This is a genomic window from Pseudomonas zanjanensis (assembly GCF_014268745.2).
GTDB classification, from domain to species: Bacteria; Pseudomonadota; Gammaproteobacteria; order Pseudomonadales; family Pseudomonadaceae; genus Aquipseudomonas; species Aquipseudomonas zanjanensis.
The window spans coordinates 972,720-1,203,405 of the sequence record NZ_JABWRB020000001.1 but is presented as its reverse complement, the minus strand read 5'-3'; the positions used below and the strand labels follow the sequence as shown (position 1 = coordinate 1,203,405).

Annotated in this window: 205 protein-coding genes, 3 tRNA genes and 2 pseudogenes (2 of these 210 only partly in view); 98 read left to right on the top strand and 112 right to left on the bottom strand. The window is 60.5% G+C overall.

Translation table 11 applies throughout. The annotated features are described in order from the left end of the window. Together mnmH and selD are read right to left on the bottom strand one after the other, a co-directional pair. Positions 1–943, bottom strand: partial view of a tRNA 2-selenouridine(34) synthase MnmH gene (mnmH, locus tag HU715_RS05500; protein ID WP_186710063.1) — the 5' portion only. 161 nt of this gene lie to the left of the window's left edge; only the first 943 of its 1,104 coding nucleotides appear in the window; the start codon lies at positions 941–943; its stop codon lies beyond the left edge, outside the window. Next, the gene (selD, locus tag HU715_RS05495) at positions 943–1,977 is read right to left on the bottom strand and encodes a selenide, water dikinase SelD (RefSeq protein WP_186710062.1); all 1,035 of its coding nucleotides are present in this window, start codon (positions 1,975–1,977) and stop codon (positions 943–945) included. The genes mnmH and selD overlap by 1 nt, the downstream gene beginning before the upstream one ends. Before the next feature lie 182 nt (positions 1,978–2,159). Between selD and HU715_RS05490 the strand changes: the two genes are divergently transcribed. After that, on the top strand, positions 2,160–2,444 hold the full coding sequence (locus tag HU715_RS05490) for a hypothetical protein (protein ID WP_186710061.1): 285 nt from the start codon (positions 2,160–2,162) through the stop codon (positions 2,442–2,444). 264 nt (positions 2,445–2,708) lie between these two features. Next, positions 2,709–3,296 (top strand): DcrB/PsbP domain-containing protein, encoded by a 588-nt coding sequence (locus HU715_RS05485; protein ID WP_186710060.1) that lies wholly within the window; start codon positions 2,709–2,711, stop codon positions 3,294–3,296. Between the two features lie 473 nt (positions 3,297–3,769). On the opposite strand, the gene HU715_RS05480 is transcribed toward HU715_RS05485, so the two are convergent. The 4 genes from HU715_RS05480 to HU715_RS05465 all read right to left on the bottom strand — a co-directional run bounded on the left by HU715_RS05480 (position 3,770) and on the right by HU715_RS05465 (position 7,345). Beyond that, complete coding sequence (locus tag HU715_RS05480; protein ID WP_186710059.1) at positions 3,770–4,486, bottom strand: alpha/beta hydrolase; 717 nt, start codon at positions 4,484–4,486, stop codon at positions 3,770–3,772. 65 nt (positions 4,487–4,551) lie between these two features. Continuing rightward, positions 4,552–5,664: a succinylglutamate desuccinylase/aspartoacylase family protein gene (locus HU715_RS05475; protein WP_186710057.1), complete on the bottom strand. Its 1,113-nt coding sequence runs from the start codon at positions 5,662–5,664 to the stop codon at positions 4,552–4,554. A gap of 103 nt (positions 5,665–5,767) precedes the next feature. Further along, entirely contained in the window at positions 5,768–6,547 is a 780-nt protein-coding gene (locus tag HU715_RS05470) for an ABC transporter substrate-binding protein (RefSeq protein WP_186710055.1), read from the bottom strand. 363 nt (positions 6,548–6,910) lie between these two features. After that, complete coding sequence (locus tag HU715_RS05465) at positions 6,911–7,345, bottom strand: rhodanese-like domain-containing protein (RefSeq protein ID WP_186710054.1); 435 nt, start codon at positions 7,343–7,345, stop codon at positions 6,911–6,913. A 103-nt stretch (positions 7,346–7,448) separates the two neighbouring features. Here HU715_RS05465 and ftrA point away from each other — a divergent pair, with 103 nt between their 5' ends. After that, entirely contained in the window at positions 7,449–8,408 is a 960-nt protein-coding gene (gene ftrA / locus HU715_RS05460) for a transcriptional regulator FtrA (protein WP_186710052.1), read from the top strand. Positions 8,409–8,617: 209 nt separating this feature from the next. On the opposite strand, the gene cobF is transcribed toward ftrA, so the two are convergent. Then, entirely contained in the window at positions 8,618–9,376 is a 759-nt protein-coding gene (cobF, locus tag HU715_RS05455) for a precorrin-6A synthase (deacetylating) (RefSeq protein WP_186710050.1), read from the bottom strand. Beyond that, positions 9,373–9,951, bottom strand: coding sequence for a histidine phosphatase family protein (locus HU715_RS05450; protein ID WP_186710048.1), 579 nt, complete (start codon positions 9,949–9,951; stop codon positions 9,373–9,375). The genes cobF and HU715_RS05450 overlap by 4 nt, the downstream gene beginning before the upstream one ends. A 299-nt stretch (positions 9,952–10,250) precedes the next feature. On the opposite strand from HU715_RS05450, the gene HU715_RS05445 reads away from it, so the two are divergent. From HU715_RS05445 to HU715_RS05395, 11 genes are all read left to right on the top strand, one after another. Next, complete coding sequence (locus HU715_RS05445) at positions 10,251–11,105, top strand: MurR/RpiR family transcriptional regulator (RefSeq protein WP_053183441.1); 855 nt, start codon at positions 10,251–10,253, stop codon at positions 11,103–11,105. A 2-nt stretch (positions 11,106–11,107) separates the two neighbouring features. Then, positions 11,108–11,752, top strand: coding sequence for a cysteine hydrolase family protein (locus tag HU715_RS05440; RefSeq protein WP_186710046.1), 645 nt, complete (start codon positions 11,108–11,110; stop codon positions 11,750–11,752). Then, the gene (locus HU715_RS05435) at positions 11,749–13,101 is read left to right on the top strand and encodes a type I glutamate--ammonia ligase (protein WP_186710044.1); all 1,353 of its coding nucleotides are present in this window, start codon (positions 11,749–11,751) and stop codon (positions 13,099–13,101) included. The genes HU715_RS05440 and HU715_RS05435 overlap by 4 nt, the downstream gene beginning before the upstream one ends. After that, the gene (locus HU715_RS05430; RefSeq protein WP_186710043.1) at positions 13,085–13,837 is read left to right on the top strand and encodes an N-formylglutamate amidohydrolase; all 753 of its coding nucleotides are present in this window, start codon (positions 13,085–13,087) and stop codon (positions 13,835–13,837) included. Before HU715_RS05435 ends, HU715_RS05430 begins: the two co-directional genes overlap by 17 nt. Positions 13,838–13,916: 79 nt before the next feature. Then, entirely contained in the window at positions 13,917–15,266 is a 1,350-nt protein-coding gene (locus HU715_RS05425) for an APC family permease (protein WP_186710042.1), read from the top strand. A 111-nt stretch (positions 15,267–15,377) separates the two neighbouring features. Then, positions 15,378–16,394: an arginine N-succinyltransferase gene (locus tag HU715_RS05420; RefSeq protein ID WP_186710041.1), complete on the top strand. Its 1,017-nt coding sequence runs from the start codon at positions 15,378–15,380 to the stop codon at positions 16,392–16,394. Positions 16,395–16,455: 61 nt separating this feature from the next. Beyond that, positions 16,456–17,490: an arginine N-succinyltransferase gene (gene astA, locus HU715_RS05415; protein WP_186710040.1), complete on the top strand. Its 1,035-nt coding sequence runs from the start codon at positions 16,456–16,458 to the stop codon at positions 17,488–17,490. Between the two features lie 249 nt (positions 17,491–17,739). Beyond that, positions 17,740–18,513: a hypothetical protein gene (locus HU715_RS05410; RefSeq protein WP_225917556.1), complete on the top strand. Its 774-nt coding sequence runs from the start codon at positions 17,740–17,742 to the stop codon at positions 18,511–18,513. Further along, complete coding sequence (locus tag HU715_RS05405) at positions 18,510–19,190, top strand: transposase (RefSeq protein ID WP_186710039.1); 681 nt, start codon at positions 18,510–18,512, stop codon at positions 19,188–19,190. The genes HU715_RS05410 and HU715_RS05405 overlap by 4 nt, the downstream gene beginning before the upstream one ends. After that, entirely contained in the window at positions 19,187–19,375 is a 189-nt protein-coding gene (locus HU715_RS05400; RefSeq protein WP_186710038.1) for an SPASM domain-containing protein, read from the top strand. Before HU715_RS05405 ends, HU715_RS05400 begins: the two co-directional genes overlap by 4 nt. Before the next feature lie 174 nt (positions 19,376–19,549). After that, positions 19,550–20,419, top strand: coding sequence for an isocitrate lyase/PEP mutase family protein (locus tag HU715_RS05395; RefSeq protein ID WP_186710036.1), 870 nt, complete (start codon positions 19,550–19,552; stop codon positions 20,417–20,419). Between the two features lie 139 nt (positions 20,420–20,558). Here HU715_RS05395 and HU715_RS05390 read toward each other — a convergent pair whose 3' ends face one another. After that, on the bottom strand, positions 20,559–21,788 hold the full coding sequence (locus tag HU715_RS05390) for an acyl-CoA dehydrogenase (protein WP_186710035.1): 1,230 nt from the start codon (positions 21,786–21,788) through the stop codon (positions 20,559–20,561). 177 nt (positions 21,789–21,965) lie between these two features. On the opposite strand from HU715_RS05390, the gene HU715_RS05385 reads away from it, so the two are divergent. From HU715_RS05385 to HU715_RS05375, 3 genes are all read left to right on the top strand, one after another. Next, on the top strand, positions 21,966–22,898 hold the full coding sequence (locus HU715_RS05385; protein WP_186710034.1) for a LysR family transcriptional regulator: 933 nt from the start codon (positions 21,966–21,968) through the stop codon (positions 22,896–22,898). A gap of 206 nt (positions 22,899–23,104) precedes the next feature. Continuing rightward, positions 23,105–23,506 (top strand): MerR family transcriptional regulator, encoded by a 402-nt coding sequence (locus HU715_RS05380; RefSeq protein WP_186710033.1) that lies wholly within the window; start codon positions 23,105–23,107, stop codon positions 23,504–23,506. Between the two features lie 141 nt (positions 23,507–23,647). Further along, complete coding sequence (locus tag HU715_RS05375) at positions 23,648–24,547, top strand: hydroxymethylglutaryl-CoA lyase (RefSeq protein ID WP_186710032.1); 900 nt, start codon at positions 23,648–23,650, stop codon at positions 24,545–24,547. An 856-nt stretch (positions 24,548–25,403) separates the two neighbouring features. Here HU715_RS05375 and HU715_RS05370 read toward each other — a convergent pair. Then, positions 25,404–27,101, bottom strand: coding sequence for an AMP-binding protein (locus tag HU715_RS05370; protein ID WP_186710031.1), 1,698 nt, complete (start codon positions 27,099–27,101; stop codon positions 25,404–25,406). A 354-nt stretch (positions 27,102–27,455) separates the two neighbouring features. Between HU715_RS05370 and HU715_RS05365 the strand changes: the two genes are divergently transcribed. The 4 genes from HU715_RS05365 to HU715_RS05350 all read left to right on the top strand — a co-directional run bounded on the left by HU715_RS05365 (position 27,456) and on the right by HU715_RS05350 (position 33,099). Next, positions 27,456–28,619, top strand: coding sequence for an isovaleryl-CoA dehydrogenase (locus HU715_RS05365; protein WP_186710030.1), 1,164 nt, complete (start codon positions 27,456–27,458; stop codon positions 28,617–28,619). Between the two features lie 97 nt (positions 28,620–28,716). Beyond that, positions 28,717–30,321: a carboxyl transferase domain-containing protein gene (locus tag HU715_RS05360; protein WP_186710028.1), complete on the top strand. Its 1,605-nt coding sequence runs from the start codon at positions 28,717–28,719 to the stop codon at positions 30,319–30,321. Between the two features lie 13 nt (positions 30,322–30,334). Beyond that, positions 30,335–31,153, top strand: a complete 819-nt coding sequence (locus tag HU715_RS05355) for a gamma-carboxygeranoyl-CoA hydratase (RefSeq protein WP_186710025.1) — start codon at positions 30,335–30,337, stop codon at positions 31,151–31,153. Next, positions 31,150–33,099 carry an acetyl/propionyl/methylcrotonyl-CoA carboxylase subunit alpha gene (locus HU715_RS05350; RefSeq protein WP_186710023.1) on the top strand — a complete coding sequence of 650 codons (1,950 nt, stop codon included), beginning with the start codon at positions 31,150–31,152 and terminating at the stop codon, positions 33,097–33,099. The genes HU715_RS05355 and HU715_RS05350 overlap by 4 nt, the downstream gene beginning before the upstream one ends. Positions 33,100–33,128: 29 nt before the next feature. Here the strand turns inward: HU715_RS05350 and HU715_RS05345 are convergent, their stop codons facing one another. Beyond that, the gene (locus tag HU715_RS05345; protein WP_186710021.1) at positions 33,129–33,776 is read right to left on the bottom strand and encodes a LexA family protein; all 648 of its coding nucleotides are present in this window, start codon (positions 33,774–33,776) and stop codon (positions 33,129–33,131) included. A gap of 131 nt (positions 33,777–33,907) precedes the next feature. Between HU715_RS05345 and HU715_RS05340 the strand changes: the two genes are divergently transcribed. Further along, positions 33,908–34,249: a DUF6124 family protein gene (locus HU715_RS05340; protein WP_186710019.1), complete on the top strand. Its 342-nt coding sequence runs from the start codon at positions 33,908–33,910 to the stop codon at positions 34,247–34,249. A gap of 495 nt (positions 34,250–34,744) precedes the next feature. Then, positions 34,745–35,896 (top strand): M14-type cytosolic carboxypeptidase, encoded by a 1,152-nt coding sequence (locus HU715_RS05335; protein ID WP_186710017.1) that lies wholly within the window; start codon positions 34,745–34,747, stop codon positions 35,894–35,896. Positions 35,897–36,075: 179 nt separating this feature from the next. On the opposite strand, the gene HU715_RS05330 is transcribed toward HU715_RS05335, so the two are convergent. Beyond that, positions 36,076–36,612, bottom strand: coding sequence for a cytochrome b (locus tag HU715_RS05330; RefSeq protein ID WP_186710015.1), 537 nt, complete (start codon positions 36,610–36,612; stop codon positions 36,076–36,078). After that, on the bottom strand, positions 36,609–37,691 hold the full coding sequence (locus HU715_RS05325) for a catalase family peroxidase (protein WP_186710014.1): 1,083 nt from the start codon (positions 37,689–37,691) through the stop codon (positions 36,609–36,611). Before HU715_RS05325 ends, HU715_RS05330 begins: the two co-directional genes overlap by 4 nt. 169 nt (positions 37,692–37,860) lie before the next feature. Here HU715_RS05325 and HU715_RS05320 point away from each other — a divergent pair, with 169 nt between their 5' ends. Together HU715_RS05320 and HU715_RS05315 are read left to right on the top strand one after the other, a co-directional pair. Beyond that, complete coding sequence (locus HU715_RS05320; protein ID WP_186710013.1) at positions 37,861–38,367, top strand: sigma-70 family RNA polymerase sigma factor; 507 nt, start codon at positions 37,861–37,863, stop codon at positions 38,365–38,367. Beyond that, on the top strand, positions 38,364–39,116 hold the full coding sequence (locus HU715_RS05315) for an anti-sigma factor family protein (protein ID WP_186710012.1): 753 nt from the start codon (positions 38,364–38,366) through the stop codon (positions 39,114–39,116). The genes HU715_RS05320 and HU715_RS05315 overlap by 4 nt, the downstream gene beginning before the upstream one ends. Before the next feature lie 277 nt (positions 39,117–39,393). Here HU715_RS05315 and HU715_RS05310 read toward each other — a convergent pair whose 3' ends face one another. After that, positions 39,394–40,230, bottom strand: coding sequence for an IclR family transcriptional regulator (locus HU715_RS05310; RefSeq protein WP_186710011.1), 837 nt, complete (start codon positions 40,228–40,230; stop codon positions 39,394–39,396). A gap of 246 nt (positions 40,231–40,476) precedes the next feature. On the opposite strand from HU715_RS05310, the gene HU715_RS05305 reads away from it, so the two are divergent. The 8 genes from HU715_RS05305 (at position 40,477) to HU715_RS05270 (ending at position 48,911) form a co-directional block, all read left to right on the top strand. Further along, positions 40,477–41,502 carry an ABC transporter ATP-binding protein gene (locus HU715_RS05305; protein ID WP_186710010.1) on the top strand — a complete coding sequence of 342 codons (1,026 nt, stop codon included), beginning with the start codon at positions 40,477–40,479 and terminating at the stop codon, positions 41,500–41,502. Further along, positions 41,499–42,368, top strand: a complete 870-nt coding sequence (locus tag HU715_RS05300) for an ABC transporter permease (protein WP_186710009.1) — start codon at positions 41,499–41,501, stop codon at positions 42,366–42,368. Before HU715_RS05305 ends, HU715_RS05300 begins: the two co-directional genes overlap by 4 nt. 6 nt (positions 42,369–42,374) lie before the next feature. Further along, on the top strand, positions 42,375–43,169 hold the full coding sequence (locus HU715_RS05295; protein ID WP_186710008.1) for an ABC transporter permease: 795 nt from the start codon (positions 42,375–42,377) through the stop codon (positions 43,167–43,169). Between the two features lie 7 nt (positions 43,170–43,176). Beyond that, complete coding sequence (locus tag HU715_RS05290) at positions 43,177–43,467, top strand: (2Fe-2S)-binding protein (protein WP_186710006.1); 291 nt, start codon at positions 43,177–43,179, stop codon at positions 43,465–43,467. 301 nt (positions 43,468–43,768) lie between these two features. Beyond that, complete coding sequence (locus tag HU715_RS05285) at positions 43,769–45,124, top strand: FAD/NAD(P)-dependent oxidoreductase (protein WP_186710622.1); 1,356 nt, start codon at positions 43,769–43,771, stop codon at positions 45,122–45,124. Next, positions 45,121–46,236 (top strand): NAD(P)/FAD-dependent oxidoreductase, encoded by a 1,116-nt coding sequence (locus tag HU715_RS05280; protein ID WP_186710619.1) that lies wholly within the window; start codon positions 45,121–45,123, stop codon positions 46,234–46,236. The genes HU715_RS05285 and HU715_RS05280 overlap by 4 nt, the downstream gene beginning before the upstream one ends. Before the next feature lie 18 nt (positions 46,237–46,254). Beyond that, positions 46,255–47,316, top strand: a complete 1,062-nt coding sequence (locus HU715_RS05275) for an ABC transporter substrate-binding protein (protein WP_186710617.1) — start codon at positions 46,255–46,257, stop codon at positions 47,314–47,316. A 242-nt stretch (positions 47,317–47,558) separates the two neighbouring features. Then, a complete protein-coding gene (locus HU715_RS05270) occupies positions 47,559–48,911 on the top strand; it encodes a leucine-rich repeat-containing protein kinase family protein (RefSeq protein WP_186710615.1) in 1,353 nt (450 codons plus the stop codon). A 96-nt stretch (positions 48,912–49,007) separates the two neighbouring features. Here the strand turns inward: HU715_RS05270 and HU715_RS05265 are convergent, their stop codons facing one another. Beyond that, positions 49,008–49,712 carry a YebC/PmpR family DNA-binding transcriptional regulator gene (locus tag HU715_RS05265; protein ID WP_186710613.1) on the bottom strand — a complete coding sequence of 235 codons (705 nt, stop codon included), beginning with the start codon at positions 49,710–49,712 and terminating at the stop codon, positions 49,008–49,010. Positions 49,713–49,931: 219 nt separating this feature from the next. Here HU715_RS05265 and HU715_RS05260 point away from each other — a divergent pair, with 219 nt between their 5' ends. Both HU715_RS05260 and HU715_RS05255 read left to right on the top strand, forming a co-directional pair. Further along, positions 49,932–51,338 (top strand): type VI secretion system Vgr family protein, encoded by a 1,407-nt coding sequence (locus HU715_RS05260; protein ID WP_186710604.1) that lies wholly within the window; start codon positions 49,932–49,934, stop codon positions 51,336–51,338. 125 nt (positions 51,339–51,463) lie between these two features. Beyond that, complete coding sequence (locus HU715_RS05255; RefSeq protein ID WP_186710601.1) at positions 51,464–52,012, top strand: cytochrome b; 549 nt, start codon at positions 51,464–51,466, stop codon at positions 52,010–52,012. 6 nt (positions 52,013–52,018) lie between these two features. On the opposite strand, the gene HU715_RS05250 is transcribed toward HU715_RS05255, so the two are convergent. Continuing rightward, positions 52,019–52,927: a 1-aminocyclopropane-1-carboxylate deaminase/D-cysteine desulfhydrase gene (locus tag HU715_RS05250; RefSeq protein WP_186710600.1), complete on the bottom strand. Its 909-nt coding sequence runs from the start codon at positions 52,925–52,927 to the stop codon at positions 52,019–52,021. Between the two features lie 226 nt (positions 52,928–53,153). Beyond that, complete coding sequence (locus tag HU715_RS05245; protein ID WP_186710599.1) at positions 53,154–55,193, bottom strand: oxidoreductase; 2,040 nt, start codon at positions 55,191–55,193, stop codon at positions 53,154–53,156. Between the two features lie 241 nt (positions 55,194–55,434). Here HU715_RS05245 and HU715_RS05240 point away from each other — a divergent pair, with 241 nt between their 5' ends. From HU715_RS05240 to HU715_RS05230, 3 genes are all read left to right on the top strand, one after another. Beyond that, the gene (locus HU715_RS05240) at positions 55,435–56,652 is read left to right on the top strand and encodes a DUF3422 domain-containing protein (protein ID WP_186710597.1); all 1,218 of its coding nucleotides are present in this window, start codon (positions 55,435–55,437) and stop codon (positions 56,650–56,652) included. Between the two features lie 172 nt (positions 56,653–56,824). After that, positions 56,825–57,955 (top strand): carbon-nitrogen hydrolase family protein, encoded by a 1,131-nt coding sequence (locus HU715_RS05235; protein ID WP_186710595.1) that lies wholly within the window; start codon positions 56,825–56,827, stop codon positions 57,953–57,955. Positions 57,956–57,957: 2 nt separating this feature from the next. Next, a complete protein-coding gene (locus HU715_RS05230; protein WP_186710594.1) occupies positions 57,958–58,995 on the top strand; it encodes an AraC family transcriptional regulator in 1,038 nt (345 codons plus the stop codon). Between the two features lie 27 nt (positions 58,996–59,022). Here the strand turns inward: HU715_RS05230 and HU715_RS27415 are convergent, their stop codons facing one another. From HU715_RS27415 to HU715_RS05220, 3 genes are all read right to left on the bottom strand, one after another. Beyond that, positions 59,023–59,157, bottom strand: a complete 135-nt coding sequence (locus tag HU715_RS27415; protein WP_264083855.1) for a hypothetical protein — start codon at positions 59,155–59,157, stop codon at positions 59,023–59,025. Between the two features lie 119 nt (positions 59,158–59,276). After that, entirely contained in the window at positions 59,277–60,161 is an 885-nt protein-coding gene (locus HU715_RS05225) for a DUF2242 domain-containing protein (protein WP_186710593.1), read from the bottom strand. 250 nt (positions 60,162–60,411) lie between these two features. After that, positions 60,412–61,455 (bottom strand): AraC family transcriptional regulator, encoded by a 1,044-nt coding sequence (locus tag HU715_RS05220; protein ID WP_186710592.1) that lies wholly within the window; start codon positions 61,453–61,455, stop codon positions 60,412–60,414. 207 nt (positions 61,456–61,662) lie between these two features. Between HU715_RS05220 and HU715_RS05215 the strand changes: the two genes are divergently transcribed. Then, the gene (locus HU715_RS05215) at positions 61,663–62,607 is read left to right on the top strand and encodes a SphA family protein (RefSeq protein ID WP_186710591.1); all 945 of its coding nucleotides are present in this window, start codon (positions 61,663–61,665) and stop codon (positions 62,605–62,607) included. A gap of 216 nt (positions 62,608–62,823) precedes the next feature. Here HU715_RS05215 and HU715_RS05210 read toward each other — a convergent pair whose 3' ends face one another. The 3 genes from HU715_RS05210 to HU715_RS05200 all read right to left on the bottom strand — a co-directional run bounded on the left by HU715_RS05210 (position 62,824) and on the right by HU715_RS05200 (position 65,833). Beyond that, on the bottom strand, positions 62,824–64,122 hold the full coding sequence (locus HU715_RS05210) for a D-arabinono-1,4-lactone oxidase (RefSeq protein WP_186710624.1): 1,299 nt from the start codon (positions 64,120–64,122) through the stop codon (positions 62,824–62,826). 116 nt (positions 64,123–64,238) lie between these two features. Next, positions 64,239–64,610: a c-type cytochrome gene (locus HU715_RS05205; protein ID WP_186710590.1), complete on the bottom strand. Its 372-nt coding sequence runs from the start codon at positions 64,608–64,610 to the stop codon at positions 64,239–64,241. A gap of 338 nt (positions 64,611–64,948) precedes the next feature. Further along, on the bottom strand, positions 64,949–65,833 hold the full coding sequence (locus tag HU715_RS05200) for a LysR family transcriptional regulator (protein WP_186710588.1): 885 nt from the start codon (positions 65,831–65,833) through the stop codon (positions 64,949–64,951). 130 nt (positions 65,834–65,963) lie between these two features. Between HU715_RS05200 and HU715_RS05195 the strand changes: the two genes are divergently transcribed. After that, positions 65,964–67,607: a GMC family oxidoreductase gene (locus HU715_RS05195; protein ID WP_186710587.1), complete on the top strand. Its 1,644-nt coding sequence runs from the start codon at positions 65,964–65,966 to the stop codon at positions 67,605–67,607. 205 nt (positions 67,608–67,812) lie between these two features. Continuing rightward, the gene (locus HU715_RS05190; RefSeq protein WP_186710475.1) at positions 67,813–69,435 is read left to right on the top strand and encodes an MFS transporter; all 1,623 of its coding nucleotides are present in this window, start codon (positions 67,813–67,815) and stop codon (positions 69,433–69,435) included. 42 nt (positions 69,436–69,477) lie between these two features. Here HU715_RS05190 and HU715_RS05185 read toward each other — a convergent pair whose 3' ends face one another. From HU715_RS05185 to HU715_RS05170, 4 genes are all read right to left on the bottom strand, one after another. Further along, entirely contained in the window at positions 69,478–71,955 is a 2,478-nt protein-coding gene (locus HU715_RS05185; RefSeq protein WP_186710476.1) for a TonB-dependent siderophore receptor, read from the bottom strand. Positions 71,956–72,051: 96 nt separating this feature from the next. After that, positions 72,052–73,011, bottom strand: a complete 960-nt coding sequence (locus tag HU715_RS05180; RefSeq protein WP_186710483.1) for a FecR domain-containing protein — start codon at positions 73,009–73,011, stop codon at positions 72,052–72,054. Then, positions 73,008–73,529 (bottom strand): sigma-70 family RNA polymerase sigma factor, encoded by a 522-nt coding sequence (locus tag HU715_RS05175; protein ID WP_053184044.1) that lies wholly within the window; start codon positions 73,527–73,529, stop codon positions 73,008–73,010. The genes HU715_RS05180 and HU715_RS05175 overlap by 4 nt, the downstream gene beginning before the upstream one ends. A 102-nt stretch (positions 73,530–73,631) precedes the next feature. Further along, entirely contained in the window at positions 73,632–74,039 is a 408-nt protein-coding gene (locus tag HU715_RS05170) for a response regulator (protein ID WP_186710484.1), read from the bottom strand. Between the two features lie 240 nt (positions 74,040–74,279). Here HU715_RS05170 and HU715_RS05165 point away from each other — a divergent pair, with 240 nt between their 5' ends. Together HU715_RS05165 and HU715_RS05160 are read left to right on the top strand one after the other, a co-directional pair. Further along, positions 74,280–76,226, top strand: coding sequence for a DNA topoisomerase III (locus HU715_RS05165; RefSeq protein ID WP_186710487.1), 1,947 nt, complete (start codon positions 74,280–74,282; stop codon positions 76,224–76,226). Between the two features lie 672 nt (positions 76,227–76,898). Beyond that, a complete protein-coding gene (locus HU715_RS05160; protein WP_186710489.1) occupies positions 76,899–77,228 on the top strand; it encodes a hypothetical protein in 330 nt (109 codons plus the stop codon). Between the two features lie 57 nt (positions 77,229–77,285). On the opposite strand, the gene glsB is transcribed toward HU715_RS05160, so the two are convergent. Then, positions 77,286–78,194: a glutaminase B gene (glsB, locus tag HU715_RS05155; RefSeq protein WP_186710491.1), complete on the bottom strand. Its 909-nt coding sequence runs from the start codon at positions 78,192–78,194 to the stop codon at positions 77,286–77,288. Between the two features lie 296 nt (positions 78,195–78,490). On the opposite strand from glsB, the gene HU715_RS05150 reads away from it, so the two are divergent. After that, a complete protein-coding gene (locus HU715_RS05150; protein ID WP_053123348.1) occupies positions 78,491–78,685 on the top strand; it encodes a hypothetical protein in 195 nt (64 codons plus the stop codon). A 9-nt stretch (positions 78,686–78,694) separates the two neighbouring features. On the opposite strand, the gene HU715_RS05145 is transcribed toward HU715_RS05150, so the two are convergent. From HU715_RS05145 to HU715_RS05090, 12 genes are all read right to left on the bottom strand, one after another. Next, complete coding sequence (locus HU715_RS05145; protein ID WP_225917555.1) at positions 78,695–79,699, bottom strand: hypothetical protein; 1,005 nt, start codon at positions 79,697–79,699, stop codon at positions 78,695–78,697. A gap of 228 nt (positions 79,700–79,927) precedes the next feature. Beyond that, positions 79,928–81,334 carry a saccharopine dehydrogenase C-terminal domain-containing protein gene (locus tag HU715_RS05140; protein ID WP_186710495.1) on the bottom strand — a complete coding sequence of 469 codons (1,407 nt, stop codon included), beginning with the start codon at positions 81,332–81,334 and terminating at the stop codon, positions 79,928–79,930. Between the two features lie 115 nt (positions 81,335–81,449). Further along, positions 81,450–82,259, bottom strand: a complete 810-nt coding sequence (locus HU715_RS05135) for a DUF3618 domain-containing protein (protein WP_186710497.1) — start codon at positions 82,257–82,259, stop codon at positions 81,450–81,452. Then, the gene (locus tag HU715_RS05130) at positions 82,256–82,687 is read right to left on the bottom strand and encodes a phage holin family protein (protein WP_186710499.1); all 432 of its coding nucleotides are present in this window, start codon (positions 82,685–82,687) and stop codon (positions 82,256–82,258) included. Before HU715_RS05130 ends, HU715_RS05135 begins: the two co-directional genes overlap by 4 nt. Beyond that, on the bottom strand, positions 82,687–83,340 hold the full coding sequence (locus HU715_RS05125; RefSeq protein ID WP_186710501.1) for a hypothetical protein: 654 nt from the start codon (positions 83,338–83,340) through the stop codon (positions 82,687–82,689). Before HU715_RS05125 ends, HU715_RS05130 begins: the two co-directional genes overlap by 1 nt. A gap of 352 nt (positions 83,341–83,692) precedes the next feature. Beyond that, a complete protein-coding gene (locus tag HU715_RS05120; RefSeq protein WP_186710503.1) occupies positions 83,693–84,193 on the bottom strand; it encodes a YciE/YciF ferroxidase family protein in 501 nt (166 codons plus the stop codon). A 153-nt stretch (positions 84,194–84,346) separates the two neighbouring features. After that, positions 84,347–85,276, bottom strand: a complete 930-nt coding sequence (locus HU715_RS05115) for a ZIP family metal transporter (RefSeq protein ID WP_186710504.1) — start codon at positions 85,274–85,276, stop codon at positions 84,347–84,349. Between the two features lie 64 nt (positions 85,277–85,340). Continuing rightward, entirely contained in the window at positions 85,341–86,222 is an 882-nt protein-coding gene (locus tag HU715_RS05110) for a manganese catalase family protein (protein ID WP_186710505.1), read from the bottom strand. Between the two features lie 249 nt (positions 86,223–86,471). Beyond that, positions 86,472–86,849, bottom strand: a complete 378-nt coding sequence (locus HU715_RS05105; RefSeq protein WP_186710506.1) for a con-10 family general stress protein — start codon at positions 86,847–86,849, stop codon at positions 86,472–86,474. Between the two features lie 663 nt (positions 86,850–87,512). Further along, the gene (locus tag HU715_RS05100) at positions 87,513–87,761 is read right to left on the bottom strand and encodes a metallothionein (protein ID WP_186710507.1); all 249 of its coding nucleotides are present in this window, start codon (positions 87,759–87,761) and stop codon (positions 87,513–87,515) included. A gap of 27 nt (positions 87,762–87,788) precedes the next feature. Beyond that, positions 87,789–88,055: a hypothetical protein gene (locus HU715_RS05095; protein WP_186710508.1), complete on the bottom strand. Its 267-nt coding sequence runs from the start codon at positions 88,053–88,055 to the stop codon at positions 87,789–87,791. Between the two features lie 62 nt (positions 88,056–88,117). Further along, entirely contained in the window at positions 88,118–88,627 is a 510-nt protein-coding gene (locus HU715_RS05090; RefSeq protein ID WP_186710509.1) for a ferritin-like domain-containing protein, read from the bottom strand. Positions 88,628–88,804: 177 nt separating this feature from the next. Between HU715_RS05090 and HU715_RS05085 the strand changes: the two genes are divergently transcribed. Further along, positions 88,805–89,632: an NAD-dependent protein deacetylase gene (locus tag HU715_RS05085; protein ID WP_186710511.1), complete on the top strand. Its 828-nt coding sequence runs from the start codon at positions 88,805–88,807 to the stop codon at positions 89,630–89,632. 116 nt (positions 89,633–89,748) lie between these two features. Here the strand turns inward: HU715_RS05085 and HU715_RS05080 are convergent, their stop codons facing one another. Next, positions 89,749–90,651, bottom strand: coding sequence for a LysR family transcriptional regulator (locus HU715_RS05080; protein ID WP_186710513.1), 903 nt, complete (start codon positions 90,649–90,651; stop codon positions 89,749–89,751). Positions 90,652–90,817: 166 nt separating this feature from the next. On the opposite strand from HU715_RS05080, the gene HU715_RS05075 reads away from it, so the two are divergent. From HU715_RS05075 to HU715_RS05065, 3 genes are read left to right on the top strand one after another with little or no spacing between them, the layout of a single operon-like run. Then, entirely contained in the window at positions 90,818–91,516 is a 699-nt protein-coding gene (locus HU715_RS05075) for a CoA transferase subunit A (RefSeq protein ID WP_003200117.1), read from the top strand. 35 nt (positions 91,517–91,551) lie between these two features. Continuing rightward, positions 91,552–92,217 carry a CoA transferase subunit B gene (locus HU715_RS05070; RefSeq protein ID WP_003180355.1) on the top strand — a complete coding sequence of 222 codons (666 nt, stop codon included), beginning with the start codon at positions 91,552–91,554 and terminating at the stop codon, positions 92,215–92,217. An 11-nt stretch (positions 92,218–92,228) separates the two neighbouring features. After that, complete coding sequence (locus HU715_RS05065; protein WP_186710515.1) at positions 92,229–93,410, top strand: acetyl-CoA C-acetyltransferase; 1,182 nt, start codon at positions 92,229–92,231, stop codon at positions 93,408–93,410. 876 nt (positions 93,411–94,286) lie between these two features. On the opposite strand, the gene HU715_RS05060 is transcribed toward HU715_RS05065, so the two are convergent. The 4 genes from HU715_RS05060 to HU715_RS05045 all read right to left on the bottom strand — a co-directional run bounded on the left by HU715_RS05060 (position 94,287) and on the right by HU715_RS05045 (position 98,745). Beyond that, positions 94,287–95,174 (bottom strand): DMT family transporter, encoded by an 888-nt coding sequence (locus HU715_RS05060; RefSeq protein WP_186708383.1) that lies wholly within the window; start codon positions 95,172–95,174, stop codon positions 94,287–94,289. Positions 95,175–95,271: 97 nt separating this feature from the next. Continuing rightward, positions 95,272–96,165, bottom strand: coding sequence for a dihydrodipicolinate synthase family protein (locus tag HU715_RS05055; RefSeq protein ID WP_186708381.1), 894 nt, complete (start codon positions 96,163–96,165; stop codon positions 95,272–95,274). A gap of 100 nt (positions 96,166–96,265) precedes the next feature. Further along, complete coding sequence (locus HU715_RS05050; RefSeq protein WP_186708379.1) at positions 96,266–97,501, bottom strand: aromatic ring-hydroxylating oxygenase subunit alpha; 1,236 nt, start codon at positions 97,499–97,501, stop codon at positions 96,266–96,268. 275 nt (positions 97,502–97,776) lie between these two features. Next, positions 97,777–98,745 carry a LysR family transcriptional regulator gene (locus HU715_RS05045; RefSeq protein WP_186708377.1) on the bottom strand — a complete coding sequence of 323 codons (969 nt, stop codon included), beginning with the start codon at positions 98,743–98,745 and terminating at the stop codon, positions 97,777–97,779. A 333-nt stretch (positions 98,746–99,078) separates the two neighbouring features. Between HU715_RS05045 and proV the strand changes: the two genes are divergently transcribed. From proV to HU715_RS05005, 8 genes are all read left to right on the top strand, one after another. After that, complete coding sequence (gene proV / locus HU715_RS05040) at positions 99,079–100,239, top strand: glycine betaine/L-proline ABC transporter ATP-binding protein ProV (RefSeq protein ID WP_186708375.1); 1,161 nt, start codon at positions 99,079–99,081, stop codon at positions 100,237–100,239. A 93-nt stretch (positions 100,240–100,332) separates the two neighbouring features. Beyond that, complete coding sequence (proW, locus tag HU715_RS05035; RefSeq protein WP_053123266.1) at positions 100,333–101,286, top strand: glycine betaine/L-proline ABC transporter permease ProW; 954 nt, start codon at positions 100,333–100,335, stop codon at positions 101,284–101,286. 54 nt (positions 101,287–101,340) lie between these two features. Beyond that, complete coding sequence (gene proX, locus HU715_RS05030; protein ID WP_186708373.1) at positions 101,341–102,369, top strand: glycine betaine/L-proline ABC transporter substrate-binding protein ProX; 1,029 nt, start codon at positions 101,341–101,343, stop codon at positions 102,367–102,369. Between the two features lie 199 nt (positions 102,370–102,568). Further along, positions 102,569–103,888, top strand: coding sequence for an NAD(P)/FAD-dependent oxidoreductase (locus HU715_RS05025; RefSeq protein ID WP_186708371.1), 1,320 nt, complete (start codon positions 102,569–102,571; stop codon positions 103,886–103,888). Positions 103,889–104,029: 141 nt separating this feature from the next. Next, entirely contained in the window at positions 104,030–104,932 is a 903-nt protein-coding gene (locus tag HU715_RS05020) for a dihydrodipicolinate synthase family protein (RefSeq protein WP_186708369.1), read from the top strand. A 1-nt stretch (position 104,933) separates the two neighbouring features. After that, a complete protein-coding gene (locus tag HU715_RS05015) occupies positions 104,934–106,424 on the top strand; it encodes an aldehyde dehydrogenase (protein WP_186708367.1) in 1,491 nt (496 codons plus the stop codon). A 349-nt stretch (positions 106,425–106,773) separates the two neighbouring features. After that, entirely contained in the window at positions 106,774–108,120 is a 1,347-nt protein-coding gene (gene dddP, locus HU715_RS05010; protein WP_186708365.1) for a dimethylsulfonioproprionate lyase DddP, read from the top strand. Between the two features lie 10 nt (positions 108,121–108,130). Further along, positions 108,131–109,087 carry a GlxA family transcriptional regulator gene (locus HU715_RS05005; RefSeq protein ID WP_186708363.1) on the top strand — a complete coding sequence of 319 codons (957 nt, stop codon included), beginning with the start codon at positions 108,131–108,133 and terminating at the stop codon, positions 109,085–109,087. A 90-nt stretch (positions 109,088–109,177) separates the two neighbouring features. Here HU715_RS05005 and HU715_RS05000 read toward each other — a convergent pair whose 3' ends face one another. The 6 genes from HU715_RS05000 to HU715_RS04975 form a co-directional block, all read right to left on the bottom strand. Then, positions 109,178–109,456 (bottom strand): transcriptional regulator, encoded by a 279-nt coding sequence (locus HU715_RS05000; RefSeq protein WP_186708361.1) that lies wholly within the window; start codon positions 109,454–109,456, stop codon positions 109,178–109,180. 51 nt (positions 109,457–109,507) lie between these two features. Continuing rightward, a complete protein-coding gene (locus HU715_RS04995) occupies positions 109,508–110,125 on the bottom strand; it encodes a dimethylsulfonioproprionate lyase family protein (protein ID WP_186708359.1) in 618 nt (205 codons plus the stop codon). Between the two features lie 42 nt (positions 110,126–110,167). Continuing rightward, entirely contained in the window at positions 110,168–111,166 is a 999-nt protein-coding gene (locus HU715_RS04990; RefSeq protein WP_189656309.1) for an Ldh family oxidoreductase, read from the bottom strand. A gap of 85 nt (positions 111,167–111,251) precedes the next feature. Then, positions 111,252–112,151, bottom strand: coding sequence for a glycine betaine ABC transporter substrate-binding protein (locus HU715_RS04985; protein ID WP_186708357.1), 900 nt, complete (start codon positions 112,149–112,151; stop codon positions 111,252–111,254). 351 nt (positions 112,152–112,502) lie between these two features. Next, positions 112,503–113,438, bottom strand: coding sequence for an electron transfer flavoprotein subunit alpha/FixB family protein (locus HU715_RS04980; RefSeq protein WP_186708355.1), 936 nt, complete (start codon positions 113,436–113,438; stop codon positions 112,503–112,505). Next, positions 113,438–114,187 carry an electron transfer flavoprotein subunit beta/FixA family protein gene (locus HU715_RS04975; protein WP_186708353.1) on the bottom strand — a complete coding sequence of 250 codons (750 nt, stop codon included), beginning with the start codon at positions 114,185–114,187 and terminating at the stop codon, positions 113,438–113,440. The genes HU715_RS04980 and HU715_RS04975 overlap by 1 nt, the downstream gene beginning before the upstream one ends. Positions 114,188–114,398: 211 nt before the next feature. Between HU715_RS04975 and HU715_RS04970 the strand changes: the two genes are divergently transcribed. Continuing rightward, entirely contained in the window at positions 114,399–116,435 is a 2,037-nt protein-coding gene (locus tag HU715_RS04970) for an NADH:flavin oxidoreductase (protein ID WP_186708351.1), read from the top strand. 322 nt (positions 116,436–116,757) lie between these two features. Continuing rightward, a complete protein-coding gene (locus HU715_RS04965; RefSeq protein WP_186708349.1) occupies positions 116,758–117,141 on the top strand; it encodes a VOC family protein in 384 nt (127 codons plus the stop codon). Positions 117,142–117,510: 369 nt separating this feature from the next. Here the strand turns inward: HU715_RS04965 and HU715_RS04960 are convergent, their stop codons facing one another. The 15 genes from HU715_RS04960 to HU715_RS04890 form a co-directional block, all read right to left on the bottom strand. Continuing rightward, positions 117,511–117,780, bottom strand: a complete 270-nt coding sequence (locus tag HU715_RS04960; RefSeq protein WP_186708347.1) for a hypothetical protein — start codon at positions 117,778–117,780, stop codon at positions 117,511–117,513. 96 nt (positions 117,781–117,876) lie between these two features. Further along, entirely contained in the window at positions 117,877–119,988 is a 2,112-nt protein-coding gene (locus HU715_RS04955) for a hybrid sensor histidine kinase/response regulator (RefSeq protein WP_186708345.1), read from the bottom strand. Between the two features lie 314 nt (positions 119,989–120,302). Continuing rightward, positions 120,303–123,380 carry an error-prone DNA polymerase gene (locus tag HU715_RS04950; RefSeq protein WP_186708343.1) on the bottom strand — a complete coding sequence of 1,026 codons (3,078 nt, stop codon included), beginning with the start codon at positions 123,378–123,380 and terminating at the stop codon, positions 120,303–120,305. After that, positions 123,377–124,798, bottom strand: a complete 1,422-nt coding sequence (locus tag HU715_RS04945) for a Y-family DNA polymerase (protein ID WP_186708341.1) — start codon at positions 124,796–124,798, stop codon at positions 123,377–123,379. Before HU715_RS04945 ends, HU715_RS04950 begins: the two co-directional genes overlap by 4 nt. Positions 124,799–124,805: 7 nt before the next feature. Then, the gene (gene imuA / locus HU715_RS04940) at positions 124,806–125,438 is read right to left on the bottom strand and encodes a translesion DNA synthesis-associated protein ImuA (RefSeq protein WP_186708338.1); all 633 of its coding nucleotides are present in this window, start codon (positions 125,436–125,438) and stop codon (positions 124,806–124,808) included. Further along, positions 125,438–126,055 carry a transcriptional repressor LexA gene (lexA, locus tag HU715_RS04935; protein ID WP_186708336.1) on the bottom strand — a complete coding sequence of 206 codons (618 nt, stop codon included), beginning with the start codon at positions 126,053–126,055 and terminating at the stop codon, positions 125,438–125,440. Before lexA (HU715_RS04935) ends, imuA begins: the two co-directional genes overlap by 1 nt. Before the next feature lie 282 nt (positions 126,056–126,337). Further along, positions 126,338–128,209, bottom strand: a complete 1,872-nt coding sequence (locus HU715_RS04930; protein WP_186708334.1) for a SurA N-terminal domain-containing protein — start codon at positions 128,207–128,209, stop codon at positions 126,338–126,340. 224 nt (positions 128,210–128,433) lie between these two features. After that, entirely contained in the window at positions 128,434–128,706 is a 273-nt protein-coding gene (locus tag HU715_RS04925) for an HU family DNA-binding protein (protein WP_002552737.1), read from the bottom strand. A gap of 149 nt (positions 128,707–128,855) precedes the next feature. After that, positions 128,856–131,252 (bottom strand): endopeptidase La, encoded by a 2,397-nt coding sequence (lon, locus tag HU715_RS04920; RefSeq protein WP_014339302.1) that lies wholly within the window; start codon positions 131,250–131,252, stop codon positions 128,856–128,858. Positions 131,253–131,413: 161 nt separating this feature from the next. After that, on the bottom strand, positions 131,414–132,697 hold the full coding sequence (clpX, locus tag HU715_RS04915) for an ATP-dependent Clp protease ATP-binding subunit ClpX (RefSeq protein ID WP_063322129.1): 1,284 nt from the start codon (positions 132,695–132,697) through the stop codon (positions 131,414–131,416). A gap of 112 nt (positions 132,698–132,809) precedes the next feature. After that, positions 132,810–133,445 (bottom strand): ATP-dependent Clp endopeptidase proteolytic subunit ClpP, encoded by a 636-nt coding sequence (gene clpP, locus HU715_RS04910; RefSeq protein ID WP_186609760.1) that lies wholly within the window; start codon positions 133,443–133,445, stop codon positions 132,810–132,812. Between the two features lie 93 nt (positions 133,446–133,538). Then, positions 133,539–134,849, bottom strand: a complete 1,311-nt coding sequence (gene tig, locus HU715_RS04905) for a trigger factor (RefSeq protein ID WP_122568033.1) — start codon at positions 134,847–134,849, stop codon at positions 133,539–133,541. Between the two features lie 423 nt (positions 134,850–135,272). Further along, positions 135,273–135,357 (bottom strand) — tRNA-Leu (locus HU715_RS04900). A 58-nt stretch (positions 135,358–135,415) separates the two neighbouring features. After that, positions 135,416–135,491, bottom strand: a tRNA-His gene (locus tag HU715_RS04895). 41 nt (positions 135,492–135,532) lie between these two features. Next, positions 135,533–135,609: transfer RNA gene (locus HU715_RS04890), tRNA-Arg, on the bottom strand. A 281-nt stretch (positions 135,610–135,890) separates the two neighbouring features. On the opposite strand from HU715_RS04890, the gene folD reads away from it, so the two are divergent. Together folD and pbpG are read left to right on the top strand one after the other, a co-directional pair. After that, positions 135,891–136,745, top strand: coding sequence for a bifunctional methylenetetrahydrofolate dehydrogenase/methenyltetrahydrofolate cyclohydrolase FolD (folD, locus tag HU715_RS04885; RefSeq protein WP_092326854.1), 855 nt, complete (start codon positions 135,891–135,893; stop codon positions 136,743–136,745). Between the two features lie 357 nt (positions 136,746–137,102). After that, entirely contained in the window at positions 137,103–138,041 is a 939-nt protein-coding gene (gene pbpG, locus HU715_RS04880; RefSeq protein WP_186708333.1) for a D-alanyl-D-alanine endopeptidase, read from the top strand. 331 nt (positions 138,042–138,372) lie between these two features. Here pbpG and HU715_RS04875 read toward each other — a convergent pair whose 3' ends face one another. Next, positions 138,373–138,567, bottom strand: a complete 195-nt coding sequence (locus HU715_RS04875; protein WP_186708331.1) for a DUF6021 family protein — start codon at positions 138,565–138,567, stop codon at positions 138,373–138,375. Between the two features lie 101 nt (positions 138,568–138,668). Further along, complete coding sequence (locus HU715_RS04870; protein WP_186708329.1) at positions 138,669–139,346, bottom strand: peptidase C39 family protein; 678 nt, start codon at positions 139,344–139,346, stop codon at positions 138,669–138,671. A gap of 224 nt (positions 139,347–139,570) precedes the next feature. Here HU715_RS04870 and HU715_RS04865 point away from each other — a divergent pair, with 224 nt between their 5' ends. Further along, a complete protein-coding gene (locus tag HU715_RS04865; RefSeq protein WP_186708327.1) occupies positions 139,571–139,735 on the top strand; it encodes a hypothetical protein in 165 nt (54 codons plus the stop codon). Positions 139,736–139,821: 86 nt separating this feature from the next. Here the strand turns inward: HU715_RS04865 and HU715_RS04860 are convergent, their stop codons facing one another. Together HU715_RS04860 and HU715_RS04855 are read right to left on the bottom strand one after the other, a co-directional pair. Next, positions 139,822–140,571: a TerC family protein gene (locus tag HU715_RS04860; protein WP_053120828.1), complete on the bottom strand. Its 750-nt coding sequence runs from the start codon at positions 140,569–140,571 to the stop codon at positions 139,822–139,824. A gap of 26 nt (positions 140,572–140,597) precedes the next feature. Further along, on the bottom strand, positions 140,598–140,849 hold the full coding sequence (locus tag HU715_RS04855; protein WP_186708385.1) for a hypothetical protein: 252 nt from the start codon (positions 140,847–140,849) through the stop codon (positions 140,598–140,600). Positions 140,850–140,987: 138 nt separating this feature from the next. Between HU715_RS04855 and nhaR the strand changes: the two genes are divergently transcribed. Beyond that, positions 140,988–141,884 (top strand): transcriptional activator NhaR, encoded by an 897-nt coding sequence (gene nhaR / locus HU715_RS04850; protein ID WP_186708325.1) that lies wholly within the window; start codon positions 140,988–140,990, stop codon positions 141,882–141,884. Here nhaR and HU715_RS04845 read toward each other — a convergent pair. Further along, positions 141,881–143,041 carry an MFS transporter gene (locus HU715_RS04845; RefSeq protein WP_186708323.1) on the bottom strand — a complete coding sequence of 387 codons (1,161 nt, stop codon included), beginning with the start codon at positions 143,039–143,041 and terminating at the stop codon, positions 141,881–141,883. The genes nhaR and HU715_RS04845 overlap by 4 nt on opposite strands. Before the next feature lie 282 nt (positions 143,042–143,323). Here HU715_RS04845 and sstT point away from each other — a divergent pair, with 282 nt between their 5' ends. Continuing rightward, a complete protein-coding gene (gene sstT / locus HU715_RS04840) occupies positions 143,324–144,556 on the top strand; it encodes a serine/threonine transporter SstT (RefSeq protein ID WP_186708321.1) in 1,233 nt (410 codons plus the stop codon). A gap of 218 nt (positions 144,557–144,774) precedes the next feature. On the opposite strand, the gene HU715_RS04835 is transcribed toward sstT, so the two are convergent. Continuing rightward, the gene (locus HU715_RS04835; RefSeq protein ID WP_186708319.1) at positions 144,775–145,284 is read right to left on the bottom strand and encodes a DUF1993 domain-containing protein; all 510 of its coding nucleotides are present in this window, start codon (positions 145,282–145,284) and stop codon (positions 144,775–144,777) included. A gap of 130 nt (positions 145,285–145,414) precedes the next feature. On the opposite strand from HU715_RS04835, the gene HU715_RS04830 reads away from it, so the two are divergent. After that, positions 145,415–146,062, top strand: coding sequence for a YceH family protein (locus HU715_RS04830; protein WP_186708317.1), 648 nt, complete (start codon positions 145,415–145,417; stop codon positions 146,060–146,062). 134 nt (positions 146,063–146,196) lie between these two features. Here HU715_RS04830 and HU715_RS04825 read toward each other — a convergent pair whose 3' ends face one another. Continuing rightward, the gene (locus tag HU715_RS04825) at positions 146,197–147,018 is read right to left on the bottom strand and encodes a shikimate 5-dehydrogenase (protein WP_186708315.1); all 822 of its coding nucleotides are present in this window, start codon (positions 147,016–147,018) and stop codon (positions 146,197–146,199) included. A 256-nt stretch (positions 147,019–147,274) separates the two neighbouring features. Here HU715_RS04825 and HU715_RS04820 point away from each other — a divergent pair, with 256 nt between their 5' ends. Beyond that, on the top strand, positions 147,275–147,625 hold the full coding sequence (locus tag HU715_RS04820) for a hypothetical protein (RefSeq protein ID WP_063322141.1): 351 nt from the start codon (positions 147,275–147,277) through the stop codon (positions 147,623–147,625). A 170-nt stretch (positions 147,626–147,795) separates the two neighbouring features. Here the strand turns inward: HU715_RS04820 and HU715_RS04815 are convergent, their stop codons facing one another. From HU715_RS04815 to HU715_RS04795, 5 genes are all read right to left on the bottom strand, one after another. Beyond that, complete coding sequence (locus HU715_RS04815; RefSeq protein WP_186708313.1) at positions 147,796–149,316, bottom strand: nucleobase:cation symporter-2 family protein; 1,521 nt, start codon at positions 149,314–149,316, stop codon at positions 147,796–147,798. A 123-nt stretch (positions 149,317–149,439) separates the two neighbouring features. After that, positions 149,440–150,264 carry an arylamine N-acetyltransferase family protein gene (locus tag HU715_RS04810; RefSeq protein ID WP_186708311.1) on the bottom strand — a complete coding sequence of 275 codons (825 nt, stop codon included), beginning with the start codon at positions 150,262–150,264 and terminating at the stop codon, positions 149,440–149,442. Positions 150,265–150,365: 101 nt separating this feature from the next. Then, positions 150,366–151,160, bottom strand: coding sequence for an exodeoxyribonuclease III (gene xth, locus HU715_RS04805; protein ID WP_186708309.1), 795 nt, complete (start codon positions 151,158–151,160; stop codon positions 150,366–150,368). Positions 151,161–151,230: 70 nt separating this feature from the next. Further along, positions 151,231–153,807, bottom strand: a complete 2,577-nt coding sequence (locus HU715_RS04800) for a bifunctional diguanylate cyclase/phosphodiesterase (RefSeq protein WP_186708307.1) — start codon at positions 153,805–153,807, stop codon at positions 151,231–151,233. Positions 153,808–154,011: 204 nt separating this feature from the next. Further along, positions 154,012–155,583, bottom strand: a complete 1,572-nt coding sequence (locus HU715_RS04795; protein ID WP_186708305.1) for a sensor domain-containing diguanylate cyclase — start codon at positions 155,581–155,583, stop codon at positions 154,012–154,014. Between the two features lie 277 nt (positions 155,584–155,860). On the opposite strand from HU715_RS04795, the gene chrA reads away from it, so the two are divergent. Next, positions 155,861–157,219 (top strand): chromate efflux transporter, encoded by a 1,359-nt coding sequence (gene chrA / locus HU715_RS04790; protein WP_186708303.1) that lies wholly within the window; start codon positions 155,861–155,863, stop codon positions 157,217–157,219. A 156-nt stretch (positions 157,220–157,375) separates the two neighbouring features. On the opposite strand, the gene arsN2 is transcribed toward chrA, so the two are convergent. Further along, positions 157,376–157,807 (bottom strand): arsenic resistance N-acetyltransferase ArsN2, encoded by a 432-nt coding sequence (gene arsN2, locus HU715_RS04785; protein WP_186708301.1) that lies wholly within the window; start codon positions 157,805–157,807, stop codon positions 157,376–157,378. Positions 157,808–158,096: 289 nt separating this feature from the next. Between arsN2 and HU715_RS04780 the strand changes: the two genes are divergently transcribed. Next, positions 158,097–158,585, top strand: coding sequence for a hypothetical protein (locus HU715_RS04780; RefSeq protein ID WP_186708299.1), 489 nt, complete (start codon positions 158,097–158,099; stop codon positions 158,583–158,585). Between the two features lie 579 nt (positions 158,586–159,164). Here HU715_RS04780 and HU715_RS04775 read toward each other — a convergent pair. Beyond that, a complete protein-coding gene (locus tag HU715_RS04775; protein ID WP_186708297.1) occupies positions 159,165–160,382 on the bottom strand; it encodes an MFS transporter in 1,218 nt (405 codons plus the stop codon). A gap of 310 nt (positions 160,383–160,692) precedes the next feature. Between HU715_RS04775 and HU715_RS04770 the strand changes: the two genes are divergently transcribed. Both HU715_RS04770 and HU715_RS04765 read left to right on the top strand, forming a co-directional pair. Then, positions 160,693–161,610, top strand: a complete 918-nt coding sequence (locus HU715_RS04770) for an AraC family transcriptional regulator (protein ID WP_186708293.1) — start codon at positions 160,693–160,695, stop codon at positions 161,608–161,610. 290 nt (positions 161,611–161,900) lie between these two features. After that, complete coding sequence (locus HU715_RS04765) at positions 161,901–163,232, top strand: IS110 family RNA-guided transposase (protein WP_217884307.1); 1,332 nt, start codon at positions 161,901–161,903, stop codon at positions 163,230–163,232. Between the two features lie 241 nt (positions 163,233–163,473). On the opposite strand, the gene HU715_RS04760 is transcribed toward HU715_RS04765, so the two are convergent. Next, a complete protein-coding gene (locus HU715_RS04760) occupies positions 163,474–163,749 on the bottom strand; it encodes a hypothetical protein (RefSeq protein ID WP_186705203.1) in 276 nt (91 codons plus the stop codon). A 471-nt stretch (positions 163,750–164,220) separates the two neighbouring features. Here HU715_RS04760 and HU715_RS04755 point away from each other — a divergent pair, with 471 nt between their 5' ends. The 8 genes from HU715_RS04755 (at position 164,221) to HU715_RS04720 (ending at position 170,358) form a co-directional block, all read left to right on the top strand. Further along, positions 164,221–164,391 (top strand): YhfG family protein, encoded by a 171-nt coding sequence (locus tag HU715_RS04755; RefSeq protein WP_003199786.1) that lies wholly within the window; start codon positions 164,221–164,223, stop codon positions 164,389–164,391. Next, a complete protein-coding gene (locus tag HU715_RS04750; RefSeq protein ID WP_186705204.1) occupies positions 164,391–164,990 on the top strand; it encodes a putative adenosine monophosphate-protein transferase Fic in 600 nt (199 codons plus the stop codon). Before HU715_RS04755 ends, HU715_RS04750 begins: the two co-directional genes overlap by 1 nt. Positions 164,991–165,082: 92 nt before the next feature. Continuing rightward, positions 165,083–165,805: a metallophosphoesterase gene (locus HU715_RS04745; RefSeq protein WP_186705205.1), complete on the top strand. Its 723-nt coding sequence runs from the start codon at positions 165,083–165,085 to the stop codon at positions 165,803–165,805. A 236-nt stretch (positions 165,806–166,041) separates the two neighbouring features. Further along, positions 166,042–166,293, top strand: coding sequence for a hypothetical protein (locus tag HU715_RS04740; protein WP_225917554.1), 252 nt, complete (start codon positions 166,042–166,044; stop codon positions 166,291–166,293). A gap of 481 nt (positions 166,294–166,774) precedes the next feature. Beyond that, positions 166,775–167,308 carry a hypothetical protein gene (locus HU715_RS04735; RefSeq protein WP_186705206.1) on the top strand — a complete coding sequence of 178 codons (534 nt, stop codon included), beginning with the start codon at positions 166,775–166,777 and terminating at the stop codon, positions 167,306–167,308. 264 nt (positions 167,309–167,572) lie between these two features. Next, positions 167,573–168,091: a hypothetical protein gene (locus tag HU715_RS04730; RefSeq protein ID WP_186705207.1), complete on the top strand. Its 519-nt coding sequence runs from the start codon at positions 167,573–167,575 to the stop codon at positions 168,089–168,091. A gap of 596 nt (positions 168,092–168,687) precedes the next feature. Next, the gene (locus HU715_RS04725; RefSeq protein WP_186705208.1) at positions 168,688–169,293 is read left to right on the top strand and encodes a hypothetical protein; all 606 of its coding nucleotides are present in this window, start codon (positions 168,688–168,690) and stop codon (positions 169,291–169,293) included. A 90-nt stretch (positions 169,294–169,383) separates the two neighbouring features. Then, on the top strand, positions 169,384–170,358 hold the full coding sequence (locus HU715_RS04720; protein WP_202892774.1) for a hypothetical protein: 975 nt from the start codon (positions 169,384–169,386) through the stop codon (positions 170,356–170,358). A 368-nt stretch (positions 170,359–170,726) separates the two neighbouring features. On the opposite strand, the pseudogene HU715_RS27595 reads toward HU715_RS04720, so the two are convergent. From HU715_RS27595 to HU715_RS04705, 3 genes and pseudogenes are all read right to left on the bottom strand, one after another. Further along, a pseudogene (locus HU715_RS27595) lies at positions 170,727–170,866 on the bottom strand (DUF4113 domain-containing protein); the annotation flags it as partial. A gap of 6 nt (positions 170,867–170,872) precedes the next feature. Beyond that, positions 170,873–171,664: a hypothetical protein gene (locus HU715_RS04710; RefSeq protein ID WP_186705209.1), complete on the bottom strand. Its 792-nt coding sequence runs from the start codon at positions 171,662–171,664 to the stop codon at positions 170,873–170,875. 171 nt (positions 171,665–171,835) lie between these two features. Continuing rightward, positions 171,836–172,477 (bottom strand): annotated as a pseudogene (locus tag HU715_RS04705) (DNA adenine methylase); the annotation flags it as partial. 243 nt (positions 172,478–172,720) lie between these two features. On the opposite strand from HU715_RS04705, the gene HU715_RS04700 reads away from it, so the two are divergent. Together HU715_RS04700 and HU715_RS04695 are read left to right on the top strand one after the other, a co-directional pair. After that, the gene (locus tag HU715_RS04700; RefSeq protein ID WP_092145358.1) at positions 172,721–172,963 is read left to right on the top strand and encodes a CopG family ribbon-helix-helix protein; all 243 of its coding nucleotides are present in this window, start codon (positions 172,721–172,723) and stop codon (positions 172,961–172,963) included. After that, positions 172,953–173,237, top strand: coding sequence for a type II toxin-antitoxin system RelE/ParE family toxin (locus HU715_RS04695; RefSeq protein ID WP_046064729.1), 285 nt, complete (start codon positions 172,953–172,955; stop codon positions 173,235–173,237). Before HU715_RS04700 ends, HU715_RS04695 begins: the two co-directional genes overlap by 11 nt. 203 nt (positions 173,238–173,440) lie before the next feature. On the opposite strand, the gene HU715_RS04690 is transcribed toward HU715_RS04695, so the two are convergent. Beyond that, on the bottom strand, positions 173,441–173,749 hold the full coding sequence (locus tag HU715_RS04690) for a BrnA antitoxin family protein (protein WP_028237682.1): 309 nt from the start codon (positions 173,747–173,749) through the stop codon (positions 173,441–173,443). Next, complete coding sequence (locus tag HU715_RS04685; protein WP_053178631.1) at positions 173,727–174,002, bottom strand: BrnT family toxin; 276 nt, start codon at positions 174,000–174,002, stop codon at positions 173,727–173,729. Before HU715_RS04685 ends, HU715_RS04690 begins: the two co-directional genes overlap by 23 nt. Before the next feature lie 179 nt (positions 174,003–174,181). On the opposite strand from HU715_RS04685, the gene dusA reads away from it, so the two are divergent. Continuing rightward, a complete protein-coding gene (dusA, locus tag HU715_RS04680) occupies positions 174,182–175,168 on the top strand; it encodes a tRNA dihydrouridine(20/20a) synthase DusA (protein ID WP_189656110.1) in 987 nt (328 codons plus the stop codon). A gap of 178 nt (positions 175,169–175,346) precedes the next feature. Beyond that, positions 175,347–176,273, top strand: a complete 927-nt coding sequence (gene tal / locus HU715_RS04675; protein ID WP_186705210.1) for a transaldolase — start codon at positions 175,347–175,349, stop codon at positions 176,271–176,273. A 210-nt stretch (positions 176,274–176,483) separates the two neighbouring features. Here tal and rssC read toward each other — a convergent pair whose 3' ends face one another. From rssC to HU715_RS04660, 3 genes are all read right to left on the bottom strand, one after another. Continuing rightward, positions 176,484–176,966 (bottom strand): anti-sigma factor antagonist RssC, encoded by a 483-nt coding sequence (gene rssC, locus HU715_RS04670; protein ID WP_025212773.1) that lies wholly within the window; start codon positions 176,964–176,966, stop codon positions 176,484–176,486. Continuing rightward, a complete protein-coding gene (gene rssB, locus HU715_RS04665; RefSeq protein ID WP_053120765.1) occupies positions 176,966–178,147 on the bottom strand; it encodes a two-component system response regulator RssB in 1,182 nt (393 codons plus the stop codon). The genes rssC and rssB overlap by 1 nt, the downstream gene beginning before the upstream one ends. A 344-nt stretch (positions 178,148–178,491) precedes the next feature. After that, positions 178,492–179,181, bottom strand: a complete 690-nt coding sequence (locus HU715_RS04660; protein ID WP_186705211.1) for an MlaA family lipoprotein — start codon at positions 179,179–179,181, stop codon at positions 178,492–178,494. 202 nt (positions 179,182–179,383) lie between these two features. Here HU715_RS04660 and pcrP point away from each other — a divergent pair, with 202 nt between their 5' ends. Then, positions 179,384–180,004: an HAD superfamily inactivated hydrolase PcrP gene (gene pcrP / locus HU715_RS04655; protein ID WP_186705212.1), complete on the top strand. Its 621-nt coding sequence runs from the start codon at positions 179,384–179,386 to the stop codon at positions 180,002–180,004. Positions 180,005–180,112: 108 nt separating this feature from the next. After that, positions 180,113–180,376, top strand: a complete 264-nt coding sequence (locus HU715_RS04650; protein WP_186705213.1) for a DUF4404 family protein — start codon at positions 180,113–180,115, stop codon at positions 180,374–180,376. A gap of 172 nt (positions 180,377–180,548) precedes the next feature. On the opposite strand, the gene queF is transcribed toward HU715_RS04650, so the two are convergent. Together queF and copI are read right to left on the bottom strand one after the other, a co-directional pair. Next, the gene (gene queF, locus HU715_RS04645) at positions 180,549–181,379 is read right to left on the bottom strand and encodes an NADPH-dependent 7-cyano-7-deazaguanine reductase QueF (RefSeq protein ID WP_186705214.1); all 831 of its coding nucleotides are present in this window, start codon (positions 181,377–181,379) and stop codon (positions 180,549–180,551) included. 61 nt (positions 181,380–181,440) lie between these two features. Further along, positions 181,441–181,962: a copper-resistant cuproprotein CopI gene (copI, locus tag HU715_RS04640; RefSeq protein WP_186705215.1), complete on the bottom strand. Its 522-nt coding sequence runs from the start codon at positions 181,960–181,962 to the stop codon at positions 181,441–181,443. A gap of 151 nt (positions 181,963–182,113) precedes the next feature. On the opposite strand from copI, the gene HU715_RS04635 reads away from it, so the two are divergent. Both HU715_RS04635 and HU715_RS04630 read left to right on the top strand, forming a co-directional pair. Continuing rightward, entirely contained in the window at positions 182,114–182,794 is a 681-nt protein-coding gene (locus tag HU715_RS04635) for a heavy metal response regulator transcription factor (protein WP_186705216.1), read from the top strand. Continuing rightward, a complete protein-coding gene (locus HU715_RS04630) occupies positions 182,791–184,143 on the top strand; it encodes a heavy metal sensor histidine kinase (protein ID WP_186705217.1) in 1,353 nt (450 codons plus the stop codon). Before HU715_RS04635 ends, HU715_RS04630 begins: the two co-directional genes overlap by 4 nt. 202 nt (positions 184,144–184,345) lie before the next feature. Here the strand turns inward: HU715_RS04630 and HU715_RS04625 are convergent, their stop codons facing one another. From HU715_RS04625 to HU715_RS04615, 3 genes are all read right to left on the bottom strand, one after another. Beyond that, positions 184,346–185,590, bottom strand: a complete 1,245-nt coding sequence (locus tag HU715_RS04625; RefSeq protein WP_186705218.1) for a lipoprotein-releasing ABC transporter permease subunit — start codon at positions 185,588–185,590, stop codon at positions 184,346–184,348. Between the two features lie 63 nt (positions 185,591–185,653). Further along, the gene (gene lolD, locus HU715_RS04620) at positions 185,654–186,337 is read right to left on the bottom strand and encodes a lipoprotein-releasing ABC transporter ATP-binding protein LolD (RefSeq protein WP_162843734.1); all 684 of its coding nucleotides are present in this window, start codon (positions 186,335–186,337) and stop codon (positions 185,654–185,656) included. A gap of 7 nt (positions 186,338–186,344) precedes the next feature. Beyond that, entirely contained in the window at positions 186,345–187,595 is a 1,251-nt protein-coding gene (locus HU715_RS04615) for a lipoprotein-releasing ABC transporter permease subunit (RefSeq protein WP_186705219.1), read from the bottom strand. Between the two features lie 94 nt (positions 187,596–187,689). Here HU715_RS04615 and HU715_RS04610 point away from each other — a divergent pair, with 94 nt between their 5' ends. Then, positions 187,690–188,286, top strand: coding sequence for a PilZ domain-containing protein (locus HU715_RS04610; protein WP_186705220.1), 597 nt, complete (start codon positions 187,690–187,692; stop codon positions 188,284–188,286). Then, positions 188,283–189,005: a glycerophosphodiester phosphodiesterase gene (locus tag HU715_RS04605; protein WP_053120741.1), complete on the top strand. Its 723-nt coding sequence runs from the start codon at positions 188,283–188,285 to the stop codon at positions 189,003–189,005. The genes HU715_RS04610 and HU715_RS04605 overlap by 4 nt, the downstream gene beginning before the upstream one ends. A 42-nt stretch (positions 189,006–189,047) precedes the next feature. On the opposite strand, the gene sthA is transcribed toward HU715_RS04605, so the two are convergent. Then, on the bottom strand, positions 189,048–190,442 hold the full coding sequence (sthA, locus tag HU715_RS04600) for a Si-specific NAD(P)(+) transhydrogenase (protein ID WP_003183399.1): 1,395 nt from the start codon (positions 190,440–190,442) through the stop codon (positions 189,048–189,050). Between the two features lie 353 nt (positions 190,443–190,795). Beyond that, the gene (locus HU715_RS04595) at positions 190,796–191,845 is read right to left on the bottom strand and encodes an FAD:protein FMN transferase (protein ID WP_186705221.1); all 1,050 of its coding nucleotides are present in this window, start codon (positions 191,843–191,845) and stop codon (positions 190,796–190,798) included. Positions 191,846–192,093: 248 nt separating this feature from the next. On the opposite strand from HU715_RS04595, the gene HU715_RS04590 reads away from it, so the two are divergent. Continuing rightward, on the top strand, positions 192,094–193,392 hold the full coding sequence (locus tag HU715_RS04590) for an MFS transporter (protein ID WP_186705222.1): 1,299 nt from the start codon (positions 192,094–192,096) through the stop codon (positions 193,390–193,392). Between the two features lie 155 nt (positions 193,393–193,547). On the opposite strand, the gene HU715_RS04585 is transcribed toward HU715_RS04590, so the two are convergent. Further along, positions 193,548–195,011, bottom strand: coding sequence for a glyceraldehyde-3-phosphate dehydrogenase (locus tag HU715_RS04585; protein WP_186705223.1), 1,464 nt, complete (start codon positions 195,009–195,011; stop codon positions 193,548–193,550). A gap of 168 nt (positions 195,012–195,179) precedes the next feature. Between HU715_RS04585 and mfd the strand changes: the two genes are divergently transcribed. From mfd to HU715_RS04570, 3 genes are read left to right on the top strand one after another with little or no spacing between them, the layout of a single operon-like run. Further along, positions 195,180–198,629, top strand: a complete 3,450-nt coding sequence (gene mfd / locus HU715_RS04580; protein ID WP_186705224.1) for a transcription-repair coupling factor — start codon at positions 195,180–195,182, stop codon at positions 198,627–198,629. Positions 198,630–198,639: 10 nt separating this feature from the next. After that, positions 198,640–199,206: a CsiV family protein gene (locus tag HU715_RS04575; protein WP_186705225.1), complete on the top strand. Its 567-nt coding sequence runs from the start codon at positions 198,640–198,642 to the stop codon at positions 199,204–199,206. A gap of 11 nt (positions 199,207–199,217) precedes the next feature. Beyond that, positions 199,218–201,911: a DEAD/DEAH box helicase gene (locus HU715_RS04570; protein ID WP_186705226.1), complete on the top strand. Its 2,694-nt coding sequence runs from the start codon at positions 199,218–199,220 to the stop codon at positions 201,909–201,911. Positions 201,912–202,171: 260 nt separating this feature from the next. On the opposite strand, the gene HU715_RS04565 is transcribed toward HU715_RS04570, so the two are convergent. The 3 genes from HU715_RS04565 to HU715_RS04555 all read right to left on the bottom strand — a co-directional run bounded on the left by HU715_RS04565 (position 202,172) and on the right by HU715_RS04555 (position 207,393). Next, a complete protein-coding gene (locus tag HU715_RS04565) occupies positions 202,172–205,462 on the bottom strand; it encodes a DEAD/DEAH box helicase (protein WP_186705227.1) in 3,291 nt (1,096 codons plus the stop codon). Positions 205,463–205,503: 41 nt separating this feature from the next. Then, entirely contained in the window at positions 205,504–206,502 is a 999-nt protein-coding gene (gene nagZ, locus HU715_RS04560) for a beta-N-acetylhexosaminidase (RefSeq protein WP_186705368.1), read from the bottom strand. A gap of 183 nt (positions 206,503–206,685) precedes the next feature. Continuing rightward, positions 206,686–207,393, bottom strand: a complete 708-nt coding sequence (locus HU715_RS04555) for a TetR/AcrR family transcriptional regulator (protein WP_013692622.1) — start codon at positions 207,391–207,393, stop codon at positions 206,686–206,688. Between the two features lie 241 nt (positions 207,394–207,634). Between HU715_RS04555 and lexA (HU715_RS04550) the strand changes: the two genes are divergently transcribed. Then, positions 207,635–208,243 carry a transcriptional repressor LexA gene (lexA, locus tag HU715_RS04550; RefSeq protein ID WP_003199651.1) on the top strand — a complete coding sequence of 203 codons (609 nt, stop codon included), beginning with the start codon at positions 207,635–207,637 and terminating at the stop codon, positions 208,241–208,243. A gap of 10 nt (positions 208,244–208,253) precedes the next feature. After that, positions 208,254–208,727 (top strand): SOS-induced cell division inhibitor SulA, encoded by a 474-nt coding sequence (gene sulA / locus HU715_RS04545; RefSeq protein WP_186705228.1) that lies wholly within the window; start codon positions 208,254–208,256, stop codon positions 208,725–208,727. A 71-nt stretch (positions 208,728–208,798) separates the two neighbouring features. Here the strand turns inward: sulA and HU715_RS04540 are convergent, their stop codons facing one another. The 7 genes from HU715_RS04540 to HU715_RS04510 form a co-directional block, all read right to left on the bottom strand. Further along, complete coding sequence (locus HU715_RS04540; RefSeq protein WP_003183419.1) at positions 208,799–209,032, bottom strand: hypothetical protein; 234 nt, start codon at positions 209,030–209,032, stop codon at positions 208,799–208,801. Positions 209,033–209,138: 106 nt separating this feature from the next. Then, positions 209,139–209,663 carry a DUF6586 family protein gene (locus HU715_RS04535; RefSeq protein WP_186705229.1) on the bottom strand — a complete coding sequence of 175 codons (525 nt, stop codon included), beginning with the start codon at positions 209,661–209,663 and terminating at the stop codon, positions 209,139–209,141. A 225-nt stretch (positions 209,664–209,888) separates the two neighbouring features. Further along, entirely contained in the window at positions 209,889–212,501 is a 2,613-nt protein-coding gene (topA, locus tag HU715_RS04530) for a type I DNA topoisomerase (protein WP_186705230.1), read from the bottom strand. Between the two features lie 115 nt (positions 212,502–212,616). After that, the gene (locus tag HU715_RS04525) at positions 212,617–212,853 is read right to left on the bottom strand and encodes a DUF1653 domain-containing protein (RefSeq protein WP_003199644.1); all 237 of its coding nucleotides are present in this window, start codon (positions 212,851–212,853) and stop codon (positions 212,617–212,619) included. A gap of 109 nt (positions 212,854–212,962) precedes the next feature. Next, positions 212,963–214,138 carry an acetyl-CoA C-acyltransferase FadA gene (gene fadA, locus HU715_RS04520; RefSeq protein WP_053120718.1) on the bottom strand — a complete coding sequence of 392 codons (1,176 nt, stop codon included), beginning with the start codon at positions 214,136–214,138 and terminating at the stop codon, positions 212,963–212,965. A gap of 30 nt (positions 214,139–214,168) precedes the next feature. After that, on the bottom strand, positions 214,169–216,316 hold the full coding sequence (gene fadB, locus HU715_RS04515) for a fatty acid oxidation complex subunit alpha FadB (protein WP_186705231.1): 2,148 nt from the start codon (positions 216,314–216,316) through the stop codon (positions 214,169–214,171). Positions 216,317–216,802: 486 nt separating this feature from the next. Next, on the bottom strand, positions 216,803–217,240 hold the full coding sequence (locus HU715_RS04510) for a hypothetical protein (protein ID WP_186705232.1): 438 nt from the start codon (positions 217,238–217,240) through the stop codon (positions 216,803–216,805). A gap of 101 nt (positions 217,241–217,341) precedes the next feature. Here HU715_RS04510 and HU715_RS04505 point away from each other — a divergent pair, with 101 nt between their 5' ends. Beyond that, entirely contained in the window at positions 217,342–217,782 is a 441-nt protein-coding gene (locus HU715_RS04505; protein WP_060738415.1) for a universal stress protein, read from the top strand. Positions 217,783–217,908: 126 nt separating this feature from the next. Here the strand turns inward: HU715_RS04505 and HU715_RS04500 are convergent, their stop codons facing one another. Further along, positions 217,909–219,825, bottom strand: coding sequence for an ATP-binding cassette domain-containing protein (locus HU715_RS04500; RefSeq protein WP_186705233.1), 1,917 nt, complete (start codon positions 219,823–219,825; stop codon positions 217,909–217,911). A gap of 213 nt (positions 219,826–220,038) precedes the next feature. On the opposite strand from HU715_RS04500, the gene HU715_RS04495 reads away from it, so the two are divergent. Then, a complete protein-coding gene (locus HU715_RS04495; RefSeq protein ID WP_186705234.1) occupies positions 220,039–221,967 on the top strand; it encodes a transglycosylase SLT domain-containing protein in 1,929 nt (642 codons plus the stop codon). 206 nt (positions 221,968–222,173) lie between these two features. Here HU715_RS04495 and HU715_RS04490 read toward each other — a convergent pair whose 3' ends face one another. Further along, the gene (locus tag HU715_RS04490) at positions 222,174–223,940 is read right to left on the bottom strand and encodes an ABC transporter transmembrane domain-containing protein (protein WP_186705235.1); all 1,767 of its coding nucleotides are present in this window, start codon (positions 223,938–223,940) and stop codon (positions 222,174–222,176) included. 257 nt (positions 223,941–224,197) lie between these two features. Here HU715_RS04490 and HU715_RS04485 point away from each other — a divergent pair, with 257 nt between their 5' ends. Then, complete coding sequence (locus HU715_RS04485) at positions 224,198–224,377, top strand: PA1571 family protein (protein WP_186705236.1); 180 nt, start codon at positions 224,198–224,200, stop codon at positions 224,375–224,377. A 206-nt stretch (positions 224,378–224,583) separates the two neighbouring features. On the opposite strand, the gene pdxB is transcribed toward HU715_RS04485, so the two are convergent. Further along, positions 224,584–225,726: a 4-phosphoerythronate dehydrogenase PdxB gene (gene pdxB, locus HU715_RS04480; protein WP_186705237.1), complete on the bottom strand. Its 1,143-nt coding sequence runs from the start codon at positions 225,724–225,726 to the stop codon at positions 224,584–224,586. Between the two features lie 291 nt (positions 225,727–226,017). Here pdxB and HU715_RS04475 point away from each other — a divergent pair, with 291 nt between their 5' ends. Continuing rightward, a complete protein-coding gene (locus HU715_RS04475; RefSeq protein WP_346343453.1) occupies positions 226,018–227,421 on the top strand; it encodes an MATE family efflux transporter in 1,404 nt (467 codons plus the stop codon). Here the strand turns inward: HU715_RS04475 and tusA are convergent. Both tusA and rlmM read right to left on the bottom strand, forming a co-directional pair. Then, positions 227,418–227,669, bottom strand: coding sequence for a sulfurtransferase TusA (gene tusA / locus HU715_RS04470; protein ID WP_003183455.1), 252 nt, complete (start codon positions 227,667–227,669; stop codon positions 227,418–227,420). The two genes, HU715_RS04475 and tusA, sit on opposite strands and share 4 nt — an antisense overlap. 197 nt (positions 227,670–227,866) lie before the next feature. Continuing rightward, positions 227,867–228,940 carry a 23S rRNA (cytidine(2498)-2'-O)-methyltransferase RlmM gene (gene rlmM, locus HU715_RS04465; RefSeq protein WP_186705238.1) on the bottom strand — a complete coding sequence of 358 codons (1,074 nt, stop codon included), beginning with the start codon at positions 228,938–228,940 and terminating at the stop codon, positions 227,867–227,869. Between the two features lie 172 nt (positions 228,941–229,112). On the opposite strand from rlmM, the gene acnA reads away from it, so the two are divergent. Continuing rightward, positions 229,113–230,686 carry the 5' portion of an aconitate hydratase AcnA gene (gene acnA, locus HU715_RS04460; RefSeq protein ID WP_186705239.1) on the top strand. 1,168 nt of this gene lie beyond the right edge of the window, so only the first 1,574 of its 2,742 coding nucleotides appear in the window; its start codon is at positions 229,113–229,115; its stop codon lies off the right edge, out of view.

Genomic DNA, 230,686 nt, shown 5'->3' with positions numbered 1-230,686 from the left:
CGCCGCTGTTGGCCTGTTCGGCCAAGGCGGCTTCCAGGATGTCCTTCAGGCGTCGGTGGCGGTCGCCGCCCAGGCGTTTGTGGATGTTGTCCAGGCTTGCCAGCAGTCGCTCGGCAAACAGCGAGAAGCCTTCGTCGCCGTGCACCGCGACAAATTCCGCGCAAAGGTCGATGACGTAATCCTGCAGGATCCGCTCGACCCGACGCTCCACGCTGTCCTCCAGCCAGACCATCGGAACCTGTTGCATGCGCTGATACAAGGACAGCGGCAAGGCGCAACTGCCGACCGCACGGCTCTCATCTTCCAGCACAAATTGCCCGATACCGGCGGCGCGCTTTTTCAGCACGTCCACGGCCAGGCGATTCTCGAAATCGATGTTGGACGGCTGGCCCGTGGCGCGTTTGCCGAAGCTCGAACCGCGATGGTTGGCATACCCTTCCAGGTCCAGGCTGTTGCCCAGTTGGCCCAGCACTTGGGTCTTGCCGGTGCCGGTCATGCCACCCAACAGCACCAGGTCGCACTGGGCGACTGCCTGCTCGATGGTGTCCAGCAAGAACGTGCGCATCGCCTTGTAGCCACCGCCAACCCGAGGGTAGTCGATGCCCGCTTCGTCCTTCAGCCACTGTTGGACGATCTGCGAACGCAAGCCGCCGCGAAAGCAATACAGCAAGCCTTCGGGATGGGCCTTGGCGAACGCGGCCCAAGCCTGGATGCGCTGGGCCTTGGTCTCGCCGGACACCAGTTGATGGCCCAGGACGATGGCGGCCTGCTGCCCCTGCTGCTTGTAACAGGTACCGACGCGTTGCCGTTCGTTGTCGGTCATCAACGGCAAATTGACCACGCCGGGAAAGGCACCCTTGATGAATTCCACCGGGGCGCGCGTGTCCATCATCGGTAAATCATTGAGGAAGATGTCGCGGTAATCGGTGATGTCATGGCTCATCAAGACACCTCGACCGCGTGACTCTGTCGCTCGACCAACTCGCCGATGGGTTCCAGCGCCAGACCGAGTTCAGCGGCCACCCGCAGGAACTCGTCCTCGCCTTCGGGGGTGACGGCAATCAACAAACCACCGCTGGTCTGCGGGTCGCACAGCACGCGCTTGTGCAGTTCCTGGACCCGACCGACCTTGCTGGCGTAGCTGTCGTAGTTGCGCAGCGTTCCGCCCGGCACGCAGCCCAGGTCGAGGTAGTACTCGACGCCTGGCAAACGCGGCACCGCGTCATAGCGGATACGCGCGGTCAGTTGGCTGCCGTCGGCCATTTCAACCAAGTGCCCGAGCAGGCCGAAACCGGTGACATCGGTCATCGCGGTCACGCCGTCGAGCTTGCCGAAGCGGCTGCCAGGCTTGTTGAGGGTGCACATCCAGTCACGGGCCAGGCCAACATCGGCGGCGCGCAGCTTGCCCTTCTTTTCCGCCGTGGTGAGGATGCCGATGCCCAGGGGCTTGGTCAGGTACAAGCGGCAACCGGCGGTGGCTGTGTCGTTGCGCTTCATGTGGCGCTTTTGCACCAGGCCTGTCACCGCCAGGCCGAACATCGGCTCAGGCGCATCGATCGAGTGCCCGCCCGCCAGGGGGATACCGGCCTCGTCACACACGGAACGACCGCCGCGAATCACTTCCCGGGCGATTTCCGGGGCCAACACGTTGACTGGCCAGCCGAGAATCGCGATGGCCATCAGCGGGTCACCGCCCATGGCATAGATGTCGCTGATGGCATTGGTGGCAGCGATGCGGCCGAAATCGAAGGGATCATCGACAATCGGCATGAAAAAGTCGGTGGTCGAAACCACTCCTCGCTCCTCGTCGATGGCGTACACCGCCGCGTCGTCGCGAGAAGCATTGCCGACCCACAGCTTCGGATCGAGGTTCTGCGCACCACTGCCGGCCAGGATCACTTCCAGCACTTGGGGCGAAATCTTACAGCCGCAACCGGCGCCGTGGCTGTACTGGGTCAGGCGAATCGGCTCGCTCATGGGCATACCTCTATTCAGTCAATTGGCCGATTCTAGCAGCAACGCCACCGACTCAGTGCCGCGCCGAGCATTCGCCCATACAACAGGCTGGGGCGATTCCCCCCAGCCCATCAGATGGAATTTTCCATTTCTGGAGGGATCACTTGAACATCACCCCTGCCTATCCACCCAGGAGACTGCCGATGCGCCTCGCACCCGCTGCTGCCGACAGCACTCATATTGATTACGGCCTCGACACGCTATTTGGTCGCGAAACCAAAAGCGTCCACTGCCAGTTCGATGTCAAACGCCTCGACGACGGCGAACCGCCCTGGTTCGCGCTGCACGTGCGCCCGCCATTGCCGACGGATCTGGAAAAGGCCCAGATCGTGGTGTTCAGCGCCGAAGGCAAACGCATCAGCGGCATTGTCCGGCGAGCCGAACGCCTGGCTGATGACAGCCTGCAACTGGACGTGGAACCCGACTGAGGTTTCGCAGGCACCGCCTGCCATCGCGAGCAAGCTCGCTCCCACCGGGGCTGTCGAACCCAATGGCGAGACCCACACCGCCCCACTGTGGGAGCGAGCTTGCTCGCGATGACGTTAGCCCAGACGCCCCAATCCTGGGGGAGTGCTCCGGCGTTACCACACTCCTTTCGCTGAAATGACGCCTCTTCGGCACAGGCGCTGGAGTCCGGTGCGACGCCCATGGGATGATCGGCCTTCAAGCGCGACCATCCGTGGAGAGTTTCAATGTCATTGCTGAGTAAACAAGCCGCCGCCCTGTTGCTGGGTGCCATCGCCAGCCTGGTCGTGGCATCCGCCCAGGCGGCCCCGGCCAAACCTGCCAGTGATGCGCCGGCGCAGAAGGTATCGATGCTCGGCGGCAAGTTCATCTTCATCTTGCCCAAGGGCTTCACGGCGACGCCTTTGCCCCCCGGCGAGGCTGCCCAGGGCACCGCCGGGGCGACGGGGACGATGTACAGCAATGCCACCAGCAAGACCGTGGTGATCGCAGCGGAAAACGTCATCATCAACGGGGCGAATGTGAAGGATGACGATGGTGCGTTCCTCGACACCACCGTGGCCGACTTCGCCGTTCAGCGCCTCAAGTCCCTGCCGGACGCCAAGATTCTCAGCGAAAAAAGCCTGAAGCAAAAAGGCACCGGCCTGGGCCTGCGACAGCTCGACACCCAGGCGACCCAGGGCGGTGGACCGACCCTCGACAGCACCTTGCTGGCTGCCTCCGGCACGCGCATGGCGGCGGTGCAAATCATTTCCCGGGCCAGCGACAAGGCAGGTCATGTAGCGTTGGTGAAACAGATCGCCAGCGGTCAATAAGCGCCCCGAAACCTGTGGGAGCCGGGCTTGCTCGCGATGGCGGCGACCCATCCAACTGTGATGCAAGCTGACACACCGCTATCGCGAGCAAGCTCAGCTCCCACAGTGGAGTCCGTCGCCGAACCCTGTGGGAGCCGGGCTTGCTCGCGATGGCGGCGGCACATCCTGGCATTGATGCAAGCTGACACACCGCTATCGCGACCAAGCTCAGCTCCCACAGTGGAGTCCGTCGCCGAACCCTGTGGGAGCCGGGCTTGCCCGCGATGGCGGCGGGACATCCAACTGTGATGCAAGCTGACACACCGCTATCGCGAGCAAGCTCAGCTCCCACAGTGGAGTCCGTCGCCGAAACCTGTGGGAGCCGGGCTTGCTCGCGATGGCGGCGACCCATCCAACTGTGATGCAAGCTGACACACCGCTATCGCGAGCAAGCTCAGCTCCCACAGGGTTTCGCCCACAGGGACTTACGGTGGTCAGGGATTGAGCCTCTCCAGCCAGGCCCTCAGGTCTTGGATTTCCAGGGAACTGATGCTGTGGCCGACGCCCGGGTAGGCATGGAATTCCGGTTCCAGCGCCAGCGTTTTCAGGAAGCTGTTGGCCTCGGTGCCATCGTGATATGGGATGATCGGGTCTGCCGTGCCATGGCCGATGAACACCGCCAGCGTCCGGCGTGACTCGTCGGGGGTCAGCTCCGCCCGCAGCACCGACAGGACCCGCCCGCCCATCGCGGCAATGCCGCCGACGGCTTCGGGGTGTCGCAAGGCCACTTCATAGCTCATCATGGCTCCCTGGCTGAAACCCACCAGGTAGACCTTGCTCGCATCGGTCGAATATTTGGCCCGGGCCTTGTCGATGAAGTCCAGCAGCATTTGGCCGCTGGCCTTCAGGTCCGAAGTGTCACCGTCATAAGCGCCGTCGCCCTTTTTCGCGAACCACTGGTAACGGTCCCGCTCCATGCTCTTCGGCGCTCGCACCGAGAGGTAGTTGTAGTCCCGGGGTAGCTCGTCCTTGAGTTCGAACAGGTCCTGCTCGTTACTACCGGAACCGTGCAGAAAGATCACCAGCGGTCGGTTCCGGGCGTGCTCATCGACTTGGGCCAGGTAGTTGAGCGGCAAGTCCGTGTGCAACGAGGGTTGGGCCTGCAACCCGGATGAGACCAGCAACAGAAACAGGGCGAGCGCTTTGAACATCGATCTTCCTCCATCGTTTCGATAGCCGCACGGCAAGGCGCGTGCGGTGAGGTAGACAGCAGTTATCAGTCGTTGATCAATTTCCCCGTACGAATCGGTTCACGCCCGGCGACTTTAGCCTGCCAGATACCCGGCTGCGTATAACGTCCACGGTCGAGGGCGAACAACACACCGCTGGTGCCGGCCCGCACGGTGGTGACCAGATCGCCCAAAGGGTCGACCACTTCAAACAGCGGATCGCCCCGCTCCACCCATTCACCGGCCTCCCGCAGAAAACTCACCACGCCATGGTGCGGCGCGAACAGGTATTGCGTGCCTTCGAACGGAAAGCCTTCACAGCACTGCTCTGGCGCGGGCGGCCACTCCCCGGCGATGAAACCCTGCTCGGCCAGAAACCCGAGGATGGCTTCACAATTGGCCTGGGCCTGCTCCACCCGGGTATCACCCATGCTACCCAGCTCCAGCGTTGTCGCCAGGTTCGCCGGTGGGATTGCCGCCGCCGGAAAGGCCTTGGCCAGGCGCAACCAGGGCGAGGAGCAGGATTCATCGAACGAACTGCCGCCCGAATCCTCGCACAGCAACGCCACACCCGCTTTCAAGCGTGCGGCCAGGGAACGCCATTGCGGCCACTGTTGCGGCAAGGCGTACAAGTGGATAGCGGCCTCGAAATCGCAATGCAGATCCAGGGTAATGTCGGCGTCGCAGGCGTGGCGCAGCAGCAGGCGATGCAGCGCTTCGAGTTGCGAGGGAGGTGGCGGCAGGTCATCGAGGACCTCGGTCATGGCCTGGCGGATCAAGGTGATATTGGCAGCCGGATCGTCGCCCAGGCGCTCACCGATACGCTGCGCCACCGGTGCGCTGAGCTCCACGAAGGAACGGTTGAAATTCTTGCCGCTGCCCAGTTCGAAACGCCCCATGTGGGCACTTTGCAGATGTTGATCCAGGCCGATGGGGTTGGCCACCGGCACCAGTTCGATCACGCCCTTGAGCATGCCCCGGGCTTCCAGGTCGTTGAGCCGCTGCTTCAGCTCCCAGGCGGTGCGCATGCCCGGCAGTTCATCGGCGTGCAGGCTGGCCTGGATGTAGGCCTTGCGCGGGCCGTGGCCGTAACGAAACACACTGAGCCGGCGTTCGGTGCCCAGGTGACTCCATGGCAAGGTATGGTCGATGCGTTGCATGAGGAACTCCGAATGGCGGCATGACGATAGGCGCAGGGTAAACAATCGCCCATGAAAAAGGCGGCCGGCCGGGTCAACGGCGGGCCACCTTGGGGTTCAGCGATTAATGCCCATAGACATCAAAGGCGAAGTATTTGTCCTGCACCTTCTTGTACGTGCCGTTGGCGCGGATTTCGGTGATGGCCGCGCTGAATTGATCGGCCAGGGCCTTATCGCCCTTGCGCACCGCAATGCCGGCGCCGCCGCCGAAGTATTTCGCGTCTTCATAAGTCGGGCCGACAAAAGCGAAGCCCTTGCCAGCGTCGGTTTTCAGGAAGCCTTCGTCGAGGGTGACCGAGTCGGCCAGCGTGGCGTCGAGGCGACCGGAGACCATGTCCAGGTTGGCTTCCTGCTGGGAGCCGTAGCGCACCAGGTCGATCCCGGCGGGTACCAGCACTTCGGTGGCGAAACGGTCGTGGGTGCTAGCGCGCAGCACACCGACTTTCTTACCCTTGAGTTCGGTCAGCGGATCCTTGACCGCGGTGCCTTCCTTCATCACGAAGCGCGCCGGGGTGTGGTAGTACTTGATGGTGAAATCAACGTTTTTCTTGCGATCGTCGGTGATGGTCATGGACGACAGGATCGCGTCGATTTTCTTCACTTTCAGCGCGGGGATCAGGCCATCGAACTCCTGCTCGACCCAGACGCACTTGACCTTCATCTGTTCACACAGGGCATCGCCGATATCGACGTCGAAGCCGGCCAGCTTGCCGTCGGGGGTTTTCATCGAAAAAGGTGGGTAACCGGCTTCGATCCCGAGGCGGATCGGCTTGGCGTCTTCGGCCACGGCCGACAGGGACAATACGGACAGTGCCAGGGCACCGAACATGGCTAGCTTCTTCATTTTCGCTCCTGAGTGCGCAGGTATTTTATTGGATCGTTATAGGCAGATTCATAGCAGCGTTCGGTCAGCAAAAACCGAAGTGGCCGGGAGTCTAGAGGGGCACTCAGGAGGGAAATTATGTTGAGGCGACAAATAGTTATAAAAACAGCCAGGTGCGTCCGGCGGTCACAGGATTTGCGAAAAGCCTGACAGGGAAACACTCCAAAGGCAGGTAAACACCCTGTGGCAGATAACCCCTGTGGCGAGGGAGCTTGCTCCCGCTGGGGCGCGCAGCGGCCCCAATAAAGGCGAGGCACCAAGGGGCTGCTGCGCAGCCCAGCGGGAGCAAGCTCCCTCGCCACAAAAGCCTGGTTGCAGGAGGAGTCAGCAATCGCAGCTGATCGCCTCGTCCGCCACGCGCTCCACCGAGCCGGTCAGGCGAAAACCTTCATCGAGCCAGCCCATGATGCCGCCGATCATTTCCTTGACCGGGTAGCCCAAGGTTGCCAGGCGCACCGCCGCCTTGTTCGCGCCATTGCAATGGGGACCGGCGCAATACACCACGAACAAGGTGGTCTTGGCATAGGCCGCCAGTGCCTGGGCGGTGAGCGTGCGGGTCGGCAGATTGATCGCCCCGGGGACATGGCCGCGCTCATAGGCCAGCGGTCCGCGAACATCCACCAGCACAAAATCGACATGACCGGCCTGTTGACTGGCGTGAACGTCGGAACAATCCGTTTCGAACGACAAGCGACGGCTGAAATGCTCCAGGGCAATATCGGAAGGGGCGGCAGGCACTTCGCGAACCAGGCTGGTCATGGGTGTGTACTCCAAGGGAAGATAAAGGCGTGGAGAGACTTTATCCCCCCGATGCTTGCCGCTACAGTGGCGTACAAGACACTCTGTGGGAACTTTCCGACAAATGCAGCCTATCCCGGGTTTGGTCGCGATCCTCGCCTACGACGGCCTGTGCACCTTCGAATTCGGTGTCGCCGTCGAGATTTTCGGATTGGAACGGCCGGAATTCAATTTCCCTTGGTACGAGCATCGGATCGTCGCGGTCGATGATGGCCCGATGCGCGCCATGGGCGGCTTCCAGGTATTGGCCGATGGCGGCATGGAACTGCTCGAAACCGCCCGGACCATTGTCATACCAGGCTGGCGCAGCCGCAGCGAGCCACCGTCCCAGGCGCTGCTCGACGCATTGCGCAGGGCCCATGCCCGTGGGGCGCGCCTGTTGTCGATCTGCTCCGGCGCCTTCGTGCTGGCCGCCGCCGGCCTGCTCGATGGCCTCGGCGCCACGACTCACTGGCGCTACACCGACGAACTGGCCAAGAGCTTTCCCGCCGTGCGGGTCGACCCGGATGTGTTGTACGTCGACTCGGGGCAGGTCATTACTTCGGCGGGCAGCGCCGCCGGCATCGATGCCTGCCTGCACCTGGTGGCACGGGACTATGGCCTTCAGGTCGCCAACACCGTGGCGCGCCGGTTGGTGATGACACCGCAACGGACCGGCGGCCAGGCGCAGTTCATCCCCTCGCCGGTCAGCCGTACGCCACGCAGCGACCTGTCGAGCGTCATGCAATGGGCCCGCGAGCGCCTGCACGAACCCCTCGGCGTGCGCGAACTGGCCAGCCAGGCGGCCATGAGCGAACGCACCTTCCTGCGCCACTTCACCCAGGCCTGCGGTGTGTCGCCCAAGGCCTGGCTGCAACACGAGCGCCTGGCCCGGGCCCGGGAGCTGCTGGAAAGCACCGGCGACAACACCGACAACATTGCGCAACTGTGTGGTTATCGCTCGGTGGAAAGCTTTCGCGTGGCGTTTCGCAGCGTGGTGGGGTTGGCGCCGTCGGTGTATCGGGAACGGTTTGGGCGGGGATAAAGATGCCGGGAATCATGCCCCTCCGTGGCGAGGGAGCTTGCTCCCGCTCGACTGCGCAGCAGGCGCTGTAGGAGCTACCGAAGGCTGCGATCTTTTATCTTTCCCTTGGGACTCAAGTGCCTAGGAAAAGATCGCAGCCTCGTTGCACTCGACAGCTCCTACAGGCCCAGCGGGAGCAAGCTCCCTCGCCACAGGGTGATGTGCAAGCGTCATCGAGGCTTACGCAACAAATACGTATCCATGATCCACCCATTGGCCTCTCGCGCGGCCTTGCGGGTGCGTTCGATGTCACCGGCCACGTCTCCCAGCCGGCCGGCGATCAGAATTTCGTCCGGCATTCCCACATAGGCGCCCCAATAAATCTGCGTATCGGGATCGCTGACCTGGCGATAGCCATCCTCGGCATCGAGCATCACCACCACACTGGCTGCATCGCCCACCTGCCCCGCCACCAAACGGCGTCCGGTGGTGATTTCCAGCGAACCGCCAATAGTGTTCAACGGCACTTTGTGCCGGGCGGCCAAGGCCTGGACACTGGTGATGCCGGGGATCACCTCGAATTCGAAAGCGCAGCGGCCCGCCTCGAGAATCGCCTGCAGGATGCGCACGGTACTGTCGTACAACGCCGGATCGCCCCACACCAGAAAACCGCCCCGCTGGCCGCAGGACAGTTCTTCATTGATCAACCGTTCGAAGGTGGCCTGTTTGGCGCGATTCAGCGCTTCGACGCTGTCCTTGTAGTCCAGGTCGCCGCGTTGGCGTTCCGGGCTGTAGGCTTCGACGAAACGGTATGGGCGATCAACGATGTAGCGTCGACAGATTTCACGCCGCAGGTCCAACAGTTTGTCCTTGGCCGGGCCCTTGTCCATGAGGAAGACTACGTCCAAGCGGTTCAAGGCTTTCACTGCCTGCATCGTCAAGTGGTCCGGATCGCCGGTCCCAATACCAATGACGGATAACTGCTTCATCGCAGCGACTCCTGGCCAGGTTCCTGGGCGCGCAATCGCCATACGCCGTTGAAACGCAACTCCAGGGTGGACAACGGTTCGATGTCGATCCGGTTGAACGTGGCGGCCGGGCAACCCAAGACGGTCATCAGCGCGGCACGAATCACGAAGGGGTGGGTGACGGCCAGCAGATGCCCCGGTCGGGCCTCCAGACTGGCCAGCCAGTCTGCGACACGGCGACACAACCGGGCGACGGATTCACCACCATGGGGAGCCGCCTCGGCATCATCGAGCCAGGTTTGCAGGGCCTGCGGTTCAACCTTGAGCAATTCATCGATGGACAATCCGCGCCAGCGTCCAAGATCACAATCGGCCAGGGCCGGGTCCACCTGAGGCTCGTCGCCGAACAGCGCGGCGGTCTGGCGAGTGCGCAGCTCCGGCCCGCAGAGCAGTTGCCTGACGTTTCGATAGCCATGCTCGACCTGCCCACGGCGCCCCAGCCAGCCGGCGTCCAGGGCTTCGTCCAGACCGAAGCGCGCCTGCTTCTGGGCAACGGTGCGGGCATGGCAGATCAACGTCAGGCGAGTGGTTTGCACACTGGATTCTCGGGTAATCGGACGGGGCCCATGGGCGGATTATTCACGCGTTTAGTTGTACAGCACCTTATACGAAATCAAATAACTGAGACAAAAAGGCGTTATTTCCGACGACTCCATGAGCAACGACTGACATACCAGGCCCACCTGACCAAGACCAATTCCTACAGGGCTTTCGCACAACTTTGGAGCATTTTAAACGGAACGTAAAAACCACTGGACATGTAGCACTAGCTACATAAATACTGTTTTCAGGAGTTATGAAAGAAAACCAACATTCATCCAGGCAAGGAGCACGGATGCCGCCCCTCAGAGACCTGATCACCGATCCCGGCCTGGTATTGACGCCGTCGGAACGCAAGGTCGTACGTGCCCTGCTCGATCATTACCCACGCAACGGCCTCGGTCCGATGTCACGCCTGGCAGACCATGCCGGTGTCAGCGACCCGACCATCGTGCGGCTGGTGAAAAAACTCGGGTTTGGCGGTTATGCCGAATTCCAGGATGCGCTGCTCAGCGACATGGACCATCGCTTGCGCTCCCCCCGCACCCTGTTGCAACCGCGGGCCAAGTTGCAGCAAGGCGATACGTGGAGCCAGTACCTGGCCGCCAGCCAACGCAACCTCAGCGACACCCAGGCGCTGACCCAACCCGAAGACGTGCGCATTCTCGTGCAGTGGTTGCTCGACAGCCGCCATCAGGTGCATTGTTTCGGCGGCCGTTTCAGCAGCTTTCTTGCCCATTACTTGCTCAATCATTTGCGGCTGCTGCGCGCCGGCTGTTTTGCCCTGGAAGACAACGCCCAACTGCCTGACCGCCTGTTCGACGTGCAGCGCCAGGACGTGGTGCTGATTTTTGATTACCGTCGCTACCAGGCCCAGGCCCTGCGCGTGGCCAGCGCGGCCAAGGCGCGGCACGCCCGGGTCGTGCTGTTCAGCGACGTCTATGCTTCGCCGTTGCGCGAGCTGGCGGACCTGATCATCAGCGCCCCGGTGGAATCGGTCTCGGCCTTTGACAGCCTAGTGCCGGCGCTGGCCCAGGTCGAGGCCCTGATCGCCTGCCTGACCCTGCAATGCCCTGAGCTGGCCGAACGCCTGGAAGGTATCGACGCCTTGCGCACGGAATTCAACACGCACCTGTTGGAGGAAAAATAAGGATGTTCTCGCTCCCCCATCGCTCGCCCCGGGATTTGCCGTTCACTCGCCAACACACGGCATTGCTGTTGGTGGACATGCAACGCGCCTGGCTGGAACCGCAATTCGATGCCCACCTGCACAGCCCCGACGCCGCGTATTTCCTCCAGCGGGCCCGCCAGCAGGTCATTCCCAACCAGCAGCGCCTGCTCAACGCCATGCGAGACGCGCGGCAAAACGTACTGCACACCCACATCGAAAGCCTCACCGCCGATGGCCGCGACCGCTCCCTGGATCACAAGCTGTCGGACATGCACCTGCCCAAGGGCAGCCCTGAAGCGCGGATCATTGCCGAGCTGACGCCGCATGAAAACGAAATCGTGCTGCCCAAGACCTCCTCCGGGGTGTTCAATTCCACCAACATCGACTATGTGCTGCGCAACCTGGAGACTCGGCACTTGATCGTCGCTGGCATCGTCACCGACCAGTGCGTCGACATGGCCGTGCGCGACGCCGCCGATCGCGGCTACCTGGTCACGCTGGTGGAGGATGCCTGCGCCACTTACACCGAACAACGGCACCTGGCCTGCCTGAACGCGATCAAGGGCTACTGCTGGATCACCGATACCGACACGGTACTCGCTCGCCTGCAGGAGATGCAGCCATGAGCCGCCCCGATGCCGCCGCCCTCCTCGCACCGCTGCCGGTCACGACCCTGGTGACCACCGACCTGATCGGCGTGACCCGTGGGCGCTCGTTTCCCAGCGATGAATTACCCCACTACGTCGCTGCCGGCTGTGGCTGGGTGCCAGCCAACAGCGCGTTGACGCCTCAGGACATCATCGCTTCGACCAACCCCTGGGGCGCCTATGGCGACCTGCGGCTGGTGCCGGACCTGTCCAGCCGGGTGACCATCAACAATGGCCCCGATGCCCAAGCGCCGGCCCTGGACTTCATCCATTGCGACATTCGAGAGACCGACGGCCGGCCTTGGAGCGCCTGTCCGCGCACGCTGCTGCAGGATGAAGTGGAGCGTTATCGCAGCGAACTGGGCCTGCAAGTTTTCGCCGCCTTCGAGCATGAGTTCAACCTGGCTGCCACCCCTGTGCAGCCTGATCGCCTGGCTTTCAGCCTCCAGGCCCAGCGCCAGCAAGCCGGGTTTGCCGGGTGGTTGCTCAGTGCCCTGCGGGCCGGCGGCGTCGAGCCGGAAATGTTCCTGCCGGAATATGGCAAGCAGCAATACGAAATCACCTGCCGCCCGACCCTGGGCGTGGCCGCTGCCGACCGGGCGGTGAACGTCCGGGAAATCACCCGCGAGATCGCCCGGCAGATGGCCCTGGACGTGAGTTTCGCCCCCAAGACCTCGGAACATGCCGTGTGCAACGGCGTGCACCTGCACCTGAGCCTGCAAAACCTGAGCGCGGATCCGGTGCTGCATGACGCCGCCAGCAGCAATGGCTTGTCCAGCCTCGGCCAGCATTGGGCCGCGGGTGTGCTGCATTATCTGCCGGCGCTGTGTGCGCTGACCGCGCCGACGCCGCTGTCTTACGAGCGCCTGCAACCTCATCACTGGAGCGCCTCTTATGCGTGCCTGGGACAGCGCAACCGCGAAGCGGCGCTGCGCATCTGCCCTACCGTGAGCCTCGGCGGGAAACCACTGGCGAACCAGTACAACCTGGAGTTCCGCGCCATGGACGCCACCGCCTCGCCGCACCTGGCGATGGCCGCGCTATTGATTGCCGGGCGGCTGGGCATCCAGCAACGGCTGCCATTGCAGGCGGTCACCGATGAAATACCCGATGAGCTGGATGAAACACAACGCCGCGCCCGTGGCATTATCGCCCTGCCGACAACCCTGGCACAGGCACTGGACTGCCTGCGCCACAGCGGGGCGTTGCTCGAAACCCTGCCCGGCCCGCTGGTCGAAACCTATTTCGCCTTGAAGGCCCAGGAGTTGGCCTTGACCCAGGCGCTCACACCTGCCGAGCGTTGCGAGCACTATGCACGAATCTATTGAATGTGCTGAAACGGGCCTCTACACCAGGCCAGCCTATCGATTGTCCCGGGAAGACTCCGACCACCCGGTGCTGCTGGTGTGCGAACACGCCAGCCGTTTCATTCCCGTGGCGCTGAACGACCTGGGCCTGGATGAAACCGCGTCCCAGGAACACATTGCCTGGGACATCGGCGCCCTGCTGCTGGCCGAACGCCTGTCCGAAACCCTCGGCGCGACCTTGCTGTCGGCCAATTACTCACGGCTGTTGATCGACCTCAACCGCCCGCTGCACGTGCCCGATAGCATTCCGGCCCAGAGCGAGATCTACCAGGTCCCGGGCAACCACGACCTGGACGAGGCCACCCGCGAATATCGCCAGCAGTGCCTGTTCCATCCCTTCCATGATCGGTTGCGTGCGTTGATCGACCAACGCCTGGCGGCCAACCGGCCGGTGCGCGTGGTGGGCATCCACAGTTTCACCCCGGTGTTCTATGGCCAGCCACGCGCACTGGAAGCCGGCGTGCTGTTCGGCGAAGCCAAGGAATACGCCCAGCACATCGTCGACGGGCTGAGCCGGCATTCGCTGCGGGCAGCGGGCAACCAGCCCTACAAGATCAACCCCCTGACCGACATGACAGTCCCGGTGCACGGCGATGGCCGCGGCCTGGATTCGGTGCTGATCGAAGTGCGCAACGACCAACTGCGCAGCCCCGAATCGGTACGGACCTGGAGCGCCTACCTGGCGCCCCTGTTGTAGAGGTGCAGCGGCAAGTTTTTAGCGACAAGCGGTAAGCAAAAGCAAAAGCAACTACAACAGCTGAAAAGGAAAACGGCTCATGAGCATTGAGGCATTTGGCTACAAACAGGAATTGAAACGCGGCCTGTCGCTGACAGACCTGGTGGTATACGGGATGATTTTCATGATCCCCATCGCACCGTTCGGCGTGTATGGCTACGTCAACGCCGAAGCCCCGGGAATGGTGCCGCTGGCCTACATCATCGGCATGGTGGCGATGCTGTTTACCGCGTTGAGCTACGGCAGCATGGCCCGGGCCTTCCCGGTGGCAGGCTCGGTCTATTCCTACGCTCAACGGGGCCTTAACCCACACGTCGGGTTCATCGCCGGCTGGCTGATGCTGCTGGACTACCTGCTGATCCCGCCACTGCTTTATGTCTACGCCGCCATGGCGCTGAACCATTTATACCCGGACATTCCCAAGGTCGGTTTCATCCTGGCCTTCCTGGTGAGCGCGACCTTCGTCAACCTGCGGGGCATCACCTTCACCGCGCGGATGAACATCATCTTTCTGCTGGCACAATTGGTAGTCTTGGGAGTTTTCCTGTTCTACGCCTGGAATGCCCTGCACGGTGGGGCCGGTCACGGCCAACTGACCCTGGCGCCGCTGTACAGCCCGGAACACTTCAACTTCGCCTTGCTGATGCAAGCCGTGTCCATCGCGGTGCTGTCGTTCCTGGGCTTCGACGCCATTTCCACCCTGGCGGAAGAGGTCAAGGGTGACCCGGGGCGCAGCGTCGGCAAAGCGGCACTGGTGACCTTGCTGGTGATGGGGGCGATTTTCGTGGTGCAGACCTGGATCGCCACCGACCTGGCGGCCGGCATGGGCTTCAAATCCGCCGACACCGCGTTCTATGAAATCGCCGAACTGGCGGCCGGCAGTTGGCTGGCCACGTTGACCGCGGTGGCCACGGCCCTGGCCTGGGGCGTGGCGGTGGCGATCACCTCCCAGGCAGCGGTGTCGCGCCTGTTGTTCGGCATGGCCCGGGACGGCCAGTTGCCCAAGGTGTTGGCCAAGGTCCATCCGAAACACAACACCCCCTACATGAGCATCTATCTGGTGGCGGTGCTGTCGTTGCTGATCTGCTACCTGTTCATCAACGCCGTGGACACCCTCACTTCCCTGGTCAATTTCGGCGCCCTGAGCGGCTTCATGTTGCTGCACATCACGGTCATCAACCATTACTGGCGCCGCCAACAGTCCGGCCAACTGATTCGCCACGTGATCTGCCCGCTGGTCGGCTTCGTGATCGTCGCGGCCATCATGTACAACATGGGCGTGGCTGCGCAGAAGCTCGGCCTGATCTGGATTGCCGCGGGGGTGGTCTATCTGTGCCTGCTCAACAAATTCGGCAGTCGTACCGCCCTGCCCGATCCGGCAGGTCAATGAGGAGCGGCGGTCGAAAGGGTTCGGCCAGCCGTGGTTAAAACGCGTGGACATCGACAGTGATCGTCAGGCCCGGTGCCAGTCACCGGGCTCCCTGGAACAGGAGTGCAATCCATGCTGGCCTTACGTCCAGTTCAATTAGCCGATCTGCCGCAACTGCAACAATTGGCCCGTGACAGCCTGGTGGGCGTCACGTCGCTGCCGGACGATACCGGGCGTCTTGAGGAAAAAATCCTCGACTCGTGCGCTTCGTTCGCAGCCAATGTGCAGGGGCCGGGGGCGGAGAATTATTTTTTCGTCCTGCAGGACTTGGAATCCGGGCGCCTGGTGGGTTGTTCGGAAATCCTTTCCAGCACCGGTTGCAACGAGCCGTTCTACAGCCTGCGCAACCGGCCGTTTTCCAGCGAGTCCCGGGAGCTGAACATCCAGCATGGCGTGCCCGCGCTGTCGTTGTGCCAGGACCTCAACGGGCAGACGCTGTTGCGTGGCTTCCACATTGACGCCGAGCGGGTGCGCACGCCGGCATCGGAGCTGCTGTCCCGGGCCCGGCTGATGTTCATCGCCGCCCACCCCCAGCGCTTTGCCGAATCGGTCATCACTGAAATCGTCGGTTTCAGCAGCGAAGACGGCCAGTCGCCCTTCTGGGACGCCATTGGCCAGCACTTCTTCGACCTGCCCTATGTCGAAGCCGAACGATTGTGTGGCTTGCAGAGCCGGACCTTTCTCGCCGAACTGATGCCGCAATACCCGATCTACGTACCCATGCTCCCGCCAGCGGCCCAGGCCTGCATCGGCCGGGTGCATCCCGACGGCCAGGAAGCTTTCGATATCCTCGAACGCGAGGGTTTCGAAACCAACAGCTACGTCGATATCTTCGACGGCGGGCCGACCTTGCATGCCCGTATCGCCCATATCCGTTCCATCACGCAAAGTCGCCTCACCACCGCCAGGCAGAGCCTGCAGATTGACGCCCGCGGCCTGTACCTGGTGAGCAACGAGCACCTGGGCAGCTACCGGGCCATTATTGCCGAGCTGGACGTCAACGCCGACGGCCCGGTGGCCCTGTCACCCGCCATGCTGACCGCCCTGGACATCCAGGACGGCGCGCGGATCCGGGTGGTTGCCCTATGAGCCTCATTCGAACCCATGGCTTGCACCGACGTTTGGACCGACACGATAAAGGAGCTGCAGCATGATTGTCCGTCCGGTGGCCATCACCGATCTGCCTGCCTTGCTGGACCTGGCCCGTTGCGCGGGGCCGGGGTTCACCAGCCTGCCGGCCAACGAAGAGCGCCTCGCCCATCGTGTTCGCTGGGCCCAGCGGACCTTCGCCGGGCAGGTCGAACGTGCCGACGCCGACTACCTGTTCGTGCTCGAAGACGATGATCGACAGGTGGTGGGTATCAGCGCCCTGACTGGGGCGGTGGGGCTGCGTGAGCCCTGGTACAACTATCGGGTCGGGGTCACGCTCAGCTCGGCGCCGGAATTAGGCATCCAGCGGCAGATCCCGACGTTGTTTCTCAACAATGAGATGTCCGGGCAATCGGAAATCTGCTCATTGTTCCTGCACCCCGAGCAACGCCACGGCCACAACGGCCGCTTGCTGTCCCTGGCACGCCTGCTGTTTGTCGCCGAGTTTCCCCATCTGTTCGGCGAAAAACTGATCGCCGAACTGCGCGGCCATGCCGACGAACAAGGCTGTTCGCCGTTCTGGGACAGCCTGGGACGGCACTTTTTCAAGAAGGATTTCAGCTACGCCGACCAGTTGTCCGGCATGGGCAACAAGTCGTTCATCGCCGAGCTGATGCCACGCCAGCCGCTGTACACCTGCCTGCTCACCGAACAGGCCCAGGCGGTGATCGGCAAGGCTCACCCGAACACCGAGCCGGCCCTGAAGATCCTCAGTGCCGAGGGTTTCAGCCATAAGGGCTACATCGACATTTTTGACGGTGGCCCGGTGATCGAGGCGCCGGTGTCGAAGATCCGCAGCGTCCGCGACAGCCAGGCGCTGACCCTGGCTATTGGCACCCCGGACGAACAAGCGCCGGTCTGGCTGATTCACAACCGACGCTTGGAAAACTGCCGCCTCACCAGCGCCCGGGCACACTTGCATGGCCACACCTTGATGGTCGATCGCCTCACCGCCAAACGCCTGCAAGTGCAACCGGGTGACACGGTGCGCGCCGTGGCATTGCCCAGGCAGAACCGGCGGGCCGTGGCGGCATAAGTCACACTTGATCGCAGCCCATCGCGAAGCGATCGCCACTGGCCACACAACTAATGCTGGCTCCGGCCAGGGTTTTATTACGATACAAACCTAAACCTGGCTCAATAAAAACAACAACATATCTTTCAGCAACAACCCCACACCTTAGTTGCGTGCCCGCCAATGCAACATCTGCCTACAACACGATAGTTGCTAGCCTTTCAAACCCTAAGCACAATTCAAGCATCACCCACGGCAACGACGATGCTCATGATCAAGAATCTAATAACCCACGACATGCCATTAGAAGATTTGGCGGCAAAGATAAAAAATCTAGACATGACAGCGGAAATCAACCAACTGATTACCGAGTTACACACCCCGGTACAACCCGCCACAAAACACACTCGCAATGCGGCCATCCTGAACATGACCAATCCGCATACCGCGACCATTACCTTGTACCGCACGAACATCGGCAACATCAGCATAAAGAAAATACAGGCGATGCCGTCGCGCTTATATTCGGTACCTGGCAAGAGCATTTTATTCTCACTTAACCGACAGCCCATCAAGATCCATTCCTACCACCTGCGCAACGACAAACTCGAGAAAGGCAAAACTATTATCATCGATGACCAGCACCCATCAATTATCGATGGACATCGAGCGCTATTCGATTACTCATTAATCAATCGAGAACCCTGCGGCGCGCTGGTAGGCAGTATCAATTTTCCAGACAGACTTCTGGACATCCAGGTATTCGATCGTACTACCTTGCGCAAGGTAGCCTGGTTACCCCATGACGAAAGCGCCGCTCGGTATTTGGTGAGCCTTGAGCTGCTCGAAACGATTCATGACCCACGAGGCATAAAGGTTGCCGAGGAGCTGATTTATCACTATCACCCCGCCGTAGCGTGGAAAGCCTTCCAGATGCTCTATCGGGCAGATCCACAAAAATCACGGGCATACACCCCGCTCCTGGAGAAACGGCAGGACCCGCGACTGAACAACCTTCTGCGTTCGGTGGAGACAGTGGCATGAAGTTGGAAACATTTATAGAACGCCTGCACACTTATGACCTAAGCCGGGACAAAACAAAAATAAAGAAGGACCTGCGTCAGTTGGCGACAAACCGTACGTTATTGAGCGATCATCTTCACGCTACAATTCAACGAGACGGTTTTCTTCCCCATAACCTTCTTTACAACGCCTATGCATTTGTCTTGCATACGGATGAACTATTCACTGTTCGCCTGGGTTTCTGGGCACCGGTCGAAACCCACGATGAAAGCGAAACGTTCATTTACGGCCTGAACCACAGCCATGACTTTGAAATCTACGCAGTGGGTTATAGCGGCGATGGTTACACAACTGTTTCTCGCGAGATACTGAGCGATCTGCCCTTGCAAGCGGGAAAACAAATTCGATTGGGCGAAGAGCGAAGCGTCAAGCTGTCACCAGGCGAAGTTATCTACATGCCCGCCCTTAAGGAAATTCACAGACAGGTCGCGCCACAATCAATGTCCGCATCAGTGAGTTTGCTTATTCATCCTGAGCGCCTGATCCAAGCGGATGAAGCCTGGTGTTTCGATGAAAATTACACGCCGGTTCACCCCGGCATCGCTGCGCGGGAAACAGCAATGTATGTCGATACGCTGTCCCTGCTCAATCCCGGACAGCCTGATGCTGTCCATCTAACCAAAGAGGTATTTATATGAGCGCATTATTGAACAACTGGGATGAAGCCCCCCTGTTACGCGCGAGCAGTAATGTCATTGAAACGCCGGTCAGCATCGAAATGGAGTCTCCTTGCATGGCGGCACCTTTCTCGCCGCGCCTTAATATCGGAAATATCCACGAAATCAAAAAAATCTGGACCCTGCCAACCAAAACCGACCAGTAACTAAGAGACGCTTTTGGCAGGCGACAGGTCAGCCCGACCTGTCGCCTTCTTGATCGCGCCCCCAAAAATCGCCAGGACTCATTCATCATCTTTTCGCCTGCTACGTGATAGCCTTTGGTTTTTCGGCGTTGACACTTTTGCTCAAGCCTTTCCATTTCCATTGGTGGAACTCATATGCCCAGGCTTTCCCATCAAGATTTGCGTCGCAGCTTTCGCCAATTGCTGGCCTCCCAAACGTGTTATCACACCGCGTCGGTATTCGATCCGATGTCGGCGCGCATTGCCGCCGACCTGGGATTTGAAGTCGGTATCCTCGGAGGCTCGGTCGCGTCGTTGCAGGTGCTGGGCGCGCCGGACTTTGCCTTGATCACCCTCAGTGAATTTGCCGAACAGGCCACCCGTATCGGTCGCGTGGCCCAACTGCCGTTCATTGCCGACGCCGATCATGGCTATGGCAATGCCCTGAACGTGATGCGCACCATTATCGAACTGGAACGGGCCGGCGTCGCGGCCCTGACCATCGAGGACACCTTGCTGCCGGCCCAGTTCGGGCGTAAATCCACCGACTTGATCGGCGTGGCCGAGGGCGTCGGCAAGATTCGCGCGGCGCTGGAAGCGCGAGTCGATCCGGAAATGGCGATCATCGCCCGGACTAACGCGGGGATCCTGCCGGTGCAGGAAATCATCAGCCGGACCCAGCAATATGAGCGTGCCGGGGCGGACGGGATTTGCATGGTGGGCGTGCAAGACTTCGATCATCTGGAGAAAATCAGCGAAAACCTGACGGTGCCGCTGATGCTCGTCACCTATGGCAACCCGTTGCTGCGCGACGACAAGCGCCTGGCCGAACTGGGCGTGCGCGTGACGATCGACGGCCACGGCGCCTACTTCGCCGCGATCAAGGCGACCTATGACAGCCTTCGCGAACAACGGCAGATCTTCACCCAGGCCTCGGACCTCAGCGCCACCGAACTGACGCACACCTACACCCAGCCCGAGGAGTACATCCGCTGGGCCGAGGAATACATGAGCGTCAAGGAATAAGCGGACTCGCCCCCACAGGATCAGCCTGTGGGGGCAAAGCTTGCTCGCGATGGCGTGGCATCTCCCACATTGATGCAAGCTGACCCACCGCTGTCGCGAGCAAGCTTTGCTCCCACAGAGGCCCATGGTGGGCCAGATCCTAGCCCTTGCTGCGCAGCATCTCCTTGGGCACGTACTTGCCGATCTCGAACTTGCCAATCGCGGCGCGGTGGACTTCATCCGGGCCGTCGGCCAGGCGCAGGGTGCGTTGCATGGCGTACATGTAGGCCAGCGGGAAATCGTTGGAAACCCCAGCGCCACCGTGGATCTGGATCGCCCGGTCGATGACCTTCAAAGCCACGTTCGGCGCGACGACCTTGATCTGGGCGATTTCGCTTTTCGCCACTTTATTGCCCACGGTGTCCATCATGTACGCCGCCTTCAGTGTCAGCAGGCGCGCCATGTCGATTTCCATCCGCGAGTCGGCGATCCTGTCGATGTTACCGCCCAGCCGCGCCAACGGCTGGCCGAAAGCGGTGCGGCTGACGGCCCGCTTACACATCAATTCCAAGGCGCGCTCGGCCATGCCTATCGAACGCATGCAGTGGTGAATCCGGCCCGGACCTAGGCGCCCCTGGGCAATCTCGAAGCCGCGGCCTTCACCCAACAGGACGTTTTCGTACGGCACCCGCACGTTATCGAACAGCACCTCGGCATGGCCGTGGGGCGCATCGTCGTAGCCGAACACCGGCAACGGCCGGACGATCTTGACCCCAGGCGTGTCCACCGGCACCAGGATCATCGAATGCTGGGCATGCCGTGGTGCATCGGGGTTGCTCAGGCCCATGAAAATCAGGATTTTGCAGCGCGGATCGCAGGCGCCTGAGGTCCACCATTTCTTGCCGTTGATCACCCACTCATCGCCGTCACGCTCGGCGCGGGCGGCCATGTTGGTGGCGTCCGAGGAGGCCACGTCCGGCTCGGTCATGGCAAAGGCCGAGCGAATCTCACCGCGCAGCAGGGGTTCGAGCCAGCGCTGCTTTTGTTCTTCATTGGCGTAGCGCACCAGCACTTCCATGTTGCCGGTGTCCGGCGCCGAGCAGTTGAACGGCTCAGGCCCCAGCAACGAACGCCCCATGATCTCTGCCAATGGCGCGTATTCCAGGTTGGTCAGGCCGGCACCCAGTTCGGACTCTGGCAGGAACAGGTTCCACAGGCCTTCCGCCTTGGCCTTGGCCTTGAGCTCTTCCATGATGGCCGTGGGTTGCCAGCGGTCGCCTTCGGCCACTTGTCGTTCGAACACCGCTTCGGCCGGGTAGACGTAGGCGTCCATGAACGCCGTGACACGTTCACGCAGTTCCTGAACCTTGGGAGAATAGGCGAAATCCATGAGCAGCACCTTCTTGGCAGAGGTTGTTTTAGGTCATGAAATCGATGCTAGTTCAGCTACGAAAATTTACCTAACCTATTCTCAGCGTGTATTAACATTCATCACCGATATATGTTTCACTGATTCTCATCGCCACCCGGCACCTCACAACAAGCCCAAGAACAAGAGTGCAGCGCCATGAATCTGAGCAAGGTCGACCTCAACCTTTTCATTGTCTTCGATGCGATCTACACCGAAGCCAACCTGACCCGCGCCGGGCAGATCGTCGGCATCACTCAGCCAGCCGTGTCCAATGCCCTGGCCCGTCTGCGCGAGACCTTCAACGACCCCCTCTTCGTGCGCACCGCCCAAGGCATGGTGCCGACGCCCATGGCCCAGAACATCATCGGCCCGGTGCGCAACGCCTTGTCACTGCTACGGGTGTCAGTGCAGGAAAGCCGGATCTTCAACCCGCTGCAGGCCGTCAAGACCTATCGCATCAGCATGACCGACCTCACCGAAGGCGTGATCCTGCCACTGTTGTTCCAGCGCCTGCGTCGCCTGGCGCCGACCGTGGCGATCGAGAGTTTCCTGTCCAAGCGCCGTGAAACCACCAAGGAACTGGCCGCCGGCCGCCTCGATTTCGCCGTGGACGCGCCGCTCAACACCGACCCGCAGGTGCGCCACGTCAAGTTGATGGAAGATCGCTACGTATGCGCCATGCGCAAGGGCCATCCCCTCGCGGGCAAGGAAAAGATCAGCCTCGACGATTACCTGGCCCAAACCCACGTGCACATTTCCAGCCGCCGTAACGGCCTGGGTTACGTTGACCTGGCCCTCGGCAAGATGGGCATCCAACGCAAGATCGCCTTGCGCTCCCAGCATTACTTGATGGCCTCCCAAGTGCTGCAGCAGACCGACATGGTCATGACCGTCCCCGAGCGCTTTGCCCGGCGTCACGATTTGCACGCCTTCCTGCTTCCGGTGAACGACGTGCCACCGGTGGAAACCCATCTCTACTGGCACGAAAGCACCGACCAGGACCCAGCCAACCGCTGGATGCGCGAGCAGATGATCGAGCTGTGCCAGCAGGTGACGGCCCATGAGAAGAAGCTCGATCAGGTGGTGTAACGTTATAGACCGCGTCATCGTTCTTCGCGAGCAAGCCCGCTCCCACATTAGTCCTGAGTACATGCTGCATTTGTGTACGACGCAGAACCTGTGGGAGCGGGCTTGCTCGCGAAGAGGCCCGCACAGGCAACACATCCGCGATTGCTTGACGCGAACGTCAACCTGCCTTTAGCTTAGCGCCAGCCCCTTTCGTTTCGAGCGCTTCCATGAGCAGCCAGACCTACAGCATCTCCGACCTCGCCCGCGAATTGGATATCACCACACGGGCCATCCGTTTCTATGAAGAACAAGGCCTGTTGAGCCCGGAGCGACGGGGTCAGGAGCGCATTTACTCGCCGCGGGACAAGGTCAGCCTGAAGCTGATTCTGCGTGGCAAGCGCATTGGTTTTTCCCTCGCTGAGTGCCGCGAGCTGATCGAACTCTACGACCCCACCAGCGGCAACCAGAAACAACTGCACAGCATGCTGGCAAAAATCGCCGAGCGCCGGGAACAGCTCGAGCAGCAATTGCTGGACATCGAACAGATGAAGCTGGAACTCGACACCGCCGAAGAACGCTGCATCCAGGCGCTGGAGCAGACGCTCAAGGGCGAGGAAATCATCCAGTAACAACACGACTCCCTTGTGGGAGCGGGCTTGCTCGCGAAGGCGCCCGGACAGTCAATATCAATGTCGACTGACACGCCGTCTTCGCGAGCAAGCCCGCTCCCACAATGGAGCAGCACTCGCCACTATTACAGGTCAATCCCCATGTCCCTCCCCTCCTTTGTACGCTTGATCGAAGTCGGCCCCCGCGACGGGTTGCAGAATGAAGCCCAGCCCATCAGCGTCGCCGACAAGGTGCGTTTGGTGGACGCCCTGAGCGCCGCCGGCCTGGGTTACATCGAAGTCGGCAGTTTCGTCTCGCCCAAGTGGGTGCCGCAAATGGCCGGGTCCGCCGAGGTGTTCGCGCAGATCCAGCGCAAGCCCGGTGTGACTTATGGCGCCCTGGCGCCCAACCTGCGGGGGTTCGAAGATGCACTGGCGGCGGGCGTAAAAGAAGTGGCGGTGTTCGCTGCCGCGTCCGAAGCATTTTCCCAGCGCAACATCAATTGTTCCATCAAGGAAAGCCTGGAGCGTTTCGCGCCGATCATGGACGCCGCCAGACAGCACGGCGTCAGTGTGCGCGGCTACGTCTCTTGCGTGCTGGGCTGCCCGTATGAAGGGGCGGTCAAGCCTGAGCAGGTCGCGTGGGTCGCTCGGGAGCTGTATGCGATGGGCTGCTACGAAGTCTCCCTGGGTGACACCATCGGCACGGGCACCGCTGGCGCCACCCGCAGGATGTTCGAGGTGGTGGGCGCCGATGTGCCGCGGGACAAACTCGCCGGTCACTTCCACGACACTTACGGCCAGGCTATGGCCAATGTGTACGCCAGCCTGCTGGAAGGCATCGCGGTCTTCGACAGCTCCATCGCCGGCCTCGGCGGCTGCCCGTATGCCAAGGGCGCCAGCGGTAACGTCGCCACCGAAGACGTGCTGTACCTGCTCAATGGCTTGGGTATCGAAACCGGCGTCGACCTGGACGCACTGATCGCCGCGGGCCGGCAGATTTGTGACGTGCTCGGCCGCCCCAGCGGTTCGCGCGTGGCCAAGGCCCGCAACGCACAGTGAGGTGTTACCGCTGGCTTTATAACAGCGGCGAAACGAGTAACACGGAAACAATTTGTCGGGTTTGGTCCGTCAGGTTTTTCAGCCGAAAATCACAACCTATTGATTTGTATAGAATTTTAAAAGTTGGCACGCCACATGCTATATCTCTGGCATAACAAGAATAAAAAAACGCAGCAAACCCAATAAAAACAAGACGAAACGACTCTGACATAACAAAAACAACACGGCAGAGACGCAGCTAACAGATTTTTTTGGAGAAGATGGACTTTTCAGGGTGCTTCCAGAAGCAACCCGCAACCGGGCAGAGAACAATAAAACTACCTTCAGGTAGCTCCCGAATCGGTTGGATCGCAAAGCGAAAAAGCAAATCAGCGCTCAAAAAAATACGTTTGCTCTTGATCCCGGATGGGGATCGCCAAAAACAGCGGTAAAGGGCCACGGCTGCCAATAACAACAACAGGCCGCCCCTCAATAATAAAAAAAGAGCACGCGACGACAAAATTAAAGGGGAGCTTCGGCTCCCCTTTGTGCTGTCTGGGGTTTGGGTTTTGTGGGAGCGAGCCTGCTCGCGAAGGGGCCCGGACAGTCAATATCAATGTCGACTGACACACCGCTTTCGCGAGCAAGCCCGCTCCCACAAGGCAATGCTGTTCACTTAAGGCAATCGACAAACCCGTGGCGAGGGAGCTTGCTCCCGCTGGGCCGCGAAGCGGCCCCAAAACCTCTCAATCGCGGCGTATCAGGCACACCACACCCGCCGGTTTACGACTGCTTCGCAGCCGAGCGGGAGCAAGCTCCCTCGCCACAGGTTCATCATTTTTAAGTGAACGGCATTAGCCCCCACAGGGGATCTTGCTCACCCTTCTCTATCACGCAGTTCTTCGATACTGATCTCGCGCATGCGGAATTTCTGGATTTTGCCAGTGACCGTCATCGGGAACTCTTCAACAAATTTGAAATGACGCGGCGTCTTGAAATGGGCGATGCGTTCCTTGCACCAGGCCTGCAGCGCTTGCTCGGAGGCGCTGTGGCCGGGATGGAACTTGATCCAGGCGACGATTTCCTCGCCATAGCGCGAACACGGAATGCCGATCACTTGCACATCCGCCACCGCCGGATGGGTGAAGAAGAACTCCTCCAGCTCGCGCGGGTAAATATTCTCCCCGCCACGAATGATCATGTCCTTGTTGCGCCCGACGATGCAGACGTAACCCTGTTCGTCCATGGTCGCCAGGTCGCCGGTGTGCATCCAGCCATCCGCGTCGATGGCATCAGCGGTGCCCTTGGGGTTGTTCCAGTAGCCGAGCATCACACTGTAGCCACGGGTACACAATTCGCCGACCGCGCCACGCGGGACGACCTGGCCTGCCTCATCGATAATCTTGCTTTCCAGGTGTGGCTGGGTGCGGCCGACGGTGGTCACCCGCAGCTCCAGCTCGTCTGAAGGACCGGTCTGCAACGACACCGGACTGGTTTCCGTCATGCCGTAGGCAATCTGCACTTCAGCCATGTGCATCTCGTTGATGACCCGCCGCATCACTTCGATCGGACATGTAGCCCCAGCCATGATGCCCGTGCGCAGGCTGGACAGGTCGAAGTCGAGCCGCTGCGGCTGGTCCAGCAGGGCGATGAACATGGTCGGCACGCCATACAGCGCGGTGGCTTTTTCTTCGGCCACGGCTTTTAGCGTCAGCAACGGGTCGAAGGCATCGTTGGGGTAGATCATGGTGCTGCCATGGGTCACACAGCCCAGGTTGCCCATGACCATACCGAAGCAATGGTAGAGCGGCACCGGGATCACCAGCCGGTCGCCAGCCGTCAGGCCCAGGCTTTCGCCGACCATGTAACCGTTGTTGAGAATGTTGTGGTGGCTGAGGGTCGCGCCCTTGGGAAAGCCGGTGGTGCCGGAGGTGTATTGGATATTCACTGGCTGATCGAAGTGCAGGCTGGATTGGCGCTCGGCCAGTTGTCCTGGCGTCACCGCCGCCCCCAGGGCGGCCAGTTGTGACCAAGGCAAAAAGCCTGACGGGGGTTGGGGATCGAGGCTGACTACACCGCGCAAATCCGGCAGGCGTTCGCTCTGCAACTGACCGATCGATTGTTCCGCCAGCTCCGGAGCCAGCGCTTGCAACATGGCGTGGTAATCCGAGGTCTTGAACGCCCCGGCACACACCAGCCATTGGCACCCGGACTGTTTGAGCACGTATTCGAGTTCGGAGACTCGATAGGCCGGATTGATGTTGACCAGAATGACGCCGATCTTCGCACTGGCGAACTGGCTGATGCACCACTGGGCGCAATTGGGCGCCCACACGCCGAGACGGTCGCCGGTTTTCAAGCCCAGCGCCAACAAGGCCCGGGCATGCAGATCGACGGCCTCAGCCAGTTGCCCCCAGGTATAACGCAACGATTGATGACGAACCACCAACGCCTCGCCCTCTGGATGACGGGCCACGGTCTGGTCGAAAACCTCGCCAATGGTTTGCGCCAGCAAGGCCTTGTCCTGCGAGCCGCGGGTGTAGCTGAGCTGCGAATGCGAACCGGTTTGATCCATGACGCCCCCTCTTGTCTTTATTAGTGGGTGTAGCGGTGGAACCTCATGCACGAATGTCGTAGTGGCTGGTAGGAGCTGTGTAGGAGCTGTCGAGTGCAACGAGGCTGCGATCTTTCCCCAGACACTTCAGTCCCAAGCGAAAGATCAAAAGATCGCAGCCTTCGGCAGCTCCTACACGCGCTCGAGCGGGAGCAAGCTCCCTCGCCACAAAAGCTGTTTCAAAACACCCGTACTCTGGCTTAAGTTGACGTTAACGTAAAGGGCGATTGACAGCCTCTCGTCGCAGGCTTACGTTAACGTAAAGGTAGAGCATTTCCCGCTCTCCGCACCCGATAAAAAAGCCAAAGGTGTCCCATGAGCTACCCATCCCTGAATTTTGCCCTCGGCGAAACCATCGACATGTTGCGCGACCAGGTGCAAGCCTTCGTCAAGGCCGAACTGGCGCCTCGCGCAGCGCAGATCGATATCGACAACCTGTTTCCCGCTGACATGTGGCGCAAATTCGGTGACATGGGCCTGCTGGGCATCACCGTACCGGAAGAATACGGCGGCGCTGGCCTGGGCTACCTGGCCCACGTGGTGGCGATGGAAGAAATCAGCCGCGGCTCGGCCTCGGTCGCCCTCTCCTATGGCGCCCATTCCAACCTCTGCGTGAACCAGATCAACCGCAACGGCACTCACGAACAGAAAACCAAGTACCTGCCCAAACTGATCAGCGGCGAACACATCGGCGCCCTGGCGATGAGCGAACCGAACGCCGGCTCCGACGTGGTTTCCATGAAACTGCGGGCCGACAAGCGCGGCGACAAATACGTCCTCAACGGCAGCAAGACCTGGATCACCAACGGCCCCGATGCCAACACCTACGTGATCTACGCCAAGACCGACCTGGAAAAAGGCGCCCACGGCATCACCGCTTTCATCGTCGAGCGCGACTGGAAAGGCTTCAGCCGCAGCAACAAGTTCGACAAGCTCGGCATGCGCGGCTCCAACACGTGCGAGCTGTTTTTCGATGACGTCGAAGTGCCGGAAGAAAACATCCTCGGCGCCCTCAACGGTGGCGTGAAAGTCCTGATGAGCGGCCTCGACTACGAGCGCGTGGTGCTGTCCGGCGGCCCGACCGGGATCATGCAAGCCTGCATGGACCTGATCGTGCCCTACATCCACGACCGCAAACAGTTCGGCCAAAGCATCGGCGAATTCCAGCTGATCCAAGGCAAGGTCGCCGACATGTACACCCAGCTCAACGCCAGCCGCGCCTACCTGTATGCGGTGGCCCAGGCTTGCGAGCGCGGCGAAACCACCCGCAAGGATGCCGCCGGGGTGATCCTCTACAGCGCCGAGCGCGCCACGCAAATGGCCCTCGACGCGATCCAGATCCTGGGGGGCAATGGCTACATCAATGAATTCCCCGCCGGTCGTCTGCTGCGGGACGCCAAGCTGTATGAAATTGGTGCTGGCACCAGTGAGATTCGTCGGATGTTGATCGGCCGCGAACTGTTTAACGAGACGAAATGAATTTCGTCAGTTGCAAGCGACAAGCTCCAAGCGGCAAGAGAAACGCGCTCTGGCTTGCAGCTTGTGGCTTGAAGCTAACAGCTGCTACGGAGTAGCCATGATTCTGCACACTCAGCTCAACCCACGTTCGCCGGAGTTCATCGCCAACCGCGATGCGATGCTCGGACACGTCGAAGCCCTGCGCACCCTGCTCGCGCACATTCGCCAGGGCGGCGGACCCAAGGCTCAGGAACGGCATACTTCGCGAGGCAAATTGCTGCCCCGTGAGCGCATCAACCGATTGCTGGATCCGGGCTCGCCGTTCCTGGAGATCAGTCCATTGGCGGCCCATGAAGTCTATGGCGAAGACGTGCCGGCGGCCGGCGTGATTGCCGGCATTGGCCGCGTGGAAGGCGTCGAATGCATGATTGTCGCCAATGACGCGACGGTCAAAGGTGGCTCCTACTATCCGTTGACGGTGAAAAAACACCTGCGCGCCCAAACCATCGCCCAGCAGAATCGCCTGCCGTGCATTTACCTGGTGGATTCAGGCGGCGCCAACCTGCCGCGCCAGGACGAAGTATTCCCGGACCGCGAGCACTTCGGCCGGATCTTCTTCAACCAAGCCAACATGAGTGCCCTGGGTATCCCGCAGATTGCCGTGGTCATGGGTTCCTGTACCGCTGGCGGCGCTTATGTGCCGGCCATGGCGGACGAGGCGATCATGGTCCGCCAGCAAGCGACGATTTTCCTCGCCGGCCCACCCTTGGTAAAAGCCGCCACCGGTGAAGTGGTCAGCGCCGAAGACTTGGGCGGCGCCGATGTGCACTGCAAGATTTCCGGCGTGGCGGATCACTATGCCGACAGCGACGAACATGCCCTGGCCCTGGCCCGGCGCAGCGTGGCCAACCTCAATTGGCGCAAACTCGGTGAGTTGCAGCATCGCCAGCCCATCGCCCCGCTGTATTGCAGCGATGAGCTGTACGGCGTGGTGTCGGCCGATGCCAAGCAGCCGTTCGATGTGCGGGAAGTAATCGCGCGCCTGGTGGACGGTTCGGTGTTCGATGAGTTCAAGGCGCTGTTCGGCACGACCCTGGTGTGCGGTTTCGCTCATTTGCACGGCTACCCGATCGCAATCCTGGCCAACAATGGCATCCTCTTCGCCGAGGCCGCGCAGAAAGGCGCGCATTTCATCGAACTGGCCTGTCAGCGCGGGATCCCGTTGCTGTTCTTGCAGAACATCACCGGTTTCATGGTCGGGCAGAAATACGAAGCCGGTGGCATCGCCAAGCACGGCGCAAAACTGGTGACCGCGGTGGCCTGCGCCAAGGTGCCGAAATTCACCGTGATCATCGGCGGCAGTTTCGGCGCGGGCAACTACGGCATGTGCGGCCGCGCCTATGATCCACGGTTCCTGTGGATGTGGCCAAACGCGCGAATTGGCGTGATGGGGGCCGAGCAGGCGGCCGGCGTGCTGGTGCAAGTCAAGCGTGAACAAGCCGAACGCAGTGGCCAGCCCTTCAGCGCCGAGCAGGAAGCCGAGATCAAACAACCGATCCTCGATCAGTACGAAGAACAGGGTCACCCCTATTACTCCAGCGCACGGCTGTGGGACGACGGCGTCATCGACCCGGCCCAGACCCGCGATGTACTGGGCCTGGCCTTGTCCGCGTCACTGAACGCGCCTATCGAACCGAGCCGCTTCGGCGTGTTCCGGATGTAAACGGGGAATGACCATGGAAAACTTCAACACCCTCGAACTGCACACCGACCCGCGGGGCGTCGCCACCCTGTGGCTCAGTCGCGAGTCGAAGAACAACGCGTTCAACGCCGAAATGATCCGCGAACTGATCCTCGCCCTGGACCACGTCGGCAGCGATCCAAACCTGCGTTTCCTGCTGATCCGCGGTCGCGGCAAGCATTTCAGCGCCGGCGCCGACCTGGCCTGGATGCAGCAATCGGCTGAGCTCGACTACCACACCAACCTCGATGACGCCCGGGAACTGGCGGAGCTGATGTACAACCTCGCCAAACTGAAGATTCCTACGCTGGCTGTCGTCCAGGGTGCGGCGTTCGGTGGCGCGCTGGGGCTTATCAGTGCCTGTGACATGGCCATTGGCGCCAATGAAGCACAGTTTTGCCTGTCGGAAGTGCGCATTGGTCTGGCCCCGGCAGTGATCAGCCCGTTCGTGGTGCAAGCCATCGGCGAGCGGGCGGCGCGTCGCTATGCGCTGACAGCGGAACGTTTCGACGGGCAGCGTGCGAAAGAGATCGGTTTGCTGTCGGAAAGTTACCCAGTCGAGACCCTGGACCAGCAGGTCGAACAATGGATCGACAACCTGTTGCTCAACAGCCCGGCGGCCATGCGCGCCAGCAAGGAACTGCTGCGTGAAGTCGGCAACGGCGCCCTGACCCCGGCGCTGCGACGCTATACCGAAAACGCCATCGCCCGCATCCGCGTCAGCGCGGAGGGCCAGGAAGGCCTGCGGGCCTTTCTGCAAAAGCGTGCGCCGAACTGGCAAGCCGAATCGAATAACAAGGAGTCGCGTCGATGAGCGCCCCTGCCCTCACTACGTTGCTGGTGGCCAACCGCGGCGAAATCGCCTGCCGCGTGATGCGCACCGCCAAGGCCATGGGCCTGACCACCGTTGCGGTCCACAGCGCCACCGACCGTGATGCCCGCCACAGCCGTGAAGCCGACATTCGCGTGGACCTGGGCGGCAGCAAGGCTGCCGACAGTTACCTGCAAATCGATAAATTGATCGCCGCGGCCAAAGCCAGCGGTGCCCAAGCCATCCATCCCGGTTATGGCTTTCTGTCCGAGAACGCCGGGTTCGCCCGGGCGATTGAAAGCGCCGGGCTGATCTTCCTCGGTCCACCGGCCTCGGCCATCGACGCCATGGGCAGCAAATCGGCGGCCAAGACGTTGATGGAGACCGCCGGAGTGCCGCTGGTGCCCGGCTATCACGGCGAATCCCAGGACCTGGAGACCTTTCGCGACGCCGCCGAGCGCATCGGCTACCCGGTATTGCTCAAGGCCACCGCCGGCGGTGGCGGCAAGGGCATGAAAGTCGTCGAGGACGTCAACCAACTGGCCGAAGCCCTGGCCTCGGCCCAGCGCGAGGCGCAGTCCTCGTTTGGCGACTCACGGATGCTGGTGGAAAAATACCTGCTCAAGCCACGCCATGTGGAAATCCAAGTATTTGCCGACCAACACGGCAGCTGCCTGTACCTCAACGAGCGCGATTGCTCGATCCAGCGCCGCCACCAGAAAGTCGTGGAAGAAGCCCCCGCGCCCGGCCTGACCCCGCAACTGCGCCGGGCCATGGGTGAAGCCGCCGTGCGCGCGGCCCAGGCGATCGGTTATGTCGGGGCCGGTACGGTGGAGTTCCTGCTGGATGCCCGGGGCGAATTTTTCTTCATGGAGATGAACACCCGGTTGCAGGTCGAGCATCCGGTCACCGAAGCGATCACTGGACTGGACCTGGTGGCCTGGCAGATTCGCGTGGCCCAAGGCGAGCCATTGCCGCTCACTCAGGCGCAAGTACCGCTGCGCGGCCACGCCATCGAAGTGCGGTTGTATGCCGAAGACCCGGCCAACGATTTCCTGCCCGCCACCGGGCGGCTGGGGTTGTATCGCGAATCGGCCGACGGGCCGGGGCGGCGAGTCGACAGCGGGGTTGAAGAAGGCGATGAAATCTCGCCGTTCTACGACCCGATGCTCGGCAAGCTGATCGCCTGGGGTGAAGACCGCGAGCAGGCGCGCTTGCGACTGTTGAGCATGCTCGACGAATTTGCCATTGGCGGGCTGAAGACCAACATCGGCTTTCTGCGACGGATCATCGCCCACCCCGCCTTCGCAACGGCGGAACTGGACACCGGATTTATCCCACGTTACCAGACGCAATTACTGCCAGAGCCCGGCGAATTGGATGACGCGTTCTGGCTCGCCGCCGCCCAAGGGTTCGCCTTGAGCCTGACCCCGCGTGTACGCGGCGATGATGCCGAATCACCCTGGGCCAGCACCACCGGGTTGCGTCTGGGGCTGCCCAGGGAAACCACCTTGCACCTGAGCTGCGAAGGCCAGGATCGCGCATTGACGCTGGACGGCACCGTCTGTCGCGCGGAACTCAAGGGTGAGCAACTGACGGTCGAGCACCACGGCCTGCGCCGCAGCCACCGGGCCATTCGCCAGGGCGACAGCTTGTACCTGCAATGGCAAGGTGACCTGCACCGGATCGACCTGTACGACCCGCTGGCCGCCGCCGACGCCAGCCACAGCCATCAAGGCGGCCTGGTGGCGCCCATGAACGGCAGCATCGTGCGGGTCTTGGTGAATGTCGGCCAGACAGTGGAGGCCGGGGCTCAACTGGTGGTGCTGGAGGCCATGAAAATGGAGCACAGCATTCGTGCGCCCCAAGCTGGCGTGATCAAGGCGCTGTACTGCCAGGAAGGTGAAATGGTCAGCGAAGGCAGCGCCCTGGTGGCGTTCGAAGAATAGGCATCGGCCCGCTCCCAGGGCCGATCCAGTCAGAACCTGATGGTGGCCTGCACCACCACACCGATGATGCGGCATTGCTCGGTGTACAGGTTTTTCGGGTACGTCGGATTGAGCGGAACCAGGTAACGCTGCCCGCTCTCTTCGATCAATTTGCGAAAGGTCGCGTCACTGCTACCGGGCAGGCAAGCGACCACCAATTTGCCGGGCACCGCCTCGATGGCCGGGTCCACCAGGATCGACATGCCCTCGGGAATGCTCAACCCGTTGGGTGCGGTCATCGCATCACCCACCACCACCAGCCAGAATGCATCGCCCAGGGCGTGGTAGTCCGTCAGTTCGTAGCGCGCCTGGCTGTAGGCGCCAGGATCACCTTCACGAATTTCGCCCACCTCGTGCCACTCACTGACCGGGTAACGGAAGTACGGGTTGTACTTCTGCGCCAGGGCCATGCCTTCTTCGGTGGAGGTGTCCGGCTCGCGGATCACCATCGCCACTTCCAGAAACTCCAGCCCCAGCTCCCGCAGGACCCGGTTCATGTCGTCGACACTGGGCTGCCGGCGCTTGGTCAGCCAATGACCGACACCGCCCTGGGACATGCCCAACCGCTCTGCGAGCACCACTTGCGTGATGTGCAGCTCCTTCATCTTGGCCTTGACCAACTCTATCCATTTATCCATGTGCGGCACGATACGTGGGTGACCCCGACCCTCAAAACACAAATTGTAGTATTTAAATTGTCGTCACAATTACGGTAAGTACTATTCTGGGTTCAGGAGTTCAGCCCCCACACACGGAGATTTTCATCACCATGGACACACCCAATACAGACCAGCCCAGCAGCCCTTTCGATGGCACATTCCCTTCACTGCAGGATTGCCCGGCGGCCAAACGCGCCCTCGACTACTACTTGAAACCAAGTGTTTCACCAGCCCAGGCAGAACATCGCTTCTTCGAGGTCAGCCGCAGTGTCAACGCGGAAGAAGCCCTTGTCCACGCCTGCGACCTGTTGCGCTGCGCAGCGGCGACCGCCCATGAGTCGGCCAGCCAGTTGGAGGGTTCGAGTCGTGACCTGGCGTTTTCGGTGGTGCACATGATCGATCTGGTCAAGGTGATGCTCGACCGATCCCTGGATGGCTACCCTACTCGCTAGCGGTAACCCTTTGGAATGTCGTCGCGAATGCGGACGAAGAGAAAAAATTTCCAATCGATGCGATCAAATCATTTGACTTCCAAATGATAATGATTATTATTGCATCAGCTGGTCGCGAGATCAGTCGATAGGCCAGAAGACCTTAGGTCGGACTTCTGGAATATCTCCTCATCAGGCTAATCACGGTTTTTGACCCGGCTTTTTGCCGGGTCTTTTTTTGCCGAGTTTTCGGCTTATGTCTTCAGGCTAATGAAGTCTTTCAGGGTGCTGCCAATTCGATGGCGGCGATCATAACAAATGAATATCTGTTTACAAGAGTCCCCTCGCCACACAGGCGAAAACTATCGGCAACCAGCACTTGAGAATCAATTGCAGACTCTCTAAGCTGGCTCCGCGTCCAGGGAGGACGCCCCCCTCCTTTACCTGATGCAAATCGTCCCGGTTTCGTCTTTCTTGCGTGTAAAGTAACGGTCATGAAAATCCTTTCCAGGAACCGTGACCGTGGCTAAATCTTCCTTTGATATCAGTGCCAATTTCGACAGCGGCAACATCGAGGTCGTCGACATCAGCAACCCGTTGCAGTCGTTGCTCAAGATCAGGCCCGACACCCGCAGCGCCCATTTCCAGTGGTTCCATTTCAAGGCCAGCGGCTTGCACGTCGGCCAGGAATATTCCTTCCGCCTGCTCAACGCCAGTCAATCGTCCTATAACAAGGCCTGGACGGGCTACCAGACCGTTGCTTCCTACGATCACGTCAATTGGTTCCGCATTCCGACCCAGTTTGAAGGCGACGCCCTGCGCTTTCACCTGGAGGCCGAGCAGCCCCACGCCTGGTTCGCCTACTTCGAACCCTACAGCCGTGGCCGTCATGACTGGCTGATCGAGCAAGCACAGCACAAGGCCGGCACCGAGCTATTGGCGGTCGGTAAAAGCGTCGAAGGCCGGGACATTCAACTGCTGCGCAAGGGCAGCGGCGCCGAAGGCCGGCGCAAAGTCTGGATCATCGCCCAGCAGCACCCCGGCGAGCACATGGCCGAATGGTTCATGGAAGGCGTGATCGAACGCCTCCAACAGCATGACGATGCGCAACTGAACCGGTTGCTCGCCAAGGCCGATCTGTACCTGGTGCCGAACATGAATCCGGACGGTGCCTTCCATGGTCACCTGCGGACCAACGCGATGGGCCAGGACCTCAACCGTGCCTGGCAGAACGCCAGTCCGGAAATCAGCCCTGAGGTCTTTTTCGTCCAGCAGCAAATGGAAAAGTATGGCGTCGATCTGTTTCTCGATGCGCACGGCGATGAGGAAATCCCCCACGTCTTCACTGCCGGTTGCGAAGGTAACCCGGGCTACACGCCACGCATCGCCGAGCTCGAAGAGCGCTTTCGCAGCCAACTCAAGCACCAGACCAAAGACTTCCAGACCGCTCACGGCTACACCCGCGACGAACCGGGCCAGGCCAACATGACCCTGGCCTGTAACGCAGTCGGGCAGAAATATGACTGCCTGTCCCTGACCCTGGAAATGCCATTCAAGGACCACGACGATCACCCGAACCCGATCACCGGCTGGTCCGGTAAACGCTCGATGCAACTGGGCAAGGATGTGTTGAGCACCATCGAGGCCATGGTTGACGAATTGCGCTGAGCCAACGACCTGATCATCTCCCTAGTCGAAGGTGAACACCTGTGGCGAGGGAGCTTGCTCCCGCTCGGCGGCGCAGCCGTCGTAAAACCGGCTGACACAATCTGCCTGGAAGATTGCGTCAGCCCATTTGGGGCGGCTGCGCCACCCAGCGGGAGCAAGCTCCCTCGCCACAGGGTTCATCAACCCTTGCCGCGCAACATACTGTCCAACACCTCATCCCGGCGCACCCACGCGTGAAACAGCGCCGCCGCCAAATGCACCAGCACAGTCACGAATAACAAATAAGCCAGGTACCCATGGGCCTTGCGCAGCAGCGCGAACGTCTGGGCGTGGGCAGGCAGGATCGAAGGCAGTTGCAACGAGTCGCTGAGCATCACCGGGTCCCCCGCCGCCGAAATCATGCCCCAGCCCAACAGCGGCAGGATCAGCATCAAGGCGTACAACAACACATGGGAAGCGTTTGCCGCCAGCACTTGCCAGCCCGGCAGATCGGCCGGCAGCGGCGGTTGACGAGTGGTAAAGCGCACCAGCAGACGGACGATCACCAGCAGCAAAATCGCGATGCCCAATGGCTTGTGCAATTGCAGCAGCCATTCATGGCGTTCGGACACCGAGGCGACCATGCCCGCTCCGATAAACAGCATGGCGATGATCATCAGTGCCATCAGCCAGTGGAGCAGTCGAGCCAGCGGAACAAAGTGACGAGGGGCGCTCATGGGCGGGACTCCTGGGTGGCGGGCAATTGGCTCACTTCGCTGGTACGGCGCAGATAGGAACTGGCATAGGCGGCGGAGCGCGCGACCAGCAACGGATCGTCAGAACCTTCGATCCCTTGGGGCAGGATCAGCGGGTCATAGTTGATGTCGCGGCATTCGCCGTTGTCCTGGGCCTGGGTGCGCTCCAGCACCAGCGTGCCGGCATTGAGCACCTTGCGGTCAGCGGGCCAGGCCTTGCTGGCGTCGTTCACCGGATCCCCCGGGTTGGCCAGGGTGATATTCAACTGCCAACGCAACGGCCCGGCGGCAAGACGCTTCGCCAAGTCTTGTTCGAGAAAGTCGGCGCCCTGGGGCGGCGTCGCATCGGCGGCGTCCTGGCTCAGCGGCACCACGCCCCAGCGAACGGCCTGGCGCTGCCCAGCGGGGTTGACCAGATAGAACGCGTTAATGCCGTTGTAGGTTTCGGTGGCATAGCTGGCCGACGGCTTGGCGGTCTTGATCCATTGCAGGAACGGCACCGCTTCGGGGTGCGCGGCAAAAAACGCCGGCACGGCCGCAGGGTTCGGTTTTCCAGTGGCAGGGTCCGGCGACTGGGCTTGCTGGAATTGGTAGAACGCTTCGACCGTGCCCACCGGAAACACCGGCATGCTGTTCATGCCGGTGCGCCATTGTTGGCCGTTGGCCTGGGTAAAACGCAGCGCCAGGCTGCGAATCGGCACACTGCCGTCCGGCGCATAGGGGTTGCCACTGGGCAAGGCGAAACGCCCCACCACTGGTGTTTGCGGCTGCGTGAACACCTGGGCGCTGGAATAGGCGCTGGCCTCGCCCGTGCTTTGGAAATAGCCCGCGACACAGACGCCTTTGGAGTGGTTGCGTCGAAAGCCCGGATGCATGCCATTGTTTTTTTCCAGGACATTGACCAGCGCGTCCGGCGTCAAGCGCTGCGGGTCGAGGCTGCCATTGACGTAGGCAAATGCCCCGGCCAGCGCGGCAACAATCACCGCGATGCCGCTCAGGCGCAGGGTCAGGGCGGCGGCACTCAAGGGGCGCCGGCTCGACGAGGGTGAAGGATCAACCATGAGAAAGCTCCAGGGGCGCGAGGCCATTCGTTGGAAAGGACCCGTCAGACGAAGGCCCGCCAGGTTTATTCCCACGCCTCGTATTTATTTTTCCTGCACTGGAATAATCTCGTTCGCGGGGCGTCTTTCCAGTCCCGGTGCAGTGACTGCCCACAGAAACCACACTTTCATGAACACACTCGACGAACAGTTGCGCGAACTCATCCCCAGGCTACGGCGTTTTGCCGTGTCGCTGACGCGCAACCCGAGCAACGCCGACGACCTGGTGCAGATGTGCCTGGAACGGGCGTTGTCCAAATGGAACGACAAGCGCCCGGACGGCGATCTGCGGGCCTGGCTGTTTTCGATCCTGTATCGGCAGTTTCTCGACGGCCATCGCCGCTCCCGACGGTATGCGCGCATGCTGGAGTATTTCACCGGCCGCGACGACGCCCACCCTTCGGCCGAGCGCAGCGTGATCGCGCAATCGTCCCTGCAAGCCTTCGATCAGCTCACGACGGAACAGCGCGCGCTGTTGCTCTGGGTGTCGGTGGAAGGCTTGAGTTACCAGCAAGTCGCCGACATCCTCGGCGTACCGACCGGCACGGTGATGTCGCGCCTGTCCCGCGCCCGCCAGGCCCTGCGCCAACTCAGCGACGGCGAAATCACCCGCCCTACCCTGCGGATACTCAAATGATCAGCATGCCCCCCAGCGACAGCGACCTGCACGCCTACGTCGATCGCCAACTGAGCGAGACCGACCAGCGCCTGGTCGAGACCTACCTGGCCAACCAGCCTGAAGTCGCGGCCCGGGTCCGCGCCTGGCAACAGGACGCGCAGCATTTGCGCACGGCCCTGAGCGGCGCCTTGCAACAGCCATCCAACCCGGACCTCGACCCGGCCATGATTCGCCAGCGCCTGAAACATCGCTCCCGCCGCCACTTGGCCAACGCCGCGGTGTTGCTGCTGGCCGTCAGCGTGGGTGGCTTCGGTGGCTGGCAGGCGCGGCAGATGACCCTGCTCAGCGCCGCCGCCCCCATGGGCGATGCCCTGCAGGCGTACCGGTTGATTGCTCAGCAGGGCATCCTCCCAGCCGACTACCAGAGCGGCGACGAACAGCACATGCAAGACTGGCTCGACCGTTACTTCACTCAGGCCGACCGGCTGCCCGACCTGTCCAGCGCCGGGTTCAAGCCGGTCAGCGGGCGCTTGCTCAGCACCGAGCAAGGCGCGGCGGCGATGGTGGTCTATCAGGATCCGAGCGGTCAGAAGATCAGCTTCTACGTGCGCCCTCCCGGCCCGAAGAATTTCCTGCTGCCCCGGGGCAGTCGCCGCGATGGCGAGCTGCAGGCCGAGTACTGGTCCGGGCCGGGCTACAACTATGCGATGGTCATACCGAGTGATACGCCGACGACGCAGCGGCTCAAGCAGACCTTGAATTTCTAAGCCCCCTGGCCAATGGGAAATCTCTGTGGGAGCGGGCTTGCTCGCGAAGACGGTGTGTCAGGCGACATCACCTCGGCAGATACACCGCCTTCGCGAGCAAGCCCGCTCCCACGAGTAAACAGCGGCGTGCACAAAATCCACGTCCATCACACATCCAATGTGGGAGCGAACCTGCTCGCGATGGCGGTAGTTCAATTAAAGATGATGTCGACTGTCACACCGCTATCGCGAGCAGGCTCGCTCCCACAGGGAACGTCAACTGCTCTTGAGTGTGTATTCACCCCTGCCCAAACACCTGCGAAGGCCTTCGCAGCAACGGGTCGAACGGGTTGATTCGCGGTCCGATCAGGGCGGCTTCGCGCTTGAGCATTTCCACCACCGTCGGCAGGCGATCCGGCCCGAGCCGGTCGCTGATCGTCGCCACGCTCAATGCCGCCACGGCCCGGCCATCACGGTCGAGAATCGGCACGGCCACCCCGGCCATGCCCTGCAATACGCCGGTGTTGCGTCCGGCGTAGCCCAGCGCGCGCACGTTCTCCACTTCCGTGCGCAGGAAAACTTCGTCGTACAAATGGAAATCCTTGAGCCGGGGCAGGTTGTATTGAATCACCGTGTCGCGCTCTTCTTCCGGAAGGAACGCCAGGATCGCCAGGCTGCCCTGCCCCACGCCCAACGCCACGCGGCCACCGATGTCGCCGGTGAATGTGCGAATCGGAAACGGCCCCTCGCTGCGGTCCAGGCAGATGGCATCGAAACCACTGCGGGCGAGCAAAAACAGCGAGTCCCCCAAGGACGCCGACAACCGCAGCATGGCCGGGCGCACCAGCTCGCGCAGGTTGCCGGTGTTCCCGGCCCGGGCCGCCAGGGCGAAAAAATCCAAGCTCAGGCGATAGCGTTTGCTGCGCGCGTCCTGCTCGACCATGCCCTCGTCCATCAGGCTGCGCAGCAGGCGATGTGTGGTGGGCTGGGACAGGCCGATGCGCTGGGCCAGTTGCGTCACCCGTTCACCGCTCTCCACCGTGTCGCCCAAGCTGCGCAACACGGCAAACAGCCTGGAGACTGCGCCGACACCGACTTCGCCTTTCTCATTATTCCGATCAGTGGAATTATTCATCTATTTTCTCATTACTCAATTTATCCACTGAATGAAATTGAAAATAGTCTTCGCTTCAGTGAAATAGTCCATTGAGCCCATCCTATTCTTCGTCCTACTCTTCGTCCATACAGGGGCGATTCGAACAACAGCGGCAGCCGACTTGAGGTCGAGCGCCAACGCACCCCAGCAGCACCCTTTCGTATCTGCCCATACAAAAAAGCGCGCCTTGCGGCGACGCATAACAATCCCAGGTGGAGCGCAGCGATGGCTTTTTTGCAACTTGAAGGGCTTGGCAAACGTTACGGCGACATCGACGCCGTGGTCGCCACCCATCTGTCGGTGGAAAAAGGCGAGTTCGTCTCGCTATTGGGGCCTTCCGGCTGCGGCAAGACCACGACCTTGCAGATGATCGCCGGCTTCGTCGAAGTCAGCAGCGGGCGCATCCTGCTGGACGGCCGCGACATCACCCACGCCAAGCCCGCCAGCCGCGGCCTGGGCGTGGTGTTCCAGAGCTACGCGCTGTTCCCCCACATGACCGTCAAGGACAACGTCGCCTTCGGCCTGCGCATGCGCAAAGTGGCCAACGCCGAGTTGCTACAACGGGTGGATCGGGTGTTGAAACTGGTCCGCCTGGACCGTCACGCCGACCGCTACCCACGCGAACTCTCGGGTGGCCAGCGCCAACGCGTGGCACTGGCCCGGGCGCTGGTGATCGAACCACCGGTGCTGTTGCTCGACGAGCCGTTGTCCAACCTCGACGCCAACTTGCGCGAAGAGATGCAGTTCGAAATACGCCGCATCCAGCGCGAAGTCGGCATTACCACGCTGATGGTGACCCATGACCAATCCGAAGCCCTGTCGATCAGCGACCGGGTCGTGGTGATGCAGGCCGGGCGCATCACCCAGATCGACGCGCCGTACACCCTTTACGAGCACCCGCGCACCGAGTTCATTTCAGGTTTCGTCGGCAAAGCCAACCTGCTGGCCGGCAGGCGCGACAGCGCGGGTATGGTTCAAGCCTGCAGCCCGGCCGAGGGTGAGCTGACCCTGAGTTTGCGTCCGGAAAAAATCGACCTGTGCGAGGTCGGTTCAGGACGACTGCAAGGCACCCTCACCAGCCGCTTCTTTCTCGGCAGCCAATGGCTGTACGGCGTCTCCACCCGCCTGGGTGAACTCTGCGTGGTGCGCCGCAACGATGGCTCGGCGCCCCTGGTCGAAGGCACGGCGGTGGGCCTGGATTGGGATCCGGCGCTGCTGCGGGTACTGAGCGCGGACGAGGTACCGGCATGAAGCTGATCGATGCGATGCGCCGCGGCCGGCAAGGTTACCTGATGTCCGCGCCGGCCCTGGCCCTGTACCTGGGCTTGTTGGTCATTCCGCTGGGCTTGACCTTGGTCTTGTCATTCAACGTATTCGACTATAGCTCGGGCATCAACGGCGATGCCTACACCTTCGAGCACTACACCAGCCTGTTGGGCGATCCGTACTTCTACGAGATCTTTTTGCGCACGTTCTGGATCAGCGCCCTGACCACCCTCCTGTGCGTGCTGATCGGCGTGCCCGAGGCGTACATTCTCAGCCGCATGGGCGCACCGTGGCGCTCGATTTTCCTGATCCTGATCCTCACGCCGCTGCTGATTTCGGTGGTGGTGCGGGCGTTCGGCTGGAGCCTCTTGCTCGGTGCCGACGGCCTGGTCAACCAGGCCCTGCAAGCCTTCGGCGGCGCGCCGGTGAAGCTGCTCTATACGCCGTTCGCCGTGGTCATCGCCCTGGTCCACGTGATGTTGCCGTTCATGATCATTCCGGTCTGGACCTCGCTGCAGAAACTCGACCCGGCCGCCGAGCAGGCCGCGCTATCCCTCGGGGCGAGCCAGTTCACGGTGATCCGCAAGGTGGTACTGCCGCAAATCATGCCCGGCGTGCTGTCCGGCACGCTGATTGTGTTCGGTCTCGCCGCCAGCTCCTTCGCGATTCCCGGCCTGCTCGGCGGACGGCGCTTGAAGATGGTCGCCACGTTGATCTACGACCAGTACCTGTCGGAGCTGAACTGGCCGATGGGCGCGGCCATTGCCGTCGCGCTGCTGCTGCTCAACCTGCTGATCATGCTGTCGTGGAACCGGATGATCGAAGGCCGCTACAAGAAGTCATTGGGGTAATGGGTCATGTCTAGAAACGGTCCTTTCGCGCTGTTGTTCCACGCCTTGGTGGTGATCTTCATGCTCGCGCCGCTGGTGGTGGTCTGCCTCGTCGCCTTCACTCCGGAAAACACCCTGAGCCTGCCGACCACCGAGTTTTCCCTGCGCTGGTTCCGCGCGGTGTTCGAGCGGGCGGATTTTGTCGACGCGTTCTACAACAGCCTGGTCCTGGCGTTCTGCGCGGCCTCGCTGGCGACCTTGATCGCGGTGCCGGCGGCCCTGGCGATCACCCGGCTCGAGTTTCCGGGCCGGGACTTCTTCAACGGCCTGTTCCTGTCACCGATCATCATTCCGCACCTGGTGCTCGGGGTGGCGTTGCTGCGCCTGTTTGCATTGATGGGCGTGAACGGCAGCTTCGCCTGGCTGATCTTCGCCCATGTGCTGGTGATCACGCCGTATGTGCTGCGCCTGGTGCTGGCCTCGGCCATCGGCCTGGACCGCAGCGCCGAACAGGCCGCGCAATCGCTAGGCGCCGGACGCTTCACGCTGTTCCGGCAAATCACTTTGCCGATGATCCTGCCGGGGGTGGCCGGAGGCTGGCTGCTGGCGTTCATCAACAGTTTCGATGAGGTCACGCTGTCGATCTTCGTCACCTCGCCGGCCACGCAAACCTTGCCGGTGCGCATGTACGTGTACGCCACCGAATCCATCGATCCGATGATGGCGGCAGTGTCGGCGCTGGTCATCGGGCTCACCGCGCTGACCATGATTTTGCTCGATCGGGTCTATGGCCTGGATCGGGTCCTGGTAGGCAAACAATGAGGGTGTCATGGCACTGCTGAAACGACTGGCCGAAGGCGACCGCCCGGCCCTGGACTTTATCCTCGACGGCCAGCCTGCCACCGGCCTGCTGGGCGACACGCTGCTGACCGCCGTGCTGACCTGCAGCGAACACTTGCGCGGCAGTGACTTCAGCGCCGAACCCCGGGCCGGCTTCTGCCTGATGGGTGCCTGCCAGGATTGCTGGGTGCGCCTGGGCGACGGCCGCCGCGTACGTGCCTGCTCGACCTTGCTCGAAGCCGGACAACACATCAGCCGCGAACCGGGGCGCCAGGTATGAACAGTGTCGGCGGGCACGGCCTCATCGCGAGCAGGCTCGCTCCCACAGAGGAACTGCGGCGCTCACAAAACCCAAGTCCACAACCAATCCCATGTGGGAGCGGGCTTGCTCGCGAAAGCGGTCTGCCTGCTGAAACCGTCGTTGGATGTGCCGCCGTCTTCGCGAGCAGGCTCGCTCCCACAGGAGACCTGCGGCGTGCACAAAACCAGCCTCCACAACCGACCCCATGTGGGAGCGAGCCTGCTCGCGATGACGGCTTCGACAACAGCGCAAATCCCCCGGCCCTGCCCGTGAGGTGGCGATGAAACCGATAACCATCATCGGCGCCGGCCCGGCGGGTATCCGTGCCGCGCAGACCCTGGTCGCCCACGGCCTGTACCCGGTGCTGCTGGACGAAGCCGCCCGCGGTGGCGGGCAGATCTATCGGCGCCAACCGGCCAATTTCAAGCGCCCGCCGGACAAGCTCTATGGCTTCGAAGCACACAAGGCCAACGCCATCCACCAGGCCCTCGACCAATTGCGCGGACAGCTCGATTACCGTCCCGATACCCTGGTGTGGAATGCCGAGGCCGGCCTGCTCGATACCTTGCATGCAGGCCGCGCCGATCGCCTCGAGTACGCCGGCGTGATCGTCGCAACCGGCGCCACCGACCGGGTCCTGCCAGTGCCGGGGTGGACCCTGCCCGGGGTGTACAGTCTGGGCGCGGCGCAGATCGCCCTGAAGTTCCAGGGGTGCGCCATCGGCGAACGGGTGGTGTTCGCCGGCAGCGGCCCGTTGTTGTACCTGGTGGCCTATCAATACGCCCGAGCCGGCGCCAACGTGATCGCAGTCCTCGACAGCTCACCGTTTAGCGCCCAGGTCCGCGCCCTACCCGACCTGCTGGTACAACCGACCACCCTCGCCAAGGGCCTGTATTATCGCGCCTGGCTGACCACCCATGGCATCGCCGTGCATCAAGGGGCGAGCCTGGCGCGTGTCGAAGGAGAACGCCGGGTGCAGTCGCTGGCATGGCGCAACGCAAGCGGCGAACACACACTCGATTGTGACGCGGTGGCCTTCGCCCACGGCTTGCGCAGCGAAACCCAACTGGCCGACCTGTTGGGCTGCGAGTTTGCCTGGAATATCCTCAATCGCGCGTGGCTGCCCCAACGGGACCGCGCCGGACGCAGCAGCGTGCCGGGAATCTACCTGGCCGGTGACGGTGCCGGCATCATGGGCGCCGACGCGGCAGAGCTGGCCGGTGAACGGGCGGCCCTGGCCTTGCTTGAAGACCTCGGCTACGCCACCGACCCACAGCGTTGCACGCAACTGGAACAAGCCCTTGAACGCATCGGCCGGTTCCGCGAAGGCCTGGAGCGCGCGTTTGCCTTTCCTGAACACTGGGCTGCCGACGCCGCCGATCAACTGATGATCTGCCGCTGCGAAGAAGTCAGCGCTGGCGACATCCGCCGCGTGGTGAACGAAGGCCATTGGGAAATCAATCGGGTCAAGGCCCATTGCCGGGTCGGCATGGGGCGTTGCCAGGGACGGATGTGCGGTGCCGCCGCCGCGGAAATCATTGCCTGCGAGAGCGGCCGCGCCATCGCCAGCATCGGCCGCTTGCGGGCCCAGGCGCCGATCAAGCCCGTACCGTTCGGCCTGGAGGTCGAGCCATGATCGAAGTGGATGCGGTGATCATTGGCGGCGGTATCGTCGGCGCCTCGGCGGCGCTGTTCCTGAGCCAGGCCGGACGCCGGGTGGCGCTGTTGGAACGCGACTTCTGTGGCTCGCACTCCAGTGGCGTGAACTACGGCGGTGTACGTCGCCAGGGTCGGCCGCTGTCGCAACTGCCCTTGTCGCAACGGGCCCATGAAATCTGGCACCAGTTGCCCCAGTTGATCGGCATCGACGGCGAGTACCAGCGCAGCGGTCATCTCAAGCTGGCTCGCAGTGCCGCAGACCTGCAAGCGCTGCACGACTACGCCGCCGCCAGCCAAGGCTTTGGCCTGGATTTGCAACTGCTTGATCGCACGGCCCTGCGCGCGCGCTTTCCGTGGGTCGGCACCGTCGCGGTCGGGGCGTCGCTGTGCCCGGAAGACGGCCATGCCAATCCGCGCCTGGTATCGCCAGCCTTCGCCCAAGCCGCGCGCCGGCAGGGTGCGCAAGTCCACGAACAATGCGCCGTCAGCCATGTTGAGCACGAGGGCCAGCGCTTTGTCGTACGCACCGCAACGGACCTGACGTTCCATGCGCCCTGGCTGCTGAACTGCGCCGGTGCCTGGGCCAGCCAGTTCGCCGCGCAATTTGGCGAAGCGGTGCCGATGCACACCGGGCACCCGGCGATGCTGGTCACCGAACCCTTGCCCTTGGTCATGGATGCCAGCACGGGCGTCGAGGGCGGTGGCATCTACGCCCGTCAGGTCTCGCGCGGCAACTGCGTGCTGGGAGGCGGCCAAGGTTTTGCGCTGGATGCCGCTCGCGCCCGGCCCGGTCAGAACGCCGTGCTGGATATCCTGCGCCAGGCCGTCGAGCTCTACCCGTTTTTGCAAGGCGCCCAGGCGATTCGTACCTGGAGCGGCACCGAAGGCTACCTGCCCGATCGCCAGCCGGTGATCGGCCACAGCAGCACCCAGCCCGGTCTATTGCACGCGTTCGGCTTTGCCGGCGCGGGCTTCCAGATCGGCCCGGCGGTGGGCCAGGCGCTCACCGAGATCATCTGCAGCGGGGCTTCGTCCACGCCGCTGGATGCGTTTTCCATCACCCGGTTTCACTCCATCCCCGTTGCTTGATAGAGGAAGGTCGCGCCAATGAATAACGTCAAACGCAGTGCATTGTTCGGTTTCTGCTCGCTGGGTTCCGCTTGCCTGGGCGCCCTGCTCCCGGTCACCCAGGCATTGGCCGAGCCGACGCTTTACCTGGGCATGAACGGCGGCACCATGGAGCGGCTCTACGCCGACAAGGTCTTGCCGGCTTTCGAGAAAGCCAACAACGTCAAAGTCGTCATCGTGCCCGGCACCTCCGCCGACATCCTGGCGAAAGTCCAGGCCAGCAAGGGCAACCCGCAGATGCACGTGATGTTCCTCGATGACGGCATCATGTACCGCGCCATCGCGATGGGCCTGTGCGACAAACTCGAGGACAGCCCGACCCTGGCGCAGATCCCGGCCAAGGGACGCATCAAGGATCAGGCCGTGGCCGTCAGCCTCGGCGTGACGGGGCTGGCCTACAACACCCGGCTGTTCAAGGAAAAAGGCTGGAATACGCCCACCTCCTGGATGGACCTGGCCGATCCGCGCTTCAAGGACAAAGTGGTGTTCCAGTCGATGGCCTCGTCTACCTTCGGCCTGCACGGCTTCTTGATGTTCAACCGGATCCAGGGCGGTAGCGAAACCGACGTCGAGCCGGGCTTCAAGGCGTGGCCGAACACGGTGGGCCGCAATGTGCTGGAGTACATCCCGAGCTCGGCGAAGATATCCGAAATGCTGCAAACCGACGAAGCCGCGCTATTCCCCCTGACACCTACCCAGGTGACCGCGTTGAAACTCAAGGGCATGCCGGTGGAATATGCCCAGCCGAAGGAAGGCGCCGTGGTCCTCAACGTCGCCGAATGCGCCATCGCGCAGAACACCCAGCCGGAACTGGCGCAAAAACTTGCAGAGTTCCTGCTGACCCCGCAAGCCCAGGCCATCGCCCTGGAAGAAGGCGACCAGATTCCGTCCAACCCCAACACCCCGACCACCGACAAGACCCGTGGCCAGGTAGAGGCGATGAAGCAATACCTGGAGACAGCGATTGCCGTGGATTGGGACCAGGTCAACGAACAACGCCCGGCCTGGAACGCCCGCTGGAACCGCAGTGTCGAGCGCTAGGACACGCTTTGCAGTTATCATGCGGCCAATTCACACCGAATTGAACAGATAACCTGTGGCGAGGGAGCTTGCTCCCGCTGGGCTGCGAAGCAGACCCCAAGCCTGACACCAAGGTGTGTCAGCCTGATTGCATGGCCGCTTTTGGGGCTGCGATGCAGCCCAGCGGGAGCAAGCTCCCTCGCCACAGGTCTGTGCTGGTTTCAGTATTTGTGCCCGCCCCTTGATCAACAGCGAACCCTCCCATGCACACCCTCGCCCAACTACGCGCCGGCCAGCTCTCGGGGATTACCCGGCTGGACCTGGCCTGCGGCTTGACGGAGTTTCCCCGGGAAATCTTCGAGCTGGCCGATTCCCTCGAGATCCTCAACCTCAGCGGCAATCAGCTGGACACGCTGCCCGACGACCTGCATCGGCTGCCCCACCTGCGTGTGTTGTTCTGCTCGGATAACCGCTTCACCGAACTGCCCGAATGCCTGGGCCGTTGCAGCGCGTTGACCATGGTTGGTTTCAAGGCCAACCGCATCACCCGTGTCACGGGCGTCGCGCTGCCGCCAAGGCTGCGCTGGTTGATCCTGACCGATAACGACGTCGAAGAGTTGCCCGACGAGCTGGGCCAACGCCCGCACCTGCAAAAACTGATGCTGGCCGGTAACCGTTTGCAGCAGTTGCCGGCGAGCCTGGGCCAGTGTCATCGCCTGGAACTGCTGCGCATCGCCGCCAATCAACTGACCGAACTGCCGCAATGGTTGTTGGAACTACCGAGCCTCAGTTGGCTGGCCTACGCCGGCAACCCGCTGGAAGCCCAAGCGGAAGCGGCGGCCCTGAATACCACTGTGCCTATCGACTGGTCGCAACTGGCGCTGCAACAACCACTGGGTGAAGGCGCATCCGGGGTGATTCACCAGGCGCTCTGGCAAGCCCCCGGCCAGGTGGCGCGAAACGTCGCCGTGAAGCTATACAAAGGCCAGATGACCAGCGACGGCTCGCCCCTGCATGAAATGCATGCCTGCATCACGGCCGGTCGACACCCGAACCTGATCGACGTGTTGGGCCAAGTCACCGGGCACCCCGAGCAACAGGCCGGGCTGGTGATGGCGCTGATCGAGCCCAGCTACCGCAACCTCGCCGGGCTGCCGAGCCTGGCGTCATGCACCCGCGACGTGTATGCCGATGATCTGCGCCTGAGCGCCCCGGCGGCATTGCGCATCGCTCACGGCATCGCCTCGGCGGCGGCGCACCTGCACCGCCAAGGCATCACCCACGGCGATCTCTACGGGCACAACATCCTGTGCAATGACCAGGGCGATTGCCTGCTGGGCGATTTTGGCGCGGCGTCGTTCCACGCCATCACGGATAACCTGCAAACCCGCGCACTGCAACGCATCGAGGTGCGGGCCTTCGGGATTCTGCTGGGGGAATTGCTGGCGCGGATCGAACCGGCGCTCGCGGCACAGGATCTTGCATGGCTGCAGGATTTACAGGCGCGCTGCTGTCAGCCGGAGGTGCTGGCACGGCCGGGGTTCGATGAGATTGAAGGTTTGCTCCGTGACCGTGGCGAGGGAGCTTGCTCCCGCTGGGCTGCGAAGCAGCCCTGATCCGGCACCGCGGTCTGTCAGTAAGACCGCGTCGGCCCATTTGCGACGGCTTCGCCGCCGAGCGGGAGCAAGCTCCCTCGCCACAGGGTGTACTGCTTACCCCGCCAACCCGACAAACATGTCCTGCACGTCATCGTGATTGTCGAGGCCTTCGAGGAAGGCTTCGACTTCGGCCATCTGCTCATCGCTCAAGCCGCTGACCGGGTTCTTCGGCTGGTAGCCCAGCTTGGCCGACAACACGGTGAAGCCCTGCTCCGGCAAGGCCTTCTGTACCGCATCGAGGTCGGCAGGGTCGGTGATAAACAACGTCGCGCCTTCGTCACCCGGCTCGAAATCCTGGGCACCGGCCTCGATGGCGGCCATTTCCGGATCGGCATCCGGGCTGTCCGGCGCGGCTTCGATCATACCGACATGGTTGAAGTCCCACGCCACCGAACCCGAGGCGCCCAGTTGGCCCTTGCGGAAGGCGACGCGAATTTCGGCCACGGTACGGTTGATGTTATCGGTCACGCATTCAACGATCAGCGGCACCTGGTGCGGCGCGAATCCTTCGTAGGTGACGCGGTGGTATTGCACGGTTTCACCGAGCTGGCCAGAACCTTTCTTGATCGCGCGTTCCAGGGTCTCGCGGGGCATCGAGGCCTTTTTCGCCTGCTCGACCACCAGACGCAAGTGCGCGTTGGTCGCGGTATCAGCGCCGTTGCGTGCGGCAATGGTGATTTCCTTCACCAGCTTGCCGAAGATCTTGCCCTTGGCGTTGGCAGCCGCTTCTTTGTGTTTAACCTTCCACTGTGCGCCCATTACTCACTCTCTTGTCTGACGCGCCGAGACATCTGCCGGCCGGCGCTGTGGCGCAAGTTTATACGGCCTAAACCGGCTGATCGACCAAAAAATTCACCCTGCCGGATCGGCATTTTCACAGTGTGTTGTAGGGCGTTTCTGAAATAGCGGCTCACAAGCACCATTTCCTCCCGTGGTTTCGTACCCTCTGTGCCTCTCTCCCCGCCAGTAGGAGGCGCGATGCGCAACGACACGGAAAGTCCCTTCAGCCTGACGCTCACGCAAAGCGATTTACAGTTGCAAGTCTTGCGCTTCAATGGCCGCGAAGCCCTCAACCAGCCGTACCGTTTCGACCTCGAATTGATCGGCCTGGCCCCGCCGATAAACCCCGACCTGCTATTGGGGCACCCGGCCTTCCTGCGCCTGGACCGCGACTCGGGTATCCATGGGATTATCCACAGCATCAGCCTGAGCGCCCCGGCACCGCGGCGTATCAGTTATCGCTTGACCTTGGTTCCCTACCTGCAGCAATTGGAACAAGGCCCACGGCGCCGGGTTTTCCATCGGCTCAGGGTGGTGCAGGTGCTGCAACGCCTGCTGGAAGACAACGGCCTGCCCGCCGACAGCTATCGTTTCGAGCTGCCCCACGGGCAGTATCCATGCCGCCCATTCTGCATCCAGTACGACGAAAGCGACCTGACCCTCCTGCAACGGCTGTGCGAGGAAGAAGGCATTCATTACCACTTCGAACACACCCCCCAGGGCCACGTCCTGGTGTTTGCCGAAGACCCGAAGAGTTTTCCCACACGGCCCGTCGAACTGTCCCTGCGCCCGAACGACAATTCGATACCGGCCATCAAGCGCTTGTATTTGCGTCACCACGGGATGCTGCCTGGCTTGCCCATCGGGTTCAGCGATCGGGCCACGACCGACACCGAGGCCTGGGCGGCGAATCAACCCATTGAGCAGATCGACCATGAGGCCATGCACGGCGACCCGGCCTTGACTCACCGGTACCAGGCCGGTCGCCGCCACCTGGAACGGTTACGCTGTCGGCAGCGGGAAATCCATGGCCACAGTGACCAACCCGCCCTGCACGGCGGCGACATCGTGCAGATCTGCGAGCACCCGGTTTCCACGTTCAACGATCAATGGCTAATCACCGAGGTCCAGCACCGCGGCCGGCAGTTTTCGATTCTTGAACCGGACCTCCCCACCACATCGTCGGCCCGTGACTACCACAACCGCTTCACCGCCATCCCCTGGGCCACGGTGTTCAGGCCGGCCCTCAAACACCCCAAGCCCTGCATCCCCGGGTATCACCGGGCCCATGTACTCGGCCATCCCGGCCAACCGGCCCAGTCCGATGAGCGCGGGCAAGTCAGCGTCAGCCTCTGGGCGCCGGACCAGGAAGGCATCACGTTGCCCGTGTCGCGACTGACGCTGAACAACAGCCCCTCGCTGAGGGCCGGCAGCGAAGTGCTGGTCAGTTTTCTCGATGGCGACCCCGACCGGCCGGTGCTGTGCCCAGGGGCTGTCGATACCGGCGCAGGACACGCCGCCGCCCCACCGAAACCGTTCCGTGGCAACCCTGATGCCGGACTTCTGTTGGACTGGCTGCTGAACCCGCCAAACTTCACGCCCTGAGCCGGCGCGTGGCTTCTTGCCGGCAAACCTGATCTGGCTCAAGCAAACCCAGCGAAACGGGCATACAGTGGAGACACAACGCCGCTCTAGACGGCGCTTTTGCCCTGATTGTTGGAGATACCGCGATGCCCTGGAAGAACTCGGAAAACCGCTACAGTACCGTCACGGTAACCTTGCATTGGCTGATGCTGGTGCTGCTGGCCGTGGTTTATGCCTGCATTGAGTTGCGGGGAATTTTCCCCAAGGGCAGTGGTGGCCGGACCCTGATCAAGGAAGCGCATTTCATGCTTGGCCTGACCGTGTTCCTGCTGGCCTGGCTGCGCCTGTTCGCCCGCACCAGGGGCAAGGCACCGGCAATTTTCCCGGCCTCCCCCGCCTGGCAAACCCTCCTCGCCCGCCTGATGCACTGGGCGCTGTATGTATTCATGATCGCCATGCCGCTGCTGGGCTGGCTGATCACCAGCGCCGAAGGGCACCAGGTGATGTTCTACGGTTTCGATTTGCCGTTGCTCATCGATCAAGACAAGGATTTTGCCAAGCAATTGGAAGGCTGGCACGTGCTCGGCGGCACCATCGGCTATTGGTTGATTGGCCTGCATGCCTTGGCGGGGCTGTATCACCACTACGTGGTACGCGACAACACGCTGTTGCGGATGATGCCCAAACGCGGCTGACCGGCGTCAGTCGAACCCTCGGCGGCCTTGCAGACCGCCGGTGTGGACAAAGATCAAACGGGTGCCAGGGGCAAACCTTCCGGCCTCGACGTGCACCTTGAGCGCCATCAAGGCCTTGCCGGTGTACAACGGTTCCAGTTCGATGGCCGCCGTGGTTTCGATGAAGGCAGTCAGCTCGGCATCGACCCGGGCGAAACCACCACGGCTGCCATCGAGCAATTCATAACGCGGATAACAAAGCCCCGCCTCCCCCACAATGCGCTCGACCTGCTGGGCCACGCCATGGTCCGGGGGCACCGCCAGCACACCGTAGACCGCACGCTTGCCCGCTTCGGCCAGCACCAGCCCAGCCAGTGATGTTCCCGTGCCGCAGGCCAGCCACCAGCCGTGATAATCCGCCCACCCCAACGCCGCCAATTGTTGATCGACACTGGCCGCCCAGGCCATGCAGCCTTGTGCCCCAGGCAATCCCGAAGCGCCCTCGGGCACCGGGTGCAAATGTGGATAGCGGGCCTGCCACGGCCCCCAGAAACCTGGTGCATGTCGCTCTCGGTATCCGCCATAACCCAACCAATGCAACTCCATGCCGAATGCTGTCAGGTCGCGCACCGTCGGTGTGTCCTGGGGGTGACCGCGCAGCAGCCCGGCCGTGGGAAACCCGAAGCGCTTGCCGGCCGCCGCCAGCGCATGCAAATGATTGGAATAGGCCCCACCCAGGCTCATGACCCCCTCGGCACTGGCCTCCTGGGCGGCGCGCAGATGATGGATCAGTTTGAACCACTTGTTGCCGCTGATCAGTGGATCGATCCGGTCCAGGCGCAACACCGCCACTTCAACACCGGCACGGGCGAGCCAGTCCAGGTGAAGGGGTTCGAGTCGGGGTTGGGGATGCCAGTCGAGGGCAGGAAGCAGCATGGCGGCAGGTCGGAGGAAATGGGCTGGCATCTTACCAGCTTGGTCGCGAAGAACCTGACACCACCAAAACCTGTGGGAGCGGGCTTGCTCGCGAAGAGGCAGGCACATCCAATATTTTCATTGACTGACACACCGCCTTCGCGAGCAAGCCCGCTCCCACCTGGAATCGGCGGCGACCTTGGCTTCCATATTTGCAAGCTAAGGTCGCGCCCACAGTTTTTGTGCTTTACAACTGCGCCGCCAACCGCGAGCCCTGGTTGATCGCCCGCTTGGCATCCAGCTCAGCCGCCACATCGGCACCGCCGATGAGATGAACGGTCTGCCCTGCCGCTTCCAGGCCTTCCTGCAACTCACGCAGCGGATCCTGGCCGGCGCAGATCACGATGTTGTCCACGGCCAGCACTTGCGGCTCGCCGGCTTCGCCGATGCGGATGTGCAGGCCGTCGTCGTCGATCTTCAGGTACTCGACGCTGTTGAGCATCTGCACCTGCTTGTTCTTCAGGCCCGTGCGGTGAATCCAGCCGGTGGTCTTGCCCAGGCCGTCACCGACCTTGGACGTCTTGCGTTGCAGCAGGAATACCTGGCGTGCCGGTGCATGGGGTTCGGCCTTGATCCCGGCGACACCGCCGCGCGCTTGGAGATGGGTGTCGATCCCCCACTCCTTCCAGAACGCCTCACGGTCCTGGCTGGTGGCGACGCCCTGGTGAACCAGGAACTCCGACACGTCGAAGCCAATACCGCCGGCACCGATCACCGCGACACTGCGCCCCACCGGCTTGCGTTCGAGGATCACGTCCAGGTAGCTCAAGACCTTGGCATGCTCCACCCCGGGAATCGCCGGCACCCGGGGGGCGATGCCGGTGGCGAGGATGATCTCGTCGTAACCGCCGGCCACCAATTGCGCCACATCCACCCGGGTGTCGAGGCACAGCTCGACATGACTGGTCTGCAATTTGCGCTTGAAGTAGCGCAGGGTTTCGAAGAACTCTTCCTTGCCCGGCACGCGCTTGGCGACGTTGAACTGGCCACCGATTTCGCTGGCCGAATCGAACAGCGTCACCTGGTGCCCACGCTCGGCCGCCACCGTGGCCGCGGACAACCCGGCCGGGCCGGCACCGACCACGGCAATTTTCTTCACCTGGGTCACCGGCAGGTAGTTCAGCTCGGTTTCGTGGCAGGCCCGCGGGTTGACCAGGCAACTGGTGAGCTTGCCGCCGAAGGTGTGGTCCAGGCACGCCTGGTTGCAGCCGATGCAGGTGTTGATTTCATCGCTGCGACCGGCAGCCGCCTTGTTGACGAACTCCGGATCGGCCAGGAACGGCCGCGCCATGGAAACCATGTCGGCATCGCCTTCGGCCAGGATCTGCTCGGCCACTTCCGGGGTGTTGATGCGGTTGGTGGTGATCAGCGGGATGTTCACCGAACCGCGCAGCTTGGCCGTGACTTTGCTGAACGCCGCCCGTGGAACCTTGGTGGCGATGGTGGGAATCCGTGCTTCGTGCCAACCGATACCGGTGTTGATGATCGTCGCGCCGGCCTGCTCGATGGCCTTGGCCAACTGGACGATTTCGTCCCAGGTGCTGCCGCCTTCCACCAGGTCAAGCATCGACAGGCGAAAGATGATGATGAAGTTCGGGCCTACCGCCTCGCGCACCCGACGGACGATTTCCACCGGCAGGCGCATGCGGTTTTCATAGCTGCCGCCCCAACGGTCGGTACGGTGGTTGGTATGAGCCGCCAGGAACTGGTTAATGAAATAACCTTCCGAGCCCATGATCTCGACGCCGTCATATTCCGCCTTCTGGGCCAGGACCGAGCAAGTGACGAAATCGCTGATCTGCTTCTCGATACCCTCCTCGTCCAGTTCCTTGGGCTTGAATGGGTTGATCGGCGCCTGGATCGCACTCGGTGCCACTTGCTTGGGGCTATAGGCGTAGCGCCCGGCGTGAAGAATCTGCATGCAGATCTTGCCGCCGGCCTCATGCACGGCCCGGGTGACGATCTGGTGCTTGAGCGCCTCTTCTTCGGTGGTCAGCTTGGCCGCGCCGGAGTAGACACCGCCCTCGTCGTTCGGCCCGATCCCACCGGTGACCATCAGGCCCACGCCGCCCCGGGCGCGCTCGGCGAAATACGCCGCCATGCGTTCGAAGCCACCGGGTTTCTCTTCCAGGCCGGTGTGCATCGAGCCCATCAGGGTACGGTTGCGCAACGTGGTGAAGCCCAAGTCCAGCGGGGCCAGCAGGTGCGGGTAATGAGAGGCGGTCATCGGTAGCTCCACAACGGGCGATCACGGGAATAAAGCGCAAGCTCTGCGGCTTGCGTCTGTCATGGCCCACAGCGTAAGAGTCCGGCTGCGGCTGCTCAATGACCGTAACTGACAACTTAATGATCCAAATGTGCAGGGCGCCGATCAGCTGTGCGTGACTCTCAGCCGGATGAGCCAGTCCTATCAACGCTGGACCAGGTGCTCAAACCAAAAATAGCCCTAATAACATGGTCGTCATTGCATGCATCCCCAACGAAAAATGCTGCACAACGAGTTGCACGCCCGCCCGTCGTTGTATTTCGACGAACCGGCCCACGTCTTCCACTTGGCATTCCTGGGCGACAACGCCCAGTGCAACGCTCTACTGGAGCGACTGTGCCCCGATACCGTCGCAGCAGACGCCGCACAAGGCATCACCCGCCTTGATGGGCATCCACTCAAGTGGGAGCGTCACGCCGAATTCTTTACCCTGACCCTGGTCGTGCCTGCCAGCAGCAACGAGCTGCAATGGACGACACTGCCCGAAAGCCTTGCCCGGGGCATCGAAGGTCACACCCAGCACCTCATCAATGCCGTTCAGGTGGTGGTGCGCGCCGAAGCCGGCCTCGACCTGCCCAGCTACGGTTTCAAGGACCCTTGCGGCTCATGCGTGGGCGGTGGCGATGCGGTGGTCTGGAGCGATTTTCGCCTGACCGAGGACGGCACCAATCGCCTCTTGTTCATCAACCGACGGCTCAACGCCTATCGCCAGGGGCGCATGATTCGGCGCCTGTTGGAAATCGAGACCTATCGCATGATGGCGTCCTTGTCCCTCAGTATCGCCAAGGCACTGGACCCGCAACTGAACGAATTCGATCGCACCCTGGTGAGCCTCTCCGAGCGCAACGCCAACGCCAGTGGGGTGCATGCCAAGGCCCTGTTGGAGGATATCGCCCTGCTGTCGCGCCAGGTCGTCAGCAGTTCGGTCAGGACTCGCCACCGCTTCAGCGCGACCCGCGCCTACGCGCAATTGGTGTTCGAGCGCCTGGGGGAGTTGCGCGAAAGCCATTTGGGAGATTGCCAGCGTTTGGGCGTGTTCATCGAACGCCGTTTCAAGCCCACGGTGCGTTATTGCGCCGCCACTGAACAGCGCCTCGAACAACTGGCCATGAGCGTCGCCAACCTGGGCGACCTGCTGCAAGCCCGCGTGCAAGTCGAGATGGAAGACCAGAACGCCGAGATCCTGCGCAGCCTCAATGCCCGCGCCGATGCCCAGATCAAGATCCAGCGCGCCGTGGAAGGCCTGTCGATCATCGCCATCACGTACTACCTGATCAACCTGTTCAAGTTGGTCTACAGCGGGTTGCACACCTTGGGCGCACACCTCTCGGCCCGTGACGCGCTGCTGGGCATGACGCCACCGGTGTTGTTGATCATGTTGCTGATTCTGATCCGGATCAGGAAGGCCAAGAGTCACTAGCCGCCCTGCCCAGCGCCCAGGGCGTCCACGGGTTCCATGGACGCCTTTGCGGACGCTTGCCGTGCGTACAAATCCTCACCCGCCCTTCGCTAATCCCTTGTTTTACCGTACCCTGCCCCGTGACGCTTGATGAAAAATCACGAACCTGAACACGGCCGCTGACTGTTCCCCCATGCGCAAATTTCTGTACTTGCTGTTTTCACTGGCCTTGATTGCCGCCTTGGTCACCTACGCACTGTGGACGACGGATCGGCCGGCCGGCCATTACCTGTCAGACCTGCGCATCACCCTGGCGGTCGACCAGGGCACGCCGGCCGACCGTGGCAATCTGCTGGGCATCCAGCCCGAACTGTTCCCCACCGACTACCAAAGCCCCGAGCGCCTGCATCGCAAACTGGCGGCCTATCTGCAGGCAGCCCGCGACCAGGGTTTTCTCAATGCCAAGACCGTCGTGGTCCTGCCCGAGCACATCGGCACCTGGCTGATGGTCGGTGGCGAAAAAGACGAGTTGTACCAGGCCACCACCCTGAAGGAAGCCATGAACTGGCTGGCGGTGAGCAATCCGCTGGCGTTCGTCCAGGCGCTGGTCAGCGCCGAGGGCAATAACCGATTGGACGATGCCTACCTGCGCATGAAAGCCGAGCGCATGGCCCGTGATTATCAAACACTGTTCGGCGGGCTGGCCAAGGAGTTCGGCATCACCCTGGTGGCGGGCTCCATCGTGCTGCCCGAACCCAGCGTCAACGAAGGCGAGCTGAAAATTGGCCGTGGCGCGTTGTACAACAGCAGCCTGGTGTTCGGCAGCGATGGCCGGCCGATCGGCCAGCCGCAACGCCAACGACATCCGGTGTTCGAGCAACAGGATGTGCTGGGCGCCGAGCATCCGGCCGCCCCCCTGGTCATCGACACGCCTGCCGGGCGCCTGGGCGTGCTGATCGGCAGCGACAGTTGGTACCCGCTCCACTACCGGCAGCTCAATGAACAGGGTGCGCAACTGATCGCGGTACCCGCCTTTGTCATCGGTCGCGGCGCCTGGGACAAGCCCTGGAGCGGTTATAAAGGCCTGTCCACGCCGAGCGAAGTGAGCCTCAGGCCTGGCGAAGTGAGCGAGGGGCAAGCCTGGCATCGCCTGACACTGACCAGCCAGTTGCCTATCAGCCAGGCCCGGGGCGGCGTCAGCGTGTTCCTGCGCGGGCAATTCTGGGACAGCGGCAGCGCCGGCCAGAGCTTCATCAGCCACAACGGCCAGCACTTCCCCGACGGCGAAGCCCGTGGCGCCCGCCTGTTGAACTTGTGGTTGTAAACATGAAACCGCAGCCGATGCGCCTGGGGGACCTGTCGGTAGGCTTCGTCCATAGCCTGGCTGACGCGGTCGCCAGCCATGGGCAAGACCCCAAGCCCCTGCTTGAACAGTACGGCCTCGACGCCGCGCGCCTGGCCGAGCCCGGGGCACGCCTGTCGATTCCACGGTACATGCGCCTGGGCCACGCCGCGATTCAACAGACCCAGGACCCGGCCCTGGGCCTGCGCATGGGTCAGCTCGGCCGTTTGAGCCAGGCCGGGCTGGCCGGCGTCACCGCTGCCCAGGCGCCGACCGTACGCGAGGCGGCCCGCTGCATGATCCGCTTCGAGCCGCTGTACGGCTCCAACTATCGCGGCCAATCGAGTTTCCATGAGGATGCCCGCGGCGCCTGGCTGCGGTTCTATTCCATCAGCCCGTATAACGCCTACAACCGCTTCGTCGTGGACTCGATCATTGCCGGCTGGCTGGCGCAATTGTCCAGCGTCAGCGGCGTCGCGCTGCGGCCCGAACGCATAGACATCGAATTCGAGGAACCGCCGTATCAGGAGGCCTACCGCACACTCGGTGACTGCCCGATCCAGTTTGGCGCCGAACAGAATCAACTGCGCCTGGGCCTGGACAGCCTTGCCCAGCGCAACCCGCAGCATTGCCCCAGTACCTGGCATCACCTGGTTCAGTTATGTGAACGGGAACTGGAACAGCTGACCCGCACCCGCAGCCTGCGCGAGCGCATCATCCAGCTGCTGGGACCGTTGCTCAGCGGCGGCCGGGAACCCGACCTGGAAGAAGTGGCGGCTCGCCTGAAGCTGCCGACCTGGACCCTGCGTCGCAAGCTGGCCGAGGAAGGCACGCAGTTTCGCGCCATCCTCAACGACACCCGTCGCGACTTGGCAATGACCTACATACGCGATACCGAACTGGCGTTCGGTGAAATCGCCTACCTGTTGGGGTTTGCCTCAGCCGAAGCCTTTCAACGGGCCTTCAAGCGTTGGAATGACCAGACGCCTGGGGAGTTTCGCCGTAGCCACAGAGGGAGTTAAGCTTCAAGCTTCAAGCTTGCAGCTGCGTTACAACTCCGTTGCATCTTCGGCGGGTTCCAGCGGGTCCAGTTCGTAGGCCTGGTATTCCAGCAGCTCTTCCTGATAATCATCCATTACGCGTCCTTCCCCTGTCGTTGAACCAATGCCTGATGGCGCTGGCATCAGCATAAAGCTGCTATATGAACAAAACATGAAGCAAAGGCTTCATGAATTAAACGTAGCACAGGGTCGGGAAATTACTGCGTGAAGTGTGGCAGGAAGTAACTCCCTGCCACTGGATCTCAGGAGGCCGGAAGCGGCTGGATCGGCTCGGTCGGGGCCGGCAACGAGCTGGACGGTGGTGGTGGCGGTGTCACGGTTTCTGTCGTCGGCGCAGACTCGAACGATTCAGGCGCAATCGGCGCGGGCTCGCTCGGCGGTGCGACAGGCTCCGACACCGCAGGAGCGGTTTCGACGGGGGCCGGCGCAGCCTCCTCGACAGGTGTGGCCGCTGCAGGCGCAGGCGCAACAGGCTCGGCCGCTGGGGCTGGAGCCGGATCTGGAGTCGGTGCAGGCATCAAGGCGGCCGACTCGGCCTTGGTTTCCGGTACACCCAGCTCGGCCTTCGGTTTGTCGGCATTCTCGGCGGCTTTCTTCGCTTCGGGAGGCAGGAACAGCTCTACCAAGGCAAAGAAACGCTCATAGAACTTGGCCGCCGACACGGTTTCGCTGGCGACCTTGACCATCGAATCATCCGAGGAGCCGATCGGCATCGACACCGAACCCAGCACGCCCACGCCCAGGCTGGCGGAGTTGTTGGTTTTCTTCAGGGCATAACGGTCCTGCAAGGCGTTGGCGAACATGGTCGCCCGGTGCCCGGTACCGCCATCTTCGGCACAGACCAGGTTGAAACTGATCTCCATATGGGTTTCGCCGGTCTGCTGGAAACTCTTGTGACCGCTGACCAGCTTCGGATCGCTGCTGGTGATGATGTAGCCCTGGCTGAGCAACGCCCGGCGCCCGGCTTCGCAGGTGGCCGCGTCACTCACCGGATACGTGCGCGAGAACGTGCCGGAATCATCGAAGTTCTCGTGCTCATAGATGGCGGTTTTCTTCGACGAACAACCGGCTGCGGCGGCCAGCACCAATGCAAGCCCTACGGTGCGCATGGGAAATGATTTGAACATTGAACATCCTGAGAGAAACGGTCCGGGGCGTATTGTGCAACAGAACGCGACCAGGCAGCGTGGCTAATCTTGTTTCATGGGGAGTGCTAGTTTACTGGGGGTTGTTTGCAGGAAAAAGATGTCAAGCCGGTAGATCGACGAACACCCGCCTCCAGGCAACAACCGGATACAAAAACCCTGGTTGTTCGGCCTGTCTCTGTTCATTTAGGGAAAGCCCACGGGACTTGAGAAATACCGTGTGGACATATCCTTAGAGCCGAGCGTCGGCGCTCTCATTGCGAAACGCGCTGGGGCTCATGCCGGTCCAGCGCCGGAACGCCCGGCGGAAGCTGCGCACATCGCTGTAGCCGACCTCTTCGGTGATGCGCTCGATGGACAGCTCGGGGTTGGCCAGCAGGTTCAGGGTGCGGCCGCGGCGCACCTGTTCGAGCAAGGTCTCGAAGGTCAGGCTGTGTTCGGTCAGGCGCCGACGTAGGGTGCGGCTGCTCATGTTGAGGTCGCTGGCGATTTTCTCGATGTGGCTGCCCCGGGTCAGGTCCCGGGCAATCGCCCGTTCCACGGTCTGGATCAGGTCGATCTTCTGGTGGACCTCGCAGGCCTCCTGCTCGAGCAAGGCCAATGCCTGGCGCAGCGCCAGCGGGTGGTGATTGGGCAAACGCATGTCCAGCCAGCGCACGTCGATCAGCATGCGGTTGTGCCGGCAACCGAAGCGCACGTCAGGCCCCAGGATCCGCTGGTACGCCTGGGCATAGGACGGCGCGGCATGCATGAATTCCACGGCCTGGGGCTTGAAATCGGGACCCGCCAGCGCCCGGCCGTAGACCATCAGGCTGGCGAAGAACTCTTCCACGGCAAACACCTGGATCTCGGCAAAAGGCAGGCGGCAAGTGGCCTCGACCATGATCCGGTCAGTGGCCTCTTCGACACGGGTCACGGCGATGCCGCCGGTGGTGTGCTGGTAACGAACCCCGAGGGCGAAGGCATCGCGCAGGGTTTCGCACAGCGACAAGACGTGCCCCAGCAGGCCGAGGGTGCCGAGCACGTTGCGATCACCCACCCATAACCCCAGCCCCTGGTCAGGCAACAGCTTGAGTGCCCGTTGGATCATGACCACGGCCTGGCGATAGGAAATGCGCTGGGCAGGATCTTGCAGGTCATCGAGGCTGAACCCCAGGCCGCGACACAGGCTGGCGGCATCGAAGCCCTTGTCCGCCACCACCTCGGCCAACGTTTGCAGCAAAAATGGCGATACCAGCGCCAATTCATAGGTGGGGTCGATGACTTTCATCTGCATGGGGCGGGTTCCGGAGCACGTTAGGTGGCGTTTTTGTAACCGGTTATTTCATAAAGTTAGCATGAGCCGCTGGATAGAGGGGTAGAAAAATCTGGCCGCCCAAGTCCCCTGTCTGGCCGCCAATACCCTGCCCTGTCGGCGGCGAACGGCTTATTTGTATGACTCGGACCTCCGGTGCATTTCCAACAATAATAATGAGCCCCCCACATGAACCCGACCCGCACGACATTCGCCTTGCAATTGACCCTCGGCCTGGCCTGCGGCGCAGCCCTGCCCGCCTTGGCCACCGAATCGGGGGTCGACAACATCGGCCCTGGCACCGATGGCTTTTTCGTGTTGCCGCTGGAAGTCGACAGCCTTCCCGACCACATGGTCGCGTTCAACCTCTACTACAACCATTACAAGGCCCGGAAATTCAACATCAGTTCGTTGGGCGGCGAAGTGCCGGACGTCGAAATCGAATCCACGGCAGTGGTCCCACGTATCGATTACCTGAGCCCGTTGCGAGTGGCCGGTGGACGCGCGGGGATCTACATCGCCCAGCCCTGGCTCAAGCAGGAAGTCTCGGTGTTCGGCCTGCATGACACCCGTGAAGGCATGGGCGACACGACTATTTCACCCATTGTGCTTTGGGACATGGGCAAGCACCTGACCTTGGCCGCGGCGGTGGAAATCACCGTACCCACCGGCGAATACAGCACCGATCGACTGGCCAACACCAGCAACAATTTCTACACCTACAAGCCGCTGTTTTCCTTCACCTGGTTGCCCACGGAAGACACAGAGGTGTCGATGAAGACCACCTACAGCTTCAACCGCAAGAACAAGGACACCGACTACCGTTCCGGGCAGATTTTCCACTTCGACTATTCCGCCAGCTACCGCGTGACCGACAACCTGAGGCTGGGGCTCAACGGCTACTACCTCAAGCAGACCACCGACGACAAACAGTACGGCCGCACCGTGCAATTCGCCGGTCAGGATGTGGACGACGGGGTCCGCGGCCAGGTCTTCGCCATCGGCCCGGCGCTGCACCTGACCTTCCTCAAGTACGCCAGCGCCGAGATCCGCTGGGCCAAGGAGTTCGAAGTGGAGAACCGCACCGAAGGCGAAATGCTCTGGGCCAAGATCAGTATTCCGTTTGCGTTCTAGAGGGCTTTTTTGGCTGTTGGGCTTTTAGGACTTTTGTGGCGAGGGAGCTTGCTCCCGCTCGGCGGCGTAGCCGTCGTAAGCCGGCTAAGGTGGTCTAGCTGGAAAAATGGGTTATCCGATTTGGGGCTGCTGCGCAGCCCAGCGGGAGCAAGCTCCCTCGCCACAAGGTTTGTGCCTGACAGAATCAGCTAACCAGCTAACCAGCCATTTGAAACCTCAGCCCACCCCCAGAATCGATGCAAGATGCCCATTGAGAAACTTGCCGCCAGGGTCCAATACCTGGCGCACCTGGGTGAATTCAGTCCAGCGCGGGTACAACGCCTGGAGTGCCTTGGCGTTCAGCGAGTGCAGCTTCCCCCAATGCGGACGGCCCTGGTATTTCCAGAAGATCGGCTCGATGGCGGCGAAGAAATTGTGATGGTCCATCTGGTAATGCTGGTGCACGGAGATTGAGCAACTGTCCCGGCCTTCGAACATGCTCAAGGCAATGTCGTCGGCCTTCACGTAGCGGTATTCGATGGGAAACCAGGTGCGCAGGTCCTTGTCGCGGATCAGCGCGAGGATTTCCCGCAGGCACGCCGGGCCGTGTTCGGCCGGGACCGAATATTCCATCTCGTTGAAACGCACGGTGCGGGCGTTGGCGTAGATGTCATGGGAATCACCGACGCGGTCATCGAAATCGGCCACCAGCCGCAGGCTGTTGAGCAACGCGCGCCGGATCGCTGGAAAATCGCTACCGTACTTGTCGAGGTTTTCGATCAGGGAGACGAACTCGTTGCCGCCCTCCTCCTCGGGACTGATCGGCGGCGTGGCCGGATCGGTGGTTTCGTTCAGGGTGATCGACAGCGCATAGTCGGAATGGGTGACGACTTGCATTTCCCAGTGCTGGTTGTCCCGGATGTTGGTGTGCACGTCCTCGAGCAACTCCTCGGTTTTCGCCACCCACTGGTGCTCGCGCAAGCGATAGGCCGCGCGGTTTTGTAACCGCACGCGGGTCACCAGCCCCAGCGCGCCAAGGGACACCCGGCCGGCCTGGAACACCTCGGGATGACGCTGGGCATCGCAATCGAGGACCTCGCCGCTGGCCGTCACCAGTTGCAGGCCGACCACTTGGGAGGCGTATGAGCCAAAGGCCTTGCCAGTGCCATGGGTCGAGGTGGCGATGGCACCGGCCAAGGTCTGGTAATCGACGTCGGCCATGTTCGGCAGTGCCTGGCCGATGGCCTTGAGCGCCGGGCCCATGCGGGACATGGGCGTGCCGCCGCCGAACTCGGCTTGCAGGCTGGCGCCGTCGTGGTCCAGCAGGCCACTGAAAAAACTCAGCGACAACAAGGTGCCGTCGGTGGGCACCAGGGCGCTGAAGGAATGCCCGGAACCCACCGGCCGAATCCGCCCTTCGGCGCGGCGCACCACCTGCACCAGTTCGTCGAGGTCCTTGGGGGCCAGGCGCGCCGCCGGCAGGCAACTCTGCGCACCGGACCAGTTGCGCCACGGGATCAAGCGAGGCGCGCGCATCAGCTCGGCCAGGGCGCCCTGGCTGCCCAGTGCGGTAAAGGCGGCGACAACGCCGGCCTGCTGCAGCAACCGACGCCGTGAGTAGTCCATCGTCATGCCGAAAGTACCCGTATTTATTATTGGAAGTGTTGGCCGGACATGAAGGCGATCAGGGCCAGGAACTGCTCTTCGGAACAGTGCATGCACAGGCCCATCGGCGGCATGCCGTTGTAGCCGTTGATCGCGTGGTCCAGCAGGGTCTCGGCGCCCTGTGCGACCCGCGGGGCCCAGGCGTTCGTATCGCCGGTCAACGGCGCGCCGGCGCCGGGGTTGGCGTGGCAGAGTTTGCAGCTGCTGTCGTAGACCTGGGCCAGTGCTGCATCGCTGGGCATGGCCGTGAACACCGTCGGCGCGGGGGGCTTGGGCTCTTCGCCGCAGCCGGCGAGCAGGCTGCCGAGCAGCACGATGACGGCGGAGTGAAGCAAGGTTGAAGGCGTGATTGCCAACATAGGGCCCCTCTTGGCTGCGCTTTTCTTGTTGTGGGTCAACACTAAGGCACGCCAGCGCGTCGGCTGAGGTCATTGGGGGCCAGAAAAGGGGGCTTGGGCGGCCAGTTGCCGGGGCACCAACGACCTTTGTGGCGAGGGGATTCATCTGTGGGCTCTGTGGGCTCTGTGGGCTCTATGGGTTCTGTGGGAGCAAGGCTTGCCCGCGAAGCAGGCGACTCGGTTCCAGATAGACCGTGTGTTCTTCATCGCGGGCAAGCCTTGCTCCCACAGAGCCCACAGAACCTTGCCTCCACAGAGCCTTGTTCCACATAGAGGCTCGCCACAGGGATATTGCGTGCTCAGGGCAACAACAACCCCTGCTCGCGCTCGCACAACTGCACCACGTAATCCCACAACACCCGCAGGCGTACGGATTTGTGCAGTTCGCGACGGGTGCTGATCCAGTAGCTGCGGCGGATGGTTTCGTCCGGCAGCAGCGGCACCAGCGTCGGGTCGCCGCTGGCCATGTAGCACGGCAACACGGCGATCCCCAGGCCCGAGCGCGCGGCCTGTTGCTGGGCGATAACGCTGGTGCTGTGAAACACCACCCGAGGGTTGCGGCAAAAACTGTTGAGGAACATCAGTTCCTGGCTGAACAGCAGATCGTCGACATAACCGATCCAGGCATGGCGGCCCAGGTCCTCGCGGCTGCGCAGTGCTGGCGAGCGATCCAGGTAGGCCTGGCTGGCGTACAGCGCCAGGCTGTAGTCGGTGAGTTTGCGGGTCACCAACAGGTCGGCCGCCGGGCGTTCGAGGTGGATGCTGATTTCCGCCTCACGGTTGAGGATGCTGACAAAGCGCGGCACCGCCACCAGCTCCACCTCCAGCCCTGGGTAGCGCTGGAACAGCCCGTCCATGCGACTAGCCAGGAACATGATGCCCAGCCCTTCGGTCACTCCCAGGCGGATCTTGCCCAGGGGTGCGCTGGACTGGGTGATGTCCTCCTGGGCCAGCAACGCCACGTTCTCCATGGCTTCGGCGTGCTTGAGCAATGTCTCGCCGGCCGGGGTCAGTTCATAGCCCTGGGCATGCTGGACGAACAGCGCAGTGCCGAGGCTTTTCTCGATGGCCTCGATGTGCCGGGCCACCGTGGCGTGGGTGGTGTTCAGCCGTCGGGCAGCCGTCAACAAACGCCCGCTGCGTTGCAGCTCCAGGAAATAGCGCAGGTCATTCCAGTCGAACATGGGGCGATCCTTGAACGCGCCTGAAGGCGGGACTGTTTATAAACGCACAGCGGCTGCGCAAAAACTAACATTCTTTTGACGAAAACTAACAACTAGGATGGCTCCCACAACAACAAGAATGAGGTCGCGAATGCAACCTGTCGTCGATGAATACGATTACGTGATCGTGGGCGCCGGCCCTGCCGGGTGCTTGCTGGCCAATCGGCTTTCGGCCAACCCGCAACACCGGGTCCTGCTGCTCGAAGCCGGTGGGCGCGACAATTATCCGTGGATTCACATTCCGGTCGGCTACTTGTTCTGCATCGGCAACCCTCGCACCGACTGGTGCTTCAAGACCGAAGCGCAACCGGGCCTGCAAGGCCGCGCCCTGAGCTACCCGCGCGGCAAGGTCCTGGGCGGTTGCTCCTCCATCAACGGCATGATCTACATGCGCGGCCAGGCTGCCGATTACGACGACTGGGCCGCCGCAGGCAATCCCGGCTGGGCCTGGAAAGACGTCCTGCCGCTGTTCCGCCAGAGCGAAAACCACTTTGCAGGCGCGTCTGAATTCCACGGCGACGGCGGCGAGTGGCGGGTCGAACGCCAGCGCCTGTCATGGCCGATTCTCGATGCCTTCCGCAGCGCCGCCGAGCAGAGCGGCATTCCCAACGTCGACGATTTCAACAGCGGCGACAATGAAGGCTGTGGCTATTTCCAGGTCAATCAGAAAGCCGGGGTGCGCTGGAACGCGGCCAAGGCGTTTCTCAAGCCGATTCGCCAGCGCGCCAACCTCACCGTATTGACCGACGTCGAGGTCGACCGGGTGTTGCTGCGTGACGACCGCGCCCATGCCGTCAGCGCTCGCTGGCAAGGCAAAGGCATGACCTTCAAGGCCCGCAAGGAAATCGTCCTGTGCGCCGGCGCCGTGGGTTCGCCGGGGATCCTGCAACGCTCCGGGATCGGCCCGCGCAGCTTGCTGCAACGCCTGGGCATCGGCGTGACCCATGAGTTGCCCGGTGTCGGCGGCAACTTGCAGGACCACCTGCAACTGCGGCTGATCTACCAGTTGGAAAACGCCCGCACCCTGAACCAGATCGCCGGGAGCCTGTGGGGCAAGATGGGCATGGGCCTGCGCTATCTGTACGACCGCAGCGGCCCGCTGTCCATGGCCCCCAGTCAACTCGGCGCGTTCGCCCGCTCGGGCCCGGAGCAGAGTTCGGCCAACCTCGAATACCACGTGCAACCGCTGTCCCTGGAACGCTTCGGCGAACCGCTGCACAGCTTCCCGGCGTTCACCGCGTCGGTCTGCGACCTGCGCCCGCAAAGCCGTGGCCGGGTGGACATTCGTTCGGCCGACCCACACGAGGCGCCGCTGATCCAGCCCAATTACCTGAGTCACCCCGAAGACTTGCGAGTCGCCGCCGACGCCATCCGCCTGACCCGACGCATCGTCGCGGCACCGGCCCTGAGCGCGTTCAAACCGGTGGAATACCTGCCGGGCCCCAGCCTGCAGACCGAAGAGGAACTGCACCAGGCCGCCGCCCGCATCGGCACGACGATTTTCCACCCGGTCGGCACATGCCGCATGGGCCAGGACGGCGATGCCGTGGTGGATGCGCAACTGCGCGTGCAGGGCATCAAGGGCCTGCGCATCGCCGATGCCTCGATTATGCCCCGCATCACCTCGGGCAATACCTGCTCGCCGACGCTGATGATTGCCGAGAAGGCGGCGCAGATGATGCTTGAGGCAGACACCCGAATCACGACGCCGCAAAAGGAGCCTGCCACGGTCTGAAAAACCACCGAATCCCCCTGTGGGAGCGGGCTTGCTCGCGAAGGCGGTGTGCCAGTCGACATCATCGTTAGCTGACACACCGCCTTCGCGAGCAAGCCCGCTCCCACAGGGAAATGTGCAAGCAAAAGGAACGTGTCAAATCAGGAGACGCCCCATTCGGCGTCGCAGTGGAACAACAAAAACAATCACTGTGAGGGATACCGCTATGTCCGAGCATGTTCAGCCCCTGGAAGCCACGCGCAGCGCCGGCACCAGCCAGGAAACCCAGAAAGTCATCTTCGCCTCGTCCCTGGGGACGGTGTTCGAGTGGTACGACTTTTTCCTCTACGGCGCCCTGGCGGCGGTGATCAGCAAGCAGTTCTTTGCCGGGGTCAACGACACCACCGCGTTCATTTTCGCCCTGATGGCCTTCGCCGCCGGTTTCATCGTGCGGCCGTTCGGGGCCCTGGTGTTCGGTCGGTTGGGAGACATGATCGGGCGCAAGTACACGTTCCTGGCCACCATCGTGCTCATGGGCCTGGCGACGTTCTGCGTCGGCCTGCTGCCCAACTACGCCAGCATCGGCATCGCCGCGCCGATCATCCTGGTGGTGTTGCGCATGCTCCAGGGCCTGGCCCTGGGCGGTGAGTATGGAGGGGCGGCAACTTATGTCGCCGAGCACGCGCCAATGGGCAAGCGCGGTTTTCATACCAGTTGGATTCAGTCCACGGCCACCCTCGGGTTGCTGCTGTCGCTGCTGGTGGTTTTGGGCTGCCGCTACTTCACTGGCGACCAGTTCGAAGTCTGGGGCTGGCGCATTCCTTTCCTGCTGTCGATCCTGCTGCTGGGCATCTCCACCTGGATTCGCCTGAGCCTACATGAGTCGCCGGCCTTCCTGAAAATGAAAGAAGAAGGCAAGTGCTGCAAGGCGCCGATCCGCGAATCCTTCGGCAAATGGGAAAACCTCAAGGTGGTGCTGATCGCCCTGTTCAGCATCAACGCCGGGCAAGCGGTGACCTTCTACGCCGCGCAATTCTATGTGCTGTTTTTCCTCACCCAATTCCTCAAGATGGACCCGGCCCTCGCCAATAGCCTGCTGATTGTCAGCGTGGTGATCGGCGCACCGTTCTTCATCTTTTTCGGCTGGCTGTCGGACAAGGTCGGGCGCAAACCGGTGCTGATGATCGGCCTGCTGCTGGCGACGGCCCTGTACTTCCCGATCTTCAAGACCTTGGCCCACTACGCCAACCCGGCCATCGACCTGGCGAGCCGCCAGGCACCCATCACCGTGATCGCCGATCCGGCCACCTGCACCTTCCAGTTCGACCCGGTGGGCAAGGCGCGTTTCGACAGCCCTTGCGACAAGGTCAAGACCTTCCTGGTCAAGCAAGGCCTGCCCTACAGCAGCGTCGCGGCCCCGGTCGGCAGCACGGTGCAGATCAGCTTCGGTGACGTGAAACTCGAAGGCTACGACGAGGCGGCCCTGCGCGGTGCGGTGACCCTGGCCGGCTACCCGCAACAGGCCGATGCGCAGCAGATCAACCGCCCGATGATCGTGGCCTTGATCGTCGCGCTGATCATCATCTCGGCGATGTGCTACGGACCGCTGGCGGCGTTGATGGTCGAACTGTTCCCGACCCGCATTCGCTACACCTCCATGTCCCTGCCCTACCACATCGGCAACGGCTGGTTCGGCGGTTTCCTGCCCACCGTGTCGTTTGCCCTGGTGGTCTACACCGGGGATATTTTCTATGGGCTGTGGTACCCGGTGGTGATCACCGGGGTGAGCCTGGTGGTGGGCATGATCTGCCTGCGGGAAACCAAGAACGTGGACCTGGATACCAACTGAGGGCAGAACCGTGGCGAGGGCACTGGCGCCCTCGCCACCGCCTCAGAAGCGCGCCTTCATCGTCATGGTGAAGTTGCGCGGCTCACCGTAATAGTTACCGAAGCTCTCGGTGCCGATGGTGGTGTAGTAGCGCTTGTCGAACAGGTTGTTGCCATTGAGGGCCACCGACCAGGTGTCATCGATGCGGTAGCCAACGCGACCGTTCCACACCGCATAACCGGCCTGGGTGATCTTCTCGCCGCTGACCGGCGATACACGGAAGTTGTCGCTTTGGGCATTGACCCCGGCGCCGACACTGAACCGTTCCAACGCCCCGCCGAGGGCATAATCGCCCCACAGGCGCAGCACATGGCGCGGCACGTAGCTGTTGAAAGAGCCGCCGTTGAGGCTGGTATCAATGTCGTCGAGGGTCTTGGTCTGGGTGTAGGTGTAGCCGGCCAGCAATTGCAGGCGCTCGATGACTTCACCGCTGATCTCGGCTTCGAAACCCTGGGCGCGCACCTTGCCGGCGTTCTCATAGCAATAACCGTCCGAGGACGCACAGCTGGAGGCGTAGTCCGTCTGGGCCTGATCTTTCTGCACCGTGCGGAACAGGTTGAAGGCACTGTTCAGGCGTCCCTCGAACCACTCGCCCTTGATCCCCAGCTCATAACTCTCGCCCACCAGGGGCTTGAGTGCCGAGCCGCTTTCGGAGCGATAGTTGCCCTGGGGCGTGAAGATATCCGAATAGCTGGCATAGGCCGTCAGGTGCTCGTTGAGGTCCAGCAACACGGCGGTAAACGGCGTGACTTGGCCCGTCTCCGTGCTCTTGGCGTGCTCCGAACCGCCGGTGAGGAACTCCGAATCGGTCTTGGAGCTGTACCAGCTCACCCGGCTGCCGACGACAAACGTCAACGGGTCCGCCAGTTTCAGCCGCAGGGTCGAATACATGCCGTGTTGCTCGGTCAGGGTCTTGACCGGCCCACCGCGTGTCGAGTTTTCGATGAAGTAACTGTCGTCCGGTTCGGGAATATGCCGATCCGGCTCGAACACATTCTGCTTCTGCGGCAGCAGTGCCACCGAGAAGAAGTCATCCTTGTCCGAGCGGCTGGCGTTGAAACCGACGATCAACTCATGTTGTTGCCCCAGGGCGTCGAACTTGCCGTCCAGGTAGGCATCGAGGCCGTAATCGACCTGGTCATAATCGTACATGCTGCCCAGCATGTTGGTGGTCGAGGTGCCGGGCGCCACCGAGCCCGATGCAAAGGCGTATTTGATGTCCTGGGTATTTTTCGTATAGACCCCGGCGACCTTCACGGCCCAATCGTCATTGAGGTGATGGGCGATATCACCGAACACCGTGGTCCGCTGGCTACGCCAGGTGTTCCACGACGGGTCCAGGCAGGTGGAGCGGCTGAGTTTCAGGTCGCTGCCGTCCCGGTAGCGCGGCAGCCCGCCCCAGCAGGGGCTTGCGTCGACGTCTTCATAGGCAACGCCAAGGCCGAGCGTCGTGTCGGGCGACAGGTCGAAGTCCAGGGCGCCGTAGTAGATCTGGTCCTTGCGCCGGGCATCGTCGTAGAAATAATGCCGGCTCTGCTCGGCGATCACCGCCCTGCCCCGCACGGTGCCGGAATCATTCAACGGGCCACCGGTATCGACTTGCCCACGGTAGTTGTCCCAGGTGCCACCGGACAGGCTGAGTTCGGTCTGCGCCGTGGTCTGGCCGCGTTTACGCACGAAGTTGACGCCGCCGGATGTGCCGCCTGCCCCCTTCATCATCCCGGCGGCGCCACGCAGGACTTCGACACGGTCGTAATAAGCCATGTCGCTGCTGAAACTGTCGGCCTGGACATAGCTGTTGCCCATGTCCAGCGGAACGCCGTCGTATTGATACTGGCCAGACATGCGGAACCCGCGGGAGTAGAAATACTTGCCGCCCATGGTCGAGTCGTAGACGGTAATGCCAGGCGTCTTCTCCATGACTTGTTCGATGGTATTGAGGTTCTGGTCATCGAGCATCTTGCGGGTGATCACCGTCACCGACTGCGGCGTTTCGCGCAGGGAGTGCTCGCCCTTGCTGATGGTGACCGCCCCCGTCGTGTAGGAATTGCTCTGCTCGGTGGTCGCCCCGAGCCGCTGTGCCTCGATGCGGGTGGCGCCCAGTTCCATGGCCGAACCGTTGGCAGGCAGCCGGCGCAGCACGTACGTGCCGTTGGCCTGGGGCTCGGCTTGCAAGCCACTACCGCCAAGAATGCGGGCAAAGCCCTCGCCCACGCCGAAAGAACCTTTCAGGCCGGGCGATTGCAAACCTTCGAGTTGCCGAGCATCAAACGAAAGGGCAATACCGGCGGCGCTGGAAAAACGGGTCAGCACATCCACCAGGCGGCCGGCGCCGATATCGTAGGCCTGCACCGCACTCTGCTGCGCCGCAGCCGCTGCAACCGGGCTGGCATGCACGGCCGTGGCGCCAGCGGTCGTGACCGCCAGCAAGCCGATTTTCATTGCAAACACCAGACGGCCTGGCGCACTCACCCACGTCATATTTCCCCTCCCCCAAACGGTCAATAAAAACTCACTGAGGAAGAGCCGAACGATGAGGATGAAAAGTGCAAGGGTTGGTTTTTTTATTACGCAGCATCAGCGCCGATCGCCACCGGCGACCTGGACCCAGAATCGGCTGTAGCGGGTCACCCGCAACGAAAAGCCACTTTCCAGCGCGGCCAGGGCGAGATCAGTGTCATCGACGGGAAATACACCGGACACTTTCAAGTCGCCAATCGCCGGATCCCAACGCAGCACGCCGGGACGGTAACGCGACAGTTCGTCCAGCAACGCCGCCAGGGGACGGTCAATGGCGATAATGCTTCCCTTCTGCCAGGCCCCCACCGACACATCGTTGCCGCGCAGCGTCCCTAACGAACGCTCATTGAAATCCAGGCGCTGGCCGGCCTCGACGCGCATCCTGGCTCCACGTGCTGGCAGGCTCACCTCGACCGCTTTCTCCAGCACCGCCACTTCACCGCCCCGCGCCTGGCTACGGACAATGAAACGCGTGCCCAGGGCCAGCACCTCGGCCGGCCCCGTGACCACCTTGAACGGGCGACGCTGGGGATCGACCGCCGTCGTCACGAGCACCTCACCCCGCAACAGTTCCAGGCGCCGCTGCTGTCCATCGAAACGAACGTTGATCGAGGTGTCGGTGTTGAGCATGAGCGTGCTGCCATCGGCCAACTGGAACTCGCGACGCTCGCCCACCGCCGTGCGGTAATCGCAAAGCAGGTTCTGCGTGGCCTGGCTGCGCCAGCTCAACCAACCCAGGCCGCCAGCGGATGTCAGCAGCAAGGCGCTGCGCAACACTTGGCGGCGGGAGCGCTGGTGGGTGTCGCTCAAGGTCGGTGCCGCCAGGGCGCCCGGCACACTCGCCATTTGCTCGGCCACCGCGGCCATGCGCTGCCAGGCCTGGCCGTGCAACGGATCGGCAGCCAGCCAGGCGCGCCAATCGGCCCGGTCCGCGTCAGTGGTAATCCCGGAATTCAGCCGGGCGTACCACCGTGCCGCCACACGGATGGCTTGCAATTCTTCGGGCGGCAGGTTCATGAAAGCTGCAATTGAATTTGCATGAGGCAGCAATGCTCCATGGCCTTGGCCATGTGATTGTTGACCGTGCGGACGCTGACGCCCAGGCGCTCGGCAATTTGCGGATAGGTCAGGCCATCGAACTGCGACAGGATGAACGCCTGCCTGACGCGCGGCCCCAATCCCAGGAGCAGACGATCGATCTCCATCAGGGCCTGGAGCAGGATCGCCTGCTCTTCCAGCGAGGGATGCTGCTCTTGCGGCATGGCGGCCAATGCTTCGAGGTAGGATTGTTCCAGCGAGCGGCGGCGAAACAGGTCGATCAACAGCCCTTTGGCGATCATCGACAGGTACGGGCGCGGCTCGCGGATATCCAGCGCCGTGCGCGCCTTGATGACCCGCACAAACGTATCCTGGGTCAGGTCAGCCGCATCGAAGGCATTGCCCAAGCGCTTGCGCAACCAGCCCTGGAGCCAACTGTGATGATCACTGTACAGAACGTCGACAGCACTGCGTAAGGACAGATCGTTGGCGGGCATGGCAATGGAATAATTCGCGACTGATAATGACTCGCATTGTCATAGACGGCACCGTCGCTTGCAACCCAAACGTGCCCGGACATTCCCCCTCTCCGGAATCACTCAGTTGATCGAGTGATTTTTCACCGTGCTCTCCACCAGGTCCAACATCTGGCCCAAGGCCCAAGGCTTGGCAATGAACGACGCGTGGTGCTTGATCCCAGCGCTTTCCGGCGTCTCGAAACCAGACATGATCAACAGCGGGATCTGCGGCCAGCGATCCCCCGTGAGGTTGGCCAGCTCCGCACCGTCGATCTTGCCGGGCATGGTGATGTCCGTGAGCAACAGATCGACGTAGTGCGCGCTCTCTTCGAGGAACGTCAACGCCGCATCGGCGCTTTCCCGAGGCTCCACGACGAACCCTTCGTCCTCGAGGATTTCACAGAGAAACTCCAGAATGGTTGGATCATCTTCCACAACGAGAATCAAACGTGTAGTCGCCTGGCCGTCGCCATTTGGCATCGAATTCATGAAAGTGACTCTCCTTGACCTCATAAACCTGCTTTGCGGTTTCAACCGCCTTGAAGTTATGAGCGATACCCTTTCGAGAAATTCATTCTGCGTGCCAACCGAGCGCCGAATGTCACGCCAGCCCCCTTGGCAACGCAGCGCAACGCTTTTATCTGTATATCCATACAGATAAAACTTGCCCTGGCGCGCATCCATGACCATGCTACAAGCCCATGAAATCTGCTTCAGGAAAAGGGCGCTATGCAGCTGTACCTGTGTGAAAAACCGTCCCAGGCCAAGGACATCGCCGCCGTACTCGGCGCCACGCGCCGTGGCGACGGTTGCTGGCTGGGCCCTGGCGTCACGGTCACCTGGTGCATCGGCCACCTGCTGGAAACCGCTCCACCCGATGCCTACGACGCGCGCTACAAGCGCTGGGTCCTGGCCGACCTGCCCATCGTGCCGGCGCAATGGAAAATGACCGTCAAGCCGAAAACCGCCAGCCAGTACAAGGCGGTCAAGCGCCTGTTGGGGGAAGCGAAAGAACTGGTGATCGCCACCGACGCCGACCGTGAGGGCGAAATGATCGCCCGGGAGCTGGTGGAACATTGCCGTTATCGCGGGCCGATCCGGCGGTTATGGTTGTCGGCCCTGGACGAAGCGTCGATCCGCAAGGCCCTGGCCGCCCTCAAGCCGGGGGTCGAAACCTTCAACCTGTATCACTCGGCCCTGGGTCGCTCCCGGGCCGACTGGCTGATCGGCATGAACATGAGTCGCCTGTTCACCTTACTGGGGCGCCAGTCCGGCTACCAGGGCGTGTTGCCGGTCGGTCGCGTGCAGACACCGACGCTGCGACTGGTGGTGGACCGCGACCGCAGCATCGCCAACTTCGTGCCCGTCGCCTATTGGGCCATCGACGTGCAGCTCAGCCACGACGGCACGGCGTTTACCGCCCAGTGGCGCGCCGACCCGGATGCCTGCGACGACCAGGAGCGCTGCCTGAACCAGGCGCTGGCCCGGGATGCCGCCCAGGCCATGAGCAACGCCGCCACCGCCCGGACGCTGAAAGTACGTACCGAGCGCCTGCGCGAAGCGGCGCCGTTACCCTTCGACCTGGGCACCCTGCAGGAAGTCTGCTCGAAGAAGCTCGGCCTCGGCGCCCAGGAAACCCTAGACATCGCCCAGTCGCTCTACGAGACCTACAAGCTCATCACCTACCCGCGCAGCGATTGCGGTTTCCTGCCCTTGAGCCAGCACAGCGAAGCACCGGCCATCCTGGCCGCCCTTGCCCAGGCCGACCCCAGCCTCGCGCCACTGCGCGAGCATTTGCAGGCGCAGCGCAAGTCCCGGGCCTGGAACGACGCCAAGGTCAGCGCCCACCACGGCATTATTCCCACCGCCGCCGCCAGAAACCTGGACAAACTCGCCGGCAAGCAGCGCGCGGTCTATACGCTGATTCGCGCGCGCTACCTGGCGCAGTTCCTGCCCAACCACGAATACGACCGGACCCAGGCCGACTTCGACTGTGCCGGCCAGGCGCTGCGTGCCGTGGGCAAGCAGATCGTCGAGCCCGGCTGGAAACGCGCCCTGCCCGAAGCACTGGCGCAGGCAAAGGGCCGTGAAGCACCGGCGCCGCAGGTCCTGCCGGCATTGGCCGAAGGTCGCGATTGCGCGGTGGACGAGGTGAAACCCAAGGACCTCTGGACCCAGCCACCCAAGCCCTTCACCGAAGGCGACCTGATCAAGGCGATGAAGAACGTCGCCAAGCTGGTGGAAGACCCGTTGCTCAAGCAGAAGCTCAAGGACACCACCGGCATCGGCACCGAAGCGACCCGGGCCTCGATCATCCAAGGGCTGCTCGACCGCGGTTACCTGGTGAAAAACGGCAAGGCCCTGTCCGCCACCCCGGCGGCCTTCAGCCTCATCGACGCCGTGCCCCGAGCCATCGCCGACCCAGGCACCACCGCTATCTGGGAACAAGCCCTGGACATGGTGCAAAGCGGAGAAATGAGCCTGGAAGAATTCGTCACCCGGCAAGCCGCCTGGATGAGCAAGCACGTCGCCCGCTGCCAGGGCATGAGCCTGACCATCAGCGGCCCGGCCAGCCCCGCCGGGCGTGGCGCAACACCGTGGAAAAACAAGCGCAAGCCGGCCAAGCGCAAGGCTAGCGGTGCACCGCGCAAGGCGAGCAAGGCCAAGGCCACTTGAACAGCGCCGATTCCAAGCGCTGCCTTTGTGGCGAGGGAGCTTGCTCCCGCTGGGTTGCGCAGCAACCCCAATGCAGGCGACTCGGTCAATTTGACTCATGCACCGACAGGTTTTTAGGGCTGCTACGCAGCCCAGCGGGAGCAAGCTCCCTCGCCACAGGTGATCACTCGCAACCGTTTTTCATACCCAAACCGTTTTGTCCGACAATATGTAGTGACCAAAAATAATCACTACAAAACCGTTGACGCCTCCGATTTGCCCTTGCATGATGCAGACGTCTCCCCGATCGGGAGTACAGGCAACTGTTTGAGCAAGCTCGTCTGACCGCCGAGCTGTTTTTTGGATAAGGGACTGCCCACAAGGCAGATTGAAGGTGCTGACCTGGCATGACCGTCCGGGAACAAGGACGAGAAACGCTAGCGAAGATCCTCATGACGCGCGTGGTCGACCCTCGAAAGTTGACACTGCCTGAGATTCTTCGCTGTTTCTCTTCGTTGTAGCGCATTTGCGTAGCAGCCCTTCGATAACACTACACAACCGATGCACGACCCCGTCGAAGTCAGACGGACGAACGCTGACGGCCTGGTTTCGGTAGCAGGCAGGCACTTACCGAGTAGCGAAGTTTTTTGCGAACCACCAGACAGATCAACCAAATGGTCAAGGGGCTTACACATGAATCTGAATAATCAACCATCTATTGATGAACTGGCTCGCATGTTCGCCGCACACAAGGACACACTCGACAGCCATATCCTCTGGATCAGCAAGACTGGCCAGGTGCGTATGGACTGCCTGTCGCCTTACACCCAGGAAGACGAGTTCGAAAAGAACACGCAAGAGCTGTGCGCCCGGCTGAAGATGTACCGCCGTGGCCAGGGCTACGTGGGCAAGAAGGCCGCAGCTGACAAAGACTTCATGGGCCGCGTGCTGCAAACGCTGACCCAGGCCTGGCAGTCGATGCAGAACACGTCCGAGGTCCGGGTTATCGACCGCCTCTGCTGAAATCCCCTAACAAAAGGGCCCGCGCCTGAACCAGGAGCGGGCCCTTTTTTGTGGGAACTAGAACACCGACCAGCCAATGCGCTGGCTCATCATCTCCAGCGCCGCCATGCCGGCCAGGGAGTTACCGGCGGCGTTGAGTTCCGGCGACCAGACGCAGACGGTGAACCGGCCCGGCACCACGGCGACAATCCCGCCACCGACACCACTCTTGCCCGGCAGGCCGACGCGATAAGCGAAGTTGCCAGCCTCATCGTACAGACCGCTGGTGGCCATGATGGAATTGACCTGCTGGGTTTGCCGGGCGCTGAGGATCTGTTCGCCGCTGTGTTTGCAGAACCCGTCGTTGGCCAGGAAGCAGAACGCCCGCGCCAGGTCGATGCAGCTCATCCGCAGGGCGCAGTGGCTGAAATAACTGCGCAGCACCGCTTCCACGTCATTGTGGAAGTTGCCGAACGATTGCATCAGGTACGCCATCGCCGCGTTGCGGGCACGGTGCTGGTACTCCGACTCGGCGACCTTGCCGTCCACCATCACCTGGGGGTTACCCGACAGGCGGCGCACGAAATCGCGCATCGACAGCGCTGGCGCGGCGAAGCGGGACTGGTTGATATCGCAGATCACCAACGCGCCGGCATTGATGAACGGGTTACGCGGGCGGCCGCGCTCGAATTCCAATTGCACCAGGGAGTTGAAAGGTTGGCCAGATGGCTCATGGCCCAGGCGCTCCCAGATCGCTTCACCGGAATGCCCGATGGCCTGCACCAGGCTGAACACCTTGGAAATACTCTGCACTGAAAACGCTGTTTCAGCGTCGCCGGCGTAATACAACTCGCCATCATTGCCGTACACGGCAATGCCCAACTGATTGGGCACCACGGTGCCCAGGGCAGGAATGTAGTCGGCGACCTTGCCCTGACCGATCAGGGGGCGAACCGCATCGAGGATCTCGTTCAACAGTGCTTGCATATGCGCGGGGTCCAGTCATTCCCCGTTCGAGTGCGGGGATACAGACGCTAGACGCTGGTGGGCGGGATCAGAGCACACTGACTATCAAACTTGAGGTTCATGACCTGTAGCAGAGGCATTGAGGGACCCGGTTTTGTGGAACACTGCTTTGTGGGAGCAAGGCTTGCCCGCGATAACGATCACACGGTCTATCCGGAACCGAGTCGCCTGCTTCGCGGGCAGCCTTGCTCCCACAGGATGCAAGCGTCTTCAACGAGCGGTCTATAGTTCAAAGGATCAATCGGCAGGAGTAGACGATGCGTCAGATCATGCAAAAAGAACCCTGGTGGGCCTCGCCGCCCCAGCCCGGGCAGGATGAAAGCGAACTGGAATGGGGCTGGCTGGTGATCTACAGCGAAGGCGAACCGCGCTTCGAGTTCATCAAGGAGCGTCCATCGGACGAACAGATCCGCCATCGCAAGGGTTGTCGCGTCACCCTCGGCTCGGAATGAGTCGGTCCGTCATGGCTTGAGGTCCGGCAAGACCACCGCTCGATTGGCCAGGTCCGCCTCCACCAGGTTGCCTTTGATTTCCTCGTCCAGGTAATACACCGGTGCCATCACCCCGCTGAGGGGATGCTTGAGTGACTTGAACCAGGCTTCGTCGAACGCCGCACTCAGACTCTTGCGGATCTGCGCCTCCATTTCCGGCCGCTCACCCTCGTGGATGATCGCGCGAATACCCGCCACGCCCACCGAAATCAACGCCCCGGCCGCCTTCCCGGCCACGGCCGCCGCCGCACCGGTTGCCCCGCGCGTGGCGAACTGGGCCTCGATTTTTTCGCTGGTGCGTTGCGCCACGGTTGCGATCACCGCCTCCGATGGCCCGGCCCCCGTGCTTGCAGCCTTGTCGACGTGATCGATCAGGGCCGCATAGGCCGGCAAGGTATTCAGCGGCTCGGCGTGAACCATTTCGTACAACGAAGCATCACGCGCCGCCGGCGGACCCAGGCGGATGGCAGGGATGCCATGCAGGCGTCGGTTCATCAGCTCGTTCGGGATTCGATGCCGCTGGGCGATGACCTGGGCCTGTTGACTGAGCTGACGGATGTAGTAACCCGTCGCGTTGGCCCTGATCGCCTCGGGATCGATTTCCACCGCCACCGGCGCCAGCACCTGCTCGCGATATTGCTCCTGCAGGTAAACCGCCAGGCGCTTGGCCGAAGAATCCGCCTCGCCCTCGGCACTGGCCGCGTACCAGCTGACCTTCACCGCCAGCCATTCCTGGGTCCAGTAGCTGCTGAACCAGGGGATGAATTCAGCCTCGGTGCGTTCATACACCAACACGCGCCAATGCTCCATCGACCCGCGTGCATAGACGGCCGCCTGTTCGAGGGCGCTCTTCGACGCCGCGATGATCTGCTGGTCTACCTGTCGCCAGGTGTCCTGGGCAATCATCACCGTGGCAACCGGTGGACCGCGCTGTGGCGTGGCGCACCCCGCCAGAACGAGCACAACGGCCAACATCAGCGAACGCCGCACAGTCGCGCCACCCCGGATTCCTGTCATCCATGGGGTTGAGTATAGGTCGCGATGAACAGGGATCCGGCCCAAACACGCCAAATACACCGCGGTTCCCTGTGGGAGCGAGCCTGCTCGCGATGGCGTCGTGTCAGTCAACATTCTTGTAACTGAACCACCGCTATCGCGAGCAGGCTCGCTCCCACAGGGGATTGGTGTCGCTCAGCCGCTCATTCAGAACCGGGTGAAATGCTCGAATTGCCAATCATCGGCCGCGCCATCCCCGCGAGCCTTGTGAAGGGCACCGGTCGGCGTCCAATCGGTGCACTTGCCCACCAACGTCCCCAGGTAAGGCCGGGCGACTTCCAGCACGCGTTCATAGTCCATTTGTTCCGGCTCGACGATGCCACGATCCGGATGTTCAATGGCCCAGACGATTCCCGCCATGACACCGGCCGCCACTTGCAGGCTGGTGGCGTTATTGAAGGGCATCAGGGCCCTCGCCTCGTCAATGCTCAACACCGAACCGAACCAGTAGGCGTTCATTTCATGCCCCATCAGCAAGACACCCAGGGCATCCACCCCACCGGGATCGATTTCGCCGTTGAGGATTCGCTGCCGGGCCTGGGTTTCCCAGCCACGACCGATCAGCTCATGGACTGACAGCCAGGCATCGTTGCAGGGGTGATAGGCGTAATGCAGGGTCGGTCGATACACCAACTTGCGCGGGTCCTTCACGGTCAGCAAATCGGCCGTCGAAGCGGTTTCGTGGTGGGTGATCATCAGCCCCAGGCACGGCCCGCCCACCGGCGTCCAGGTCTTGATCAAGACGCTGGCGCTCGGGCGTTCCAGATAGATCGCGTTGCGGCTCCCGAAACCATGACGCCGGGCAGCCGCTGGCCAAGTCCGTTCATGGGACCCCCACCCCAACTCGGCCGGCTGACGGCCCTCGCTGATGAACCCCTCCACCGACCAGGTGTTGACGAACTCGTCGTCTTCCTTGGGACGCTGGGAGCGTTGGCTGTCGCGCTCGGCAAAATGAATGACCTTGATCCCCAACGCCATGCTCAGCCTGGCCCAGTCCACACCGCCCGGTTTTTGCGGCAGCGGCTGCTTCAATTGCGTCGCCAGTTCAACCAGCCCGGCCTTGAGCAAATGGGTGATCAAACCGGGATTGGCGCCATGGGCCACCACTGCCGTCGGGCCTCTGCCCAGTTTTTTGCGCAGGCCCAGCACTTGATAGCGCAATGCGTAATTGGTCCGATGGGAAAGGTCCAGGTGCGGATCCTCGTAGCCTCCCGCCCACGGCTCGACGCAGGTGTCGAGGTACAGCGCGCCCTTCTCGAACGCGTACGCCATGAGGTCCAGGGAGCTGACCTCGACGGACAGGTTGACGATGAAATCACCACGCTTGACGAAGCGATCCAGGATTTGTGCATAGGTTTTTCGGGTCAGAGCCTTGGGGATAAAACGGATTCCCCGCTCCTTGAACCAGATGTTGTGGTCGATCACCGGTGCGATGACGGTGATCTGCTTGATCTCGACGTGATCCTGCCCCAGCAGCAAGGGCAACGTGGCCCGGGCGATGGAGCCGAAGCCGATGAAGATCAGACGGCCGGTGAACGGGATCTGACGTTTCATGTGCTGCCTCCTTGAGAAGGGTGTACGGCCCATGAAATAACCGAACGGTGATCGAGGCTACTGTCAAGGTTGACAGGTGCGGCGCAGATCGCCCTGCGCCGCACCTCGCGTGCGCCTACGAAGTGCCCAGCCCGCCAGACAGATCCGTGCCGGAGTGGGCCCGCCCGTTGGCCGGCGTAACGGCGGGCTCGTCACGGTGTTCGGTGGTTTTGCTCACCGTATCGCGCACCGTTTCATAACCCTCCCGCGCCGTGCGCTTGACCTTGTCGGCTAGGTCGGCGCTGGTCTTGCCCATCGTTCGCTGTTCGGTAGAGGTGCTGGGCAACGCCGCGCCCAGCATCGCCCCGAGGGCGATACCCGCCGCCGCCATCATCAACGGCTGCTCCTTGAGCAGACGGCTGAACTCATCGCCCAGGTGCTGCGACCCTTGGGCCATGCGCTCGCCCGCTTGATGAGCGCTGTGCCGGGCATGCCGGGCGCTGGCGCCCACGTCGTCCGCCAGGTGCGCAGCTTTGTCCTTGAGATGGTGAAAGCCTTCGCGCAATGAATCACTGCCGCTGTGCAGGTGCTCCCGCGCACTGTCCAGGCCACCGGCAAGCCCTTCGCTCCAACCGCTGGAATCCTGGTCCGGCCCGACGCGATAACCGACCCGCGGCGGATGGTTCTGGCCGAGCATCAGCCAGCACAAGCCAACCGTGGTCAACACGGTCGGCACCGGGTTGTTGCGCACCGTAGTGCCCAGGTTGCCGAAAAACTCGGCGCCATTTCCCTTCACGAGCCCCAGGGCCTGATCCAGCATTTGCCCTGGCGTGAACTTGCTGCCCAAGGCGTCGACGATATGGCTGATATGGGCGCGCTGCTCGTCGATTTCGCGCTCGATGGTCTCTGGGCTCTTTTCGGATTCGGTTTTGAATTCATCCTTCATGAGGCTTTCCTCCGCAGGGCTTCCTGATCTTTGTTCAAGGCATCGAGCGTTCGGTCAGGCTTGAAGTGGGACGGTTCGAACTGTTTCTTGCCCGACTGGACCATGACAAAACCAATGATCATGACCACGACGCCGACGATCAGCGCGGCCAGCCAGGGCGCCATCATCGTACTCAGGCCATACACCACCGCCATCAACAGGATGATGAAGCCGGCCATGAGCACCATGGCGCCACCGGCCACCGCAGCAATGCCCGCCTTGAGCGTGTTGAGGCTCGCCTGGAATTCAGCCTTGGCCAGCGCCAATTCCTTGGTGAAGAGCGAGGGGACTTCGTGGGTCAATTGCCTGAGCAACCCCATGACCGAGGCATCGCTTTCGGGCGTCGAGGCGCTGGCGGTACGCTGCATATCCGGGTCTGGTCGGTTCATCACAATTCTCCTCTGGTATTGGCCGAACCCGGCAGCGAGCCGGTGGCTGAATCACTGGGATGGTCCTGAACACTCGGTGAGGTCGGGGTGACACCGGTGGCCAGGCCGCTGCGGGTAGCGGCACCGGGGCCGATGGGATCAGGGGTCGATTCAAAAGGCCGCTGGGCGCCGAATCCTCCGGCGGGTGGGTTTGAATGGCCGGCGGCGGGTTCGTCGGCCTCGGTGGCGACCGGCGAGGCACCGGCCTTGAGGAATCGCGACAGCCCAAAGCCCACCGCGATGCTGCCGGCGAGGAACAGACCGGGGTTATCCCGCGCCAGGCGAGAACCGTCATGCAGCAACTGTTCGGCACTCTTGTTGCGCAATTTGCCGGCCAGGCCGCTCATGCAATCGGCCATGTCCGCCAGATAATGGGATAAGCCGAGGGTGTCGTTGGCTTCGAGCTCCGACATGGCGGATTTGGCGCCACGCGCCAAGGCATCGATCTGGTCCGCCGCGGTATCGCGGTATTGGCCAAAATGCGCATCGGCCTTCTCGCGAGCGCTGCCGATCGCTTCGTTCACGTCCTCCTTGATGTGGTTCAGGGATTCCTCAGGCCGACCTTGGCTTGAAGTGCCGCTTTGTCGCTCGGGGTTGTTGTCCGGGATAGTCATGTCTGTCCATCGCCTCCGTGATGAAAAACTCAACGACAGGCAGTCGCTAAGCGATGCCTGGATAAGTGCCTCTCAGAACAAATGACGGGACGCGATGCGGGCTAGTTCCAACAAGTTTGAAGGCTGGACGCTGTGTGGTCGTTGAAGCCGCTTGATGGGTTTTTACGGCAAAAAAAAATGGGCACTGATGCGAACATCGATGCCCGATTCACGTAGAACCCGTGGCGAGGGAGCTTGCTCCCGCTGGGGTGCGAAGCAGCCCCAAAAATTTCTGCGTTCAACCCCAAAACCTGGGACTGCTGCGCAGTCCAGCGGGAGCAAGCTCCCTCGCCACAAAAAAGCGACGTCGAACTCAGGACTCCATCGTCGCCGCCTGGTTGCCGCCCTGCTCGGCAATCTTCGAGAGTTTCTCGTCGGTGGCTTTTTCTTCCTTGAGGGTCGCCAACAGCAGGCCGACCACTTCATCGCCCAGCTTCAGGTGCTTGGCCATGGCGATCAAGGTGCCGTAACTGGCGATTTCGTAGTGCTCGACTTTCTGCGCCGCGCCGATCAGCCCCGCATCGAGCACCGCGCCTTTTTCGATTTCCTCGATCAGCTCCTTGGACTCCTCCACCAGTCCTTCCATGGCGATGCATTTCATGCGCTTGAGCTTGATCCCCGCCACTTCGACGAGGGTATCGATGCGCTCAATCTGGCCTTGGGTTTCCTCAAGGTGATCGTGAAAGGCTTGTGCGAGCAAAGGGTTGGTGGTGGCCCGAGCCATGCGCGGCAAGGCACGGGTGATCTGTTTTTCAGCACTGTAGACATCGGACAGTTCGTGGATGAACAGGTCTGTCACGGTTTTTCTGGCCATTTCAATCTTCCTCTGTTCAGAAGGCGAGCCTCGAAAGGTTGATGGGGTGAAGCCGGCAGAGGCGGCTTCACCTGTCATCAACACTGACCCAGGGGAAATTTCGGATGTTCCAGAAATTTGCCGAAACGTTGACAGAGGGTATCGGTGACGCGCTCAACCCAACGCCGTGTCGAGAAACATCATCACCGCAAAGCCCATCATCAAGCCGAGGGTGGCCGGGGTTTCATGGCCGTTGCGATGGGTCTCGGGAATCACCTCGTGGGAGACCACGAAGATCATCGCCCCCGCCGCCAGCCCCAGGCTGATGGGGTACGCGACGGCCACGCCCGACGACATGCCCAGGCCGATCACCGCCCCCAGTGGCTCCATCAGCCCTGAACCGACCGCGATGAGCGCGGCACGCAAGGTGCTGATACCGGTGACGCGCAGCGCCATGGCAATGGCCAGGCCCTCGGGAATGTCCTGGATGGCAATGGCGGTGGTCAGGGGCAAACCGACCTTGAAATCGCCGTCGGCAAAACTGACGCCGATGGCCATGCCTTCCGGCAAGTTGTGCAGGGTGATGGCCAGTACAAACAACCAGACACGATTGATCCGCTCGGCCTGGGGACCACGCCGGCCACTGAGTTCATGTTCGTGCGGCACGAAACGGTCCAGGCCGATCATCAGGGCCACGCCCAGCCCCAGGCCCACCACCACGACAAACGCGGCGAGCAACTGATTGCCACAGATTATCTGTGCCGCTTCGATGCCCGGCAGGATCAATGAGAACGAACTGGCGGCGAGCATCATGCCGGCGGCAAACCCCAGCATAATGTCCTGGGTACGCGAGGAGATATCCCGCAGCACCACCGCCATCATCGCCCCCAGGGCGGTGGCGGCAAAACCCGATGTTCCGCCCAGCACGGCGTAGCCGAGGTTTTGACGATTGGCGCCAACCAAGGCGTTGTAGCCACTGTAGAGCAACAACGCGGCCACCAATGCCAGCCCGAGCCAGAACGTAACCCCCAACAAGAGATTCTCTTGCACGGGGTTCAGCCAAGTGCGCCAGGGCGATCGAATCCGGGAAGTGGGCTGGTCCATCGAATGTCCTTACGGGTCTTGGCTCGAAATATCAGGCGAGGGAGTCGCCTCCCTCGCCATTTGTTTACAGTTTGTCACCTTGCATCCCCGAACCCAAGTCGGCGCCTGTGGTGGGGTTGCTTTCAGGGTTGGACATCGTCCGCGCCTTCATGTCCATCAACAGTGCTTCGTCCTTTTCACTCAACTGGACGCTGGCCAGGCCATCGCCACCGTCGACCGCCGGAACCGGATTCTCGACGAACTCCCAGTCCTCGCCCTGGTTCCATGGACCACGCACGGTAGGCTCACCCTGGGACATGTTGAAATACACGTTGGTGAACTCCGGCATGCCGGGCAGCTTACCTTGTGGGAAGTTGGGCTGGATGGCATGCAAGGCTTTTTCGAACGACAACTGATGGGCGATTTCACGGGTCATCAAAAAGCCCAACGCTTCCTTTACCCCCGGGTCGTCAGTGACGTTCATCAATCGCTCATAGACAATTTTTGCCCGGGCTTCAGCGGCGATGTTGGAACGCATGTCTGCCGTCGGCTCACCGATCGTGTCCACATAAGCGGCAGTCCACGGCACGCCGGCGGAATTGGTTAATGGCGAGCCGGCACCGTACAGGAGGCTGGTGATATGAGAGTCGTTACCGGCACCGTTGATGTCCCGGTACAGTTGGCCCTCCTTCTCCACCCCTTCAGCCATCTTGCCCTTGGCGCCCTTGTTCAACATGACGATGATCGAGCCGATCACTTCCAGATGGCTGAGTTCTTCGGTGGCAATGTCCATCAGCAGATCCTTGCGCCCTGGATCGTCCTCGGACAAGGCCTGGGTGAAATAACGCGACGCCGCCGCCAATTCCCCCTGGGCGCCACCGAACTGCTCGAGCAGCAGGTTGGCGAGTCCAGGATTAGGCTCAGCGACACGTACGGTGTACTGCAATCGTTTGTTATGTAGAAACATGATTGAACTCCTCGCTCAGGCACACTTCATGGGAACACTGTCGACGACAGGCCCATGAAAAATCTGAAGAAGCTAAACGAATAAAATTTAGTTTTTTGTTCAAGACATAAGACGAGTGGTTAATTGCAACTCACTCATCTTTTAAGCAGTCAATACATCAGTAAAGCCGGGCATAAATACCCGACTTTTAATATCAAGGCCGGAACAGGTCCCATGCCAACGGCACGGGACCTGCGAGACCACGGGACATTACGATTTACGACCGCCACCGTGGCTGTTTTCACCGCCTTTCTTGCCAGCTTCGGAGGCTTTTTCCCGGTCGTTGGCAAAGTTGCCACCCGACGCCTGGCCACCTTTGCGGCCGGCTTCCGAAGCCCGCTCAGGGTCGTTGGCAAAATTACCACCCGAGGCTTGCCCGCCTTTGCGGCCGGCCTCTGCAGCACGTTCCGGGTCGTTGGCGAAGTTACCGCCCGACGCCTGGCCACCCTTGCGTCCAGCCTCGGATGCGCGTTCCGGATCGTTGGCAAAGTTGCCGCCCGACGCCTGGCCGCCTTTTTTCCCGGCTTCCGATGCCTTCTCACGATCGTTAGCGAAATTGCCAGGGTTGTTATTACCTGTGTTAGCCATTTCATTCACCTCGTTAGTTGATGTCAACGAACCTGCCGGCTCGTCCTATTCGGAAAATTTGACGCCGTTAAGGTTTTAAAAAAGAGCTGCAAACGGCGACGAACGGTCAACATCCTTATTTATATCCCCACTGCCCGGGTATTTATTGCGCCAGCCTATTAAACAAGCGGCGATTGATTGGCAGTGTTAAATACCGAAACTTCGTCCAACGAAGAAACCTGTGGGAGCGAGCTTGCTCGCGATGGCGTTGGACCTGCTGGCATATAGGTTGGCTGTGCCGCCGTCTTCGCGAGCAAGCCCGCTCCCACAATCGCCCTGTGTTGTACCCAAACCTCAAGGTCATCCAATAACCCTGTGGGAGCGAGCCTGCTCGCGATGGCGTTGGATCAGCCTGCATTGGTGCTGACTGACACACCGCTATCGCGAGCAAGCCCGCTCCCACAATGGCCCCGCCTTCAACATTAAAAAACAGTGCGTGTCTTTCCACGCTGTCCGCCAAGGGCCCGGTGGCGCCGGCACCCCATTGCACCGGTCTCGTCACCCAAGCCTCGCGCCGTTCCAGGAAGCCAAAACTCGCGGGCTGCCGGTGTTGTCTTGCACCACCGCACTGACCGGCTTGCGGTGTCCGGGCACCCTGTCGCCGATGCCCGGATAGAGCAATTGTCAGGGTGAAATCGGGTCACTGGCCGGGAACGTTTCTTCCAATGCTTCATCCAGTTGATTGTTGGTAATGTCCCGCTCGCCGACCTTGCCACTTCGTTCGCAATGACAATCCGCCGACGGACACGGCTCGCCATTGGGGTGTTGTTCTGCGCAGGCCTGGCTGCAATAGGCCTCGCCGTCATGATTGAACACCCGCTCGGGATCTACCTCGCAATGGCAGCCGGGGCAGCCACAACGCAGCTCGCTCATGTTCGTCCTCCTGGGGACCGGGTGTTGTCACGATCCCACCAGTAATTGAACCTCCAGGTTGGCCGCCGCGACGCCGTGCTTCGCTACATACACCTCGTCGGTCCAACCTTTGGTCAGGTTGCGATACGTCTGGGTGCCAAGGGCCGTTGTGTCCCATTCCATGACATCGCCGATGTCGACGTCATTGGCGGGCCCCAATTCAAGCACTGTGTGGCCCTCCTCTTCCGACACGTAGACACCCACCCTGGCGCTCTGTCGATTGATGGCTCTTACCTCACCGGTGGTCTGCTTCATACCTGTCCTCTTTTCTTTTGACGGCAGGTTTGGCGCGGTCGGGCCGCGCCACACTTTTCACCTCAGCGCTTGGCTTCGGTGTGCGGATTGGCCGAGCGTTCCAGGAACGCTGCGGTAATCTGCGGCAGGTGATCGCGCAGCCATTCAGCCATGGCGATTTCCTGGGGCAGAATCTGCTCGCAAGCCCTTTGGGTTTCCACATCGCCAGCCACTTTCGCCGCCTCGATCAACACGGTGTAGGACGCGATCTCCAGGTTCTCGAAGACGTAGCCACTCATGGCGCCCTTGACCACTTCGTCACTCATCGCCATGCCGCCCATGGCTTGACCGAACGCCATCAGCTTGCCGGCCATGTCCTTGAGCATCGACGGGCTACCGCCCAAGCGCTGGATGCACTGTTCCACCAGCTTCTGCTGCCCGAGCGTCTCCTCGATGTGCTGTTCGATCCGGGCCTTGAGGACCGGGTAATGTTCCAGGCGCTCGGCCTGGGCCTTGAGCATTTTCTCCGCTTGCTGTTCCATGGCATGGGCATCGTTGAGCCAATCCAGCAGGTTCTCTTTAGGGGTTGCCATTGCGTTCTCCTTATCAGTGTCATTGGCGCACTGCAGTGCGAGAGCTTTGAGATAGCGCACATAAGGTGGATGTCCCACGCCCGGGGAAAGTTTGAAGAAACACCTGCGCAGGGCGACGAAAGGCGTGCGGCAAGCCCGCTGCTAACCTCAACGATTCCAGGCCAGCGGAGAACCCACATGCCCGACGATCTTCAGCGTGACCCCGTCGAACAACTGCAGCAGTACATGGCCGGGCGCCGTTTCCTGGTGCTGACCGGCGCGGGAATCAGCACCCCGTCCGGCATTCCCGACTACCGCGACAGCGACGGCGTGCGGCGGGGCAAGCAACCGATGATGTACCAGGAGTTCCTCGCCAAAGCCGAGGCGCGACGGCGCTATTGGGCGCGAGCGATGCTGGGCTGGACACGCCTGCGTCAAGCCCGACCGAACCAGGCCCACGAGGCCTTGGCGGCATTACAAGGACAGGCTCGCATCAGTGGCCTGATCACCCAGAATGTCGACGCCTTGCACGACCAGGCCGGCAGCCAAGGCGTCATCGAACTGCACGGCAGCCTGCACCGTGTGCTGTGCCTGGATTGCGGCCAGCGCAGCGAGCGACAGCAGATTCAACACTTGATGGAAGCTGAAAACCCTTACCTGGCCGGCGTCGATGCGGTGCAGGCACCCGATGGCGACACCCTGCTCGACCCGGCGTTCGAGGCGCGCTTCCAGGTGCCCCGTTGCCCCCATTGCGAGGGCGAACGCTTGAAACCCGATGTGGTTTTCTTCGGTGAAAACGTCGCCGCCGCCACCGCGACCCGCGCCACCCAGGCGGTGGAACAGGCGGATGGGCTGTTGGTGGTGGGCTCATCGTTGATGGCGTATTCGGCGTTCCGCCTGTGCCGGGCGATCAAGGACCAGGGCAAGCCGCTGCTGGCGATCAACCGAGGCAAGACCCGGGCTGATGAGTTGCTGGACTTGAAGGTCGAAGTACCGTGCGAAGAACTGCTGCCACTGTTGATCTGATACCACGCAATACCCTCTGTGGGAGCGGGCTTGCTCGCGAAGGCGGTGGGTCAGTCGATATCTGCGTAGCTGACCCACCGCTTTCGCGAGCAAGCCCGCTCCCACAGGGATTGTGGTTACTTCGATATCAACTGTACGGGCAACTCCTGATCCCTCAGCGTATCGAACAGCGCCTGCGCCGCCGCCGACAGCTCATGCCCCGGCTTGGTCAGCACCCCGATGGCCCGTTCGATCACCGGATCGCTCAACGTGATGCAGCGGGCCCCCAGCTCATGCATCTGCCCGACACACAGGGCCGGCACGGCACTGACGCCCAGGCCGCTGGCGACCATCCGCCCGACGGTCGCCAGTTGATGGCTCTCGAACTCCACGGGCAGTTTCATACCTCGGGCCTGCAGATGCTCCTCCAACATCACCCGAACGGTGGAGGGTCGTTGCAACGTGATGAATGGCTGCTCCAGCAAGGTTTCCCAGTGGATTTCGTCGCGCTGGGCAAGCGGCGAGTCCAGCGGCACCACCGCGACGAAGCGATCGAGATACAAGGGCGTGAACGCCAACGACGAACCCTGCATCGGTTCGAACGCCACGCCCAGTTCCACATGACGATCACGAACCATTTCCAGCACCTGTTCGTTGATCACGTCGTTGACCGTGACGTTGACATTCGGATAGCGGGCGCGGAAGGTCTTGAGGATCGGCGGCAGTAGGTTGCCGGCAAACGACGGCATCGCCGCCAACGTCACGCGACCGCGCTGCAAGGTGAAGCGCTGGCGCATTTCATCCTCGGCGTTGTCCCAGTCGGCCACCAGCCGGCGGGCCAGGGGCAGTAAGGACTCACCTTCGGGGGTCAGCGCCACGTTACGGGTGTTGCGGCTGAACAGGCGGCCACCGAGGCCTTCTTCCAGGGCCTTGATGGTCAGGCTCAGGGCCGACTGGGACAGGTGCAGCCGCTCGCCGGCCACGGCGAAGCTCAGGCTCTGGGCCACGGCGAGGAAGGCGCGGATTTGCTTGAGGGTCATGGTCGCTCTGCTTCCAGCGGCAAGTGGTTAGCTTCAAGCCGCAAGCGGATGCCGGCAATTATTGAGTTTTATCAATCAATACAATCTAAAAATCAACTTAACAAATATATGACTTGGCGCAACACTGCATCCCATTGCGACCCCATCAAGAATAAAAGAGGTGTCTATGGCAGGTTTCGACAAACGCGTGAGCTCTTATGAGGAAGCGCTGGAAGGCTTGAAGGATGGCATGACTGTCATCGCCGGCGGCTTCGGCCTGTGCGGTATCCCGGAAAACCTGATCGCCGAGATCAAGCGCAAGGGCATCCGCGACCTCACCGTGGTGTCCAACAACTGCGGCGTCGACGGTTTCGGCCTCGGCGTGCTGCTGGAAGACCGGCAGATTCGCAAGGTGGTCGCCTCCTACGTCGGCGAAAACGCCCTGTTCGAGAAACAGCTGCTGAGCGGCGAAATCGAAGTCGTGCTCACCCCCCAAGGCACCCTCGCCGAAAAAATGCGCGCCGGTGGCGCAGGCATCCCGGCGTTCTTCACCGCCACCGGCGTCGGCACGCCCGTGGCCGAAGGCAAGGAAGTGCGTGAATTCCACGGCCGCCAGTACCTGATGGAAGAATCCATCACGGGCGACTTCGCCATCGTCAAAGGCTGGAAGGCCGACCATTTCGGCAATGTGATCTATCGCCACACCGCGCAGAACTTCAACCCGCTGGCCGCGACGGCGGGCAAGATCACCGTGGTGGAGGTGGAAGAAATCGTCGAACCCGGCGAGCTGGACCCGACGCAGATCCACACCCCTGGCATCTACGTCGACCGGGTCATTTGCGGCACGTTCGAAAAGCGCATCGAACAGCGCACCGTGCGTAAGTGATCCCCTGCCCCCGGCCCGAATGAAGGAATAACACCATGGCACTTTCCCGCGAACAAATGGCTCAACGCGTCGCCCGCGAAATGCAGGACGGCTACTACGTGAACCTGGGCATCGGCATTCCGACCCTGGTCGCCAATTACATTCCCGAAGGCATGGAAGTCATGCTGCAATCGGAAAACGGCCTGCTCGGCATGGGCGCGTTTCCCACCGAAGCCGAAGTCGACGCCGACATGATCAACGCCGGCAAGCAGACGGTCACTGCGCGCATTGGCGCGTCGATCTTCTCTTCGGCCGAATCGTTTGCCATGATCCGTGGCGGCCACATCGACCTGACCGTGCTGGGTGCGTTCGAGGTGGATGTCGAAGGCAACATCGCCTCGTGGATGATCCCCGGCAAACTGGTCAAGGGCATGGGTGGCGCGATGGACCTGGTGGCCGGTGCCGAGAACATCATCGTCACCATGACCCATGCGTCCAAGGACGGCGAGTCGAAACTGCTGCCCCGTTGCAGCCTGCCGTTGACCGGTGCCGGTTGCATCAAGCGCGTGCTGACCGACCTCGCCTACCTGGAAATCCAGGACGGCGCCTTCATCCTGAAAGAACGTGCCCCGGGCGTCAGCGTCGAGGAAATCGTCGCCAAGACCGCCGGCAAATTGATCGTGCCGGACCACGTCCCTGAAATGCAGTTCGCTGCCCAGTGAGGAGAGACTCGATGCAAGAAGTCGTGATTGTCGCCGCTACCCGTACCGCCATCGGCAGCTTCCAGGGTTCGCTGGCTGCCATTCCCGCACCGGAACTCGGTGCCGCGGTGATTCGTCGCCTGCTGGAACAGACCGGTTTGTCCGGCGAACAGGTCGATGAAGTGATTCTTGGCCAGGTGCTGACCGCAGGTTCCGGACAGAACCCGGCGCGCCAGGCGTCGATCCTCGCCGGCCTGCCCCATGGGGTGCCGGCACTGACCCTGAACAAAGTCTGCGGCTCGGGCCTCAAGGCGTTGCACCTGGGCGCCCAGGCGATCCGCTGTGGCGACGCCGAGGTGATCATCGCCGGCGGCATGGAGAACATGAGCCTGGCCCCCTACGTCCTGCCGGCCGCTCGCACCGGCCTGCGCATGGGTCACGCGAAGATGATCGACAGCATGATCACCGACGGCTTGTGGGATGCCTTCAACGATTACCACATGGGCATCACCGCCGAGAACCTGGTGGACAAGTACGGCATCAGCCGCGAGGAGCAGGACGCCTTCGCCGCCGCGTCCCAGCAGAAGGCGGTCGCCGCCATCGAAGGTGGGCGATTCGCCGACGAGATCACGCCGATCCTGATTCCCCAGCGCAAAGGCGATCCCGTGGCGTTCGCCGCGGATGAACAACCGCGCGCCGGTACCACCGCCGAATCCCTGGGCAAGCTCAAGCCGGCCTTCAAGAAGGACGGCAGCGTTACGGCGGGCAATGCGTCCTCGCTCAACGATGGCGCCGCCGCGGTGATCCTGATGAGCGCGGAAAAAGCCAAGGCCCTGGGCTTGCCGGTGCTGGCGAAAATCAGTGCCTACGCCAATGCCGGCGTCGACCCGGCCATCATGGGCATTGGCCCGGTCTCGGCCACCCGTCGCTGCCTGGACAAGGCCGGCTGGTCCCTGGACCAGTTGGACCTGATCGAAGCCAACGAAGCCTTTGCCGCTCAATCGCTGGCCGTGGCCCGGGAACTGAAATGGGACATGGACAAGGTCAACGTCAACGGCGGCGCCATCGCCTTGGGCCACCCTATCGGCGCCTCGGGGTGCCGGGTCCTGGTGTCTCTGCTGCATGAAATGATCAAGCGCGACGCCAAGAAAGGCCTCGCGACCCTGTGCATCGGCGGCGGCCAAGGCGTGGCCCTGGCGCTGGAACGGGCGTAACCGACACGGGTTCAACAGGGGTTGTGCGGACCCACGAATATCCGCGCAGCCACTGGCACCACCCCCGGCGCGACCTCGGTTGCGCCGGTTTTTTTTGCCTTATTTTAATCTGTATGGCTGCTGCCGCCATCGCGAGCAAGCTCGGCTCCCACAGTGGATTTGTGGTGTCAGCCATATCTGCATCCACCACAAAACCCTGTGGGAGCCGAGCTTGCTCGCGATGGCGGCGGTACATTCAGCATTCCGGTGACAGGCACACCGCTTTCGCGAGCAGGCTCGCTCCCACAATGGACTTGTGGTGCCAGCTATATCTGCGTTCACCACAAAACCCTGTGGGAGCCGAGCTTGCTCGCGATGGCGGCGGTACATTCAGCATTCCGGTGACAGGCACACCGCTTTCGCGAGCAAGCCCGCTCCCACAATGGACTTGTGGTGTCAGCCATGTCTGCGCTCACCACAGAACCCTGTGGGAGCCGAGCTTGCTCGCGATGGCGGCGGTACAGTCAATACTGATGCAAGCTGACCCACCGCTTTCGCGAGCAAGCCCGCTCCCACAGTGGACTTATGGTGTCAGCCATGTCTGCGCTCACCACAGAACCCTGTGGGAACCGAGCTTGCTCGCGATGGCGGCGGTACATTCAGCATTCCGGTGACAGGCACACCGCTTTCGCGAGCAGGCTCGCTCCCACAATGGACTTGTGGTGCCAGCCATATCTGCATTCACCACAAAACCCTGTGGGAGCCGGGCTTGCTCGCGATGGCGGCGGTACAGTCAATACTGATGCAAGCTGACCCACCGCTTTCGCGAGCAGGCTCGCTCCCACAGTGGATTTGAGCTGTACGCAGTGCCTGTGTTGCTCGGTATCTGCCAGGCCACTACCCTTTCGCCTTGATCGCATACATGCCACCGGCAATCACCAGACACGCCCCCACCACCGTCCAGGTGTCTGGCAGTTCGCCGAATATCAACAGGCCAATCAGCGTGGCAAACACCAGCAGCGTGTAGTTGAACGGCTGGAGCGTGGCCGCGGTTGCATACTTCAGCGCCTGGAGAAATAACAGCTGGGCCACCACGCCTGTCGTGGACAGTACCGCAATCAGGCCCCATTGCGTCGGGCTCGGCGCCACCCATCCGGGAAGGCCTACCGAAGTGATGGTGATCGCGCCGAAGAAGCCCATGTACAGCATGTTCGTGGCGAACGAATCATGCTGGCTGATCCGACGCGTCAGCACACTGAAGACCGCGAAACCCAAGGCAGACGCCAGCGGAATCAGCGCTACAAGCTCGAAGACACCGGTGCCAGGCCGAAGGATGACCAGCGTCCCCGCGAAGCCCACGGCGGCGGCAACCCAACGACGCACGCCGATGAACTCACCCAGGAACACCCCAGCCAACGCCAGTGTCATCAAAGGGAACACCGCATACAGGGCATGCATTTCCGCCAGTCCCAGATAGCGCAGCCCCCATCCAAACAGCACGATTTCACCCACCCCGACCAATGCACGGATGACCTGCAGGTAAGGATGGCGGCTTCGGCACGCGGTCCGCAGGCTGCCCTGATAGACGCTATAACCCACAGCAAAAGCCAGGAACGCCCAATAGCGCACCATCACCAACTGCGCGACGGGAAGGTCTTTGACCAGCACCTTGGTGATCCCGTCCTGGCTGGCAAACACCAGCATGGAGAGCAGGCACAGGAGAATGCCGAACTGGGGCCTGGGAACGTCATACGCTCGTGCAGCGCTGTCCAACTGATTGCTCATGGATCATTCCATCTGGAGGGAAATTGCTGCTTCGTGACGCCGGGCATCATCCATGCCCGGCACGCCATTCGCGTCATCGTAAGCCTGGGCCCGGTTGTCAGGCGAGCTCAGACTCGAGCGCGATCAACGGCGCAAGGGCAACCTTGAGCACATCGATTTTATCGGCGGACAAACGCGCCAAGGGCCGACGCGGATTCCCCGCCCCATAACCGCTGATCTCGGCAGCGGCGTAGACCGACTGCACATAGTCACCCTGCCAGATCAACGACATCACCGGCTCGATCGACCGCCAAACCTCCCGGGCACGTGCCCAGTCCTGTTTCATGGCAGCCTCCACCACGGCAACACAAGCGCGCGGGGCCATGTTCGCCCCGCCCCAGATCAAGCCCGCGGCACCGGCGAAGAGCGCGTAGGGCACCAGCGCGTCGGCGCCATTCATCGTCGGCAGACCCGTGCGGATCAGCGAGGCTTGGGCGGCAAGGTCACCACTGCTGTCCTTGACCGAGACGAAGTGGGGTATCTCGCTCAGCCGGCGGAACAGCGACGGGGTCACTTCTATGCCCACCGCCTGGGGCACGTTGTAGCCTATGATCGGCACCCCGACCTCAGACACCGTCGAGTAGAAATCGACGATGCCCTGGTCGTCGGTGGGGCCTTCGAAAAACGGTGGCAACACCATGACGCCGTCGGCGCCACATTCAGCGGCATGACGGGTGCGCTGCACCACTTCGTCCGCCAACAAGGCAGAGGTTTGCACAATAACGCGAGCACGCCCCTTGAGGACCTTGGCGCCGAAGGCCACCAATTGCCGGGACTCTTCCTGGCTCAGGTAGACATGCATGCCGGTCCCCGAGCTCAGGACAAAACCCTGTACACCAGCAGCCAGATAGCGCTCGAGCAACGTCTCAAAGCGTGGATAGTCAATCTTGCCTTGGGGATCGAACGGCGTGGTCACGGCCAGGTTGAGGCCGGAAAAAGCGAATGCGGACATTGGATCGTGCCCCCTTTCTTGCTTTCCTGATCGGACGCACCGACAGCCCTTCCCGGGCTGTTTGCACGCAGTAGTGGCAACACCTATCGTCGCAGGGAAATCAGCTCACCGATTTAAGTGGAATCTGGGCCTGGAGGCGCGTCAGCATGGTTTCGCAGTACCAATCATCGAACTGGCATACGCCATTTTCCGCAATGTCCGAAAAGGGTCCCGGCTCATAAGTCGGCGAGGTCACACCGGCCTGCGTGCCTTCTACCAAACGACGGTCTTGATCGTTGGTGGCCAGCCAGACCTTTGTCAGCCGGTCAATCTCATAGTCCACACCTTCAACGGCAGTACTGGGCACCAGCCATTTGGTGGTCACCAGCGTTTCGCCGGGGCCGATCGGAAGCACCCGGAAGCTCAAGGCGTGATCGCCGAGAAAGTGGTTCCAGGTAGACGGGTAGTTGAAGTAGAGCAAGGCGCCAATATCCGGCTCGCCGCTTTTATCCAGGCGTCCCGCCACGGCAGGTTTACCGTCCATGGTGTAACTTACGGCGCCTGCGGACAGTGGAATGCGCGTCATACGAAAACGGCCATTCGGATCCATGACCAGCTTGCTGGGCATACCCGCGGTTTCACAGCGATTCCAGTGGGCGGTCAGTTCCGGATCATCTTCGCCCCCGACCCCGGCCACCGAAAGGTTCTCGACAAAAGAGTTCATCAACTCGGGATGCGTACCGTCACAATGGAAACACTCGCGATTGTTTTCAAATACGAGCTTCCAGTTACCCTTTTCGATGAGGTTTGACTCGAAAGCCACCTTGCAGTTATCCAGGAAATGAGGGGCGATGAAAGGACTTACAGAGTTCCTGAAACTTTCGAACTCAGGCGCCTCGTCAGCGACGCAGACATAAATGTAGGTATGAACAATTTCACAATGAACAGGTTTCAGATTGTATTGCGTCCTGTCGAAATCGCCCCCCATATTACCGGCAAACAAAAGGCTGCCATCCAGTTCAAACGTCCACTTATGATAAGGGCAGACGAGTTTCGCGACTTTACCTTGGGCGTGCTCGCAAACTTTGGAACCACGATGACGACAGGCATTGTGAAAAGCCCGGACCTGGCCACTTTTATCCCTGATGATCAAGACGGGATAGTCGCCAATCTGCAAGGTCAAGTATTGCCCGGGCTTTTCAAGCTCAAAAGTATGCCCGGCAAAAATCCAGTCCTTGTGCCAGATCTGCTCAAGATCCTGACGAAAAACCTCAGGTTCAATATACAGTTCACGGGGAAGCGCGTGGCGCGCCTTACGCTTTTCAATCAGGCCGATCACGGATGCCTTGGTATTCATTATTATCCTCTTCACATCAACCTGACGGTTAATGGCAAGTACGTCCAGAAAACGGTGTCATGGCCAACGGATCCTGTGCGCTGAAATGTCCAACGCCGCCGTTGAATTAATATTTTTCAACCATGTTTAATACGAAGGGTACGGTAGCCTGCCCAGCCGGCAAAACTACATTTTCGTTGCTCAACTGATAACTTAGCGTTATGACCCAGCGAATTCAGAAAATACCGTGCCGACCATCGCTACCGACCGAGGAGACTTGAAGGAAGCGGGGGAATTTATACGCTCCACCTGGAAAACTTCGAAAGAATCCAGTCGCGCACTCTCCGACAGGCATCTTCGTATTCAGTCCTTTCATTGCAGGCCACGTAATGAAGGCTGTTTCGAAGCGTCACCTGATGCTCGACAGGGCGAACGAGCTGCCCTCGCTCGACCATTGCCCCGACCAGCTGGTTCCAGCCCAGTGCGACGCCTTGATGGGTCAGGACCATGTTCATGATCAGGTTGTAATCATTGGCATGAAAAATAGGCGGACAGTCGGAAGGACGCTCATCGATATCAACGTTCAGAAAAGCCAGCCATACCCCCCAATCCACATGTTCAGCCACGCCCGACCGTCCATAGGGACTCAGGTTGAGCAGCGAAGAATCGCGCACCCCTTCCAGCGAGGTCAGTTCGGGATGCGCGTCCAAAAACGCCGGAGAGCAAACTGGATAAATAATATCGTGGCACAACTGATGACTCTTGTACCCGTCTCCCACTTTGCGAATTTTTGAAATGATGATGTCCGGCTCTATGCCCGGCTCCATATTCACAAAGTTCTGAGTGGTAATCAGATTGAACTCAATATCCGGGTTAGTCGCACGAAACTCCGGAAGATGCTCTGACAGCCATAATGCAGAAAAGGCCGGTGAGCAACAAACCGTCAGGATATGTTTCTGCGTCGGCGCGGTACGAATCCTTTCAGCCGCCTGTGCGATATTAACGAAGGACAGTTGCGCCGCCTCGAAAAAAATCTTTCCCTCGGCGGTTAGTTCTACCGTGCGCCCGGCACGCATGAACAGTTGAGCGCCCAACGACTCCTCCAGTTCTCGAATCTGCCGACTGATCGCGGCTTGCGATACGCACAGCGCCTCCGCTGCCCGCGTGAAGCTTTCATATTTAGCGGCGGCGACAAATGCTCTGACGGCCCGAAGGGAAGGCATTCTAAGCAGCAATGTATCAGGGTCTACGTGTCTGCTGAGCATGGTAAGCCCTCATCCTCCTGTCATCCGCGGAAGCGGCGGAGCCTAACTCAATAGCCTAGCCCAGGCCATACCAACGCGTCGTGATTGGACCAAGGCGGTCGTTTCGGCGGGTCTGGATAACGTTAGGTTATCCATAAAGCCCTGTAAATGTTGTTGGATTTAAAACCAGGATACTTATAGATTGAAAAAAAGCCCGAGCCCAAGGGCAAACAATAAAAAACAGGTACATGTCATGCGCAGATCCATCTTTTATTACTGCCCGCCTAAATTACCAACGTTCGAATTCAATTCGATTTCGTGCGCTTGTAGCGTTATACGCAAAGGAGGGACGCAATGACGAGTCCAGACGAAATCATTTCAGTTAAGAATGTTTTTAAGATATTTGGCGCACACCCCGACGCGGCGATGAAAATGCTCGCCGCAGGGGCCAGTAAAAAAGATGTCTTTGAGAAAACAGGTCAAGTGATTGGTGTTTTCGACGCCAGCTTTGCGGTTAAGCGTGGCGAAATCTTTGTGATCATGGGGCTCTCGGGATCCGGGAAGTCGACGATGGTGCGATTGTTCAACCGCCTCATCGAGCCCACGTCAGGCAGCATTTATCTGAACGGCCGCGAAATTACCGGGTTGGCTGATAAAGCTCTTCTGGATGTTCGCCGCAAAGAGATGGGCATGGTGTTCCAATCCTTTGCCTTGATGCCGCACATGAGCGTTCTGGAAAACACTGCCTTTGGCCTGGAAATTTCCGGTATCAGTGAAAAGGAGCGGCATAGCCGCGCCAGGGAAGCCCTCAGCCAAGTCGGTCTTGCCGGACAGGAGCACAGTTATCCGCATCAACTTTCCGGCGGCATGCAACAACGGGTAGGCCTGGCCCGCGCGCTGGCCAACGACCCGACCATCCTGCTGATGGATGAAGCCTTTTCCGCCCTGGACCCGCTTATCCGCAGCGAGATGCAGGGAGAGCTCATCCGCCTGCAGGCAGAACAGAAGCGCACCATCATCTTCATTTCCCATGACATTGAGGAAGCCGTTCGCATCGGTCACCGCATCGCGATCATGGAGGGCGGTCAGGTGGTACAGATCGGCACGCCTCAAGAGCTGATCAGTCAACCGGCCAACGACTATGTCCGCACCTTCTTCAAAGGCTTCGACAGCTCACGGATCCTCAAGGCAGGCGACGTGGCCAGGCTCGATCCGGAATGGGTTCGCAAGCTGAACGGCCAAGCGCCACAGTTCAAGGCCGGCCTACCGTTCGGTTACTTGATCGATGAAGGCGGGCAATTGCTCGGGGTCGTGGATATCGATACCAGCGGCGCAGGTGGCAGCACGCATTACACCCAGCACCAACAGCACCCTGTATTTACCGATACCCCCCTGCACGAAGTACTGGAAATCGCAGCCAACCTGCCCTACCCGGTCCCTGTACTCGACCGTTCGGGCGCCCTCACCGGGACGCTATCAAAGAGCGAGTTACTGCAAACGCTGAGCCGCCATTAATACAGGCGCGCCCCTCTACGCTGGCGCGTCCCTGACCTGAAGTACCTGCGGCCTTCATACGCCGCTGCGGTGATGATGAAGAGGTAAACCCTGATGTCCGAATTCAGTTTTCTCGACCCGTTTCAAGTCGTCACTATTCCATTGGGTGACTGGGTGGAAAGCACCCTCAATTTCCTGGTACACAACTTTCGCGATGTGTTCCGCGCCATCCGCTGGCCGATTGACCAAGTACTGAACGGCGTCGAATACACGTTGCAGAGCATCCCACCCAGCATCGGGATCATTCTGTCTTCCTTGCTGGGATGGCAGCTGGCCGGTAAACGCATGGCTCTGCTGTGTTTTGTGACGCTCACCCTGCTGGGCCTTATCGGTGTCTGGTCCGAGTCGATGACCACCCTGGCGCTGGTACTGACTTCAGTCTTCTTTTGCGCCTTGCTAGGTATACCCCTGGGCATTCTCTGCGCCCGTAGCGACAACCTGGAAAGAATCTTGCGGCCCGTACTCGATGCCATGCAGACATTGCCGGCGTTCGTTTACCTCGTCCCTGTCGTCATGCTGTTCGGCATCGGCAACGTGCCGGGCATCCTGGTGACCATTGTCTTCGCCCTCCCCCCTCTGGTGCGCCTGACGAACCTGGGCATCCGCCAGGTCCCGGAGGACAAGATAGAAGCGGCCCGCGCGTTCGGCTGCACGCCGCGGCAGATGCTGACCCGCGTCCAGTTGCCCTTGGCGACGCCCACCATCATGGCTGGGCTCAACCAGACCCTGATGCTTTCGCTGTCGATGGTGGTGATCGCTTCGATGATCTCGGTGGGCGGCCTTGGCCAAATGGTCCTGCGCGGCATCGGCCGCCTGGACATGGGCTTGGCCACGGTCGGCGGGACTGGCCTGGTGCTGCTCGCCATCTTCCTTGACCGCCTGACCCAAGCCATGGGCGCACGCACCGGAGCCGACCCAAGCCTGCGCTGGTATCACACCGGTCCTGTCGGCTTTGTTCTGCGCTTGTTCGGGGCGAAACAACCGGTGGGAAGGAGCAAGACAGCTTAAACCCTCGTATTCGATCTGCCGCACACGAAGATAAAACCAAAAAGGTACGCGAAGATGTCTGAATTCAAGCTTTCCCGTAGCATTCTCAACTGCGCTGCAGTCCTTTCCATCGCGGCGATGTCGCTTTACGCAAACGCCTCGGCCAACCAACCGGGCGACGGTGTAAAGATCACTCCTATCTTCCCCTCTATTGCTGAAGAACGATTCCGCGGCGAAGTGGCGATGGAAGGCCTCCGAGAGCTGGGTTACAAAGTGCAGGAACCCAAGGAGACCGAGTACGGCGTCATGATGATGGCCCTGGGCAGTGGTGATGCGGACTTTACGGTGCACTTGTGGGACAAATTGCACGATAAGTTCTATCAGCAGGCCGGGGGCGACAAGACCATGGTCAAGGCGGGCGACATCATGCCCGGCGTGCTCCAAGGTTACTTGATCGACAAGAAGACCGCTGAAGCTCATAACATCAAGTACATCACTGACTTGAAAAAACCGGAAATCGCCAAACTGTTCGACACCGACGGCGACGGCAAGGCAGACATGACGGGATGCAACCCTGGATGGGGCTGCGAGCTGATTATCTCCCTTCATATGAAAGCCTATGGCCTGGATAAAACGGTCACCGTCAACCAGGGCTCCTATTTCGCACTGATGGCTGACACCATTACGCGTTATAAGGAAGGGCAACCGATTCTCTACTTCACTTGGGTTCCACAATGGATTGCCAATGTGTTGGTCGAAGACAAGGATGTGGTCTGGCTGGAAGTACCGAAAACCGACCTGCCTGATGGCAAAAATGATGTCGACACGATGTACAAGGGCAAGAATCTCGGTTTTGCAGTCGATAAGGTCGAGGCCGTGTTGAACAAAGACTTCGCCGATAAGAATCCAGCGGCGTTGAAGTTCCTTTCGGTGATGCAAATTACCACCGCTGACGAAAGCGCCCAGAACTTGAAAATGCAACAGGGCGAGAAAAAGCCTGCTGATATCCGCCGTCATGCCAAGGAGTGGGTTGCCGCCCATCGGCAGCAATTTGATGCTTGGTTGCAAACGGCTCGCGCTGCGGCGACACAAGCCAGCAAATAATAAGCCTATCGAGGTGGGGCACGTCGATGACGGCCCCGGCCTTTAATAGCATTGCGTTCGTAGCCGCACTTCGCCTCAAACATAGTTAATTGAACTGCAAAGTTTTAACACTTACGTGGATTCTCAGCTCACGTGAAGTTATCGAGCACCCTTTTTTGCATGACTGGCATCGGCTCGGTTGAATGAACAGGATCTTGAAATGTTAAAAGTATCTTCATTGCCTGCCGATGATCAATCTTGCGGGTGGTACCACTTGAGCAAGGGGCGCCAAATCAAGCCCGCCCATCAAGGCCATGGCAGTGCCCGTTGGGTGATTGTCGGTGCCGGCTTCACCGGCCTTGCCGCCGCCCGTCAGCTCGCGACTCATTTCCCCGACGATCAGATCGTGTTGATTGACGCCCAGGAAGTGGGCTTTGGCACTTCCGGTCGTAATGCAGGGTTCGCTATCGACCTGCCCCATGACATCGCCGCCGAGGATTACATCGGCGATATCGCCACGGCGAAAACCACACTGAAACTTAACCTGAGTGGCCTGAATTATTTAAAAGAGTTGGTTGAACGCCACGGCATCGATTGCCAAATGAAACATTGTGGTAAATATCAGGCAGCCGTTGAACCACGGGGCATCGCCGTCCTGGAGGCCTACCGTCGCGGGCTCGATAAACTCGATCAGCCCTACCAGATGATTGAGGCTGGCGAACTGCCCGAACATATCGGCACGCATTTCTACCGCAAGGCGTTATTTACGCCGGGGACGTCTTTGCTTCAGCCTTCGGCGCTGGTCAAAGGTTTGGCCGACAGCCTTCCCAGCAACGTGACGCTATACGAAAACACTGCGATCACCCATGTGGAATACGGCACCAAGACGGTACTCACGCACGCCGCGGGCTCAATCACCGCGGACAAACTGATCCTGACCAACAATGCCTTTGGCATGAGTTTCGGTTTCCTGAAGGGCCGCATGCTGCCGGTGTTCACCTATGCCAGCCTGACCCGCCCCATGACCGAGCAAGAACAAGCTCGTCTTGGCGGACGGCCTTATTGGGGTGTCATTCCTGCGGATCCATTCGGCACCACGGTACGTCGCACACCGGACAATCGTCTTTTGATCCGTAATAGTTTCAGCTTCAACCCGGACGGCCGCAGCGATTCAAAATACTTGAAACGCTTTGTCGCCCGGCATCAGGCCTCTTTTGAACAACGGTTTCCCATGTTGCCTGAAATGAACTTCGAATATACCTGGGGCGGCGCACTGGCTCTTTCACGCAACCATATGGGTTATTTCGGTGAACTTTCACCCAACGTCTACGGAGCTCTGTGCTGCAACGGACTAGGTGTTACCCGCGGGACGGCGACCGGCAAACTCTTGGCGGATTGGCTGGCTGGAGAACAATCCGAGCTCATTGATTTTGTCTTGAAATCACCCGGCCCCTGCCCTAACCCACCCGCACCGCTGGTTTCAGCAGGGGTCAATATAAGTCTGCGCTGGGGGCAGTACCGAGCGGGTAAAGAAAGTTGATCCGGCCCGACAAACTTGAAGAACTTGAAGTCGTTCGTTCGACGTTCAACAAGCGGCCTCCCTTGGTTTAAAGATTGGCTGCGCTGACGCTATCGATCTAGCGCCGCTTGATAGGCAGTGACACTAACTGGAGCGAGATCAATGAAATTTGAAGGCATTTACACACCGGCCGTTACGCCGCTGACCGCTGACGGCAGTATCGATAAGACCGCCTTCGCCGAAGTCCTGGAGTATCTGGTCGACGCCAAGGTCCACGGCATCATTATCGGCGGCTCGACCGGCGAATATTACGCACACACTGCCCAGGAGCGTTTCGACCTGGCCGCCCAGGCCAAGGACGTATTGCGCGGTCGTCTGCCGCTGATCGTCGGTACCGGCGCCATCCGCACTGAAGACTCGGTCGCCTACGCCGAAGCGGCGAAGGCCATCAAGGCCGATGCGTTGTTGGTGGGCTCGCCACCCTATGCATTGCCGACACAAAAAGAGATCGCCCTGCATGTCAAGGCCGTGGACCGCGCCGCCGGCCTCCCCATCATGCTTTACAACTATCCAGGCCGCATGAGCGTGAGCATGGGCGAGGAATTCTTTGACGAAGTCGGCGATGTGAAAAACATCGTCGCCATCAAGGAAAGCTCCGGTGACATGGCCCAGATGCACCGCTTGGCCTGCAAGTACCCACACATCGCCCTGTCTTGCGGGTGGGACGATCAAGCCCTGGAATTTTTCGCCTGGGGCGCCCGCAGTTGGGTGTGCGCCGGTTCCAACTTCATCCCCCGCGAGCACGTCGCGTTGTACGAGGCCTGCGTCGTCGAGAAAGACTTCGACAAAGGCCGCCGCATCATGGCGGCGATGATGCCGCTGATGGACTTCCTGGAAGGCGGGAAGTTTGTCCAGTCCATCAAGTACGGCTGTGAACTGAACGGCTTGAGCACCGGTGGCCTGCGCGCCCCTCTGCATGGCCTGGACCTTGAGGAAAAGCAGGCGCTGCAAGCCGTCGTCACCGAGCTCAAGCGCAACATCGCGCAGATCACTGGAGGTGCCTGAAATGGCTGATTTACTGAGCAAAGAACAGTACGCGGCCATCGCCGCCCAGTTGAAATTCCCGACCCAGGCGTTCATCAACGGCGAGTTCCGTGATGCCCTCTCTGGAAAAACCTTCATCACCACGAACCCGGCCACGGGTGAACAGCTTGCCGAGATCGCGGCGTGCGATAGCCGTGACGTCGACGTTGCCGTAGCCGCCGCCAAGCAAGCCTTCGAGGATGGTCGCTGGCATAAGCTGTCGCCCGGCGCACGTAAGCAGGTGCTCCTGCGTTTCGCCCAATTGCTGGAAGACAACGCCCACGAGCTCGCCGTGCTGGAAAGCCTGGACAGCGGCAAGCCGGTCAGCGAATGCCAGAACGTCGATGTGCCCGACACGATCCATACCCTGCGCTGGCATGCGGAGTTGATCGACAAGGTGTACGACAGCACCGCGCCGACCGGCCACGGTGCGGTCACCCTGGTGGTGCGCGAAGCGATCGGCGTCGTCGGCCTGGTCCTGCCGTGGAACTTCCCTCTGTTGATGCTGGCCTGGAAGATTGGCCCGTCCTTGGCGGCCGGCTGTTCCATCGTGGTCAAGCCGGCCAAGGAAACCACCCTGACCGCGCTGCGTGTGGCCGAACTGGCCCATCAGGCCGGTATTCCGCCAGGCGTGTTCAACATCACCCCTGGCGGCGGCCGGGAGGCTGGCGAGGCAATCGGTCGGCACATGGATGTGGCGATGGTCAGCTTCACCGGTTCGACCGACACCGGCCGGTTGTTCCTCAAGTACGCGTCCGAGTCCAACCTCAAGCGCGTCGTGCTGGAACTGGGGGGTAAAAACCCCGCCGTGGTGATGAACGACTGCGAAGACCTTGATCAGGTGGCCCAGTATGTGACGGCCGGCGCTTTCTGGAACATGGGCGAGAACTGCTCGGCCTCCTCGCGGCTGATCGTCCATGAAGACGTCAAGGATGAACTGCTGCAACTGATCGGCAAGCACCTGCGCGATTGGAAAATGGGTGACCCGCTCGATCCTGAAAATCGCCTCGGCGCCATGATCAGCAAAACCCATTTCGACAAAGTCCGTTCTTATCTGGAATACGCAGCCGAGCACAAACTCAATGTGATGCAAGGGGGCAAGACCGAGTCCGGCGTGTTCGTGCAGCCGACCATCATCGATGGCGTCGAACGTGACAGTCGCCTGTTTATCGAGGAGATCTTCGGGCCGGTACTCAGCGTGACCAGCTTCAGTTCGATCGACGAAGCCATCGAGCTGGCCAACGACACGGTCTACGGCCTGGCGGCCTCCGCCTATACCGGCAGCCTGCGCAATGCCTTGCGCCTGTCGCGGGAAATTCGTGCGGGCGTGGTCACGGTCAACTGTTTCGGTGAAGGCGACGCCTCCACGCCGTTCGGCGGCTACAAGGAGTCTGGCTTTGGGGGGCGCGACAAATCCGTCTGGGCCCATGACCAGTACACCGAGCTGAAAACCATTTGGATTGATGCTTCGTAACCTGATCGAGATCGCGATTTTGTGGCGGCTGTACTGGCCTCATCGCGAGCAGGCTCGCTCCCACAGGGGTCATGTGTACGCCGGAGGAATGTGGGAATGAGCTTGCTCCACAGGGTCATGTGTACGCCGGAGGAATGTGGGAATGAGCTTGCTCCACAGGGTCATGTGTACGCCGAAGGAATGTGGGAATGAGCTTGCTCCACAGGGTCATGTGTACGCCGAAGGAATGTGGGAATGAGCTTGCTCCACAGGGTCATGTGTACGCCGAAGGAATGTGGGAGCGAGCCTGCTCGCGATGAGGCCGGCACAGCTGACAATACTTCTAGCAGACTGAACACTGGACGCCATCATGACCCCTTCACCTTTTTCGATTCCACCCAATGCCCGGCGCATCGACCCGGCCAGGCAGCGCGCAACCGCATTAAAAAAAGATGGCTCCGTCAATGACAACGACCGCGTCGAAATAGGCCCCACTCCCCTGGCGTTCGCGGAGTGGGAGCGTTTGGGCCTGGAACCGCCCCATTTGCCCACCCTGCGTACCTATCGATTGCAACGACTGGTTGATCAGTTGGTCGCCCGTGACCTGGGCGGCATTCTGTTATTCGATCCGCTGAATATCCGCTACGCGACCGACACCACCAACATGCAGTTATGGACGGCCCATAACCCCGCGCGGGCCTGCTTCGTCGCCGCCAGTGGGCACGTCGTGTTGTGGGACTTCCATGGCTGCGATCACCTTTCCGCGCATCTGCCGCTGGTTACAGAATTGCGCAGCGGCGCGTCTTTTTTCTTTTTCGAGACCGGCGAGCACACGGATCGACACGCCAGGCATTTCGCCGCGCAAATCGACGAGTTGCTGCGCCAACACGCCGGAGCCAACCGACGCCTGGCGGTAGACCGAATCGAAGTCGCTGGCGTGCGCGCATTGGATGACCTGGCGATCGAGATATGCAGCGGCCAGGAAGTGACCGAGTTCGCACGCATGATCAAGGGCCCGGATGAAATCAAGGCGATGCGCTGCGCGGTGGCCGCGTGCGAAGCCTCAGTGGCCGAAATGCACCAGGCGATGCGCGCCGGTGCGACCGAAAACGACGTCTGGGCCGCCCTGCATTCCGGCAATATCCGCCGTGGTGGCGAATGGATCGAGACGCGCATCCTCAGCTCCGGCCCTCGCACCAACCCCTGGTTCCAGGAGTCTGGCCCACGGGTGTTGAGCGACGGCGACCTGTTGTCGTTCGACACCGATCTGATCGGCACCTACGGCATGTGCGTGGACATGTCCCGCAGTTGGATTTGTGGAGGACTTGAGCCCACGGCTGAACAGAAACGCCTGTATCGAATTGCCCACGACCATATCGTCCATAACACCGAATTGATCAAGCCGGGCGTACGTTTTACCGAACTGACCGCCAAGGCCCATCGGCTGCCCGAGCCCTGCCGCGCCCAGCGGTACGGCGTGCTGTTCCATGGTGTCGGCTTGTGCGACGAGTACCCCTGTGTCCGCTATCCGGAGGACCTGGAATCCTACGGATACGAGGGCGAGCTGCAAGCAGGCATGGCCCTGTGTGTCGAGGCGTACGTGGGTGAAGTGGGTGGCCGCGATGGCATCAAGTTGGAGAACCAATTACTGGTCACTGAAACCGGCTATGAGTTGTTGACGCATTACCCCTTCGACGACAGCTTTCTGCGCATATGAAGCTTGATTGATGAGCCATTTAGTTGAAAGCCATAAACCATCAAGCATCGGTTTTCTCTTGCTTGAGAACTTTTCCCTGACGTGCTTCACGCAATGCCTGGACGTGCTCGTGACGGCCAATCTGATCCGGCCAGGCTCGGTAAAAGTTCATACATTCAGTCGAAACGACTCCGAAGTCATGAGCGACCTGGCCATCCCTATCAGGCCGGATACCCCCCTGACCGACATCAGGATCGCCGCCCTGGATCTGATGATTGTCTGCGGAGGGTTGCGCACGCCTAGAGTCGTGCCTGATGGGTTGGTGAAACTATTGAACAAACTCGCCAGCATGCCCATCGCGCTCGGTGGGTTATGGAATGGCGCCTGGTATCTGGGCAAGGCCGGGCTGCTGGATGGCTACCGCTGTGCCGTTCACGCAGAACAACGGATCGCGTTATCCGAATTTTCGCCTAACACGAACGTCACGTTGGACGCCGTGGTATTCGATCGAGACCGGCTCACGGCGGCGAGTCCCGCGGGCGCTTTTCAGATGATGATGAAGTGGCTTTACAAAGCGCTTGATCAGAACGTCGCGAACGCGGTTTTTGACCTGTTGGATCATGACCAATCCAGGTTTCGGACTTCAGTACAGGTGCAAGACGGCAAGGTCAGCGCCCCGCTACGAGAAATCATCACCTTGATGGAGAGTAACCTGGAGGAACCGCTGGGCCCGGATCAACTTGCCGAGTGTGTTCAATTATCAAGACGTCAGGTGCAACGACTTTTCCAGGAACAATTGGGCGTCCCTCCCCAGCGCTATTACCTGGAACTGCGACTTAAAGGCGCCCAACACCTGATACAGAATTCACGCTTGGCGATCATCGATGTTTCAATTGCCTGCGGCTTTGTCTCAACCCCGCATTTCAGTAAATGCTACAGCGCCTTTTTTGGTTACCCCCCGTCGAGGGAACGTCGCCACGAACTATGAGCGCTGCCTGGGTACGCATCGCATTCCCGGACCGTCACCGCCTCCGCGTAGACGGTGAGCGGATGTCGATGGAGCTCAAACGTGCAGAACCTACATCAACTCATGGCGGGCGACTTCGATAGGCTGTAGATGGGCAGTGTCGCAATCCTTGCACAGCCGACGGGCGATGCTGTGGCGCCGCGTGTCTTTTTCTAAAAGCTCGACCGCCATGAACGCTTCGATACCCGCCCCACCTTCAACTTTTTCAATAAAACTCAGAATGGCCTTTTTCATGAACCAATGGGCGGTGCGATCCAACTTAGCCGACGCGGACTTCAGCCTGGCCCGCGTCTCTTCGTCCAACTTGATGCCCTGCGTGGTCACCGCCATCTCTCTTCCTCTCAATCATTACCCAAGTTCATCGTTTCTTATAACGAAGCACTAGTGCATCAAGCCCCACAGGGCCAGAAGTGGAACATCCCTCGACTTCATTGCATGGACACAGGAGGGCGGGTTGAAAACCAAACCTCCCGCGCCAGGACTCCACCACCCCACCTCCTCCCGATACCACTCGCCCGGCGACAGGACGAGATAGAACTCGGCAGGCGGGTGTTGGTGATAGGGGTAGCAGGTTTCGGGCAGCATGAGCGCCAATCCCAAGGTCAGGGTGGAACATTCAAATAACCCTCCCGGGCCGGCGATCATCCCGTGGCGATGCCGCTCCACGAAAGCGCTGTCCTGGTCGGCCCGGGCCTGGCGATTCATCCAGGTGACATGGGGCAAGAGCGTGCCTAACGCACCCCGTATCGACAGCAGGTCATCATCGGTCCTGGGCGCAGCTTCAAGTGCCTCGGATAAGTGGGACGCCAAAAAGCCTGGCAGTGCATTTGAAGCTTGCGCAGCCGTCCTGATCGTCCATTGGGCCGCCTTCAGGGACGCGACATGCGCTTGCGCCTCATCGCAGCCGCTGCCCGACAGGATGTTTTGAAGCGAACACCTGAGCGAGTCGCCGCTGCGGAGAATGTCCTGACCCCACGCTGGATTTTCAGTGCTATTCATCATCGTTTCGATCCCATTTCCCGAGCGACGTATCGGAGCGGCTTACAGACAACTCAGTTGTTCCAGCAGGTCAACGGGAACACTGATTCCATCATTCTGCGCGGTGACCGTTGAATGTTGCCGTTCCCATCCCGGCCTGTGGACGCCCATCTGCGCCAGGCGGGTCAGTTGACTTGAGAGCCGCAGCTCGAATCCCGCCGAAAAGAAATCCGGCGCCAGCAGCTGGATCAACAGGCCACAGCCAGGCGTCTGGTTTCCCTGGTTGAAGTCCGGCGCATCCAGCGACCAGTTGGCGCCCGTGAGCCCCGCCGCCAGAACCTCGACCATGAGCATCAGGTTGGCCCCACGGTGACCGCCAAAAGGCAGCAGCGCACCGCCCAGCGCCGCCAGGGCATTACGTGTGCCGTTGCCCTCCTGATCCACCGCCCAACCCTCGGGAATATCGTTGCCCGTCGAAGCGGCGTGGGCGATGTTCACGAATGCCGCGGCACTGCAGGCCTGGTCGAACAACAAGGGGATGCCATCGGCCGAGGGCGCGGCAAACGAGAGCGGGTTGGTCGAGTAGGTCTTGCCCTTGGCGCCAGGAACGGCCACCAGCGCCGGTCCGTTTGCGACCGCCAAGGCAATCAGCCCGGCCTGGGCAAACCGCAGCGTGTAGTCGCCCAACTCACCGCTGGTAAAACTGTTGCATTGGCTCAACGTGGCCATGCCATTGGCGTGCGCGGCATGGCACAGCGAATCGAAACAGCGATCGACCCCCAACTGGGCAATTCCGCCTTGGGCATCGGATTTGAAGATCATCGCGCCAGCGCGGGAGATACTTGGCTCGGCACGTGGATCGATGCGTCCGGAGGAAAAGCCCGACAAGTAATCGGCAAGATGCCGGAACCCCACGGCCTGGTTACCGCGCGCTTGCGCAGCCACGGTGGCGTGGGCCAATGAGAGGGCAACCGCGGCTGAGCAGCCCTTCGCTGCGCAGAGGTGCTTCACCCAGCCGACCGCTTCATCCAGGGTAAAGCGACGGTAAGCGGTGGTCTTCAAGGGGATCGCCTGAATGTTCGTTCGATGCCTCCGACGCCCTTCACCAAGGGCATCGGACGGCAACACAACTATTGGATGACGGCCATTACTGAGCCGGTGTCGCAGAAGCGGTCTGGCTGCCGAACATCGCCTCGAAGCGCGGCTTGTTGGCGGCGTAATACTCCGCAACGACCTTGTCCGCCGAACTGTCACGAGCGGTCGCCATCAACTTCTCGAGGTCGGCCTTGGGGATCTTGAAGTTGGCGAAGAACCGGGCGACCTCGGGATGTTCGGCGCTGAAGCCTTTGCGAGCCACCGCGTGAATCTGCTCGGCGCCCCCGAAAATCTGCTTCGGATCGTCCAGGTAGCGCAGCGGCCACTTGGCGAACATCCAGTGCGGGCTCCAGGCGTTGATCAAGGCCCATTTGTCACGCTTGAGGTTGCGCTCCAGCTCGCTCAACATGCCGGACTCCGAAGAGGCGACCATCTTGTAGCCCTCGAGCTTGTATTCCTTGATGGCCTTTTCCGTGAGTTTGTATTGGCCATTGCCCACTTCCGAGGTCAGGATCTTGCCGCCGAGTTTTTCCCGTACTTCAGGCTTGTTCAGGTCTTCGACACTGGCAATCTCGCTGGTGGGAATGGACGTTGGCACCGCCATGCCGATCCGACCTTCATACAACACGCCAAGGTCTTCGAGCTTGTCCTGGTATTTGTCGTAGAACGCCTTGTGAGTGCTCGGCAACCAGACCATCGGGATCAGGTCGATATTGCCGTTGGCCAAGGCCTGGAACTGAATGCCAATATCGGCGAGCACCAATTTGACCGGTTGCTTCAAGTGGTCGCGCAATGCGGTATCCGCCAGCTTTACGGCAATTTCCGTATCCGACCAATTCACCCATCCGATGCGGATAGGCGTGGCTTCCTCGGCGTGGGTCATCAGGCTGCTGGCGGCCATCGCCAGGCCGGCAAACCAGCCGATACACGTCTTACTGGACAACGTCATCATGGTGCATCTCCGCGTACTGTATTAATAGTTATTGGCAGGGCAGCAGAAGAATTAACGTTCCCTCATCAGAGCAGAGTGCTATCACCCTCCTCAAGGGATTTAATGTTATGCATGGATAAGTTTTAGTTATGGGAACAGCTCATGTATTTCGGTCGCTCGGCCCTCCTCCGCCCTTTGGCGAAACTCTTTTGGTAATGCAATCCCTTAAGACTGTCGACAAACCGTGGCGAGGGAGCTTGCTCCCGCTGGGCTGCGTAGCAGCCCTTTTGTGAGCGCTTCGCACTGGAGCGCCAGCCCGGTCAAGCGGGAGCAAGCTCCCTCGCCACGGGTTCAGCGTTTTTCGTTAAGCACTCACAACGCTTTCTCGAGTGCCGGCAAAGCTTCGAACAGATCCGCCACTAACATGTAATCCGCCACTTGGGCGATCGGTGCTTCAGCGTCCTGGTTGATCGCGACAATGACCTTTGAGCCGCTCATACCCGCCAAATGTTGAATGGCGCCACTGATGCCCGCCGCGATGTAAAGCTCTGGCGCGACGATTTTCCCGGTCTGCCCGACCTGCAAATCGTTGGGGGCGAAACCCGAATCCACCGCGGCACGCGAGGCCCCGACGGCGCCGCCAAGTTTGTCCGCCACTCGCTCGATCAGGGCGAAATTTTCTTTGCTCTGCATCCCTCGGCCACCGGACACGACGACGCGGGCGCTCGACAAATCCGGCCTTTCGCTGGCCGTCAGTTGTTCGCTCACGAAACGCACATTGCTTGCGCTTTGCCCGCCCTCCACCGCCACCACTTCACAGCGATGTTCATGGGGCAAGGCCTGGGCGAACGCCGAGGCGCGGACCGTGAGCAACTTGATCGGATCGAGGGACTGCACGGTGGCGATGGCATTGCCGGCATAAATGGGGCGCTGGAAGGTGTCCGCCGAAACAATGTGGGTGACGTCGGACAGCATGCCGACATCCAGGCTGGCCGCGACCCGTGGCAGCACATTGCGTCCCATGCTGCTGGCGTCGGCAACGACATGCGTATACCCCTCGGCCACCAGCGAAGTGATCAGTGGCTGGACATTTTCCGCCAGGGCATGTTCGAACATCGCCCCTTGTGCGAGCAGCACCCGGTCCAGGCCCTGGGCCAGCGCTGCCTGTTGCGCCACTGCCGACGCATCCACCCCGCCCATCACCAGCAAATCCGTCTTGGCACCCAACGCCAGGGCGGCGGTCACGGCACTCCATGTCCCTGCCGTCAGTTGACCTGCGCTGTGTTCGGCGATCACCAATGTGCGCATCAAATCACCCCCGCAACGTTTTTCAATTTATCCACCAGCTCGGCCACCGAACCGACGTTGATCCCGGCTTTGCGCACCGCCGGCGGCACTACGCCTAATAATCGAGCGTGTTCCTTCACGCTCGCGCCCAAGGTGTCGGCGGCAATGATTTCAAGCGGTTTTTTCTTGGCTTTCATGATGTTCGGCAACGAGGCATAGCGCGGTTGGTTCAGCCGCAAGTCGCAGGTCACCACGGCCGGCATGGCGAGGGCGACCACCTGGCTGCCACCGTCGACCTCACGCTCCACGACCCATTGCCCGTCGACCTGATTGACGGCCGAGGCGTAAGTGGCCTGGCCGCTGCCGATCAACTGCGCGACCATTTGCCCGACCTGGTTGTTCTCCTGGTCGATCGCCTGTTTGCCAAACAGGATCAATTGCGGCTGTTCCTGATCGATCACTTTGCTCAGGTACTTGGCGACGTTGAGTGGTTCGAGTAGTGCATTCGTCTCGACCAGCAACGCCCGGTCCGCACCGAGTGCCAAGGCCGTGCGCAGTTGTTCCTGCGCCGCCGACGTGCCCACCGAGACCACCACCACTTCGGATGCCAGCCCCTTCTCCTTGAGGCGAATCGCCTCTTCCACCGCGATTTCGCAGAACGGGTTCAAGGCCATCTTCACGCCATTGAGTTCGACGTCTGAACCGTCGGCTTTCACCCGGACTTTTACATTCGGGTCGATGGCACGCTTTACCGCAACGAGCACTTTCATGGTTCTTCCCATAGCCCCCTTGCACTGTGGATCGATGCGAGATGGCCGGCCGCACGAGCCGGTGCACCCCTGTTTCGACTGGATGGTAATCCTGGTTTTTCCGCCACGCAAGAAAAATGTACACCTGTGTCTCAATCGTTGACACACATGAACATTCAACATACCGTTATGTCAAACCAAGCCTGATGTTCTGTTCCCGGAGCGCAACACCATGTCCAGCGATCCTCTGCTGCAGCCCTATAAGATCAAGCACCTGACCCTCAAGAACCGGATCATGACCACCTCCCATGAGCCGGCTTATCCTGTCGACGGCATGCCGAAGGATTTGTACCGCGCCTATCACGTCGAACGGGCCAAGGCTGGCGTGGCGCTGACCATGACGGCGGGTTCCGCCGCCGTTTCCCGTGACAGCCCGCCGGTGTTCAACAACGTGCTGGCGTACAAGGACGAAGTGGTCAAATGGATGAAGGACCTGACTGACGAATGCCACGAACACGGCGCGGCAGTGATGATCCAACTGACCCACCTGGGTCGGCGCACACGCTGGGACAAGGCGGACTGGCTGCCGGTCGTCTCGCCGTCCCATCGCCGCGAAGCGTCCCACCGGGCCTTCCCGAAAAAACTGGAAGACTGGGACATCGACCGGATCATCAAGGATTACGTGGATGCCGCCGAACGCATGAAGGCCGCCGGTCTTGATGGCCTGGAACTGCAGGCCTACGGGCACCTCATGGATCAGTTCTGGTCGCCGCTGACCAACGATCTCGACGGGCCCTACGGCGGCCCGCTGGAAAATCGGATGCGCTTCACCTTCGACATCCTGCGTGGCATTCGCCAGCGTTGTGGCGAAGATTTCCTGCTCGGGGTGCGCTACACCGGCGATGAAGACCTGCCCGGCGGCTTCGGCGCCAGCGACGGCCTGCAGATCTCCCACATGCTCAAGGACAGTGGGCTGGTGGACTTCCTCAACGTCGTGCGCGGGCACATCGATACCGATGCCGGCCTCACCGACGTGATCCCCATCCAGGGCATGCGCAATTCGCCGCACCTGGATTTTGCTGGCGAGATTCGCTCGGCCACCGGTTTCCCGACGTTCCATGCGGCCAAGATTCCGGACGTCGCCACGGCGCGGCACGCCATCGCCTCCGGCAAGGTGGACATGATCGGCATGACCCGCGCGCACATGACCGACCCGCACATCGTGCGCAAGATCATTGAAAAACGCGAAGAAGAGATCCGCCCCTGCGTCGGCGCCAACTATTGCCTGGATCGCATCTACCAGGGCGGCGCCGCCTACTGCATCCACAACGCTGCCACCGGCCGCGAAACCACCATGCCCCATGAGATCCCGAAGGCGTCGGTCAAGCGCAAAGTGGTGGTGATCGGCACCGGCCCGGCGGGCCTGGAAGCGGCGCGGGTGGCTGGTGAACGCGGTCATGACGTCACGGTGTTCGAAGTGGCGGATCAGCCCGGTGGACAGATCCGCTTGACCGCCCAGAGCGAGCGGCGGCGCGAGATGATCAGCATCATCGATTGGCGCATGGCGCAATGCGAACGGCTGGGGGTGAAGTTCCAATTCAACACCTGGGCCGAAGCCGAGACCGTGATGGCCGAGGCACCGGACGTGGTGATCGTCGCCACGGGCGGCTTGCCCCATACCGAGGTGCTCAAGCACGGCAATGAACTGGTGGTGTCGACCTGGGACATCATTTCCGGTGACGTCAAACCCGGCCAGAACGTGCTGATCTTCGACGACGCCGGCGACCACGCGGCGCTACAGGCGGCCGAGGTCATCGCCAACAGCGGTGCGAAACTGGAGATCGTCACGCCGGACCGGTCGTTTTCGCCGGAGGTGATGGCGATGAACCTGGTGCCGTACATGCGCAGCCTGCAAGACCTGAACGTCACCTTCACAGTGACCTATCGAGTCGACTCCGTAGAGAAGCGCGACGGTCAACTGATCGCCAACTTCGGCAGCGATTACGGCCAGGTGCACAAACAGCGCGTGGTCGATCAGGTGGTGGTCAACCACGGCACCCTGCCCCTGGACGATCTGTACTTCGAACTGCGCCCGCATTCGAGCAACAACGGCGCGGTCGAACAGCACAACCTGATCGCCGGGAAAACCCAGGACATCGTGACCAACCCCGAAGGTCGCTTCCAGCTGTTCCGGATCGGCGACGCAGTGTCGGCACGTAATACCCACGCGGCGATCTACGATGCGCTGCGGCTGGTCAAGGACATCTGAAATATTGCCCTGATCGTCAGGGTCAGGGACTGATGTTGCATTCAAGACGTTCGATGAGCCCGTGGCGAGGGAGCTTGCTCCCGCTGGGCTGCGTAGCAGACCCATTTTGTGAGCGCTTCGCACTGGAGCGCCAGCCCGGTCAAGCGGGAGCAAGCTCCCTCGCCACAGGTTCATCGTTTCTCAAGTAGATAGCGTTGCAACTAACACGATGCTTTTCCATGTCAGCACAGACCTTGAAACCTAGGGCTGCGGTCGCATTCGTACCGTCATTCATTTCTGAAATCCGCTCGTAAACCCAATGACCCAAAGAAAGGAAACCAAGATGTCCGTTTTTACCCATGTCACCGTCGGCACCAACAACCTGGCAAAAGCACGTGCGTTCTATGACGCCACCCTGAAAGAGATCGGCCTCAAGCGTGTTGCCGACCTCAACGAGGCCGGCTCCATCTGGGGCGTCGACAAGCCGTCGTTTTTTGTCCTCAATCCGGCCAACGGCAGTGCGGCCACCATCGGCAACGGTGTCACGGTGAGCTTCGAAGCGCCGAACCGCGCGGCGGTCCAGGCGTTCCATACGGCCGCCCTGGCAAACGGCGGCGTCTGCGAAGGCCTGCCAGGCCCGCGTGGCTGGGCGGACAACGCCTTCGCCGCTTATGCCCGGGACCTGGATGGCAACAAGCTGGCGGTGTATTGCTTCAAGGCTGAATAAATGTAGGCAGTCCCACCGCTATCGCGAGCAAGCTCCCACAGGGATCGTGGGTGTTCATGAGTCTCATATTCACCAAAGGAGTCTTGGGTGTTCATGAGCCTCATATTCACCAAAGGAGTCTTGGGTGTTCATGAGTATTTCATTCACCAAAGGACCACTGTGGGAGCGAGCCTGCTCGCGAAGACGGTGGCACAGACAACATTGATTCAAGCTGACCCACCGCTTTCGCGAGCAAGCCCGCTCCCACAGGGATCTTGGGCGCTTATGAGTCTCATATTCACCACAAGACCACTGTGGGAGCGGGCTTGCTCGCGAAGAGGCCGTCACAGTCAACCTGCATGCAGATTGCCCATCGCTTTGGCAAGCAGCCTAGCCCCCATCGGTATCGATATCGGCATCCGTGCTTTCACCGGATTTCGGCCGGTCCGGATCAGGCTTGAAGCCGGGGCTGAAGGTGTTGTCATTGTCCTGGTGATGCTGCTTCTGATCGACCTCAGAGGCGGCGCTGTCAGCCTGGTCCGTTCCGGCAGGACTGACTGGCTCGGCATCAGACGCTTTGCCCGGAACCTGAGGGTCGATGGCCGGATCATTACGCGCAGACGGCGTCTGTGGCTGAGTGTTTGCGGGATCGTCGTTCATAGGCACCTCGTTCATGGCAGGGCCGGATGGTTGACCGGTCTTGAACATTCGAAGGTGACGCAACGGCTTCGGTTCCATTTGTTTAAAACGCAGCGATCAACCGCCCAACACGCTCCTGACCATCCGGGCCAATGCGTCCGGGCCGTAGGGTTTGCTCAACAGGTGGGTGTCGGGGCTCAATTGATGGTTCCGGGAGATGATGTCCCGGGTATGGCCCGAGGTGAACAGCACCGGGACCGGCGGGCTCTGCACCTTGGCCCAGGCGGCCAGGTCTGAGCTCTTGATCAGGCCAGGCATGACCACGTCGGTGAAAATCAGGTCCACCGCGGTGCCGTCCAGCAGCAGTTTCATCGCCTCATCGCCGTTGGCGGCCGTGAGGGTCCGATAGCCTGACTGCTCCAGCAGGTCCACCGACGCACTGCGCACCTCGTCGTTGTCCTCCACCACCAGAATCGTCTCTTGCCGGCCGGACTGAAGCGCGTCGTATTGCTCGGTTTCCCCTACTTCAGGCGCAAGGCTTCGAGGGAAATACATCCGCACCCGCGTGCCTTCACCCAGGTCGCTGGAAATCTCGATATGGCCGCCACTCTGCTTGACGAACCCGAACACCATGCTCAATCCAAGCCCAGTGCCCTGGCCATCGGTCTTGGTGGTGAAAAACGGTTCGAACACTTGCTGCAGGACATCGGGCGGCATGCCGGCACCGCAATCGATCACCGACAGCCGGACATAGTCGCCGGTCGGGATTTCCTTACCGGCGCAGAACGCTTCATCGAGCACGATGTTATCGCCGAGCAGGCGGATCGTGCCCTCGCCGTCCATGGCGTCACGGGCATTGATTGCCAGGTTCAACAGGGCGTTTTCCAGTTGGTTGCGATCGACGTGGATGCACCAGGGCGCCTGAGGCAGGCTCACTTCAATCTGGATGGTTTCGCCCAGGGCCCGTTGCAGCAACTCACCCATGCCCTCATAGATGCGCCGAGGGTTGTAGACCGCCGGTGACAAGGGCTGGCGCCGGGCAAAAGCCAACAGCTGCGAGGACAGTTTGGCCCCCCGCTCCACGGCTTCGATGGAGGCACTGACCCGTCGTTGCACATTGGCATTGTCTCGTTCGTGGCGTGCCAGTAAATGCAGGTTGCCGGCGATCACCTGCAGCAAGTTATTGAAGTCATGGGCCACGCCACCGGTGAGGCCGCCAATGGCCTCGAGCTTCTGTGACTGGCGCAACTGTTCTTCCGCTGCCAGCCGCGCCTGCACCTCGTTGGCAACGCGCTGCTCCAAATCGCGGGTGAACTTGAGCAGCGACGCTTCGGCCGTCTTGCGCTCATCGATATCAATCAGCACCCCCGGAAAACGCAGGGGCTTGCCCGCCCCATCGAACTCACATCGACCGCTGGCCAGCACCCAGCGATAGTTGCCGTCCAGGCGGCGAACCCGATATTCAGCGCTGTAAGACACGCCGGTGCGCACGGTCAGTTCGACCCGCTGGTTGACCTCTTCAAGGTCGTCCGGGTGGATACCCTGGCGGGCAATTTCGATGGGCAATGCGTCCAGCGAACAGTCGGGTGGGTAGTTGAAAGTACGGGCGAAACGCTCATCGCCCGACAACGTGTCGGCCTGGATGTCCCAGACGAACGACCCCAGCAAGGGCCCGGCCGAGAGCGCCAGCTGGATGCGTTCATTGACCGCGCGGTAACTGCGTTCGGCCGCTTGCCGGGCGCGCTCGGTCAATACGTGCTCGGTGGTTTCCACCACAATCGCCAACACCCCCGCCGGAGATTGGTCGTCATCGGGCACCGGGCTGTAGTAGAGGTCCATCCACACGTCTTCAGGCTTGCCATCGCGTAGCAGGACCAGCTCTTTACTGCGGTAGGACAAGGTGCCGCCGGCCAGGCAAACGTCCAGGACATGGCGATTGAATTCGGCAACCTCCGGCCAGCCCAACTCCACCGCGCACCCCAACAGGTAGGGATGGCGACCGCCAGAGAACTCGGCATAGGCGTCGTTGTAGATCATGAAGCCCTGGCGGCCCCACAACATCACCATCGGCAGGGGCGAAGCCAACAACAATTGGACAGCGCTGCGCAAGCTGGCGGACCAGTGCTCGATGGCGCCCAACTCGGTTCGGCTCCAATCGAACGCCCGGATACGCCCGGCCATCTCACCGCCCCACCCAGGGCACCCGTGATTCTGGGATAGAAACTGCATGGTCGACTCTAACCTCAAAATACCTGCAGGGAATCGGCACACAAATCCCTTGCGATCAGAGCTTCGAGCGTCGGGTTGGCGTTTGGTTTCATGGTGACCGGTTTGCGCACGATCCTTGTGGCAAAAGTAAAAATCTGTGGCGAGGGGATTTATCCCCGCTGGGTTGCGCAGCACCCCCCTGCGTCCTGTCTGAGACATCAGTGGCTGATGAATCATGGGGCTGCTTCGCAACCCAACGGGGATAAATCCCCTCGCCACAGAGTTCTTTGTTTGCCACAGGAATCATGTCCCGGAACCAGGGAGGGTTTGCAACCTCAGCGGAAATCGCGGCTTTGCACTTGGATACCCGCCAACAATTCAGTCAGGTCGCTCAAGCGCCCGGCGATCAAGTGGCGGACCTCGCCGACGCTTTCCCAGCGTCCGTCGACCCTGAGCAATTGCGAGCCCACCAGGGTCTTGCGCTGGCGCTCGGCCAGGTCGCGCCAGACCACCACGTTGAGGTTGCCGAATTCATCTTCCAGGGTGACGAAGGTCACGCCGCTGGCCGTGCCCGGGCGTTGGCGGCCAGTGACCAGCCCGGCGACGCTGACGTTGCGGCCATGCTCCACGTCCTGCAACTCCCGGGAGCTGCGGCAGCGCCGGGCGCGCAGTTCGGGACGCAGCAGGGCCAGCGGATGAGGGCCTAGAGTCGTGCCCAGTGTGGCGTAATCGGCAAACAGGTTTTCCCCCAGCGTGGGTTCGGGCAGGGTCACGGGCGGTTCTTCCTGGCTGGGCAAACCGGCGAAAAGGCCCAGTTGCTTCTGCACCCCGGCCACTTCCCAGCGAGCCCGATGGCGATCCCCGGCCAAGCCCTGCAAGGCCCCCGCGTCCGCCAGTTGCGCCTGGGCCCGGGCATCGAGTTGCGCGCGTTCACCCAAGTCGGCCACGTCGTTGAAGGGCCGCTGCCGGCGCGCCGCTTCGATACGGCGGGCATCCTCTTCGCGAAACCCCTTGACCAGGCGCAGCCCCATGCGGATCGCCGGTTGCCGGCCGTCCATGGGCTCGAGGCTGCACTCCCAATCGCTGGCGCGCACGTCCACCGGGCGGATCGACAGTTGATGCCGGCGGGCATCCTGGAGGATCTGGTCCGGGCTGTAGAACCCCATCGGCCAACTGTTGATCAAGGCACAGGCAAACGCCGCCGGTTCGTGGCATTTGAGCCAGCTGCTGGCGTAGGTCAGCAAGGCGAAACTGGCGGCGTGGGATTCGGGAAAACCGTAATTGCCGAAGCCTTTGATCTGTTCGAAGATTTGCGCGGCGAATTCAGCGGTGTAGCCATTGTTCTTCATCCCCTGCGCCAGGCGTTCCCGATGGGGCTCCAACCCACCGTGACGTTTCCAGGCAGCCATGGAGCGCCGCAATTGGTCTGCTTCGCCCGGGGTGTAGTCGGCCGCGACGATGGCGATCTGCATGACCTGCTCCTGGAACAAGGGCACACCCAGGGTGCGGTCAAGCACTGTTTTCAGCGCTTCAGAGGGATACGTCACCTCTTCTTCTTTATTCCTGCGCCGCAGGTACGGGTGCACCATCCCTCCCTGGATCGGCCCGGGCCGCACGATCGCCACTTCGATGACCAAATCGTAGAACCTCTCGGGTCTCAGCCGAGGCAACATCGACATCTGCGCCCGGGATTCGATCTGGAAGACACCGATGGTGTCGGCTCGCGAGATCATCTGGTAGGTCGCCGGATCCTCCTGGGGCAACGACGCCAAGGCATAACGCTGCCCTCGGTACTGCTCGATCAGGTCGAAACAACGCCGAATCGCGCTGAGCATGCCCAGGGCCAGGATATCCACCTTGAGCAGCCCGACCGCGTCCAGGTCGTCCTTGTCCCACTGGATGATGGTGCGCTCGGCCATGGCCGCGTTTTCCACCGGCACCAGGGTGTCCAGGGGCTGTTCGGAAATCACGAAGCCGCCAGGGTGCTGGGATAAGTGCCGGGGGAAACCGATCAATTGCTGGGTCAGGCCCAAGACCCGGCGCAACACCGGGCTGTCCGGGTCGAAGCCGCCTTCACGCAAGCGCTCCACCGGCGGCGCCTCGTCGCTCCAACGGCCGCAGCAATCGGCCAGGGCATTGACCTGGTCCGGCGGCAGGCCCAGGGCCTTGGCCACATCCCGCACCGCCCCGGCGCCGTGGTAACTGCTGACCACCGCCGTCAAGGCCGCACGATGACGACCATAGCGCTGGAACACGTACTGCAGCACTTCCTCGCGACGGTCGTGTTCAAAGTCGACGTCGATGTCCGGCGGCTCGTTGCGCTCCCGGGACAGGAAACGCTCGAACAACAGGCTGGTGAGACTGGGGTCGATTTCGGTAATGCCCAAGGCGTAGCACACCGCCGAGTTGGCCGCCGAACCGCGCCCCTGGCAGAGGATATGGCGGCTGCGGGCAAAGCTGACGATGTCCTGCACGGTGAGGAAATAGCTGTCATAGCCCAACTCGGCGATCAGGCTCAGCTCCTTGTCGATCTGTGCCCGCACCTTGTCTGTCACGCCATCCTTCCACCGCTCGCGCATGCCCCGCTCGGTCAGTTCCCGCAGCCAGGACGCCGGATCATGCCCCTCGGGCACCAGCTCACGCGGATATTCATAGCGCAGTTGGCCAAGGTCGAAGGTGCAGCGCCGGGCGATGGCCAGGGTTTCGTCGAGCAAGGCCCGCGGGTAGAGCTCGGCCAGATCCTTGCGGCTGCGCAAGTGACGCTCGCCGTTGGGGTGCAGGCGTTGGCCGGCCTCGGCCACCGTGACGTGGTGGCGGATGGCGGTCATGGTGTCCTGCAAGGCACGACGGCCGCGCACATGCATGTGCACATCGCCGCTGGCCACGGCCGGAAGATCCAAGCGTTCGGCCAGCGCCAGGCAGTCCGCCAGCCGTCGGCGGTCGTCCTGCCCGCAATGCAACTGGACCGTCAGCCACAGGCGCCCGGCAAAGATCGGCTGGAGCCAACGCCCGTGCTCCTCGGCGTCCTTGCCCTCGGCGACCCACAACGCCAGCAGCCCCGGCAAGGGCTCGTCGAAGTCCTCCCGCACGATGCGATAGTGGCCCTTCTCGCTGCGGCGCCGGGCGCGGGTGATCAACCGACACAAGGCTTGATAGCCGTCCAGGTTTTCCACCAGCAGCACCAGTTTCGGACCGTTCTCGACCTGGATTTCGCTGCCGACAATCAATTGCAGCGCCAACTCCTTGGCCGCCTGCCAGGCCCGGACGATCCCGGCCAGGGTGCATTCATCGGTGATCGCCAAGGCCTGATAGCCCTGCTGCTTGGCGCGACGGCACAATTCCAGGGCACTGGAGGCGCCGCGCTGGAAGCTGAAGTTCGACAGGCAATGCAGTTCGGCATATTCAACGCTCATGCGAACCAGCCCTGCAGCCACAGCGGCCCGCCCTCGCCCACCGGTCGATAGGCCCAGCCCCGTTGTCCGCTGCGAGTTTCGATCAGGTAATAGTCGCGGCGCACATCCGCGCCGTCCCACCAACCGGTCTCGATACGCTCGGGCCCCATGAGGATTTGTGCCTGGCCTTGCGGCAAAGCCTGGGGTTCATCCAACAGCCAGCCGGGACGCTGCACGCCCTCGCGCGCCGGACAAGCCTGGGATCGGGGCTGGGAAGTCGTCTGCCAGGCGCACTCAGGCCGATGGTCGTCGCGAAACCCCAAGCCTTGCACGGCATCATCCCCCAGGCGGGCCCGCAGCCGTTCCCGCAGTTGCTCCCAGGGCAATGACTGTTGCGGGCGTTCGTCGAACAGTTCCAGGCGCTGGGGCACGAAACTCGGCAGGTCTTCGGCACACAAGCGAAAACCCCGCACCGGGGCCTCGACCTGCACTTGTTCCAAGCGACCGCGGGCCAGTTCGAAGAGCATCGCCGGGTCACGTTCGGCGCTGAGCAGGCCGACCTTGATCACAGTATCCGGCAACCCGGCGTGTTCCAGGTGCAAGTCGAAGCGCTGCACGCCGCTGTCGCGTCCGCAGAGGAAGGCCGACAGGTCACCGGTCAGGCGGCGCAACGGGAACAGCAGCGCCTGATGGGATTGCACGTCATAGTTGAGTTCGATGCGCACGTCGAAACGGTCGGGCGGCAGGTAGAACGACAGCGCCAGGGTGCGGCTGCCCGTCAACGCATCGAGGTGCTTGAGCACCTGGGCCTCGAAACGCCGAGCCAGGGTCTGTCGGGGCAAGGCCTGGACCTGGCTCAGGCGGCGCAGGCCCATGCGCGACAGCGCCGTGGCGACGTCGGGCTCCAGGCCAATTCGTTCCACGGGCATGTGGCCCAGGCAGTGCTGCAAAGTCTCGGCATCGGGCACCACCAGGGCGTCATAGGCATTAGCCAGCACCCGCGCCGCCACGGGGTTGGGGGCGGCGACGATGCGATGGCGAAAGCCCAGCTCGGTCAATTCGGCGCGCAAGCGCGCCTCGAACACCGGCCAAGGCCCGAACAGGCCCAGGCTCGACTCGATCTCGAACAGCAGGGTACGCGGGTAATGCACGCTGACCTGGGAGCTGAAACGGTAGGCCCAAGCCGCCAGGAACTGTTGCCAATACTCGATCTGCGCCGCGTCGTACTCCGCGGTGGCAAAGCCTTTGCTCAAGGCCTGGGCGGCGGTCATGGTCTGGCCGGGACGCAAGCCCAGGGCCCGTGCCGGCGCGTTCACCGCTTGCAGGATCCGGCGCTGGGCCGGGCCGGTCAGCAAGGCCAGGGGCTGGTCGGAATCGGGGCGCTGACGCAGCGCGGCGTCCAGCGCCAATTGCGGGAAAAGAATACAGACCCAGCGCATCGCAACCTCAATGCCCGGTTTGGGGGGCGAGCGTGGCAAAGGCAATCGGGGCCGAACGGGCCAGCCCGCCCCGGCACTTGAGCACGCGCAATTGCGCCGGCCGGGTATCGATGGCGATGCGCAAAGCCGCCGGCGACGGGTTGATAGCCTCCTGGATCGGGCGCCAAGCGAATGCCAGGGTCTGGCCGGTTTCCGCCGCCACTTGCAAACGGCGCAAGGCCCGGTCGTCCGCTTGGCGGGGCCAGCACAGCACCGCGCCACAACTGCCCGACCGCAGGCATTGTTCGGTGGCCCACAGGGCCTCACGCCCATCGGCACGGATGATCGACAACTGGCGTAGGTCGATGCCGGCGTTCTGCCAAGCCTGGGGATAAGGCACGAATGGCGGCGCCACCAACACAATCCGCTCCCCCGCCGCCGCCAGCCGCGCCAGGGTCGGCCAAACCAATTGCAACTCGCCCACGCCCGGCGCGGCGATGAGCAGCTCCGTCAACGCCGCTTCCGGCCAGCCGCCACTGGGCAACGCCGCGTCCAGTGCATCATGGCCAGTGGGTTGCGGGCTGGCAGCCGGCGGCGCAGGCCGGCCCTTCCAGACCTGGCCGCCGTTGAACAGCGTGTCCAGCGCAACGACAGCGCCCATCAACCTTGCCTCACCAAACCACAGAACACTCCTTCTATCGCCAGGTCCTGGTCGGCCTCGACGATGATCGGCTGGTAGGCCGGGTTGCGCGGCAGCAAACGCACCCGCTCGCCGATGCGTTCGAAGCGCTTGATGGTGACTTCACCGTCCAGGCGCGCCACGACGATCTGGCCGTTGGCAGCCTGCGGCGTACGCTGCACGCCCACCAGGTCACCGTCGAGAATGCCGTCCTCGATCATCGAATCGCCCTGGACCCGCAGCAGGTAATCCGGCGCCTTGGTGAAGATCGCCGGGTCCAGCATCAGGCGGCTGTGAACCTCTGCATCGGCGCCAATCGGCAGGCCGGCAGCCACTCGCCCCAACACCGGCACATCGAGCAGTTCGGGCCGCGACGGCTGGTTCAGCAAGCGAATGCCTCGGGCCTGGTGCGGATTGACTTCGATGAAACCAGCCTCGGTCAACGCCAGCACATGCTTGCGCGCCACGCTGCGAGAGGCAAAACCGAACGCCTCGCTGATTTCAGCGAGGCTTGGAGGCTGACCCTGATCGGCGATGCGTTCGCGGATAAACGTCAGGATGGCGGTACGGCGGGGAGTGAGAGTCGTCATGGAGTACATTTGTACTCTTCCGGGATTTTTCTGACAAGCGCCGCCAGTCAGTTCACACCGTAATACCCTGTGGGAGCATCAACACATTCAACACCCAGGCAAGCTGATCCACCGTTATCGCGAGCAAGCTCGCTCCCACAGGGGGAACGTCTTCGCGAGCAAGTCCGCGGATATACACACAAAACCCGACCCCTCTCAAAAACCAAAAAAAAACGGCACTTCCCATTTCTGAAGAAGCACCGTTTTTCCAGATAAACAGCCCAGCCAGATTCGGCCAGCCTCAACAAGCAATCAGAAACGCTTGATATCTGCCTGACTCTCCAGCTGCTTGCGGTACGCCGCAAAGTCCTGCTGACCCACGCGGGACGCAAGGTAGCGGCGATATTGCGCCTTCTCTTCGTCAGTCGGTGCCGCCGCTTCGTTTACACCGTTCAGACGCACGACCACCAGGCTGCCGTCAGGCAAGGTCACGCTGCTGAAGGTCGGCTTGTCCTTGGACTCAGGCTTGGGCATGCGGAACAGCGCTTGCAGCACCGCCGGGTCGATGCCTTCCTGGTTGCGGGTGACCGCCTCGGTGGCTTTCCAGCCCTGGCCGTCGACCGGTTTGTCCAGCGGTGTCTTGCCATCACGCAGGCTGGCGATCAACTCGTCGGCGCGGGTCTTGGCCGCTGCGCTGGCGTGTTCCTTGGTCAATTGAGCACGAATAGGGCCAGCCACTTTTTCCAGCGGCAGTTGCTCAGGCTTGCGGTGCTCCTTGGCACGCAGGACCACGACGGTTTCCGGGTCCAGCTCGATGGCGGTGCTGTTGGCACCCTCTTCCAGCACTTCCGGGCTGAACGCCGCGGTCACCACCGCGCGATTGGCCGCAATGCCTTCGCCGCCTTCACGACCGAACGGGGCCGATGTGTGGACGGTCAGCTTCAGGTCCTGGGCCGGTTGCGCCAGGTCGGACGCTTCGAACGAGGCATCTTCCAATTGCTTGGTCGCCTCCACGAAACGTTGCTCCACCTGCTGGGTCTTCAGATCGCGGGTCAGTTTGTCCTTGAGGCTGGCAAAGCTCGGCACTTCAGGCGCTTCGACACCCAGCAGCTTGATCAGGTGCAGACCGAAGTCGGTGCGCACCGGTGCCGAGACCTGATCCTTGTTCAAGGCGTACAAGGCCTTTTCGAACTCCGGATCGTAGACGCCTGGGCCGGCATAGCCGAGATCGCCGCCGTTGTTCGCCGAACCCGGATCCTGGGAAAACTCCTTCGCCAGGGCTTCAAACGATTCGCCTTTGGCCAGGCGAGCCTGGACCTCTTCGATCTTCGCCTTGGCCTGGGCTTCGGTGACCTTGTCGTTCACTTCGATCAGGATGTGCGCAGCCCGACGTTGCTCGGACAGATTGGCGATTTCTTTCTGGTAAGCCGCTTGCAGGTCTTCGTCCTTGACGCTGACCTGATCGAAGAAAGAGGCTTTCTTCAGCTCGAGGTAATCGATGACCACCTGGTCAGGCGTCATGAATTCCTTGGCGTGTTGGTCGTAGTAAGCCTTGACCTCATCATCGGTCAGCTTCACCGACGCCGGATCGGCCTTGATGTCCAAGGTGGCGAAATCACGGGTCTGCTTTTCCAAGCGGGCGAATGCCAGCACCTGGGCATCGGTGACGAAACCGCTGCCTGCCAGGCCGGCGCGCAACTGACCGATCAGCATTTCCTGAGCCAGCATCTGGCGGAATTGCATACGGCTGTAACCCAGCTGGCGGATCACTTGATCGAAACGCTCGGCGCTGAACTTGCCATCGACCTGGAACTCAGGCGTTTGCAGGACCACTTGATCGAGCGCAGCTTCGGAGAAAGCGAATTTCGCATCGTGTGCGCCTTGCAGCAGCAACTTGCGATCGATCAGGCCCTTGAGTGCCGAATCGCGCAGCATTTTTTCGTCCAGCAGGGAGGCGTCGAAATCCTTGCCCAACTGTTGCATGAGCTGACGGCGTTGCATGTCGACCGCTTGGCTCAGCTCGTTCTGGCTGATCTCTTCGCCGTTGACCTTGGCCGCTTCATTGGTGTTCGAGGTGGCTTGAAAAATGGCTTCGAAACCGGTCAACGCCATCAATGCGACGATGATCCCGATGATGGTCTTGGCAATCCAGCCTTGTGAATTGTCCCTGATATTCTGCAGCATGCGTCCCCCAGAAACGGTTGAACTTCAAATTTAGGCAACCGTGGAGCGTGGGTAGAATCCGGATAGAAGAAAGGCGCATCCGAGGATGCGCCTTCTCGTAACTGGCGGAGCGGACCGGGCTCGAACCTGCAAGCCCTGGCGTGCCAGACCGGTAGCAACCGGTCGTATTACCGCTCCGCTGCCAAGCCAGGCATGACCCCGACCCGGATAAACTCAACGAAACCTTAGTTAACGGCTTCTTTCAGTGCTTTACCAGCTTTGAAGCCTGGCTTTTTGGCAGCAGCGATTTCCAGCGTCTTACCGGTCTGCGGGTTGCGACCGATACGAGCAGGACGATCGGTCACGGAGAAGGTGCCGAAACCAACCAGAACAACGGAGTCGCCAGCCTTGAGAGCGCCAGTGACGGATTCGATTACAGCGTCCAGCGCACGGCCAGCAGCAGCTTTCGGGATATCAGCGGATGCAGCGATAGCATCAATCAGTTCCGACTTGTTCACTCTAAGTCCCCTTATATCTATTTGAGATGATTCTAAGTTTTTTTGGTGAAAGCAAAAACGAGTGCTGAATGGCCTGCAGACACTTAAGAGCCGCTTTATAACAAGGGCTCTAAAAAACTGTCAAGGAAGGCCCCCCAGGCAAATGCGTATTAATGCGTGCTAATTCTTTCCTTAGAGTCAGACTCTCGCTTCTCTTCCTTCGCGACAATCTCCGGAGCCACATCCGGCAAGGGCTCCGGCGCGTATTGCAGCGCAATTTGCAGGACCTCGTCAATCCATTTAACCGGTTTGATCTGAAGATCTTGCTTGATGTTGTCAGGAATTTCCTTCAGATCGCGGACATTCTCTTCGGGAATGATCACGATCTTGATCCCGCCACGGTGTGCCGCCAGCAGTTTTTCCTTCAATCCACCAATCGCCAGCACTTGACCGCGCAGCGTGATTTCACCCGTCATGGCCACGTCGGCGCGCACCGGAATACCGGTCAAGGCCGAGACCAGGGCCGTGCACATGCCTACACCCGCGCTTGGGCCGTCCTTGGGCGTAGCCCCTTCAGGCATGTGGATGTGCGTGTCGCGCTTCTCATGGAAGTCCAGGGGAATGCCCAGGCTCCGGGCGCGGCTGCGAACCACCGTCAGTGCCGCGGTGATCGACTCGACCATCACGTCGCCCAGGGAACCGGTCTTGATCAGTTGACCCTTGCCCGGTACCACGGCCGCTTCGATGGTCAGCAACTCGCCACCGACCTGAGTCCACGCCAGGCCAGTCACCTGGCCGATCTGGTCCTGCTGCTCGGCCAGGCCGTAGCGGAACTTGCGCACGCCCAGGAAGTGCTCCAGCAGGTCCGCAGTGACCTTGACCGCGAAGCGTTTTTCCAGCGCATGTTCCTTGACCGCCTTGCGGCAAACCTTGGCAATCTGCCGCTCCAGGCCACGCACACCGGCTTCGCGGGTGTAGTAGCGGATGATGTCGCGAATCGCTTCCTCGTCGAATTCCAGCTCGCCTTTTTTCAGGCCATTGGCCTGGATCTGCTTGGGCGAAAGGTACTTCACGGCGATGTTGATCTTCTCGTCCTCGGTGTAGCCCGGCAGACGAATCACCTCCATCCGGTCCAGCAACGCTGGCGGAATGTTCATGGAGTTGGAGGTGCAGAGGAACATCACGTCCGACAGGTCGTAGTCGACCTCCAGGTAGTGATCGTTGAAGTTGTGGTTCTGCTCCGGATCAAGCACTTCGAGCAATGCAGAGGCAGGATCGCCGCGCATGTCGCTGCCCATCTTGTCGATTTCGTCCAGAAGGAACAGCGGATTGCGCACGCCGACCTTTGTCATCTTTTGAATCAATCTTCCCGGCATCGAACCGATGTAGGTACGGCGATGACCACGAATTTCCGCCTCGTCACGCACGCCACCCAAGGCCATGCGCACGAATTTACGGTTGGTCGCGTGGGCAATCGACTCCGCCAGGGAGGTTTTACCCACCCCGGGAGGACCGACCAGGCACAGGACCGGACCGCGAATCTTCTTCACGCGCTTCTGCACGGCGAGGTATTCAAGGATGCGTTCCTTGACCTCTTCCAGACCGTAATGGTCGGCATCGAGGATGTCTTCGGCCCGCGCCAAGTCCAGACGCACCTTGCTCTGGGCTTTCCACGGCACCTGGACCAGCCAGTCGATGTAGGAGCGCACCACGGTGGCTTCGGCAGACATCGGCGACATTTGCTTGAGTTTGTTCAATTCAGCCTGGGCCTTGGCCAAGGCATCCTTGGGCAAGCCGGCGGCATCGATGCGCTTTTTCAGCTCTTCGATTTCGTTGTGACCTTCATCGCCATCACCCAGCTCTTTCTGAATGGCCTTCATCTGCTCATTCAGGTAGTACTCGCGCTGGCTGCGCTCCATCTGCTTCTTGACGCGACCGCGAATGCGTTTTTCAACCTGCAACAGATCGATTTCGCCATCGAGCAATGCGAGCACGTGTTCGACACGGGCCGACAGATCGATGATCTCGAGAATTTCCTGCTTCTGCTCGATCTTGAGGGCCATGTGGGCCGCCATCGTATCGACCAGCCGTCCAGGCTCGTCGATGCTGTTAAGCGACGACAGGACCTCTGCAGGCACCTTCTTGCCCAATTGCACGTATTGTTCGAACTGTGACAGCAGGCTACGGACAAACACCTCTGATTCACGCTCGGGCGCATCGACTTCTTCGATCAGCGACACCTCGGCCCGGCAGTGGCCGTCCACTTCGCTGAAACGTTCGACAGTACCGCGCTGCTCGCCTTCGACCAGGACCTTGACGGTACCATCGGGCAACTTGAGCAACTGCAGAACCGTTGCAATCGTACCTACGCGATAAAGTGCGTCTTCGCCGGGATCATCGTCGGCTGGATTTCTCTGAGCCAGCAGCAGAATCTGCTTGTCACCCGTCATCGCAGCCTCAAGGGCTTCGATGGACTTCTCGCGCCCCACGAACAGCGGGATAACCATGTGCGGATACACCACGACATCGCGCAATGGCAGGAGAGGCAATTCGATGGTTGTCTTCATGATTTCGCCTCTACGGCGGCCCTAGGGCCGGAAACAGATGGAAGTAAGCTTGAAACCAAGATGGGGGCAGCCTTGAAAAAAAACAAGCGCTAAGACACGTCTAAAACGCGCTAAAAGCAAAGGGGCCCGAAGGCCCCTTCTTTATTCCGGCAGCGGGACGCTTAAGCGTCCGGTGCGGCCTTGGCAGCCGGCTCATTGTTTTCATAGATATACAATGGCTTGGACTTGCCTTCTATAACGCTTTCGTCGATCACGACTTTACTCACCTCGGACTGCGAGGGGATTTCATACATCGTGTCGAGCAATACGCCTTCGAGAATCGAGCGCAACCCACGGGCACCGGTCTTACGCTCCAGGGCACGTTTGGCGACCGATTTCAGCGCGTCGGAACGGAACTCCAGGTCTACACCTTCCATTTCGAACAGCTTGGCATACTGCTTGGTCAGGGCGTTCTTCGGCTCGGTCAGAATCTGCATCAACGCCGCTTCATCCAACTCATCCAGCGTTGCCAGGACCGGCAGACGACCGACGAATTCCGGGATCAGACCGAACTTGACCAAATCGTCAGGCTCGACTTCACGCAGGGACTCACCCACCTTCTTGCCTTCTTCCTTGCTGCGCACTTCGGCGTTGAAACCAATGCCGCCACGGGTGGAACGGTTCTGAATAACCTTTTCCAGGCCGGAAAACGCACCGCCGCAGATGAACAGGATGTTACGGGTATCAACTTGCAGGAATTCCTGCTGCGGATGCTTGCGACCACCTTGGGGTGGAACGGAAGCGACCGTGCCTTCGATCAACTTGAGCAAGGCCTGCTGCACGCCTTCACCGGAAACGTCCCGGGTGATGGACGGGTTGTCGGACTTGCGGGAAATCTTGTCGATTTCGTCGATGTAGACAATACCCATCTGGGCCTTTTCCACATCGTAGTCGCACTTCTGCAACAACTTCTGAATGATGTTCTCGACGTCTTCACCGACATAACCCGCCTCGGTGAGGGTGGTTGCATCGGCGATGGTGAACGGAACGTTCAGCAAGCGGGCCAGGGTTTCGGCAAGCAGGGTCTTACCCGAGCCTGTCGGGCCGATCAGCAAGATGTTGCTCTTGCCGAGTTCGACCTCGTCATTCTTTTTGTCACGCTGGTTCAGGCGCTTGTAGTGGTTGTACACCGCTACGGCCAGTACCTTTTTCGCACGTTCCTGACCAATCACATACTGATCAAGGATGCCGCTGATTTCTTTAGGCGAAGGCAATTTATGCGCGCTGCTCTCGGCCTGGGCTTCCTGCACCTCCTCGCGGATGATGTCATTGCACAGGTCGACGCACTCGTCGCAAATGAAGACCGAGGGGCCGGCAATCAATTTGCGCACTTCATGCTGGCTTTTGCCACAGAAGGAGCAATAAAGCAGTTTGCCGTTGTCCTCGCCGTTGCGGGTGTCAGTCATTCGATCGATCCAAATCCGATAGGCTTGCAACACAAGATGAAGGCAATTGCGGGCTTTTTCAAGCCCGCAGGTGATCGGACCTGCCGATCAACCTCATTTTGAGCTGCTTATTTTAAGCGGGGCGCTGGCTGATCACTTCATCGATCAGACCATATTCACGTGCGGCTTCAGCGCTCATGAAATTATCGCGATTGGTATCGCGCTCGATTTCTTCAAGCGTGCGCCCGCTGTGCTTGGCCATCAAGGTGTTGAGGCGCTCGCGGATGAAGAGGATTTCCTTGGCATGGATTTCGATATCCGATGCCTGGCCCTGGAAACCGCCCAGTGGCTGGTGAATCATCACGCGCGAGTTCGGCAGGCAGTAACGCTTGCCATGGGCACCAGCAGTCAGCAAAAACGCGCCCATGCTGCACGCCTGGCCGATACAGGTCGTCGAAACGTTAGGCTTGATGAACTGCATGGTGTCGTAGATCGACATGCCCGCCGTCACCGAACCGCCCGGGGAGTTGATATAGAGATGGATGTCTTTGTCCGGGTTTTCGGCTTCAAGGAACAACAGTTGCGCACAGATCAGGTTGGCCATGTAGTCCTCTACCGGGCCCACCAGAAAGATGACGCGTTCCTTGAGCAGACGCGAGTAGATGTCATAGGCACGTTCGCCACGGGCGGACTGCTCGATAACCATCGGGACCAGGCCGCCTGCGGCCTGGATGTCAGAGCTCTGCTGATAAAAAGAATTGCGGGACATGTCTCGCAGTCACTCCCAAATAGTTATGTCTTGAATACGCATAAGCCAGCACGAAGGCTGGCTTATGGGTGTTTATTTCTTACCGCAGAACCATCAATCGGCTTGTGGAGCTTCCACCGGCTTGACCGCTTCTTCGTAAGAGACCGCTTTATCGGTCACGCTAGCTTTCTGCAGAACAGTATCCACAACTTGTTCTTCCAGCACAACCGAACGGACTTCGTTCAGTTGCTGGTCGTTCTTGTAGTACCAGGACACGACTTGCTCAGGCTCCTGGTAGGCCGAGGCCATTTCCTGGATCAGCTCGCGAACACGGGCTTCGTCAGGCTTGAGTTCGAACTGCTTGACCACTTCGGCGACGATCAGGCCCAGCACGACGCGGCGCTTGGCTTGCTCTTCGAACAGCTCGGCAGGCAGTTGGTCCGGCTTGATGTTGCCGCCGAACTGCTGAACAGCCTGCACGCGCAGACGGTTCACTTCGTTGTCCAGCAGGGCCTTTGGCACTTCGATCGGGTTGGAAGCCAGCAGACCGTCCATGACCTGGTTCTTGACCTTGGACTTGATGGCCTGGCGCAGTTCACGCTCCATGTTCTTGCGAACTTCGGCGCGGAAACCTTCCAGACCGGTTTCCTTGATGCCGAACTGGGCGAAGAACTCTTCGTTCAGCTCAGGCAGTTTCGGCTCGGAAACGCTGTTGACGGTCACGGTGAACTCGGCGGCTTTGCCAGCCAAGTCCAGGTTCTGGTAGTCCTCAGGGAAGGTCACGTTCAGCACGCGCTCTTCACCGGCCTTGGCGCCAACCAGGCCATCTTCGAAGCCAGGGATCATGCGACCGGAGCCCAGTACCAGCTGGGTAGCCTTGGCGGAACCGCCAGCGAACACTTCACCGTCGACCTTGCCGACGAAATCGATGTTCAGTTGGTCTTCGTTCTGGGCAGCACGCTCGGTCACTTCGAAACGGGTGTTCTGCTTGCGCAGGATGTCCAGCATCTTGTCCAGGTCGGCATCCGACACATCAGCGCTCAGGCGCTCGACGGCGATGGATTCGAAACCGGCAACCGTGAACTCAGGGAACACTTCGAAAGTAGCGACGAATTCCAGGTCCTTGCCTTTTTCCAGCACTTTAGGCTCGACGGACGGAGCGCCGGCCGGGTTCAGCTTCTGCTCGACGACCGCTTCGTAGAACGAAGACTGGATCACGTCGCCCACGGCTTCCTGACGCGCATCAGCTTCGTAACGCTGACGGATCACGCTCATTGGCACTTTGCCTGGGCGGAAACCTGGGATTTTGGCCTTTTGGGCAGTCTGCTGCAGACGCTTGTTGACCTGAGTCTCGATGCGCTCAGCCGGCACGGTGATGCTCATGCGGCGCTCAAGAGCAGAAGTATTTTCAACAGAAACTTGCATGGATATTCCTCGTTGCACAGACGTTGGCCGGGCGTTTCCGACCCCAGAATCAAGGGCATGCATTCTAGTAGGTCAAACTCAAGAAGTCACCCTACTGAAAACGCGCTGGAAACAGGCGCCGGATTTAGGAAGGGACAAACGGTCATGCCCCACCCGGATTGCAAATACAGTCGATTCAGTCCAAGGCTCTGCGCCAGCGCTTCTATATATAGAAGCGGCGTGTCCGATCGCGCAGCGCCCCGCCCCACAAGGAGACCGACGGGCATGCTACGCATCATCACGAAACACATTCGCGACAAGCCGTCCGCTGCGCTCAACCGCAAAAAATAGCGCCGACGCCAGACACAGAACCACCGAAAACAAAAACGGCGCAGCCCTTTTCAGGTACTGCGCCGTTTTCTGCTATTTAAATAGCGACTTGTATGGTGCGGACGGAGAGACTCGAACTCTCACACCTTGCGGCGCTGGAACCTAAATCCAGTGTGTCTACCAATTCCACCACATCCGCGTATCAAGCTTTTAAAGCAAAGGCGCCAGATTGTTAGATCTGGCGCCTTTCTAGAATATGGGGTGGACGATGGGGATCGAACCCACGACAACGGGAGTCACAATCCCGTGCTCTACCAACTGAGCTACGCCCACCATATTGCCTTGTTGCCTTACTTGTGCCAAAGCTGCCTAATTGGCGCACCCGGCAGGACTCGAACCTGCGACCATCCGCTTAGAAGGCGGATGCTCTATCCAGCTGAGCTACGGGCGCCTTTTTAATCTGTATTCTTGGACGATTACAAACTAAGTGCTTTCAGTTTTGCCGAGTTGAAACAACCAACTCCGCTCGACCTTCTTAACCAGTGCTAGGCTGTGCCCGACAAGTGCGACGAATGTTATAGACGGCCTGATAGGTCGTCAACTCTTTTTTAAAAAAAATTCATTTAATTAAAGGGGTTAGGGGAATTTGCAGACCAAGCGCCTTTGCCCTCACGCCCCGGCGTGCGAGAATGCGCTCTCTTTTTTTCCCCTCTCGATGGTTAACCACGCGCAATGACTGCACAACTTATCGACGGCAAATCGATCGCCGCCAGCCTGCGCCAGCAGATCGCCCAACGAGTCACCGAGCGCCGCCAGCAAGGCCTGCGCACGCCCGGCCTTGCGGTGATCCTGGTCGGCAGCGATCCTGCCTCTCAGGTTTATGTCTCGCACAAGCGTAAAGACTGTGAAGAGGTCGGCTTCCTTTCCCAGGCCTACGACCTGCCTTCCGAAACCACCCAGCAAGCGTTGGCCGATCTGATCGATCGCCTGAACGACGATCCGAACATCGACGGTGTTCTGCTCCAGTTGCCGCTGCCTGAACACCTCGACGCCTCCAAGCTGCTGGAGCGTATCCGTCCAGACAAAGACGTCGACGGCTTCCATCCTTATAACGTCGGCCGCCTGGCCCAGCGTATCCCACTGCTTCGCCCCTGCACCCCCAAGGGCATCATGACCTTGCTGGAAAGCACTGGCGTGGACCTGTATGGCCTTGATGCCGTGGTGGTGGGTGCGTCCAACATCGTTGGTCGCCCGATGGCCATGGAGTTGCTGCTGGCCGGCTGCACCGTGACCGTGACCCATCGCTTCACCAAGGACCTGGCCGGCCATGTCGGCCGTGCCGACCTGGTGGTAGTGGCCGCCGGCAAACCCGGCCTGGTCAGGGGTGAGTGGATCAAGGAAGGCGCCATCGTCATCGACGTGGGCATCAATCGCCAGGAAGATGGCAAGCTGGTGGGCGATGTGGTCTACGAGACCGCCCTGCCCCGCGCTGGCTGGATCACCCCGGTACCCGGCGGCGTAGGCCCGATGACCCGCGCCTGCCTGTTGGAAAACACGTTGTACGCGGCCGAGACGCTGCATAGCTGACATATCGCTTCAATCCAGCCATAAACCCTGTGGGAGCGAGCCTGCTCGCGATAGCTTGGGATCAGCCAATATCAATGTTGGCTGAAACTCCGCTATCGCGAGCAGGCTCGCTCCCACAAGCGTTTTTGTCGCCTGCCCCTTATCGACAGGCGTTGGCCTGTGCCGCGATTCCCTCGATCGCGCAAACTACGAATTTTTCAGATTCGATTCGCCAGAATCCCCCTTCATTAAACTTTATTTATTCACAACCCCTGGCGGTACAGGCATATAGCGCTGCTGTCGCCCATACTCCTAGAATGCGACGTTTTTTTTAAGTCGTTGCTCAACGGCACCTTCAACTCCATCGAGTCTACTCGCGTGAAAATCCATCTTTCGATCATCAGCCTGTTCATCGCTTTCACAGGCAGCTTTATCACGCAAAACGTCGTTGCACAGGAAACCATCGCGGCCCCTCGGGACACGACCAAGCTGCAAGTCGCCTCGGGCAGCGCGATGTTGCTGGACTTGCAGACGGATAAAGTCGTTTATTCGAGCAACCCCGACGTGGTGGTGCCGATCGCTTCGGTGACCAAGTTGATGACCGGTCTGATCGTGCTGGATGCCAAACAGAACCTGGATGAATACATTTCCATCACCATCGCCAACACCCCAGAGATGAAGGGGGTGTTTTCGCGGGTCAAGCTCAACAGCGAACTGTCACGCCGGGACGTTTTGCTGATCGCCCTGATGTCTTCGGAAAACCGCGCCGCCGCCAGCCTCGCCCACCACTATCCGGGCGGCTATGCGGCGTTCATTGCCGCCATGAACGCCAAGGCCAAGGCGTTGGGCATGACCAGCACGCATTACGTCGAGCCGACGGGCCTGTCGATCAACAACGTCTCCACTGCCAGGGACCTGACCAAGTTGCTGATCGCCGCCCGCAAGTACCCGCTGCTGAGCGAATTGAGTACGACCAAGGAGAAGACCGTTACCTTCCGCAAGCCCGTGTATAGCCTGGGGTTTCGCAATACCGACCATTTGGTTCACAAGGCCAATTGGGATATCCAGTTGACCAAGACCGGCTTTACCAACCAAGCCGGCCACTGCCTGGTGCTGGTAACTAAGATGGGCAATCGCCCGATGGCGCTGGTGATCCTCGACGCCTTTGGCAAGTACACGCACTTCGCCGATGCCAGCCGGATTCGTAGCTGGGTGGAAACCGGAAAAAGCGCCGCCGTGCCGGCGGTGGCCCTGCAATACAAGGCCGCCAAGAATCTCAAGAGCCGCCAGAGTGGGGTGGTGGAAGCCTCCAAGTAATCCACGAATCTAAAAAGCTCCGATTCGTCGTAATGCCCAACCTCATCGCGAGCAAGCTCGCTCCCACAGATGACCTTGGGTGTTCACAAGTTTTGTGTTCACTGAAGATCCAATGTGGGAGCGGGCTTGCTCGCGATAGCGGTGGCTCAGCCACATAGATGCCGGCATGTGCCCCGCTCCTGCTCTTGCTTTGGATCCTGATCTGGACGCTCTTCCAATAGTGACCCGCTGTAAGAGCGGAACCACCAGTAGCCGTTACCGCTGAAACGGATCTACACACCAAACTACGCGTCCATGAACAGCATTACCCAACTCGCTGGGACCTTTTAATCTATGGCTTCAAGTCACCCAGCGGATCATAAGGTTCAGGCTTTCGCTCATCCTTTTTATCCAGCGGCGCCTTGGCCGGCCCGACCGGATCGACCTGGGGATCCTCAAGGTCCGGCGAGTCCGGATCGAACCCCAAATCATCACCACTGGAATGCTCGGATGAATGTGGCCCCGTAGGTGTTTTCGACTGTGCCATGCGTGCCTCCTCCTATCACGGTCGGAAAAATGCCCAACCCTGACGATAAGAGCCTCAGCCCTGCCCGGTCGTGCCCGGCAAGTGACGAACGGGATGAACGATCAATGCGCGGCGCTGAGCGCCTTGGTGGCCCGCGCCGCCGCTTGCTCCTGCCCTGCCCCGGCCAGATCGGCCGCCGCTTTCAACCAACGCTGTGAGTCGACATTGGCTGGAAGCTGCGTAGGGCGCTGAACCAGCACCGCCCAGCCACCCGCGCTCTGGAAGGCCGATTCGAAAGCACTGAAACTCATCAACTGCCGACGATTCATGCCTGCACGCAACAACACCGTCTGCTTCTGGCGGTTGTAGCCGGCGAGAATCCCATACCGAGGCGCGGCCCAAAACGCCGAACCATCGACATAGCGCACCAGCACTGGATAACCCGCCGCGACCTGCTCCAACAGCGCGGGCAGCCTGGCGTCGAGGGGATACACCAGCAGCCCGTACTCGCGCGCCAGTGTTTGCATATTTTTCTGCAAATGGGCTTCGCCACCGGGTAGGTGCAAGGGTTTTTCCAACAGCCCCGGGGTGATCACGGTGCCTTGCAACGTCAGCAAGGCGGCCAGGGATTGCGGGGCGCCCTGGTGCATTTCGCCACGATAGAACGGCACGCTGTTGAGCTCTACCCGTTCCGGCAGGCGCTGGATCTGCGGCGATACGCTGCCCGCGCAACCCGCCAGGGCGACGAGGCAGGACACCGCCAGTACCAATGATCGAAACGATGGAATGACTGGCGACATGATGACTCTCTTGTTCAGGTACCCGGCATCCGGGCCAGGCGTGGGTCGACGATCATAAGGTGCGCACAGCCCTGGGTATAGCCATAACCATCGTTTTAAAAGGGCGCTAGAACGAACCGATCCATACCCCAGCGCCATACATCGACAAGCTGCAACACTTGAGCGACTAGACTGTCCATTGTACTGGGTGCGTTATCCCGAACCGGGGATAGAAGGAGGCACAAATGAGCCTGACGACGACAATCCTGATGCTGATATTCGGCTGGCTGAGCGTAGCCACGGCCATGCTGTGGGGCGTGCTTCGAATCGCTCGACGCCACCATCACGCGCCACCTGCGCCATCGGGAAAAGCCGCCAAACCTGCCCGGCACCACGCCGCCGCGCACTGACCTCTCACGTTCAAACCCATCGTTCTCAAATCCAAAAAAAAGCCACCCGGGCCTGGACCCGGGTGGCTTCTGCCTGCTGCCTGGAATCAGGCGTTATCGGGCAGCGCCTTTTCCTTGGCCCTGCGGGACAACATGTTCAACACCTCGATCGCCGCCGAGAACGCCATGGCCGCATAGATATAGCCTTTCGGTACATGGGCGCCGAAACCTTCAGCGATCAGCGTCATGCCGATCATGATCAGGAAGCCCAGGGCCAACATCACCACCGTCGGGTTGTCATTGATGAACTTGGCCAGCGGTTCGGCCGCCAGCAGCATCACCAGCACCGATACGACGACCGCGATGATCATGATCGGCAAATGCTCGGTCATGCCCACGGCAGTGATGATACTGTCGATGGAGAACACCAGGTCCAACATCAGGATCTGACCGATGGCCGCGGCAAAGCCCAGGGTCACACCGGACGTGGCCGACTTGGGATCATTCGGCGCCGGGTCCATGCTGTGGTGGATTTCAGTGGTCGCTTTCCACAGCAGGAACAGGCCGCCGGCGATCAGGATCATGTCTTTCCAGGAGAACGCCTGGCCGAGGATTTCGATGACCGGTTCGGTCAACTGCACAATGAAGGCAATCGTGCTCAACAGGCCCAAGCGCAGGATCAGCGCCATGCCGATACCGATCCGCCGCGCCTTGGCACGATGCTGTTCGGGCAGCTTGTTGGTCAGAATCGAAATGAAGATCAGGTTATCGATGCCAAGCACGATTTCCATCACGACCAGAGTCGCCAGGGCGATCCACGCGGTGGGGCTGGCGGCGAGCTGTAAAAGATAATCCATGGGTCAGTCCTGACTGATGTGACGCGTTAGATGGTTTTGGTAGGGGTTTGTGTTTCGTCAACTTCGTCCGCTGGCTCTTTCTTCGGGCTGATCAAGCCGCCGGTGGCTTCGCTGATCGCCTGTTCGGCGGCCTTATGGGTATCGTCGATGGCCTGCTTGGCGGTTTCCGCAGCCTGCCCCATTAACTGCTGAGCACTTTTTTCAGCCTGTTCACAGCCCGCCAGTGTCGTTACCGACATCACCAACAGGGCTGCAAGCCCCAGGGATTTATAGGTCATGGAATAGATGCCTCTTGAAGAATAGAAGGAGCTCGAAAGTGGCCCACCAATGGCCAGGCATTCTAGAGAGACGAATACTTCAGGAAAATTCGTATTTTCAGCGGTTATACTTCGGTTTTTACGAAGCAATGTGAACCCATGCTCAATTATCGACAACTGCATTACTTTTGGGTCGTGGCAAAAACCGGCAGCATCGTGCGGGCGTGCGAGCAGTTGAACCTGACCCCACAGACCATCAGCGGGCAGATTTCCCTGTTCGAGCAAACCTATAACATCAAATTGTTTCGTCGTGTCGGGCGGCAGTTGGAACTGACCGAAGCCGGCCGCCAGACACTGCCCTACGCCGAACACATGTTCCAGTTGGGCGGTGAGCTGGAACTGATGCTGAGGGCCCAGCCCAACGAACAGCAAACCCTGTTCCGGGTCGGAGTCGCGGATGTGGTGCCCAAGTCCATCGTCTATCGACTCTTGGCGCCGACCATGGAGTTGAGTGAACCGCTGCGCATCACCTGTCGCGAGGACAAGCTCGAACGGCTGCTGGCGGACCTGGCGATCCAGCGCCTGGACCTGGTGATTTCCGACAGCCCGATGCCGACCCACCTGGACATCAAGGGCTACAGCCAGAAACTGGGGGAATGCGGGATCAGTTTTTTTGCCACCGCCGCGCTGGCCGAACGCTACGGGCAGGATTTCCCCCATGGCCTCAATGACGCTCCGCTGCTGATTCCCGGGCCGGAAACCGTAGTGCGCAGCCGCTTGCAACGCTGGTTCGCCGAGCAACAGATCCAACCGCGCATCGTCGGCGAATTCGATGACAGCGCCTTGATGCAGGCCTTTGGGCAATCAGGCAGTGGGATTTTCATCGGCCCGAGCGTGATCGCCGAAGAGGTCAAGCGGCAGTACGGCGTAGAACTGATCGGCCAGACCGATGCGGTGAGCGAATCCTTCTATGCCATTTCCGTGGAACGCAAGGTCAGCCATCCTGGCATCGTTGCGATTGCCGAAGGCGCCCGTCGCGAGTTGTTCAGCGCTTAGCTATCCAGGCAAGTCGCGCGGGGCTTGAAAGTCATCAGGAGCAACGCCAGCAAAATCGAGACGAAGATGAACCCGGCGGCCGCGAACCCGACACTGCCCAGGCCCAGGGTATCGATGACCCGGCCACCGATCATCGCCCCCAGGCCAATCCCCAAATTGGCCCCGGCGATGTTTAACGAGGCGGCAAACGCCGGGGCCTGCGGGGCTGCCTTCATCAACCGCACATGGCTGACCAGGAACAACGCGGCCTGGGTCACGCCCCAGATGCCCATCGCCGCCGCCAGCGCGAGGGGTGAATGAATGCTTGGGACCAACGCCACCATGCCGCCGATCAGGAACAGGCAGAACACCATCGACGCGATCAGCGGATGGCGGTCCACCGCACGGCCGCCCAAGGAGTTGCCCAACAGCCCGACGGCGCCGAAGCCCATCAGGCACCAGCCCACCAGGGTGCCATCGAATCCGGCGAGGCGTTCGAGGATATCCGCCAGATAGGTGTAGGCGGTGAACATGCCGCTGAACACCAGGATCGACAACAGCACGTGCCCTTGCATCAACGGGCTGCGCAGGATCTTCAACTGCGAACGGAAGCTCACCTGATGCTGGTGCAGGTTGGTTTTCGGCAAATAGATAAACAGCAACAAGGCCTTGGCGAAGGCAATGACCGCCAGGATCGCGAAGGCACTGCGCCAGCCAAACGCATCGGCGATCAACGTGCCCACTGGAATGCCGAACACCGTGGCACAGACGATGCCGAAGCCGATCCGGGCGATGGCCCGCCCGGCCAGTTGCGGCCCGACAATGTCCACCGCCGTTTCACTGGCCAGCGCCCAGAACACCGGCAGGCCCAGGGCCGGGATCAGCCGGGCAAGGGCCATTACCCAAATGTTGGGGGCAAAGGTGGCCAGCAGGTTGGCCAGGCCGAACATCACCAGCACACTGATAAACAGCTTGCGCCGCTCGAAGCGGGCGAACCAGGCCGTGAGGAACGGCCCGAACGCCGCCACCGTAAACGCAAACAACGTCACCAGCAGCCCGGCCTGGGGAATGCTGACGTGCAGGTCGCGAGCGATGGAGGGCAACAGGCCGACGATGACGAATTCCGTGGTCAGCACGGTGAAACCGGCGGCTGACAGCAGGAAAATGGGTAACAACATGTGGAACTCCAGCGAAACGACGACACCAACGATGGCCAAAAGGCCCGCTGGCGGAAAGAAGGTGAGAACCGCAAAGCCTAACAGAATGCACGCGTCTTACAAACGCACGTCATGGCCCGGATAAGGGTGACGGACTGTCACAGGTCCGTCAGATTTATTACCGGCTGTGCTAAAGTCCGCGGCCTGCAAATGCCGTACTTTCTCTCGGTTCGCTCATGTGGCCTGCCCGCTTGTTGCCCTGATCTGTCGACCGTTGAACACAATAAAATCAGAGATGCCGCTATGACAGCTTCGTCCGTTACCCCTTTGCAACGCCTTAAACGCACCAGCCTGGTGACGCAAATCATCATTGGCCTGATCGCCGGTATTGTCCTGGCATGGCTGGCGCCCGAGGTGGCCAAGTCCAGCGCCTTCATCGGCAACGTCTTCGTCTCCGCGCTCAAGGCCGTGGCGCCGATCCTGGTGTTCGTGCTGGTCATGGCGTCGATCGCCAACCACAAGCACGGCCAGGAAACCCATATCCGCCCCATCTTGTTCCTCTACCTGCTGGGCACGTTCGCCGCGGCGGTGGTCGCGGTGGTTGCCAGTACGTTGTTTCCGTCCAGCCTCGTGCTGACCACCCATGACGTCGCGGTCACCGCACCCGGCGGCATCAGTGAGGTCCTACAGGGCCTGTTGCTCAGCGTGGTGGACAACCCGGTCCGCGCCCTGCTCAACGGCAACTTCATCGGTATCCTGGCCTGGGCCATCGGCATGGGCATTGCCATTCGCCATGCTGGCCAGACCACGCGCACCGTGCTCGAAGACCTGTCCAACGGCGTGACCGTGATTGTGCGCCTGGTGATCCGCTTCGCCCCGCTGGGGATCTTCGGGCTGGTGGCCTCGACCCTGGCCACGTCCGGCTTCGGCGCCCTGCTCGGCTACCTGCACCTGCTGACCGTGTTGATCGGTTGCATGCTGTTCGTGGCGTTGGTGGTCAACCCACTCATCGTGTTCTGGAAACTGCGTCGCAACCCTTACCCGCTGGTGTTCACCTGCCTGCGCGAGAGTGGCATCACAGCGTTTTTCACCCGCAGCTCGGCGGCGAATATCCCGGTGAACCTGGAACTGAGCAAACGCCTGGGCCTGCACGAAGACACCTATTCGGTGTCGATCCCACTGGGCGCGACCATCAACATGGCCGGCGCTGCCATCACCATCACCGTACTGACCCTGGCCGCCGTACATACCTTGGGTATTGCAGTTGACCTGCCAACGGCCGTGCTGCTGAGCGTTGTCGCCGCCATTTGCGCCTGCGGTGCGTCCGGGGTGGCCGGCGGTTCGCTGTTGCTGATTCCCCTGGCGTGCAGCCTGTTTGGCATTCCCAGTGAGATCGCCATGCAAGTGGTCGCTGTGGGTTTCATCATCGGTGTCCTGCAGGACTCGGCGGAGACGGCGTTGAATTCGTCGACGGATGTGCTGTTCACGGCGGCGGCGTGCCTGGGTGAGGAAGCAAAGCTGGCGCGTACGGCGTAAAAGATCGGGGCAAACTCAACCCTATGGGACAACTGATCCACCGCCTTCGCGAGCAAGCCCGCTCCCACAAGGGTTATGTGGTGAATACAAAATCAATGTGGGAGCGGGCTTGCTCGCGAAGCAGGCGCCTCGGTCGATCAGAATCCCCCCAAATACCAAGGTCACAAAAAAGCCCGGGAACGGCCCAAACCGTCCCGGGCTTTTTCGTGCCGGCGGGGTTAGAACGCGCCCATGTAGTCGCGCTTGCCCACTTCCACGCCATTGTGGCGCAGCAATGCGTAGGTGGTGGTGACATGGAAGAAGAACTGCGGCAGGCCGTAGGTCAGCAGGTAGTTCTGGCCACTGAAGCGCTTCTCCTTCGGCGTCCCCGGACGGGTAACGATTTCGATGCCTTCCTTGCCATCGATCTGCGCAGGCGCGATGCCATCGATAAAGGCCAATACCTTGGCGATCAGGGCTTGCAGCTCGGCGAACGTGGTCTCGCTGTCGTCATACTTTGGCACTTCGATCTCGGCCAGGCGCGCGGACACACCCTTGGCGAAATCCACCGCGATCTGCACCTGGCGCACCAGCGGGAACATGTCCGGGTACAGGCGGGCTTGCAGGAAAGCGTTCGGGTCGATGTTTTTCGCGGTGGCGTGGGCTTCGGCCTTGTTCAGAACGTCGCTCAAGGCGTTGAGCATCTGCTTGAAAACCGGGACGGAAGCGGCGTACAGGGAAATAGTCATGGCAATCTCATGCAGGTGGCAGGAAAGAATGAATCAAACGGCAGCGATTATAGCCACGGCTGATTGCACGGCTTGTCTTTTATTGCGCAAGGATTAGGCTAGGCGGCTTCCATAGCATAGGGAACGCGCGATGAGCATCGAAGAACAACAGCAGGCTGAAGAACCACGGCTCAATAGCACGGAAATCCGCATCCTCGGCGCGCTGGTCGAGAAACAGGCCACCAACCCCGAGACCTACCCGCTGACCCTCAACGCCCTGGTACTGGCCTGCAACCAGAAAACCAGCCGCGAACCGGTGATGAACCTTAACCCCGGCCAGGTTGGCCAGAGCCTGCGGGCGCTGGAAGGTCGCGGTTTTACCAAGCTGGTGATGGGCAGCCGCGCCGACCGCTGGGAACATCGGGTCGACAAAGCCCTGGAGCTGGTGCCGGCCCAAGTGGTCCTGATGGGCTTGCTGTTCCTGCGTGGCCCGCAAACGGTCAATGAGTTGCTGACCCGCAGCGGACGGATGCACGATTTTGAAGACGCCGAGCAAGTGGTGCACCAACTCGAACGCCTGATCTCCCGGGGGCTGGCGCTGCTGGTGCCACGCCAGGCCGGCCAGCGCGAGGAACGCTATGTGCACGCCATGGGCGACCCGGCGGACATCGAAGCGATTCTCGCCGCCCGCCAGCACCCGGTGGAGCGTGGCGCGGGCGGCGGTGTCTCGCTGGAGCGCATCGAAGAGCTCGAAGCGCGGATCGCCGCACTGGAAGAACGCCTGGCAAGACTGGAGTAACTACTGGAATTCCGGCAGGAGCTGTGTAGGAGCTGTGTAGGAGCTGTCGAGTGCAACGAGGCTGCGATCTTGCAGCAGACAATTGAGTCGAAAGCGAAAGATCAAAATCAAAAGATCGCAGCCTTCGGCAGCTCCTACGCGGACCGGGCGAAAGCGACGGCTTTTTCGAATTGTTCCAGGTTGGGCCGCACGCCGGTGTACAGCACGAATTGCTCCAGGGCCTGGATCGCAATGACTTCCAGCCCGGTGATGACCCGTTTGCCTTCGGCCCGGGCACGCACGATCAGTGGCGTTTCCGACGGGATCGCCACCACGTCGAACACGGTCTCGGCGGCGGCGATGGTCTCAGGCTCGAACGCCAACTGGTCGGCTTCCGGGCCGCCGGTCATGCCGATCGGCGTGACGTTGATCAGCATCTGCGGCCGTCGCGCACCCAGTTCAGCTTGCCATTCATACCCCAGGGATTCGGCCAAGGCTCGCCCTGCACCTTCATTGCGGGCGACGATCAGCCCGTTTCTGTAGCCACCATCGCGCAAGGCACTGGCCACCGCCTTGGCCATGCCGCCGCTGCCGCGCAGGGCAAAGGTGGCGTCCTTGGGCACGGCGTGGCTTTGCAACAATTGGGCAATGGCAATGTAGTCGGTGTTGTAGGCCTTCAGATGACCGTTGGTATTGACGATGGTGTTGATCGACTGGATCGCGGCGGCAGAAGGGTCCAACTCGTCCACCAGGGCGATGCAGGCTTCCTTGAACGGCATCGACACGCCGCAGCCACGAATACCCAAGGCGCGGATACCGCCCACCGCGCCAGGCAGGTCCTGGCTGCTGAACGCCTTGTAATAGAAGTTCAGGCCCAGTTGCTCATACAAATGGTTATGAAAGCGCAGGCCAAAGTTTCCGGGACGTCCCGAGAGCGACATGCACAGCTGGGTGTCTTTGTTGGGGTTGATCTGCATGCGTGTCTCCTTGCATTCACTTTCGGACAAACGGAACGCCGCCCCGAAAGGTCTATTGGATGATGATACCGCCAGGTCCGGCCAGATCCAGGCTGCTGGATGACGCGGCGCGGTAAAAAAAGCGCTACAGACCTTACACAATATTTACCCAACGGCGGCGCAAATCCTGAGAAAATCGCTGTCATAGCAGTATCCCCGCGACGCTCATCGGGTCTGTCGCAGACCACAGGCGCCGGGGCCGAAACGAGGAACAGCCATGAATCGTAGACTTCCCATCATCGCCCTGCTCATGGGGGCACTCGCGGTCACCGGCCAGGCATCCGCCCACGGTCGTGGTGGTTGGGAGGGGCCCGCCGTGTTTGGTGCCATCGTCGGTTCGGCCATTGTCGGCTCGGCCATCATCAACCGTGATCGTCCGGTGTATGTGCAGCAACCGGTCTACGTGCAACCGCAACCGGTCTACTACCAGGCACCACCGCCGGTCTATTACCAACCGCAGCCGGTGTATGTAGAGCGGCCAATCTACTATCGCCCGGCACCGGTGTATTACGGGCCACCACGAGGCTACTACTATGGCCCACCCCGGGGTCATTACGGCCGTTGGTAACCCGCCTCCGAGTAACACAAAAAAGCCTGTGATCATTGATCACAGGCTTTTTCATGTCCGCGGGATAACCATTGTGGCGAGGGAGCTTGCTCCCGCTGGGCTGCGCAGCAGTCCTAAAACAGGGCAGCTTCCCGTCCAGCGGGAGCAAGCTCCCTCGCCACAGGGCTTTGTCAGACGTGCTCACTGCTTTTCAGTCGGCTCGGCCCATGTTCCGCCGGTTCGTGCACAGGCTCCGCTACCACCGGAATCTCGTTGCCGTCACAATCATGCAGCTTGCCGTCGCTGAAATAATCGCCTTCGCGCAGCGCTGCCAAGTCCTGGTAGCGCAACACCCGCTCGGTGCCGGCGGCGAAGACTGACTGTTGGTCGGAATTGCCCGTGGTGAAGTGGTTGAACGCCAGGTTCAGCATGATCGCCATGATCGCCGAGGAACTGATGCCTGAATGGAAGATGGTCGCGAACCAGCTCGGGAAATGATCGTAGAAGTTCGGTGCGGCGATGGGAATCATGCCGAAGCCGATAGAAGTGGCGACGATGATCAGGTTGACGTTGTTGCGGTAGTCGACTTTCGACAGCGTGCGAATGCCACTGGCCGCCACCGTGCCAAACAATACGATGCCGGCACCGCCCAGCACCGAGGTCGGCACCGCGGCGATCACTCGGCCCATGAACGGCAGCAGGCCGAGTACTACCAGGAACACCCCGCCGGTTGCCACCACGAAACGGCTCTTGATCCCGGTGACCGCCACCAGTCCGACGTTCTGGGCGAAGGCACTCTGGGTGAAGGAACCGAAGATCGGCGCGATCATGCTCGACAGCATGTCGGCCCGCAGACCGTTGCCCAGACGCCTCGAATCGACCTTGGTGTCGATGATTTCGCCCACCGCCAGGATGTCGGCAGAGGTTTCCACCAAGGTCACCATGATCACAATGCACATCGACAGGATCGCGGCGATATGGAATGTCGGCATGCCGAAATGGAACGGCGTCGGGAAGCCGAACATCGGGCCTTGGCTGACCGACGAAAAGTCCGCCATGCCGAGGAACACCGCGATGACCGTACCGATGACCATCGCCAACAGAATCGACAGCCGCGAGATGGTTGCGCTGCCCATCTTGCTCAGCAGCAGTACCAGCACCAGGGTCACCGCGGCCAGGCCAATGTTCGCCATGCTGCCGAAATCGGCGGCGTGGCTGTTGCCGCCCATCGCCCAACGCACCGCCACCGGCATCAAGGTCAGGCCGATGGTGGTAATCACAATGCCCGTGACCAGTGGCGGAAAGAACCGGGTGATGCGAGAAAACACCGGAGTGATCAGCAAACCAATCAGGGACGCTGCGATCACCGCGCCGAGGATGGCTTGAAAGCCCCCCTCCCCGCCACTGCCGACAATCGCCACCATGGTCGCGACGCCCGAAAACGATACGCCCTGCACCAAGGGCAGTTGGCAGCCGAAAAACGGCAGGCCGAGGGTTTGCAGCAAGGTGGCCAGGCCTCCCGCGAACAACGACGCGGCAATCAACAGACCGATGTCCGCCGGCGACAGCCCGGCCGCCTGGCCGATGATCAACGGCACGGCGACGATGCCACCGTACATGGTCAACACATGTTGCAGGCCGTAAGCCATATTCGCGCCGACGCCGAGGTTTTCGTCCTCGGGCCGTGGGAGTGAAACATGGGGCGTTTTCATGGTTCGGGGATTCCCTGTTTTTTGTTATGGGCACACTGTATTCAAAACTCGGGACAAATGTCCATAGAGTTGTATACAACTTGTTGCATGCCCATCAGGAACAGCGCCCCGGCCCAGCGCCTTTTATGACTGCAGCAACCCCACCACCGCGGGCCGCAACAGCTCGCGCGGCGGTACGCGCAGGCTGAACTCCTGCTCCAGCAAATCGATCAACTCATCGGCATCAAGGATCACGCGTCGCTCACTCTCCTGCCCTATCCGGTGTACGGCATAGCTGTTGCCGTTAAGGGTCTTGCGCAACCCGTCGCCGGTGCGGGCCACCATCAACCGGCCCATGAACGGCGACTCAGGGTGATTGCAGACGTACCAATTGCCGACGGTGTAGTCGATGTCTTCCTGGCGCTGCAGGTCGAAAAGGTACATCGGTCGCCATTCGTCGGCGACGTTGGCGCGCAATAAGTAACCGTCCGCGTGGGTCTCGATGCGGTACAGCTCATGGGGCGTGACCTGGGCCTCACGACTATCGAGCAACAGCGGCGCGGTGGGCACCATGCCGCCAAAGCCGACGTCGGTGATGTAGCGCACACCCTCAATCGTCACCAGGCTCAGCCGATGGGTCCGGGCGGTCCAGGCGCCCTCAGGCGCATTCATCACCACGCGCCCGGTGATGCCGCGGGCGTCGTAACCCAGTGCTTGCAACAGCGCCAGGAACAGCTGGTTGAGTTCATAGCAATAGCCGCCGCGCCCCTCTTCGAAAACCTTGCGCTCGACCGATTCAAGGTCGATGGGCACGGGCTGACGCAGCAACGTCGACAGGGTTTCAAAGGGGAATTCGGCAGTATGGCGCCCTTGCAGTTGACGCAAGGTGTCGAGGGTCGGCGCCGGTGGTGCGTCGAAACCCAGGCGCCGCAGATAACGAGCCGTATCGCTCAGTTGGGGATGGCTCATGAGGGTGTCCTTTTCCAGGGTCGGCGCAGCGCTCACAAGCGCACTGCTATTGGGCGCCAGGTATAAGGCATTCCCCTCACAGAGACAACAATCGCCCCCGGTCAGCGCTGTTTGCGCGAAGCCAGCCGGATCCAGGTGGGTGCATGATCGCTGGGGTGGGGCTGGTTCCTGACCCAGGCATCCACGCCCGCCTCGCTCAGGTAGGCGCTGGCGGCCGGGTTGAGCAACAGGTGATCGATGCGCAGCCCGGAGTTCTTCTGCCAGTGCTGGCGGAAATAGTCCCAGAAGGTGTAGATCCGCTCCTCCGGATAAAGGTGGCGCAGCGAATCGGTCCAGCCCTGGTCCAACAAGCGCTGGTAGCATTCCCGGCTTTCGGGTTGCAACAGCGCATCCTTGAGCCAGGAGCGCGGGTTGTAGATGTCCATGTCGGTGGGCACCACATTGTAGTCACCGGCCAGCACTACGGGATGATCACTGGCCTGCAACCCTTGGGCATAGTCGATCAGCCGTTCGAACCAGGCCAGCTTGTAGTCAAACTTGGGACCCGGTTGCGGATTGCCGTTGGGCAAGTAAAGGCACCCTACCAACACGCCATGCACCGCCGCCTCCAGATAGCGACTGTGACTGTCGTCGTCCCCGCCGGGCAAGCCTCGGCGGCTCTCCAATGGCTGCGCACCGCGGGCCAGGATCGCGACACCGTTCCACGACGCCTGACCGTGCCAGATCGCCCCATACCCCACCGACTCCAGCTCCGCCGCCGGGAAGTCCTTGTCCCCCGCCTTGAGCTCCTGCAAACAGGCAATGTCGGGTTTCTCCCGCTTCAGCCATTCCAGCAGGTTGGGCAGCCGGGCCCGGATGCCATTGATGTTGAAGGTTGCGATCCGCAGGTTTTTCATAGGACCCTTACTCGAAATACCACGTTACTGGCTGTGACCGTCAACCCGTCGCGGTGGTTGCAACGAGTCTTCAAGAGCCGGTTTTCGGTAAGGGCTGACCGTTCTCCAGCAACTGTGCAAAAGCCTGTTTATCGATCGGCCGGCTGAGGAAATAGCCTTGTACCTCGTGGCATTGGTCCGAGCCCAATGAACCGAGCTGGGCCAGGGTTTCCACGCCTTCGGCAGTGACCGTCAGCCCCATGGCCTTGCCCAGGTTGATGATCGCCTGCACCACGGCGCGGTCGTTGCTGCTGTTGCTCATGGAGGCGATGAAGCGCTTGTCGATCTTGATGCCGTCGAATGGATAGGTGCGCAGGTAACCCAAGGACGAATAACCAGTACCGAAGTCATCCATGTTCAAGCGCACGCCCAGTTCCTTCAGGGCATTCATGACCTGCAGGGCGCCATCGACGTCGTTGAGCATCACGTTTTCAGTGATCTCGAGCTCCAGGCGACTCGCCGGGAAACGGGTTTCGATCAACACCTGTCGCACATCTTCCACCACGTCGCTGCGCTCGAACTGCGCCGGCGACAGGTTGACCGACACCATCAATTCCCCCGGCCAGGTCAGCGCGGTTTCGCAGGCCTCACGCAACACCCAACGCGACAGCGGGACAATCAGGTCGGTTTGCTCGGCCAACGGAATAAAGGCATCGGGGCCCAACAAGCCTTGCGTTGGATGCTGCCAGCGAACCAACGCCTCGACCGCCACGATCTCCCGACCATCGACGGTGTAGCGCGGCTGGAAATGCAGGACGAATTCATTTTTCTTCACGGCCTGGCGCAGGTCGCTTTCCAGTTGGCGACGGTGCTGGATCTGATCGTTCATTTGCGAGGCGAAATAGCACCAGGTTCTCTTGCCCTCTGACTTGGCCTGGTACAAGGCAATGTCGGCGCAGCGGATCAGTTCACCGGGCACATAACCCTGACGACGACTGACGGCGATGCCGATGCTGGCACCGATGTGCAGCGAATGGGTTTCGTAGAGGATCGGCTGCTGCAAGCTGTCGATCAACCGCTCACAGAATCGATCGATTTCCGTGGTGTGCTCCATGCCGTTGAGCACCACCACGAACTCGTCGCCCCCCAGCCGCGCCACCAGGTCTTGCTCGCGGGTGCTGTCACGCAGCCGCTGAGCCACTTCCAGCAACACCGCGTCGCCGGCCGGGTGGCCAAGGGAATCGTTGATTGGTTTGAAGTTGTCCAAGTCCACCATCAGTAACGTCAGGGGGGCGGCATGTTCCTTGGCCACCAGCGCATCATCCAGGTACCGCGCCAGCTTGTTGCGGTTCGGCAAGCCGGTCAGTGCATCGTGCATCGACAGATGCTGGACCTGGGCATGGGCCGCCACTTCATCGGTGATGTCACTGGCCGTACCGCGATAGCCCACCACTTCGGTCTTGGTGTAGATCGGGCGTGCCGACACGCGACAGAAACGCAATTGCCCGGAATGATCACGGTAGGAGCAGCGCAAGTTGCTGGTGCTCTGCTCCTCCGTCAGCTTGCCCAGCCAAAGGGCGATTGGCGTGGTGTCGCAATACAGCAGTTGCTCGATGTCCTGCCCCAGCCATTGCTGGTCGGAAAACCCGGTGACCGTATTGAAACGCGCCGACAGGTACGTGATGCGCTGCTGCCCGTCGATTTCCCAGATCCAGTCGGAAGCCGCCTCGGCCACGGCCCGGAAGCGCTCCTCGCTGGCCTCGAGGGCGTGCGCGGACCTTTCCAGGCTGTCGTAACTGGCGTCCACATGCCGTGCCGTGCGCAACGCATAACGAAAGAAGTAAGCGGTCAGCAGGGCCAGGATCAACAGCGCGGCCCCCAGCGGCGGCACCAGGGACCAGAGCAATTGCTGGCCCGGACGCTCGAGTCGGGACACCAGGCTGTAGCCGGTACTGTCCAGCGGCACGGCCGGCTGGCCGGGCTCGAGCTCGGTGTCTTTCTTGAGATTCAAGTCGGTGAGGCCATAACTCTTGCCCATCTTGCGCAGCTTGACGGGGGTCAGTTGGTCGACGAACAGCAACACCGAGGTGCCTTTGGCCTCGACCTGGGGCCTTTCGTCGTTGGGCAGGATCACCGACGCCGTGACGACGGCCGGCCAGCCCTCGAACAATGTGTAGCGGATCGTCGACATCGTCAGGTCGGGCTGTGCCTGGAGTTGGCCCACCAGCTCGGCCAGCGGCGTGTCCATATAAACCGAGGCGTCATCCTCGACATTGCGTCCACGCACCACAGCATATTTGGTGCGTTGCCGATCGATGACAAACACGCCTTCGTATTCGTCATTGGTGAACAGGGTCTTGCCCATGTTCTGTTCGGCGTAGGCCCACTGCACATTGACTTCACCGTTGAGGTGGTCATAAGCCGTGGTCCAATAGGCATAACTGGCAATGTAGTTTTTCGATGCGGTGATGCGATTCTCGAGGGCGCGCTCGATATAGAAATGCGTCTTGCGCACGTCCTCCGCGTCGAGCTTTTGCGCGATGTTGAACAGCGCGGCGATCGCCACCAGGACGCCCAGGACAAACAGTCCCGCGACGGCCACGACCAGGCGACGAGTAATGGGGGTGTGACGTGCGGTGCCTGAAGGGGTATCGGCAGTGGAATCCATTGACCTGCTCCTATCCTGTCAACGCTGGCCTCGGTGCCTGGGAAGATAAGGACCGGGGCCAGTCGCTCCTAACCTTAGCAGCCACTGCTCGATCCGTTGGCGAGCCCACGGTGTTTTGCGAAAGAGCCTACACGCTGCTTGAGACCCGCCCGCGCGATGCCTGAATAGTTGACCGTGGCAGGCTGCCGATGATTCCAACCGATCTCAACGATCCGAGCGCGCCAAGCTGTCGAACCCGCCTTCGGTCGATAACACCGCCACCCGGTTGCGGCCGCTGTGCTTGGCCTGGTAAAGCGCCGCATCGGCGCGCTGGATGAAGACTTCGATGCTGTCCAGGCTGCTGGGCACAAAGGCATAGCAGCCCAGGCTCACCGTGAGGTAGCCGGTCGGGGAGCCGGAATGGGTGATGTGCCTGTCGATGACAGTGCGCCGGATCTGCTCGGCCAACGCCATGGCCCCCGAAAGATTGGTGTCAGGCAACAGCACGGCAAACTCTTCGCCGCCATACCGTACCGCCAGGTCGGCCTTGCGATGGCAACAACTCTTGAGCACCTTGGCCACTTCCGCCAGGCAATGATCCCCGGCCACATGCCCATAGGCGTCGTTGTAGTGCTTGAAGAAATCGATGTCGAGCATTATCAGGCTCAAGGGGCTGCGCTGACGGGCGCCCCGGCCGAACTCGATATCCAGGGCCCGCTCGAACAACCGCCGGTTCGCCAGCCCGGTGAGGCTGTCGTGAGTGGCAATCAGTTCCAAGGCTTCCTGGGCCTTGCGCAAGTCCGCCTCGATCTTTTCGCTGTTACGGACCTGGCGCACGAATACCCAGCCGAACAAGCAGATGCCCAGGACCACCAAGCCCACGATGAGGCTGGATTGGAAAGCCCGGTCGTGCCAGCCCGCGAGAATCGCCTCTTCGGACATCGCGGCGGTGACCACCAACGGATAAGCCTGCAAATGTTGGTGCCCATACAACCTGATGACGCCGTCGATGGTTGAACGGATGATCGCATCGCCAGACATGCCGCCGGTCAGGGCATGGTTGTAGATATGCTCCTCGTCCAACGGGCGGCCGATCCGCGCCTCATCGAAGGGGCGACGGGCCAACAGTGTCCCGTCAGACAAAGCCAGGGCCATCTCGCCTTGCTCATCCAGGCTGAAGCTTTTAAAGAACCGGTCGAAGTAGGACATCTTGATGCCGGCCATCAACACGCCCTGGAAATTGCCGTCTTTATCATTCAGTCGTCGGGAAACCGGAATGATCCAGTCGCCGTTTTGCCGACTGCGGACCGCCGGGCCGATATGGGCGATCAGGGAAGCATTCTGTTGATGGAAAGCAAAATACTCTCGATCCGCCACCCCTGCTCCCCTGTGCAGGTAGTCGAAGGAGGTGGTGATCCAGTGACCGTGCTTGTCGAACAGGAACAGCCCATGCAACTGCTCGAGCGATTGCACGCGGCGGGCGAGGGTTTGTTGCAAGCGTGGCAATACCGCAGGGCCGAACCCATCGATCTGGATCCAATCCGCCAGGCTGGCCAGGACCAGATCGGCCTGGAGGAAGGTGTCCTGGGCCTGCTGGGCCATGGCCCGGGTAAGGGTGGCCGAGGCGATGCGGGCCGACTCCAGATCGTGGCGACGGGACTGCTCCAACTGCAGGAAAAGCAAACCGCACAGGCACAAGCACACCGCCGCGATAAACGTCACCGCGGCCTTGAGCAACGGCAGGCGTTTCAGGGCGCCACCAGGGGTATGGAAAGGATCGTAAATGGGGATAGGCAAGCGAGTTCCTGAAGGGGGCAAAAGCATGAGCAAATTCGCCCATAACCCTTAATATTCGTGAGCTTAGCCTACCGCTTGTTAGGCGGCAATTTGCCTGTGCAACGGAGCCGATGGGTGGCTTGAGTGGATCCAAAATGCCGCCCGCCAACCGACTGAAATGCGCGTTCCTGAATGAAGAAGTACCCGTGTTTACAAGCAAACCTTCCTGGGGGCTATCTAAATTGCGTAACGCCCCATAACGTATGGGCGCCTTCGACTTTTAAGTGCCCCGCTGCCCATGAGCAAATCGACCCGAACCGATGACAAACAGCCCTTGACCCGACCTGGCGCCGTCAGCTTGCGCGAAGCGTTCTGGTTCTGGCTCAAACTGGGCTTCATCAGTTTCGGCGGCCCTGCGGGGCAGATCTCGATCATGCACCAGGAACTGGTGGAACGTCGGCGCTGGATTTCCGAACGGCGCTTCCTGCATGCCCTCAATTACTGCATGTTGCTGCCAGGGCCCGAGGCCCAGCAACTGGCGACCTACCTGGGCTGGTTGATGCACCGAAGTTGGGGTGGCGTGATCGCCGGGGCGTTGTTCGTACTGCCTTCACTGTTCATTCTCATCGCCTTGTCGTGGCTGTACGTCGCCTTTGGCGAAGTGCCGGTGGTGGCAGGTATTTTCTATGGCATCAAGCCTGCCGTGACGGCCATCGTGGTGCATGCCGCCCACCGGATCGGCTCCCGCGCGCTCAAGAACAATTGGCTGTGGGCGATCGCGGCGGCATCGTTCACGGCGATCTTTGCCTTTGATCTCCCCTTCCCGTTGATCGTACTGGGTGCGGCTGCCGTCGGTTATTTCGGCGGTCGCTGGGCACCGGACAAATTCAGCCTGGGCGGCCACGCTACCCAGCACAAGTCCTTCGGCCCCGCCTTGATCGACGACGACACGCCAACCCCGGACCACGCCCGGTTCAGCGCTACCAGGTTGGCCCGGCTGGTCGTCGTCGGCGCGCTGTTGTGGGTCGTGCCAATGGGCCTGCTGACCGCTGTGTTCGGTTGGGACGGCACATTGACGCAAATGGCCTGGTTCTTTACCAAGGCCGCATTGTTGACCTTCGGCGGCGCCTATGCGGTTTTGCCCTACGTCTACCAAGGCGCCGTCGGACACTTCGGCTGGCTGACCCCGACACAAATGATCGACGGCCTGGCCCTGGGCGAAACCACCCCCGGGCCGCTGATCATGGTCGTGGCCTTCGTCGGCTTCGTCGGCGGCTACGTGATGCAGGTGTTCGGCCCCGAACAGGCCTTTCTTGCCGGGGCCGTCGCGGCCACGCTGGTGACCTGGTTTACGTTCCTGCCCTCGTTCCTGTTCATCCTGGCCGGCGGCCCGCTGGTGGAATCGACCCACAACGCATTGAAATTCACCGCGCCGCTGACGGCGATTACCGCAGCGGTGGTCGGAGTGATCCTTAACCTGGCGTGCTTCTTCGGTTACCACGTGCTCTGGCCCAACGGTTTTGCAGGGGCCCTGGACTGGCCATCGGCAATCATCGCAATTGCCGCGGCCGTGGCGCTGTTTCGCTACAAGCGCGGGGTGATCCAGGTCTTGCTGGCGTGCGGCCTGGCCGGGCTGGCGGTGCATTTGCTGCGCTAATGGCCTGTACGGTTAATTCGAGTACTCAAATTCGAGTGCCAGGGCTTGCCAGGCAAGGCGCCATGACGAGTCGTAGCCCGCTACGGCGAGGAATGGCAACGCAGACTGGCAAGTTCTGGCGCCGAAGTTGAGTGCACGAATTAGCCACACAGGCCACTAGACGAGGCGCTTGCTCAGGTACGTCGCCGAAGCCGGGCACAAGGTCTTGAACTGGGCCGTCGCGCTGATCGAAGCGGGCGCCAGCGAGCGGTCCCCCGGCTGATAGCCCTGGCCGGTAAAAAACGCGGCGGCGCTCTCGGTCAGCAAGTGAAGCCGCTCTGCCCCCTCGCGTTTTGCAAACGCTTCGATAGCGGCCAGCACCGCCGCACCAGTGCCCTTGCCTCGCAGCCCCTCAAGCACAACCAGCGAGCGCAGCAACCGCTCGGCGCCCTCTCCTTCTATGCCGGCAAACGCCACTTCAACGCCTTGGTGGCTGAAGCTGAAGAACTGTCGGCCAGGATACGTCAGGTCGTCCACAGGTAGGCCGGCCAAGGTAAGCGCATCGTGCAGGGGTTCCAGGTGGTTATTGCTTAGAGCTGTCATACGCATGGTTTGGGCTCGCTCCTATTCATTGGTTATCCTCTAATTTGGTTACAACCGACAGGGTGAATAGGAGGATGGAATTCCAATAACATGTCCCACCTTCAGGCACTGAGATAACCGTGAGCATTTTTTTCGATGAGCTGATGGAAAGCGTGCAACAGATGGACGAACTCGTCCACGCTAAGCAGCTACCGTCACCACCACCTCCCGGCAACCCACCACCTCATGACCCAGCGCAAACGAACCCCCCAGCCCATCAGCTAAGCTCAACCTATCATCACGACAGGGAATCGACATGAGCAAGGCAGACGAGCTAGCGGCCAAACTGAGGAAAACCCAGCAGACCCGCGCGGATACCGACAACTGTGCCGACCTGGCAATCGAGCACTGGCCCGCCCAGGTCTACGAACTGTATCGCCAGATCGAAATCTGGCTGGCGCCCGTGTGCGAGGCCGGCCTGGATATCCGGCGCAATCCCACCCACGTATTTGAAAGTCATTCCAGCGGTTCGACGTATAACTACGCGATCGATCAACTGGTGATCGAAGGCAATCATCGCCGCATTTCATTCGACCCGATTGCGCGTTTTTCGCCCCAGGGCGAGGGCTGCATTGAAGTCCATATGAAGAGACAGGAACACTGCATCGTGCGCTCACTCGGCGAGCATGGCGAATCGCTTTGGCATATCCAAGCCCTGCGATCGGCCGGGCAACCGCGTCCTGATCCTATCATTCTGGACGAGGACACTTTGCTCTCGCTGATAGAAGAAGGCCTCGGCCTTTAAGGCAAATGGGCGACTCTTGAGGTTAATGCCAGTCAGCTAAGCAGTAATCCTGTGGGAGCAGAGCTTGCTCGCGATTGCGGTAAGCCAGCCGACTACGATATTGGCGACTCTGCCGCTATCGCGAGCAAGCTTTGCTCCCACAGGATTTATGCCGTTTGCTGCTTAACTGACAGGCACTAACCCTAGAGTTCACCCATTTTCATCGCGGCGCTGATTCAAGCGTTGAGTCGGGCCCGGGAACCAGTAGCGTCAATGCTTGCGCCGGTCTTCCCACAAGTTTATTCAAGGCATTGTCGATTTCGTCAGCCGCACCTTGCGTATATTGGGCATCTGCCCAGCCCCAGTACGGATCGGATATCAGCCCGCCCACGGCGTGCGCACACAATTCATCGCTACTGATGCCCATCTTCCCGGCAGCAGCGATCACAGCCATCAGGGCTTGTTCTAATTGGGAAATTCGCTCGGTAGTCACAATCAACCAACATGCTGGATAAACAGACCCCGAGCATAACAAGCCATCAATGTGCCACCAAGCTCAGGCGCCCAACGGTCGCCCTCTCCTGGCTTACAGGACTGGCCTCAATCCGCCGCGCTATAAGAGGCCGTATCCGAAATCGACGAAGGCTCTCGGACCGCTGAACGAGCAGCCAGCACCGTCAGCACCGCGGCCAACCCCAACACGGCCGCACTGGTTTCGAACGTCGCGCGATAGCCATTCAGATCAAACAGAACGCCACCCACGGTCGCGCCCCCGGCGATGGCGAGTTGGACGATCGCCACCATCAGGCCGCCGCCGGCTTCGGCATCTTCCGGCAGCGTTCGCGAAAGCCAGGTCCACCAGCCGACGGGCGCGGCCGTGGCCGCCAGGCCCCACAGGCCGAGCAAGAGCGTCGTGACCGTGACCGATCCGCCGAACCCCACCAGGGCCATGGCAATCGCGGCCATCAGCAGAGGGATGACGATGAGCGTTCGATAGAGGTTGTTTTTCAAGCAGGCGCCGATCAGGAATGTGCCCAGCAGCCCCGCCACACCGATCACCAGCAGCATGAAGGACAGCGTGGATACGCTCACTTGTGTCACCGACTCGAGGAACGGTCGCAGGTAGGTGAACAGCATGAACTGGCCCATGAAAAACGTGCTGACCGCCAGCATCCCCAGCGCGACCGGTGTCCGGGCCATCAACTTGAAGGCGTTGGTGCTGCCCCGCTTCGCCTGCGAAGGCATGGCGGGCAGGCGTAACAGCAGCCAGACCAGGGCGATGGCAGCAACAGGCACGATGCAGAAAAACGCGCCACGCCAGCCAATAATCGCCCCGAGGAAACTGCCCAGCGGCGCCGCGACCACCGTCGCCAAGGCGTTGCCGCCGTTAACGATGGCCAGCGCTTGCGGGACGCTATCTTCCGGCACGAGCCGCATGGCCGTGGCCGCCGACAGCGACCAGAAGCCGCCAATCGCCACGCCGATCAACGCACGTCCGACCATGAATACCGCGTAGTTTGGCGCGAACGCCACCACGGTACCTGAAACGATCATCAGCAAGGTCAGTCCCAGCAGGAGCCATTTGCGGTCAACCCGGGCGGCGATCGAGGCGATAAACAGACTGGTGATCAGGGCAAAGGCGCCAGAGACGGCAATGCCTTGACCAGCCTGCCCTTCGCTGACCTGAAGATCCGCCGCCACCGGCGTCAGCAAGCTGACCGGCATGAACTCCGAAGCCACCAGCACGAACGCGGCGAGGGCCATGGCAAATACCGCGCCCCAGGCGGGCGGGTCTTGTGGCAATGATTTATCGGTCATTGAATGACAATCCTGTATTTCTTGATGGACCTGTGGGAGCGAGCCTGCTCGCGATGGCGTCGACACAGCCAACATCGCTGTCTCAGGCAGACCGCTATCGCGAGCAAGCTCGCTTGCACCGTTTTGAATGGCGGCGTTCCCCTATTCCGTGCCCGCTATCTTCATCGCCCAGGTCAATGCGCAGGTAGTGCATACCGATGAGATTCTTGCCTGATCCTAGGCGTTGTTCCCGCGCATATAGGCAGCGCTTCGCTTAGCGCGTTAATGTCCTGCCTATAGCGCTCGAGCCGAGACGACACCCGGAGCCGACATGGCCACCCAACGCAGATCCATACAAGAAACATTGACCGCCATCATCGACGACTGGACCCCACACCCGGGCGACGTCGAAACGCCCATCCCCGGCCTCGCCTTCTTCCGGCGTGAAGCCCCGGCACCGCCGGTGATTTGCATGATCGAGCCGAGCATCGTGCTGGTGGCCCAAGGCGTGAAGCAGGTATGGATCGGTGGCGAGGCCTATGGCTACGACACCGGGCGATTCCTCATGACGTCCCTGGACATCCCGGCCAATTCCGAAGTGCTGCAGGCAAGCCCCGAACAACCCTGCCTGGGCCTGGTCCTGAAGCTCGACTTGCGCATGGTCGCCGACCTGATCGCCCAAGGCAGCCTGTCGCCCCCGCGTGATCGAGCGGTCGGGATTGGCGCCGGCATCGGCACCGCGACGCCCGACCTTTTGGCGCCGTTTGCACGCCTGCTGGCGTTGTTGGAAGAACCCGAAGCGATCCCCATACTGGCACCGTTGATCCAGCGCGAGATTCACTACCGTCTGCTGCTCAGCGACCAGGCCGCGCGGCTACGGCAGATCGCCTCGGTCGATAGCCAGGGCTACCGGATCGCCAAGGCCATCGACTGGTTGAAACTGAACTACACCGAGCCCGTGCGCGTAGACGACCTCGCGGCGCGGGTGCAGATGAGCGCGCCGACGTTTCACCACCACTTCCGCCAGCTCACGGCGATGAGCCCGCTGCAATACCAGAAGTGGCTGCGGTTGAACGAAGCAAAACGCTTGATGCTCAACGAGCACGTGGACGTGGCGAGCGCGGCCTTCAAAGTGGGTTATGAAAGCCCTTCCCAGTTCAGCCGCGAATATGCCCGCTTGTTTGGTGCACCGCCCAAGCGAGACATCGCGGCGTTGCGCGGGCTAGGCAATCACACCAAGGCGGTTTGATTGATCCGGGCTTGATCCGTTGTGGCTTGATCCATTGTGGCGAGGGAGTCCCCGCCGCGTCGCCGACGCTGCGCTGTCGCGCAGCAAACAAGTGCTCGGCTTAAGATTGGGTGCGCGCGGGGAAAGAGGCCGTAGCTATCACTGGTGTGTCCGCACCCGCGAGGGAGAGTGGCCGGCACGGTATCGGCGTGGAGTCGTTGTAGGCACAGCAAGCTGTGACCACGTATGAGAGAGTGAATCCGTTCGCCACCGTGTTCCCCGCGCGCCATTCAATCCTGCGAGGAATTGTCATGGCGCGCAAGAAGCAGCAGAAACGATTTGAAGTGATTCACCCTCATTGTGCCGGTATCGATATCGGCAGCCGCGAGCACTGGGTTGGCGTCAATCCCGATCAAAGCGACAAGCCGGTTCGCTGTTTTCCGGCCTTCACTGAGGATTTGGTGAGCCTGGCCGAATGGTTGGAATCGCTGAAAATCAAGGTCGTGGCGATGGAGGCCACTGGCGTTTACTGGATACCGCTGTTCGAGCTTCTCGATTCAAGGGGCTTTGAGGTGTATCTGGTCAATTCCCGTGCAACTCGTCAGATAAGCGGACGTAAATCCGATGTTCTGGATTGCCAGTGGATCTGGCAACTCATGACCCATGGCTTACTCAGAGGTGCTTTCCGACCCGCTGATGATATTTGCTCGATGCGATCATTGGTTCGCCAGCGGGCCATGAAGGTTCGTGATCAAGCCAAGACCATCAACCGCATGCAAAAAGCCCTGACGCAGATGAACATTCAGTTAGCCAATGTCATCAGCAATATTGCTGGCGTGACAGGGATGAAAATCATCAAGGCCATCATCGATGGCGAGCGTGACCCTCAAGTCTTGGCCAACTTCCGAGACGGCCGTATCAAGGCCGATCACCAAACCATTGCCCGCAGCCTGCACGGTAACTGGCGAGTCGAGCATCTGCATGCTTTGGCTCAGGAGGTGGCTGCTCATGATTTCCTTGAGAAGCAGATTGCCGAATGTGATCGGACCATCACTCAGGCACTTGATCGACTTCCAGTGCTGAACCATGAGCCCACGCAACCCACCAAGCCACTGCGTAGCCCGCATCGCTCGGCAGATGAACAAGCCAGCTTGCACCAGGCACTTGTGAGAATCATGGGCGTGGACCTGACCGCGATTCCCACCATCGGAATCGAATCCGCCTTGGTTCTGGCGAGCGAAGTCGGACCTGATTTGTCGCGTTTTCCGACTGAGCAACATTTCAGCTCCTGGATGGGGGTAGCGCCCTCAACCCGAATATCGGGGGGAAAACCCTTGCCCGGTCATGTCCCCAAGGTATTTAACCGGGCGGCACAAGCGTTGAAGCAGGCGGCCTCTAGCGCCCGCACCGATAAAAGCTTTATCGGTGCCAGTCACCGCGCCCGATTGGCTCGCATGGATACGGCCTGCGCCATTAAGGCTACGGCTCACCAACTGGCCCGCCTGATCTACGCCATGCTGACCAAGGGACAACCTTACGTGGCGCAGGATATGAACGAATACGAGGCCAAAAGCCGTGATCGCCAGCTTAGAGCCTTACAGCGTAAGGCTACAAAGCTGGGTGTTCGATTGGTCGCGGCTTAAAAAAGCTTTGGAGAACAAGGGGATGGATTTTGTTTGATGAGAGCTTGCTCCCGCTGGGTTGCATAGCAGCCCCCTTTTTTGTGAGCGCTTCGCACTCAAGCGGGAGCAAGCTCCCTCGCCACAAGGGCCAACTTTCACCCGTCAAATCGCGGCACCATTACGAGCAAGCTGGCTCCCACAAATCGCTGACTGCAAGGGATGGTGAGTCAGGCAGGTGACCTTATGAAATCACCCACTTCCATTACAACGCCAACACCTGCGCCTGCAACCGCCGCCCAATCACATCCAGCAAATCACACCCGTCGCGCAGGGGAATCGCCAGCACTTGGGCGAAATCATGGAGTACCACCGCGTCCGTACTGATGTCGGAACGCATGACGAGGTTTTCCAATAATTGGGTGACAGCGGCAATGCGGTAAGCGGCGGTGTCGTGCAGCACGTCCAGCGGCGCTTCTGTGTCGATCAGGAGCGCGTGGAAATTGTTTTCAATACCGGTGATGGGCATGTAGCGGGACATGAGGGGTTACTCCTGCGGGGATGGGAGGTCAGTGCTGGGTTGAAGATAGGGACGGCACTGACAAAGGACCGAATCCGGGGCCGGAATTCATAGGTTGAGCAGGAGGTGGTAATTGATGGAGGACAGATTGGATGAGGTTGAGATGATGCGTACCTTGCGGACACAGATTTAAAGCAATAGCTGTACCTTTTTTCATTGGGCGATCTCAGGATTAATTAAAAAAATCCTAGGCATTAGGGCTTCCACACCCTGCCGCTGAATTTGCAGCGACGGAGAGAACTTAGCGCACGGGGTGATCGGGTGGATAGTCAGCGGGGAGCGACACAACTTGAGGGAAATTTCCGATGGGGGTGTCCGGCGATGGATTGGGCAGCGAATGAACGCCCAACACCCTTCGCCCGAGCCGCAACATAGGCCACGCCAACGGGATGGGCTATAATCCGCCCACCAGCGCGATTTGAGGTCCAGCCCATGGGCAATGTCAGCCTTGAAACCAAAAAGGCCTATGCCGCCAGGACGCGTAGATCCAACTACGCGGCCAGCCTCCGTCTGGAAGGTTTCAAAACGACCTTCGCGGACGGCGAACGCAAAATGCCAACGCGTGAAGAGGTCTTGAAGGCCTTCACCCAGACCAGAACCTGATGCCTGACAAATATGGAGTCGGCGAGGACGCTTATTGCTATCCCGGCTCCACGGTCCTGCGCAACAAACTCGATATCCGTGACGAACCGACCCTAAGCGAAGCCGAACAACAGCTCTCGGCCATCGCAGCGGACAACGTCGAGTTCAGCCCTCCTCCCTACAGCCTGACCTACCTTCAAAACATTCATCGAATCCTCTTTTCAGACCTGTTCGAATGGGCCGGAGAGCTGCGCACCGTTGGCATGTCCAAACAAGCCACACGGTTCTGCCAACCTGAGTACATGGAGAAGGAAGCCAATAAGATCTTCGCCAACATGGCCGCGGCAAACTGGTTCGAGGGCATGGAGCGGGTTGAGCTGATAGTCGCTGTGGCAGAGGCCTATTCCGACATCAACGTCGTACACCCCTTCCGCGAAGGCAACGGTCGAGCGCAACGCATCCTGTTTGAACACCTCATCATGAATGCCGGGTTTGAAATCAGTTGGTGGGGGATTGAGAAGGACGAGTGGATCTACGCCAATATCGCGGCTTACAACTGCGTGATGGAGCCTATGGAGCAGGTTTTTGAGAAGTGTATCGGGCTGGCGATTCAAGCTTGACCGCACAACGTTATTCCTCTACTCACCGTCTTACTGTTTATTTCGCCAAGTGATAAAGTCACCGCCAATCAACATCTGCTGAAGCACTGAAAATGTACAGGACGAGATATTTCCCATCCAACAAAAAAGGTCGTGACTTTGTGGTGGGCGACGTTCACGGACATTTCAAACTTCTAACAGCAGCCTTAGACAAACTAAACTTCAACACTGAGCTGGATCGCATCTTTTCCGTGGGAGACCTCATCGACCGAGGCCCCGATTCCATAGACATATTGAATTGGCTTGAGAAGCCGTGGTTCCACGCCGTGCGCGGCAATCATGAACAGATGCTTATTGACTGCATTTCAGGTCACGGAAACATACCCGGACATATCCGAAATGGTGGAGCCTGGCTCTACGAGTTACAACCCGACATTCAGCAAGAACTATCAAAAACCCTGCAAGCACTTCCATTGATCATTGAAATTGAACTTTCAAACGATCACACAATTGGAATAGTTCATGCCGAAGCCCCCGTCATCCAAAGTAACGATGGCTGGCAGGAAGCCAAAGATGCAATCACAGGAAAATCTGGGGAGCAGCATCAGCGGCAAGCCTTGAAGATAGCGCTGTACGCCAGAGAAAAAATTGAGCAAAACGACCACACGCCCATCAAGGGAATAGACCGACTCTATGTTGGACATTCAACAGTGCCCAGTATTATGCGCTTGGGTAATGTCGTATATATCGACACCGGCTGCTCATTTTCCGATGGCGCATTAAGCCTGGTTGATATTCAAACCGAATCCATCATTAGTATGAGCATGAACGAGTGAGACAAGGCATCGCTCTGCTTAGTTTTTCTTCGAGGCGAAACCCATCAGATGAAGCGACCTAGGTTACCGGGGAGCGTACCAGGCGATTCAGTTTTGAGAGCTCAAAGACTCTGCAGCTCTAGCAGCTCTGCAATCGACGTCGCACATAATTTAGGGAAGTTTCCTACGCGCCAATTTCTTGCTGAAGTTTTATCAGAAAGCCTATAGTTCCGGCGCTCATCAATGAGTTAATGACTATGAAGTTTTATCAAGAGGGCGATAAGAGTCGAGCGATTTGCAGTCACTGCGAAGGCTTGGTGCAGACGACATTTACCCGCAGAAACGTACCATTCGACGATGGTCTCGGTGAGGCAAATGGCGTTTTGGTTTCAGTGTGTGACGTATGTGATCAGGTCGTGGGGGTACCCGCGCAGTCCATTCCTGCAATCAAAGCAGCTAGAGAGGCTGCAGTTTTATCTATCGAAACAAAACACCTGCTCGTATCTTGATCGATTGGATCAAGCGATGCACATGATCCCATTACCCCTACAAGCTATTTCACGGTCCCACCGCTTTTCCGTCGCCCCCATGATGGATTGGACGTAGTCGCTCGTCTGCCCCCCGGCCAGCCTGGCTAATTCTTCAAAAAAACATTGCTTTGTAGCAATTTCTAAGCATGCAACTATTACCGACCACCAAGGGCACCACCGGTACTATGCTTGTCCTTTTCGAAAGGAGTCGATGCTATGTCGGACGAATATTCGTTATCGGACGCGCTGGAAAGGAAGCGTTTTGGGACGATATCTTAGACTCGCTGCGGCCTATGGCGGGCTGAATATGCCTTAATTTTTCCCTAAACCTTTCTAACCGCTTTCAAAAGCTGATGTCAGAGCACTGTTGTTTCTTCCACCGGTCCGCGATAGCTTGGCATCTTCAGATGCCCCAGGGCCTGAAGCACCATCTGGTGTCTCTTACTCGCTGGACTTAATCATGATCCGAACAATCGAGATCCTCAGCCTCCTGGTGACCTTCGTATTGGCATCTCTTTGGATTCACAATCCGTCAGGGAACTACGAACCTTTTACGATTATTTCGGGGATAGTGTTCGCCGCGATGGAGATATGCCGAAGGAAAGCATCGAATAGCACCGCACCAACGGTATTGCCATCACCCGGCGAAGGTGGTGCAGGCGGAAATGCGAAAGCCGGGGGTGGTTTCGCTACTGGCGGCAAAGGCGGCGGCGGAGGCGTCCCCGGTGGCGGCTCTGGCGGAGCTGGGGGGAATGCCGAAGTCAGCGGTTATGGCCGAGCTATAGGCGGTGAAGGTGGAGAGGCAGGCCAAGCCGACCGTGGCGGAAGAGGAGGAAAGAATCCTTTAGAGGCTCATGGAATACCCAATCAGCAGCTTCCCGATGGCCGATGGCTATGGGAGTTTGGTCGCGGCGGCGATGGTGGCGATCCTCACCACCACAGCACCTCTGATCAGGCGCAACCGGGCAACGATACCGACTCACCTATTCGATGAAATCCACACTCTGTCGAATGTATACGCCGATTGTGCTGGGGTATGTGGTAGAGCCTGGGACAGAGGCTCGTGTTTCCTGGCTGCAACACCCGTTTTAAACCTCTTGCATAAATGCATATTGACATTGAATGGCATGGCTTGGCGTACGGTTTGCCCCATTTTTGCCCCATCGCGATCATAATCCGACAGGGGGTGTCATCTATGCGATATTGTGCTAACTACCTAATATTTCTCTGCGTTAAAGACAGACAAGAGAGGGTTGCGATGTTCCGCTTATTTCTTTCTGGCTGCCTGATAGGCTTATTAGGCTTACTGCAAGGTTGCTCTAGCGGTCCATCATTAGACCATCAGCCTTATTATAGGGGGCCGGCAGAAGCAAGCAACGACACCGCAACAATCTACGCTTTTCGTCCGTTTCACGTCGCTGCTCGTCGCATAACCCTGCATATAAAACTTGATGAACAGCAGGTGGCAGAGTTACCTTCTGGCGGTTATCTACAACTCCAGGTGCCTGAGGGCACTCACTTTTTTGAGGCTAACACTTCCCCGTTAGGAGGCTCCTTCATTGGAGACCGTTTCAATCTCACCGTCAAAAAAGGCCACGTATATTTCATCGCCGGCGAAATCCTTGAAACACGCCCTTCTGACGATCAGACGCTTGGTATTGTTAAGGATGGTCTCTTTGGCGGTGAGCGGCTTTTTTTCCGCTGGGCTATGGTCCCGCAAGCACTGGCTGAGGAGAGGATAAGTTTTTGCCGTCTGGTGCCCCCTGCCCCAATTTAGAACTCTATAGGGCTTGCCAAGTGGCAACGGCATCAATCAGCAAAAAAGACCCTCGTAAGAATCCCTATCTCCTAATACGGACAGGGATTCACCTCCTCAGCACGCCAATGGCGGATTGAGTGGATTAATCGCTGCCCCATCGCTCCGCTTGCTTAGCGTCACTTTTCTCGTCATTTCCGCAGCAGATATTTAGCAACTGCAACTCGGCGTCGTTCAGCCATGCGGTACTGGTCGAGAAACACACCCCTATGGAGAGTAAGCTGCGTTTGACGCTCAACCTAGGCGGCCATCTCAAGGCAACTAGATATGCGAACTCCGAAAAGCACTGCCAAAGCTTGTCCTTGTTGTGATAACCATATTCCGAACTATACTTGAGCCTAAAATATGACCCATCCAACACAGTCCCTACCGCTCCCCAACTGTGTTGGCACCCAACAAAGTGCCGTATCCCGCCCATGTAAGCGTGCTCTCAAGGCATGTGAGTGGCACGGTGGAGCTTGAGATGGCCCACGGCAGGCCTTGCCTTACATTGACGGAGGTATATTTGTTCGCCGCATCAAAAACAATATCAACCACAACCGATTGGAATAACCGGAATGTTTAAACGGCTAATTGAAACAAAAATATCAGCAGAGTGGCTTTTTGACAAATTTTGGCCTGTTTTCTGGATGTCAGCAGGCGGCCTGATTACAGCGCAAGTCACTTCAATCTCTGACTTATTTAAATCATTCGACCCCCTAGTAGTTTTTACCTTATCTATAATTGGCGCCTATTTGACGCTAGGTTTTTACTTTTTAATAATCAAATCACAAAAAATTGCAATACAAAACCGTCGAGCCGAACAAATGCTCGCAGCAACAACAACAAACCCTCTCGAAAAAGAATTTAAGCAAAAAATAATAAACATTAACGATTTTTATGACCCATACTATACGCCACATATAAAAAAATCATTTGTCGATTGTCAAATTATAGGCCCAGGAAACCTCTTAATTCAAGGTGGACAATTAATTAGATGCGAGCTAACACACGTTCAAATCGCAATAATTAAGGATGAAGGAAAGCTTTTTGGAGTAACAATTCTCGACAACCCAATAATAACAAATACCATGATAGCAAATTGCACACTATTGATGACCCTTGACAACTACAACTCCTTATCAGACAACCTAAAGAAGCACATTCCAGTTATCAATAGATGATAAACCTTTTTATCCAAACCGCACTAATGGATCATGACTTGCAAAAAAATGCACCCCAAGTTATAATTTATTAATTCTCGAGAAAGCTCTATGCGACCAATTTCAAAACAACGCTTTAATGCTTTTGCCGCATATTGCAGAACACCACTTACCATACTTATAGGTGATGAACTGCACTGGTATGAGGCCGACAACTCTCGAATACTAGCAACACTAATAAGAGATAAACCAGACAGAGAATACACCGGAATAATTTTAGCTCGCGATGAAAAGCAACGTTATCGCTGGATTTCCTCAACTGCTTTTTTCAAAACAAAAATCATGGCACGTTCAGCTCTTAGAGATAAAATCTTAGAAATCATTCCAGACCTTGACCGACTTCGAGCTCAAGATGACAACGATAAAAAGCCTATAGATTTTTTTACACCTCTAGAGAAAACCAAAAAGCCTCTTAACGAGTCTTTTCTTTCCCTCACAACGCTTGAGGGATATTCCCCGGCCAAGACCATCATAGAGCCCATGATGCGATGGTATGAGGATGCTGACGGGAACTTTGTCGAACAATTTCAAACCACTGGCTTTGACTCCCGAATATGGGAACTGTATCTCTTTTCATTATTTTCTGAAGCCGGTCACATTATAGACAGATCCAAAGCCGTCCCTGACTTTTGTTGTACGGGACTAGCGGGTGATTTTTGTGTCGAAGCTACGACTGTAAACCCCTCACGAGACAAGAAAGGTGAGATTGTTCCACCTCCTAAATTTGAGAGTCAAGATCAATTTAGAGCAGCGCTGCGCGACTATTTTCCAATTAAGTTCGCTGGCCCATTAACTGAAAAGTTACGAAAGCGCTATTGGGAGCTTGAGCACGTGCAGGGAAAATCCCTACTCCTTGCGATACAGGATTTTCATACACCTACAGCGATGACACTTACTCGGGATGCATTGCCGGCCTATCTTTATGGCGTCCGTCCCGTTGAGACACCGACGCCTGACAACTTTGTTGAGCGCATTGAAAATCACCAATGGGGTACCAAAATTGTTAAATCAAATTTTTTTAACTAGAGGGCGCTGAGAATATCAGCGCGGTAATATTTAACTCAAGCGCACCGTTTCTAAGTTCAATAGAATTGGTCTTCAGGCAGGATTTGGATCTGATCGAATTAAAATTTTACGATATGGAACCGCATATAAAAAATATAGAAATATATTTAATATAGAGCGTTACTCTTCATACATATCAAATAGCAATTCTATTGAGCAATGGGTCGAGGGGCTCGATGTCTTTCATAATCCACGTGCCATTCTCCCCCTGCCTATGAATACTCTATCAGGAGCTAGCCACCATTACTTAAGAGAAAACGGAGAAATTGAAAGCTGGCTTCCTGACTGGCACCCCATCCAGTCTTTCATCAACATTGAAGTTGGATAAATTATTCACACTCTGCAACCCACAACTGATCCAGCTTAGTGGTAAAGCTACGACTTATCATCTTCCGTCGCATCTCCCAAGGTGGATTACAGACACACTAGCAGGGCGAAGCGTTCCCCTTCACCAGCGACTGTTGATCTGATATGTTTAGAAAACAAGGTCGAGTAACTGCGACGAGTCTAAAAAAACGCTCTTGACTAAAGGCTCAATGATTTGCCCATTTCGCTCCAGCACGAAACTGAACCTAAATTCTCGCTCACGCTTATAATCGAGCGGCTTGATAAATTCCATTTTATCCGTTCGATTAAGGAACTGTTCTAAGACATATGCCTCTCCCGCATGCAAATCAATTTCCCGGCTAACGTATTCCACCTCTTGGTACGAAGAAACTATGCGAACTTCTTCCAGCGGTATTTCAACCGGAACGATATAACTCCCCAATTCACGCTGCTCACGAATATGAGAGAGCAGCAATTTACACAAGCGCAATCGAAATTCGTGCGCGCCTGCTGCTCTCATATACCAATAATCATTACAGCCTGCGAACATCCCCTCGCAATCACGTAATTTACGTACCTTTGACATACAGAAGATGAATCGATTATATGCTTCGCGCAACATCATTACGTGAGCATCACTAACTATTACCGTGTCCTCAGTGACTATCTCAACGGTTTGCTCGATGACGTGTATATGATACTTCCCAATAACCGGCTCACTTGGCACATTACCGAGCATGGTGCTCCCACTGAAAACGGTGTTATACCATTTAATTGGCAGGGCAACTGAACCATGGATTTTAAATTCAAATCGCAACATGCCTTCTTCTTTATCCACTAAGGCAGCATTCTCAATGGTTCGATATTCATGCAACGTTCCAAGCTTAAGCGCCCCATGCTTGATGTGATGCTCAGTTTTGCAGCTTTTTGACAGAAGCATTTTGTTCTCTCGTAAATAGCATTAGAAATCTTGGAAGTTGAACATCTCGGTTGAAGGTATGGTGCAACCTAATGAGATGCTACCCTCTTTACCGAACCGAGGGTGGAACGTTGCGCTCAGCTTAGGGCGGTGCAGAGCATTAACGTACCAGAAAAAATATGTAATTCATTGATTTACTGCCAAGGCCTCTCTGCCCTTGCAGCGGCATATGAAGTGAGCCATGCGCTCGTAATTTTCGACCGGAAAGCCGACGCCATAACCAGCGGTCTGCCAGTTCGTTCGGTCCATGTAGTGGAACGTGTGAGCGCGGTCGTAGCGCTCAGCACAATCGAGCCAGGGGAGGTTTTCGACGTAGGTGCCGGACAGTCGCTGCCATGCGGCCGAGAGGTTCTCCTCGATCCGCAGCAGGTTGATGGCCGGGCCAGTGGTCGCGGTGCCGAACGTCTGCCCGGTGACCTTGCCGGCGAAGGCATGGTGCTGCAGGTAGAAGAACCGAGCGGCGCGTTGGATGTCGGTGAGGGTTTCAGGACGGGTCATTTTCTGCCACTCGAACACCTGGCGGGAGCTGAGCGCCCATTTGAACTGGCGCACGAATTCTTCCAGGTGGTTCTGTACGACGCGATAGAGCGTCACCAGGTCGCCGTTGATGTCATTCAGGACTTCAGCCGGGGAGGCCTGGGGTCGAATGAAGTAAAGCGCGGCACCGCCGGCGAAGACCTCGACATAGCACTCGAGTGGAGGAAAAAGCGGAATGAGGCGGTCGGCTAGGCGGCGTTTGCAGCCCATCCATGCGAAAGAAATGGACAGATTCATTAAATTTTCTATCAAGAAGGCAATAAGAGTAAGAGCCGAGCAATTTGTAGTCACTGCACAGGCCTGGCCCAAACCAGATTCACCCGCAGAAATGTACCCTTCGACGGCGGCGTCTGTGAGGCTTTTTCAGATCAGCGCACGAGGGGAACAATTCACGTCGAGACACACCTTGCGACGGCCTGCTGATTCAAGCGCTCGGTCAACGGTGTAAGATGCCCGAAAACGTCCACCATCGAGGCTGCCATGTCCGGCATATCCCTGAATCTGCCCGAAGACCTATCGAACTCCCTCGCCGATCTGGCCAAGACCAACGGCCAAAGTGCGAGCTACCTGGCGATGGACGTTCTTCGCGACTACATCGAACACGAAAAAGCGCTGACCACACAGATCGAACTTGCCGTAAAGGAAGCTGACCAAGGCAAATTTGCTACCGATGAGCAAGTGGCAGCGATGCGCGCTCGGCGCTGGAGTCAGAATGCAGGTTGAGTGGCTGGAAAAAGCACTCAAAAACCTGGAGGACGAAGCCAACTATATTGCACTTGAAAACCCCAAGGCTGCTGACGACTTCTCCGAAGCGATCTTCGCCAGCGTAGACAAACTGGCTCAGTTTCCCGCAATGGGTCGAGAAGGACGAGTCAAACAGACGCGGGAATGGGCAGTACCAAACTGGTCTTATCTGATTCCGTATCGCGTACACGGTGATCGCCTCCAAATCCTCGGCGTATTTCACACTCGACAACGCCCCCGCTCCAACTGGTGAAGTCGACGTAATATTGCTCTCCCAGCACGTCCTGTCCTGATCTGATAAATTGTGCCATCCGCCTCGCTGATTCATATTCCCAACGCCCCCTACAAACTGCCCCGCTCTACGGATTTACTATACCGTTACCGAGAAAAAGCTAATCGGCACGCAGCAAAAAGCCGCCCCATCGGCGGCTAATTATTGCGAATAATATCTGGCGACTAAGCCTTCAGCTCTTCTGGTGTATGCGTCTTGAGCCAATCGGCCAAGGCGGCGTTCATCCGTGTTTGCCAGCCCGGGCCAGAAGCTCTGAATCTCTCCAGCACGTCAGCATCGAAACGAACATTGACGTGCTCTTTAGTGGCTACCGACTTGGGTCGACCACGCTTTGGCTTGAGCATTTCCTTTGCCTGAGCTTTGCCAAACAACCCACCAAGCACCTCGCTGGCTGGTTTGGCCTTGGCAAAGTCTTCGGTCGACCATTCGGGGTTTGCCGTATCGACCCTCTCAGGACTGGGTTTCTTGGTCATAATTTTTGACCTCCCGTTTGTTGGCTTTACGAAAGCTGATGACGTGAACCGCGTCACCCCGTGGGGTAAACACTACGACATGCAGCCGATCCCCTATGTACCCCATCGCCCGATAACGACACTCGCCGTAGTCGAATCGATCATCTTCCAGGATCAATGCTGTAGACCATTCAAAGTCCCGCACGAGGGCAAACGGAAGTCCACGTTCTTCGACGTTGCGAGTGTCTTTGGCTGGGTCATAAGTAATCTGCATGAAATTATCGTAGCCACAATAAATCGTTAACACAAGGTCTGCTTAGAAACCCTAAACCGAGCAAGCGCTTTTTCTGGTTGTCACGGAAGATTGGGGGCCAGGCTTGAGAACCCGCCAAGTACCTGACAAGCATCCCTGATAAACTGCGCCCCATTCGCCCCGATAACTCAGATTCCCCAATGCCCCTACAAACTGCACCACTCTCCCGCCGCTTCTCCGTCGCCCCCATGATGGATTGGACCGACGCCCACTGTCGCTTCTTCCTACGCATCCTCTCCAAACACGCCCTGCTCTACACCGAAATGGTCACCACCGGCGCTTTACTCAACGGCGACCACGAACGCTTCCTGCGCCACCACCCATCCGAACACCCCCTAGCCCTGCAACTAGGCGGCAGCGTCCCGACCGACCTCGCCGCCTGCGCCCGCATGGCCCAGGAGCACGGCTACGACGAGGTTAACCTCAACGTCGGCTGCCCCAGCGACCGGGTGCAGAACAACATGATCGGCGCGTGCCTGATGGGTCATCCGGACTTGGTGGCCGATTGTGTGAAGGCCATGCGCGATGCGGTGTCGATTCCGGTGACGGTCAAGCACCGCATCGGGATCAATGGGCGGGACAGTTACGAGCAGTTGTGTGAGTTTGTCGGGACGGTGCGCGAGGCCGGTTGCACGAGTTTTACCGTGCATGCGCGGATTGCGATTCTGGAGGGGTTGTCGCCGAAGGAGAATCGCGACATCCCGCCGCTGCGTTATGACGTGGCCGCACGGTTGAAGGCGGATTTTCCGGAGTTGGAGATTGTGCTCAACGGCGGAATCAAGACGCTGGAAGCCTGCCACGAGCATTTGCAGACCTTCGACGGCGTGATGCTGGGACGCGAGGCTTATCACAACCCGTATCTGCTGGCCGAAGTGGACCAGCAGTTGTTCGGCAGCACCGCGCCGATTATCTCTCGGGCCGAGGCGCTGGCGCAGTTGCGGCCTTATATCGCCGATCACTTGGCCGCGGGTGGGGCGATGCATCACATCACCCGTCACGTGTTGGGGCTGGGGACCGGGTTCCCGGGGGCGCGGCGGTTTCGGCAGTTGTTGTCGGTGGACATTCACAAAACCAAGGATCCGTTGGCGTTGCTGGATCAGGCGGGGCAGTTGCTGGAGGGGCGTTAACCGTCACTTGCTTTGAACCTGCGGGCGGTTTTGGCATCGTATCTACCGATACCGCCCCGGCCTTTCAAACAGCCGTTTTCAGGTTGTTGCCGCTGGGGCCCGTCGATACCTCTTCACGCCCTTGAGTGGCTGCCGGCCCTCGGGTAATGTCAACAGACCCATAGGACAGAGCACGCTCATGACTTCCAAGCTGGAACAACTCAAACAGTTCACTACCGTCGTGGCCGATACCGGCGACTTCGAAGCCATCGCCCGCGTCAAACCCGTCGACGCCACCACCAACCCTTCCCTGCTGCTCAAGGCGTCGGCCATTCATGGCTATGCCGAGCAACTGAATGCCTGCGTGGCGGACTGCAAGGGTGATGTGGGCCTGGCCAGCGACCGTTTTGCCGTGGCGGTCGGGCAAGAAATCCTGAAAGTGATTCCAGGGCGTATTTCCACTGAAGTGGATGCGCGCCTGTCGTTCGACACCGAGGCCATGTTGAAGCGTGCGCATCGTCTGATCGATCTGTACGAAAAGGCCGGCATTGGCCGCGAGCGCGTGCTGATCAAGATCGCCTCCACCTGGGAAGGCATTCGCGCGGCCGAGCAGCTGGAGCGTGAAGGCATCCAGTGCAACCTGACCCTGCTGTTCTCCTTCGCCCAGGCCGCCGCCTGTGCCGATGCCGGGGTGTTCCTGATTTCGCCGTTCGTGGGCCGTATCTACGATTGGTACAAGAAAGCCAACGGCAACGATTACACCGGCGCGGATGATCCGGGCGTGCAGTCGGTGACGCGTATCTACAACTACTACAAGGCCAATGACTACAAGACTGTGGTCATGGGCGCGAGCTTCCGCAACCTCAACCAGATCGAGCAACTGGCCGGTTGCGACCGCTTGACCGTCAGCCCGGACCTGCTGGAAAAACTCGCCGCAGACGAAGGCAAGCTGGAGCGCAAGCTGGCACCTGGGCAAGCCGGGGAAGCGCGCTTGATCCTCAACGAAGCGCAGTTCCGCTGGTTGTCCAACGAAGACGCCATGGCGACCGAGAAACTGGCTGAAGGCATTCGTCAGTTTGCCCGGGACCAGGAGAAGCTGGAGGCGTTGCTGCAAGCCAAGCTTTGAGCTGATTCAGCAGGCATGCAAAAAGGGCGAACCTGAAATGGTTCGCCCTTTTTTGTGTGGCCTGGGATGTGGTGGGTTGATAAATGCCATCGCGAGCAGGCTCGCTCCCACAGGAGATTGGGGGCAGATCCAAAGATGTGGTCGATGCAAGACACTGTGGGAGCGAGCCTGCTCGCGAAAGCGTCAGTTCGATCTACACAAGCCCAAGGCTCAGGGACGCTCCAACGCATTCACCAGATCATGAAACGCTTCACGATTGGAGTCGTTCAGCCCCATGAGAATCTTGTGGGCTTCGAGCACCTTGATCCGCACTTCCTCTTCGGACTGGTCCTGGTCAGGCAGGTCGTCCAGGCATTCCGGGCACGGCACAGGGTCGCCCACGATGTTGAACACCTGGTCGAAGCCCATCGATTGCAGCAGACGGGTAATGTCATTGTGGGTGGTGACGACGGTCGGCAGCAGGCCGACCTTTTGCCGCGACAGGATTGACAGCTTGGCCAACAGGCCCAACGTGGTGCTGTCGATGCTGCGGGTTTCGGTCAGGTCGATCACGATGGCGCTGAAATTCAGCGCGGTGAAGATCCGCTCAATAGTCGCATCCAGCGCCGAACACAGGGTCAGGCGCACTTCACCGACAAACTTCAGGACGAAGGTGCCGTCCTGCTCGGCGAACTGGATTCTACCGGTACTCATCAAAGGTTCCTGCTCAACACTAACAGGGCGATATCATCCGGCATCTCCCCGAGCGTGGCTAATCCAAACACTTGGCGCAAGCCTTCCAGGCTGCCGCCCGCTGCACTCACCCGTTCAGGCAAGGCCGCTTCTTTCTCTTTGAGTGTAGGTTCTGTCAAAAGGTCCAAAATGCCATCAGACATCAGCGTCAGGCTGAAGGTCGGCGGCAATTCAAGCACATGGTCTTCGTAGGTGGCCTCGTTGAACAGGCCCACCGGCAAACCACGCCCTTCCAGGTAACGAACACTGTCTGGCGTATACAACACAGGCAAAGGCAGGTGACCGCCGATGCTATAGGTCAACAAACCAGTCTCCTCGTCGATGACTCCACCGACCATTGTGACGTGTTTGCCCAGCTTACAACTGATCAGGCCTCGGTTGATATGCCCAAGGACTTCCGAAGGCTTGAACTCTGGCAGCGTGCCGTTGCGCTTGGACTCGAACAACAGCCGCGTGGTCATGAACTTCAACAGCACCGTCACGAAGGCCGAAGACGCACCATGGCCGGAAACATCCGCCAGGTAGAACGCCACTCGCCGCTCGTCAACGCGAAAATAGTCCACGAAATCGCCCGACAGGTACAACGACGGGATGATCTGGTGGGCAAAGCGGAAATCGTCGACGGTCCAAGGGCTGACTGGCAGCATGTTCATCTGCACTTGGCGACCGGCGTTCTGGTCTTCCTGCAACAGGTTCAGGCTGGCTTCCAGCTCGCGGTTGGCGGTTTCCAGCTTCTCGCGGTAGCGCTGGTTTTCCACCAACAGGCGCGAACGGTCCAAGGCCCGGCGCACCGAATGCTCGAGCACGGCAAGGTCTTCAAGGGGCTTGATCAGGTAATCCGCCGCGCCCAGGCGCAATGCCTCGACCGCGTCGTTCATCACGCCCGCGCCCGACACCACGATCACCGGCGTCTGCGAGGAGATCTCGGTGACTTGGCGAATGAGTTCGAGTCCGCCCATCTGCGGCATGCGCAAGTCGCAGATGACCAGGTCGGGCTTGTCTTGCTCGAATACCTGAAGACCCTGTTGGCCATTGCTGGCCTGCAGGACGCTGAAACCACTGTCTTCCAAGTAGGCTGCGAGACTGGCTCGCACCACTTCGTCATCGTCGATTATCAGCAGCGTGGCACTGGTTTTTGGCATGTGGGCAAACGGCGCCAGAATTAGGTTGGCGTAGCGGGCTGGGCGGTCTGGCCTGGCACGCACTACTGGATTCGCTTTCTAGCCTCTCTGTAGTACCGGTTTCAGGCCATTGCCCTACACACAATCACATCAGAGGTGCCCTTCTAAGGCGCAGACGGTACTCCCATCCGCGGGGCGTTTCAAGCTCATGCAGATAGCCGCTTGCCGTCTTTATTTGTCAAAGCACAGAGAGTTATAAGAACCGAGCGAAGCGTAACTCAATGGAAGGATCAAACCCGCTCAAACCCGCCCCGAAAGCACAGAAGGCGGCCTTATGGGCCGCCTTCGTGGTTTACAGGACGAAATTAAAAGTCGTCTTCGACCTGCCCATCCTTGACCTTGAACTCGCGGTTTTGCAGGTAGGCGTTGCGGATAAAGACATATTTGTCGCCACTCACCATTTTCTCGGCCGACAACAGGCTGGCGCGGGTGTCGACGATGTTCAGGCCCCAGATGGAGTTACGCACCGAAACGTTATCGATATAGCGATACGGGGCGGTGTAGTTATCCACCAGCTTGGCCGGCGCATCTCGCAGGGTGCTTGGCCCCATCAGCGGCAGCATGACATACGGACCACTGCCCACGCCCCAGTAGCCGAGGGTCTGGCCGAAATCTTCATCGCTGCGCTGCAGGCCCATCTGGGTACCCACGTCAAAGAAGCCCAGCAGGCCGAAGGTGGTGTTGAAGATCAATCGGGCGGTGTCGACCCCGGCAGCGGCCGGCTTGGCCTGCAGCACGTTATTGGCCAGGTTGCCGACGTCACCGATGTTGCGGAACATATTGTGGATGCCGTCTTCGAGGAACTGCGGCGTCACGTATTGGTAGCCCTGGGCCAGTGGCTTGAGCGCATAAGTATCGAGGGTGTCGTTGAAGGTGAAGATGGGCCGGTTGACGCTTTCCCAAGGATCTTCTTCCGTAGCGGCCTGGGCGGCGAACGGAACCAGCAGGACGCAGGCGGAAAGACACAGCTGAGCTAGACGATGGCTCCAGCGCATAGGGGAAAACTCCTTGGATTATTCAGGCAAGGGCGCCGAGCCCAGGCGGTAAGCTGGCTAGTATAAGACGGAACGCGAGGATAGGCAGCACCGAAAAAACATGCCGGCCGTAGGACGATTCGGCTACTGGCGCCCTTCACTTCACTGTCACCGGACTGTCATCCGCGCGCTTTAGGCTGCTGGTTATTTCAAGGACGTTCCCATGCCCCGCACCGAAGCCCTGCCCCTTCCTGCTCCCAGCCTCACCGCTGTACTGTTTGGCCTGAGCGGGTGCCTGGTGGATTTCGGCGCGCGCATTCGTCAGCCAGGGGCAGCGCCGGCGGATCACGCCCAGCCGACACCCGGCGCGTTGGAAAGCCTGCAAAGCTTGCAGCATCTGAACATCCCCTGCGCCTGGCTCGACGAATTGCCCCCCGCCACCAGTCATGGCCTCGCGGCCGCATTGCCTACGTCCATCAAAGCACCGCAACTTCCTGCAACAAATTATCCATGGCCGGCTCCGCACGCCTGCTGGCAGGCCCTGATGGCGCTGAATGTCCAGCAGTTGGACGGCTGCGTGTTGGTCAGCGGCGAACCCCGGTTGTTGCAGTCTGGGCTCAACGCAGGTTTGTGGACCATCGGACTGGCCTCCTGCGGCTCTTTGTGTGGCCTGGCGCCCGCCGAGTGGCAAGCATTGAGCCAACAGGCGCGGGAAGCCAAACGCGCCAAGGCCACCGTGCAGTTGTTCAGCCTGGGGGTGCATTCAGTGATCGATCACTTGGGCGAACTCGAGACTTGCCTGGCCGACATCTGTCTGCGTCGCATTAAAGGCGAGAAGCCCTGACCGGGATCATGCAGGGCGCGTGAGTGTGGATTACTCTTAAGGCAGGCCATGGACTTTTGACACATCGTCGCGGTCCATGGTGTGCCTATCAATAAAGGGAGTACGCCAATGCCTGCCCGCGAATTGCAAGAACAGCTCAATAAACTGCGCGAGCAATTGGACCACAATCCACCGCTGTCCGAAGCCGAGCGCGAAGACCTGCACACGCTGATGCAACAGATCGAACTTGAGCTTGAGTTGGAAACCAAAACACAGGACACCAACCTCGCCGACAATGTGAACCTGGCCGTCGAACGCTTCGAGCTGGAGCACCCCACCTTGGCCGGGACCTTGCGCAACATCGTACAAACCTTGGGCAACATGGGGATCTGAACCCTTTAAATGCAAAAAGCCCTGCTATCGCTAGCAGGGCTTTTTAATTCAGGTAACTTGAAATGCAGTTCATTGTGGGAGCGAGCCTGCTCGCGATTGCGCACTGTCAGCCAACACCAATGTTGAATGTGCCGCCCTCATCGCGAGCAGGCTCGCTCCCACATTTAGAGCTTTATTGGCGGACCAGGCGATGGTTCGGCAGTTGAACGGCTTCAGTACTGCGATACGGGTTGATGTCCAGCCCACCACGGCGCACATACCGCGCATACACCGTCAGTTTCTCCGGCTTGAGCAACCGCTGCAGGTCAAGAAAGATTCGCTCCACGCATTGCTCATGGAAATCCGAATGCTGGCGGAAGCTGACGATGTAGGCCAGCAGGCTTGCCGGGTCCAGGGCCGCGCCGCGATATTGCACCGCCACGCTGCCCCAGTCTGGCTGGCTGGTCACCGGGCAGTTGGACTTGAGCAGGTGGCTATGCAGGCTTTCCTCGACGATGCGCGAAGCATCGCAATGCAGCAGTTCCGGGCGCGGATGCGCGTAGGAATCGACGCTGATGTCCAAGTCGTCAATGCACGCACCGGGCAGCGCCACGACGCCTTCGCTTTCCACATCCTTGAGACTGCGAATCCGTACACCCACTGGCTTGCCGGCAGCCGCCGAAAGGTCTTTGCGCAGCGTCGCTTCCAGGCTCGCGGTGTCGGCGAACGGGGTCTGGTTCAACGAATTGAGGTACAGCTTGAAGGATTTGGATTCGATGATATTCGGTGAATCCGCCGGGATCGCGAATTCGCCGATGGCCACCACCGGCTTGCCGGACGGCAGCAGCCACGACAGCTCGAAACAGTTCCAGAAATCCACGCCCTTGTACGGCAGGGTCTCGGCCGTCAGGCCCAATTCCGCCCACTTCGCGGTGCGCGGGATCGGGAACAGCAGTGACGGCGTGTACGTGGCGATGTATTCGCTGGACTTGCCCAGCGGCGAATGTTCGGCTGCGGGATGCATGATGGAAACCTGACTGAAGAATCAGCGGATTCTATCAGCCTTTGCCGCCGCCTTTGAGTGCTTACTGACTGACTGTCAGGTCGCCCTTCATCCCGGCCTGGTAGTGGCCGGGAATATTGCAGGCGAATTCCAGGCGCGTGGCCTTGCTGAAGGTCCAAGTCAGCTCGCCGGTCTTGCCCGGCTCCACCAGCACGCTGTTGGGATCATCGTGGCGCATGCTCGCCTGGTCGTGGCCCATGGCGGCGTGATCCATCCCTGGCTTCATCGCGGTCGGCAGCAACTGACCGCTCTGCTGCATCTTGAGCATTTCCTGTTGATGGTCGGCGTGCATGGCCGCGTTGCCCAGGTTGAATTCGTGGAGCAACTGGCCTTTGTTGACCAGCACGAACCGAACGGTCTCGCCGGCCTTGATATCCAGTGCTCCGGGATCGAACGTCATGTCACCCATCACCACCTCGATGCTGCGACTGGCCTTGGTCGCCGGTGCAGGCTGGCCGAAATCATAATGCCCCGGCGATGCCCACGACGGCGCACTGAGGGCCAGTGCGCAAGCGGCCAGGATCAAGCGTTTTCCCATCAACATGTCCATACTCCAATCAGGTTCGGCGTGTGGGAAACTCTATCGTTGCAGGCCTGCCAATCGGCTTACAGCTCGATTACAACTTTGTCAGGTTGCGCCACGAACCCACCCGCCACGGTATAACGCCCTCGTCCCAACCTGCCTCGAGCCGCCCATGAAATTGCTGATCGTCGAAGACCAAACCAAAACCGGCCAATACTTGCGCCAGGGCCTCGGCGAAGCCGGGTTCACCGCCGACCTGGTGGCCGACGGCATCACTGGCCAGCAACTGGCCTTGAGCGGTGAATACGCCTTGCTGATCCTCGACGTGATGTTGCCCGGCCGTGATGGCTGGCAAATCCTCCAAGCGGTCCGCGGGGCCGGCCTGGATACCCCGGTGCTGTTTCTCACCGCACGGGATGCGGTGCAGGACCGGGTCCACGGCCTGGAGCTGGGCGCCGATGATTACCTGGTCAAGCCCTTTGCCTTTTCCGAGTTGCTGGCGCGGGTACGCAGCCTGCTGCGGCGAGGCAGTTCGACGCAACAGGAAACCAGCCTGCAGCTGGCCGACTTGCGCCTGGACCTGATCCGCCGCCGCGTCGAACGCAGCGGCCGGCGCATCGACCTCACCGCCAAGGAGTTCGCGTTGCTGGAAATGCTTCTGCGCCGCCAGGGTGAAGTGCTGCCCAAATCGCTGATCGCCTCCCAGGTCTGGGACATGAATTTCGACAGCGACACCAACGTCATCGAAGTCGCCATCCGGCGCCTGCGCATCAAGATAGACGATGAGTTCCCCAATAAGCTCATCCACACCGTGCGCGGCATGGGCTATGTGCTTGAAGAGCGCATCCTGTGAGGGGCCGGTGGTCGCTGAGCAGCCGCCTGGCGCTGCTGTTCGCCGCCTGCGCGGCGGTGGTGTCGTTGTTCGCCGGGGTCTTGTTCAGCCGGGGTAGCGAGGCGCACTTCATCGAGCTGGACCAGCAATTGCTCGAAGGCAAGCTGATCGGCCTGCGCCGGGCCCTGCAAGACCTTAACGCCGAGCAGACCCAGAGCCGCCTGGAAGATGAACTGAGTCGTCAGGCCGACCTGGCGCTGCGCATCAAGGGCAGCGATGGCGTGCGTTGGTACGACAGTTCGATCCGGATTCCAGCGCAATTGCCGGAGCGCCCCGGCCTGTCGACCCTCAGCGATGCCGACAACGATTATCGAGTGTTGAACGCGCCGCTGTACCCCGACCGAACCGATTCGCCGCAACTGACCTTGCTGCTGGATATCACTCATCACCAGCATTTCCTGCAGCGCATGCAACGGCTGATCTGGCTGACCGTCGGCCTCTCGGCCCTGGCCACCGCCCTGCTCGGTGCCTGGGCCGCCCGGCGCGCCTTGCGGCCGTTGCGACGCATGGGCGCCATTGCCGGCAATGTCTCGGCCCGCTCCCTCAACGCCCGGCTACCAGAAGAACAAATGCCCGCCGAACTGGCGGAATTGGCCCACAGCATCAACGCCATGCTCGGACGCCTCGACGACGCGTTTCAACGGCTCTCCGCGTTCTCCGCCGACATCGCCCACGAATTGCGCACACCGCTGTCGAACCTGCTGACCCACACCCAAGTGACCCTCACCCGCGAGCGCTCCCTTGAGGATTACCGCGAGGCGTTGCACAGCAATCTCGAAGAACTGCAATGGATGGCGCAACTGGTCAACGACATGCTGTACCTGGCCAAGGCCGACCACGGCCTGCTGGCGCTCCATCGCGAACCGCTGCAATTGGCCGAGGAAGTGGACATGTTGCTGGATTTCTTCGCGCCCCTGGCCGAAGACGCCAACGTACGCCTGAGTCGCGACGGCGAGAGCCTGATCGAGGGTGATCGCAACATGCTACGTCGAGCCCTTTCCAACCTGCTGGACAACGCCCTGCGCTTCACCCCGGTTGACGGCGAAGTGCGGGTGAGGATGGTCGATGGGGCTCAAGGGGTGAGCGTAAGCGTTGAAAACAGTGGCGAGGGAATTCCAGCGGATTTGCTGCCGCGCCTGTTCGACCGATTCTACCGCGCCGACCCGGCCCGCCAGGAAGGCAGCAGCGAACACGCGGGGCTTGGACTGGCCATCACCCGCTCGATCATCCGCGCCCATGGCGGGCAGATTCGCTGTGAATCGGCCGATGGCTGGACGCGGTTTTTGATTGAACTGCCAAAGGGTAATTAAGGCCGACGCAAGTCCCTGTGGCGAGGGAGCTTGCTCCCGCTGGGCTGCGCAGCAGCCCCAAATGCTGCGCACGCATGCGCGGAACTTCCGTTTTTTTGGGAGCGCTTCGCGCTCCAGCGGGAGCAAGCTCCCTCGCCACAAGAGCAATCGTCACTTGCCAGTGGGCTTGCAGTGAGTCAGCAAACCCACTGTTGCAGGGGCCTCAGGAATACCGCAACGCCTGCGCCGGTTCGATCTTCGCCGCGCGCCACGCCGGGTACACGGTGGCGAGGAAGCTCAGGATGAACCCTGCCGAGCAGATCAGAACAACGTCCCCACGCTGCAGCTCCGACGGCAGGTTGCTGACGAAGTACACATCGGAACTGAAGATGTGCTGGCCACTGACCCGTTCCAGCCAACCCACCAGCGCACTGACGTTCAACGCCGCGATCACGCCCAGCACGCCACCGATCAGCGTGCCGACGACGCCGATCACCGTGCCCTGGACCATGAAGATCGCCATGATCTGCCGCGGCGTGGCGCCGATGGTGCGCAGGATCGCGATGTCCGCGCCCTTGTCGTTCACCACCATGATCAGGGTCGCGATGATGTTGAACGCCGCCACCGCGACGATCATCAGCAACAGCAGGCCAATCATGGTTTTTTCCATTTTCATGGCGCTGAACAGGCTGCCCTGGGTGTGGGTCCAGTCGTCAGACTTGTAACTCGCACCAAGACCGGCGGCGATGTCACCCGAGACCTTCGGCGCCGCGTACAAGTCTTTCACCGCCAGGCGCACGCTTTGCACCTGGTTCGGCTGCCAATGCTGCATCTGCGCGGCATCGGCCAGGTGAATCAGCGCCATGGAGCCGTCCAGCTCCGCACCGACCTTGAACACACCCACGACATTCAAGCGCTGCATCCGCGGGGTAATACCGCCCGGCGCGGTGCTGACTTCCGGCACGATAAGGGTCAGTTTATCGCCCACGTTCAGGCGAAAACGCCGAGCCGTGATCTCACCGATCACCACGCCAAACTCGCCCGGCTTCAAGGCATCGAGACGCCCTTGGACGATATGCTGGGCAACGATGGACACCTTGCCTTCCTGGGCCGGGTCGATGCCGCTGATCTGGATCGGCTGCATCGAACCCTTATGGCTCAGCATCCCTTCCATCTCGGTAAACGGCACGGCCGCCGTGACTGCGGGATTTTTCAGCGCCGCGGCGGCCACCGGCTGCCAGTCGTCGATCGGATTGACGCCGACGATGGTGGCGTGGGGCACCATGCCGAGGATGCGCGAGCTCATTTCGCGCTGGAAGCCGTTCATCACCGACAACACCACGATCATCGCCAGCACGCCCAGGGCGAGGCCGATCATCGAGGTCATGGAGATGAACGAAACAAAGCGATTGCGGCGCTTGGCGCGGGTATAGCGCGTGCCGATGAAAATCGATAACGGTCTGAACATTCGCTGGGCACCGTATGCAAATAAAAGACCCGGCACTTGCAGCAAGTGCCGGGTTTCGGTCGGTCAGATGGGGGTCAGGCAACCTTCCTGCAAATGCAGGACGCGGTCCATCTGGCGGGCCAGGTTCATGTCGTGGGTCACCACCAGGAACGCCGTGCGCATCGAGGTGCTGAGTTCCAGCATCAAGTCCTGGATGCCTTGGGCGGTGTGGGAGTCGAGGTTGCCGGTCGGCTCGTCGAGCATCACCAAGCCAGGCTTGTTGACCAGGGCCCGGGCAATCGCCACGCGCTGGCGCTCGCCACCGGACAGTTCGGCTGGCTTGTGCTCCAGGCGATGCCCCAACCCTACCCGCTCCAGCAACGCCGTGGCACGCTGACGAGCCTCGGGAATCGCCGTGCGGCCGATCAACAGCGGCATGCAGACGTTTTCCAGCGCGGTGAACTCGGGCAGCAGGTGGTGGAACTGGTAGACAAAGCCCAGGGAACGGTTGCGCAGCAGGCCACGGGCCTTCTCATTCAGCGCCGAAAGCTCTTCGCCGGCCAGCCAGACACTGCCAGCGGTCGGCGTATCCAGCCCGCCCAGCAGGTTGAGCAAGGTACTTTTGCCCGACCCGGAAGTGCCGACAATCGCCACGCGCTCGCCTGGATGCAACTCCAGTTGCAGGCCCGACAACACCACCACCGACTCTGGGCCTTCCTCGTAGGATTTGCCCAGGTTGCGGCAGCTCAAGATTGCTTTTTCACTCATGCCCGACTCACTCATAACGTAACGCCTCCGCAGGCTGGGTGCGCGCGGCACGCCAGGCAGGATACAGGGTGGCGAGGAAACTCAAGACCAACGCGGCGCCGCAGACCATCAACACGTCATCGGACTGCAACTGCGATGGCAGGTAGTCGATGAAGTACACGTCGGCGTTGAGGAACTTGTGCCCGATCAGCCCTTCGAGGCCGGCGATCGCAGCGCTGACATTCAGCGCGGCGAACATGCCGACCAACGCGCCGACGAACGTGCCGATGACGCCGATGACGGTGCCCTGGACCATGAAGATCCGCATGATCTGCCCCGGCGTGGCACCGAGGGTACGCAGGATGGCGATGTCGCCCTTCTTGTCGTTCACCACCATCACCAGCGTGGAGATGATGTTGAACGCCGCCACGGCGACGATCAGCAACAGCAGCAGGCCGATCATGGCTTTCTCCATGCGGATCGCCTGGTACAGGTTGCCGTGGGTGCGGGTCCAGTCCCGGGCGTAGTAGCGCTCTTCGCCAAGCTGCTGGGCGATGGTCCAGGCCACTCGAGGGGCCTGGAACAGGTCATCGAACTTCAAGCGCAGGCCCTGCACCTGATCCGGCTTCCAGCGATGCAGGCGGGCGAGATCCTGGAGATTGGTCACGCCGAGGTAGCCGTCGAGCTCGCCAGCACCCACATGGAAAATGCCGACCACGGTAAAGCGCTTCATGCGCGGGAACATGCCGCCCGGCGTCACGGTGACCTCCGGCGCAACGAACGTCAGCTTGTCGCCGATGGCCACGCCGAGCTTCGCCGCGGCCTTGTCGCCGATGACGATGCCGAAGCTGCCCGGCGCAAGGTCGTCGAGTTTGCCCTGCTTCATGAAGTTGTCGATGATCGACACCTGCCGTTCCAACCCGGGATCGATGCCGTTGAGCAAGACCTTGGACACCTTGCCGTCGTTGGTCAGCAGCCCCTGCATCTGGGTGAAGGGCGCCACGGCCAGCACCTGCGGGTTCTGCTTGACCTTGGCGGCCAGGCTTGGCCAGTCGCTGATGGCTTCGCCGGTTTCGAGGGTCGCGTGGGGCACCATGCCCAGCACGCGGGTGCGCATCTCATGGTCGAAGCCGTTCATCACCGACAGTACGACAATCATCACGACCACGCCGAGGGCGAGACCGATGATGGAGGTCAGGGAAATGAACGATACGAAATGATTGCGACGCTTTGCACGGGTATAACGCGTGCCGATAAATACGAAGAGAGGTCTGAACATGTCGGGGCTTGTTCGGAGGGAAAAGGAACGTCCTTGTGGCGGGGGTCACAAACCAGCTTTACACTCAGACCACCGCCGCTACCATGGGTTCGCCATGTCGACATTAGATGAAGAAGATCGCCGCGAATACTACCGTATCGAGGACACGATCGCACTGGAAATTCGGCCCCTGTCCATTCCTGAAGCTGCTGGCCAGGAAGTGTTGCAGGATGCTTCTCCATTGTTCAATCTGCTCAGCGAACTGCACCTGAGCGAATTCGAGTCGCAACACCTGCTGCGCCAGATCAGCGAGCGCGAACGCAGCATCGCGGCGTACCTCAAGGCGATGAACAAACGCATCGACCTGCTCAGCCAGGTCATTGCCCTGACGGTGCTCGGCGAAATTGGCGATCCGCAGCCGGTGATCATTTCCGAAGGCGGCATCGACTTCCAATACCCCACCCCCATCGCCGTCGGCGCGCACCTGTCGATCAAGCTGGTGCTGATGCCCCAGGCCCTCGGCTTGCTGCTGCGGGCGCGGGTCACGCACTGCGACCCCAAGGGCGACGGCTACGACGTGGGCACCGAGTTCGAACGCCCGACCGACGCCCAGCGCCAGTTGCTGGCCCGCTACATCCTGCAGAAACAGGCGCAAGAACGGCGCCTGGCCCGGGAACTGAACGAATCAGGCATCAATAAGGAAGAACCGTGACCCTCATTTATGGCCACCGCGGCGCCAAGGGCGAAGCGCCGGAAAACACCCTGACCGGTTTTCAGGAGTGCCTCAAGCACGGCGTACGCCGTTGCGAGCTGGACCTGCATCTTTCAATGGACGGCGAGTTGATGGTGATCCACGACCCGACCCTCAAGCGCACCACCGACCGGCGCGGCAAGGTGGTGGAGCATTCCGCCGCCGAGCTGGTGACCTACGATGCGCGCAAGGGTGGCCCGGGATGGATCAAGCCGTGCCCGATCCCGCGCTTGGAGGAGCTGTTCGAGCAGTGTGATTTCGAGCATTGGCAATTGGAGGTCAAGAGCGCTTCACGCACCCGCGCCGCCGCCACCGTGCTGGGCATCCGCGAAATGGCCCAGCGTTTCGGGCTGCTGGACAAAATCACCATCACTTCCAGTTCCCGGGAAGTGCTCAAGGCGGCCCTGGACCTGACCCCGGACATTTCCCGTGGACTGGTGGCCGAATACGCCTGGCTCGACCCGTTGAAGGTCGCCCAGAGCTACGGCTGCGAGATTCTGGCGCTGAACTGGACCCTGTGCACGCCGGAACGCCTGGCCAAGGCGCAGCGCCAGGGGCTGCATGTGTCGGTGTGGACCGTCAACGAGCCCGCGCTCATGCGCAGGCTCGCCGACTTTGGCGCTGACAGCCTGATTACAGACTTTCCCGGTTTGGCCACTGCCACCCTCGAGAATTGCTGAAATCGGTCTCCCCGGCCGGCTCAGGCCACCGGCCGGAGCCGCTCAAAAAAGCCGGTTGAGCCCGTCGTAGGCGGCTACCCGATAGGCTTCGGCCATGGTCGGGTAGTTGAACGTGGTGTTGACGAAGTACTTCAGCGTGTTCAGTTCGCCCGGCTGGTTCATGATCGCCTGGCCGATGTGCACGATCTCCGATGCCTGGTAGCCGAAGCAGTGCACGCCGAGCACTTCCAGGGTCTCGCGGTGGAACAGGATCTTCAGCATGCCTTGCGGCTCGCCGGCGATCTGCGCACGCGCCATGCTCTTGAAGAACGCCTTGCCCACCTCGTACGGCACCTTGGCCTGGGTCAGCTCCTGCTCGTTCTTGCCGATCGAGCTGATCTCCGGAATGGTGTAGATGCCGGTCGGCACGTCGTTGACGAAGCGCCAGCTGCCGTTGTCGACAATACTGCCGGCGGCCGAACGACCCTGGTCGTGAGCGGCACTGGCCAGGCTCGGCCAGCCGATCACGTCACCGGCACCGTAGATGTTCGGCACGCAGGTGCGGTAGTTCTCGTCGACTTCGATCTGGCCACGGCTGTTGACCTTCACGCCGATGTTTTCCAGGCCCAGGGTGTCGGTGTTGCCGGTACGGCCGTTACACCAGAGCAAGGCGTCGGCCTTGATCTTCTTGCCAGACTTGAGATGCAGGATGACGCCATTGTCGACGCCTTCGACGCGGTCGTAGTCTTCGTTGTGGCGCACGGTGATGTTGTTGTTGCTGAAGTGATAGCTCAGGGCCTGGGAGATTTCCGAGTCCAGGAAGCTGAGCAACTGGCCGCGGTTGTCCACCAACTCCACCAGCACACCCAGGCCGCTGAAGATCGAGGCATATTCGCAACCGATCACGCCGGCACCGTAGACGATGAGCTTACGCGGGGTGTGACCCAGGCTCAGGATGGTGTCGCTATCGTAGATCCGCGCATGGTTGAAATCGATGTCGGCGGGGCGATACGGGCGCGAACCGGTGGCGATGATGATGTGCTTGGCCACCAGCTTCTCGACCACGCCGTTGCCACAGACCACTTCGACCGTCTGCTCATCGGCAAAGCTGCCGGTGCCGAAGAACACGTCCACGCGGTTGCGGGCGTAGTAGCCGGTACGCGAGGCCACTTGCTTGGAGATGACCTTCTCGGCGCTCTTGAGCACGTCCGGGAAGGAGAACCAGCGCGGCTCGCCGATGGCCCGGAACATCGGGTTGGTGTTGAACTGCATGATCTGCCGGACCGAGTGACGCAAGGCCTTGGACGGGATGGTACCCAAGTGGGTGCAGTTGCCGCCGACCTGCCGACGGCTGTCGACCATCGCCACCTTGCGCCCTGCCTTGGCCGCGTTCATTGCCGCGCCTTCCCCCGCCGGGCCGGAGCCCAGTACCACCACGTCGTAGTTGTAGACAGCCATGCGTACTCCTCAGAACAGGCCGCGATGCCACGCTTGGCATCCACGGCTAAATCATGCCGGCCGGCGGCATGAAGGAACAATTTTAGGCCGGTTCACGCGCCCGGCCACAGTCTATAGAAGCGTCAACGCCGCGCACATTACCCCTTGGTCGCGCCGTAGGCTAGTTTTGCCTGCGCTATTTCGCCACAGGTGACCTTTCAAAACGCAGTGCTCACTTAAGATTTGCCCAAATCATTGTGGCGAGGGAGCTTGCTCCCGCTGGGCTGCGAAGCGGCCCCTTTTGTGAGCGCTTCGCACTCAAGCGGGAGCAAGCTCCCTCGCCACGGGTTTATCGGTGAATGACACGTCGGTGTTCATTGGGTTTTCCCACGGGTCATCCGTTCAAAGGCATCATTGGTGCGAACGACGAAACGCTCCCCATCCCGCAATACGAAAAGTACCCCGATGTCATGCTTCTGGGCATAGTCCCAACCCCGTTCAGGACCGAGAATCAGCAACAGCGTCGATAGTCCATCGGCCATCATCGCCGAAGGATGAATCACCGTGACGGACGCCAGGTTGTGTAGGACCGGCGCACCAGTACGTCCATCAAAGGTGTGGGAATAACGCTGGCCGCCCCGTTCGAAATATTTACGATAGTCACCCGAGGTGGAAACCCCGTAGCCGTTGACCTCAATGATACGCTCAGCCACCTGCCGGTCATCCCGAGGCTCTTCCAGGGCAATGCGCCAGGCCGAACCATCAGGTTTACGCCCGACAGCCTTGAGTTCTCCGGTGGCTTCGGCCAGGTAACTGTCGATGCCCAGGGCCTGGAGCCTGGCGGCGATGCGGTCGACGGCATGACCGGCGGCGATACTGTTGAAGTCGACTTCCACCGCCGCATCCTTGCACAACCGATCGCCCTCAATGCGCAGATGGTCGTGGCCAACGCGCTGGCGCACCTCGGCCAGTGCCTCGGCGCTCGGCACTTGCTCTGCGCGGGACTGGGGACCGAAGCCCCACAGGTTCAACAGTGGCTCCACCGTCAGGTCGAAGGAGCCATCGCTTTGGACCGACAATTGCTCGCCCACGCGGATCAACGCCAGGACCGGGCCAGGCATGACCTCGCAGCTGTTGGCCGGCAGCGCATTGAAGCGCTCGACGTCCGAGTCGCTGCGATAGGTCGAGAATTGCCGATCCACTTCGGCCAGGATGTTTTCCACCTCGGCCTGCACCGTTTTCGGACCGGGCCCGGCGGGAGGCCTGACGTACTGGATGGAATAGTGACTGCCCATGGTCGGGCCGTCGAAGCGCTCCAAGGTGTCGCCACCGCCGCAACCGGACAACACGCCGGCCAGCACCACAAGCCCTATCCATCGTCCAGTTAACAAATCTTCATCTCCCCTCAAAACCGCGCCGGCCATTATGAACGCCAGCGCGTGCAAAAAACCCTGTGGGAGCCAATGGAGCCCTGTGGGAACCTGTTGAAGCCTGTGGGAGCAAAGCTTGCTCGCGATGAACGATGACGCGGTCTTGCAGTTGAACCGTATCGTCTGCATCGCGAGCAAGCTTTGCTACCACAGGGCTCCATTGGCTCCCACAGGTCTTCACAAGACTTCCCACAGGGGGTGCACCGCTTCCATACAAGATTTACCAGAGTGAGTACCAACCCATGCCTTCCAATACGAGCAACGGCAAGGCGATTTTTCGCGTTGTCAGCGGCAACTTCCTGGAGATGTTCGACTTCATGGTCTATGGCTTCTACGCCACGGCCATCGCCAAGACGTTCTTCCCCGCCGACAGTGCGTTTGCCTCGCTGATGCTGTCCCTGGCCACGTTCGGTGCCGGGTTCCTGATGCGCCCCCTGGGGGCGATTTTTCTCGGTGCCTACATCGACCGCCACGGCCGTCGCAAAGGCTTGATCATCACCCTGGTGCTGATGGCCATGGGCACCATACTGATCGCCTGCGTGCCGGGCTATGCCGTCCTCGGCGTGGCGGCGCCCTTGCTGGTGCTGCTCGGCCGCTTGCTGCAAGGTTTCTCCGCTGGTGTGGAATTGGGTGGCGTGTCGGTTTACCTGGCGGAGATCTCCACGCCGGGGCGCAAGGGCTTCTTTGTCAGTTGGCAATCGGCCAGCCAACAGGCCGCCGTGGTGTTTGCCGGTCTGCTGGGGGTTGGCCTCAATCACTGGCTGAGCCCCCAGGAAATGGGGGATTGGGGCTGGCGCGTACCGTTCCTGGTGGGTTGTATGATTGTCCCGGCGATCTTCATGATCCGTCGTTCGCTGGAAGAAACACCTGAGTTCCAAGCGAGAAAACACCGTCCCAGCCTGTCGGAAATTGTCCGCTCAATCGGTCAGAACTTCGGCATCGTCCTGGCCGGCATGGCGCTGGTGGTGATGACCACCGTATCGTTCTACCTGATCACGGCTTACACACCGACTTTCGGCAAGGCCGAGTTGAACCTGTCGGACCTGGACGCGCTGCTGGTCACGGTGTGCATCGGCTTGTCGAATTTTTTCTGGCTGCCAGTGATGGGGGCGTTTTCCGACAAGATCGGACGCAAACCCCTGCTGCTCGGTGCGACTGTCCTGGCGATCCTGACCGCTTATCCGGCCCTGTCCTGGCTGGTGGCGAACCCCAGTTTCAGCCATTTGTTGATCGTCGAGCTGTGGCTGTCGTTCCTGTATGGATCCTACAACGGTGCAATGGTCGTCGCCTTGACGGAAATCATGCCGGTCGAGGTGCGCACCACCGGGTTCTCCCTGGCCTACAGCCTGGCGACGGCAACGTTCGGTGGGTTTACCCCGGCAGCCTGTACCTACCTGATCCATGTGCTCGACAACAAGGCGGCACCGGGCATATGGCTCACCGGGGCAGCAGTGCTGGGGCTGATTGCCACCCTGGTGCTGTTCAAGGGTAATCGGCATGAACTGCGCACGGCGCAGGCTTCCGTAGTGGGCGGCGCCTGACAGATCGCCTTCGCGAGCAAGCCCGCTCCCACAGTTTGTCCGCGTACATCCTGTGGGAGCGGGCTTGCTCGCGAAGAGGCCGGCCCAGCCAACACAAAACCTCCAGATACAAAAACGCCCCGACAAGTCGGGGCGTTTTCACAAGCGGCTAACGCTTAGCGCGGGAACGCTGGCGGGTTTACCCCGGCCATGTCTTCCATCACGCGAACCACCTGGCAGCTGTAACCGAATTCGTTGTCGTACCAGACGTACAACACCACGCGGTTATCTTGGCTGATGGTGGCTTCAGCATCCACCACACCGGCGTGGCGCGAGCCCACGAAGTCGGTGGACACCACTTCCTGGGAATTGACGAAGTCGATCTGCTTATGCAGGTCGGAGTGCAGCGCCATGTAGCGCAGGTACTCGTTCATCTCTTCACGGGTAGCGGCTTTCTCAAGGTTCAGGTTGAGAATGGCCATCGACACGTTCGGCGTCGGTACGCGGATCGCGTTGCCGGTCAGCTTGCCGGCCAGTTCAGGCAGGGCCTTGGCGGCGGCGGTGGCGGCACCGGTCTCGGTGATGACCATGTTCAGCGCGGCGCTGCGGCCACGGCGATCGCCCTTGTGGAAGTTGTCGATCAGGTTCTGGTCGTTGGTGTACGAGTGAACCGTTTCGACGTGACCGTTGACGATACCGAACTTGTCGTTCACGGCCTTGAGCACCGGCACGATGGCGTTGGTGGTGCAAGAGGCGGCGGAGACGATCTTGTCGTCGGCGGTGATTTCGCCATGGTTGATGCCGTGAACGATGTTCTTCAGCTTGCCCTTGCCAGGCGCGGTCAGGACAACGCGGTCGACACCCGGGCAGGCCAGGTGCTGGCCCAGGCCGTCGGCGTCACGCCATACACCGGTGTTGTCCACCAGCAGTGCGTCCTTGATGCCGTACTGGGTGTAATCCACCTCGGTCGGGTTCTTCGCGTAGATCACCTGGATCAGGTTACCGTTGGCGGTGATGGTGTTGTTTTCTTCGTCGATGGTGATGGTGCCGTTGAACGAACCATGGACCGAATCGCGACGCAGCAGGCTGGCGCGCTTGGTCAGGTCGTTCTCGGCGCCCTTGCGCACCACGATGGCCCGCAGGCGCAGGCCGTCGCCACCACCGGTTTTTTCGATCAGGATGCGCGCCAGCAGACGGCCGATACGACCGAAGCCGTACAGGACCACGTCAGTGCCTTTGCGAGCCGAAACGTTCTGCTGGCCAACCACATCAGCCATCTCTTCACGTACGAATTGCTCGGCGCTACGGCCATTGCCTTCGTTGCGGAATTTGAACGCCAACTTGCCCAGGTCCACCGAAGCCGCGCCGAGCTTGAGCTCGCTCATGGCCTTGAGCAGAGGGAATGTTTCGTGGACGGAGAGTTCGCTGTCGTCGGAAGAACGGTGGCGCGCAAAGCGGTGGGCTTTGAGGATCGCGATGACAGACTGGTTGATCAGGCTGCGGCCATAGATCGAGCTCACCACGTTGTTATTGCGGTAGAGCTGACCGATGAGAGGGATCATCGCTTCGGCGAGCGCTTCACGATCAATCCATTCACCAAGACACTGGTCGGGCTTCTGAGTCACGGTAACCTTCCACATGTAGGGGCTGAAAAAAGGGGCTACATTATGCCGCCGAGTCCTCTGCGGAGCAATGCGCGCCCGTCGCGCCGTGGTTTTCCTGCCTGCCTGGGTAGTCTGCGACTGACAGCAGCCCCCTTCCCCCGCTACAATTGTCGACTTTGTCGCAATGCTGGAGCTCAATCTTCCGTGCCCGTTCTGCGTCTTCCGCTTCTCCCTGCCGCGGCAGGTAAACAGCACTGGGGCAACCTGCCCGGTGCCGCCCTGAGCCTGGCCATCGCCGAGGCTGCCAGCGCTGCAAAGCGTTTCACCCTGCTACTGACCGCCGACAGCCAAAGCGCCGAACGGCTGGAACAGGAGCTGAGTTTCTTCGCGCCGGATTTGCCGGTCTTGCATTTTCCGGACTGGGAAACCCTGCCCTACGATCTGTTTTCGCCGCACCAGGACATCATTTCCCAGCGAATCGCCAGCCTTTATCGGCTGCCGGAGCTCAGTCATGGCGTTTTGGTAGTGCCGATCACCACAGCCCTACATCGCCTGGCCCCGACCCAATTTTTGCTCGGCAGCAGCCTGGTGCTGGACATCGGCCAGAAGCTCGACGTCGAGCAAATGCGCACCCGCCTCGAGGCCAGTGGCTATCGGTGCGTCGACACGGTGTATGAGCACGGCGAGTTCGCGGTGCGTGGCGCCTTGATCGACCTGTTCCCGATGGGCAGCAAACTGCCGTATCGCATCGACCTGTTCGATGACGAAATCGAGACGCTGCGCACCTTCGACCCGGAAAACCAGCGCTCCATCGACAAAGTGCAGTCGATCCGCCTGTTGCCCGCCAAGGAATTCCCGTTGCAGAAAGACGCCGTGACCCGCTTCAAGGCGCGCTTTCGCGAACGCTTCGATGTGGATTTCCGGCGTTGCCCGATCTTCCAGGACCTGAGCAGCGGGATCACGCCCGCCGGTATCGAGTACTACCTGCCGCTGTTTTTCGAAGAAACCTCCACCCTGTTCGATTACTTGCCCCAGGACACCCAGGTGTTTTCCCTGCCGGGCATCGAGCAAGCGGCGGAAAATTTCTGGAACGATGTGCGCAACCGCTACGAAGAGCGTCGCGTCGATCCGTCCCGGCCTCTATTGCCGCCAGCCGAGCTGTTCCTGCCGGTGGAAGATTGCTTTGCCCGTCTCAAGAGTTGGCCGCGCGTGGTGGCGAGCCAGCAGGACGTGGAAACCGGCGTCGGTCGTGAACGCTTCCCGGCCAAGGCATTGCCGGACCTGGCCATCGAAGCCAAGGCCACGCAACCGCTGGCGGCGCTGGCGGGTTTCCTCGATGCATTCCCCGGCCGCGTACTGTTCACCGCCGAATCCGCGGGACGTCGCGAAGTGCTGCTGGAACTGCTCGAACGTTTGAAGCTGCGACCGAAGACTGTCGACAGCTGGCCGGACTTCGTTGCCGGCAAGGATCGCCTGGCGATCACCATCGCGCCGCTGAACGACGGCCTGGTCCTGGATGAGCCAGCCTTGGCGCTGGTGGCCGAAAGTCCGTTGTTCGGCCAGCGGGTCATGCAGCGCCGCCGTCGCGAGAAACGTGCCGACGCCGCCAACGACGCCGTCATCAAGAACCTCACCGAGCTGCGTGAAGGCGCGCCCGTGGTACACATCGATCACGGCGTGGGTCGCTACCTGGGCCTGGCGACACTGGAAATCGACAACCAGGCCGCCGAGTTCCTGACCCTGGAATACGCCGAGGGCGCCAAGCTCTACGTGCCGGTAGCGAACCTGCACCTGATCGCTCGCTACACCGGCAGCGACGACGCCCTGGCCCCGCTGCATCGCCTGGGCTCGGAAACCTGGCAGAAAGCCAAGCGCAAGGCCGCCGAACAGGTGCGCGACGTGGCTGCCGAACTGCTGGACATCTACGCCCGTCGCGCGGCTCGCGAGGGCTACGCCTTCGCCGATCCGAAAGCCGACTACGAAACCTTCAGTGCCGGCTTCCCCTTCGAAGAAACCGTCGACCAACAGACCACCATCGAAGCCGTGCGCGCCGACATGCTCGCCCCCAAGCCCATGGACCGACTGGTGTGTGGCGACGTGGGCTTCGGCAAGACCGAAGTGGCGATGCGCGCCGCGTTCATTGCCGTGCATGGCGGCAAGCAGGTGGCGATCCTGGTCCCGACCACCCTGCTTGCCCAGCAGCACTACAACAGTTTCCGCGACCGCTTCGCCGACTGGCCAGTGACCGTGGAAGTGATGAGTCGCTTCAAATCCACCAAGGAAGTGAACGCCGCCGTGGCCGACCTGGCCGAGGGCAAGATCGACATCGTCATCGGCACGCACAAGCTGCTGCAGGACGACGTGAAGATCAAGAACCTGGGGCTGGTGATCATCGACGAAGAGCACCGTTTTGGCGTGCGCCAGAAGGAACAGCTCAAGGCCCTGCGCAGCGAGGTCGACATCCTGACCCTGACCGCCACGCCGATCCCGCGTACGTTGAACATGGCGGTGTCGGGCATGCGCGACCTGTCGATCATCGCCACGCCGCCGGCCCGGCGCCTGTCGGTGCGCACCTTTGTCATGGAGCAGAACAAAAGCACGGTCAAGGAAGCCCTGCTGCGTGAGCTGCTGCGCGGCGGCCAGGTCTATTACCTGCACAATGACGTGAAGACCATCGAGAAATGTGCCGCCGACCTGGCCGAGCTGGTGCCGGAAGCGCGCATCGGCATCGGCCACGGACAGATGCGCGAGCGTGAACTCGAACAGGTGATGAGCGACTTCTACCACAAGCGCTTCAACGTGCTGATCGCCTCGACCATCATCGAGACCGGCATCGACGTGCCGAGCGCCAACACCATCATTATCGAGCGCGCCGACAAATTCGGCCTGGCCCAACTGCACCAGTTGCGCGGCCGGGTCGGTCGTAGCCACCACCAGGCCTATGCCTACCTGTTGACGCCACCGCGCCAGCAAATTACCCCGGATGCGGAAAAACGTCTGGAAGCCATCGCCAACACCCAGGACCTCGGCGCCGGTTTCGTGCTGGCCACCAACGACCTGGAAATCCGCGGCGCCGGCGAATTGCTCGGCGACGGCCAGAGCGGCCAGATCCAGGCCGTCGGCTTCACGCTGTACATGGAGATGCTCGAACGCGCCGTCAAGTCGATCCGCAAGGGCGAGCAGCCGAACCTCGACCAACCCCTGGGCGGCGGGCCGGAAATCAACCTTCGAGTACCGGCACTGATCCCGGAAGACTACCTGCCGGACGTCCACGCACGGCTGATCCTCTACAAACGCATCGCCTCGGCCAGCGACGAGGAAGGCCTCAAGGACCTGCAAGTGGAGATGATCGACCGCTTCGGCCTGCTGCCGGAACCGACCAAGAACCTGGTGCGCACCACGCTGCTCAAGCTCAAGGCCGAGCAACTGGGCATCAAGAAAGTCGATGGCGGCCCCAATGGCGGCCGGATCGAGTTCGAGGCCCAGACGCCGGTCGACCCACTGGTACTGATCAAGTTGATCCAGGGCCAGCCCAAACGCTACAAGTTCGAAGGCGCCACGATGTTCAAATTCATGGTGCCCATGGAACGCGCGGAAGAGCGTTTCAATACCGTAGAGGCGCTGTTCGAGCGCCTCACTCCGACCACTGCTTGAAGGACGCCCCATGCGCCTGTTTCGCTCATTGACCTTGTTGTTGACCCTGGTCGCTCCCCTGGCGTTCGCCGACGACCTGTATCAGGTTGAAATGATCCTGGTACGCCAGAACGCCGAGCCGGCGATTGTCAGCCGCGCCGCACCGGAAGACTGGGACGCCGGCGCGCAACGCCTGGGCGCGGACAGCCAGCGCACGCCGGCCTTGGGCAACGTCGTCGAGAAACTCACCGCCAGCGGCCAATACACCGTATTGATGCACAAGGCCTGGCAGCAGACCCTCGGCGAACAGGGCCGAAAAGTCGCCATCAGCGACGGTACTGAACAGTTCGGCCAGTTTCCCATCGAGGGCACCCTGGAACTGAAACTGGGGCGTTTCACCGACGTGGATGCCGATTTCTGGGTCAACCAGATCGACGCCAATGGTCTGGTCACCGCCAGCGAGCGCCTCAAACAGCAGAGCCACACCAAGAATGGCCAACTGAACTTCCTCGATAACGGTCACCTCGGCCTGTTGATCAAGATCACTTCGCTGACTGCGCCCGCACCTCGGCAGGCACCTGAAGTCATTCCGGACTGATTGGCGCGCCTATGCCCTCGCCCCTGAGCAAACCCCTGGCACCTTCCTGGGTCAATCGATTCAAGGAACAGAGCCTGGAGCGCGGGCGCCGTTATGCGCTGGAAAACCGCGTCAGGATCGTCGAGGCCGGCGACAGCACCATCATCGCCAGCTGCGAAGGCTCTGGCGGCAGCGTCTACCGTCAGACCATTCGCCTTAAAGAGTCAGCCAAGGGCACGCTGATTCTGCTCGAAGCCGCGTGCTCCTGCCCGGTGCGCATCAACTGCAAGCACTGCGCGGCCGTGTTGCTGCAAGTCCAGGAAACCCTGGCCTACCCGGCCGCCGAAAAGGACGCCCTCCTGCTGGAGAAACTCCAAGCGGTGCTGGACAACCGCAGCCCCAAGGCCCCGCCACAAGTGCTGGTGGACAACGTGCAGCCGGTGCCGCGCCTATGGCTGGCCAGTATCGAGTTCAGCGCCTTCGAGCCACGCAACGGCAAGATGCAGCGCTACATCCAGCACCGCGCCGCGCTGTCCTTCAGTTATCTGGATGAATACGTCAGCGGCCAGCGCAACACAGACGTGCTGATTCGCCAGGAAACCCAGACGTTGCGGATAAAACGCCACACCGATGTGGAACAGTCCTACCGCGAACAACTACGAATCCTCGGCTTCAAAGTCGCGACCCGACAAAGCAAGGCCCTGCCGGAAAGCGCCGGCGAACTGTACGAAATGGTCAACGACAGCGCCTGGCTGACCTTCACCCTCAACGACCTGCCGAAACTACGCACCCAGGGCTGGGAGTTGCAGATCGACGAGGACTTCGGCTTTGACCTGACGGCGGTGGACGAGTGGTATGCCACGGTCGAGGAAACGCCGGAGCGGGACTGGTTCGACCTGGAACTGGGGATCATCGTCAATGGCGAACGCCTGAGCCTGCTGCCGATCCTGTTGAACCTGATGCGCTCGCACATCGAATTGTTCAATCCGGAACGCCTGGCCCGGCGCCGGGACGATGAACTGATCCTGGTCAACCTGCCCAACCGCCCGAACTCGGAGTTCGGCCCGCAGCAAGTGGCCCTGCCCTATGGCCGGCTGAAACCGGTGCTGGCGACCCTGGGCGAGTTTTACCTGCAAGAGCCCGGCACCACCAAACTGCGCCTCAACAGCGCGGACGCCTTGCGCCTGAACCCGCTGCAGGACATGCCATTGACTTGGGAGGGCGGCGAACACATTCGCGGCCTGGCCCAACGCCTGCGGGACATCAAGGATTACACCGCCACCGCGCCAGAAGGCCTGAACGCGACGCTGCGGCCTTATCAACTCGAAGGCCTGAGCTGGATGCAGTCGCTGCGACAGCTGGAAGTCGGCGGCATCCTCGCGGACGACATGGGCCTGGGCAAAACCCTACAGACCCTGGCGCACATTCTCAGCGAAAAACACGCCGGTCGCCTCGACCGGCCGTGCATGGTGGTGATGCCGACCAGCCTGATTCCCAACTGGCTCGACGAAGCGTCCCACTTCACGCCGCAGCTCAAGGTCCTGGCGCTTTACGGTGCGGGACGCAAAAAACATTTCGAACGGCTGGTGGATTACGACCTGATCCTCACCACTTATGCCCTGCTTCCCAAGGACGTCGAGCGCCTGAAAGCGCAGCCACTTCACGTGCTGATCCTCGATGAAGCCCAGTACATCAAGAATCCCACCAGCAAAGCCGCCCAGGCCGCCCGCGAGCTCAACGCCCGCCAGCGGCTGTGCCTGTCCGGTACGCCCCTGGAAAATCACCTGGGCGAATTGTGGTCGCTGTTTCACTTCCTGTTGCCGGGCTGGCTCGGGGACGTCAAGAGTTTCAACCGCGATTACCGTGTACCGATCGAAAAGCGCGGCAGCGACGTACGATTGCAGCACCTCAACGGTCGGATAAAACCTTTCCTGCTGCGCCGGACCAAGGAACAAGTGGCGACGGAGTTGCCACCCAAGACCGAGATCATCCATTGGGTCGAACTCAGCGACGCCCAGCGGGACGTCTACGAAACCATGCGCCTGGCGATGGACAAGAAAGTCCGCGACGAGATCACCCGCAAAGGCGTGGCCCGCAGCCAGATCATCATCCTCGAAGCACTGCTCAAGCTGCGCCAGGTGTGCTGCGACCTGCGCCTGATCAACGACGCCACCCTGCCCGCCCGAGGCAGCACCTCAGGCAAGCTCGACAGCCTGATGGAAATGCTCGAAGAGCTGTTTGAAGAAGGGCGACGGGTGCTGCTGTTTTCGCAGTTCACGTCCATGTTGGCGCTGATTGAAGATGAGTTGAAGAAACGCGGCGTCGACTACGCCATCCTGACCGGCCAGACCCGGGATCGACGCACGCCCGTCAAGGAATTCCAGAGTGGCAAGCGTCAGATCTTTTTGATCAGCCTGAAGGCCGGTGGTGTAGGCCTGAACCTGACCGAGGCCGACACCGTGATTCACTACGACCCGTGGTGGAACCCGGCCACCGAAAACCAGGCCACCGACCGTGCCTACCGCATCGGCCAGGAAAAACCGGTGTTCGTCTACAAGCTGATAGCCCGAGGCACGGTGGAAGAGAAAATCCAGCTGCTGCAAAAGGAAAAATCCGACCTCGCCGCTGGCGTGCTGGATGGACGCGTGGCCGGTGATTGGAAATTGCAGAGCGACGATATCGAGGCGTTGTTCGCGCCGCTGCCGGACAAGCTCGAGAAGCGCTGACACTCCCTCAACTCAGCCTGGGTGTCCCTGAGCCTGGTGTTCACCGCAGAGCCACTGTGGGAGCAGAGCTTGCTCGCGATAGCGGTGGTTCAGTTGATGCAGATGTTGACTGTGCAGCCATCATCGCGAGCAAGCTCGGCTCCCACAGGGGATTTTCAGCGCCCGCAATGCCGGAGCCCACCCCAGTTCCAAAATGTGGGAGCGAGCTTGCTCGCGATAGCTGACTATCAGGCGACATCCCCCGTAAATGTGTCGGTGAATCAGGCCTTGGGCAACGGTGCAAACAACGCTTCGATATCGCTCTGCTCAAGCTTCCACCCAGCCGTCGTGCCACCATCCAGTACACCGCCGGCCAACGCAGCCTTATCCTGCTGAAGGGCCTGTATCTTCTCTTCCACCGTACCCTTGGCAATCAGTTTGTAAACAAACACGGGTTTATTTTGACCGATCCGATAAGCCCGGTCGGTCGCCTGGTTTTCCACCGCCGGATTCCACCACGGATCAAAATGAATCACCGTGTCGGCAGCCGTCAAGTTGAGCCCCGTACCGCCGGCCTTGAGGCTGATTAGAAACAGCGACACCTTGCCACTCTGAAAATCCCTCACCGGAGTGCGGCGATCCGTGGTTCTGCCAGTCAACAACGAATAGGCAAGGCTGCGCTTTTGCAGCTCCTCCTCAATCAGGGCCAGCATCGAGGTGAACTGGGAAAACAGCAGAATCTTGCGCCCTTCGCTGAGCAATTCTTCGAGCATCTCCATCAAACTGACCAACTTGCCGCTGCCGGAACGTAGCGCCTTGGCAGTCTGTACGGTATTGAGCAACCGCAAGTCGCAGCACACCTGGCGCAACTTAAGTAACGCATCGAGAATGATGATCTGGCTACGGGCCACGCCGCTGCGAGCAATTTCGTCGCGCACTTTCTTGTCCATGGCTACACGCACGGTTTCATAGACATCCCGCTGCCCGCCGCTGAGGTCGACCCAATGAACGATTTCAGTCTTGGGAGGCAGCTCAGTAGCGACTTCTTCCTTTTTGCGCCGCAGTAGAAACGGTTTTATCCGCGCCGTAAGGTGGCGCATTCGCTCGCTGTTGCCGTGTTTTTCGATGGGCGTGCGGTAGTCTCGGTTGAAGCTTTTGCTATCCCCCAACCAGCCGGGCAGGAGGAAATGAAACAGCGACCAGAGTTCGCCCAAGTGATTTTCCAGGGGCGTACCGGACAGGCACAGTCGCTGGCGAGCGTTGAGTTCCCGGGCGGCCTGGGCAGCCTTGCTGGTGGGGTTCTTGATGTTCTGTGCCTCATCGAGAATCAGCACACTCCAGGCCTGGGGTTTCAGCACCTCCAGATCCCGCGGCAATAAGGCATAAGTCGTCAGAACCAGGTCGTACTGTGCAAGGCTGGCGAAATCTTTTTGCCGGGCCGCGCCATGAAGCGCCACGACGTTGAGCTGCGGCGTAAAACGTGCCGCTTCGTCCAGCCAGTTGGGAATCAAACTGGTGGGCATGACCGCCAGCGCCGGGGCATCCAGACGCCCGGCGTGCTTCTCGCAAAGCAGGTGAGCCAGGGTTTGCAAGGTTTTGCCCAAGCCCATGTCATCGCCCAGGATGCCGCCGACTTCCAGCTCCCGCAGCGTCTGCATCCAATTGAGCCCTTCCAACTGATAAGGTCGCAGCGTGGCTTTAAGTCCCGCCGGCGCAGGCACATGCGCGTGAGTCGACTCATGCAATCGCTTGGCGAACGTGCGCAACCGCTCCCCGCCCTGCCAGGTCAATGGCACGTTTTCGAGCACATTCAACCTGGCCGCATCAAAGGTATTCAACCGTATCGAGTCACCCCGATGCTCCTTCATGTACAACTCACCAAGCGTTGCCATCAGCGGCTTGACCCGCCCATACGGAAACGCGACCTTCACACCAGGACCCGCCGTCAACTTTCCACTGTTGAGGTCAAGCAACATCAACTGATCGTCACTGCGCCGATCAAGATTGTCAGGGTCCATCATCTCGGGGCTTGAGCGAAGCAGATAAAGCAAGATCGGCAGCAAGCTGTGCCGTTTCCCATCCACGACAATACCCAGTTGTAAATCGAACCACTCTCGGCCGGGAGACTCCTCGATGTCGGCGTACAACTGCTCTACCGGTTGCAGATCGAAATGAAAGCCCGCTTCGATCTCGATCTGCCAATTGGCGGCACGCAATCGCGGCAGGCCTTTATCCATGAAGGCCAACCAGGCGTCGTCATCCGCCATTTGAAATAGCTCACCTGCGATGTCCGCCAGCGCAAGGCTTTTGCGATTGGCTTTCTTGAAACCTCCCTTACGCAGAGCGGTGCGAAAGGCTTGTTCGGCATCCGGCTTACGCTGAATGCGCAAAATGTCGGTTCCAGACAGGATCGACAGTTCGGTGGGTGCTTTGTCGTCCGCCACATGACCATCATAAATAAAGGTCAGTGCCGCGCGATGTTCCGGAACAGATTTCCAGTGCCGGAACTCGAGTGCACTTCCCAACGTCAACACCGCTCGCGGCTCGACACCTTCGATAATGCGCTCAGTCAATTCTTTCGGCGGCGGGATAGGTCGGTCTACAGCATTGATTCGATGACTGAAGAGCACGACATCTCGAGCGGGCACCTCAGGCGCAAGGCATAAATGGCACGCCAATTTGTCGTCCATTTCATAAGACAGCCGGCCAAGTTCTTTGCGCGACAAATCCAGATAATGAAGCGGCTCAAGCACCAGGACGTTATCCAGTACCTGGTCGCCACTGCGCCACCGAGACCGATAGTTGCCGTTGGCTTGCTCTGCCCAGAAAAACTCCGCGTTTTTTAGCGGACCTGCGCTCAATGGCTCCGGTGGGTCGCAATCCATGAACAAGCGTGAGGACTGCAATGCCAGCGCCAGCACCTCGGCGCCACTGCGGCCCTGCAACGGGAAACTGTTCTGGCTGTGATAATGCTGACTGCTGATAAGCGACTGAGCAATTTGTTTGTCGACCTCGGACATATAATCCGGAAAACGATTCAGCATGTCCGTCAGTTGGCTAAACGCTTTCACATCCTTCGGGGAACCATCATCGAGCTGGCGCCCCTTGAAGAGCTCTAAAATCCACTGCCCTAAGTGCGTATTCTTGAGTTTGTAGAAGATCCGGACATCGGCGTCTTTTTTACCGGGTAGCGAATCGGCGTCCTGCTTCGGAATACACTTGATCCAGGTTTCAAGTTCAGAATTCAGGCGCTCGCTGGCGGAGCCGGCCTCCAATGCTTGCGGATTCCACGTTAAATGGAACATGACGGCAGCGCAGTGCTTGCAGCTGTCGCCGACCGGGCACGAGCATTCGTAACGAACGCTGTCGTATCCCCGATAACGAGTGAGCTCGATCCGCTGCTGATAAAGATTATCGCCGCCACCTTCGCATTCAGCGTAAATCGATTGGGCCTCTATCCGCAGTACACGTACCCGATTTCTCTCGGCGTAGTCGAACCCGCGCTCAAGGTAACGCGGATGAAAGGATTCTGCCCAATCACTCTCGAGAAGCGCCTCAATTGGCTGTGTCATGGGCGCTACCGATCATTACTTATACCTGTCACGACAATCCCTTAATCAATAAGCTGCGCAGCTCTCAGTGCGCCGAGCGCCGTCAGCCAGTGTGGGTCCTGGCGGTATTCCGTGGAGGCACAGGCCTGGCCGCGCATGCGGGCGATCCGCGCCGAAGGCTTGACCTTCAGGCGTTGGGCAGCGCTCAGGGCCAGCTCCGCGGCGGCGCGATCGTTACACACCAGGCCCATGTCGCAACCCGCCGTCAAGGCCGCCTCGATACGACTGGCGGCATCACCGACCACATGAGCCCCGGCCATCGACAAATCATCGCTGAAGATCACACCGTCAAATTGCAACTCGCCGCGCAGGATGTCCTGCAACCAGCGGCGGGAAAAACCAGCTGGATTGGCATCAACCTGCGGGTAGATGACGTGGGCCGGCATGATCGCGGCCAGTTGCTTGCTCAGCTTGGCGAACGGTACCAGGTCGCTGGCGCGAATCTGCTCGAGGCTGCGCTCATCGTTCGGGATCGCCACATGGGAATCAGCCTCGGCCCAACCATGACCCGGGAAATGCTTGCCAGTGGCCGCCATCCCGGCGGCGCTCATGCCACGGATGAAGGCACCGGCCAGCAACGCCGCGCGTTCAGGGTCACCTTCGAAGGCACGACTGCCGACGACGGCGCTGCGCTGGTAATCGAGGTCCAGCACCGGGGCAAAACTCAGGTCGAGACCGACCGCCAGCACTTCGGTGGCCATGATCCAGCCGCACTGCTCGGCCAGGTACTCGGCGTTCGGGTTCTCGGCGATCGCCCGCATCGCCGGCAACCGCACAAATCCTTGGCGCAACCGTTGAACACGGCCGCCTTCCTGGTCCACCGCCAATAGAAGGTCGGGACGGATGGCGCGGATCGACGCACTCAATTCGCGCACCTGACGTGGATGCTCGATATTACGGGCAAAAATGATCAGGCCGCCTACCTCGGGCTGGCGCAACAGGTGGCGATCTTCGGCCGTCAGCCAGGTACCGGCGACGTCCACCATCAACGAGCCTTGCAGGCCAGCAGTCATAGCATTTCCTTAATAACGATGAACCCGCGCGCTGACACAGACACGACCACACCGCCAGGCCCAAGGCCCGGCAGGTCGCGGTCATGCAATAAAGAATGGAACGGGTTCGAAACGAGAATCGACATGGGCGGCTAGCTTAGCGGATGTAGGCAGCCACGCCCACCCGTGCGCTCAAGCCTTGGCCAGCGCCGGAGTCGATTTGCTGCGTGGACGCAGTTGCGCGGCCGCCATGGCCTCATCGGTGACGCCACTTTCGGCACGCATGCCGGCTGCCAGGAACGGCACCATCAGGCGCATCACCTGCTCGATGGAGGTGTTCACACCAAAATCGGTTTCAGCGATGGCCCGCAGCGCTTTGATACCGGACATGCTGAACGCAGCGGCGCCGAGCATGAAGTGCACCCGCCAGAACAGCTCGATAGGCGGAATGCGCGGTGCGGCTTCGTTGACCAGCAGCATGTAGCGACGGAAGACCTTGCCGTACATGTCTTCCAAGTAACGCCGTAGGTGGCCCTGGCTCTGACTGAACGCAAGGCCCAACAGGCGCATGAAAATGGACAGATCGTTACCGCTGCGCGGTTGCACGACCAGGGCTTGCTCGACCAGGATTTCCAGCAGCTCTTCCAGGGTTGGCTTGACGTCGGGCTTGGCCTGGCGCCGCTCCAGTTCGCGATCGAGGCTGAGGCAGAAAGGCCCGAGGAACCGCGAGAAAACCGCCTGGATCAAGGCTTTTTTCGAGCCGAAGTGATAGTTCACCGCCGCCAGGTTCACCCCGGCCTTACTGGTGATCAGACGCAACGAGGTTTCGGCGAAACCTTTTTCCGCGAACAACTGCTCGGCAGCATCGAGAATGCGTTCAACGGTTTCCGACTGGGCCATGGTTACTCCGCCTGACAAACACTTGTTTGAAACATACGTTTCAGCCTAGGGGTTGTCAAGCCTGCCGGGGCGTTTTGCGAACGGTCGGTCACGTATTTAACCACACCTTTTCTCAGGTGGTAGCCCTGCCCCAACCAACAAGCCGACCGACCGTCCAGCGGCCCGCGAAAAAAGGAGGATTGCCAAGCGGCGTCCACTGTATATAATCCCAGTCACTGTATAAAAAGACAGAGCGATCAATATGCTAAAGCTGACGCCACGCCAAGCAGAGATTCTGGCCTTCATCAAACGCTGCCTCGAAGACAATGGCTACCCGCCGACCCGCGCGGAAATCGCCCAGGAACTGGGTTTCAAGTCGCCCAACGCGGCTGAAGAACACCTCAAGGCGCTGGCGCGCAAGGGCGCGATCGAAATGACCCCGGGCGCATCCCGTGGCATTCGCATCCCTGGCTTCGAAGCCAAGGCCGACGAAACCACCCTGCCGATCATTGGCCGGGTCGCGGCCGGCGCACCGATCCTCGCCCAGCAGCATGTCGAGGAATCCTGCAATATCAACCCTTCGTTCTTCCATCCCCGGGCCGATTACCTGCTTCGGGTACACGGCATGAGCATGAAGGACATCGGTATCTTCGACGGTGACCTCCTGGCCGTCCACACCACCCGCGAAGCCCGCAATGGCCAGATCGTGGTGGCGCGCATCGGCGACGAAGTGACCGTCAAGCGCTTCAAGCGCGACGGCAGCAAGGTCTGGCTCATTGCCGAGAACCCTGAGTTCGCCCCCATCGAAGTGAACCTGAAAGACCAGGACCTGGTCATCGAAGGCTTGAGCGTCGGCGTCATTCGCCGCTAAAGGAGGCTTTATGCAGTTCCCTCACACACCACAACACACACAACTTCCGCTGTTCGAGGCATTCATGGCCCAACCGCTGGTTCCAGTCCTGAAAGACGTAATCGAGTCGCCCTGGGGCGTCGAACCCGAGGCTTTCAGCGAACTGTCGTTACGTGGTGCGGCCGGAAACTGCCTGAACCTGCTGGCGCCGATTCTGCGAGAACTCAGCCAGGACCAGGATGCTCGCTGGTTGACGCTGATCGCGCCACCGGCCAGCGTTACCCAGGCCTGGCTGCGGGATGCCGGCCTGAACCGTGAACGCATCCTGTTGCTGCAGCCACGGGGTACCCAGAGCGCCCAACAGTTGACCTGCGAAGCCTTGCGCCTGGGCCGCAGCCACACTGTGGTCAGTTGGCTCAACCCATTGACCGCGACCGCACGGCAACAGTTGATCAGCGCCGCCCGCACCGGGGACGCACAAAGCCTGAATATTCGATTGGGCTAAGACAAACGCGGGGCTTCTCCAAGACAGAGAAGCCGGTCAGTCACATTTTTCAAAAAAACCGACAGGCGGGATTAATGAAGGACCCGCGGCCCCTCTTCCTTGTTGAATTCGCCTTCAACCAGGCGACCGGCCATCTGGACGCCCACGCTCAGCATCGCCTTGGCGACTTCGACGTGTTGGCCTTGGAGGAACACCTTGGCATCTTCGGAGAAGTTCAGGGTAACCAGAGAACCCTCGTCCTCGGCCCTGCGCAGCTCGATGCGGCCATCAGGAAGTTCGACAATTTCTAGAAAGGACGTAGGCATAAAAGTCTGTTCTCCACGAAAGGCGAGGATTATATAGTCATCGGCCAGGCTCCGCTCGGGATCTTGACCAAGCGTTATCAATGGACGTAAAGGGCCGAGGGGAAACTCAGCACTCGTTCAACCCTTCACGAAAGCGTATCGCCAAGCTCTTGAGGTTCTGACGCCAGCTCTCCAGCTCTTCCCGGCTCAGCTCCTGCTCGGGATCCTGCTCGTCCAGATTGACCGCCACGATCAACGGCTGAGTCACGTCCCCCTTGGGCTTGCGCGGGGCTCGTGGCGGCTCGAACAGCGCCGCATGGGCCGCCAACAGCTTTGCCAGCCAGGTTTCCGGATTGTGTGCCAGCTCGACCATTTCGGCCATTTCCGGGATGGCGATGGTTTCCAGCACTTCGCGGGTCAACAGCAGCTCGGCCCGCGGCGCATTCGCTTGTGGCAGGCGATAGAAACCAGCGATTTCATGGCATAACCCCAACAACGCACCGTATAGGTGAAACAGCGCGGACTCACGCCCTGCCTGGAGCAGCGCCGGGGAATTCATCGCACGCCCGTCTTCGGCCCGGGTGAGCGCTTCAAGCGACAGACCGGCGAAATAGATTTTCTGATTGGTGCGGGTATAGAGTTCGTGGGCCATGGCGGCATCTCCCCAACGAAATGAAAGCTTCACGCAAGTGCGACAGTGTCGTGGATCAACCAACGCCACTGCAAGCCAAAAACAAAAAGGCCACATGAAAACCTATAGGTTGTCATGCGGCCTTTTTGTTCAGTCGGGCCCTATCGAGGACGGCTGTGCCGCCCAGCGGGAGCAAGCTCCCTCGCCACGGGGCCTCTTAGCCCCTCTTCTTAAACAGGCGTTCAATCAACGCTTGTCTTCAACCGTCCACTTACCGCCGTCGTAATAGGCCTTCCAGCCGGTCGGCTTGCCGTCGACTTCGGTCTGCACGTACTGCTCCTTGGTCTTCCGGCTGTAGCGAATGACCGCCGGACGCCCTTCCGGATCCTTCTGCGGTGCTTCACAGAGGAAATGGTACTTCGGATCGATCTCGTCCTTGTGCGGCACGATCTCCATCACCAATGGCGCACGGGTCTCACGGTTTTTCGGGAACTGGCTGGCTGCCAGGAACAGGCCGGAGGCGCCGTCACGCAGGATGTAGGTGTCGTTGACCTTCTCGCATTTGAGCTCAGGCATCTTCACCGGGTCCATCTTCGGCGGCGCCGCGTCCCCGCTCTTGAGCAGTTTTCGGGTGTTCTTGCAGGTCGGGTTGGTGCAACCGAAGAACTTGCCGAAACGGCCGGTCTTGAGCTGCATCTCGCTGCCGCACTTGTCGCATTCCAGGCTCGGGCCTTCGTAGCCTTTGATGCGATAAGTGCCCTCTTCAATCTCGTAGCCGGCACAGTCCGGGTTGTTACCGCAGATGTGCAGCTTGCGCTTTTCATCCAGCAGGTAGGCATCCATCGCCGTGCTGCAGATCGGGCAGCGATGCTTGCCGCGCAGTACCAGGGATTCCGATTCGCCCTCGTCGTCCGCAGCGATTTCGTCGCCCGGCACCAGGTTGACGGTAGCCTTGCAGCGCTCCTTGGGCGGCAGGCTGTAGCCCGAGCAACCGAGAAACACGCCAGTCGAGGCGGTACGGATTTGCATCGGACGCCCGCAGGTCAAGCACGGGATGTCGGTCATGACCGGCTGGTTGGCGCGCATGCCGCTGTCAGGGCTTTCGGCTACTTCGAGTTTTTTCTTGAAGTCGCCATAGAATTCGTCGAGGACATTTTTCCAGTCCCGTTCGCCCTGAGCCACATCGTCGAGGTTTTCTTCCATGCCGGCGGTGAAGCCGTAGTCCATCAGGTTCGAGAAGCTCTCGGACAGACGCTCGGTGACGATGTCCCCCATCTTTTCCGAATAGAAACGACGGTTGTGCAGCGCCACATAACCGCGGTCCTGGATGGTGGAGATGATCGCGGCGTAGGTCGAAGGACGGCCGATGCCGCGTTTTTCCATTTCCTTGACCAGGCTGGCTTCGGAGTAACGGGCCGGCGGCTTGGTGAAGTGCTGGGTCGGATCGAGCTTGATCAGCTTCATCACGTCGCCCTGGGCCATGTCCGGCAGGACATCGTCATCCCCAGGCTTGGTGATTTGCGGCATGACGCGGGTGTAGCCGTCGAACTTCAGGATGCGCCCCTTGGCGCGCAGCTCGAAGTCGCCGGCACCGACGCTGACCGTGGTGGACAGGTATTGCGCCGGCAGCATCTGGCAGGCCAGGAACTGGCGCCAGATCAGCTCGTAGAGACGCTCGGCATCGCGCTCCATGCCCGACAGCTTGCTTGGCTCGGTGTTGGCATCGGACGGACGAATCGCTTCGTGAGCCTCCTGCGCGCCTTCCTTGCTGCTGTAGACGTTCGGCGTCTCCGGCAGGTACTTCTTGCCGAACTCGCTTTCTATATAAGTGCGCGCCATCGCCACGGCATCGACCGACAGGTTCGTCGAGTCGGTACGCATGTAAGTGATGTAGCCGGCTTCGTACAAACGCTGGGCCATCATCATGGTTTTCTTCACGCCAAAGCCCAGGCGATTACTCGCGGCCTGTTGCAGCGTGGAGGTGATGAACGGCGCGGACGGCTTGCTGCTGGTCGGCTTGTCTTCGCGCTTGACGATGCTGTAGCTGGACGCCTTGAGCTTCTCCAGCGCCGCCATGGCCTGGGCCTCATTAAGCGGCTTGAAGGCTTCACCCTTCTCGCGGGCCACGTCGAAGCGCACAGTCGCGCCCTTGGCAGTGCCGAGGTCGGCGTGGACTTCCCAGTACTCTTCAGGGATGAACGCCCGGATTTCCCGCTCGCGCTCCACCACCAGCTTCACGGCCACCGACTGCACGCGACCAGCCGACAGGCCGCGGGCGATCTTGGCCCACAGCAGCGGCGAAACCATGTAGCCCACCACACGGTCGAGGAAACGCCGCGCCTGTTGGGCGTTGACCCGGTCGATATCCAGCTCGCCCGGCTGGGAGAAGGCTTCCTGGATGGCCTTCTTGGTGATTTCGTTGAACACCACGCGCTTGTAGCGGCTGTCATCCCCACCAATGGCTTCGCGCAGGTGCCAGGCAATGGCTTCCCCTTCGCGGTCCAAGTCCGTCGCGAGATAGATGGTGTCGGCATCCTTGGCGAGCCGACGCAGTTCTTCGATGACCTTTTCCTTGCCTGGGAGGATCTCGTACTTGGCTTTCCAGCCGTGTTCCGGATCGACCCCCATGCGTGAGACCAGCTGCTTGCGCGCCTTGTCTTTCGGCGACAGCGCCGGCGCTTCACCGGCAGCAGCCTTGCCGCGCTTGGCGGCTGGCTCCTTACTGGCGCTAGCCGAACCGCTGGTGGGCAGGTCTCGGATATGGCCGATACTCGACTTCACCACGTATTGGTTGCCCAGATACTTGTTGATGGTCTTGGCCTTAGCCGGGGATTCCACAATGACCAGCGATTTGCCCATGGATCAGAAAATTCCTGAATTCTAAAAAGTGAAAGGCGGTTGGCGCCTGACGCGGCACCGCTATATATAGTGGCTGCAAGGTGAGGTCAAGCGCAGGGTTGCCCGCATGCCGGCCTCAAGGCTTGGAAAAAATGCTCTCCTCGGCCTGCACCAAAGCAAAGCGTGGCACCTGTTCGCCGTCAACCTCGACGGACTCCTCGAACATGCTCAAGGGGCGCACCCAAAAGCCGTAATCGCCATACAGGGCTTGATAGAAGACCACTTCCTCCTCGGTCTCGGAATGCCGCGCGATGCTGAATACGCGGTACTGCGGACCTTTGTAATGCTGGTAGAGCCCAGGTTGTATCGGCATGCTTTGGCCCTCACTCAAATCTTTTCAAAATAAAAAACAAATCTTTTTGTACTAACCCCGAAAAAACAAAAACCGGGGCACTTGGCCCCGGCTTCCATCGACGCAACGCTTAGACGCGTTCGAAGACAGTGGCGATGCCTTGGCCGAGGCCAATGCACATGGTCGAGACACCGAAGGTGCCGCCATTCTGCTTCATGACGTTGAGCAGCGTGCCGGAGATACGCGCACCGGAGCAACCGAACGGATGACCCAGGGCGATCGCACCGCCGTGCAGGTTAACCTTCTCGTTCATCTTGTCGAGCACTTTCAAATCTTTCAGCACCGGCAGGGCCTGTGCGGCGAAAGCTTCGTTGAGCTCGAAGAAGTCGATATCGGCGATACTCAGGCCTGCACGCTTCAAGGCTTTCTGCGTGGCCGGTACTGGACCATAGCCCATGATCGCCGGGTCCACACCCGCCACGGCCATCGAACGAATCACTGCCATCGGCTGGATACCCAGGTCCTGGGCACGCTGGGCCGACATCACGATCATGCACGAGGCACCGTCGGTGATCTGCGATGAAGTACCAGCTGTCACGGTGCCACCCTTCGGATTGAAGGCCGGCTTCAGGGCCGCCAGGCTTTCCAGGGTGGTTTCCGGACGAATGGTTTCGTCGTAGTCGAACAGCTTCAGGAAGCCATTCTCGTCATAGCCCTGCATCGGGATGATCTCGTCCTTGAACTTGCCTTCCACGGTCGCCTTGTGGGCGAGCTGGTGGGAACGCACGCCAAAGGCGTCCTGCTGTTCGCGGCTGATGCCGTGCATCTTGCCCAGCATTTCCGCGGTCAGACCCATCATGCCCGAGGCCTTGGCCGCGTACAGCGACATGTGCGGGTTCGGATCGACGCCGTGCATCATGCTCACGTGGCCCATGTGCTCGACACCACCGACGACGAATACGTCACCGTTGCCGGTCATGATCGCCTGGGCGGCGGTGTGCAGCGCGCTCATGGACGAACCGCACAGGCGGCTGACGGTCTGGCCGGCCGCGGTGTGAGGAATCTGGGTCATCAGCGAGGCCATGCGGGCGATGTTCCAGCCCTGCTCCAGGGTCTGGTTCACACAGCCCCAGATCACGTCTTCGACTTCGTTGGGGTCGACCTTGACGTTGCGCTCCAGCAGCTTGCTGATCAGGTGCGCCGACATGTCTTCGGCGCGGGTGTTGCGGTGCATGCCGCCCTTGGAGCGGCCCATCGGCGTACGACCGAAGTCGACGATCACGACGTCTCTAGGATTCAAGCTCATAAATGTTCTCTCGCTCTAGTCGTTGGGCGCTTAACCGAAGAAGCGTTGGCCGTTCTTGGCCATTTCACGCAGCTTCGCGGTCGGGTGGTACAGCGCGCCCAGATCAGCGTACTGGTCAGCCAGGGCAACGAACTCGGCCACACCGATCGAATCGATGTAACGCAGCGCACCGCCACGGAATGGAGGGAAACCGATACCGTAGACCAGACCCATGTCGGCTTCGGCGGCGGTTTCGACAATGCCGTCTTCCAGGCAACGCACGGTTTCGAGGCACAGCGGGATCATCATCCAGTTGATGATGTCCTCGTCGGTGACGTCGCGCTGCTCGTAGACGATCGGCTTGAGCACTTCCAGCACCGACGCATCGGCGACTTTCTTCTGCTTGCCGCGCTTGTCGGTCTCGTAGGCGTAGAAGCCCTTGCCATTCTTCTGGCCCAGGCGCTTGGCTTCGTAGAGCACGTCGACAGCCGAACGACGGTCGTCTTTCATGCGGTCCGGGAAGCCTTCAGCCATGACGTCGCGACCATGGTGGCCGGTGTCGATGCCGACCACGTCCATCAGGTACGCCGGGCCCATCGGCCAGCCGAATTTTTCCATGATCTTGTCGATGCGCACGAAGTCCACACCGGCGCTGACCAGCTTGGCGAAACCGCCGAAGTATGGGAACAGCACGCGGTTGACCAGGAAACCCGGGCAATCGTTGACGACGATCGGGTTCTTGCCCATTTTCTTGGCGTAGGCCACGGTGGTGGCAACAGCCAGCTCACTGGACTTCTCGCCACGGATCACTTCCACCAGCGGCATCATGTGCACCGGGTTGAAGAAGTGCATGCCGACGAAGTTCTCCGGACGCTTGAGGGCCTTGGCCAGCAGCGAGATGGAGATGGTCGAGGTGTTCGAGGCGAGGATGGTGTCCTCCTTGACCTTGTCTTCGACTTCAGCCAGTACCGCTTGCTTGACCTTCGGGTTCTCGACAACCGCTTCGACCACCAGGTCGACATGGCCGAAATCGCCGTAGGACAGCGTCGGACGAATGCCGTTGAGCACTTCGGCCATCTTCGCGGCGGTCATGCGCCCCTTGTCGACGCGACCGACCAGCAGCTTGGCGGCTTCGGCCAGGCCCTGCTCGATCCCGTGTTCATTGATGTCCTTCATCAGGATCGGCGTACCCTTGGACGCCGACTGGTAGGCGATGCCGCCGCCCATGATGCCGGCGCCGAGCACGGCGGCCTGCTTCACGTCACGGGCGATTTCGTCGTAGGCCTTGGCCTTTTTCTTCAGTTCCTGATCGTTGAGAAACAGGCCGATCAGGCTTTGCGCAGCCGAGGTCTTGGCCAACTTGACGAAGCCGGCGGCCTCGACTTCCAAGGCCTTGTCGCGACCGAAGCTTGCGGCTTTCTGGATAGTCTTGATCGCTTCGACCGGCGCCGGGTAGTTCGGGCCAGCTTGTCCGGCCACGAAACCCTTCGCGGTTTCGAAGGCCATCATTTGTTCGATGGCGTTGAGCTTGAGCTTTTCCAGCTTCGGCTGGCGCTTGGCCTTGTAGTCGAACTCGCCGCTGATGGCGCGCTTGATGGTTTCAAGGGCCGCTTCCTGGAGCTTGCCAGGTTCGACCACCGCATCCACGGCGCCGACTTTCAGTGCGTCTTCGGCACGGTTTTCCTTGCCGGCGGCAATCCACTCGATGGCATTGTCGGCACCGATCAGGCGCGGCAGGCGCACGGTACCGCCGAAGCCCGGGTAGATGCCCAGCTTGACTTCCGGCAGGCCGATCTTGGCCGTGGTGGCCATGACGCGGTAATCCGCCGCCAGGCACATCTCCAGGCCGCCACCCAGGGCGATGCCGTTGATGGCCACGACGGTCGGTACGTTGAGGTCTTCGAAGTCGCTGAAAATACGGTTGGCTTCGAGGTTGCCAGCGATCAGTTCGGCATCGGGCAGCTTGAAGTTGTCGACGAATTCGGTGATGTCGGCACCGACGATGAACACGTCCTTGCCGCTGCTGACGATCACACCCTTGATCGAAGCATCTGCCTTGATAGTGTCTACGGCCTGACGCAATTCATTCAGGGTTAGACGGTTGAACTTGTTGACGGACTCACCCTTGAGGTCGAATTTCAGTTCGACGATGCCACTTTCAAGAGCCTTAACCGTGATGGCTTTACCTTCGTAAATCATCAACTGATCTCCACGATATGGAAGCTGAACAGTACACGTTGGACGCTGGCCACTGGTTCGACACTGACGTTACCGTCGATGCTACGCCAATCCGCCAGGCACACCCGTCAACGCGATAGTCGGGGTCTGTAGGAGCGCTCCGAAAATACAAACGCTCAATTCATACGCCCGTTTGATTTGGGTACGTCACCTTCACGGAATTTCCGACAATTGTCAATCGCCCTAAACACGGGCGAGAACGCGACTTTACGGTCATTTCCGTACCGTACGGATCCGCAACACGGCGCCGCATGTGCAGCTATTCATAGGATCAATCATTAGAAAAATCGCCCTAATTCCAGACATATCGGGTCCAGCCGACTACGCTGTCGGGAATACGATTGAATTTCAGGAACGAAGGGCGCTGCGAACGCACGCCCTGACACGAGATGGATTACCGGCCTGCCTGGCCAACCGCCCGATGAGACTGTCGGGCTTTTTTATGCCTCAGGCCAGCGCCTTGAGCGTGCTGGCAATGTCTTGCAAAACACTGGCTTCGCCTTTTTCGCCCCAGTACACCGCAATCATTTGCCGGTCGGCTTCGACTTTGTAGACGTTGGCCGGCAATTTTTCGAAATGATTGAGCAAGGATTCATCCTGGCAGACTTCCCGCCACTGATTGGCCCAGACGCCCGGTGCCGTTTGCCAATAGCTCCAACAGGCCGGCTGGTTGCCTCGCCGAGGCCGATAGTACTGGGCACAGGGGTTTGGCGGCTGCTGGCCGAGCCAGTGCGGCCACTCCTGTGGCGCCAGTTGCATGGCCAGGCCCAGGCGTCGCGCTTCCATGCGCAGGGCCATGCGACCGTTCTGTACACGGGACGGACGCAACCATGCCAATGGACTTAACACCACCAACAGGATTGACAGCACTATCCAGACCGTCATATTCGTACTCCCCGATTCTGATGAGCCATTGACCCAGGTCGCCGTCAATGCGCTTGAAACCAGCCATACTTACCGTATCGCAATTCTCTGGAGTGCCTTCCATGTACTACAACCACGTTCTGGTCGCCGTTGACCTCACTGAAGAATGCGATCCGGTCGTCAAGCGCGCCCTCGCCCTTTGCGAAGGCCGAGACACCCAGCTGTCGCTGGTGCATATCGTCGAACCAATGGCCATGGCCTTCGGCGGCGACGTGCCGATGGACCTTTCCCAGTTGCAGCAGCAGCAATTCGACCAGGCCAAGGAACGCCTTGACCGACTGATCGTGAAATACCCGGCCCTGAAGAAGGAGTTCAGCCACTTGACCTACGGCCAGCCACGCCAGGAGATCCATCACCTGGCCAAGGAACAGGGTTGCGACCTGATTGTCGTCGGCAGCCATGGTCGCCATGGCCTGGCGCTGCTGCTGGGCTCGACTGCCAACGATGTGCTGCATGGCGCGCCCTGCGATGTGCTGGCAGTGCACCTGGTCAAGCGCACCTGAGCCATATACCCCTGTGGGAGCGAGCCTGCTCGCGAAAGCGGTGTGTCAGCCAACACCAATGGCGCTGATCGACCGCTATCGCGAGCAGGCTCGCTCCCACAGGGATTGGTTTCTTATCTCAATGAATCAAGCGTCCAGCTCGGCCCAGCGCTCGACCAATGCATCCAGCTCGGCCTGCAGTTGTTCCAACTGCGCGATAACCTTGGCGGTTTCGGCAGCAGGCCGCTGATAGAACCCGGCGTCGGCCATTTCGGCTTCCACCGCGGCGATCTGCTGCTCCTTCGCATCGATATCGCCCGGCAGAGCCTCCAGCTCGCGCTGCAGTTTGTAGCTGAGCTTTTTCTTCGCCGGGGCCGGAGCTGCGGCGGCAACCGGCGCGGGCTCGGCCTTGACCACCGCCGAATTCAGGTCGGCCTTGCCGGACTTGCTCTCGGTGACCCCAAGCAGACGCGGCGAGCCGCCCTGGCGCAGCCAGTCCTGATAACCACCGACGTATTCACGCACCAGGCCTTCGCCTTCGAACACCAGGGTGCTGGTGACCACGTTGTCGAGGAATGCCCGGTCGTGACTGACCATCAGCACCGTGCCGTTGAAGGTCAACAGCACTTCTTCCAGCAACTCCAGGGTTTCCACGTCCAGGTCGTTGGTCGGTTCGTCGAGCACCAGCAGGTTCGCTGGCTTGCTGAACAGCTTGGCCAGCAACAGACGGGCGCGCTCACCGCCCGACAGCGCCTTGACTGGCGTACGGGCACGCTGCGGGCTGAACAGGAAATCGCCGAGGTAGCTCAATACGTGACGGCTCTGGCCATCGATGTCGATGAAATCGCGACCTTCGGCGACGTTATCGATCACGGTCTTTTCCAGGTCCAACTGATGGCGCAACTGGTCGAAGTAGGCAACGTCGATCTTCGTACCCTCCTCCACCTTGCCATTGGTCGGCACCAGACCGCCAAGCATCAGTTTGAGCAAAGTCGTCTTGCCGGTGCCGTTGGCCCCTAGCAAGCCGATGCGATCGCCACGCTGCAGGACCATGGAGAAGTCCTTGATCAGGAACGGGCCGCCCGGGTGCGCGAAACTCACGTTCTCAAGGACCATCACCTGCTTGCCGGACTTGTCGGCAGTATCCAACTGGATATTGGCCTTGCCGGTACGTTCACGGCGTTCACTGCGCTCAACGCGCAAGGCCTTGAGGGCCCGCACACGGCCTTCGTTGCGGGTGCGACGCGCCTTGATGCCCTGGCGAATCCAGACTTCTTCCTGGGCCAGTTTCTTATCGAACAACGCGTTAGCGGTTTCTTCCGCCGCCAGCGCCGCTTCCTTGTGCACCAGGAAGCTGGCGTAGTCGCCGTTCCAATCGATCAGGCCGCCACGGTCCAGTTCAAGGATGCGCGTCGCCAGGTTCTGCAGGAAGGAACGGTCGTGGGTGATGAACAGCACCGCCCCCTGGAAGTCCTTCAAGGCTTCTTCAAGCCAGGCGATGGCGCCGATGTCCAGGTGGTTGGTCGGTTCGTCGAGCAGCAGCAGGTCCGGCTCGGACACGAGGGCCTGGGCCAGCAGAACGCGACGACGCCAGCCGCCGGACAACTCGGCGAGGGTCTTGTCGGCCGGCAATTGCAGGCGGCTCAGGGTGCTGTCGACCAGTTGCTGCAGACGCCAGCCATCTCGGGCTTCAAGGTCGTGCTGCACGTGCATCAACTTGTCCAGGTCGGCATCGGTGACGATGTTCTGGCTCAGGTGGTGATACTCGGCCAACAGCGCGCCGACCCCGTCCAGGCCTTCGGCGACCACGTCGAATACGGTCCGCTCGTCGGCCACCGGCAGTTCCTGGGGCAATTCGCCGATTTTCAGGCCTGGCGCGCGCCAGACCGAGCCGTCATCGGGCTTTTGATCGCCCTTGACCAGCTTCATCATGCTGGACTTGCCAGTGCCGTTGCGGCCGATGATGCACACCCGCTCACCACGGGCGATCTGCCAGGACACCTTGTCCAACAACGGCATAGCGCCGAAAGCAAGGGACACATCGCTGAATTTGAGCAGGGTCATGAGCTTCTCCAAAAACCGGGCGCGCATTCTACCTGAGATGAGGCCTCAAGGGTCCGCCAATTTCGCCACTGAAGCACTCTGCACGACAAATGTTGCGAACTTGCACCGACAGCCCTGCAAAGCTTTCGCCGGCTGCTGGCAAAAGGCTAAGCTACAGACAGTTACCCTGGGTTAACCCTTGGGCTTGTCATGTTTTTTCTGCCCGGACGTCTCATGCGCAGTCGCCTTTTCAGTGTTTTATCGTGTCTTTTTGTATGTGCCACTGCCGTTCAATCCGCTCAGGCGGTGGATATTTCCACTCAGCGCCAGTATTACAACGAGGCCAAGCGGGCCTTGGCCAAGGGTGATTCCGGCCCTTACTTTCGCTACAGCCAGGCCTTGCGCGATTACCCGTTGGAGCCCTACCTGGCCTACGATGAACTGACCGCGCGCCTCAAGAGCGCCAGCAACGCCGAAATCGAAAAATTCCTCGCCGAGCACGGTGACCTGCCACAGGCCAACTGGATGAAACTGCGTTGGTTGCGCTGGCTGGCCGAGCGCGGCGATTGGGCGACCTTCGTCAAGTATTACGACCCCAAGCTCAACTTCACCGAATTGGACTGCCTCAACGCTCAGTACCAGCTCAGCCATGGCCTTAAGGCCGAAGGCTATGCCAATGCCGAAAAGCTCTGGCTCACCGGCAAGTCACAGCCCCAGGCCTGCGATGCGTTGTTCGGCCTATGGGCATCCCAGGGCCAGTTGACCGAGCAGAAACGCTGGGAACGCACCAAGCTGGCCGCCCAGGCGCGCAATTATCCGCTGGCCAACAGCCTGGTCAGCGGCCTGACCACCCTCGCCCCCCGTGGCAAGTTGCTGGTGGACGTGGCGCAAAAGCCTGAGTTGCTCAACCAGCCCTCGCGCTTCAGCCCGGCCGATGAACCGATGTCCGATATCGTCAGCCTCGGCCTGCGTCGCCTGGCCCGCCAGGATCCGGAAAAAGCCATGGCGCTGCTGGATGGCTACGCCAGCACCATGCATTTTTCCCGGGATGAAAAAGTCGCGATTGCCCGGGAAATCGGCCTGACCCTGGCCAAGCGCTTCGACAGCCGCGCCTTGGACGTGATGACCAAATACGACCCGGAACTGCGCGACGACACCGTTTCGGAGTGGCGCTTGCGTCTGCTGCTGCGCCTGGCCCGCTGGGACGATGCCTACCAACTGACCCGCCGCCTGCCCGAGTCGCTGGCGAGCACCAACCGCTGGCGCTACTGGCAAGCCCGCACGCTGGAGCTGGCGCAGCCGCAAAACCCCGAGGCCCTGGCGCTCTACAAGCACCTGGCCCGTGAGCGGGACTTTTATGGTTTCCTGGCCGCCGACCGCTCCCAGTCGCCGTATTCCCTCGTCAACAAGCCACTGGTGATGAGCCAGGCGCTGATCAATAAGGTGCGCAACACACCGGGCGTGCGCCGTGCACTGGAGTTTCATGCCCGTGGGGACATCGTGGACGGACGCCGCGAGTGGTATCACGTCAGCCGGCATTTCAACCGGGACGAAATGGTCGCCCAGGCGAAACTGGCCTATGACCTGAAATGGTATTTCCCAGCCATTCGCACCATCAGCCAGGCCAAGTACTGGGACGACCTGGACATCCGTTTCCCGATGGCCCACCGCGACACCCTGGTACGTGAAGCCAAGGTGCGTGGCCTGCATTCGAGCTGGGTCTTCGCAATCACTCGCCAGGAAAGCGCCTTCATGGACGACGCCCGCTCCAGCGTCGGCGCCGCCGGCCTGATGCAACTGATGCCTGGCACTGCCAAGGAAACCGCGCGCAAGTTCAGCATTCCCCTGGCTTCGCCTCAGCAAGTGTTGAACCCGGACAAGAACATCCAGTTGGGCGCGGCCTACCTGAGCCAGGTTCACAGCCAGTTCAACGGCAACCGCGTCCTCGCCTCGGCGGCCTACAATGCCGGCCCCGGTCGCGTGCGCCAATGGTTGCGCGGTGCCGATCACTTGAGCTTCGACGTCTGGGTCGAAAGTATTCCATTCGACGAGACCCGCCAATACGTGCAGAACGTGTTGTCATATTCGGTGATCTACGGCCAGAAGCTCAACTCGCCGCAACCGCTGGTGGACTGGCATGAGCGGTATTTCGATGATCAGTGAGTATTAGCGCAGGCTGTTACTGAGAAGAAAAAAATGCCCGCTTCGAAGGACGCGGGCATTTTTTTGCTCGGTGGCTGGGTCGGTTGCTGGACCCTGTGGGAGCGAGCCTGCTCGCGATAGCGGTGTGACAGTCAGCATCTTTGTTGCTGATCAGCCGCTATCGCGAGCAGGCTCGCTCCCACATTGATCTCAACACATCAAACTCACTAAACATCCTCGCCGTGCTGATTGAACTGCAACGCCGCCAACCGCGCATACAGCGCATTGCTGGCTACCAGCTCCTGGTGAGTGCCCACGGCAACCACCTTGCCCTGGTCCATCACCGCGATCCGGTCGGCGTTTTTCACCGTGGCCAGGCGATGGGCAATGACCAGGGTGGTGCGGTTTTTCATCAGGCTAGGCAAGGCTTGCTGGATCAGGTGTTCGCTTTGCGCATCGAGGGCACTGGTGGCTTCGTCCAGCAGCAGGATCGGCGCATCCACCAACAAGGCTCGGGCGATGGCCAGGCGTTGGCGCTGGCCGCCGGACAAGCCCAGGCCGCCGTCGCCCAGGTGAGTCTGGTAGCCGTTGGGCATTTTTTCGATGAAGTCATGGGCATGGGCGATCTGCGCGGCCTCGCGCACCTGTTCGGGCGTCGCCTGCGGATTGCCGTAACGAATGTTTTCTTCGACCGTGCCGAAAAACAGCGCCGGGTTTTGTGAGACCAGGGCGAAGTGCCGGCGCAGGTCCAACGGATCGAGCTGGGTCAACGGCACGTCGTCGATCAGGATCTGCCCTTGCACCGGATCATAGAAACGCAACAGCAAGTCGTAGACCGTCGACTTGCCCGCACCGGAAGGCCCGACGAGGGCCAGGGTCTCGCCGGCCTTGACGCTCAGGTCGAGACCGTCGACCGCGTAACTGTCCGGCCGGGACGGATAGGAAAAACGCACGCCTTCAAGACGTAAATCGCCGCGGACCCGCACCGGCAAGGTCACGAGTCCTGAGGCCGGCGGCTGGATGATGTTCTCCGAACGCAGCAGCTCGGCAATGCGCTCTGCCGCACCGGCCGCCCGCTGCAGCTCGCCGATCACTTCGCTCAGGGTCCCGAAGGCGCTGCCGACGATCAGGCTGTAGAACACGAACGCCGCCAGCTCGCCGCCGGAAATCCGCCCGGCGATCACATCCATACCGCCGACCCAGAGCATTACCCCCACCGCCCCCAGCACCAGCACGATCACCAGGGTGATCAGCCAGGCCCGCTGGGCGATGCGCCTGCGAGCGGTGTGGAAGGCCTGCTCCACTGTCACGGAAAAACGCTGTTCGTCCTGGACCTGATGGTTGTAGGCCTGCACGGTCTTGATCTGGCCGAGAGTTTCGGAGACGTAGCTGCCGACGTCGGCAACACGGTCCTGGCTCTCACGCGACAAGCTGCGCACTCGCCGCCCAAAGATCAGGATCGGCGCCAATACCAGCGGCAGGGCAATCACCACGATGCTGGTCAACTTGGGATTGGTGACGAACAGCAGCACGATGCCCCCCACCACCATCAAGACATTGCGCAAAAACAACGACAGCGACGAACCGATCACCGATTGCAGCAAGGTCGTGTCAGTGGTCAGCCGCGACTGGATTTCCGAACTGCGGTTGTTTTCGTAGAAGCCTGGGTGCAAGTACACCAGATGGTTGAAGACCTGCCGCCGGATATCGGCCACTACCCGCTCGCCGATCCAGGACACCAGGTAAAAACGTGCAAACGTACCGATCGCCAGCCCCACCACCAACACCATGAACAGGCCGATGGATTGATTGAGCAAGTGTGGCGAACGGGTCATGAAGCCCTGGTCCACCAACAAGCGGATGCCCTGGCCCATCGACAAGGTAATGCCGGCAGTGACAATCAAGGCCAGCAACGCGCCGGCGACTTGTTTGCGATAAGGGGCGATGAAGCCGGTGGCCAGGCGTATGGCACGGCGATGTCGAGAAGAAAGCATCAAAGGCGTCCGATAATTCAGCAGGAAAAGGCCGGCCCGCGCGGTCGAAACGCAACGGAACCAGGTTGAATCAGAATGAGTCAGGTTAAATATGACCACGACGACTAGCCGCTAGATGTTATCGGTCTAAAGTCTGGCTGGAAACGCGACTGTGTTTCTGATTGAGTGGAGGTGTCGCCATGAACCTGCAAGGAGTGTCATGGCTCGGTCACCTGGCGACATTAAAGTAGGCACACAACCTGATGAGGAGACAGGCCATGTCCTTGCAACACAGCAGCGACGACAAGATTCAAGTAATCCGAACGCAACCGGACCAATCTCTGGGCTGCTCGTTCATCGATGAACAAGGGCGCGAAGTACCGATCACCGAAGACATGATTCGCAAAGCCTGTGGCGAGTTGGAAAAACGACTGGTCAAGCCTGCCGAACAAAAGTGATACAGCCCGTCTCGATTGAACCCGACCTTGATGTCGGGTTTTTTATGCCTGCTGATTTTGCAGGCTCTTGTGGCGAGGCTCTTGTGGCGAGGGAGCTTGCTCCCGCTGGGTTGCGAAGCGACCCTAATGCCTTTTGGATTCCAAAAAGCGACGACTGCTTCGCAGCCGAGCGGGAGCAAGCTCCCTCGCCACAAGAGCGGTCACACTTAAATAGCGGTGGCACCCAGCGCCGTCACGATCTGTTGCAAGGTCGCCGACTGCCCTTCGATACGAACCTTCAAGCTGTCGATTTCCCGCCGTGGCGGATAATGCTTGCGCAAGGCGTCGAACGCGCTGCGTTGCTCGCTGACCGTGCCCACCAGGCTGCGGCGAAAGTTTGCGTCGTCGCCACGGGGGTCGTACACGCTCCGGCACAACGCCGCCAAGGCCCAGGCCGGGTCGGTTGCGGCATCCAGGGTGATGCCACCGAGCCAAGGCCGAGGCAACAGGTCGCTGAGGCTGACTTCAACCGGCTGTTCCAGGAAAGCGCACAAGGCCTGGTAGATCTGGGCGGTGCCGCGCTGACGACCATCGAGGCTGTAACCGGCAATGTGCGGGGTAGCTATCACGCACAAATCGGCCAGGTCCACATCAACGGTGGGCTCCTGCTCCCAGACATCCAGCACCGCCTGCAGGTCTTCGCGCTCCAGCAACACTTCGCGTAGCGCGGCGTTGTCGATCACCGGGCCGCGGGCCGCATTGATCAGCCAGGTGCCGGGCTTGAGCTGGTTCAGGCGCGCTTCGTCGAACAGGTGCCAGGTCGGTTGCTCGCCGTCGCGGGTCAACGGGGTGTGCAGGCTGATCACATCGCATTGCTCGATGATCTGTTCCAGGCTCACATAGTCACCGCCCTCGGCGGCCTGACGCGGCGGATCGCAGACCTTGACGGTCCAGCCCAGGCCCTTGAGCAGTTCGATCAACCGCCCGCCCACCTGCCCTGCGCCGACCACGCCGAAGGTCCGCTGCGCGAGCGCCACGCCTTCGATTTCCGCCAGGGTCATCAGGCTGCCCAACACGTAGTCCACCACGCCACGGGCGTTGCAACCGGGTGCGCTGGCCCAGTGAATACCGGCCTCGGCCAGATAATCCAGGTCCAGGTGATCGGTGCCGATGGTGCATGTGCCGACGAAGCGTACCTTGCTACCCTCCAGCAGCGCCCGATTGACCTGGCTGACCGAACGCACCAGCAGCACATCGGCTTGCTCGACCATCGTCCGGTCGATTCCCCGGCCCGGTACCCGGCGGATTTCGCCGAACCCGTGGAAAAACGCATCAAGCAGGGGGATGTTTTCGTCGGCGACGATCAGCATGGCAGAGCTCCTTTGGCGGGAGGGGCAGTGTAGGCGTTCCTCGCGTCGATGGGCCAGTCCATTGCCTCAGTGAACGCGTTTGTGGCGAGGGAGCTTGCTCCCGCTCGGGTGCGAAGCAGCCGCCCGCTTTTTGGCCTGCTTCGCAGTCCAGCGGGAGCAAGCTCCCTCGCCACAGAAACTACCCGGGCAGACGTTGACGATTACAAATCCACAACACAGCTTTTTTCCTGACCACAGCGTCAAGGCGTAGAATTCGCCGCCTTGCGCTAATTTCTCTCGGACGCTTCGCCTGTGAATCCTGTCATCGACTCTCCTGCCACCCTTTCCCGCCCGGCCCGGGTGCGTCTGGAATTCAAGACCCTGCTGGCCTTGGCCGTGCCGATCATGGTGGCGCAACTGGCGACCACCGCCATGGGCTTTGTCGATGCGGTGATGGCCGGTCGGGTCGGCCCACGGGACTTGGCGGCCGTGGCCCTGGGCAACTCGATTTGGGTACCGGTGTTCCTGTTGATGACCGGCACGTTGCTGGCGACCACGCCAAAAGTGGCCCAGCGCTTCGGTGCCGGCACGTTCGACGAAATCGGGCCGCTGGTGCGCCAGGCACTGTGGCTGGCGCTGGTGGTGGGTTTGCTCGCGACCCTGGCGCTGTTCAGCGCCGAACCGATCCTGCACATCATGAAGGTCGATCCCGAATTGATCGGCCCCTGCATGGAATACCTGCGTGGCATCGGCACGGGCCTGCCGGCCGTGGCGCTGTATCACGTGCTGCGCTGCTTCAGCGATGGCCTGGGCCGCACGCGACCGGCAATGGTGCTGGGGCTGTGCGGGCTGGCATTGAACATTCCGCTCAATTACATCTTCATCTACGGGCACCTGGGCGTGCCCGCCATGGGCGGCGTCGGTTGCGGCTGGGCCACGGCCATCGTGATGTGGTTCATGGCCCTGGGCATGGCCGGTTGGGCCCGTTGGGCACCGGCCTATCAGTCGAGTCGGTTGTTCAGCCGTTTCGACTGGCCGCAATGGACAGTGATCAAGCGCCTGCTGGGCATCGGCCTGCCAATTGGCATCGCGGTGTTCGCCGAGTCGAGTATCTTCGCGGTGATCGCGCTGCTGATCGGCAGCCTCGGGGCCACGGTGGTGGCCGGGCACCAGATCGCGCTGAACTTCAGCTCCCTGGTGTTCATGATCCCCTACTCCCTGGGCATGGCTGTCACGGTGCGGGTCGGCCAGGCCTTGGGCCGTCGCCAGCCCCGTGAAGCGCGCTTTGCCGCCGGGGTGGGCATGGGCACGGCCCTGGCGTACGCCTGCCTGTCGGCGAGCCTGATGTTCGCATTGCGCGGGCCTATCGCGGCGATCTATACCGCCGACCCGGTGGTGATCGAAGTGGCGTCGATGCTGATCGTCTACGCGGCGCTGTTCCAGTTTTCCGATGCGATCCAGGTCACGGCGGCAGGCGCGTTGCGCGGCTACCAGGACACCCGTGTGACGATGATCCTGACCCTGTTCGCCTATTGGGGCATCGGCCTGCCGGTGGGCTACGCGCTGGGCCTGACCGACTGGCTCGGCGCGGCCAGCGGCCCGAGCGGGTTGTGGCAAGGCCTGATCGTAGGCCTGAGCTGCGCGGCGCTGATGTTGTCGATCCGCCTGACACGCAGCGCACGCAAGCAGATCCGCGTCAGCCACTCGACGGATTAAGCGAGTTTCTTGCGGATCCAGTAGAGGTAGGTACCAGCCTCTTCCTGCTGGGCCACCAGTTCGTGATCCAGGAACACGCAAAACTTGGGGATGTCGCGGCGAGTCGAGGGGTCGGTGGCGATGACTTTCAACAGGCCACCGGGGGCCAGGTCACGGATGTGCTGGTGCAGCATCATCACCGGTTCCGGGCAATTGAGGCCCGTGGCATCCAGTGTGCCGTCGACCGGCGTGTCGTTCATTTCACTCATGTTCTACTCCTGAAACTGGCCGGCATTGTCGCGCAATGCCGGCGCTCTTAACAGATGTACATCAGCCCTGTGGCGAGGGAGCTTGCTCCCGCTCGGCTGCGAAGCAGTCGTCACTTTAGGAGCCCAACAGGACATTGGGGTTGCTTCGCAACCCAGCGGGAGCAAGCTCCCTCGCCACAAAAGCTCGCTCCATAGCTTCAGCGGGACTTCGGCTTTTTGGTATCCAGCCGCCGCAGATGGCACGTCACTTCCTCGCGGTCGTGGTACAGCTGCTTGCAACCGATCTCAACCTGGACACCCCGGGCCTTGAAACCCTCGGCGATGCGTTCGAGCAGGCGTTTCACCTCGGCATAACGCTGTTTCATAGGCAGCTTGAGGTTGACCACAGCCTCGCGGCAATGCCCTTCGCCAATCCACTCCTCCAGCATCGCCGCGTTGCGCGCGGGCTTTTCGACGATGTCGCAGACCATCCAATCCACCGGCTGCTTGGGCTTGAACGTGAAGCCGTCCGCCATCAGATGCTGCACCAGGCCGGTATCCATCAGGCTTTCGGCCATCGGGCCGTTGTCGATGGCCGTCACCAGCATGCCGCGGTTGACCAGTTGCCAGGTCCAACCGCCCGGCGCGGCGCCGAGGTCCACGCCGGTCATGTCACTGTGCAGGCGCTCGTCCCACTGGTCCCGGGGGATGAAATGGTGCCAGGCTTCTTCGAGCTTGAGGGTGGAGCGGCTTGGCGCCTCCCGGGGGAACTTGAGGCGCGGGATGCCCATCGGCCACATCGCCGAATTATCCGCGTCCGCCAGGCCCAGGAAGACTTCGCGACCACTCTTGAAGGTCAGCAGCAGGCGCGGCTTGCGCGGATCGTCCACCAACTTGCCAGCCCCGCTCAACGCCTTGCGCAGCGGGCCTTCGAATTTCTTGCAGAAGTTCGACAGTTCCTTGCCGTCATTGGTGTCGACCACCTCGAGCCATAAGCTGCCACAGACTGGGAAGCCGCTCATGTGGGCCAGGATGACGCTGATACGGTCGGTTTCCGGCAAGTCAATGAACGTGCCCCGCGCCCACTGGCGCGGGAAAATCAGCTCGGCAAAACGCTGCCCACACATCAGCCGTTCGGCGCCGTCCTCTTGCGTGCAGACAAATTCGGCGCAGGCGCTGGCCGGCTTGGCCTTGGCATAGCCGGCCACGTTGAGCCGAGCCGCATGTTCGGCGATCTCGGAACAGACCTCGCCTTCGAAGCCCGGCCGGCAGTGCATAAAAAGCGTGTTCATTGAAACTCCGTAGCAAAGCCTGTCACGAAAACCGCCGCATGATAGCGGAGTTCGGAACCGCGAACCTTGCAATAGAGTCCAGTGATTAGTCATACGCTCAAAACAGGGCTAGGTTAAAGGCTCTGTCCGTTCCGTCAGTCCGTAGCCGTGCGGACTCAAAGGAGTGATTTCAATGCCGTCCCTCGATAGCCTGAAAACCCTTAAAACACTGCAAGTCGACGCCAGGACCTACCACTATTTCAGCCTGCCGGATGCCGCCCGAAGCCTGGGCGACCTCGACAAACTGCCCATGTCCTTGAAAGTGCTGCTGGAAAACCTGCTGCGCTGGGAAGATGAAAAAACCGTCACCGGCGCCGACCTCAAGGCCCTGGCCGGTTGGCTCAAGGAGCGCCGCTCCGACCGCGAGATCCAATACCGCCCCGCACGGGTGCTGATGCAAGACTTCACCGGCGTGCCCGCCGTAGTCGACCTGGCCGCCATGCGCGCCGCTGTGGAAAAGGCCGGCGGCGACCCCCAGCGGATCAACCCGCTGTCCCCCGTGGACCTGGTGATCGACCACTCGGTGATGGTGGACAAGTTCGCCAGCCGCCAGGCGTTCGAGCAGAACGTCGACATCGAAATGCAGCGCAACGGCGAACGCTACGCCTTCCTGCGCTGGGGCCAGAGCGCCTTCGACAACTTCAGCGTGGTGCCGCCGGGCACCGGCATCTGTCACCAGGTCAACCTCGAATACCTGGGTCGCACCGTGTGGACCAAAGAGGAAGATGGTCGCACCTACGCCTTCCCCGACACCCTTGTGGGCACCGACTCCCACACCACCATGATCAACGGCCTCGGCGTACTGGGCTGGGGCGTCGGCGGGATCGAGGCGGAAGCAGCGATGCTGGGTCAACCGGTGTCGATGCTGATTCCCGAAGTCGTTGGCTTCAAACTCGTCGGCAAACTGCGCGAAGGCATCACCGCCACCGACCTGGTGCTGACCGTCACGCAGATGCTGCGCAAGAAAGGCGTGGTGGGCAAATTCGTCGAGTTCTATGGCGATGGCCTGGCCGACCTGCCCTTGGCCGACCGCGCCACCATCGCCAACATGGCTCCGGAATACGGCGCCACGTGCGGGTTCTTCCCGGTGGATGAGGTGACCCTGGACTACCTGCGCCTGTCCGGGCGTCCGGCTGACACCGTGAAGCTGGTGGAGGCCTACTGCAAGGCCCAGGGCCTGTGGCGTCTGCCCGGCCAGGAACCGGTGTTCACCGATACGCTGGAGCTGGACATGGGCAGCGTCGAGGCCAGCCTCGCCGGCCCTAAACGCCCTCAGGACCGGGTCTCGCTGCCCAATGTCGGCCAGGCCTTCAGCGACTTCCTGGGGTTGCAGGTCAAACCCACCAGTAAGGAAGAAGGCCGCCTGGAAAGTGAAGGCGGCGGTGGCGTCGCGGTGGGCAACGCCGACCAGGTAGGCGAAGCCGAGTACGAATACGAAGGCCACACCCATCGCCTGAAAAACGGCGCGGTGGTGATTGCCGCGATCACCTCGTGCACCAACACCTCCAACCCCAGCGTCATGATGGCCGCCGGGCTGCTGGCGAAAAAAGCCGTGGAAAAAGGCTTGGTTCGCAAGCCTTGGGTCAAGAGCTCCCTGGCACCGGGCTCCAAGGTGGTCACCGATTACTACAACGCGGCCGGCCTGACCGAATACCTGGATAAACTCGGTTTCGACCTGGTGGGCTATGGTTGCACCACCTGCATTGG

Coding starts and splice junctions, on each gene's coding strand:
- HU715_RS05170 (WP_186710484.1), bottom strand. CDS start 74,039: ATGAATTCGATGCCAAATGGCGACGGCCAGGCGACTACACGTTTGATT.
- HU715_RS05075 (WP_003200117.1), top strand. CDS start 90,818: ATGGCAGGTTTCGACAAACGCGTGAGCTCTTATGAGGAAGCGCTGGAA.
- HU715_RS05095 (WP_186710508.1), bottom strand. CDS start 88,055: ATGAAGCAGACCACCGGTGAGGTAAGAGCCATCAATCGACAGAGCGCC.
- HU715_RS04980 (WP_186708355.1), bottom strand. CDS start 113,438: ATGCGCACATTGGTGATCGCCGAACACAGCGCAGGTCAACTGACGGCA.
- HU715_RS05025 (WP_186708371.1), top strand. CDS start 102,569: ATGTTAAAAGTATCTTCATTGCCTGCCGATGATCAATCTTGCGGGTGG.
- HU715_RS05465 (WP_186710054.1), bottom strand. CDS start 7,345: ATGACCAGCCTGGTTCGCGAAGTGCCTGCCGCCCCTTCCGATATTGCC.
- HU715_RS05220 (WP_186710592.1), bottom strand. CDS start 61,455: ATGCAGATGAAAGTCATCGACCCCACCTATGAATTGGCGCTGGTATCG.
- HU715_RS04660 (WP_186705211.1), bottom strand. CDS start 179,181: ATGCGCTGGAGCCATCGTCTAGCTCAGCTGTGTCTTTCCGCCTGCGTC.
- HU715_RS05115 (WP_186710504.1), bottom strand. CDS start 85,276: ATGGACCAGCCCACTTCCCGGATTCGATCGCCCTGGCGCACTTGGCTG.
- lon (WP_014339302.1), bottom strand. CDS start 131,252: ATGAAGACAACCATCGAATTGCCTCTCCTGCCATTGCGCGATGTCGTG.
- rssB (WP_053120765.1), bottom strand. CDS start 178,147: ATGCCAAAAACCAGTGCCACGCTGCTGATAATCGACGATGACGAAGTG.
- HU715_RS04505 (WP_060738415.1), top strand. CDS start 217,342: ATGTACTACAACCACGTTCTGGTCGCCGTTGACCTCACTGAAGAATGC.
- HU715_RS05375 (WP_186710032.1), top strand. CDS start 23,648: ATGTCCCTCCCCTCCTTTGTACGCTTGATCGAAGTCGGCCCCCGCGAC.
- HU715_RS05180 (WP_186710483.1), bottom strand. CDS start 73,011: ATGAACCTGCCGCCCGAAGAATTGCAAGCCATCCGTGTGGCGGCACGG.
- HU715_RS05160 (WP_186710489.1), top strand. CDS start 76,899: ATGAATCTGAATAATCAACCATCTATTGATGAACTGGCTCGCATGTTC.
- HU715_RS04965 (WP_186708349.1), top strand. CDS start 116,758: ATGTCCGTTTTTACCCATGTCACCGTCGGCACCAACAACCTGGCAAAA.
- HU715_RS05400 (WP_186710038.1), top strand. CDS start 19,187: ATGAGCGCATTATTGAACAACTGGGATGAAGCCCCCCTGTTACGCGCG.
- HU715_RS04685 (WP_053178631.1), bottom strand. CDS start 174,002: ATGCAGATTACTTATGACCCAGCCAAAGACACTCGCAACGTCGAAGAA.
- HU715_RS05230 (WP_186710594.1), top strand. CDS start 57,958: ATGAAACCGCAGCCGATGCGCCTGGGGGACCTGTCGGTAGGCTTCGTC.
- HU715_RS05080 (WP_186710513.1), bottom strand. CDS start 90,651: ATGACCCTCAAGCAAATCCGCGCCTTCCTCGCCGTGGCCCAGAGCCTG.
- HU715_RS05085 (WP_186710511.1), top strand. CDS start 88,805: ATGCCCGACGATCTTCAGCGTGACCCCGTCGAACAACTGCAGCAGTAC.
- HU715_RS05385 (WP_186710034.1), top strand. CDS start 21,966: ATGAATCTGAGCAAGGTCGACCTCAACCTTTTCATTGTCTTCGATGCG.
- HU715_RS04975 (WP_186708353.1), bottom strand. CDS start 114,187: ATGAAAGTGCTCGTTGCGGTAAAGCGTGCCATCGACCCGAATGTAAAA.
- sstT (WP_186708321.1), top strand. CDS start 143,324: ATGACAGCTTCGTCCGTTACCCCTTTGCAACGCCTTAAACGCACCAGC.
- HU715_RS04650 (WP_186705213.1), top strand. CDS start 180,113: ATGCCTGCCCGCGAATTGCAAGAACAGCTCAATAAACTGCGCGAGCAA.
- HU715_RS04570 (WP_186705226.1), top strand. CDS start 199,218: ATGCCCTCGCCCCTGAGCAAACCCCTGGCACCTTCCTGGGTCAATCGA.
- topA (WP_186705230.1), bottom strand. CDS start 212,501: ATGGGCAAATCGCTGGTCATTGTGGAATCCCCGGCTAAGGCCAAGACC.
- HU715_RS05310 (WP_186710011.1), bottom strand. CDS start 40,230: ATGAATAATTCCACTGATCGGAATAATGAGAAAGGCGAAGTCGGTGTC.
- HU715_RS05215 (WP_186710591.1), top strand. CDS start 61,663: ATGAACCCGACCCGCACGACATTCGCCTTGCAATTGACCCTCGGCCTG.
- HU715_RS04510 (WP_186705232.1), bottom strand. CDS start 217,240: ATGACGGTCTGGATAGTGCTGTCAATCCTGTTGGTGGTGTTAAGTCCA.
- HU715_RS04770 (WP_186708293.1), top strand. CDS start 160,693: ATGGCCACCCAACGCAGATCCATACAAGAAACATTGACCGCCATCATC.
- HU715_RS05355 (WP_186710025.1), top strand. CDS start 30,335: ATGGAAAACTTCAACACCCTCGAACTGCACACCGACCCGCGGGGCGTC.
- HU715_RS04610 (WP_186705220.1), top strand. CDS start 187,690: ATGTCGACATTAGATGAAGAAGATCGCCGCGAATACTACCGTATCGAG.
- HU715_RS05175 (WP_053184044.1), bottom strand. CDS start 73,529: ATGCCCGCCAACGATCTGTCCTTACGCAGTGCTGTCGACGTTCTGTAC.
- HU715_RS05305 (WP_186710010.1), top strand. CDS start 40,477: ATGGCTTTTTTGCAACTTGAAGGGCTTGGCAAACGTTACGGCGACATC.
- HU715_RS27415 (WP_264083855.1), bottom strand. CDS start 59,157: ATGCCAGCGCCATCAGGCATTGGTTCAACGACAGGGGAAGGACGCGTA.
- HU715_RS04635 (WP_186705216.1), top strand. CDS start 182,114: ATGAAATTGCTGATCGTCGAAGACCAAACCAAAACCGGCCAATACTTG.
- HU715_RS05205 (WP_186710590.1), bottom strand. CDS start 64,610: ATGTTGGCAATCACGCCTTCAACCTTGCTTCACTCCGCCGTCATCGTG.
- HU715_RS04720 (WP_202892774.1), top strand. CDS start 169,384: ATGCGACCAATTTCAAAACAACGCTTTAATGCTTTTGCCGCATATTGC.
- HU715_RS04555 (WP_013692622.1), bottom strand. CDS start 207,393: ATGGCCCAGTCGGAAACCGTTGAACGCATTCTCGATGCTGCCGAGCAG.
- HU715_RS05055 (WP_186708381.1), bottom strand. CDS start 96,165: ATGTCCGCATTCGCTTTTTCCGGCCTCAACCTGGCCGTGACCACGCCG.
- HU715_RS04710 (WP_186705209.1), bottom strand. CDS start 171,664: ATGCTTCTGTCAAAAAGCTGCAAAACTGAGCATCACATCAAGCATGGG.
- HU715_RS05020 (WP_186708369.1), top strand. CDS start 104,030: ATGAAATTTGAAGGCATTTACACACCGGCCGTTACGCCGCTGACCGCT.
- HU715_RS05050 (WP_186708379.1), bottom strand. CDS start 97,501: ATGAATACCAAGGCATCCGTGATCGGCCTGATTGAAAAGCGTAAGGCG.
- HU715_RS05350 (WP_186710023.1), top strand. CDS start 31,150: ATGAGCGCCCCTGCCCTCACTACGTTGCTGGTGGCCAACCGCGGCGAA.
- clpX (WP_063322129.1), bottom strand. CDS start 132,697: ATGACTGACACCCGCAACGGCGAGGACAACGGCAAACTGCTTTATTGC.
- HU715_RS05395 (WP_186710036.1), top strand. CDS start 19,550: ATGCCCAGGCTTTCCCATCAAGATTTGCGTCGCAGCTTTCGCCAATTG.
- selD (WP_186710062.1), bottom strand. CDS start 1,977: ATGAGCGAGCCGATTCGCCTGACCCAGTACAGCCACGGCGCCGGTTGC.
- HU715_RS04615 (WP_186705219.1), bottom strand. CDS start 187,595: ATGTTCAGACCTCTCTTCGTATTTATCGGCACGCGTTATACCCGTGCA.
- HU715_RS05165 (WP_186710487.1), top strand. CDS start 74,280: ATGCAGCTGTACCTGTGTGAAAAACCGTCCCAGGCCAAGGACATCGCC.
- pcrP (WP_186705212.1), top strand. CDS start 179,384: ATGCCCCGCACCGAAGCCCTGCCCCTTCCTGCTCCCAGCCTCACCGCT.
- HU715_RS05130 (WP_186710499.1), bottom strand. CDS start 82,687: ATGAACCGACCAGACCCGGATATGCAGCGTACCGCCAGCGCCTCGACG.
- HU715_RS05060 (WP_186708383.1), bottom strand. CDS start 95,174: ATGAGCAATCAGTTGGACAGCGCTGCACGAGCGTATGACGTTCCCAGG.
- HU715_RS04755 (WP_003199786.1), top strand. CDS start 164,221: ATGGGCAATGTCAGCCTTGAAACCAAAAAGGCCTATGCCGCCAGGACG.
- HU715_RS05185 (WP_186710476.1), bottom strand. CDS start 71,955: ATGACGTGGGTGAGTGCGCCAGGCCGTCTGGTGTTTGCAATGAAAATC.
- HU715_RS04740 (WP_225917554.1), top strand. CDS start 166,042: ATGAAGTTTTATCAAGAGGGCGATAAGAGTCGAGCGATTTGCAGTCAC.
- dddP (WP_186708365.1), top strand. CDS start 106,774: ATGACCCCTTCACCTTTTTCGATTCCACCCAATGCCCGGCGCATCGAC.
- tig (WP_122568033.1), bottom strand. CDS start 134,849: ATGCAAGTTTCTGTTGAAAATACTTCTGCTCTTGAGCGCCGCATGAGC.
- HU715_RS05150 (WP_053123348.1), top strand. CDS start 78,491: ATGCGTCAGATCATGCAAAAAGAACCCTGGTGGGCCTCGCCGCCCCAG.
- glsB (WP_186710491.1), bottom strand. CDS start 78,194: ATGCAAGCACTGTTGAACGAGATCCTCGATGCGGTTCGCCCCCTGATC.
- HU715_RS05290 (WP_186710006.1), top strand. CDS start 43,177: ATGGCACTGCTGAAACGACTGGCCGAAGGCGACCGCCCGGCCCTGGAC.
- HU715_RS04625 (WP_186705218.1), bottom strand. CDS start 185,590: ATGTTCAGACCGTTATCGATTTTCATCGGCACGCGCTATACCCGCGCC.
- HU715_RS05280 (WP_186710619.1), top strand. CDS start 45,121: ATGATCGAAGTGGATGCGGTGATCATTGGCGGCGGTATCGTCGGCGCC.
- HU715_RS04955 (WP_186708345.1), bottom strand. CDS start 119,988: ATGCAGTTTCTATCCCAGAATCACGGGTGCCCTGGGTGGGGCGGTGAG.
- folD (WP_092326854.1), top strand. CDS start 135,891: ATGACTGCACAACTTATCGACGGCAAATCGATCGCCGCCAGCCTGCGC.
- proX (WP_186708373.1), top strand. CDS start 101,341: ATGTCTGAATTCAAGCTTTCCCGTAGCATTCTCAACTGCGCTGCAGTC.
- lexA (WP_186708336.1), bottom strand. CDS start 126,055: ATGTACTCCATGACGACTCTCACTCCCCGCCGTACCGCCATCCTGACG.
- astA (WP_186710040.1), top strand. CDS start 16,456: ATGATTGTCCGTCCGGTGGCCATCACCGATCTGCCTGCCTTGCTGGAC.
- HU715_RS04535 (WP_186705229.1), bottom strand. CDS start 209,663: ATGGCCCACGAACTCTATACCCGCACCAATCAGAAAATCTATTTCGCC.
- HU715_RS04695 (WP_046064729.1), top strand. CDS start 172,953: ATGCAGGTTGAGTGGCTGGAAAAAGCACTCAAAAACCTGGAGGACGAA.
- HU715_RS05490 (WP_186710061.1), top strand. CDS start 2,160: ATGCGCCTCGCACCCGCTGCTGCCGACAGCACTCATATTGATTACGGC.
- HU715_RS05270 (WP_186710615.1), top strand. CDS start 47,559: ATGCACACCCTCGCCCAACTACGCGCCGGCCAGCTCTCGGGGATTACC.
- HU715_RS05190 (WP_186710475.1), top strand. CDS start 67,813: ATGTCCGAGCATGTTCAGCCCCTGGAAGCCACGCGCAGCGCCGGCACC.
- fadA (WP_053120718.1), bottom strand. CDS start 214,138: ATGAGCTTGAATCCTAGAGACGTCGTGATCGTCGACTTCGGTCGTACG.
- HU715_RS04820 (WP_063322141.1), top strand. CDS start 147,275: ATGAATCGTAGACTTCCCATCATCGCCCTGCTCATGGGGGCACTCGCG.
- HU715_RS05260 (WP_186710604.1), top strand. CDS start 49,932: ATGCGCAACGACACGGAAAGTCCCTTCAGCCTGACGCTCACGCAAAGC.
- HU715_RS04830 (WP_186708317.1), top strand. CDS start 145,415: ATGAGCATCGAAGAACAACAGCAGGCTGAAGAACCACGGCTCAATAGC.
- HU715_RS05225 (WP_186710593.1), bottom strand. CDS start 60,161: ATGTTCAAATCATTTCCCATGCGCACCGTAGGGCTTGCATTGGTGCTG.
- HU715_RS04585 (WP_186705223.1), bottom strand. CDS start 195,011: ATGTGGAAGGTTACCGTGACTCAGAAGCCCGACCAGTGTCTTGGTGAA.
- HU715_RS05245 (WP_186710599.1), bottom strand. CDS start 55,193: ATGACCGCCTCTCATTACCCGCACCTGCTGGCCCCGCTGGACTTGGGC.
- arsN2 (WP_186708301.1), bottom strand. CDS start 157,807: ATGCGTATGACAGCTCTAAGCAATAACCACCTGGAACCCCTGCACGAT.
- HU715_RS05475 (WP_186710057.1), bottom strand. CDS start 5,664: ATGCAACGCATCGACCATACCTTGCCATGGAGTCACCTGGGCACCGAA.
- HU715_RS04735 (WP_186705206.1), top strand. CDS start 166,775: ATGATCCGAACAATCGAGATCCTCAGCCTCCTGGTGACCTTCGTATTG.
- tusA (WP_003183455.1), bottom strand. CDS start 227,669: ATGAGTGAAATGAACGACACGCCGGTCGACGGCACACTGGATGCCACG.
- HU715_RS05315 (WP_186710012.1), top strand. CDS start 38,364: ATGATCAGCATGCCCCCCAGCGACAGCGACCTGCACGCCTACGTCGAT.
- HU715_RS05070 (WP_003180355.1), top strand. CDS start 91,552: ATGGCACTTTCCCGCGAACAAATGGCTCAACGCGTCGCCCGCGAAATG.
- HU715_RS04995 (WP_186708359.1), bottom strand. CDS start 110,125: ATGAATAGCACTGAAAATCCAGCGTGGGGTCAGGACATTCTCCGCAGC.
- HU715_RS04875 (WP_186708331.1), bottom strand. CDS start 138,567: ATGGCACAGTCGAAAACACCTACGGGGCCACATTCATCCGAGCATTCC.
- HU715_RS04960 (WP_186708347.1), bottom strand. CDS start 117,780: ATGAACGACGATCCCGCAAACACTCAGCCACAGACGCCGTCTGCGCGT.
- HU715_RS04945 (WP_186708341.1), bottom strand. CDS start 124,798: ATGCGCTGGGTCTGTATTCTTTTCCCGCAATTGGCGCTGGACGCCGCG.
- HU715_RS04745 (WP_186705205.1), top strand. CDS start 165,083: ATGTACAGGACGAGATATTTCCCATCCAACAAAAAAGGTCGTGACTTT.
- HU715_RS05090 (WP_186710509.1), bottom strand. CDS start 88,627: ATGGCAACCCCTAAAGAGAACCTGCTGGATTGGCTCAACGATGCCCAT.
- clpP (WP_186609760.1), bottom strand. CDS start 133,445: ATGTCCCGCAATTCTTTTTATCAGCAGAGCTCTGACATCCAGGCCGCA.
- HU715_RS04845 (WP_186708323.1), bottom strand. CDS start 143,041: ATGTTGTTACCCATTTTCCTGCTGTCAGCCGCCGGTTTCACCGTGCTG.
- rssC (WP_025212773.1), bottom strand. CDS start 176,966: ATGAGTACCGGTAGAATCCAGTTCGCCGAGCAGGACGGCACCTTCGTC.
- HU715_RS04495 (WP_186705234.1), top strand. CDS start 220,039: ATGCGCAGTCGCCTTTTCAGTGTTTTATCGTGTCTTTTTGTATGTGCC.
- HU715_RS04775 (WP_186708297.1), bottom strand. CDS start 160,382: ATGACCGATAAATCATTGCCACAAGACCCGCCCGCCTGGGGCGCGGTA.
- HU715_RS05120 (WP_186710503.1), bottom strand. CDS start 84,193: ATGGCCAGAAAAACCGTGACAGACCTGTTCATCCACGAACTGTCCGAT.
- copI (WP_186705215.1), bottom strand. CDS start 181,962: ATGTTGATGGGAAAACGCTTGATCCTGGCCGCTTGCGCACTGGCCCTC.
- HU715_RS04780 (WP_186708299.1), top strand. CDS start 158,097: ATGAGCAAGGCAGACGAGCTAGCGGCCAAACTGAGGAAAACCCAGCAG.
- pdxB (WP_186705237.1), bottom strand. CDS start 225,726: ATGCTGATCGTCGCCGACGAAAACATCCCCCTGCTTGATGCGTTTTTC.
- HU715_RS05380 (WP_186710033.1), top strand. CDS start 23,105: ATGAGCAGCCAGACCTACAGCATCTCCGACCTCGCCCGCGAATTGGAT.
- HU715_RS05105 (WP_186710506.1), bottom strand. CDS start 86,849: ATGGCTAACACAGGTAATAACAACCCTGGCAATTTCGCTAACGATCGT.
- HU715_RS04595 (WP_186705221.1), bottom strand. CDS start 191,845: ATGGCCGGCGCGGTTTTGAGGGGAGATGAAGATTTGTTAACTGGACGA.
- HU715_RS04575 (WP_186705225.1), top strand. CDS start 198,640: ATGCGCCTGTTTCGCTCATTGACCTTGTTGTTGACCCTGGTCGCTCCC.
- HU715_RS05405 (WP_186710039.1), top strand. CDS start 18,510: ATGAAGTTGGAAACATTTATAGAACGCCTGCACACTTATGACCTAAGC.
- HU715_RS04865 (WP_186708327.1), top strand. CDS start 139,571: ATGAGCCTGACGACGACAATCCTGATGCTGATATTCGGCTGGCTGAGC.
- HU715_RS04970 (WP_186708351.1), top strand. CDS start 114,399: ATGTCCAGCGATCCTCTGCTGCAGCCCTATAAGATCAAGCACCTGACC.
- HU715_RS05300 (WP_186710009.1), top strand. CDS start 41,499: ATGAAGCTGATCGATGCGATGCGCCGCGGCCGGCAAGGTTACCTGATG.
- HU715_RS04835 (WP_186708319.1), bottom strand. CDS start 145,284: ATGACTATTTCCCTGTACGCCGCTTCCGTCCCGGTTTTCAAGCAGATG.
- HU715_RS05265 (WP_186710613.1), bottom strand. CDS start 49,712: ATGGGCGCACAGTGGAAGGTTAAACACAAAGAAGCGGCTGCCAACGCC.
- HU715_RS04930 (WP_186708334.1), bottom strand. CDS start 128,209: ATGCTGCAGAATATCAGGGACAATTCACAAGGCTGGATTGCCAAGACC.
- HU715_RS04825 (WP_186708315.1), bottom strand. CDS start 147,018: ATGCAGATCAACCCCAACAAAGACACCCAGCTGTGCATGTCGCTCTCG.
- HU715_RS05285 (WP_186710622.1), top strand. CDS start 43,769: ATGAAACCGATAACCATCATCGGCGCCGGCCCGGCGGGTATCCGTGCC.
- HU715_RS05420 (WP_186710041.1), top strand. CDS start 15,378: ATGCTGGCCTTACGTCCAGTTCAATTAGCCGATCTGCCGCAACTGCAA.
- dusA (WP_189656110.1), top strand. CDS start 174,182: ATGCCCCTACAAACTGCACCACTCTCCCGCCGCTTCTCCGTCGCCCCC.
- cobF (WP_186710050.1), bottom strand. CDS start 9,376: ATGAAGCAGTTATCCGTCATTGGTATTGGGACCGGCGATCCGGACCAC.
- HU715_RS04810 (WP_186708311.1), bottom strand. CDS start 150,264: ATGAGCCATCCCCAACTGAGCGATACGGCTCGTTATCTGCGGCGCCTG.
- HU715_RS04690 (WP_028237682.1), bottom strand. CDS start 173,749: ATGACCAAGAAACCCAGTCCTGAGAGGGTCGATACGGCAAACCCCGAA.
- HU715_RS04985 (WP_186708357.1), bottom strand. CDS start 112,151: ATGATGACGTTGTCCAGTAAGACGTGTATCGGCTGGTTTGCCGGCCTG.
- HU715_RS05140 (WP_186710495.1), bottom strand. CDS start 81,334: ATGAAACGTCAGATCCCGTTCACCGGCCGTCTGATCTTCATCGGCTTC.
- HU715_RS05110 (WP_186710505.1), bottom strand. CDS start 86,222: ATGTTTCTACATAACAAACGATTGCAGTACACCGTACGTGTCGCTGAG.
- HU715_RS04490 (WP_186705235.1), bottom strand. CDS start 223,940: ATGCTTTCTTCTCGACATCGCCGTGCCATACGCCTGGCCACCGGCTTC.
- HU715_RS05325 (WP_186710014.1), bottom strand. CDS start 37,691: ATGGTTGATCCTTCACCCTCGTCGAGCCGGCGCCCCTTGAGTGCCGCC.
- HU715_RS04730 (WP_186705207.1), top strand. CDS start 167,573: ATGTTCCGCTTATTTCTTTCTGGCTGCCTGATAGGCTTATTAGGCTTA.
- HU715_RS04855 (WP_186708385.1), bottom strand. CDS start 140,849: ATGACCTATAAATCCCTGGGGCTTGCAGCCCTGTTGGTGATGTCGGTA.
- HU715_RS04485 (WP_186705236.1), top strand. CDS start 224,198: ATGTCCTTGCAACACAGCAGCGACGACAAGATTCAAGTAATCCGAACG.
- HU715_RS05425 (WP_186710042.1), top strand. CDS start 13,917: ATGAGCATTGAGGCATTTGGCTACAAACAGGAATTGAAACGCGGCCTG.
- HU715_RS04725 (WP_186705208.1), top strand. CDS start 168,688: ATGTTTAAACGGCTAATTGAAACAAAAATATCAGCAGAGTGGCTTTTT.
- xth (WP_186708309.1), bottom strand. CDS start 151,160: ATGAAAAACCTGCGGATCGCAACCTTCAACATCAATGGCATCCGGGCC.
- HU715_RS04860 (WP_053120828.1), bottom strand. CDS start 140,571: ATGGATTATCTTTTACAGCTCGCCGCCAGCCCCACCGCGTGGATCGCC.
- proW (WP_053123266.1), top strand. CDS start 100,333: ATGTCCGAATTCAGTTTTCTCGACCCGTTTCAAGTCGTCACTATTCCA.
- HU715_RS05485 (WP_186710060.1), top strand. CDS start 2,709: ATGTCATTGCTGAGTAAACAAGCCGCCGCCCTGTTGCTGGGTGCCATC.
- HU715_RS05370 (WP_186710031.1), bottom strand. CDS start 27,101: ATGGATCAAACCGGTTCGCATTCGCAGCTCAGCTACACCCGCGGCTCG.
- HU715_RS04525 (WP_003199644.1), bottom strand. CDS start 212,853: ATGCCGATACAACCTGGGCTCTACCAGCATTACAAAGGTCCGCAGTAC.
- HU715_RS05065 (WP_186710515.1), top strand. CDS start 92,229: ATGCAAGAAGTCGTGATTGTCGCCGCTACCCGTACCGCCATCGGCAGC.
- HU715_RS05125 (WP_186710501.1), bottom strand. CDS start 83,340: ATGACTATCCCGGACAACAACCCCGAGCGACAAAGCGGCACTTCAAGC.
- tal (WP_186705210.1), top strand. CDS start 175,347: ATGACTTCCAAGCTGGAACAACTCAAACAGTTCACTACCGTCGTGGCC.
- HU715_RS05145 (WP_225917555.1), bottom strand. CDS start 79,699: ATGTTGGCCGTTGTGCTCGTTCTGGCGGGGTGCGCCACGCCACAGCGC.
- HU715_RS04700 (WP_092145358.1), top strand. CDS start 172,721: ATGTCCGGCATATCCCTGAATCTGCCCGAAGACCTATCGAACTCCCTC.
- HU715_RS04950 (WP_186708343.1), bottom strand. CDS start 123,380: ATGAGCGTTGAATATGCCGAACTGCATTGCCTGTCGAACTTCAGCTTC.
- HU715_RS05295 (WP_186710008.1), top strand. CDS start 42,375: ATGTCTAGAAACGGTCCTTTCGCGCTGTTGTTCCACGCCTTGGTGGTG.
- imuA (WP_186708338.1), bottom strand. CDS start 125,438: ATGGGCGCTGTCGTTGCGCTGGACACGCTGTTCAACGGCGGCCAGGTC.
- HU715_RS05435 (WP_186710044.1), top strand. CDS start 11,749: ATGAGCCGCCCCGATGCCGCCGCCCTCCTCGCACCGCTGCCGGTCACG.
- HU715_RS05470 (WP_186710055.1), bottom strand. CDS start 6,547: ATGAAGAAGCTAGCCATGTTCGGTGCCCTGGCACTGTCCGTATTGTCC.
- HU715_RS05015 (WP_186708367.1), top strand. CDS start 104,934: ATGGCTGATTTACTGAGCAAAGAACAGTACGCGGCCATCGCCGCCCAG.
- HU715_RS05100 (WP_186710507.1), bottom strand. CDS start 87,761: ATGAGCGAGCTGCGTTGTGGCTGCCCCGGCTGCCATTGCGAGGTAGAT.
- HU715_RS05330 (WP_186710015.1), bottom strand. CDS start 36,612: ATGAGCGCCCCTCGTCACTTTGTTCCGCTGGCTCGACTGCTCCACTGG.
- nhaR (WP_186708325.1), top strand. CDS start 140,988: ATGCTCAATTATCGACAACTGCATTACTTTTGGGTCGTGGCAAAAACC.
- HU715_RS05275 (WP_186710617.1), top strand. CDS start 46,255: ATGAATAACGTCAAACGCAGTGCATTGTTCGGTTTCTGCTCGCTGGGT.
- HU715_RS04590 (WP_186705222.1), top strand. CDS start 192,094: ATGCCTTCCAATACGAGCAACGGCAAGGCGATTTTTCGCGTTGTCAGC.
- HU715_RS04765 (WP_217884307.1), top strand. CDS start 161,901: ATGGCGCGCAAGAAGCAGCAGAAACGATTTGAAGTGATTCACCCTCAT.
- HU715_RS05480 (WP_186710059.1), bottom strand. CDS start 4,486: ATGTTCAAAGCGCTCGCCCTGTTTCTGTTGCTGGTCTCATCCGGGTTG.
- HU715_RS05210 (WP_186710624.1), bottom strand. CDS start 64,122: ATGCGCGCGCCTCGCTTGATCCCGTGGCGCAACTGGTCCGGTGCGCAG.
- fadB (WP_186705231.1), bottom strand. CDS start 216,316: ATGATTTACGAAGGTAAAGCCATCACGGTTAAGGCTCTTGAAAGTGGC.
- lolD (WP_162843734.1), bottom strand. CDS start 186,337: ATGAGTGAAAAAGCAATCTTGAGCTGCCGCAACCTGGGCAAATCCTAC.
- HU715_RS04750 (WP_186705204.1), top strand. CDS start 164,391: ATGCCTGACAAATATGGAGTCGGCGAGGACGCTTATTGCTATCCCGGC.
- queF (WP_186705214.1), bottom strand. CDS start 181,379: ATGCATCCCGCAGCCGAACATTCGCCGCTGGGCAAGTCCAGCGAATAC.
- HU715_RS05200 (WP_186710588.1), bottom strand. CDS start 65,833: ATGTTCGACTGGAATGACCTGCGCTATTTCCTGGAGCTGCAACGCAGC.
- HU715_RS05365 (WP_186710030.1), top strand. CDS start 27,456: ATGAGCTACCCATCCCTGAATTTTGCCCTCGGCGAAACCATCGACATG.
- HU715_RS05135 (WP_186710497.1), bottom strand. CDS start 82,259: ATGAAGGATGAATTCAAAACCGAATCCGAAAAGAGCCCAGAGACCATC.
- sthA (WP_003183399.1), bottom strand. CDS start 190,442: ATGGCTGTCTACAACTACGACGTGGTGGTACTGGGCTCCGGCCCGGCG.
- HU715_RS05320 (WP_186710013.1), top strand. CDS start 37,861: ATGAACACACTCGACGAACAGTTGCGCGAACTCATCCCCAGGCTACGG.
- HU715_RS04870 (WP_186708329.1), bottom strand. CDS start 139,346: ATGTCGCCAGTCATTCCATCGTTTCGATCATTGGTACTGGCGGTGTCC.
- HU715_RS05195 (WP_186710587.1), top strand. CDS start 65,964: ATGCAACCTGTCGTCGATGAATACGATTACGTGATCGTGGGCGCCGGC.
- HU715_RS05340 (WP_186710019.1), top strand. CDS start 33,908: ATGGACACACCCAATACAGACCAGCCCAGCAGCCCTTTCGATGGCACA.
- HU715_RS05390 (WP_186710035.1), bottom strand. CDS start 21,788: ATGGATTTCGCCTATTCTCCCAAGGTTCAGGAACTGCGTGAACGTGTC.
- HU715_RS05235 (WP_186710595.1), top strand. CDS start 56,825: ATGCGCAAATTTCTGTACTTGCTGTTTTCACTGGCCTTGATTGCCGCC.
- HU715_RS05360 (WP_186710028.1), top strand. CDS start 28,717: ATGATTCTGCACACTCAGCTCAACCCACGTTCGCCGGAGTTCATCGCC.
- HU715_RS05250 (WP_186710600.1), bottom strand. CDS start 52,927: ATGCTGCTTCCTGCCCTCGACTGGCATCCCCAACCCCGACTCGAACCC.
- proV (WP_186708375.1), top strand. CDS start 99,079: ATGACGAGTCCAGACGAAATCATTTCAGTTAAGAATGTTTTTAAGATA.
- HU715_RS05000 (WP_186708361.1), bottom strand. CDS start 109,456: ATGGCGGTGACCACGCAGGGCATCAAGTTGGACGAAGAGACGCGGGCC.
- HU715_RS05345 (WP_186710021.1), bottom strand. CDS start 33,776: ATGGATAAATGGATAGAGTTGGTCAAGGCCAAGATGAAGGAGCTGCAC.
- HU715_RS05410 (WP_225917556.1), top strand. CDS start 17,740: ATGATCAAGAATCTAATAACCCACGACATGCCATTAGAAGATTTGGCG.
- HU715_RS04760 (WP_186705203.1), bottom strand. CDS start 163,749: ATGTCCCGCTACATGCCCATCACCGGTATTGAAAACAATTTCCACGCG.
- HU715_RS04540 (WP_003183419.1), bottom strand. CDS start 209,032: ATGCCTACGTCCTTTCTAGAAATTGTCGAACTTCCTGATGGCCGCATC.
- HU715_RS05440 (WP_186710046.1), top strand. CDS start 11,108: ATGTTCTCGCTCCCCCATCGCTCGCCCCGGGATTTGCCGTTCACTCGC.
- rlmM (WP_186705238.1), bottom strand. CDS start 228,940: ATGAACACGCTTTTTATGCACTGCCGGCCGGGCTTCGAAGGCGAGGTC.
- HU715_RS05430 (WP_186710043.1), top strand. CDS start 13,085: ATGCACGAATCTATTGAATGTGCTGAAACGGGCCTCTACACCAGGCCA.
- HU715_RS05445 (WP_053183441.1), top strand. CDS start 10,251: ATGCCGCCCCTCAGAGACCTGATCACCGATCCCGGCCTGGTATTGACG.
- HU715_RS04565 (WP_186705227.1), bottom strand. CDS start 205,462: ATGACACAGCCAATTGAGGCGCTTCTCGAGAGTGATTGGGCAGAATCC.
- ftrA (WP_186710052.1), top strand. CDS start 7,449: ATGCAGCCTATCCCGGGTTTGGTCGCGATCCTCGCCTACGACGGCCTG.
- lexA (WP_003199651.1), top strand. CDS start 207,635: ATGCTAAAGCTGACGCCACGCCAAGCAGAGATTCTGGCCTTCATCAAA.
- HU715_RS05005 (WP_186708363.1), top strand. CDS start 108,131: ATGAGCCATTTAGTTGAAAGCCATAAACCATCAAGCATCGGTTTTCTC.
- HU715_RS05045 (WP_186708377.1), bottom strand. CDS start 98,745: ATGCTCAGCAGACACGTAGACCCTGATACATTGCTGCTTAGAATGCCT.
- HU715_RS04500 (WP_186705233.1), bottom strand. CDS start 219,825: ATGACCCTGCTCAAATTCAGCGATGTGTCCCTTGCTTTCGGCGCTATG.
- HU715_RS05240 (WP_186710597.1), top strand. CDS start 55,435: ATGCATCCCCAACGAAAAATGCTGCACAACGAGTTGCACGCCCGCCCG.
- sulA (WP_186705228.1), top strand. CDS start 208,254: ATGCAGTTCCCTCACACACCACAACACACACAACTTCCGCTGTTCGAG.
- HU715_RS04800 (WP_186708307.1), bottom strand. CDS start 153,807: ATGGATTCCACTGCCGATACCCCTTCAGGCACCGCACGTCACACCCCC.
- HU715_RS05255 (WP_186710601.1), top strand. CDS start 51,464: ATGCCCTGGAAGAACTCGGAAAACCGCTACAGTACCGTCACGGTAACC.
- chrA (WP_186708303.1), top strand. CDS start 155,861: ATGAGCAAATCGACCCGAACCGATGACAAACAGCCCTTGACCCGACCT.
- HU715_RS04815 (WP_186708313.1), bottom strand. CDS start 149,316: ATGAAAACGCCCCATGTTTCACTCCCACGGCCCGAGGACGAAAACCTC.